This is a genomic window from Novosphingobium profundi (assembly GCF_020524485.1).
Classification (GTDB): domain Bacteria; phylum Pseudomonadota; class Alphaproteobacteria; order Sphingomonadales; family Sphingomonadaceae; genus Novosphingobium; species Novosphingobium profundi_A.
The window spans coordinates 460,331-685,746 of record NZ_JAIVLF010000001.1 but is presented as its reverse complement, the minus strand read 5'-3'; the positions used below and the strand labels follow the sequence as shown (position 1 = coordinate 685,746).

Here is a 225,416-nt window from a genome sequence, read left to right as displayed (position 1 = left end):
ATCGTGCCCGGTTCGAGGCCGTAGTCGACGGCGTCGAAGACGACGAGAATGTCGGCCTCGCGGATGTTCTGGACAAGGTAGACCCCCTGGGTGCCGCCGTCGATCAGGCGCACGTTGTCCGGGAAGGCCCAATGGCGGTGCATGTGCTCGACCGCACGCACACCGAAGCCTTCGTCGGCCCACAGGAGATTGCCGATGCCCAGCACCAGAACGGAAGGTGTGCTGTCAGGGAGGGATGCCATGTCTTGCCGTTTCTCCGTGGGGCTAGCCGCGTGCTCCGGCTTCACCCCGACCCGATTGGAAAGTGTCTTGCCAATGTGCACAGCAAAGGCCGTGCCAAGTGGGCGGCCTCCCTGCGAAGGCGCAGTCACTCGCGACGGCGTACGCCTTGCGCGCACGCCCTATGGATATAAACTTTCCATATTGGAAAGTTTCCTTAGAAAAGTATCCTTACACACAGAAAGGGAAGCGCCGGCTGCCTGGGAGAGAGATGGGCGGAAATTCGGCCGCCGGCGCTTCGAGGGGGAGGACGGGCGGACCTCAGTCCGAGGACCCGTCATCCTTGAACGTCCGCCAGCCCGAGAACATCGAGGAGATGATCGACTGGCGGCTCATGATGTCTTCCCGCACGGCGGCGTAAATATGGACGATGACGAAGATCACGATCACCCACATGCCCATGTGGTGCCAGGTATGGACGTCCTGGCTCTGGCCGAAGAGCGGGATCACCCAACTGGTGAAGAGGGTGTGGATCACGCCCGGCCCCTCGCCCTCGCCGTAGAGCGCAAAGCCGGTCAGGATCATGAAGACGATCCCCCACACGAACAGGATGTGCATGGAAATGCGCGCCAGCGGGTTGTGCCCGGTGTACTTCTTGGGCGACTTCTCCATCATCGCGTACCACTTGATCTCGTGCCAGATTTCCTTCCAGTACGAGGGGCGGGTCAGCGGCACGTGGAAGATTTCACGCGCGTGCGCGTTGCCCACGAAGGCCCAGTAGAAGCGGAAGACAAAACCCACGACGAGGATCTGCCCGGCAACGAAATGGGCAAAGCGGATCTTGCCGAACATGAAGTGGTCGTAGGCCTCGCCGCCGATCGCGGGCAGCGGCTTGCCGATGAGATAGCCGCTCAGGCACAGGACGAGGATCGCCAGCGCATTGATCCAGTGCCACAGGCGCACGGGCGCCTCGTAGACGTAGACCGTTTCCTCGGTGTGGGGCTTGGAGGTCGTGCTCGCCATGACGCGTCCTTTCTCCTGGCTATCGCCGCTCAGCCAAAGGCGAGGGCCAGCCCCGCACCGCCAATGCTAAGGCCCGCCGCCCAGCGCCCGAGAGGCGAGGCGAAGAGGTGGCAACCGACCTTCCAGCCGATGAGGTGCAGCGCGGCCGATGCGGCCAGGAACCCGGCGAAGTAGGCGGGCACAAGACCACTCGCCTCCCCGCCATGGGCATGGCCATGGGCCAGTGCAAAGAGACCGATCAGGGCAAGCCCTGCGCGGTTGCCGACGAAGGGCGCGGCGACCAGCAGCGCGGCCAGCACGACCAGCGAGCCCGCGACCACGCCCTCCAGCGCGCCGATGGCCCCGGTCGCAAGACCAAGGACGCCGCCGAGCGCAAGGCAGGCAAGGAACATGGCCGGGGCCTGCCAGGCCTGCGCGGCCTTGCGGGTCGCCGCCCAGAGACCCACCGCCAGCATGGCGAGCAGGTGATCGAGCCCCAGGAAGGGGTGCGCCAGGCCCGCCACCAGGCCATCGCCCAGGTGCCCGGGGTGCGCCAGCGCAGGGGTGGCGGCCAGACCGGCCACCAGGGCCACGGCCATTGCAGCGGTGCGCGCAGGCGAGGTGCGTTTGAACATCGTAATCTTCCTTTTCCTCAGCGCACTTTGACTTCGGCCAGTTCCTGCCCGTCGGGCCCCATCACGTGGGTCGAGCAGGCGAGGCAGGGATCGAAGCTGTGCAGCGTGCGCAGGATCTCCACCGGCTCTTCGGCGCGCTCCACCTTGGTGTCCAGCAGCGAAGCCTCGAAGGCACCGATATTGCCTTCATTGTCGCGCGGGGTGCCGTTCCAGGTGGTGGGGACCACGCACTGGTAGTTCTCGATCTTGCCGCCCTTGATGCGGATCCAGTGCGCCAGCGCGCCGCGCGGGGCCTCGGTAAAGCCCACGCCCTTGACCTCCTCGGGCCAGGTCTTGGGATCGAACTTGGCGGTATTGGCGGTCGCGGTGTCGCCGTTCTTCACATTGGTGATGAGCTTGTCGAGGAAGTAGGCCTGCTTTTCAGCCGCCCACTGCGCCTCCAGCGCGCGCGCCGCGGTGCGGCCCAGGGTGGAGAACATCGCCTCCATCGGCAGCCCCAGCGCGGAAAGGCAGCCATCGACCTGCTCCTGGATGTCCTTGCGGCCCTGCTGGTAACCGATGATGTAGCGCGCGAGCGGGCCCACTTCCATCGCGTGGCCGCGCCAGCGCGGCGCCTTGATCCACGAGTACTTGGCGCCCTCGTCCAGTTCCTCGATCCGCGTTGAGGTGCCCTTGGCCTTGGGGCCCAGTTCGTAGTGCGGCTCGGTGATGCCGTCCCAGGGGTGCAGACCCTTGCTCTCGTCCGGGTACTTGTACCACGAGTGCGGCACGAATTCCTGGATCTGCTCCGGGTCGGTAAGGTCAACCGGGTGGATGTCGGTCAGCTTGCCGTCGACGATGGCGCCGTGCGGCATCATCAGGTTTTCCGGGCTGTAGTCGTTCGCGCGGTCGGGAATGTCCCCGTAGGCCATGAGCGACTTGTTCGCGATGCCCCCGCCGTAGAGCCAGGTCTTGTAGAACTTGCCGATGGCGATGACGTCGGGAACGTAGACGTTCTTCACGAAGTCGATGCACTTGTCGGTGATCTTGCGCACGTAGTTGAGCGAGGTCATGTTGACCGGCGCGCCCGCGGCCATGTCGCCATCGATGTTGATCGCGCACGGGACGCCGCCCACCAGCCAGTTGGGGTGGATGTCCTTGCCGCCAAAGATCGTGCGCACGGTCATGATCTCCTTCTGGAAGTCGAGCGCTTCCAGATAGTGCGTCACGGCCATGAGATCCGCCTCGGGCGGCAGCAGGTAGGCAGGGTTGGTCCAGTAGCCGTTCTTGAAGGGCCCAAGCTGGCCGCTCTCCACGAACTTCTTGAGGCGTGTCTGGATGTCGCGGAAGTAGCCGGGCGAGGAGTTGGGGTGCGCGGGCGAGACCATCTGCTGGAGCTCGCTCGTCGCCTTGGGGTCGGCTTTCAGCGCATTGACCGGATTCACCCAGTCAAGCGCGTGGAGGTGGTAGAAGTGGACGAGGTGATCGTGCACCTGCAGCGAGAGCTGCATGATGTTGCGGATCGAGTTCGCGTTTTCCGGGATCTCGATGCCGAGCGCATTCTCCACCGCGCGCACCGAGGTCAGCGCGTGGGTGCCGGTGCACACGCCGCAGATGCGCTGGGTAAAGGCCCAGGCATCACGCGGATCGCGGCCCTTGAGGATCACTTCCAGCCCCCGCCACATGGTGCCGGTAGAGACCGCGTTGCGGATCACGTTGTTGCTGTCGAGATTGACCTCGCAGCGCATGTGCCCCTCGATGCGGGTGACGGGATCGACGACGACGCGCTTGCCGGTGTTGTCGAGAGTGTAGCCGTTAGGGGTTGCCAGCGTAGCCATGCTCAGGCGTCCTCATGGGTGGTCGTGGTGTCGGCAGAAGCCGAGGAACTGCCCGAGCGGGCGCGCTTGACCGCGCTCGCGGCGGCATGGGCGATCACGCCCGCGCCCACGGCAGCCGCAGCGGTACCGCCGATTTGGTCGGCGTCGGCCTCGATGCCGAAGCCCTGGATGTCGGAAAGCCGCTCGTAGAAGCTGCCCTTGTCCCAGAAGCCGTCTTCGGAACAGCCGATGCAGCCGTGCCCGGCCTGGATCGGGAAGGAGAGGCCGCCGTTCCAGCGCACGGTCGAACAGGCGTTGTAGGTGGTCGGGCCCTTGCACCCGACCTTGTAGAGGCAATAGCCCTTGCGCGCGCCCTCATCGTCGAACTCCTCGACGAACTGACCCGCATCGAAGTGCGGACGGCGGTAGCACTTGTCGTGAATGCGCTGGGAATAGAACATCTTGGGCCGCCCCTGGTTGTCGAGCTCGGGGAAGCGCTCGAAGGTCAGGATGTAGCTGATGACACCGGTCATCACCTCGGCGATGGGCGGGCAGCCGGGGACCTTGATGATCGGCTTGTCGGCAAGCCCCGGAACTTTGTGGACGGGCGTTGCCTGGGTCGGGTTGGGGCGCGCGGCCTGGACACAGCCCCACGAGGCACAGCTGCCCCACGAGATGATCGCCTTGCAGTGGTCGGCCGCGTGCTTGAGCTGTTCGAGGAAGGGACGCCCCCCGATGATGCAGCTCATGCCTTCCTGGTTGAGCGGGGGATTGCCCTCGACCGCGAGGATGAAGTTGCCGTCGTACTTCTCGATGGTCTCGGCGATGATCGCCTCGGCCTGTTCGCCCGCCGCGGCCATGATGGTGTCGTCATAGTCGAGGCTGATCATGGACAGGATCACGTCCTTGGCCAGCGGATGCGCCGAACGGATGAAGCTTTCGGAACAGCAGGTGCATTCAAGGCCATGCAGCCACAGCACGGGGATGCGCGGCTTGGTTTCCATGGCGTTGCGGATGTCCTGGGCATGCGCCGGGCTGAGCCCGAGCGCCGCGGCCGTCAGGCTGCAGAACTTGTTGAAGCTGCGGCGGGTGATGCCCTGCCGGCGCATCACGTCGTAGAATGTTTCGATTGCCATCCGGCTGACCTTTCCCGCGTCCGTGTCGAAATGTGCGGTTCCAATTCCGGAGAGTTCAGCAAAAGGCGTGCCAAACCCGGGAAACATACGGGAAAACGAGCATCTTGCCGGAGGGGCACCCCAGCCCACGGACACTCTCCTTGCACAGTGGAAAGTAACCTTCCCCACTCCAGTGAAAGCGTGCTCCCAGCGGGTATGCGAACCTTTGCAAGGCCCGCAACCCGAGCCCGCCCCTACGCAACTCTACCGGGGAGGGAGGATACCGAACGTCCACCACGTCCGGTTATGTCCAGGTCAGATCCCGGGAAGAGCGCGAGGAAGCATGAGCGGACTGGAAACCCTGCTGATCAAGGCCAAGGGGGCGGCCAAGCGCGGCGATGCCGATGCCGCGCGCGCGATCTACCACGATGTCCTCGAACGCCACCCCAACAACACCCGTGTGCGCGCTGCACTCAAGGCCCTGGATGAACCCAGCGGCACCTCCGCCCAGCGCCGCTTCGATACCCTCGTCGCGGCCTATCGCGACGGGAACATGGGCCTTGCCGTACGCGAGGGCGAGGCGCTGGCGCGCGCCTTCCCCCATTCCCACGGCGTGCAGAACCTCTACGGCGCCGCGCTTCTCGCGCTGGGCGACAACCCGCGCGCCGAAACCGCCTTTCGCGCCGCCATCGCCGCGGACCCCAGCGCCCATGCCAGCTGCAACAACCTCGCCATCGCGCTGCGCCGTCAGGGCCGCGACGCCGAGGCGGAAGAGCTCTACCGCGAGGTCATCGCCCGTGCGCCGACCTATGCCGATGCGCGCTACAACCTGGCCAACCTGCTGGAACAGACCGGCCGCGACGAGGAGGCGGGCTACTTCTTCGCCCAGGCCCTCGCCATCGATCCCAGCTACGTCGATGCCTACTACAACCTGGGCAATCTCAACGCGAAGATGGGCCGGCGCGCGGACGCCATCGCCTGCTACGAATGGGCCATCCACCTGCGCCCCGAACACGCCGATGCCATCAACAACATGGGCGGCGAACTTCTCGCGCTCGACCGGGTGGACGCAGCCCTCGAGTGTTTCGAGAAGGCCCTCACCATCTCGCCGGACAACGGCAAGGCTCTCGTCAACCGCGGCAAGGCGCTGGTCCTGATGAACCGCCTGCCCGAGGCCGTAGCTTCATTCCGCGGTGCGCTGGCCCTCGCCCCCTCGGACGCCTCGGCGCGGCTCCAGGCGCTTTTCGAGGAAGCCCACATGTGCGACTGGGTCGCACGCGGCGAATATGCCCTGACTCTGGGCGCAGACGTGGGGGCGGTGCAGCCCTTCGCCTCCTTGCCCTTCCGCGACGACCCCGCCCACCAGCACCAGCGTTCGTGCGCCTGTGCGACGCACGTTTATCCCGCAAGGCCCGCCAGCCTGCCCGCGCCCGCGCCCAGCCGGGACGGGCGCATCCGCATCGGCTACTTCTCGGCCGACTTTCACAACCACGCCACGCTCTACCTGATGAGCGGGCTCTTTCGCGAACACGACCGCAGCCGCTTCGAGGTTCACCTTTACAGCTATGGACCGGAGCGCGAGGAAGACCACCACCGCGCCGTACTGAAAGGCCAGGGCGATGCCTTCACCGAGATCGGCAGCCTGACCGACGAGGAGGTCATGCGCCGCGCCCGCGCGGACAACCTCGACATCGCGATCGATCTCAAGGGCTACACGCGTGGCACCCGCACGCGGATGTTCGGGCACCGTCTCGCCCCCGTCCAGGTGGCCCACATGGGCTATCCCGGCACGCTGGGCCATGCCTGCATGGACTATTTCGTGGCCGACGAGGTGGCCCTGCCCGAAGGCGCCGAGGCGCATTTCTCCGAAGCCATCGTGCGCCTCGCCGGGAGCTATCAGGCCAACGACAACCAGCGCGTGATCGTGCCCGACACAAGGGGCCGTGCGGGCCACGGCCTGCCCGAAGAGGGCTTCGTCTTCGCCAGCTTCAACCACACCTACAAGATCTCGCCCGCCGAATGGGACATCTGGATGCGCCTCCTCAGCCAGGTGGACGGCTCGGTGCTCTGGCTGCTGCGCTCGAACGAATGGGCCGAAGCGAACCTGCGGCACGAGGCCGAGGCGCGCGGCGTCGATCCGGCCCGCCTTGTCTTCGCACCTTCCCTCCCTCACGCCGAGCACCTCGGGCGGCTCGCACTGGCCGACCTCTTCCTCGACACTTTCGCGGTAAACGCGCACACGACCGCCAGCGATGCGCTCTGGGCAGGTCTCCCGGTCCTGACGTTGGCCGGTCGCCAGTTCGCCGCCCGGGTCGCCGCCAGCCTGGTGACCGCCGCCGGCCTCCCCGAACTGGCGACGACCAGTCACGGCGAATACGAAGCCTGCGCCCTGGCTCTGGCCCGCCATCCCGAACGCCTGGCCGCGCTGCGCCAGCGCCTCGCCGATGCGCGGATGAGCTGCGCCCTCTTCGACACCCCCGCCTACACCCGCCGCTTCGAACGCGCGCTGGAGACGATGCACCAGCGCCACCTCGATGGAGAGGCTCCGGCATCGTTCTTCGTGGAATAGCAAGAGACAGAAAGTGGATTTCCGAGGGCCATTGCCCTCGAGCTCCCCGAACCCGTCGCCCTAACCTCCCGCACGCAGCCGTGTGTGAGAAAGGTGAGGCCGCCCGTTTTGGGGTCAAGGGGCGATGGCCCCTTGAATTATCTTCCTATTTCCAGCTGTTCCTCGATCCCGATGGCCTCGAGAAACGCCTGGTCATGGCTGACCACCAGCAGCGTCCCGTCGTAGTCGCGAAGAGCGCCCTCCAGCAGTTCGATCGATTCGATGTCGAGGTGGTTGGTCGGCTCGTCCATGACCAGAAGCCAGGGTGCCCTCGCTCCGCCCAGTATACAGGCGAGCCCGGCGCGCAGGCGCTCCCCTCCGGACAACGTGCCGACCAGCTGGCGCGAGGCTTCGCCCCGGAAGCCGAAGCGGGCGAGCGCCGCGCGTGCGTTTTCCTCTTCCAGGCCCGGATTGAAACGACGGTAGTTGGCCAGAATATCCGCATCGCCCGCCAGTTGCCCCAGGTGCTGGTCAAACCAGGCCACGCGCCCCTCCACCCTTGCGACCGCACCTGTCTGCGGGGCCAGTTCACCCACCGCAAGGCGCAGCAGCGTCGTCTTGCCCGCCCCGTTGGAGCCGGTGACGGCGATGCGGCGCGGTCCCTTGATGTCGAGCGACCACGGGCCAAAGGGCCTTCCCGCCCGCATCAGGGTCACGGCCCGTAGCGCAAGGACCTGGGCGTTTGCGGGCAGACCGGAGGCCGGCACGTCCATGCGCACGGGAACGCGCACTTCCACCTGCCCGCGTGCCTGGGCGAGCCGATCTTCGGCCTCCCCCCTCTGGCGCGCGGCCTGACGGTTCAGGGCCCCGCCGCTTTTCTGCGCGCGCTCGGCCTGCCGCCCGAGCAGGACCTTGGCCTGCGAGCCGCCTGCGGCAAAAGCGCGGCCAGCCTTGTCGCGGGTCGCCTTGGCCTCCTTCTGCGCCTGCGCGGCCCGGCGCACCTGCCCCAGGTCCGCCTCGGCGCGCTCCAGTTCGGCCTCAGCCCGCAACCGCTCGGCATCGCGGATCGCGGCGAACTGCGACCAGCCGCCCGTCACCGTCCGCACGCCGGTGGGCGCAAGCTCGACGATCCGGTCCATCCCCTCCAGCAAAGCGCGGTCGTGGCTGGCGATGAGCACGCCGCCCGGCCAGTCGCTAAGGACCTGAGCTACAAGGGCCCGCCCGTCGGCATCAAGATTGTTGGTCGGCTCGTCGAGCAGGAGCAGATCGGGCGCCTCCAGCAGCACCCGGGCCAGACCCACCCGGGTCCGCTCTCCGCCGGAGAGGCTCGCCACGCCGCGGTCGAGCGCGAGCCCCGGCAGGCCCAACCGATCGAGGATTGCCGCGAGGCGCTCCTCCAGCGTCCAGTCGGCGGCCGCAAAGTCTTCTTCGCGCCCCTCACCTGCCAGGACGCGCCCAAGGCAGGCGAGCGGTTCGGCCACGCCAAGCACGTGGCCCAAGGTCCATTCGCCCGGCCAGTCCTGCGCCAGAAGGCCCGCAGTCCCGGAAAGCGCGATATGCCCCGCAGAGGGGCTGCGCCCTTCGGCAATCGCGCCCAGGAGGGTGGACTTACCGCACCCGTTGCGCCCGACGAGGCCAATGCGCTCGCGGCCGATGGAAAGCGAAAGTTCGGAAAAGAGAGCGCGGCCTTCCGGGGTTCGGAACGCCACGCCGTCCAGCGTGAGAAAAGACATGGGATGCACTCGCACGGTACAATGACAGACAGGGTGTAGTTCTGTGTGTCAGATGTTCACGGCGGTGCGGCTCCTTGTGCGTGCTGGTGGGACCTTTCTACCCTGTGTCCGGCATCCGGGCAAGTTCGCGGTCAGGCCGCCTGGGCCAATTCGCGTCGGCTGAGCAGGGCCAGAAGCGATATGCCATTGAAAAACCACATGCGCTGAAGGTCGAGGTGGCTGTATTTTCGCAGCGTGTTGGCGAAGGTATAGGGCGTGTACCAGACGTTGTGGTCGGGATGGACGCCTTCGAGGAAGGTCTCGGTTTCGGCCTGGTAATCGAAATGACGCGCGCGGCACTGGAATGCGTCGGGCACCGAGATCAGGTACATCTTGGCATCCACGCTCTCGAGCTGGGCCAGGAACAGCTCGACGTCGGGCACATGCTCCATCACCTCGGGGGCAAGGACCACGTCGTAGCTGGCATGGACCTGCGCAAAGTCTGTGAAGAGCTCGCCTGTCACGTGGGGGCGCAGCTGTTCGAGCGCCTCGCCATGCGGGTCGAGCCCGTCGAGGTGTGCGCAGTGCGCCTGCAAGCGGACGTGTAGCGAAGTCGCCGGATCGGTAATCGGCCAGTCCGCGCAGCCCACGTGGAGCACCCGCTGGCCCTGCAGGAGGCTGGCAAAGACATCCATGCGCGGCAGGCGCGCCAGCTCCGATCCCACCGGCACGCGCTGGAGGAAGTAAGGCGCGTGGATCTTTTCCAGCGGCGAGGTCGGCGCATCTTGCGGTACCCCGGGCGCGTCAGCTTGCGCCTGCGCGGCGGGGGCAGGCTCGGGCGCGGATGCAGGTGACGGCTCTACTGCGGGCGCCTGCGCTACCTCGGGGGCTGCCTCCGGCGCAGCCTCGCGCCCGATCGTGCTCACGTCCACCTTATGCAGCGTGTCGTACTGCCGCGCGGTCGTCCCCCAGAGCTGGTGCGCGTAGACCGGGTCGTTGCCCTGATACGTCACGCCGGTGAAATGGCGCGGAATGAAGTAGTGGCTGGGGTAGATCCGCAAGGGCGTGTAGCCAAAACTGCGATAGCACTCGGTCAGGCGCAGTGGGCCGACCGTCTTCCAGGCCATGTCCTCGACGACCGAGGATTGCGCGGCGATGGTATCGATGATGCCCTTCACGAACGGATTGCCCTGCTGACAGCCGAAGTAGCCCGCCGCGATCAGGCCGGGGCGGGCGATCTCGCTTTCCCAGCAGGCGAAGGCCGGGCAATCGAGCAGGTCCTCGTCGAGCGGCCGGGTGCAGACCGAATCGGCATCGAAGACGATCCCGCCATGTTCGTACAGGATCTCCCAGCGCAGCATGTCGGCCACCCCGTTCCATTCGCGCTCGCGCATCGCGTCCATGTGGCGCTTGTTGATCCACGCGCGCCCGTCGAGATCGGCGTTGCCCCAGAGGCGAAAGCCCCAGTCCGGATGCGCCTTGCGCCAGGTCTCGATGCAGTTGTCCGGACGGCGGCTTTCATCGCCCACCCAGATAAAATGGAATGTCTTGGGTATCATGCGCGCGCCTCCCCATGGCCTCGGCGCCGGGACTGCGGCGCGCCGCGAAGGCTAGGCAAGGACGGTCAAGGAGGTGGAAAGAGGCGCCTAGGTAAGAGCGCGAAAGAGGCCCCCCTTCCCGAACAGGCGCCGCATTCCAGCACGACGCCATCCGGTTGAAGGGGGCAGGTGTCAGCCGCCCGGGTGGGGGCGTTTCGTTGCGCCGTTTAGACAGGGTCATGCACAAATGGCAATCCTTACCCGCAGCGCGCTGGGGAAAGGCGCTTTGCACCCAGCGTTTCGGCGCGTCAGCCGGCGCCTGCAATCTTCTTCTGACGGCGGCGCTGCACCGAACTGCCAAGGCCGATCGCCTCGCGGTATTTCGCCACTGTGCGCCGCGCGAGTTCGAACCCCTTTTCCTTGAGCAGTTCGACCAGAGTGTCGTCGGACAGCACCGCCTTGGGGTCTTCGGCGTCGATCAGCTGGCGGATCGCGGCCTTGACCGCTTCGGCCGAGGCCCCGCCCTCCCCGCTCGCCGAGGCGACGCCCGAGGAGAAGAAGTATTTGAGCTCGAAGGTCCCGCGCGCGCAGTTGAGGAACTTGGCCGAAGTGACCCGGCTCACCGTCGATTCGTGCATGCCGATGGCCTCGGCTACGGCGCGCAAGGTGAGCGGGCGCAGCTGCGAGACGCCCTGGCGGAAGAAGCCGTCCTGCTGCTTCACCAGTTCGCTAGCGACCTTGAGGATCGTCTTCTGGCGCTGGTCGAGCGCCTTGATCAGCCAGTTCGCATCGCCCAGCTTCTCCGAGAGCCAGGCGCGCGAGGACTTGTCCTCGCAGCTCCCCTTGAGCGCGACGTAGTACCCCCGGTTGACCACCAGGCGCGGCAGGGTCGCCTCGTTGAGCCGGATATCCCAGCCCCCGTCGTCCCGCGCGCTGACCAGGATGTCGGGTGTCACAGCCCCGCCCGGGGCGCCGCCAAAACGCAGGCCCGGCTTGGGATCGTAGGAACGCAATTCGGCCAGCATGTCGGCCATGTCCTCATCGTCCACCCCGCACATGCGCTTGAGGCGGGTGAGGTCGCCGCGCGCGACAAGGTCGAGATTGGCGATGAGGCGCGCCATGCACGGATCGTGGCGGTCGGCCTCGATCGCCTGCAGCGCAATGCATTCGGACAGGCTGCGCGCGCCCACCCCGGTCGGATCGAGCGACTGCACCACGGCCAGCCCCTCTTCGACCTCGGCCAGGTCCGCCCCCAGATCGCGCGCCACGTCTTCCAACCGGACCGGCAGGTAGCCCGCCTCATCCAGAAGCCCGATGATATAGCGCGCGATGCCCGCCAGCACCGGATCCCCGGTGACGGCCCCGACCTGCGCATCGAGGTGGTCGAACAGGCTCTCTTCGGCGCCCGCGCGTTCGTCTATGCCCGGGCCGTCCTCGCCCGCACTGCCGACCAGCGCCGCGCCCCAGTCCGCCTCGCCCGAAGGCGCGACACCGGACACGGCGCCAACGGACAGGGACAGCCGCTCGCCATCGCCGGTGTCGACATCGCGGTCGATGGCGCCGGTGTCGATGTCGAGAGGATTGTCCTCGCCCCCGCGGCCTTCGCCGATCAGCCGGTCGGCCGGCGATTGCTCCAGCGAGGTGCGCCGCACGTCCGCTTCGGGAGAGGTGGCCCCGTCGTCACCCGCAGGCGCGGGATCGCGACCCACGTCGAGCAGCGGGTTGGCATCGAGCGCATCGCCGATGAAGGCTTCGATTTCGAGATTGGACAGCGCCAGCAGCTTGATCGCCTGCTGGAGCTGCGGCGTCATGACGAGCGACTGGGTCTGGCGTAAGTCCAGCCTTGGCCCCAGCGCCATGGATCAGGTTCCCGTTGGCAAGGGCCTCACAGCGTGAAACCCTCACCCAGGTAGAGCCGGCGCACGTTCTCATCGGCGACAAGCGCCTCGGGGCTACCGGCGAAGAGGACCTGCCCGCCATAGATGATGCAGGCTCGGTCCACGATGTCGAGCGTCTCGCGCACGTTGTGGTCGGTGATCAGAACACCGATGCCGCGCGTCTTGAGGTCGGCCACGAGGTGGCGAATGTCCGAGATCGAGAGCGGATCGATGCCTGCGAAAGGCTCGTCCAGGAGCATGATCGAGGGCTTGGCGGCAAGAGCGCGGGCAATCTCGGCACGGCGGCGTTCACCGCCCGAAAGCGCCATCGCCGGACTTCCCCGCAGGCGGGTGAGGCCGAATTCGTCGAGCAGGCGTTCCAGTTCGCTCGCGCGCACGTCGCGGTCGGGCTCGTTCAGTTCGAGCACCGCGCCAATGTTCTGTTCCACGGTGAGGCCGCGGAAGATCGAGGTTTCCTGCGGCAGGTAGCCCAGGCCAAGGATCGCGCGGCGGTACATGGGCAGGCGCGTTACATCGACGCCGTCCATAAGGATTCGCCCGGAGTCCGGCTTCACCAGCCCCATGATCGAATAGAAGCAGGTGGTCTTGCCCGCACCGTTCGGGCCCAGCAGGCCCAGAACCTCGCCCTTGGCGACCGAGAGGGAAATGTCGCTGAGAACCGTGCGCTTGTCATAGCTCTTGGCGATCGAGATCACTTCGAGGCCATCGCCCGCGGCCTCGGCGCGCATCGCCTGCGCGGGGGCGGCGTCCAGATCGGTAGGTGCAGTCATTACTAGCCGGATGTAAGCGGAGCGCGGGGGCTCGGCAAGGGCGGTTTTGAACCGTCGCCGTGCAAATGGCAGGATTCGTGCATGTTTGTGGAAGGCGATACGCGCAGCGCACCTTCCAACGCACGAATATGTCGAGGCGGCACGTTTCCGGCTTGGAAAAGTTCCCGCAATCTTGATTCGCCGCGCCAAGAGTGGTCTAATTGGCCTCTCACGAGGACATATGGGGCTTTCAGCCAATGGACAGCAACTCCCCCAAGGCCAGCGCCGCCTTTCCCGACCGCAAAGCCCACGAGGCTGCCCCTGCCAGCGGCCGTCCTGCCGCCACGCTCGACTGGCGCCGCCGCATGAGCGACCACATCGCCTATGCCCTCCTCGTCTACACCGCACTCCAGATCTTCGTAACCATCGGCGCACTCAAGGCCGGTGAAGGTTCGCTTCTCCCCTATTTCGCGCTGATCGTGCTGGTTCTTGCGATCATCCCGGCCTGCCGCCGTTTCGAAGCACGCTGGAACAGCCTGACCGACCGCGAGGCCCGCGATCCCGCGCTGGCGCCCGCCTGCCGCCGTGACTGCCTGCTTCTGTGGGGAATCGCGATCGGCCTGCCCTTTGCCCTCACCGGCCTGTTCAAGGTGCTCGGCCTGCTCTTCGCCTGAGTCCCATCTGCAAACCCCTTGCCCTCCCGCTTTCGGGTACAATCGCACGGCTTCATTTGCGCTTGGCGCAGGGGCGCACTAACTCCCGATGACAAAGGCGCGACCGCGCCCGAGCCATTGGAGTACGAACCGACATGCTTAGCCCGCAGCAGGCCCAGGACCGCGCGCAGGATCTGGTGGAGCGCGCCCGCCGCGCCGGAGCGGACGCCGCCGATGCGATCTACGCCGCGAACGCCTCCGAAGGGATCCAGATCCGCCTCGGCAATCTGGAGGACGTGGAGCGTTCCGAAAGCGAGCATATCTCGCTGCGGGTCTTTGCGGGCAAGCGCTCGGCCTCGATCGGCTCCTCCGACATGTCGCCCGCCGCGCTCGACGAACTGGCCGAACGCGCGATCAGCATGGCCCGCCTCGCGCCGGAAGATGCCTACGCCGGGCTTGCCCCCGAGGAACTGCTGAGCCAGGCCCCCTGGCCCGACCTCGACATGATCGACAGCGGCGAACTCAGCCCGCAGACCCTGCGCACGATGGCCGAGGAAGGCGAGGACGCCGCGCGCGCCGTTGCCGGGGTCACCAATTCGGACGGCGCCTCGGCCCACTCGGGCAGCGGCGTCTTCGCGCTCACCACCAGCCACGGCTTTGCCGGAAGCTACGCCTCGACCAATCATTCGCTCAGCGTCTCGGTGGTCGCAGGCGAAGGCAACGCCAAGCAGCGCGACAACGCCTGGCGCCAGTCGCACCACCGCGAAGACCTGCCCTCCGCCGCCGAGATCGGCACGCTCGCTGGCACCCGCGCCGTCGGCCGCCTCAACCCGGGCCGCGTCCGAAGCGGACCGCTTCCGGTCGTTTTCGACCCGCGCGTGGGCGGCACGCTCATCGGACACCTGCTGGGCGCGATGTCGGGCAGCGCGATCACCCGCCGCTCCAGCTTCCTCCTCGACCGGATCGAAGAGCGCATCTTCAAGGCGGGCATCGAGATCGGCGACAATCCGCACCTCAAGCGCGGCCTGCGCTCGCGCCCCTTCGATGGGGAGGGCCTCGCCACCCGTCCCACCACGCTGGTCGAGGACGGGCGCGTCACGGGCTGGCTGCTCGACACCGCCTCGGCCCGCCAGCTTGCCCTCGCCCCGACCGGCCATGCCGCGCGCGCAGGCGGCGGCTCACCGTCCGTTTCGGTCGGCAATGTCCACCTCTCGGCCGGCACGCTCTCCCCCGAGGAACTGATGGCCGACATCAAGGACGGCATCTACGTCACCGAACTGATCGGCCAGGGCGTGAACGGGGTGACAGGCGACTACAGCCGCGGGGCCTCGGGCTTCCGGATCATCGACGGACAGATTGCGGGCGCCGTCTCGGAGCTCACGGTCGCGGGCAATCTCATGGCCATGTACGCGCAGCTGACGCCAGCCAATGACCTCGAATGGTACCGCGCGATCAACGTGCCTACGATCCGCGTGGACGGCATGACGGTGGCGGGCGAATAGCCCGCCGCCGCAAGGCGCTGCAAACGCCGCACATACGAAAAACGCCGCAGCAGAAATGCCCGGCGTTGTGCGCTATACCGACGATGTCACTTGAAAAACTGGAGCGGGCGAAGGGATTCGAACCCTCGACCCCAACCTTGGCAAGGTTGTGCTCTACCCCTGAGCTACGCCCGCTCTGGCGTTTTTCCGAAACACTCTGGTGAAGCACCATCGTGTCTGGGATGGCGGGCCATTAGCAACGCTTTGGAAGCACCGCAAGACCCAAAAATGTGTTTCGGTCCAACCCCTTGCGAGACGAAGCCAAGACTTCCGCGCTCTTGCCATGCCTGCATGGAAGAGTGCCCTCGCACTACCGATGGAAACTGGAGCGGGCGAAGGGATTCGAACCCTCGACCCCAACCTTGGCAAGGTTGTGCTCTACCCCTGAGCTACGCCCGCTCTGGCGTCCGTTCGGAAGGTTGGAAGCGGATGTCCGCGCCGCCCTTCCGGGGTGGAGGCGGCCCATTAGCAGTGGGTTTCAGGCCCTGCAAGCGCAAAATGAAAGAAAAAATACAAATTGCGGATTCCCGCCGCTTTCCCGCATTCCCCCCTTCACAAACGCCCCCAGAATGTCGATCTAGGCCGCTCTTGAAATCGCGACCGACGGGAGCAGTGCAGTGGCCAGCATGGGTCTGAACATCGAAGAGCAGAAGGCAGCAGAGCGGTTCCGCAAGGAGGTTGCCGAACCCTCGATGACCCAGCTCGTGATTCTCGATTTCTGGGCAGAGTGGTGCGGCCCCTGCAAGGCGCTGACCCCGGTGCTCGAGAAAGTCGCGGCCGAGTACGCCGACAAGGGCGTGGTACTCGCCAAGATCAACGTCGATGAAGAGCAGTTCATCGCCTCGCAGTTCCAGGTCCGTTCGATCCCGACCGTCTACGCGATGTTCCAGGGCCAGCCGGTCGCCGACCTGACGCAGGCGCGCAGCGAATCGCAGCTGAAGGCGACGCTCGACAAGCTGCTCGAACAGCTTCCCGTCCAGCCCGGCGGTCAGCCGCCCAAGCCCGATATTGCGCCTCACCTTGCCATGGCCGAAGAGGCTCTGGCGGCGGGCGATGCCGAACAGGCTGCGGGCGTCTTCATGCAGATCCTCCAGGCCGTGCCCGACAGCGCCGAGGCGGCGTCCGGCCTCATCCGCGCGCTCGTGGCCGCAGACCGCCTGGAAGAGGCCGCGCAGATGCTCGAGACCCTTCCGGTCGAGCTTTCCAGCGACCCGCAGATCGAACGCGCCCGCAAGGCCCTGGAGCTGGCCAAGGACAAGCCCGAAGACGGCGAACTGGCCGCCCTGCGCAGTGCAGCGGAAGCCAACCCCTCCGACATGGAAGCCCAGTTCGCCTTCGCCAACGCCGCTTTTGCCGCTGGCGAGCGTGATATTGCCGCCGAAACGCTCCTGAAAATGGTTGCAATCGACCGCGAGTGGAACGACAGCGCTGCACGTACCAAACTGCTCGAGATCTTCGAGGCGGTCGGCCTGGAAGATCCGTGGGTTTCGGCAACGCGCCGCAAGCTCTCGACGATCCTGTTCGGCTGAGCCCCAAGAGAGGATACCCGCCCCGTGCCGCGCATCACCATCTTCCCTCTGTCCGGCGCGGTGCTCTATCCCAACCTGCAACTGCCGCTGCACATCTTCGAGCCGCGCTACCGCGCGATGGTGAGCGACGCGCTCGCCCGGGACCGCATGATCGGCATGATCCAGCCCCAGCGCCCGACCGAAGGCGCCCCACTATTCTCCGTGGGGTGCCTCGGGCGCATCGGCGAGGTCGAGGCGCTGCAGGACGGACGCTACAACATCATCCTGGAAGGCGAGCGCCTGTTCCGCATGACGCGCGAGCTAGATGTGTCGACACCCTTCCGCCAGATCGAAGCCGAACTGCTGCCCGAACCGATCGACGAAGTGCTTGCCCCCGTCGAGCGCGCCTCGTTCGAACGGGAGGCGCGCCGCTTTGCCGAACGGCAGGGCTATGCGGTGGATTGGGAGCAGGTCTCGCGGCTCGACGACCAGGCGCTGATCAACGGCGTCTCGCAGATCGCCCCCTTCGACCCGGCCTCCAAGCAGGGCCTCCTCGAGTCCCCCTCCCTCGCCGAGCGCTGCGAGATGCTGGTCCAGCTCATGCAGTTCTACGGCAAGCACGGCGACAGCGACGAGGACGGCGCGACTCTCCAGTAGATAGCTCGGCTTGGCGGCGCGCACCGCGCCTCAGCGCCTCCCCGAATCGTCCTGCGCCATCGGGGCATTGACGACGCTGTCCAGCATCGCCGCCTGCATACCCATGTCACGCGCCTCCGAAGCGCTCATGCCGCCAGCCCGCCTCTGTGCCCGATTGCTTGCCGCGGACAGAACGCTGGCCTGCTTGCGAAAGGCCCTCGCCTGCCCACGGCTCATGGTGCCCTCCCGGCGCATCGCGCGAATATCATGCCGCGTCTCGCGGACCTGCAGCGAGACCCGCACGTCGTAGCCTGTTCCCCTGGTCGCGGGATCGCGGTGATTTGGGTCGACCCGCTCCGCGGTCGTGGGGGCCTCGGCATCAGACTGCGGGGCCGCATCGGCAGACACTTGGTCGGCAGCTTGGGCCTGCGCTCCCGGCACAAGCGCCAGAACCGCAAAACAGGAAAGCCAGTTCAGACGGGGCATGGCATACCTCCCTACGCTCTCGTGGAGACGACAGGAAACAGCCCTTGACATGAATGCCAGGTGAATTGCTGGACAGATGCCTCTTAGCTCAGCAGCGCGGAGTTGATGCCATCAAGCACGTACTGCGTCGCAAGCGCGGCGAGGAGGACACCCAGGAGACGGGTGATGACCGCCTCCACGTTCTCACCCAGAATGCGCATCAGGGGGCCTGCCGCCGCCAGCGCCGCGAAGGTCAGCGCCAACACCAGCAGCATGGCGCCAAGCACCGCGAAGGTCTGCTCCGAGCCCTGCGCGCGCGACATGAGCAGCATGATCGTCGCAATCGAGCCCGGCCCCGCGATCATCGGCATCGCCATCGGGAAGACCGAGACGTCCTCGACCTCGGGCGTTTCCGCGTTCTGCGCCATGATCTTCTCGGCGCGCTCCTCGCGGCGCTGGGTGCGCTTCTCGAAGACCATCTCGATGGCGATCATGAAAAGCATGATGCCGCCTGCAATGCGGAAGGCGTCGAGCTCAATGTGAAGCGCGCCCAGAAGCTGCTTGCCGAAGAGCGCGAAGACAAGGAGGATCGCGACCGAAATGGCACAGGCCCGCGCGGCCATGCTGACCGCCTGCTGGCGACTGGCCCCTGCCGTGAGCCCCGCGTAGATCGGCGCGCAGCCCAGCGGGTCGATCACCACGAAGAAGGCGGTGAACGCGCTGATGAACAATTCGATCATGGCCGTGTATCCCCTGTCCGGGCCCCGGCCTCGAACGCAAGTTGCTTGAGCCCGCCGCCCGTCAGAAGCGAAACGGTGAGCACGGTCTTTCCGGAAGGCGCCGTCGCATAGCGCCAGCGCAGTGTGCCGTCGTCCGAACGCCCCTGCGTAGGGGGCCCGTCCGCCGTCACCTTGATCTCGTCCTCGGCCTTTTTGCGCGGCCCGCTCCAGGGCTGCGGCGCGGGACAGTCGGTCACCTTGCCGGTAAGGAAATCGGGAATCGCGACCGGCTCGGCGCTGGGCAGGCTGAGGTTGAGCACCCAGCGGTATTCCGACTTCTTCTCACGCTTCTTCCAGATCGTGGCGTAGGCCCCGAAGCTGCCGTCCGCGCGCGTCCAGCCGCCCTGCGTGAGGCCGAGCGTGCCATCACAGCTCATCCAGATTTCGGCCGGGTCCCACTTCAGGCCATCGGCAGGCTCCTCCTGCCCGCGCAGCCAATCCTCGGCAAGGACCGGAGCCGGCGCGAAGAGTACGGCCTCATCGGCGGCAAACTTGCGCATCGCATCATAACGCCCCTTCTCGCGCGCCCGGCGGTTGAGAGCGATTTCGGCGGCGACAAGCGCGCTGGGATTGGCCGTGCCCGCACCGGGGCGTCCGCCCGGCATGCGCCGGTCCCGCGCGCCCAGAGGAGGCGCGGCGAGCAGCGCTGCCGAAAGGACGGTCAGCGCCAGGAGGCGCCGCGCGGCGCTCAAATCGTGCTCTCGTCCAGTGCGATACCGGCGTTGCGGTGCGCAGCCACGATGGTGTTGCGCAGAAGGACCGCGATGGTCATGGGGCCAACGCCGCCCGGCACCGGCGTGATCGCGCCCGCGACCTCGCTCGCCGACGCAAAATCGACGTCGCCAACCAGCCTGGTCTTGCCTTCCTCGGCTCCGGCCACGCGGTTGATGCCCACATCGATCACGGTCGCGCCCGGCTTGATCCACTCGCCCTTGACCATCTCGGGACGGCCGACGGCCGCGACCACGATGTCGGCGCGGCGCACGACCTCGGGCAGGTCCTGGGTGCGGCTGTGCGCGACGGTGACCGTGCAGCTCTCCGCGATCAGGAGCTGGGCCATGGGCTTGCCCACAATGTTCGAGCGCCCCACCACGACCGCATCGAGGCCCGAAAGCGAACCGAGCTGGTCCTTGAGGAGCATCACGCAGCCCAGCGGCGTGCACGGCACGAAGCCGGGCAGACCGGTCGAGAGACGCCCGACATTGACGACGTGGAAGCCATCGACGTCCTTGTCCGGGTTGATCGCCGCGATGACCTTCTGCTCGTTCATGTGGCTGGGCAGCGGGAGCTGGACGAGAATGCCGTCCACGGCCGGATCGGCGTTGAGCTTCTCGACCACGGCAAGGAGATCCGCCTCGCTGGTGTCGGCGGGAAGCTTGTGCTCGAAGCTTTCCATGCCGCAGGCGAGCGTCTGCTTGCCCTTGTTGCGCACGTAGACCTGGCTTGCCGGGTCCTCACCCACCAGCACCACGGCGAGACCCGCCTTGCGGCCAGCCTTGGCCTCGAAATCGGCAGCTACCGTGCCGACACGTTCGCGCAGGCCCGCGGCGAAGGCCTTTCCGTCGATGATCTGAGCGGTCATGTTATGCGTAAGCCCTTGCCAGGTTTGCGAGAATGATCTGGAGGATAGTGAGCCCGATGATCAGCACCATGGGCGAGAAATCGATCGCGCCCGTGTTGGGCATGAACTTGCGGATCGGCCGCAGGAGAGGCTCGAGGATGGCGTTCAGCGCCTGGTAGATCGTCGCCACGAACTGGTTGTGCATGTTCACGACGTTGAAGGCGATGAGCAGTCCCAGCACGAACTGCACGATCACGACGAAGACGATGATGTTAACGAGGTAATCGATGATCTGGTAGAGCGTTAAGAAGAGCAAGCCCTGCTCCTTTCCTGCTGGAACTGGCCAGTGCCCGCAGGGACAAGAATGCCCGCACGGTCACGCGTTGCCGCGCTGATAGCCGAGGCAGACCGATTCCGGCAAGGGTGGCTCTGCAATGAACCATCCTGCATCGACAAAGGGATAGCGATGGGACGCGCCAAAGCGCGCGCAAGGACGCTTACTGGGTCAGCGTCGAGGTGCGCTCGATGCGCCAGTTGAGCTGTTCCTCACTGGCACCAGGCACATCGTTCACGCGGCGCAGCACGATCGTGCCCCGGCGCGAGGGACGCCCATCGGCGAAATCGACAACGATCGGCGCCTCGTAATAGAGCGAACCCGCAGCGCCCGCGATGTCGCCCTTGCCGACCGCGATCTTGGGGCCAGCCTTGCCGCCGAATTCGTCCCGCAGCTTTTCCGGGCTCATCTGCGCATCAAGGCTCCAGGCCTTGGCCGCGTCGATCCAGTCGCCCAGGCGAATGGCGCTGGTGTAATAGCGCAGCAGGCGCTCCGGATCGCGGCGCTCGGTCAGCGCCTCCATGTCGAGATCATTGGCGATCCCGCCGCTCACCGCGCCGGTCGCGGCATCGGTAGGGAGCATCTCGGGCACGAGAAGTTCCGAACCTACACCCGTCGCGCCGTCGCTCGGAATGGCTTCGGGTGCATTCGATTCGCATCCCGCAAGCAGCAGGGCGGCACTGCACACAGCGGCGGCGATGACGAACTGGGTACGCATGACGGTGGATTTTTGCCTTTTCTTGCCCGTTGTTATCTTCAGATGGCCGCAGGATCCGTGCGGATCAAGGTACCTGCACCTTCCTGCGTGAATATTTCCAGAAGCATGGCATGAGAGACACGCCCGTCAAGAACCACCGCCGCCTCGCAGCCCGCTTCCACCGCGTGTACGCAGGTTTCCAGCTTGGGGATCATACCCCCCGAAATCGTGCCGTCTTCCTGCAGGCGGGCAATGTCCGAGGGGCGAAGGTCGGTCAGCAGTTCGCCCTGCTTGTCGAGCACGCCGTGCACGTCGGTGAGGAGGAACAGGCGTGCCGCGCCCAGCGCCGCCGCAATCGATCCGGCCATGGTGTCGGCGTTGACGTTGTAGGTCTCTCCGTCCGCGCCGGTCGCGATGGGTGCGATCACCGGGATCATGCCCGAGGCCGAGATCGATTCGATGACCGTGGTGTCGATCGTTTCCGGCTCGCCTACGAAGCCCAGGTCCAGGACCTTCTCGATCAGGCTGTCCGGATCCTTCTTGGTGCGCTGGACCTTGCGCGCGGTGACCATCTTGCCGTCCTTGCCGGAAATGCCCATCGCCCGGCCTCCGGCCCGCGCAATCCAGCCCACGATCTCCTTGTTGATCGCGCCCGACAGGACCATTTCGGCGACCTGCGCGGTTTCGCGATCTGTCACGCGAAGGCCATCGACGAACTGGCTCTCCACGCCGACCTTCTTCAGCATAGCCCCGATCTGGGGGCCGCCCCCGTGGACGACGACCGGGTTGATGCCCACGGCCTTGAGCAGGACGATGTCCTCGGCGAAATCCTGCGCAAGCTCGGGATCGCCCATCGCATGCCCGCCATATTTGACCACGAAGGTACGGCCAGCGTAGCGCTGCAGGTAGGGCAGCGCATCGACGAGGGTTTCGGCTTTCGCAAGCATGGCGGGATCATGAGGATTCGGCATGGGCCCGCTTTAGCTTCCCTGACGCGGAATTGAAGGTATTTTGTGCCCTTTTTCGTGGAGCACACGCAACACTTGGTGTGCAGGCCGTCGTACTCAGGCCGTTTTCGGTCGGTCGAGCCACTGCCCGAAGCGCACGAAGAAGAGGATCAGCGGGGGCACCATGATGGTGGAGAGCACCAGCTTGGAGATGATCTGCCCTTCCATGATCGCCAGCAACGGCAGGTCCTGCCCGAAGAACGAAATCGAGATGAACAGCACGGTGTCCACCGCCTGCGAAAGCATGCTCGCCAGCCAGGCCCGGAACAGCAGCACCGCGCCGCGCTCATGCCCCAGCGAATTGCCCGCCAGCTTCGAGAAAAGGTAGACGTTGAGCGTCTGCGACACGCCGTAGGAGACGAGCCCTGCAAACTGCATGCGCGCGCCCTGCCCCAAGAGCCGCGCGAAGGCCTCCTGGTCCCCCCACATGGCGGCGGGCGGCACCACGTTGATGACCAGCGTGATCAGCACCATCGAGACGATGAGCGGTATGAAGCCATAGCGAATCAGCCGGTTGGCAATCGCGCGCCCGTGCAGTTCGGCCACCGCGCTCGACAGCACGACGAGGAACAGGAAGGCGAAGATCCCCGATTCGACCGCCAGTTCACCCACCACCGGCCATTGCCCGAGCGAGGCGAGCTTGGTGCCGAGCACGCCCGCCAGCACCACGAGCCCGCCGTACAGCAGCGAGAAGATGAACAGGGAGCGCGGAAGCGAGAGGGAAGCGGGATCATGGGACTGCATGGGGATGCTCTAACCGGCCTTGGACAATTGCACTAGCCGTATTGGACATCGCCCTCTAGGTTCCGGCGTTTACTCGATCTTCCCTCGTTTCGGAGCAACGCCGCTCAATGCAAGTCGCCTACAGCCTTCTCGGCATTGTTCTCATCATGGCCGTGGCATTTCTACTTTCCACCAACCGCAGGGCGATCCGTTTGCGCGTGGTGGGAGCTGCCTTCGCGCTTCAGGCCGGTTTCGCCGCGCTCGTACTCTACGTCCCCTTTGGCAACCGCATGCTGCGCGGCGCGGCGACCGGGGTGGAGAGCCTGCTGGGCTATGCCGCGGCGGGCACCAACTTCCTGTTCGGGCCACTGGCCGATCCCGAGATCGGCGGGGCCAGCTTTGCGATCTCGGCCCTTCCCGTCATCATCTTCTTTGCCTCGCTGATCTCGGTGCTCTACTATCTGGGCATCATGCCGCTGGCGATCCGCTGGATCGGCGGCGCGCTGGAGAAGATTACCGGGATCAGCAAGGTGGAAAGCCTGTGCGCGGCGTCGAACATCTTCGTCGGGCAGAGCGAGAGCCCGCTGGTGATCCGACCCTACCTTGCGAACCTCAATCCCTCGCAGCTGTTCTGCGTGATGAGCGTGGGGCTTGCCGGTGTCGCGGGCACGATCCTGGCCGCCTACGCCTCAATGGGCATCCGCATCGACTACCTCGTGGCCGCCGCGTTCATGTCCGCGCCGGGCGGCATCTTCATGGCCAAGATGATCATGCCCGACCCGCGACACGACGAGGCCGCGCAGCTCGACATCCACGAGGGCACGACGCCGCCTGCCGGAATGACCGCGGCTGCCCTCAACCGCGACGACGTGACCCACCAGCCCGGCGTCCACATCGACGAGGTCGAACCCGTCGAGCACGAGGAAGAGCGTCCGGCCAACATCATCATGGCTGCCTCGCAAGGCGCGCAGACCGGCGTGAAGCTCGCCGTGGCGGTGGGCGCCATGGTGCTCGCCTTCGTCGCCCTCATCGCACTGGCCAACGGCATCATCGGATGGGCCGCCGGGCTTTTCGGCTTCGAGGGCGTCACCTTCCAGGGCCTCATCGGCTATGTCTTTGCCCCGGTCTTCTACATGCTGGCGAGCCCCGACTGGGCCGAGGCGATGCAGGCCGGCAGCCTGTTCGGGACCAAGATCGTCCTCAACGAGTTCGTCGCCTTCATCGATCTGGGCACCAACGCGGCTCTCTCGCCGCGCACCGTGGCGGTCGTCACCTTCGCGCTGTGCGGCTTTGCCAATTTGTCCTCGATCGCGATCCAGATGGCGGTGACGGGGAGCCTGGCTCCCAACCAGCGTCCCCACATCGCCCGTCTTGGCGTCCGCGCGCTGGCCGCAGGCAGCCTCTCGAACCTGATGAGCGCGGCGCTCGCCGGGCTCTTCCTCGGGCTCGTCTGAGGCGCAGCCATTCTGCAAGTGTGCCACGCCGCTCGGCGAGCGCACTTGCAGCACGCGGGCCAATAGGTCACTTTACGAGAACTTCGGTAAGGAGAGAGCCCGTGAACGACAGCGAAAACAGGCCCGCAACCTCGAACTCGAGCTTCGAGCTCAACAACCCGACCGTAATCTGCCTTCTTTATTTTGCCTCGTTCCTGACCGGGGTGACCGCCATCATTGGCGTTGTCCTCGCCTTCGTCTGGCGCGGCGAGCCCAAGGCCGATTGGGAACTGTCGCACTACCAGTATCTCATCAACACGTTCTGGATCGGCCTTGTCGGCGGGATCCTGGGCTTCGTGCTGATGATCGTGCTGATCGGCTTCCTGATCCTGCCTGCGGTCTCGATCTGGGTGATCGTGCGCACGGTGATGAGCCTGCTCAAGGCGCAGAAGCGCGAACCGATGCCCGATCCCAACTCCTGGACGATCTGATCAGGCCCCGCGACGCCCGTACCTAGCCGCCGCGCCGTTCTCCCGATTCCAGCTTCGCGCGCGCCATGTCCTTGCGGGGGACACGGCTCGCGAAGTGGTCCTCATCACCACTGGTGTAGGCGTAGATCTCGGTGACGGGCACGCGGTAGCGATAGCGGTCATCGACAAGCACCACGGTGGCCCCGTCGCGCCCCTCGACCGTGCCAATGACGGCCCCGTCTCCTTCGACGATGGGCGTACCTGGCACGAGCTCGCTGGGCGAAATGTTGCGCACCATCTTGAGATAGGGGCTTTGCATGGCCTTCGCGATCTCGGCGTCGGTGCGCGCGATGACACCGCTTTGCGCGGCGACCGGAAGCGCAGCGGACACGCCCCCTGCAAACAGGATGGGCGCGGCCAGAAAGGCCATCCGGACAGAGCGGAAAACAGGCAGATGGCGCATGCGGTCACTCCTTCGATGGAAAGACTGTGTTACCATTCTAACACAAAAGGCCCGGCAGGTTTCCCGCCGGGCCGTGTTCATTTCGCATCGGCCGTGCCGAAAGGCGCCTTTGCAGCGCCCTGTCCCGCTACCGCTTACTCGGCGGCCTGGGTGTCCTCGAAGAGGCCGGGCTCGCTGCCGTCGTCGGCCTGCGCCTCGTCTTCCGGCTTCACCTTGCGGCGCGAATCGAAGTTCGCCCACACCGTGTTCCAGTCGCCACGGGTCGCACCCTTCGAGTATTCGGTCGCGCGGGTCTCGAAGAAGTTGGCGTGCTCCACACCGTTCAGCAGCGGGGTGAGCCAGGGCAGCGGGTGCTCGTCGATCATGTAGATCGGCTTGAGGCCCAGCTGGTCGAGGCGCCAGTCCGCGATGTAGCGGATGTACTTCTTGATGTCCTTGGCCGTCATACCCGGCACCGGGCCCATCTCGAAGGCGAGGTCGATGAAGTTGTCTTCGAGGCGCACCGTGGTCTGGCAGACATCGGCGATGTCGTCGCGCACGGCCTTGGTCAGGCAGCCACGCTCCTTGGTGAAAGCGTGGAACATCTTGATGATGCCCTCGCAGTGCAGCGATTCGTCACGGATCGACCAGGTGACGATCTGGCCCATGCCCTTCATCTTGTTGAAGCGCGGGAAGTTCATCAGCATGGCGAAGCTGGCGAAGAGCTGCACACCCTCGGTGAAGCCGCCGAACATGGCGAGCGTGCGCGCGATGTCCTCGTCGTTGTCGACGCCGAAGTTCTGCATGTAGTCATGCTTGTCCTTCAGCTCGGCGTACTCGAGGAAGGCGCCGTATTCGCTCTCGGGCATGCCGATGGTGTCGAGCAGGTGCGAATAGGCCGCGATGTGCACCGTCTCCATGTTGGAGAAGGCGGTGAGCATCATCTTGATCTCGGTCGGCTTGAAGACGCGCGCGTACTTCTCGTGGTAGCAATCCTGCACTTCCACGTCGGCCTGCGTGAAGAAGCGGAAGATCTGCGTGAGCAGGTTGCGCTCATGCTCGGAAAGCTTCTGCGCCCAGTCGCGGCAGTCCTCGCCCAGCGGCACTTCCTCGGGGAGCCAGTGCAGCTGCTGCTGGCGCTTCCAGTAGTCGTAGGCCCAGGGGTACTCGAAAGGCTTGTAGGTCTTGCGCGCGTCGAGAAGAGGCATGGGCGACTGACTCCGTTGGATGTCTAACGTGGTGCGTTGTTGGCGAAGGGCAAAAGAGGTGGTCCGTCTTCCGCAATCCGCATGATCTGGCCCGGCGCGAGGAGACTCGCTTCCGGGACCAATGCGGATAGACGAAATTGCCCCTCCTTGTGCAGCCCAACAGCCAAAATTTCTCGAACTTTACACAGCTTTGAATCGCTTGTGAATCATAGATTTGGGGGCACGTGCCCAACCAGAGACCCCACACCTAGTGGGCGAGGCGCCTTGCTCGCACGTGCAGCAAGCGCCTGTGCCCGCCCTCAAAACCCCGCCTCATCCGGGGCTTTCCGGGGAACTGCACAGGCTTCTGGCGCGTTCTTTCAGCAGGAACATTCCGGCCCTTACCGGGCCCAACAGGAGAGACGCCATGACCACCACCGCCAGCCGCCCCCGCGCTGCCGAAGGGACATTCTGGACGACGAGCCTGGGCACCATTCACAAGGACATGAAGGTGATCGACGCCGAGGGGACCTGCCTTGGCCGGGTGTCCGAAGTCAAAGGCGACGAAGTCATGCTCGCGGGCGACGGCGGGCACTCCTTCATCGCACTCAGCCAGATCGACGGCGTGGGCGAGGAAGGCGTGCTGCTTTCCGACCGCGGCGACATCACCTTCGGCATGCCCAGTTCGACCTGAGTTCCAGCCACGACCAGCCGATACGAAAAGGGCCCGGATCATGATGACCCGGGCCCTTCTTGCGTTGCGCGCTATTGCCGCTGTGGGTTCACTTCCAGAACCAGCGCGGGGCCAGCTTGCGCTTGCTCCGAAAGCGCCACATCTGAACGTAGAGCCAGATCCCCGAGATCGAGAAGAACACCAGCGCCAGGCCCGACAGCACCGAGATCACCGTCCCGATGGCACCGAAGGTCTCGCCGGAATGCAGGTGATGGAACAGGCCGACCATCGAGCGGATACCGCCGGACGCGCGCGGCGGCATGCAGCGCCAGCCCTCAGGGCATTCGAAACCTTCCGGCGGCGTGGCGAGGGCTTGGGTGGCCGGATCGGGGGCCCCTGCCGGCCACAGCACGGCAACCTGGCTGAGGACGCCGGTGACCGCGATCCACAGCATGAAGATTCCGAAGAAGAGCGAGAGCCAGCGGTGCCACTTGCGCATGCGAGAAGGGTGTCCCTTTGAACAATTACGAATCGCTGCAATGCAAAGCGCAGGACGCGCACGCGCTCAAGCCGCAAATTGTCACACGCGGTAACGGGACAGGTAAACACGACCAGAAAGAAGGACGTTTCAAGGGGTCATCACCCCTTGACCCCATACCGGGCGACCTCACCTCTCTTGGCCATAATGGCGCGCGAAATGTGAGGTCGACCGTTCTGGGAGCCCGAGGGCGATGGCCCTCGGACCTGTTCTTCTGCCTCTTACCAAGGCCCGCGCCGGTCGTCGTGACGGCGGTCATGGCGACGGTCGTGACGGCGCTTGCCGTGATGCCCCCGGTCGTGGCGCTTCTCGTAGCGGTCGTGCGGGCGGTGGTGGCCGGGGCGCGGATGGCCGTACTGGTTGCAGGCCGAAAGGCCGACCGATGCGGCGACGGCGAGCGAGACGGCCATGATGGCATTCCTGCGAAACACGTGCGTATTCTCCTGATTAGTCTTTTCAATCAAGAGAATACGCAAGGGGCCCGAGCCGTTCCCGTGCGATCCGCGCACGCCCAAAGCCGCCCCACGCACGCCCCGCAGCAAAGCGTGCCGCGCGCACGCGCCCGCCTCCATCAGCCGTGCCCATGATGCGATGGACGCCGGAACGCGCCCCGGGGGGAGGTGCGTTATCAGGGGTAACAACGCAGCAAAACAGAGCGAAAGGAGAGAGATATGCTCGAGAAGCTCCGTATCCGCGAACACATGGAAGTTGCCGATGCCAATGGCCAGCACGTAGGCACCGTCGATGGTATCGAGGATGATCGCATCAAGCTGACCCGAACCGACAGTTCGGATGGCCAGCACCACTTCCTCGACCTCGGCAATGTCGACAAGATTGACGACAACCGCGTCTACCTCAAGCAGGGCACCGCCATTCCGGTCGGCGCTGGCGTCAACTGACGCGCCCCCCGCCCCTCATGCGATGAGGGAATGGCACCATTAAAAAGGCCCCGGACTTCGTGGAAGTCCGGGGCCTTTTTATGTGAACTGGCCGAGCCTTACTGGCAAGCGAGACATTCGTCGTAGTCGGTCGTCTCGCCGATCTCGAACTTGGGCGCTTCCGCGGTGTTGTCCGCCTCGACGCCGCCCGAACCGGCAAAGCCGGCACGCTGCACCGACTTGGAGCGCAGGTAGTAGAGCGACTTGATGCCCTTTTCCCACGCCTGGTAGTGGAGCATCAGGAGGTCCCACTTGTCGACGTCGGCCGGGATGAACAGGTTCAGCGACTGGGCCTGGTCGATGTAGGGGGTACGGTCCCCTGCGAATTCGAGCAGCCAACGCTGGTCGATCTCGAAGCTAGTCTTGAACACCGCCTTTTCCTCCGGCGAGAGGAAGTCGAGGTGCTGGACCGAACCGCCGTGCTCGAGGATCGAGTTCCACACGTTGGTGGAGTCCTTCGACTTTTCGGCCAGCAGCTTCTTGAGGTACGGGTTCTCCACCACGAACGAGCCCGAGAGCGTCTTGTGGGTGTAGATGTTGGCCGGGATCGGCTCGATGCAGGCCGAGGTGCCGCCGCAGATGATCGAGATCGACGCGGTCGGCGCAATCGCCATCTTGCAGCTGAAACGCTCCATCACGCCCTGATCGGCCGCGTCGGGGCACGGGCCGCGCTCATGCGCCAGCATCATCGAGGCCTCGTTGGCCTTCTGATTGACGTACTGGAACATCTGGAGGTTGAGGGCCTTGGCCATCGCGCTCTCGAAGGCGATGTTCTTCTTCTGCAGGTAGGAGTGGAAGCCCATGACGCCCATGCCCACCGAACGCTCACGCGCGGCGGAGTACTTGGCGCGGTCCATCTCGTCGGGCGCGCGGTCGATGAAGTCCTGCAGGACGTTGTCGAGGAAGCGCAGCACGTCTTCGACGAAGCGCTTCTCGCCCTTCCACTCTTCCCAGGTCTCCAGGTTGAGCGAGGAGAGGCAGCACACCGCGGTGCGGTCTTCGCCCAGATGATCGCGGCCCGTGGGCAGCGTGATTTCCGAACACAGGTTCGAGGTCGAGACCTTGAGGCCGAGATCGCGGTGATGCTTGGGCATCATGCGGTTCACGGTGTCGGAGAAGACGAGGTAGGGCTCGCCGGTGCGCAGGCGCACTTCGACCAACTTCTGGAACAGCGAACGTGCGTCCACGGTCGAGCGCACCGCGCCGTCCTTGGGGCTGCGCAGGTGGAACTCGGCGCCATCGCGCACGGCTTCCATGAACTCGTCCGACAGGAGCACGCCGTGGTGGAGGTTGAGCGCCTTGCGGTTGAAGTCACCCGTGGTGGTACGGATCTCGAGGAATTCCTCGATCTCGGGGTGCGAGACATCGATGTAGCAGGCCGCCGAACCACGGCGCAGCGAGCCCTGCGAGATCGCGAGGGTCAGCGAATCCATCACGCGCACGAAGGGGATGATGCCGCTGGTCTTGCCGTTGAGGCCGACCGGCTCACCAATGCCGCGCACGTTGCCCCAGTAGGTACCGATGCCGCCGCCGCGCGAGGCCAGCCAGACGTTCTCGTTCCAGGTGTTGACGATGCCTTCGAGGCTGTCTTCCACCGAGTTGAGGTAGCACGAGATAGGGAGGCCGCGGCCGGTGCCGCCGTTCGAGAGAACGGGGGTGGCGGGCATGAACCAGAGCTTGGAGATGTAGTCGTAGAGACGCTGGGCGTGCTCGGCATCGTCGGCGTAGGCATCGGCCACGCGCGCGAAGAGGTCCTGGTACTTCTCGCCGGGGAGGAGGTAGCGATCCTCCAGCGTTTCCTTGCCGAACGCGGTCAGCTTGTCGTTACGGCTGTCGTCCGTGACGATGGTGAAGCGACGCGGGTTGATCGACTTGGAGTCGTATTCCTTCGTCGAAGATGCCTGAGCCGCGGCTGCTGCCGAGGCCGCGGCTGCAGCAACGAGGTCCGCGCTGGCCGTATCCGCCTTGTCCATTCCGATTGCCGGGCCTGCGCCCGTCTCCTTGTTCGAGTTTACCGACGGGCTGGCAACGGTTTCTTCCGTAGCGTCCGCGCTGTCGATGCGACTGTCACTTCCGTTCCTGAAATCCACTCGTTCGCCCCATTGGTTGCCGCGCCACCTGCCAAGGCAGGCAAGCGCGTAAGTGTACCGCGCAGGGTCAAGGCGCACCGCAGCGCGGCCGCCGGGGACATCCCAGACTACCACGTTCAGCACGAAAAGGAGACCTTTGCCCCTGCTCTCGACCCTGTGGTGCCTCGCGGAGTCGCCCAAACCTGCCCCGAAATCACTTCCGGGGGCGACGCGGGACATTCCCGCGCTGCATCAAGGTTTAGAGGTTCGACCGCCGAAGCGCCACAACCCATAGTGCCGTTTCTTGGCATCGGCGCAAGAGGGGGGAGACACGCAAGCCGCGAGGCCCGAAGCCGCGCTGGACAATTGCCCAGCCGCCGCGACGCGTGGGAAGTCCTGAACCCTCATCGAACGCAAGTGAAATCTGGAGCCCTCCGGGCCATTATTTTTCCACAAAATTTGCCGACGAAACGAATCGGGAATACGACGAGCCGAGTCCCGCATCTCGCACGTCAAGACACAAAAAGCACAAACTGTGCCCCACGCGCACCCCACCGCACACCATATGTTGATCTTCCTGCAGCCGCCATGCGCCTTTTCGCAGCGCCGCTCGTCGAGCGTCATCGGCGCTGCGCCGAGCGGCGCGTGCGCCCGGCGCGCCCTTGTGCAACCCCTGCGCCGATCAGGGATTTAGTCCCTGCGCGCAAGGGGTACCTGCGCGCCATCCGGTCCTCGCAAGGAAGCCTACATGTTCAATATCATCGGCGCCATCATCGGCGGTCTCATCATCGGCGCTCTGGCGCGCTGGATCTACCCGGGCGAGGTGCCCATGTCCTGGGTCGCCACGATCCTGCTGGGTATCGGCGGCTCGCTGGCCGCGGGCCTCATCACCTCGCGCGGCAGCCGCGACTTCAACCGCGCGGGCTGCCTCGCCTCGATCCTGGGCGCGATGGCGCTGATCTTCATCGGGCGCGCGCTGGGCATCGGGATGTAGGCCCGCCCGAACCGGGCGGCCCCGGGCCGCCCTACCTTGCCCGTCAGGGCACGAGCACGGTGTCGTGCGGCTCGCGTTCGGTCTCGGGATAATCGAGCGTGAAGTGCAGCCCGCGGCTTTCGCTGCGCTTGAGAGCCGAGCGCACGATCAACTCGGCCGACTGCAACAGGTTACGCAGCTCGATCAGGTCGGTCGAGACGCGGAAGTGGCGGTAATATTCCTCGATCTCGGTGTTGAGTAGCTGGATACGGTGCATGGCGCGCTCCAGCCGCTTGGTCGTGCGCACGATGCCGACGTAGTTCCACATGAAGCGGCGGATCTCGGTCCAGTTCTGCTTGATGACGACTTCCTCATCGGAATCGGTCACCCGGCTCGCATCCCACGCGCGCACCGGGGGCGGCGCGTCGAAGGCATCCCAGTGGTCGAGGATGTGGCTGGCCGCCGCATCGCCAAAGACGAAACATTCCAGCAGCGAGTTCGAGGCCAGACGGTTCGCCCCGTGCAGGCCGCTCTCGGTACACTCGCCCGCCGCGTAGAGGCCCGGCAGGTCGGTCTTGCCATCGAGATCGGTGAGCACGCCCCCGCAGGTGTAGTGCTGCGCGGGCACGACCGGGATCGGCTCCTTCGTCATGTCGATGCCAAGCGTGAGCAGCTTCTCGTGAATCGTCGGGAAGTGCTCGCGCACGAATTCGGCGGGCTGGTGGCTGATGTCGAGATGGACGTAATCGAGACCGTAGCGCTTGATCTGGTCGTCGATCGCGCGCGCGACGACGTCGCGCGGGGCCAGTTCGGCGCGCTCGTCATAGTCCGGCATGAAGCGATGGCCGGTCACCGGGTGCCGCAGCTGCCCGCCCTCGCCGCGTACGGCCTCGGTGATGAGGAAGTTCTTGACGTCGAGATTATAGAGGCAGGTGGGGTGGAACTGCATCATCTCCATGTTGGAGACTCGCGCGCCCGCACGCCAGGCCATGGCGATGCCGTCGCCCGTCGCCCCGCGCGGCGCGGTGCTGAAACGGTAGACACGCCCTGCCCCGCCAGTTGCCAGGATGGTCGCGCGCGCGGTGTGCGCCTCGACCCGGCCCGTCGCCTCATCGAGGGCATAGACGCCCCAGACCCGGCCCGAGCCCGAGTAGCGCAGTTCATGGCGCCCGGTGATGAAGTCGATGCAGGACTGCCCGGGCAGAAGCGTGATGTTGGGGTTCGCCTGCGCGGCACGCAGCAGCGCGTCCTGCACCGCCCAGCCCGTGGCATCGTTCACGTGGACGATACGGCGGTGCGAGTGCCCACCCTCACGGGTCAGGTGCAACTCCCCGTCCTCGGTGTTGAAGGGAACCCCCAGATCCAGCAGCCGCGCGATGGCGTGGGGCGCGCGCTCGATCACGAATTCGACCGTTTCGCGCCGGTTAAGGCCGGCCCCGGCCACCATCGTGTCGCGGATGTGCTCATCGAAGGTATCGCCCTGATCGAGCACTGCGGCAATGCCGCCCTGGGCCCAGGCCGTCGATCCGCCCGTCAGACTGCCCTTGGCCAGCACGAGGACCTTGAGCCTCTCGGCAAGGGCAAGAGCCGCGGTCAGACCCGCGGCGCCGGATCCGATGACAATGACGTCATACGAAGTTGTACTAGGGACGTTATCCTGCATCGCGCCTCATTGCCGAGTGCGCGCAACAATCGCAAGATATCTCACGAAAGCAGTAGACTATTGTTGCAATGCAGCAGCTAGGTAATTATACTTAGATCCGCGCAGTCAGAGGCCGCCCTCAACTGCGACTGAGGAGAGCACCAGCTTTCGGGTTAACGATAAAAAACACACTCAGGCAGGTCAAGCTGAATAACTAACGAAATAATTTCGCTTGAGACTTGGCGCCGCACATTCCGGCATGCCGCATCACGCGATTTCAGGACTCTGGCCAAGGGTGGTCCACTTCGCGTCACGACACAAGAACATGCCTCGTCCAACCCGATTACTGAGAGCACTCAGGCAATGACCAAGACCACGAAACCCAGAAAAGGCTTATCGACCATGCTCTTTCGCTTTTGCTGGTTGAATCGCCACCAACCCGACCGCCAACATGCCAACTGGGACGGGCACAGCTTCGTCTCCACCTGCACGCAATGCGGCGCCGCAATTCGCCGTCACAAGAAGAATGTCTGGCACAAGGAGTGGATGGAGCGGTCCGATGACGCCCTCCCCAGCCTTGAATAAGCCTGAGCCGCGCCGAACCGAAGACCCTCCCCCCTTTCCTTGCGTGTTACGCCGTCAGGCTGACGAACACGTCTTCCAGATCCGCCTCGCGGGTCGTGACGTCGACAACAGAAAGCCCCTGCGCCTGAAGGGCTGAGAGGACCTCTCCTGCATTCGCACGGTCCTTGTCGTACGTGATCTCAAGCCCCGTATCGCCGACCGTACGGCACTTGATGAAGCCGGGATGCTCGGGAAGCTGGGCCACGGGCTGGTCAAGCGTCAGCATCAGCACCTTTTCGCGCGCCATGCCGATCAGCTCGCTCGTCGGCTTGTTGGCGATGAGTTCACCGTGGTTGATGATCGCGATGCGGTCACACAGCTCCTCGGCCTCCTCCAGATAGTGCGTGGTAAGGACGATCGTGACACCCTCGCGGTTCATCTCGGTGACGAGTTCCCAGAGCTGGCGGCGCAGTTCCACGTCGACACCGGCCGTCGGCTCATCGAGGACGAGGACAGGGGGCTGGTGGACCAGCGCCTTGGCAATCAGCAAGCGCCGCTTCATGCCCCCCGACAGGCTGCGGGCATAGGCGTCGCGTTTGTCAGCCAGGTGCACCGCGCGCAGCAGTTCCTCGGAACGACGCAGGTGCTTGGCGATGCCGTAGAAACCGGCCTGGTTTTCCAGCACCTCGATCGGCGTGAAGAAGGGGTCGAACACGATTTCCTGTGGCACGATGCCGATCGCGCGCTTGGCGTTGCGCTGATCGTGGTCGATGTCGTGCCCCCATATATCAACCGAGCCCGAAGTCTTGCGCACGAGCCCGGCCATGATGTTGATCAGGGTCGACTTGCCCGCACCGTTGGGCCCGAGCAGGCCGAAGATCTCACCCTGCGGCACATCGAAGCTGACCCCCTTGAGGGCCAGCTTGGCCTCGGCCTTGCCGACAGGCGCATAGCGCTTGACGAGGTCGCGGATCGAAATGGCGGACGAGAGGGCAGGAGAGGCAGTCATGGCGCCCCATGTGGGCCAGCTTTGGCCCAAGGTAAAGAGCGCAAAGCGCAAAGCGCAAAGAGGACGACCAGCCAGGCGCGCCCCTGTCCAGATTGCCCCGCATGCAAGCGCGCTGCGTCCTGCGCACGCAGCTACGCGCGTTTGCCGCTGGAAATCGCGTGCGCCCGCTGGTAAAGGCATCGTCCATGAGCAACGTGCCTGAAACCGTCTTCACCGATTCCCACCGCGTCAAGTGCGATGGAGCCACCGACATCCGTGCCGGAGCCGCTCTTGGCCATCCGCGTGTCTGGCTCGAGATCGACGAGAAGGGCTATGTCGAATGCGGCTATTGCGACCGCCGCTTCGTCCTCAAGGGCGGCCCCGCCGACCAGCAGGCGGCCTGAGCCTTCTGCCCTTGTCCCTGAACGGCCTTTGCCGCTCCGGGCCAAACTCCTCCCACCTGTAGAGCGGCGCAAGCCAGGCCTTACGCGTGCCGGGACGCAGGCGTTTAGTCTGATGGCCTCGCATGTGTGGCGCCAAGGCAGGCTCTTTGGACGCAGCCTCGCGGGGCCCGCCCTGCTGGCTGTGCGGCCCGTGCGAACAGCCAGGCCGCACGCAATGGCTTTCGCCCACCGGACTTGACGCCTATATGATGGAAATGTCTTCCATCGTTGATCCCCGCTCGCTCCTCTACCGCCACCTCACGCCCGAGGACGCGCAAGCTCTGGCCGCTGAAACGCTGCGCGCGTGCGACGATGGCGAACTCTACATGCAGTTCATGGCGAGCGAGGCTTTCGGCTTCGACGACGGACGCCTCAAGACCGCCGACTATTCGCGCGACGCCGGGTTCGGCCTGCGCGGGGTCTCGGGCGAGATGACGGGGTTTGCCCACGCCAACGAGATTTCCGCCAAGGCCATCCGGCGCGCGGGCGAAACGCTGCAACTGCTCGATCCCGCGACCGGCCCCAAAGCCGGACCACCTGCGAAAAGCAACCGCCACCTTTATACAGATGCCTCCCCGCTCGACCTCGTCGGCTTTGGCGAGAAGGTGAAGCTGCTCGAAACCATCGATGCCGCCGCGCGCGCGCGCGACCCGCGCGTCGCGCAGGTCAGCGCCAGCCTCTCAGGCTCGTGGTCCGTGGTCGAGATCGTGCGCCCCGACGGCTTCATCGCCACCGACGTGCGTCCGCTAGTGCGCCTCTCGGTCTCGATCGTCGCGGAAAGCAACGGGCGACGCGAGACCGGCTCGTTCGGGATGGGCGGACGCTGGCTCTACGACGACCTCTTCCGCCCCGAGAACTGGAACCGCGCCATCGACGGCGCGCTTGCCCAGGCCCTCACCAACCTGGAAAGCATCGATGCGCCTGCGGGCGAGATGACCGTCATCATGGCTCCGGGCTGGCCGGGCGTGATCCTGCACGAAGCGGTCGGCCACGGCCTTGAGGGCGATTTCAACCGCAAGGGCACCTCGGCCTTTGCCGGGCGCATCGGCGAACGCGTGGCCGCGCCTGGCGTCACCATCGTCGATGACGGCTCGATCGCGGACCGGCGCGGCTCGCTCTCGGTCGACGACGAGGGCACCCCCACGCAGGAGACCGTCCTGATCGAGGACGGCATTCTCAAGGGCTACATGCACGATCGCCTCAACGCGCGCCTGATGGGCGTCGAGCCGACTGGCAACGGGCGCCGCGAAAACTATGCGCACGCCCCCATGCCGCGCATGACCAACACCTTCATGCGCGCGGGCGAGCAGGACCCCGCCGAACTGCTGAGCGGTGTGAAGAAAGGTATCTACACCAAGAACTTCGGCGGCGGCCAGGTCGACATCGTCTCGGGCAAGTTCGTGTTCTCGTGCACCGAGGCCTACATGGTCGAGAACGGGAAGCTGGGCGCGCCCATCAAGGGCGCGACGATCATCGGCGATGGTCCCTCGGTGCTGACCCGCGTGACCGGCATCGGCAACGATCTCGAACTCGACCGCGGCATCGGCGTATGCGGCAAAGGCGGCCAGAGCGTGCCGGCGGGCGTGGGCCAGCCCACGCTGGTGGTCGAGGGCCTGACGGTCGGCGGTACCGCCTGAGACAACCGGATAAAAAGTGCCGGGGCCGCGACGAACGGTCAGCCCCGGTTCAGGACCCGGTGCTAAGCTTGGCAAGCAACTGAGCATGCGTGATGGAGATCAACACCATGAAAGCCCGTTTCGCCGCACTCGCCGCCGGACTTGCCGCGGCCGCCAGCCTTGTGTCCGCGCCTGCCGCGATGGCCAAGGAGAAGCTTACCGGCGAGGAGGAACTCGCCAAAATGCTCGAAGGGCGCACGGCGGGCGAACCGGTCAAGTGCATCTCCTACTCGCGCCTCAGCAACGCCACGATCATCGAGAAGACCGCGATCGTCTACAAGGTCGGCAGCACGCTCTACGTCAACCGCCCGACCAACGCGGACCTGCTCGATGACAACGATATCCTGGTGACGCGCATCTTCGGCTCGCAGCTGTGCAATGTGGATACGATCCAGCTGCGTGATCGGATGACCCCCAACATGTGGAGCGGCTTTGTGGGCCTGCGCGAATTCGTGCCCTACAAGAAGACCAAGTAAGCCTCCCCACACCTGTTCGACGGTCCCTTGCCGAAACGGTCACGAGCCTCTCGTGGCCGTTTTGACTTCAAGTCTCCTTGCGCGATGCGCCTGAGCAACAGGCCCCGCAGGCCCTCTGTGGCGACGGCCCGCTGACTGCCAGGATCCGAACGCCTCCCCCCCAAACGACAAAGGGCGGCCCCGAAGGACCGCCCCATGCCTGGTAATGGTATGTGCGTGACTCTGACGTCGGATCCGAGATCAGACCAGGGTCAGTGCGAAGACCAGGGCGCTGGTGCCCAGAGCCGCCGCGGCACCGACAGTGCGGTGAAGAATGGCCATAATCGATACTCCTGCGAACACGTTTCGTGCTTTTCGTTTTATCGCTCGCTCGCGGCATTTCGTCGCGATCGGCAGGAGTGCGAAATAGGCGTCTGCCGAATTATCGCAAATCCAAAAGCAACAATATTGCTTGCATAATTTGCATCAATGCGGGTTCGAAAATTTCACAGACCATCCACGAATCCCATGGCAGAGAGAGCCAAAATCCGCCCCTGAACCGTGCTTTCTGGCAAATCGTGTTCGCCTGTCGGAAATCAAGCCCCCGCCATGCAGTCGCAAGGCACGCAACAAAATCTATCCGATTGCGGATTCCTGTACCGCTGGCGCCACGTCAGCCGCGGCGCAAGCGCGGCCAGGCCAGCGCGAAGATCGCGAGCGCTACCCCGGTCAGCCCCAGCCCGGCAAGGATGGGGGAACGCAGCCCCCAACCCGCCTCGACCGTGAGCGCGCCGCCGATGGCCCCCACCGCGTTCGCGATGTTGAAGGCGGCCATGTTGAGCGCCCCCATCATCGTGGGCGATTCCGGCGCCATGCGCATCATCTGCACGGTGATGGAGGGGACAGCCGCGTTGAGGAGGAACGAGGCCACGAAGAACATCGCCATCAGACCAACCGGCAGTCCAGCCACGAAATACATGACCAGCATCGCCGCCATTGCGCCCGCCAGCGAAAGGATCATCGCCCGGAAACGATAGCGGTCAGCCATCCCCCCGCCCCACAGCGCACCCAGCGCGATGCCAAAGCCGATCAGCATCTGGGCCAGCGGCGTCATGCCCGCCGACATACCCGCCACATCCGTTACGAGCGGTCCGATGAAAGTGTAGATGGCAAAGAGGCTGGAAACCGCGAACGAGCCGAACAGAACCATGATCCACACGTTGATGCGCCGCAACGAGGCCAGTTCCTGCCGGATCGGGCCTCCGGCCAGATCCTCGCGCTGGGGGACCGCCAGCGCCAGCACCAGTCCGGCAACCAGCGCCAGCAGGCCGATGGCGGTATAGGCCGCGCGCCAGTCGAGCTGCTGCCCGATCCAGGTGCCCACCGGCGCGCCGATGATGGTCGCCACAGAAATGCCCGAGAAGACAAGCGACACCGCGCGCCCTGCCCGCTCAGGCCCGACAATCCGCGTCGCCACCACCGAGGCCGCCCCGAAATAGACGCCCTGAGGTAGGCCGCTGAAGAAGCGCCCCACGACCAGCGAAACGAGATCACCCGCCATCGCGGTGATGAGATTGGCCAGGAAGGCGAGCCCGATCAGGGCAATCAGGAGACGCTTCTTGTTGAGCCGGGCCGCCGCAATGGTCAGCACCGGGGCCCCCAGCGTCACGCCGAGCGCGTAGGCCGTGATGCCGTTGGTTGCAACCGGAATCGAAAGATCCAAATCCTTCGCGAACAGAGGCATCAGCCCCATGCTGGCAAATTCGGACGTCGAGATCGCGAAGGCCCCCAGGCCCAGCGCCAGCAGAGCCAGCGCGCTTTGCCGCGCGTCCGGCGTGGTCGTATCGGTCATGATCGGCAGATTACCTCGTCGTGCGGAAAGGAGGCGGACGACGGCGCACAGGCCGCGTCCATGCAGTTCCCGCTATCTAGGGCAGAAGAACAGAGGCGGATAAGCCGTTCATTGCTTCGTGCCACGGTGAGGATCGCTCATTCACGACGCAGCGCGAGGATCGCTTTCGCCGCTGGCGATCCATCACCCCACGAGTTCCGGACAGGGGCAGTGAATTCTGCTCACCACCGCATCCAACGCACAGGATCTAGTTCCGCCCCCGGCGGCTTCCTACCTTGGCGGCAGTTTCCCCTACCCGGCCCGCTACGGCCCTTTCGTGCAAAGGGCCCCGCATTGAGGGCCATAGACGACAAGGATCAAGGAAAGACCATGATCACGAACGAAACCTATACCCTCGCCAACGAGATCACCGTCCCCAAGCTGGGTCTTGGCACCTGGATGATCGAGGACGACAAGGTCGCACAGGTCGTGCGCGATGCGGTCGAGATCGGCTATCGCCACTTCGACACCGCACAGGCCTACGGCAACGAGAAGGGCGTGGGCGAAGGCATCCGCACCTGCGGCGTCGATCGCAAGGAGCTGTTCGTCACCACCAAGCTGGAAGCGGACATCAAGGACTTCGAAGTTGCCAAGGCGGCCATTGAGGGCTCGCTCGAAGCGCTTGGCCTCGACTACATCGACATGCTGCTGATCCACGCGCCGCAGCCCTGGGGCGAATTCCGCAAGGGCGAGCATTTCTTCGAAGGCAACCTTGCCGCCTGGAGCGCGATGGAAGAGGCCTACAAGGCAGGCAAGCTGCGCGCCATCGGCGTCTCGAACTTCGAGAAGGTCGATCTTGAGAACCTGATCGAGAACGCCACCGTCAAGCCGATGGTCAACCAGGTCCTCGCCCACGTCAGCAACACGCCCTTCGAACTGATCGAATACACCCAGTCGCAGGACATCCTCGTCGAGGCCTACTCCCCCGTCGCCCACGGCAAGATCCTCGACAACGAAAAGATCGGCGAGCTGGCGGGAAAGTACAGCGTCTCGATCCCGCAGCTGTGCATCCGCTACGCGCTGCAGCTGGGCCTGCTGCCGCTCCCCAAGTCCGCGACCAAGGCGCACATCGAATCGAACGCCCAGGTCGATTTCGAGATCTCGGCCGAGGACATGGAGACGCTCAAGACCATGGAGCGCATCAAGGACTACGGCGATGCGAGCATGTTCCCGGTCTTCGCCGGCTGATCGGACGCGCGCCAATGGCGCATGAAAAAGGCCCCGCATCTCAGGTCGAGATGCGGGGCCTTTTCGTGTGTCCAAGGTCACTGCGCCTTGGGTGTGACGCGCATCGTCGCGGCGCGGGCGCGCTCGGAAATCATGGAGCCCAGGTAGCTGCTGGCGCCGTACTTGGCGCGGTAGGCCGCATCGATGCGGTCCTGCTCGGCGGGCTCGTCGACCGGCGCGAAAGCAACCGTGCGGTCCATGCCCGCAGCGGTGATGCGCCCTGCCTTCTCGCGCAGCGCGGCCTGGTACCAGCGTGAACGGATGCCGTTATAGGCACGCACGTAAAGCGCCCCGTCCGCCACCACCGACCAGATGAAGGTCAGCGTGCCGGGCGTTGCGCCGTCTTCGCGGTAGGGGGCGATGCGAAAGTCGTCCGAGGCGGCAAGGGCCTCGAGTTCGTCGGATGTCCAGTTCATCGGGCCTGTCTCCTCTCGGCAGCCCCGCCCGCCGCGCAGGCGGGACCGCAATGCGGTTGACGAAGGAAGGTCCCGATGCCGCCTGCGAACGATGGGAGGAGGTCGCAAAGCGGCATCGGGAGAACGCAGGCGAGGCCCTCAGGTACCGGGGACGGGCGCCGCCTGCGCGAAGTGGGAGCGCAAAAGGCTCAGTTGATCGAGAAGCCGCCGTCGACGGTCAGCGCAGTCCCAATCACGAAGCTGGCGCCGTCGCTGCACAGCCACAGCACGGCCTGCGCGATCTCCTCGGCTTCGCCCAGGCGGCCGATGACCTGCAGCTTCATGAATTCGTCCATCGCCTCGGGCTGATCGTTGAGCATCTTGGCGACCATCGGCGTGTTGATCGTACCCGGGCACACCGCGTTCACGCGGATGCCCTGCGCGGCATAGTCCATCGCCGCGCTCTTGGTGAGGCCCAGGACCGCGTGCTTGGTGCCGTAATAGATGCCCAGCGCCTTGCCGCCGACGAGACCGCCGACCGAGGAGCAGTTGACGATCGCGCCGTGGCCCTGCTTGCGCATCTGGGCCAGCTCGTGGCGCATGCACGACCATACGCCGCGCTGGTTGATGTCGGTCACGCGGTCGAATTCGGCGACCGTCTGGTCGGCCATCTCAGCCGGGGTCGGCTGCACACCGGCGTTGTTGTAGGCAAAGTCGAGCTGGCCCCAGGTCTCCACGGTCTTGGCCACGAGGGCTGCGACGGCATCGTCGTTGGCGACGTCGCATGTCACGGCGATAGCTTCGGCCCCGCCCTCGACGAGTTCCGCAGCGACCTTCTCGGCCAGCTCGGCGCTTACGTCCGAGACGACGACACGCGCGCCCGCAGCGGCGAAGGCCTTGGCGGTGGCGTAGCCCATGCCCATACCCGCGCCCGTCACGAGGGCGACCTTGCCGGCGAAGTCATAGTTCACGTTCATGGATCTGTGTCTTTCCAATTGCTGAGAGAGTTTCGGGACACGGCGGTGTCCGTGCACACAGGCTTTCCAAGACGTGGGCGGCACCTGCGGTTCCGCCCGGCCTTGCCCCGGCGCGCTGCACGGCGCGATGAGAAGAATTCACCTCACAACCAAAGGCGGCTTCAACGTCGCCGCACACCCACAAGGTCACCTGCGAATTTCCACCCGCCTACCCCCCGCGCGCGGGCGCGCAAAATGAAGGGATCTCACCATGGCGGTGAAAGAGCGGCGGACTTAACAAACAGGGGGGCCAAGCCCTATCTGCGCACCATGCGCCCCGATTCCCTCCGATCTTCCGCCGCGACCACCACGCCTCCCCGTCCCTCCGGCGCAGCGATCACGGCAACCCTCGCCGGACTCATGGCCTTTGCTTCGCTGTCCACCGACATCTACCTGCCCGCCCTGCCCGACATGAAGGGTGAGTTCGGACGCGGGGTGGAGCTGACCCTTTCCACTTTCCTCATCGGCTTCAGCCTGGGGCAGATCCTGTGGGGGCCGATCGGCGATCGGCTTGGACGGCGCGGACCGGTGCTGGCGGGCCTTGCCCTTTTCATGGTGGGATCGGCGGGCTGCGCGCTTGCGGACACGCTGCCCCAACTCCTAGGCTGGCGCGTGGTCCAGGCGCTCGGCGCCTGCGCGGGGCCCGTGCTTGCCCGCGCCATGGTGCGCGACCTGCATAGCCGCGACAAGGCTGCACAGATGCTCTCGATCCTGATGCTGATCATGGGCGTGGCGCCGCTGCTGGGCCCGCTGATCGGTGGGCAACTGCTGCGCTTTGGCTCGTGGCACCTTTCCTTCTGGCTGCTCGTGGCGGTGAGCGCGGCCATGTTCGTGGCCGTCCTGCGCCTGCCCGAAACGCTCCCGACCGAGCGCCGCAACCAGACGCCGATTGCCCGCTCCTTCGCAGTCTACTGGACGCTCCTCAAGGACCCCGTGGTGCTGGGCTACGGCATTGCAGGCGGGTTCTATTACGCGGGGATCTACACGTATGTCGGCGGATCGCCCTTTGCCTACATCGAATACTACAACGTCGATGCGCGGGCCTATGGCCTGCTGTTCTCGCTCGGCATCTTCGGGCAGATGGCGCTCGGTTTTGCCAACTCGCGCCTCGTGATGCGCGTGGGCAGCGAGCGTATGGCACGCATGGGCGCGCTCCTTATCGGCGCGGCGAGCCTGGCGACGCTGGCGACGACCTACACGGGCCTTGGCGGCCTGCCCGGCCTCGTCATCGCGCTTCTCCTGTTCATGTCGGGCAACGGCATCTTCATCGCCAACATCGTGGCCGGTGCCATGGACGCCCATCCCGAGCGCGCCGGCGCCACCTCGGCGCTGGTGGGCGCGATGCAGTTCGGCAGCGGCGTCTTTGCTACCGCGCTGCTGGGCTGGATGGCCGACGGCACGCCGCGCCCGATGGGCACGCTCATCGCGACGGTCGGCCTGGGCACGCTCGTCGCGACCTTTGCGGTGACCGCCTGGAAGCGCCGCCGCGAAGCGACGATGGCCTGAGCCCCCTCCCCCCTTGCTTCCCAACGAAAAAGGCCGCCGCTGCGAACCTGCAGCGGCGGCCTTTTCGTATCTATCGTCGGGGGTGAACCCAAGCGCTTCAGCGCGCAGGCCCGCCTCGTGCGATCATTCCCACTCGATCGTACCCGGGGGCTTCGAGGTGTAGTCGTAGACCACGCGGTTGATGCCCTTCACCTCGTTGATGATACGGGTGGCAACCCGGCTCAGGAACGCGGCGTCGAAGGGGTAGATGTCGGCGGTCATGCCATCGGTGGAGGTCACCGCGCGCAGCGCACAGACATTGTCGTAGGTGCGCCCGTCGCCCATCACGCCCACGGTCTTGACCGGGAGCAGCACGGCGAAGGCCTGCCAGATCGCGTCGTAGAGACCCGCGCTGCGGATTTCCTCGAGGTAGATCGCATCCGCCTTGCGCAGGATGTCGGCCTTCTCGCGGCTGACTTCGCCCGGAATGCGGATGGCAAGGCCCGGCCCCGGGAAGGGGTGACGGCCCACGAAGATTTCCGGCAGGCCCAGCTCACGGCCCAGCTCGCGCACTTCGTCCTTGAAGAGTTCGCGCAGCGGCTCGACCAGCTTCATGTCCATGCGCTCGGGCAGGCCGCCCACGTTGTGGTGGCTCTTGATCGTGACCGAAGGGCCGCCGGTGAAGGAGACCGATTCGATGACGTCGGGATAGAGCGTGCCCTGGGCCAGGAACTCGGCGCCGCCGATCTTCTTCGCCTCGTCCTCGAAGACGTCGATGAAGGTCTTGCCGATGAACTTGCGCTTCTTCTCGGGATCGGTGACGCCCTCGAGGCCCTTGAGGAACAGCGTCGAGGCGTCGACGTGGACCAGCGGGATCTGGTAGGCGCCGCGGAACAGCGAGACGACCTGCTCGGCCTCGCCCATGCGCATCAGGCCATGGTCGACGAAGACGCAGGTCAGCTGGTCGCCGATCGCCTCGTGGATGAGGACGGCGGCCACCGCCGAATCGACGCCGCCCGAAAGGCCGCAGATTACCCGGCCATCGCCGACCTGTTCGCGGATCTCGTCGATCTTGGCCTTGCGGAATTCCGCCATGGTCCAGTCGCCCGAGAGGCCGCAGACGTGGCGCACGAAGTTCTTGAGCAGCTTGCCGCCGTCGGGCGTGTGCACGACTTCGGGGTGGAACTGCATGGCATAGATGCGCTTCTCGTCGTTGGCGATAACCGCGAAGGGCGCGCCGGGCGAAGAGGCCACCGGGCGGAAGCCGTCGGCCAGCTGGGTCACCTTGTCGCCATGGCTCATCCAGACCTGGTGCTTCTCGCCGACCTTCCAGAGACCGTCGAAGAGCGCGCACTCGTCCTGGATTTCGATGAAGGCCCGGCCGAACTCGCCCGAATCGCCCAGCGTCACTTCGCCGCCAAGCTGGTGGGTGAGCGACTGCTGGCCATAGCAGATGCCCAGGATCGGGAGACCGCTTTCAAGGATCACATCGGGAATGCGCGGGCCGTCCTCGTCGAGGACCGAAGCGGGCGAGCCCGAGAGGATGATCCCCACCGGCTTCATGCGCTCGAAGGCTTCCGCCGCGTTGGTGAACGGGGCGATCTCGGAATAGACGCCCGCTTCGCGGACGCGGCGTGCGATCAGCTGGGTCACCTGGCTGCCGAAATCGACAATCAGGACCGATTCAGTGGTCTGGATGCTCATGGCTGGCCGATAGTCGGGCGCGCCCGCGCTGTCCAGACACTCCGAACGCGCGAAAGGAACTTTATGCAGGCCGCAAACCCCCGGTTGCCGCCGGAAGGAGAGCCCCTCGCCACCCGGGCCGCTCCCCATGATTGTATGCCGTGCATCTTAGACCAAAGAACGTCGTGGCGATGCGCCCCTCGCCTTGTTCGTTGCTGTCAAGTGGCGTAGTGTTGCTGGCGAGCCGGGAAAACCGGCCGCTTTTGGGAAATCTTGAGGAGGATGTCATGACACTTGTCGAAAAGTCGATCGGCTTTGCCGCTGCACTAGGCATTTGTGCGCTTGGGTTCGCACTCACGCTGGCCTGAGGACACGCCGCGGCCACCGCCGCGCCGCGAAAGCCTGACGCAACCACCAACGGGCGGCCTCGCAAGGGTCGCCCTTTTCCATGCCCGATCACCAAGGCCCGATCGCAGTAGCCTGCCCCCGAACCGGGCCCTGCCGCTGCCTTGTGGATAAGGACAGCCCCCGGCTTGCGGTTTTGCTTGGGTTTGACCGCCGCGATGCTATAGCCGGAAACATGGCTACCGATCCCGAAAACCAGAAGAACAGCAACGCCTACGGCGCAGATTCGATCAAGGTCCTCAAGGGGCTGGACGCAGTCCGCAAGCGTCCGGGCATGTACATCGGCGACACCGACGATGGCTCGGGTCTGCACCACATGGTCTTCGAGGTCTCGGACAACGCGATCGACGAAGCGCTCGCAGGCCACTGCGACCTCGTCCTGATCGAGCTCAACGCCGACGGTTCGGTTTCGGTGGAAGACAACGGCCGCGGAATCCCGGTCGACATGCACAAGGAAGAAGGCGTCTCGGCCGCCGAGGTCATCATGACCCAGCTTCACGCGGGCGGCAAGTTCGAGAACACCTCGGACGACAACGCCTACAAGGTCTCGGGCGGCCTCCATGGCGTGGGCGTTTCGGTGGTGAACGCGCTTTCGGAATGGCTCGAACTCACCATCTGGCGCGACGGCAAGGAGCACTGGATGCGCTTCGAGCACGGCGATGCCGTGGCCCCCCTCATCGTCAAGGGCGACGCGCCCCGCACGGACCAGAACCCGGACGACAACGGCTTCAAGAAGGGCACGCGCGTGACCTTCCAGGCGAGCCACGAGACGTTCAAGAACGTCACCGAGTTCGATTTCGACAAGCTGGAACGCCGTTACCGCGAACTCGCCTTCCTCAACTCGGGCGTGCGTATCCTGCTGCGCGACCTGCGCGGCGAAGACGTGGGCGAGCATGACCTCTACTACGAAGGCGGCATCGGCGCCTTCGTGCAGTACCTCGACCGCACCAAGAGCGCGCTGATGGAAGCGCCCATCGCGATCACCGCGGACAAGGACGGCATCGGCATCGAGGTCGCGCTGCAGTGGAACGATTCGTACTACGAGAACGTCCTCACCTTCACCAACAACATCCCCCAGCGCGACGGCGGCACCCACCTCGCCGCGTTCCGCGCCGCGCTGACGCGCACCTTGAACGGCTATGCCGAGCGCGCGGGGCTGCTGAAGAAGGAAAAGGTCACCCTTTCGGGCGATGACATGCGCGAAGGCCTGACTGCGATCGTCTCGGTCAAGTTGCCCGACCCCAAGTTCTCCAGCCAGACCAAGGACAAGCTGGTCTCCTCCGAAGTGCGCCAGCCGCTCGAAAGCCTGATGGGCGAAAAGATGAGCGAATGGCTGGAGGAAAACCCGGCAACGGGCAAGGCCATCATCCAGAAGGTCATCGATGCCGCCGCCGCGCGTGAAGCGGCCAAGCGCGCGCGCGAACTCACGCGCCGCAAGGGCGTGATGGACATTGCCAGCCTGCCCGGCAAGCTCGCCGACTGCCAGGAGCGCGATCCTTCGCTGTGCGAACTGTTCCTGGTCGAGGGCGACTCCGCAGGTGGTTCGGCCAAGCAGGGCCGCGACCGCAAGACGCAGGCCATCCTTCCCCTGAAGGGCAAGATCCTCAACGTCGAGCGCGCACGCTTCGACCGCATCATCTCCTCCAAGGAAGTGGGCACGCTGATCCAGGCCATGGGCACGGGCATCCGCGACGACTTCAACCTGGAAAAGCTGCGCTACCACAAGATCGTCATCATGACCGACGCCGACGTTGACGGCGCGCACATCCGCACCCTGCTCCTGACCTTCTTCCATCGCCAGATGCCCGAGATCATCCGCGCCGGGCACCTCTTCATCGCGCAGCCCCCGCTCTACAAGGTCGCCAAGGGCCGCAGCGAGGTCTACCTCAAGGACAACGCCGCGCTCGACCGCTACCTCGTCGAGGCGGGCCTCAATGGCCGCGTGCTGGAGACCGCCGGCGGTGCGCGCACGGGTCAGGACCTGGAAAGCCTGGTCGAACATGCGATCCGCATGCGCAATCTGATGGCCTTCGTGCCGCGCCGCTACAACGCCTCAATCATCGAGGCCCTGGCGCTCGCCGGCGCCTTCGCGCCCGATCTTTCGACCGAAGAACGCGCCGCGGCCTACAAGAAGACCGCCGAGTGGCTCGAGTTCGCGGACAGCGAAGCCAAGTGGAGCGTCACTCCCACTGAAGGCGGCGCGCTCGACATCAACCGCGTGTGGCGCGGCGTGACCGACAACCACAAGATCGAGGCCGCCTTCCTCACCAGCGCCGAGGCGCGCAAGCTGGCCAAGCTCGCCGCCGAACACGCCGATGTCTATTCCGCGGTCAGCCGTCTGGTGCGCGCCACCGCGGTCTCGACCGACGACGGTGAGACCGAGGGCGAAGAGGACGTGCAGCGTCCCACCGCCGATGCGGATGCCATCGCGCGCCCCAGCCAGCTCCTCGAAAAGGTGCTCGCGGCCGGGCGCAAGGGCCTGTCGATCCAGCGCTACAAGGGCCTTGGCGAAATGAACGCCGAGCAGCTCTGGGAAACCACGCTCGATCCCGAGAACCGCGCCCTGCTTCAGGTCAAGGTCGAGGATGCCGACGTGACCGACGAAATCTTTACGCGCCTGATGGGCGACGTGGTCGAACCGCGCCGCGACTTCATCCAGGAAAACGCGCTCAACGTCGCCAATCTTGATATCTGATCCGCCGCCGATCCGGCGGACGATCACCGGCATGGCGCAGACCCTCGCGGCGGTGCCATGCTGAAGTTCCTGACAGGCGGCGGCCGCATGGCCGAAGCAATTCGCACCCACGACTGGACAGACCATCCCCTCGGCCCGCCTGAGGGATGGTCCGCCACGCTCAAGACCACCGTGGCCACCGCGCTGGCCTCGCGCTTTCCCCAATGCGTCGTCTGGGGCGAACACCTCACCACCATTCCCAACGACGCGTTCCTGCCAATCCTGGGCAACAAGCCCCCGGCGCTTGGGCTCCCATTCAGCACGGTCTGGGCCGAAGCCTGGCCGACGATCTGCCCCATCGCCGACCGGGCCTTTGCAGGCGAGCCGACCTTCATCGAGGATTTCCCACTCGTGGTGGAGCGCCAGGGCGCCCCGGAGAATGCCTGGTTCACCTTCTGCTACGGTCCGGTGCGCGACGAGCGCGGCACCGTGGTCGGCATGCTCGACACCGTGATCGAGACGACCGGCGCCGTCCTTGCACGCCAGCAGGCCGAGGTTGTCGCGCAGGAACTTGTCCACCGGGTCAAGAACGCACTCTCGGTCGCGCAGGCCATCGCCGCCCAGACCCTGCGCGGCGACATCTCGCTCACCGAGGCCCGCAGGCGCCTCGAAAGCCGCCTTCAGGCCATGGCCCGTACCCACGATGTGCTCATCCGCACCGACTGGCGCGAGGCCGATGTGCAGACGATCCTGGAGCATATCCTGGCGCCCTATATCGACCGTCCGGGCCGGATCGCGCTTTCCGGCCCGCGCCATGTCGTGACCGGACGCCAGACGCTCTCGCTCGCGCTGGCCATCCACGAACTCGCGACGAACGCCGCCAAGTACGGTGCGTTGAGCCAGGACGAAGGGCACGTTTCGCTCAGCTGGACCGGAGGCCGGGATCAATCCTTCGTACTCAGCTGGCACGAACGGGGCGGCCCCGAAGTCACCCCACCTACCCGGCGCGGGTTTGGCACCCAGATCCTGGAGCGGATGCTTCCGGGCGATTTTGGCGGGAGAAGCGAACTCGAATACGCGCCGGACGGTTTGCGCTTCACGCTCATGGTCCCGCAAACACACCGAACTTGAAGCGCAGCGCCTATCGAAATACGCGTATCCGTGCCGCTTGCGCAATCCGACACGCGACCATAAGTTGCCGCGATGCGTAAACTTCTTGCCCCTTCCCTGCTCGGCGTCCTCCTTGCCGGAACCGCCCCTCTTTTCAGCGTCCCGGCCCTGGCGGCCGATGCGTACGAGGCCACTGCTCCTGCCCCGATCCTGACCTCGCCCGAAGCGCGCGATGTCTTGACCCATGCCGAGCCGGAAGCCGCGCGCGTGACCCACGTCTCGCTCGATCTCGACGTCGATTTCGCCAGCAAGACGCTCGCCGGAACGGCCACGCTCGACGTCCTGGCCGACGCCGACGCCAAGGAGATCGTGCTCGACGTCAAGGACATGACAATCGCGTCCGTCACGGACGGCAAGGGCACGCCGCTCAGCTACACGCTGGGTGAGCCCGACAACGACGAGCTTGGTTCGGCCCTCACCGTCCAACTGAACGGCGCAAAGCAGGTGCGCGTTACCTACCGCACCTCGCCCAAGGCCTCTGCGCTGCAATGGCTGCCGCCCGAGATGACCTTCGGCAAGACGGAGCCTTACCTCTACAGCCAGGGCCAGGCGATCCATAACCGCTCCTGGGTGCCCACCCAGGACAGCCCCGGCATCCGCCAGACCTGGGACGCCACCTTGCGCGTACCCGGTAACCTTGTCGCAGTGATGAGCGCCGAAAAGCTGTCGGGCGACACGGGCGAGGCTCTGCCCGACGGGCGCCGCGCCTTCCGTTTCCGCATGGACAAGCCGGTCCCGCCCTACCTCATCGCCTTTGCCGTGGGCGACCTCAAGTTCAAGTCGCTCGGCCCCCGTTCGGGCGTGTGGACCGAAGCGCCGATGCTGGAGAAGGCAGCTTACGAATTCGCCGATGTCGAGAAGATGATCGATGCGGCGAGCGCGCTTTACGGCCCCTATCGCTGGGGCCGCTACGACATGCTGCTGCTCCCGCCCGCCTTCCCCTACGGCGGCATGGAAAACCCCATGCTCACCTTCCTGACACCCACCATCGTCACCGGCGACCGCTCGAACACGGACGTCGTCGCGCACGAACTGGCGCACTCCTGGTCGGGCAACCTCGTCACCAACGCGACCTGGTCGGATTCGTGGCTCAACGAAGGCTTCACCACCTACTTCGAGAACCGCATCATGGAAGCGCTCTACGGCAAGGAGCGCGCCGCAATGTACGCCGATCTCGACTGGGATTCGATGATGCGCGACATCGCCGCCATGGGCGATGACATGAAGCCGGGCATGACGGCGGCGCCTTCGCGCCTCCACGGCAATCCCGGCGAGGGCGAGCTAGACTACACCAAGGGCTCCAACTTCCTGCGCATGCTGGAAAACCGCCTCGGCCGGAAAGCCTGGGACGCCTACCTCACCTCCTACTTTGACCGTCACGCCTTCCAGCCGCAGACGACCTCCGGTTTCTTGGCGGACCTGCGCGAACGAATGCTGAAGGACAAGCCCGACGCCGAACTGGCACTTCAGCTCGACCGCTGGGCCTATGGAGCGGGCGTTCCCGACAACGCGGTCCACGTGAAGAGCGAAACCCTCGCGCAAGTCGACGAGTTGCTGGAGGGCATTGAAGCAGGCGGCCCGGTCAGCGCCATCGACACACAGGGGTGGAGCACGCAGCAGTGGCTGCGCTTCCTGAATGGCTTGCCGCGCGAGCTCAGCCAGGAGCGCCTGCGCGAACTTGACGAAGGGCTCACGCTCTCCAATTCGGAGAACGCCTATGTCCAATCGGCCTGGTTCGAGCTGGCCATCGTCAACCGCTACGAGCCTGCCTTCCCGGCGATGGCCGAATTCGTCGGGCGGATTGGGCGCGGGTTGCTCGTCTACCCGATCTACCAGCGCCTGATGCAGCAGGAAGGCTGGGGCCCGGACAAGGCGCGCGCGATCTTCGCTACGGCGCGTCCCACCTACCACCCCGAGACCGCTGCGGGCATCGCGCGCATCCTCGGCGAGTAAGTCCGAACAGGAGAGGACACCGGCCATGCCCCATCGCATCGGACCTGCCCCGAGCCCGCAACAGTTCGAGGCGATGGCGCTGGCCGCCTTCACCCGCATCCCCGCCCCCTTCGCCGAGCATCTTGAGGGCATCACCGTTCACATCGAGGAGTTCGCCGATGCCGAAACGCTGCAGGCCGTCGGCCTCACCGAACCGTTCGACCTGACCGGCCTCTACCACGGCCATCCGCTGGGTGATGAGAGCATCTGGACCGGTGGGGAGTTGCGCCCGCGCATTACCCTCTACCGCCAGCCGCTGCTTGCCGAATGGTGCGAGACGGGGGTGAAGCTCGAAGACCTCGTCACCCATGTCGTCATCCACGAGGTCGGCCACCATTTCGGTCTGTCCGACGACGACATGCACGCGCTCGAAGCGGGCGCGCGTTGAATTTTCCGTCACTTTCCCGTCATCGTCCCGCTGGATAGAAGCCCCATGACCCGCCTTTCGACGCGCACGCGTGCGCTGAGCGCCGCCGCCCTTCTCGCCCCGCTGCTGGCCGCCTGCGCCACGCCGCAGGGGGCATCGCCCTCCTCCACGAAGGCCCAGCCCCCGGTCGAAGTCGGCATCCTCGCCTTCAACGATTTCCACGGCAACATCGCGGCGCCCAAGGCCACGGTCAGCTGGCCTGATGGTCAGGGCGGCACGGTCAAGGTTCCGGCGGGCGGCGCGGCACATCTGGCGAGCGCGCTCGATGCCCTGCGCCAGGAGTTCCGCTATTCCGCCACCGTCTCGGCGGGCGATCTCATCTCGGCCTCGCCGCTTGCCTCCTCGCTCTTCCTCGACGAGCCGAGCATCGGGGTGATGAACCGCATCGGGCTCGACTTCAATGCGGTGGGCAACCACGAATTCGACCGGGGCCGGGCTGAACTCCTGCGCGTCCAGAACGGGGGCTGCGAGAAGAACACCCAGCGCGAGCCCTGCCAGCTGGAACAGTTCGCGGGCGCCAACTTCCGCTACCTATCGGCCAGCACCTACACCGAGGACGGCACGACGCTGTTCCCCGCCACGGGCCTCAAAAGCTTTGGCGAAGGTGCCGCGAAAGTGACGCTGGGCTTTGTCGGCCTGACGCTCAAGGGTACGCCCTCGCTGGTCTCGCCCGGCGGCATTGCAGGGCTGACCTTCGGCGACGAGGCCGAGGCGATCAACCGTGCGGTCCCGGTGCTGCGACGTGAAGGCGCCGATGCCGTCATCGTCCTCATCCACCAGGGCGGCGCACAGGCCGACACCTCCGATCCCAACGCCTGCGACGGCTTCACAGGCGACATCCAGCCCATCCTCGACAAGCTCTCCTCCAAGGTCGATGTCGTGATTTCCGGGCACACCCACCAGGCCTACATCTGCGAGATGCCGCGCGAGGGCGCCGCCCCGCTGCTGCTTACCAGCGCCGGGTCCTACGGGCGCATGGTGACGCGCCTCACGCTCGATATCGACCCGACCTCGGACCATGTCGTCTCCGCCCAGGCGCGCAACCTTCCCGTCCAGTCGGAGGGCTACACGACCTCGCGCGGAGAGGTTGCCCAGACCGATCTCGTCCCTGTCTACCCGGCCCGCGCGGACATCGCGCAGTACGTCGGGCGCTATCTCGATGCCGCGAGCGCCTATTCCGAGCGCACGGTCGGCCATCTTTCGGGCGGTGCGCCGCGCGACTGGCCCGATGCGCAGGAAGACCGCAAGGGTGGCCCGGTCGACCAGCTCATCGCGGATTCGCAGCTGGCCGCCACGCGCGCGGCGGGTGCCCAGATCGCCTTCATGAACAGTGCTGGCGTGCGTGCGCCCATCGAGCCGGGCGCCGACGGCGCGGTGACCTTCGGCCAGATCTTTACCGTCCAGCCCTTCGGCAACACGCTGATGACGCGCACCTTCACCGGCGCACAGATCAAGGCGATCCTCGAAAGCGGCGTGGGCGCGACGCCGTCTGCCAGCGTTCTGGTGCCCTCCTCCACCCTTACCTACACCATCGACAGAACACGGCATGCCGGGGATCGGATCACCCAGCTTGCCTTCAACGGCCAGCCGCTCGACCTCGCCGCGCGCTACCGGGTGACGGTGAACTCGTTCCTCGATCAGGGCGGAGACGGCTATGTCGGCCTGTCCGAAGGCACCAATCCCACGGTCGGCGGGCTCGATCTCGATGCGCTCGAAGCCTGGCTTTCCGCCGTGCCGGTGCGCACGGTGCCCGAGACACCGCGCGTGCGGGTCATCGAGTAGCCCCGACCTCTCGGCTCAGCCAAAGAGCCAGTGCCCCAGCAGGCGGTGGAACGGGAAGGTAAAGAAGCCCGCGATCAGCAGCGCCCCGATGATGAGCCCGCGCACCGTGCGGCGGTGGCGGTAGACATCGTGGCGCCGGGCCGCGAGGACCAGCACCGGCACCAGCACCAGGGTCAAAAACGAAAGCGCGTGGATCGGGCTGAGCTGGCCCGGCTGCTGCAGGCGAATGAAGAAGCTGTCGATAGCCGTCGCCAGCATCGCCGCGCACCAGGTGTAGCCCAGCACGCGGTGCCCTTTCGTGCCGCGCGTGCGCCACAGGAGGACCGGCGTCAGGACCAGCGCGACGACGATGGTCGCAAGGTGCAGCCAGACGACGCCGGGAACCCGGCCCCATTCGTCCATGCCGCGAAGGACTGCCGCGGCAACGAAAGCGAGCATGACCAGCGCCAGCGCGCCCAGCAGCTTCTCGAGCTTGTCGGGCGCGGTAGACAGCAACTCGCCCCGCGCGCGCAGCGCCTCAGAAGCTCGCGCCATCGGGCCATTCCGGCGAGGCTAGCCCCATGACCTTGAACAATGCCCCCATCTGGCCCTCCTCGATCAGGCGATCCTTGGACGCATGTAAAGCCGCTTCGTGCTGCGGCGCAACCTTGGCGAGCGCGGCCGCGCGTGCCTCGATGCCCAGATCGCGCAGGAAGCGGCCCTGCGGCACCGTGCCCAGATGCTTGCAGCCATGCGAAAGCGCGACATTGGCCAGGGTCACGAAATCGACGTGGCAGGTAAGGTCGGCCTCACCCGGCATCGTGAAAGGATCGACCTTGGTGTGGGCCCGCAGCGCCTGGAGCGTCGAACCGGTGCGCGGCTGATCATAGCCATAGTCGATAAGGAGCGCCGCGCCGCCCTGTTGGGCCAGACGGCCGGCGAGCTCGTAAACCGCCGCTGCGGCGCCCGGACAGGTCTCGATGAGTGTGCCTTCGGGGCTGTCCTTGAGTTCCGCCGGGATCGCCGCGTCCATCGGCTTGGTCCCCGCCACCGGCAGGAAGCGTCCGTCCTGGAAATCAACGCAGCGCTCGCGCCAGCCATCGGCCATGCGCACCAACTGGCGCACAGGCAGCGCGTCGAGGAACTCGTTGCCCACGACCAGCAGCGGCCCGTCGTTCGGCAGGCTTGAAAGATCGTGGTGGAAACGCGCCTGCGGCACGCCGGCCAGCTGGATGTCCTTGAGCGTGGTCGAGGTCTCCACGAAGTGGACGCGCGGCTCCAGGCCATAGCGCTTCATCGCCCGCAGCGCGTCCTTGGCCAGCGTCCCGCGCCCGGGACCCAGCTCGACATAGTGGACGTCGGGATCGCGCCCCGCGCGGATCCAGATGTCGGCCAGCCACAGCCCGATCAGTTCGCCGAACATCTGGCTGATCTCGGGCGCGGTGATGAAGTCCCCGGCGCTGCCCAGCGGGTCCTTCCCCGCGTAATAGCGCGCGTTCGCCTCGCCCATGTAGTGCTGCAGCGTGATCGGTCCGTAGTTGGCGATCAGGCGCTGGAACATGCTGGCGAGGCTCTCGCCGTCCGGGTTCGTGCGCCCGGTCATTGGCTCGCCTTGGCGCTCGGCGCCGCCCCCAGGGCCGGACGTGCCAGCGCGCGCCCGACCAGACCAAGGCCCAGCAGGATGAGCGGGATCGTCAGCCACTGGCCCATCGAAAGGCCGGTCTGGTGGGCAAATTCGGCCAGCTGGGCGTCGGGTTCGCGGTAGAACTCGACGATGAAACGCGCACAGGCAATGCCGGTCACGAAGACCCCGACAAGAAGGCCCGGACGGAAGCGCGCGCGGCTCTTCCAGAACAGCGGCAGCATGATGAGGATCAGCATCAGGCCCTCAAGGCCCGCTTCATAAAGCTGGCTGGGATGGCGCGCGAGCTGGTCGGGCGCATCGGGGAAAACCATCGCCCAGGGCACCTCGGGTCCAGCCACCCGGCCCCAGAGCTCGCCGTTCACGAAGTTGGCAAGGCGTCCGAAGAACATGCCGAAAGGCACACAGACAGAGACATAGTCGGCCACGCGCACGAGGCTGAGCGCATTGCGCCAGGCGACGAAGGCCATGGCCAGCGTGACGCCGATGAGCCCGCCGTGAAAGCTCATGCCCCCATGCCAGAGCTTCACCATCTCGCCCGGATGCAGCCAGAGGCTCGGAATACCGGTATCCCCGCCGGTGTAGAACGTCGCGTAGCCCAGCCGTCCGCCCAGGATCACGCCCAGCGTGCAGTAGAAGAACAGGTCATCGACATGGCGCTGCGCCATCGGCGCACCGGGCTCGCGGATCATGCGGCTGATGTGCCAGTAGGCCAGCAGCAGACCGGCAAGATAGGCCAGCGAGTAGTAGCGCAGGGTGAAGAAGCCCAGGTCGATGCCATTCTTGAGGCCCAGATTGACCCAGTAGATCGGTTCGTGCGCCTGCGTGGCGACAGCGGCGGCCAGAGTTGTCAGAGACAAGTGCCTTGGACCCTTTTTCGATTCGTCAGGTAGCGCGGGGCCCTTTCTTCCGCGCAAAAGCGCAGGAGATCAGGCCATTTGGCTGCCTTCTGGCATAGCCGCCCCTTTGATGGTAGTCGCGATTTGAAACCAGACCTGCAAAAATCGCAGCACCACGGGAGAAGTTCGGCGCACATGATGCCTTGTGCCGACTTCCTCTTGTCGTTTGCGACGTTTAGAAGCTTCCCGTCATGAGTGTCATTCGTATCCCTTCCCCGCGTTCCGTGATCGACCGGCGCGAACTCGTCCAGACCATCGACAAGCTGGTGGCGGCCTATGGTCCGTCCAAGTCCCGGCAATTCGTGGTCGAGACCATGCGCACCGCGCTTGCCGAGGGGCGTGCGGAAATCGAAAGGCGCCTTACCGAGAAGCCGTCGGCCGGGCACGAGATTGCCGAGGCCCAGGCCTTCCTCACCGACCAGCTGCTGCGCGTCATGCACGACCACGTGGTCAAGCACGTCTACCCGGCGGTCAATCGCTCCAAGGGGGAGCGGCTTTGCTTCATGGCGGTGGGCGGCTACGGGCGCGGCGAAATGGCGCCGCACTCGGACGTCGATATCGCTTTCCTGACCCCGATGAAGCACACGCCCTGGTGCGAGCAGGTCATCGAGGCGATGCTCTACTTCATGTGGGACCTGGGGCTGAAGGTCGGCCATTCGAGCCGCTCGCTCGATGACATGGTGCGCATGTCGAAATCCGACCTCACCATCCGCACCGCGATGCTCGAAGGCCGCTACGTCTGGGGCGACCAGGACGTCTACGAGGAAGCGCAGGCCCGCTTCTGGCGCGATGTCGCGCAAGGGACCGAGCGCCAGTTCGTGGTCGAGAAGCTGGCCGAGCGCGACGAACGCCACAAGCGCATGGGCGACAGCCGCTACGTGGTCGAACCCAATATCAAGGAGGGCAAGGGAGGCCTGCGCGACCTTCACACGCTCTACTGGATCGGCAAGTACCTGCACCACGTGCGCGATCCGGGCGAACTGGTCGACGCCGGGCTCTTCACCCGCAAGGAATACCTCGCCTTCCGCCGCGCCGAGAACTTCTTCTGGGCGGTGCGCTGCCACCTGCACACCATCGCCAATCGCGCCGAGGACCGCCTGACTTTCGACCTCCAGCGCGAGGTCGCGGCGCGGATGAACTACACCGACCGCCCGGGCAAGAGCGCGGTCGAGCGCTTCATGCACATGTTCTTCCTTCAGGCGAAGACGGTGGGCAGCCTGACCGGCGTGTTCCTCGCCCAGCTTGATGAGCAGTTTGCCAAGAAGCAGCCGCGCGGCCTGCTCGCCGGATTCAAGGCCAAGGAGCGCATCGTCAAGGGCTACAAGGTCTTTGGCGGCCGCATCAAGGCCCCGTCCGACGACTGGTTCACCAAGGACCCGGTGCGCATGATCGAGATCTTCGTGATCGCCGACAAGGAGCGTCTCGAGGTCCATCCCGAAACGATGCGCCAGATCCAGCACGACGCCGCCCTCATCAAGGAGGAGGTGCGCGAGGACACGCGCGCCAACGCGCTGTTCCTGGAACTGCTGACCAGCCGCAACGATCCCGAGACGGTGCTGCGCTGGTTCAACGAGGCGGGCGTCTTCGGGCGCTTCATCACCGAATTCGGCCGCGTCAACGCGCAGATGCAGTTCGACATGTACCACCACTACACGGTCGACGAGCACACCATCCGCGCCATCGGCCTCTTGGCAAAGATCGAACGGGGCGAACTCAAGGACGACCACCCGCTCGCCCACGACATCGTCCACAAGGTGCGCTCGCGCCGGGCGCTCTACGCCTCGGTTCTGCTCCACGACATCGCCAAGGGGCGCGGCGGCGACCACTCGATCCTGGGCTCCGAGATCGCACTCAAGCTGTGTCCGCGCTTCGGCTTCGACGAGGAGGAGACCGAGCTCGTCTCCTGGCTGGTGCGCTGGCACCTGCTGCTCTCGGCCACCGCCTTCAAGCGCGACCTTTCCGATGCGAAGACGATCTTCGATTTCGTCGAGAAGATGGAATCGCTCGACCGTCTGCGCCAGCTGACGCTGCTCACCATCGTCGACATCCGCGCGGTGGGGCCGGGCACGTGGAACTCGTGGAAGCGCCAGCTCATCGCCGAGCTCTACAACGCCTCGGAAGAGCGCCTGCGCCTGGGCCATGCGCAGTTCGGCCGCGAACAGCGCGTCGAAGCCAAGAAGGAGGCCGTGCGCGCCCTCGCCCCGGAAAACGCCGAACTGGTGGAGAAGGTCGGCGGCAAGCTGATCGACGCCTACTGGATCGCCGAGCCCGAGGACGTCATCGCCAAGAACCTCGCGCAGCTGCTGGCGGCCGACGACGATCCGCTCTCGATCCACACCGAATACGACCCCGCGCGCACGGCCACGCTGGTGACCGTGATCGCCTCGGACCACCCGGGGCTGTTCTACCGCATCGCGGGCGGCATCCACCTGGCTGGCGGCAACATCATCGACGCGCGCATCCACACCACGCGCACGGGCCGCGCGGTCGACAACTTCCTCGTGCAGGACCCGCTCGGGCGCCCCTTCAGCGAGGAGGCCCAGCTCGACCGGCTGCGCGAATCGATCGAGAACGCGCTTGCCAACCGCATCAAGATCCTGCCTCAGCTTGTCGCCAAGCCCGAGGTGCGCCCGCGTGCCGACGCCTTCGACGTGCGCCCCCGGGTCATCTTCGACAACGGCGCGTCCAACCGCTTTACCGTGGTCGAGGCGACCGCACGCGACCGTCCCGCGCTCCTCAATCGGCTCGCCCACGCACTCTTCGAAGCCAAGCTCATGGTCTATTCGGCGCATATCGCGACCTATGGCGAGCGCGCGGTCGACACCTTCTACGTAACCGATCTCCTCGGCGAGAAGATCACCTCGGCCAACCGCCTCAAAGCGCTGGAACGGCGCCTTCTTGAAGCGGCAAGCGAGGCGGTGACCGAAGCCGAGGCGGAAGCGCAAGGCTCCTGACGCGAGGTCAGCTCTCCCCGCCGATCCCGGGCCTGTGCGTGGGGCCTGCCACCTCACGCGGCGTTGCAACCGGGCCGATCAAGGCCCATATGTTGCAACGCACCATGCCCTGATCGTGAGGGGAAGCCGCCATGAACTACCAGGATACGCCGATCCGCGCCCCGTGGGGCCCGGTTGCCAGCCGTTCCGGACGCGAGGCGGGGACCTACACCGCGCTCGTCCTGCAGGGCGGCGGCGCGCTCGGCGCCTACCAGGCCGGGGTCTACGAGGCGCTTGCCGCCGAGGACATGCGGCCCGACTGGATCTCGGGCATCTCTATTGGCGCAATCAACGCCGCGCTCATCGCGGGCAATCCCGTGGGCGAGCGCGTGAAGGCGCTGCGCACCTTCTGGGAGCGTGCCTCCTCGGAACTGCTCTACAAGCTCGATGAACCCATCGGCTTTGCCCGGCGCACGTTCAACGAAGCCTCCGCGCTCTTCGCCTCGACGCTCGGCATCCCGGGCTTCTTCAACCCGCGCTTTCCCGTGCCGCTGCCCGAATGGCCTGCCGAATTCGGCGAACTCTCCTACTACGACACCACCCCGCTGCGCACGAGCCTCCTCGAACTTGTCGATTTCGAGCGCATCAACCGGGGCGAAACCCGGCTCAGCGTCGGCGCGGTCAACGTGCTCAACGGCAACTTCGTCTACTTCGACAACCTGGAACGCCCGATTGGCCCTGAGCACATCATGGCAAGCGGCGCCCTTCCCCCGGGATTTCCGCCGGTCGAGATCGACGGCGAGTGGTACTGGGACGGCGGCCTCGTCTCGAACACGCCGCTTCAGTACGTGCTCGACAACCGCCCGCCTTGCGCGATGGAAGTCTTCCAGATCGACCTTTTCGCCGCGCGCGGCGATGTCCCGCGTACGATGGCCGACATCGCCCAGCGCGAGAAGGACATCCGCTTCTCCAGCCGCACCCGCCAGGGCACCGACATGTCGCGCAAGCTCCAGGCCCTGCGCGCCGCCACGCACCGTCTGGCCGACAAGCTGCCCGAAGAGCTGAAGGACGATCCCGACCTCGCCAAGCTGCTCTCCTGCCGCCCGGAAGGCCCGGTCGCGATCATGCACCTCATCAACCGCCCGCGCGGCTATGAAACCAATTCGAAGGACTACGAGTTTTCCCGGATGACGGTCGACGAGCACTGGCAGGCGGGCAAGGCCGACGCGATCTTCTCGCTCGAACATCCCGAATGGCTGGAGCGCGCCATTGAACCGGACGAAATCGCCACATTCGACCTTGCCTGCGCGCGCGAACGCGGCTGAATACGCGCACAGGGAACGCCCACCAGGCACCGCACAGACGGGCAGGCCCGGGCGCCGATGAGATAACTGGAGAGAGCACGCACATGAAACTGAAGGACAAGGTTTGCATCGTCACCGGCGCGGCCAGCGGCATCGGCCTCGCCATTGCCCGCAAGTACGCCGAGGAAGGCGGCAAGGTGGCCATCGCCGACCTCAACCAGGAGGCCGCGCAGAAGGCCGCCGATGAAATCACGCAGACCTCCGGAACCGAGGCCATGGCCGTCGCCATGGACGTCACCAGCGAGGAGCAGGTGGAGGCCGGGGTCCAGGCCGTGGTGGATGCCTGGGGCACGGTCGACGTGCTGGTCTCCAACGCCGGCATCCAGATCGTCAACCCGATCGAGCAGTTCAAGTTCGATGACTGGAAGAAGATGCTCGCGATCCACCTCGACGGCGCGTTCCTGACCTCCAAGGCGGTCATCCCGCACATGTACAAGCAGGGCTCGGGCTCGATCATCTTCATGGGCTCGGTCCACTCCAAGGAGGCGAGCAAGCTCAAGAGCGCCTATGTCACCGCCAAGCACGGCCTGATGGGCCTCAACCGCGTGATCGCCAAGGAAGCGGGCCCCAAGGGCGTGCGCACCAACGTGATCTGCCCGGGCTTCGTGCGCACCCCGCTGGTCGAGAAGCAGATCCCCGAACAGTCCAAGGAACTGGGCATCTCCGAGGAGGAGGTCGTCAACAAGGTCATGCTCGGCCAGACCGTCGACACCGAATTCACCACGGTCGAGGACATCGCCGAAGTCGCGCTGTTCTTCGCCGCCTTCCAGACCAACGCGCTGACCGGCCAGTCGCTGCTCGCCAGCCATGGCTGGGTGATGGAATAAGAAGAAGACAAGGTACTGCGGACGCGGCCGCGCGAAGCCTTACCGGCGAGGCGCTGGCTGCGTCCGCAGCCCCCTCAGGGCCGGCGCAGAGGCGCCGCGCCCTCATCCTGGATCACCACCGCGCCGCCCAACTTGCGCAGCACTATCCAGGTAACCGGCAAAGCCGCCACGAAGGCCAGCGCGATCACGGCGAGGAACACGTAGCCGTCGACCAGCCCCGCGCCCAGCACGGCGACAAGACCGATCCCCATGAGGACCGTCGTCGCCAGCGAATGTACCGCCATCATCATCACGAAGCCCATCGCGTATGTCCCTTGCGACCTGCTGACGGGCGGGAAATAAGACGGGCGTGCAATGCCGTCCTTGACACACGTCAAACGGCGCGCAGACGCTCCAGCGCGGCCTCGCGGCCGATCAGGGGTAGCATTGCGCCCATGTCGGGGCCGTGCTCCATGCCCGTCAGCGCAAGACGCAAAGGGAGGAACAGCGCCTTGCCCTTGCGGCCCGTCGCCTCCTTGAGCGCGCCGGTCAGCGCCTTCCAGATGCCCGGCTCCCACGCGAGACCTTCGAGCACCTCGCCTGCCGTCGCGAGATAGGCGCGGTCCTCCTCGCCCAGGTCCGGCGCGGCGACAGGGCCGGTGACGACCTGCCACCAATCCGCCGCCTCGTGGACGTGCGCCAGATTGGGGCGCACCGCCTCCCAGGCCGCCGCGTCCATCCCGTCCGGGAGACGCGCCGCCACGGCCTCGTAGGGCAGCGTGTGGACAATCGCGGCGTTGACGCGCGCCAGTTCGGTTTCGTCAAAGCGCGCCGGGGCCCGGCCGAAGCGCGAGAGATCAAAGCTCGCCGCCAGGTCCGCCAAACGCAGCGCCGGATCGACCGGATCCGAGGTCCCCAGGCGCCCCAGCAGAGCAATCAGCGCCTCGGGCTCGATCCCGTCCTCGCGCAGCTGCGCCATGCCGAGCGAGCCCAGCCGCTTGGAGAGCTTGCCCTCGGTGCCAACCAGCAGCGCCTCGTGGGCAAAGCGCGGGACCGTGCCGCCCAGCGCCGTGAACATCTGCACCTGCGCTGCCGTGTTCGACACGTGGTCCTCGCCGCGCAGAACGTCGGTCACGCCCATGGCGATGTCGTCGATCACCGAGGGCAGCATGTAGAGCCAGGAACCATCGGCGCGGCGGATCACAGGGTCCGACATCATCGCCGCATCGAAGGACTGGTGGCCGCGAATGCCGTCCTCCCAGGCAATCGGTTCATCACGGTCGAGTAGGAAACGCCAGTGCGGGGCGTCTCCCGCCGCTACTTTCTGCGCCTTCTCCTCCTCGGAGAGGGTAAGCGCGCCGCGGTCGTAGATCGGGGGCAGCCCGCGGCCGAGCAGGACTTTACGCTTGAGTTCAAGTTCCTGCGGGCTTTCCCAGCACGGGTAGACGCGCCCCTCGCCCTTCAGGCGTTCGAACTCGGCTTCATAGAGGGCAGAGCGCTGCGACTGGCGCTCCTCGCCCTCGGGCACGATGCCCAGCCAGGCAAGATCCGCCCGGATCGCCTCCACATAGTCCTCACGCGAGCGCGCCGCGTCGGTGTCGTCGATACGCAGCAGGAAGCGCCCGCCCGACCGCTTGGCCAGCAGCCAGTTGTGCAGGGCCGTACGGATGTTGCCGACGTGAAGGAGGCCCGTGGGCGAAGGGGCAAAGCGCGTGGTGGTCATAGCCCTGCGCGATTACGCGCAGGCGACCGCGAGGTCAAAGCCCTCGTTGCCCGCGCGTGCGCGGCGGCGTCCGCCTAATCGGCTAGCCCGCCCATGCCCTCACGGCCATGCGGCGCGGCCAGGTCCATGAGCGGCCCGGCCGGCACGATCCCGGTCGGATTGATGGTGCCGTGACTCTGGTAATAGTGTCCCTTGATGTGCCGGAAATCGACCGTCTCGGCGACGCCGGGCACCTGATAGATGTCACGCAGATACCCTGAGAGGTTCGGATAGTCGGCGAGCGAGTGCAGGTTGCACTTGAAGTGGCCGCGGTACACCGGGTCGAAACGCACGAGCGTGGTGAAAAGGCGGATGTCGGCCTCGGTCAGGGTGTTCCCGACAAGGTACCGGCTCGCCGAAAGACGTGTCTCAAGCCAGTCGAGCGTCCCGAACAGGGGATAGACCGCCTCCTCGTAGGCCTCCTGGGTGGTCGCGAAACCGGCCTTGTAGACGCCGTTGTTGACGGTGTCGTAGATCCGCGCATTGAAGGCATCGATCGCCTCGCGGTGCGCCTCGGGTAATAGTCGCCCGGGCGCGCGCCCAGATCGTCGAACGCTGTGTTGAACATGCGAATGATCTCGGCCGATTCGTTGCTGACGATCGTGCCCTTCGTACGATCCCAGAGCACCGGAACGGTCACCCGGCCCGAATAGTCCGGCTTCGCCGCCGTGTAGACCTGGTGCATGTACTGCGCGTGGTGGATCGGATCGGGCACCACGCCCGGCCCTTCGGCGAAGGTCCAGCCGTTCTCGGCCATGTGCCAATGGACGATGGAGACAGGGATAATGGCCTCCAGACCCTTGAGCGCGCGCATGATGAGCGTGCGGTGCGCCCAGGGGCAGGCCAGGCTGACATAGAGGTGATAGCGCCCTGCCTCGGCCGCGAAACCGCCCTCGCCCGAAGGCCCGGGGCTCCCGTCGGCCGTCAGCCAGTTGCGGAAGGCCGACTTCTCACGCTCGAATTTCCCCTTGTTGGCCTCGGTATCGTACCAGACATCGTGCCACTGGCCGTCCACCAGCATTCCCATAAATCATCTCCATTCGCCGGTTTCGCGAGGCCGCAGACCGGCTCGTCGTTCATCCCTCAGCTGCGAAACGCATGAGTGATCGGATAGCGCCGATCCCGCCCGAAATTTCTTGGGGACAGTTTCACGCCCGGAGGCGACTGGCGGCGCAGGGCTTCGCTCGCATGCAGGCGCTCCTCGATATGGCGCAGCGCCGCGCGCGGAAATCCGTCGGCGACCATCTGATCGATGCTCTTGTCGTGTTCGACAAGGCCGAACAGCATCGCATCGAGGCGCGCCGCGTCGTCCACGCCTGTGGGAAGCGGGGGCGTGTGGGCCAGAATCGAGGCGGGAAAAATCGTTCCTTCCGGGCCCAACCCGATGTGCGGGACCGCGCTGTTGCGCCATGTGACAAGCTTGGCGACCGTCGTCGCGTAGGCGTCCTTGAGCGGGCTGTAGCCGCCCGTCGCACTGGCGCAGGAGGGTACGCGGCCAAGGCTGAAATCGCTCTTCGTCGCCGAGGAGAGCAGCATCGCGCCCTGGCTCTCGGCAAACGCCCCAAGCACCAGCGCGCCCATGCGTGCGGCAAGCCGCTCGCCCGCCTCCCGCTCAGGCCCGGCAAAGCAGACATCCAGGGCCTCCAATGCCTCCGAAATGCGCGCATCGAGCGTGATCTCACGGCATCTGGCACCAAGTCTCTGCGCACAGATACGTGCGTCCTCCAACGCCTGCGCGCCACCTGTCAGCGGCGGCACCAGCGCCAGGGTCACGCACTCGCCCCCCAGCGCATCGACGGCCAGTGCGGCAACCAGCGCCGAATCGCGCGCGCCGTCGAGCCCCACCACCACGCCCTCGCACGAACTGCGTTCCACGAAGTTGCGCAGCGCCAGCACCATGGCGCAGTAGATCGTCTCAGGCTGGGGCGTCTCCTGCGCCAGATCGCCCCGGTCGCAGCGCCACCCGCGCGCGGTCCGGGTCCACGAGGTCTGCAGGACCTGCTCCTCCCAGTCCCGCGCACGCGCGGCAAGCTGGCCATCGCCGTTGACGACGAAGCTCCCGCCATCGAAGACGAGTTCGTCCTGCCCGCCCACGCGGTTGAGATAGGCAAGCGGAATACCGGTATCGCTGGCGCGGCGCCGGGCGATGCCTTCGATTCGCAGGGCTTCCTTGTTGAGCTCGTAGGGGCTGCCGTTGATGCAAATGAACATCTCGGCCCCGAAGTCGGCGAGGTGTCGGCACACTTCCGGGCGCCAGATATCCTCGCAGATCGGCACCCCGATCATGGTGCCGCGCAGGATCACCGGCTCGGGCAAGGGACCGGGCTGGAACAGACGCATTTCATCAAACGTGCCGTAGTTGGGAAGCTCGTGCTTGAAGCGCACCGCCGCGATCCGTCCCTGGTCGAGCAGCGCCACACCGTTGTGCAGCGCACCATCGCGCACGAAGGCCGATCCCACCAGCATGGCCGGACCGTCATCGCCGCTCGCCTCGGCCAGCCGTTCGAGCTGGGCCGCCGCCTTTTCGACCAGCGCGGGCTTGAGCACCAGGTCCTCGGGCGGGTAGCCGATAAGATGGAGTTCGGGAAAGACGACCAGATCCGCGCCGCGCGCTTCGCGCCGGGCCGCCAGAATCGAATCCGCATTGGCGCCGATGTCGCCGACCGACTGGTTGAGCTGACCAAGCGCGATCCGGAAAGTATCGAGCATGGGACCAGGTGATGCCGCATTGCAGCGCATCGCGCAAATGTCTTTAAAGTTCGGCGCGCATCGTTTGCAAAAACATGGGCCGAAAACGAAAAACCCTCCCCGAAAGGGGAGGGTCTTTGTCCACTTGGCTTAAGTGGGTCTTTCCGATGTCCCGGCCGAAACCGGGTGGAAAGCCGTGGAGGGCCGCCGGAACACGAGGCGCCGGCCAGCCCTCCTAACGGATTACATCGCCTCGGTCGGAACCTCGGTCGGAGCGTCCGTCGCCATCATGTCACCGGGCACGGTCTCAACCGACTCGGTGGCTTCCGGAGCCGGAGTCTCGCCACAAGCAGCGAGAGCCAGAGCGGCAGCCGACGCGAACGCGGCGAAAGCAATCTTCTTCATGCGAATCCCCTTGCATTGTTTGGCCCACGGGCCAACGCTTGCAGGCAAGCCTGCGGAGGCCTCTTTAAACGAGACGATGGTGCAACGCAAATAGGAAGTATGGGGGGTGGAAGCCGCCTCAAACCTTGGGGTTGCACGGATATAAAGATATCTTTATATCCACCCCCATGCAAATCGACCCACTTCTGAGGGCCCTTTCGGAGCCGACGCGCCTGCGCATCATGCGTTTGCTGGCGCACATGGAGCTTTCCGTGGGCGAACTTGCGCAAGTGCTGGGCCAGAGCCAGCCGCGCGTTTCGCGCCATGTGCGAATCCTGTGCGATGCAGGACTGTCCGAACGCCGCAAGGAAGGCAGCTGGGTGTTCCTGCGCACGGCCGTGAGCGAAACCTCCGAGCCCGAGATGGGGGCTGCCGCCGCGCGCCTGCTCACCATTGCCGAGCGCGACGACCCTGAATTCGCGCATCGCTGCCGCGATGACCGCCGCCAGCTCGCCTCCATCCGCGAGGCACGCGAGGCCAATGCGCAGGCCTACTTCGCGCGCCACGCGCCCGAATGGGATACGCTGCGCCAGCTCCACGGCGCCGACGAGCCGGTCGAGGCTGCCCTTATCGCCGCACTCGGCTGCACACCGGGAAATCTGACCGAAAAACTGGGCGCCCTGCTCGACATCGGCACCGGGACCGGCCGCATGGCCGAACTTCTGGCCGACAGCGCGAGCCACGTCACCGCGCTCGACCGCAACCCCGAGATGTTGCAGATCGCGCGGGCCCGGCTCCAGGCGCTGCCCGCCGACAAGGTCGATCTGGTGCGCGGCGATTTCGTCGAGCTGCCTTTCGATTCGGGCAGCTTCGACACCGTGCTGTTCCACCAGGTGCTCCACTTCGCGCCCTCGCCCGGCCCCGTCCTCGATGAAGCCGCGCGCGTCACGCGTGCAGGCGGTCGCATCGCCATCGTCGATCTGGCCGCGCACGAGCGCGAGGAGCTTCGCGAGCGGCATGCCCACGCCCGACTCGGTTTTTCCGATGCCCAGATGGCCTCGCTCATGGCCGACGCCGGTTTCGCGCCCGCCCCTCCCATAGCCCTTCCGGGCGATACCCTGACGGTGAAGATCTGGACCGCCGAGCGCCTGCCCTGCCCTGCTCCCACGCCTGCCCCGGCATCTGCCTGAGACGCCGGTTCACCTGCCCTTTGCCACGACTGTGCCCTTGAAGAGGCGCCATAGCCCCAAGCGGCCCAAGCGAAAGACTGCGAAGCGATGACTGTTACGACCCGACCCGCCGAAGCTGCCACGTCCGCCCCCTGCGGCGATACGCCGCTGTTCGGCGAAATGGCCGGAGACATTGCGGTCTCCTACGAATTCTTCCCGCCCAAGACCGAGAAGATGGAGGCCCAGCTGTGGGACGCCATCACCGAATTGGCCCCCCTGGCGCCCAAGTTCGTCTCGGTCACCTACGGCGCGGGCGGCTCGACGCGCGAGCGCACCCACGCGACGGTCGCGCGCATCCGGCGTGAGACCGATCTCGTGCCCGCCGCGCACCTTACTTGCGTTGCGGCCAGCAAGGGCGAGATCGATGAGATCGCCGATGAATACTGGGAGGCAGGCGTGCGCCACATCGTCGCCCTGCGCGGCGATCCCCAGCCCCAGGACAACGGCGTCTTCCGCGCCCACCCCGAAGGCTACGCCAGCGCCGCAGCGCTGGTGGAAGGACTGAGGAAGCGCCACGAGTTCGAGATCTCGGTCGCCGCCTATCCCGAAATGCACCCCGAGGCCTCGAGCGCGCAGAGCGATCTCGACAACCTCAAGCGCAAGATCGATGCCGGCTCCACCCGCGCGATCACGCAGTTCTTCTTCTCGGCTGACGCCTATTTCCGCTTCCTCGACAAGGCATTGGCAGCGGGCATCACCGCGCCGATCGTGCCCGGCATCATGCCCGTCACCAGTTTCGCCGCGATCCGGCGCATGTCCGCGAACACCGAGATCCCGGCCTCGCTTGAAGCGCTCTTTGCCGATCTCGACGCGCGTCCGGGGCCGCGCGCGCTGGTCGCCGCGGTCGCCGCGGCCGACTTGTGCAAGCGCCTCTACGACGGGGGCGTGCGCAACTTCCATTTCTACACGCTCAACAAGGCCGACCAGACCTACGCGATCTGCCAGCTGCTCGGCCTGCGCCCCAAGGAGACCGTCTGATGACGCCCCGTGAAGCCTTCGAGGACCAGGCCAGCCGCCGCATCCTCATTACCGACGGGGCCTTTGGCACCGAGATCCAGAACTGGAAGCTCTCCGAGGCCGACTACGCGGGCGATCTGGATCTGGGCCACGACCAGAAGGGCAACAACGACATCCTGGCCCTCACCAAGCCCGAGGTGCCCGAGGCGATCCACCGCGCCTACTTCGAGGCAGGCGCCGACATTGCCGAGACCAACACCTTCTCGGCCAACCGCATCAGCCAGGCCGATTACGGTGCCCAAGGGCTCGTGCGCGAGATCAACGTCGCCTCGGCGCAGCTTGCCCGCAAGGTCGCCGACGAATTCACCGCGAAGGACGGGCGCCCCCGCTTCGTTGCGGGCGCCATCGGCCCCACCAACAAGACCCTCTCGCTCAGCCCCGACGTCAACGACCCGGGCTACCGCGAGATCGACTGGGACACGCTTGTCGATGTCTACAAGGAGCAGGCCGCAGCGCTTGTCGAGGGCGGTGCCGACTTCATCCTGATCGAGACCGTGTTCGACACGCTCAACGCCAAGGCCGGGATCATGGCCGTGCGCCAACTCGAGGCCGAGCTGGGCCGCGAGGTTCCGATCATGCTCTCGATGACGCTGACCGACCTGTCGGGCCGCAACCTCTCGGGGCACACGGTCGAGGCCTTCTGGCATGCGGTGCGCCATGCCAGGCCGCTCACCATCGGGCTCAACTGCTCATTCGGTGCGACCCAGCTGCGCCCGCACGTCAAGGTCCTCTCCGAGATCGCCGACAGCCTCATCATGATCTACCCCAACGCCGGGCTTCCCAACGAACTGGGCGCCTACGACGAGATGCCCGCAACCACGGCGGGCTTCGTCAAGGAATGGGCCGATGCGGGCCAGGTCAACGTGCTGGGCGGCTGCTGCGGTTCGACACCGGCGCACATCGTCGAGATCGCCAAAGCGGTGGAGGGCCTGCCGCCCCGCCGCGTGCCCGAGCTTGCCCCCGTGACCCGCCTCGCCGGGCTCGAACCCTTCACCATGGCCGCCTGACGCAAAGACACCTTACATGACGAACATGCCTATCTGGCGCATCCGGGTTGCCACCCCCGAGGATGCCGAAACTCTCTCGCTCATTGGCTCGGCCACCTTTCTGGAGGCCTTCGCAGGCGTCGTCCACGGTCAGGGACTTCTGGCACACTGCCGCACCTCGCATTCGCCCGAGACCTACCGCCGCTATCTGGAAAGCGGCGCGCGGATCTGGCTCGCCGAAGTCGAACCGGGCCATGCCCCCGTGGGCTATGCCCTCACCTGCACGCCCGAGCTTGACCAGGCGAAGGACGGCGACGTGGAACTCAAGCGCATTTACGTGCTCGCCAAGTTTCAGGGCACCGTGATCGCGAGCGCACTCATGCGCAATGTCCTGGAGGCCGCGCAGGCCGACGGGCACAAGCGCCTGCTACTCGGCGTCAAGAACGACAACCAGCGTGCCTTGAGCTTCTACGCAAAGAACAACTTCGAGACGATCGGCTCGCGCAGCTTCGATGTCGGCGGCGTGATCTACGACGACTTCGTGCTGGCGCGCCCGCTCGCCGCACTCGCCACTACCTGACCGGATCCGGGGGGACACCATGACCGAGACTTCCGCCTCTGCCGCCACGCCCGCTTCGGCCTCGGGCTCGCGCTTCGTCAATATCGGCGAGCGCACCAACGTCACCGGCTCTGCCAGGTTCAAGAAGCTGATCATGGCCGGCGACTATGCGACCGCCGTCGAGGTCGCCCGCCAGCAGGTCGAGAACGGCGCGCAGGTCATCGACATCAACATGGACGAGGGCCTGCTCGACGCGCTCGAAGCCATGACCACCTTCCTCAACCTGATCGCGGCCGAGCCGGACATCGCGCGCGTGCCGATCATGATCGATTCGTCGAAATGGGACGTAATCGAGGCGGGCCTCAAGTGCGTTTCGGGCAAGCCCATCGTGAACTCGATCTCGATGAAGGAAGGCGAGGAGCTCTTCCTCAAGCAGGCGCGCACCTGCATGGCCTACGGCGCGGCCGTGGTGGTCATGGCCTTCGACGAGACCGGGCAGGCCGACACCAAGGCGCGCAAGGTGGAGATCTGCTCGCGCGCCTACAAGCTGCTGACCGGCATCGGTTTCCCGCCCGAAGACATCATCTTCGACCCCAACGTCTTTGCCGTGGCCACCGGCATCGAGGAGCACGACCGCTACGCGCTCGACTTCATCGAGGCCGTCGCCGAGATCAAGGCCGCCTGCCCCCACGTCCACTTCTCGGGCGGGCTCTCCAACCTCTCGTTCTCCTTCCGGGGCAACGAGACGGTGCGCCGCGCGATGCACTCGGTCTTCCTCTATTACGCGATCCCCGCCGGGCTCGACATGTCGATCGTGAACGCAGGCCAGCTTGACGTCTACGACCAGATCGACCCTGCCTTGCGCGAGGCCTGCGAGGACGTGATCCTGATGCGCACGCCCAAGGCAGGCGGCGATCAGACCGCGACCGAGCGCCTGATCGAACTGGCCGAAAGCTTCAAGGGCAAGGACAAGGCGCAGGAAAAGGCCACGCAGGAGTGGCGCACCTGGGAGCCGGTCAAGCGCATCGAACACGCGCTCGTGCGCGGCATCGACGCGCACATCGTCGACGATACCGAAGAAGCGCGCCAGGCGATCTTCGCCCGCGGCGGGCGCCCGATCGAGGTGATCGAGGGCCCGCTGATGGACGGCATGAATGTCGTGGGCGACCTGTTCGGCTCGGGCAAGATGTTCCTGCCTCAGGTGGTGAAGTCGGCGCGCGTGATGAAGAAGGCGGTGGCCCATCTCATCCCCTTCATCGAAGCGGAAAAGGACGCCAATTCCAAGGCCAAGGGCCGGATCATCATGGCCACCGTCAAGGGCGACGTCCATGACATCGGCAAGAACATCGTGGGCGTCGTCCTCCAGTGCAACGGCTACGAGGTCATTGACCTTGGCGTCATGGTGCCCTGGTCGACGATCCTGGAGACCGCACAGAAGGAAGACGTCGACATCATCGGCCTCTCCGGCCTCATCACCCCTTCATTGGACGAAATGGTGACGGTGGCTGAAGAGATGCAGCGCGCGGACATGAAGATCCCGCTCCTCATCGGCGGGGCGACAACCTCCAAGGTCCACACCGCGCTGCGCATCGACCCGGCCTATACAGGCGCCGTCATCCACGTGCTCGACGCCAGCCGCGCGGTCGGCGTCGCCTCTCAGCTTCTCTCCGACACCCAGGCCGAGGGCTACATCGAATCCGTCGCCATCGACTACGAGAAGGTGCGTGAGGCCCGTGCGGGCAAGGGCAAGCGCGACGTTCTGCCTATCGCGGACGCGCGCGCCAACGCCTTCAAGCCGGACTTCGCCGACAAGGCCCCGGCCCCAATGCAGCCTGGCCTCCACGTTTTCGAGGACTGGGACCTTGCAGATCTGCGCGAGACCTTCGACTGGACGCCCTTCTTCCGCGCCTGGGAGCTGGCGGGTACCTACCCGGCCATCCTTGACGATGAAGTGGTGGGCGAAAGCGCACGCAATCTCTTCGAGGACGCGCAGAAGATGCTCGACACCATCGTCGAGGAGAAGTGGCTGACCGCCAGGGGCGTCTGTTCATTCTGGGAGTGCCATCAAGACGGCGATGACATCCTCCTTGCCGACGGCACGCGGCTTCCCATGCTGCGCCAGCAGGTCGAGAAGTCGCGCGACCGCGCCAACTTCTGCCTCTCCGACTTCGTCGATCCGGCGGGCGACTGGCTGGGCGGCTTTGCCGTGGGCATCCATGGCATCGACGAACACATCGCCCGCTTCAAGGCTGCGCACGACGACTATTCCGATATCCTTCTGAAAGCGCTGGCCGACCGCTTCGCCGAAGCTTTTGCCGAGCGTCTCCACCAGCACGTGCGCACCACGCTCTGGGGCTATTCGCCCGACGAGCAGCTCACCAACGAGGCGCTCATCCGCGAGCAGTACCGCGGCATCCGCCCGGCCCCGGGCTACCCGGCCTGTCCCGACCATTCGCTGAAGCCGATACTGTTCGATCTCCTGCGCGCGCAGGACACCGCCGGGATCACGCTCACCGAAAGCCAGGCCATGCTGCCGACTTCGGCGGTCTCGGGCTTCTATTTCGCGCACCCCGAGAGCCAGTACTTCGGCGTCGCGCGCATCGGGCGCGACCAGTTGGAGGACTACGCGGCGCGGCGCGGCGTCGACATCGCCACGGCCGAACGCTGGCTGCGCCCCAACCTCGACTGATCGGGACACGAAAAGAGGCGCCGTCCACACCCAGGGGACAGGGTGGACGGCGCCGGGAAGACCTGTCGGCGTGGTCTTGTGCCGTTACGCGGGGCAAAGCCGTGTTCGGCGGCTGCCCCACCGGCACACTCAGTGGACCAGCGGCGGACCGGCAGGCTTCATCTGGACAGTCTGGGCGACCTGCGCCGCCTGCGCATCGCTTACAAGGCGCGATTCAACCGTGAGCAACGCAAACGCGGCGTCGGCCCCGAAATGGACGAGTTCGTTGATGATCGGATCGGTCGCGACGCCCTGTTCGTGCGCAAGCGCCTTGAGCGTGCGCGCCAGTTCGGCAAATTCGCACTCGTTCAACCAGGCCGTGTGGCATTCCTCGAAACGCACACGCGCATCGTGCAGCATCGCTCCCATGACTTGTACCTCTTCCCTTGGTGTTCTTGTGGTTCCTGTGGCGACCTCGATTCAATCGATTGCATCTCCGTCGATCGAGTGATGCCAAGTATCCGGCAAGCGCTCCAAGAAACGCTGAAAAAGGCCATGCGGGCTTACCCGCGTGTCATGTGCAAGAGAAAGTTACCACGCCCGGGCGCCGATCTTCGTGGGGTAGCTGCGGGCGGGAAACCGGTCTTGTCCGAAGGGATGAGACCGAAAGGGGAAAAAGCCCCTCAACGATGGCGTGCGTTCGGCAGACCATCTCCCGCTCCCACGCACCATGGTCCGCGTGGGAGGGGCAAGGTGGGGTCAGAACAGGCGGTCGAGCAGTCGGCCGAACAGGCCGCGGTCACCGTCCATCGGCTGGATCGGACCATAGGTGTGGAAGCGCTGATGCGCGTCGCGATGCGCCCGCGGCAGGATCGATTCGTGCGGGCGACTGGAATGGTAAACGTAAGACGACATGATGTGATCTCCATGAACCAGTTGTCGTGAAATAAACTCGCCGCAGCCGAAAAAGTGCCCGCCAATCGTCGCAAACGCACGTTCCATCTTCGCAAGCCCGCCTCTCCCCGCGAGTCGCCTCAGGAGGCGAAAAGCGGAGGAAAGCGCCTCCTCAACGGGTTCCGCGCGGCGTCCGGCTCTGCCATAAGCTGCCCCCGTGAACGACGACGACTGGCCCTTCGAGACGACCTTCTACGGCGATGACGACGACTGGCAGGGCGACCTTGCCCCGCCCGTCGACAACACGCCCTCCGCGCCCCCGTCTGGCGAGCGCGTGCGCGAAGCGCTGCAGGCGACCTTCGGCTTTTCCGGCTTTCGCGGGGTCCAGGACCAGGTGGTGGACCGCGTGCTCCAGGGCCAGTCCACGCTGGCCGTGATGCCCACCGGCGCGGGCAAGTCCCTTACCTACCAGCTTCCCGCCGTGCTTCTGGAAGGCACCTGCGTGGTCGTCTCCCCGCTCATCGCGCTGATGCACGACCAGCTGCGCTCGGCGCGCGCCAACGGCATCCGCGCAGCCACGCTCACCAGCGTCGATGCCGACTGGCGCGAGACGCTCGACGCCTTTCGCGCCGGCCAGCTCGACCTTCTCTATATCGCGCCCGAACGGGCCAGCCAGAGCGCCTTTCGCGATCTGCTCTCCAGCACCCGCATCTCGCTCTTTGCCATCGACGAGGCGCACTGCGTCTCGGAATGGGGGCATGATTTCCGGCCCGACTACCGCCTGCTCAAGCCGCTTCTCGACGCCTTCCCGCAGGTCCCCCGCCTCGCGCTGACCGCGACGGCCGACCGCCACACCCGCGCCGACATCCTGACCCAGCTCGGGATCGGCGAGGATGGGCTCATCGTCGCCGGGTTCGACCGCCCCAACATCCGCTACGCCATCCGCCCGCGCGACAGCGTGGCGCGCCAGTTGAAGGGTGTAATAGACGAGAACCCGGGCCCCGGCATCATCTATGCTCCCACCCGCGCGCGCGTGGAGCAGCTTGCCGAGACGCTCGCCAAGTCGACCGGCCGTCCGGTCCTGCCCTACCACGCCGGATTGCCCTCCGAAGTGCGCCAGAAGAACCAGGCCGCCTTCGTCGCGAGCGAGGACATGGTAATGGTCGCGACCGTCGCCTTCGGCATGGGCATCGACAAGCCCGACGTGCGCTTCGTCGCCCACGCCGGGATCCCCAAGTCGATCGAAGGCTACTACCAGGAAACCGGCCGCGCCGGGCGCGACGGCGATCCTTCGGTCGCGGTCATGTTCTGGGGCGCGGACGACTTTGCCCGCGCCCGCATGCGCCTCGCCGAAGTCGATGAGGCGCGTCAGCAGAGCGAACGCCAGCGCCTCGAATCGCTCGCCGGGCTGATCGAGACCGCCGACTGCCGCCGTGCTGTCCTCCTGCGCCACTTCGGTGAGGACCCGCCCGCCAAGTGCGGCAACTGCGACACCTGCCTTGAACCCGTCGACGTGATCGATGCGACGACGCTCGCCCAGAAGCTGCTATCGGCAGTCTACCGCACCGGCCAGACCTATGGCCTAGGACACCTCGAAAAGGTCCTGACAGGCGTTACCGACGACCGTGTGCTCCAGCGCGGGCACGACCAGCTTTCGGTCTTCGGCATCCTGCGCGAGGAGGAAAAGCCGATCCTCAAGGCCCTCGCCCGCGCGCTCCAGGCCCGCGGCAGCCTCGTCCCCACCGAGCACGGCGGGCTGGCACTGGGCGGCGATGCGCGCGAGATCCTCAAGAACGAGGCGGCCGTGATGATCGTGCGCCCGCCCAAGAAGGAACGCGGCCGCCGGGGCCGCGCGGCAGACCAGACGCCCAACCCGGTCGGCGATCCGCTGTTCGATGCTCTTCGCGAACTGCGCCGCGACCTCGCCAAGGACCAGGGCGTGCCGCCCTACGTCATCTTCCACGACGCCACCTTGCGCGAAATGGCCTCGATGCGCCCCTCCAGCCTCTCCGAACTGGGCTCGATCACGGGTGTGGGCAGCCGCAAGCTCGACGCCTACGGCGAGGAATTCCTCCACGTCCTCCAGCAGTTCTGAAACAGAACAGAGATACCGAGGCCCATCGCCCTCGGGCTCCCCGAATGGTCGACCTCACCTTGCGCACGCCAACCTGGCCGAGGAACGTGAGATAGACCGTTTGGTGGTCCAAGGGGCAATGGCCCCTTGAATCAGATCCTTCTCACTTACAGCGGGTTATCCAGCTTGATGACTTCCTCTTCGCTCTTGCGCTGGGAGGTCTTGAGCTGGCGGGGCTGCTGGAAGCTTTCGAGCACCGGCGTGTCGCGCTCGTAGATGTCGTCGAAGGTTTCGAGGTTGCCCTCGATGTCGCGCGCGATGGTGAAGTAGGTGAGGTAGACCGGGAAGGTGCGGGTCATCTCGACCTTGGTGTATTTGCCCGAACGCGAGATGTCGGCGGCCTCGCTGCCCGACATGCCAGCACCCAGGATCGCCATCGTCATGCCCAGTTCGACCGCGCGTTCGGTGCGGATGCAGCCATGGCTGTAGGCGCGCACCTTGTGGTTGAAGTACTGCTTGGAGGGCGTGTCATGCAGGTAGATCGCGTGCTCGTTGGGCATGTCGATCTTCATCATGCCCAGCGAGTTGTTCGGGCCCGGCTGCTGGACGACCCAGACGTTGCCATTGGCGTCCTTGGTGGCCTTGTAGCCCGCATTGCGCGCCCAGGTCGGGTTGTTGAGCACCTTCTGCCCCAGACCCTCACCCTTCACGATCGATTGCGGCACCGTCCAGGTCGGGTTGAACACCACCGCCGAGACCGTCTCGGCCAGCTGCGGCGTCGCGGTGCGTCCCGGCTTGCCGACGACTGTCTTGTAGGTGCGGATGATCTTGTTCTTGACCGTCAGGCGCAGCTGGAACTCGGGCACGTTGGTCAGGAGATAGACTTCGCCCAGATCGCGCTTGAGCCAGCGCCAGCGGTCCATGTTGGCCATGATGAGGAGGCGGCGGTCCGTCTGCGCCTCAGGCGTTGCGGCCAGTTCCTCCTTGAGCGCGGCGTAGTCCGGCACCGTCGGCGCCAGCGCGGCGACGAGGCCGGGAATATCGTGCGCGGCCAGCGTCTGGGCCATCACCTTGCCGGTGGGCATCTCGTCGCGGTCGGGATCCACGGCAAACCACTGCACGCGCGCAGGCATGGGCGTGCGCCCGTCGCGCAGGTCCTCGACCAGCCAGCCCAGGAGCTTGCTCGCCAGTTCGTCGAGCGCATCGCCCTCGCCTGCGGCGATCGCGGCATCGAGCGCGTCGGGCTGATAGTCGGCGGGAAACAGACCCTCGCTCCCGATCCCGCGGATCGTGGCGAGAAGGTCCTGCGCGTCCGAGATATTCCAGGGCAGCACGGGCGCGGAGAGGAAGAGTTCCTGCACCACCGGCTCGGACGTGGTGCGCATGGGCGCCCCCTCGCGCACCACGGTCGCGGTCGTCGGCGCGGGAGCCTTCTGCGGCGCACGCGTGGGCGCGGGGTTCGGCGTTGATGTCGGCGCAGTTGTCGGCAGGGGCGAGGCTTGCGCGGCGGACGAATGCGGACGGGGCAGGATGTCTTCGGGGCCGCTCTCGTCGCGACTCTGCGCCAGCACCGGTTGGGCCAGGAGGGAGAGCGCCGAAAGACTCGAAAGAAGGCCACAGGCCTTGCGCTGGATGCTGCTCATTTTGCTTCGAAATCCGCCCGAATAATACGTGTAGGCCGCATAGCGACCGTGCGCATCACGGCCACCGATCCGGCGATGTGAACGCCAGTATAGCACGTCCGTTCCGCATCGCGCCTGTCGCTACGATGAATTGCTTGCGAATAACCGGCGCTTAACCCACAGCACGCGGACCATGACGCAGCCTGCCCGAACCTCCGTCACCCCACCATCTGCCCTGCAGACAACGCTACCCGTCCTTGCCGTGGTCGCGGGTATCGGGACCTTCAGCGCGATGGATGCGGCCATGAAAGGGGCCTCGATCGCGCTGGGCGTCTACACCGCGCTGCTCCTGCGCAACGCGCTGGGCACGCTCTTCGCCCTGCCGGTTTGGCTGGCGACCCTGCGCAGCCCTAGTCCCGAGAGCGCCGCCACCTCGCGCCGCCCAACGCGCGGGCGCCTGCAGCTCCACGCCTTTCGCGCCGGGGTGACGACCTGCATGGCTGCGCTCTTCTTCTATGGACTCGTCCGCATTCCCATGGCCGAGGCGATCGCAATCTCGTTCATCTCGCCGATCATCGCGCTGTTTCTGGCGGCCCTGCTGCTGGGAGAAGTCATCCGCCCCCAGGCGATCCTCGCCTCCTTGCTCGGCATTGCAGGCGTGATCGTCATCGGCGGCGGGCGATTGGGCGCGCTCGACACCTCTCCCGAGACGCTGAAGGGGATCGCGGCCGTCCTGTGCTCGGCCCTGTTCTATGCCTTCAACCTCGTGCTGCAGCGCAAGCAGGCCCTCCTGGCAGGCCCCGGCGAGATCACGCTGTTCCAGAACCTGTTCTCGACGCTCCTCGTGGCCTTGCCCGCCCCCTGGCTCTTCCTCCTGCCCACAGGGCCCGTCTGGGGCCTGATCGCGGCAGGCGCCCTGCTCGCCACGCTCGCGCACCTGTTGCTTTCTTGGGGCTACGCGCGCGCCGAAACGCAAGTGCTGGTGCCGGTCGAGTACACCGGCTTTGCCTGGGCCGCCTTGCTGGGCTGGCTGTTCTTCGGCGAAAACGTGGCGCTTGCGACTATTGCCGGAACGTTTCTGATCCTCGTCGGGTGCTGGGTCGGTACGAGAAACAAAGTTTCACAACCCACCCCCTAGACCTATGCAGGAGGCCCTGCCTCTTGACCTTGCGCCTTTCAGCGCGCATCGGCGAGCCGACGAACCCGTCTGTCGCGTTGCAACACGCCCGAGGACCATGCGTTCAAGGGCGTGAACCCAAGCGTCAGACATCACAGGAAGGGAACAACGCCCACATGACCCAGGTCGGACAGGATACGCTCGGTACCCGGAGCACCATGACCGCCGGCGGCAAGACCGTCGCCTACTACTCCTTCAAGAAAGCCGCCGAAAAGATCGGCGACGTATCGCGCCTGCCCTTCTCGATGAAGGTGCTGCTCGAGAACATGCTGCGCTTCGAGGACGGCGGCTTCACGGTCTCGACCGACGACGTCCAGGCCGTGGCCGACTGGCAGAAGAACCCGGTCACCGGCTCGGAAATCCAGTACCGTCCGGCCCGCGTCCTTCTTCAGGACTTCACCGGCGTTCCCTGCGTCGTCGACCTTGCCGCGATGCGTGATGGTATTGCCGCGCTCGGTGGCGACACCAGCAAGATCAACCCCCAGGTTCCCGTCAACCTCGTGATCGACCACTCGGTCATGGTCGACGAGTTCGGCACGCCCAAGGCGTTCGAACAGAACATGGAGATCGAGTACCAGCGCAACATGGAGCGCTACGACTTCCTCAAGTGGGGGTCCAAGTCGCTCGACAACTTCTACGCCGTCCCCCCGGGCACCGGCATCTGCCACCAGGTCAACCTCGAGAACATCGCGCAGAGCGTGTGGACCGAGAATGACCAGAACGGCGAAATCGTCGCCTACCCCGACACCTGCGTCGGCACCGACAGCCACACCACCATGGTCAATGGCCTGGGCGTCCTTGGCTGGGGCGTGGGCGGCATCGAAGCCGAAGCAGCCATGCTCGGCCAGCCCGTCTCGATGCTCATCCCCGAAGTCGTCGGCTTCAAGTTCACGGGTGAACTGATGGAAGGCGTGACCGCGACCGACCTCGTGCTGACCTGCACCAACATGCTGCGCAAGCACGGCGTGGTCGGCAAGTTCGTCGAATACTACGGCGAAGGCCTTGCCACGCTCAGCCTCGCCGACCGTGCGACGCTGGCCAACATGGCCCCGGAATACGGCGCGACCTGCGGCTTCTTCGGCATCGACGAGAAGACCCTGGAATACCTGCGTCTCACCGGCCGCGAAGAAGGCCAGATCGAACTGGTCGAAGCCTACGCCAAGGAGCAGGGCTTCTGGATGGATCCCTCGAACCCCGAGCCGGTCTTCTCCTCGAGCCTCGAACTCGACCTCTCGACCGTCGTGCCCTCGCTCGCCGGTCCCAAGCGCCCGCAGGACAAGGTCGTCCTCACCGAAGTCGACGATGTCTTCAACAAGGACATGGCCGAGCTCTACAAGCGTGACCGCAAGTCGGTCGACGTCGATGGCGCGGACTACAAGCTGACCGACGGCGACGTCATGATCGCCGCGATCACCTCGTGCACCAACACCTCGAACCCCTCGGTTCTGGTCGCCGCCGGCCTCGTTGCCAAGAAGGCCGACGAGCTGGGCCTGAAGCCCAAGCCCTGGGTCAAGACCTCGCTGGCTCCCGGCTCGCAGGTCGTCACCGACTACCTCGAGAAGGCTGGCCTCCAGTCGCACCTCGACAACGTCGGCTTCAACCTTGTCGGCTACGGCTGCACCACCTGCATCGGCAACTCGGGCCCGCTCGCCGAGCCGCTGTCGAAGGCGATCAACGAGAACGACCTGGTCGCCTCGGCGGTCATCTCGGGTAACCGCAACTTTGAAGGCCGCGTCTCGCCCGACGTGCGCGCCAACTTCCTGGCCTCGCCGCCGCTGGTTGTCGCCTACGCTCTGAAGGGCACCGTGGTGGAAGACTTCACCACCACCCCGATCGGCACCGGCAAGGACGGCCAGGACGTGTTCCTCAAGGACATCTGGCCGACCAACGAGGAAGTGACCACCACGATGAACGCGTGCGTGGATCGCGAGATGTTCCAGGCCCGCTACGCCGACGTCTACAAGGGCGACGAGCACTGGCAGGCGATCAACGTCACCGGTTCGGAAACCTACGCATGGAAGCCGGCTTCGACCTACGTCGCCAACCCGCCGTACTTCGAGGGCATGGAAATGACCCCGGCGCCGGTTTCGGACATCATCGAAGCCAAGCCGCTCCTCATCCTGGGCGACTCGGTCACCACCGACCACATCTCGCCCGCCGGTTCGATCAAGGCGGACAGCCCGGCCGGTGAATGGCTCATGGAGCACCAGGTCTCGAAGGCCGACTTCAACTCCTACGGCTCGCGCCGTGGCCACCACGAAGTGATGATGCGCGGCACCTTCGCCAACATCCGCATCCGCAACGAGATGGTCCCGGGCACCGAAGGCGGTTACTCGTCGTACAAGGGCGAAACCATGGCCGTCTACGACGCCGCGGTGAAGCACGCGGCCGACGGCACGCAGCTCGTGGTCGTGGCCGGCAAGGAATACGGCACCGGTTCGTCGCGTGACTGGGCGGCCAAGGGCACCAACCTGCTGGGCGTGCGCACCGTCATCGTCGAGAGCTTCGAGCGCATCCACCGCTCGAACCTGGTCGGCATGGGCGTGCTCCCGCTCCAGTTCAAGGACGGCGACACCCGCGAGACGCTCGGCCTGACCGGCGACGACGCCTTCACCATCAAGGGCGTTGCCAACCTCAAGCCGCGCCAGGACGTCGAAGTCGAAGTGACCCGTGCGGACGGTTCGACCTTCACGTTCACCGCTCTGTGCCGCATCGACACGGCCAACGAGCTGGAATACTACATGAACGGCGGCATCCTTCAGTACGTCCTGCGCAAGCTCGCAGCCGACTGATCCGGCGCCAAGCCGAGGCCCTCACCGGCCTTTCGAAAACCCCGTCCGGCACGCGCCGGGCGGGGTTTTCCGCTTTTGGGCCGGGTGATGGAAGGAACTGGAGACGAAAGAAGTGATTCCGAGGGCCATCGCCCTCGGGCTCCCGGGACTGTCGAGCGCAGGGCACTCACACGATCTCGCCGCGACACACGAGAAGGCAAAACTTGGAGGTGTGGCCGTGTTTGCTCAGAACGCGACTAGTGCCCCCGCCGCTCTGACCGATGGCGGCGCGCAAAGGCTGAGGCAGACATTATGGGGAGCCCGAGGGCGATGGCCCTCGGATTACTCCTTTCCCTTGTCTTTTGGAATGCGTGGAAGCTGCTCAGGCGCGAACAGTGTCCTTGCCCCGGCGCGCCAGGCGGCTGCGCGCGAAGAGCGCGGCGGCGGCGGCACCAAACAGAATCAGCATCGGCGGTTCAGGTACGTCCGTGGGCGGCGGTCCCGGCGGCGCAGCCCCGCCAGTCGTCGATCCGCCGGTGGTCGTGGTGGTATCCCCGCCGGTGGAGGTCGAGGTGCTGGTCGAGCTGCTCGTCGAACTCGACGTGCTGGTGCTGGAACTCGTGCTGGTGCTTGTATCCCCGCCCGAGCTTGTCGACGTGCTCGTGGTGGTCGAGCCATCGTCGCCCCCCGAACTGGTCGAGGTGCTGGTGCTGGTGCTGGTCGTCGTCGACCCCTCGCCGCCCGAAGAGCTCGACGAGGATGAGGAGGACGACGAAGAGGAACTGGAGCTGGACGAGGACGAGCTGCTCGACGTAGAGCCACCGGTCGTGGTCGAAGTGATGACGACGTTGCCCCCGCTCGACCCGCCGCCTCCGAAGAACCCACCGAAGAAACCGCCGCCAAAGCCCCCGATAGGGCCACCGCCAATCACCACCGGCGTGCCGCCGCTGCCGCCTACAGGCATCGGCGCCGGGGCGGGTGGAATGTAGGGCGGGGGCACGGGGACCATCGCCAGCGGCGGGTCCTCGGGCGGCTTCACGATCTCGCGCACGCGGCGGGTGGTGCGCGGCTTTTCCTTGGGAATGAGGCGCTTTGCCGGACGCGCGACCTTCGCCTGTTTGAGCTTGCGGTACTCGGTCGTCTCGGACTGCGTCTCGGCAACGTGCACCGCGCCCCCGCCGATCACGGCGCAGCCCGCGGCGCAGGCGGACAGTTTGGCAATGGCGGTACGGATCGACATAAACGTTGCTCTCTGTGCAGGTCCTGCAGCCCTGACGGACTGGGCCGCTACGGCTCTCCCGGATGCTTTGCTCGAATGCGGTTGCTAGCACACTCAAGGCAGAGAGGCGTTAACAGGGCAACGGCGTTAACCGTGTTTTTGGCTAAATCCCGCCAATTACCACGCAATTGCGTGGCTATTTCTAACCATGTGTTTCGAAACGGGACTTGTTTCGGGGGCAAGGGTAAACGCCTGCCCCCGGGTGTTCTGCGTGATTTCAGTCGGCCTGCGGGCCTGCCGACGAATCGAAGAGCCCGCCTTGCGGCCCCGCCGGAGGCGTCAGGCCCAGATGCTGCCAGCCCCGGTCATTCAGGCAACGCCCGCGCGCGGTACGCGCGACAAGGCCAAGCTGGATGAGGTAGGGCTCGATCACTTCCTCGATCGTGTCGCGCGGCTCGGAGAGGCCCGCCGCCAGCGTTTCGACGCCCACCGGGCCGCCCTTGTAGATGTCTGCGATCATCATCAGATACCGCCGATCCTGCATGTCGAGACCGATCGAATCGACATCGAGCCGGGTCAGCGCATCGTCCGCGATCGCCTGGGTGATGACGTCCGAGCCCGCGACATGGGCAAAGTCGCGTACCCGGCGCATGAGCCGACCGGCCACGCGCGGGGTCCCGCGCGAACGGCGCGCGATCTCGGTCGCCCCGCCCTTGTCCATGCCAATGCCCAGGAGGTTCGCCCCGCGCGTCACCACGTGCTCGAGTTCGGGCACGGTGTAGAACTGCAGGCGCACCGGAATGCCGAAACGGTCGCGCAAGGGGGTCTGGAGCAGGCCCTGGCGGGTCGTCGCGCCGATCAGGGTGAAAGGCGGCAGGTCGATGCGCACCGAGCGCGCCGAGGGCCCTTCGCCGATAATGAGGTCGAGCGCGCGGTCCTCCATCGCGGGATAGAGGACTTCCTCCACCACCGGATTAAGGCGGTGGATCTCGTCGATGAAGAGGACATCGCCGTGTTCCAGGTTGGTGAGCAGCGCAGCCAGGTCCCCCGCCTTGGCGATCACCGGGCCCGAGGTGGCGCGAAAGCCCACGCCCAACTCGCGCGCGACGATCTGGGCCAGCGTCGTCTTGCCCAGCCCCGGCGGGCCGAAGAAGAGCGTGTGGTCCATCGCCTCGCGGCGCGACTTGGCGCTTTCGATGAAGACGTGGAGGTTGTCCTTGGCCGCCTCCTGCCCGACGAAATCGGACAGCGTCTTGGGGCGCAGCGCGGCATCGGCGTCTTCAGGCTGCGTCGCGGGCGAGAGGATGGGATTGTCGGTCATCAGAAGGGGTTCAGCGTGTAGCCGTCCTGTTGCAAGAGGGCGTGGGCGGTCATGGCCGAAAGCGCCAGCTCCACGCCGGGAATGAGATCGGCCCTGGCAAGGCCCATAGCCGCCGCGCTCTGTCCGCACAGAATCGCCCGGACGCCATGGTCGAGCAACGCGCGGACCAGCGGCGCATTGGCGCTCTTCGTCCCGCCATGGCGCGCAGCGTACGCCTCAGCCGCAAGCAAGTCCGCGCCTGCCGGACCATGCACGACGAGCGCAACGTGAATGCGTTCGCGCGGCACACCGGCGGCCACCTGCATGTTGATGAAGCGCGCGGCGCTGTCGATATGGCGGTTCACCTCACCCGGTGTCGCCGCCGCCGAAATGTCGAAGGCGACCTTGAATTCGGCATCGGCCGGGATCGGCATGTCCGAATCGACTGCGAACGTGCGCCCATAGTCGGTAAAGACAGGACCTGTGCGGACCTCAGGGGTGCCCCGCGCGCTGACAGGCAGTACGAGCGTAAGGACACCGGCCGCAAGCCCGCAAGTCGCAGCCGAAACCGCGCGATGCTTCATTCGAAATGGCATACGCCCCCCTCATAGTCCCAAGCCCCGCCGCCATCGAGACAACCATCAATGGCAAGATAGTCCGAAAACCAGAAGCCGACACCGGCCATCACGACCATCAGCGCAGCGAAACGGAAGGCGACCTGCCTCACCCCGCCGCCTTCTTCAGCGCGACGCGCACAAGGTCGTTGAGCCCAGCATCCTCGCCCAGTTCGCCCACAGCCTGGGCGACCGCGGTGCTGGCGATGGCGGGCTTGAAGCCCAGGTTCTGGAGGGCGGAGACGGCGTCCGCACTGGACGAGCCCGCCGGGCTCGCCGCGCCCGAGGCCGCAACGCCCGGGGATCCGGGGGCGACCGGCATGCCGCCTGCCTTCTCCTTCAATTCGTTGACGATGCGGGTCGCAAGCTTGGGGCCGACCCCGTTGGCCCGCGCGACCATGGCGCTGTCGCCGCCCGCACAGGCGCGCTGGAGTTCCTCGGTGGTGAGGACCGAGAGGATCGCGAGCGCGACCTTGGACCCCACCCCCTGCACCGCGGTGAGGAGGCGGAACCAGTTGCGCTCGGCCGCCGAGGTGAAGCCGATCAGGCGCTGGTCGGTTTCGGAGACCTGCATCTCGGTGTGCACCACGACCTTGTCGCCCCGGATGCCGAGGTGGTCGAGCGTGCGCGCCGAACAGTGGACGAGATAGCCCACGCCGTTCACATCGATCACGGCCCAGTCGGGGCCCGTGTCATCCAGCAATCCAGTCAGCTTCGCGATCATGGTTTGTTCCTATGGCAGGAACGCCTTCCCATGACCAGACCAAACCGGTGCAGCTTAGCGATGGCTTCCCAGCATGTTGGCGTGGGTAATCGCGACGGCGAGCGCGTCGGAGGCGTCCTCGCCCGCAAGCTGGACGCCGGGCAGCAGCACTTTCAGCATATGCTGGATCTGCTTCTTGTCCGCCCCGCCGGTGCCGACGAGGGCCTTCTTGACGATCTTGGTGGAGTATTCGGCCACCGGCAGCCCCGCGCGCGCGATAGCGAGCATGGCAACGCCGCGCGCCTGCCCCAGCTTCAGCGTCGATTGCGGGTTCACGTTGACGAAAACCTCCTCCACTGCGCCGGTATCGGGGCGATGGTGGAGGATCACGTCGAGCAGCGCGCTGTCGAGCTCGACCAGCCGCTCGGCCATCGAGGCCTTGGCGTTGGTGCGGATCTGCCCATTGGCCACGTGGCTGAGGCGGCTGCCGCTCTTGGCGACCACACCCCAGCCCGTGCAGGTAAGCCCCGGATCGAGCCCGATGATGATCATTTCAGACCACTTCCAATTCGGCTCAGGCCGGAGCGAGAGCGCCCCTGTTCGAGAACCGGCGCGCAGCGTACCTTAAGGTACGTGAGCACCGGAAGCGCAGAACAGGGCCGCTCGCAGCCCGGCATCAGCCGAATTAACCCAGCTTTTCCATGACTTCGTCGGAGATTTCGTAGTTCCCCCAGACGGTCTGGACGTCATCGTCGTCGTCCAGCGTGTCGACCAGCTTGAGCAGCGTGCTCGCAACGCCCTCGTCGGCATCGACCTTGATGTTGGGACGCCAGGCCAGCTTCACGCCTTCGGCTTCGCCCAAGACCTTCTCGAGCTCGCCTGCCACTTCGTGGAGCGCTTCGGGCGCGCACCAGATCGCGTGGCTGCCCGGATTCTCATCACCATCGCCCATGTCGCTCTCGACATCGTCGGCGCCGGCCTCGATCGCGGCTTCGAGGACCTTCTCCTCATCGCCGACGCTCGCCGGGTACTCGATCAGGCCGAGGCGCTCGAAGCCGTGCGAGACGGCGCCGCTCGCGCCCAGGTTGCCGCCGTTCTTGGCGAAAGCGGTGCGCACGTTGGTGGCGGTGCGGTTGCGGTTGTCGGTCAGCGCCTCGACGATGAGGGCAACGCCGCCCGGGCCGTAGCCCTCGTAGCGCACTTCCTCGTAGTTCTCGGCATCGCCCTTGGAGGCCTTGTCGATGGCGCGCTGGATGTTGTCCTTGGGCATCGACTGCGCCTTGGCGGCATTGACCGCGGCGCGCAGGCGCGGGTTCATGTCCGGATCGGGCATGCCCATCTTGGCGGCCACGGTGATTTCGCGGCTCAGCTTGCTGAACTGCGCCGAGCGCTTCTTATCCTGCGCACCCTTGCGGTGCATGATGTTCTTGAATTTGGAATGGCCTGCCATCGGGTCCGCTCTTGTCTTGTGCCCGCCGCATGTAACCGAGGCTCTTGCCAGGCCAAAAAGGCCAGCGGGCGGCGGTACGGGGCGAGTCCGTTGGAAATTCGGGTCGGGCGCCCTTACAACAAGCGCACGCCCTAGAGCAACACTTGCCACCATCCCACCTCGCGCCAGACGCCGAGTTTCCAGCCGACCTGGCGGTAAATGCCCACCAACGTGGAGCCCATCGCCTCATGCAGGGCGACACGGCCCGCGTTGGGGAGCGCGATCCCGGCAGGCCAATTCAGGAGGGTGATTCCGAGGGCCACCGCCCTCGGGCTCCCGGGACTGTCGACCTCACCCCTCTCCGCCAACCTAGCGGAGGGAGGTGAGGTTGCCCATTCCCGGGGTCAAGGGGCGATGGCCCCTTGAAAAAAGACCTCGTCGTCTGTGCTCAGACCAGTTCGGCAAGCGCGGCCGGATCGAAGCCCTTGAGGCCGTCCGCCTCGCCGCCGCGCACCTTGGCGACCCAGTCGGGGTTGGAAATGAGCGCACGGCCGATGGCGATAAGGTCGAACTCGTCGCGCTCCATACGCGCGATCAGCTGTTCAAGGCCCGTCGCCTTGGACGTCTCGCCCCCGAACGCGGCGAGGAACTCGCCCGAGAGGCCGACCGAGCCGACGCTGATCGTGGTCGCGCCGGTGAGCTTCTTGGCCCAGCCTGCGAAGTTCAGGCCCTGCTCGCCGTCGATCTCAGGAAACTCGGGCTCCCAGAAGCGGCGCTGCGAGCAGTGCAGGACATTCGCGCCCGCATCGACGAGCGGGGCCAGCCAGGACGTCATTTCAGCGGGCGTAGTGGCGAGCTTCGCCGTGTAGTCCTGCTGCTTCCACTGGCTGAGACGCAGGATGAGCGGGAAGTCCGGGCCGATCGCCGCGCGCACGGCCGCGACCACTTCGGCGGCCATGCGCGAACGCTCGGCAATCGTGGCACCGCCGTAGCGATCCTCACGCTGGTTGGTGCCGTCCCAGAAAAACTGGTCGATCAGGTAACCATGTGCGCCGTGAAGCTCGACCGTATCGAAACCCAGGCGCTTGGCATCGGCCGCGGCCCGCGCAAAGGCGGCAACGGTGTCGGCGATGTCCTCTTCGCTCATGGCCGTGCCGCGCGGGTCGCCGGGGCCGACGAGGCCCGAGGGGCTCTCGACCGGGGTTTCGGGTTCCCAGCCACTCATGCCGCGCGTGGAGCCGGTGTGCCAGATCTGCGGGCCCATCCGGCCACCTGCGGCGTGGACGGCATCGACCACGCCCTTCCAGCCCGCGAGCGCGTCCTCGCCATGGAAAAAAGGAATGCCCGGCTCGTTGCGCGAATTGGGCCGGTCGATCACCGTGCCTTCGGAGAGGATCAGGCCCACCCCGCCCTCGGCCCGGCGGGCGTAGTAGGCAGCCTGCTCGGGGCCGACTATGCCATTCTCGGCGAACGAGCGGGTCATGGGCGCCATGACTATGCGGTTGGCAAGGTCGAGGCCCCCGCGCTGGAAGGGCTGGAACAGGATGTCGGTGGCGGATGTGCTCATGGGAAGGGCTCCATCGGAACGGGGATCTGGGGGAGAGATTGATTGAATCCCCGCCTAGGTATATCTTCGATACCTGGGTTCAAGAACGCACCTTCAATTCGCCAGGTATCCTCAAGGATACCACCCCCCGACCACCCGCTTACCTGCGAGTTTCGCCATGCCCCTGTGCCAGCATTTCTCTGTCGACTGCCCCAGCCGCAAGCTGTTCGAACAGATCGCGGACAAATGGTCGATGATGGTCCTGACCGTCCTCGAACACGGGCCGGTGCGCTTCAACGCCATCAAGCGGCACCTGGAAGGCGTGACGCAGAAGTCCCTCACCCAGTGCCTGCGCAAGCTGGAGCGCAATGGCCTCGTCGAGCGCCAGGTAATTCCAGCCGCGCCGGTGGCCGTGGAGTACAGCCTGACCCCGCTGGGCCAATCGCTCCTGCCGCCCTTCAAGGCGCTCTACGTCTGGACGATCGACAACATGGCGCAGGTCGATGCCGCGCGTACAGACTTCGACCTGCGTCAGGAAGAGGCCAGGGTCAGCGCCTGAAGGCCAGGCGAAGCCCAGAAAACGCGCAGATCAGATCCGCACGGCGGTCCCCGAACAGCTGACCATCAGCATCGAGCCGGTCTTGCCGATCGTTTCGTAATCGATGTCGACACCGATGACGGCATTGCCGCCCAGCCGTGCAGCCTCGGCTTCCATTTCGGCGAGCGCCTCCTTGCGAGCACGTTGAAGCACATGCTCGTACTTGCCCGAGCGCCCGCCGACGATATCGGTGATCGAGGCGAAGAGATCGCGAAAGATGTTGGCGCCCACGATGACTTCCCCGGTCACGATCCCGAAGTACTGCTGAACAGGCTGACCCTCGATCAGCGGCGTGGTGGTGACAATCATCGGCAAGGCTCCCATCTATGTGCGTGATCCACGCCTTTCCCGAAATGCAGCGGGAACACAACGCTTTGGCAAGGATCTATCGGTCAGGAGATAGACCATGACACGCCCAACGGTTCCCCTGGCATCCGCCGCCCCGCCCGGCCTCGCCGCCATTCTGGCCGACCTTACCCGCTTCGTGCGCCGCCCGCGCGTGCTCTCCCCGGAAGGTTTGCGCCGACTGTCCAGCTGGAAGGTGCTGGGCGTCCTCTATTCCCTGCATGTCGCGGTGCTGCTGCTGGTCACCCTGCCGCTGACCGCGCTCATCCAGAGCCAGCTTGGCCTGACGCCGCCCGACGCCTTCGACCAGTTGCCAGCAGGGTGGCTTTTTCCCGTCACGGTGATTGCCGCGCCGATCATCGAGGAAGTGCTGTTTCGCGGGTGGCAGAGTGGGCGCCCGCGCGCGCTGTGGCTGCTGGGCTGCGGACTTCTGGGTGCCGTCGTCATCGCCGGGCAGGGCCATGGCCTTGGCCCCTTGTGGATCACAGGCGGCCTGCTGGGTCTGGCACTCATCGCGGGGGCGGGCTGGTTCGCGCTGCGCCGTCGTCCGGCGCCCGGTTGGTTCCGCAGCGGCTACCCCGTGATCTACTGGCTGGCCGCGCTTGTCTTTGCGGGCATCCACATCTTCAACTACGGCAACGCCTCGGCGCTGACCGCGCTTCTTGTGCTGCCCCAGCTGTGGGCCGGGATCATGCTGGGCTATACCCGCCAGAGACTGGGCGTAAGCGCTGGGATGCTCCAGCACGCGGGCGCCAACGCGGCGACCATGGCGCTGGCCTTTCTCGCGGGAATGTAAGGAAAGGCCGGGGCGAGCGCCCCGGCCTTTCCTTCGGTCAGTCGAGGCCGAGCGCGCTGCGGTAGGTCTCGAGCACCATGTCCATCTCGCGACGGTCGTCGGGCTTCATCTTACGCAGGCGCACGATCTGGCGCATGATCTTGACGTCGTAACCGACGGCCTTGGCCTCGTTGTAGACGTCGCGGATGTCGTCCGAGATGCCCTTCTTTTCCTCTTCGAGACGCTCGATGCGCTCGATCAGCAGGCGAAGGCGGTCGTCGGCGGTTTCGGCCATGGAATTTCAGCTCCGAAAGAAGTTTTGAGAATCGGGTGTCGCCAAGGCGAACGGGCGCAGGCTGATAGCCGCTGCGCCGCCTTTGCGCAAAAGGTGATCCTGTGGAAAGCCCACGAGGCCCGTCTCCGGTGCCTCGCAGCAACGTGAAAGCGGAACATAGTGGCTCCTTGGCGCTTTGCCATAGTCGCATGCAATTTCGCGGCTGATGAAGGACACCGACAATGGAAGGAAGCGCCCCCGCGCGCACCGAGGCACCCGCCTCCCCGCCTGCATGGACCCCTGCGCGCGTGGCCGTGGCGGTGGTCACCGTACTGGCGGTGCTGGGCATCGCACTCCTGCTGGTGCGCATGGTCAGCTTCCTCCTGCTGGTCTTCGCGGCAATCGTGCTCGGCGTCGTTTTCGATGCGATCACCCGGGTGATCTGCCGCCACACCCCGCTGGGCCGGGGCATCTGCCTGACCTTGGCCGTACTGCTGCTGCTCGGTGTCTTTGCCGGAGCCTTCTACCTCTTCGGCGCGCAACTGGCCGCCCAGTTCGACATGATCCGCGACAGCATTCCGGGCGCCATCGCCCGCGTCGAGGACCTGCTCGACAGCCTGGGCATGGGCGAGACCGTGCGCAGTGCCCTTGAACAGGGGCGCGAACAGATCTCCGGCGTGTTCTCGCAGGCGGGCGGCTACGTGCTCACCGTGGGCAGCACGCTCACAAACCTCGTCCTCGTGGTGGCGGGCGCGGTGTTTCTGGCCGCCAATCCCGACCTCTACCGGCGCGGGTTCCTGAAGCTCATTCCCAAGGCCGCGGAGCCCACGGCCGCAGAGGCGCTGGACGATGTCGGCATGGGCCTCAATGGCTGGATGAAGGGACAGGTCGTCTCTTCGATCGTCGTGGCCCTGCTCAGCTGGATCGGGCTCGAACTGCTTGGCGTGCCTTCGGCCGCGGGCCTTGGCGTCATGGCGGGCCTGCTCGACGTCATTCCCATGCTGGGCCCCGTCATCGCCGGGTTCCCCGCCGTGCTGCTTGCCTTCACGGTCTCGCCAATGACGGCGCTGTGGACGCTCCTGCTCTATCTGCTGGTACAGCAGCTGCAGGGCAACGTGCTCCAGCCGATGATCCAGAAGCAAGCCGTCAACATCCCGCCCGCAATCCTGCTCTTCGCGGTGCTGGCGGCGGGCATGCTGTTCGGGTTCCTCGGCGTTCTTCTCGCCTCCCCGCTCACGATCACCGCCTTCGTCCTCGTCCAGCGCATTTACGTGAAGACGCTGCTGGACAAGGACGTGGAAATCGGCCCCCAGGAGGCCTGAGCGCCGGGAAAGCCACGCGCCGGGCTCAGTGGCCCGGTGCGTTCTTCTTGAGGCTCTCTTCCATGCGCGCAAGCTGCTCGGGCGTGGCCTCGGACTGGTATGTGTCCTTCCACTCGGCAAACGGCATCCCATGGATCACCGCGCGCGCCTCGGCCTTGTCACCCTCGAACCCGGCATCGCGGATCCAGTCGGCAAGGCAGTTGCGGCAAAAACCCGCCAGCCCCATCAGGTCGATGTTCTGGGCATCGTGGCGCTGCTGCAGATGATGCACCAGTCGGCGGAACGCCGCTGCCGCAATTGCATCATCAAGCGTGTCTATCGTTGCTTTCTCGTCCATATTCCTGCCGTTCGATCTTGGTTTAGGAGCCACCCTTTGCCATATGGGCGGCGGGTTTCGAAAGAGGCAGAAAAAACTTGGCAAGCATCCCCTACCGCCGTTCTCCGCATCACCGTGGCATCAAGCGCCAGCGCAAGGTCAAGATTCTGGCCACGCTGGGCCCGGCCAGCCGCGACAAGGAGACTATCGCCAAGCTGATCCAGCGCGGGGCTGACGCCTTCCGCGTCAACATGAGCCATGGCGATCATGACACCCACCGCGAGACCATCGCCAACGTGCGCGCGGTCGAAAAGGACCTGATGCGTCCGATCGCGATCCTGTGCGACCTGCAGGGCCCCAAGCTGCGTGTGGGCACCTTCGAGGGCGGCAAGGCCTTCATCAAGCACGGCGCCCACTTCACGCTCGACCGTGATCCGGCGCCGGGCAACGATGACCGCGTGTGCCTGCCCCACCCCGAGCTTTTCGGCATCCTGACCAAGGGCCAGCGCCTGCTGATCGATGATGGCAAGCTGCAGCTGCGCGTAATCCGCGCCGAAACGGACGAGATCCTGTGCAGCGCCGAAGTCGGCGGGCCGATCTCGGACCGCAAGGGCGTGAACGTGCCCGATGCGCTTGTTCCGATCCCCGCGCTCACCGAAAAGGACCGCCGCGACCTCGACTTCGCGATGGACCAGGGCGCCGACTGGATTGGCCTCTCCTTCGTGCAGCGTCCCGAGGACGTGGCCGAGGCGCGCCGCCTGATGGGCCCCAAGGGCTCGCTCATGGCCAAGATCGAAAAGCCCGCCGCCGTAGAGAGCCTCGACGAGATCATCGAGATCTCCGATGGCATCATGGTCGCGCGCGGGGACCTGGGCGTCGAACTCCTCCCCGAGGAAGTGCCCCCGATCCAGAAGCACATCGTGGAAAAGACCCGCGCCTGGGGCAAGCCGGTCGTGGTCGCCACGCAAATGCTCGAATCGATGATCAAGAGCCCCTCGCCCACCCGCGCCGAGGTTTCCGACGTCGCCAATGCGGTCTACGACGGTGCGGACGCGGTCATGCTCTCGGCCGAGACGGCGGCGGGCGACTGGCCGGTCGAAGCGGTCACGATCATGGACCGCATCGCGGTGAAGGTCGAAAGCGACGTCACCTACCGCGAGCGTATCCACCTCGCCAAGGCACCTCTCGATCCGACCACGGCGGATGCGCTCGCCGGGTCATGCACCCAGATTGCCGACACGCTGCCGATCGAGGGCATCATCGTCTTCACCAGTTCGGGCATTTCGGCGCGCCGCGTGGCGCGCGAACGTCCCGCAGCCCCCATGCTGGTACTCACCCCCAGCCAGGAAACTGCCCGCCGCGGGGCACTCCTGTGGGGCGCGCACACGGTGATGACGCGCGACATCGGCAGCTTTGAAGAGATGATCGCCAAGGGCAAGCGCATGGCGCTGCGCCACGGCTTCGGCGCGGCCGGAACCAAGCTAGTGGTGCTGGCAGGTGTGCCTTTCGGCACCAAGGGCTCGACCAACCTGCTGCACATCGTGACGCTGACGGGCAACGAGCTCGACACGCCCAACTGATCGCCCATACATGCCGCAGCGCCGCGCTGGAGATACGCTCTCCGGCGCGGCGTTGTCGTTTGCGCGGAAACTCCCGAAATGACCCTCCACACCTGGTGGCTCTTTGCCCTGACCGTCTTTGCGATCAGCGCCACGCCCGGCCCCAACATGCTGCATATCCTGACGCGCAGTGTCGATTTCGGCCTGGCGCGCACCTTTGCAGCGATGGCGGGGTGCCTTTCGGGGCTGATGCTCCTCCTCACCGCGTCGGTCGCGGGGCTCTCGACCCTGCTGGTGGCCGTGCCTGGCCTCTTCACAGCGCTGCGCTATGCGGGCGCGGCCTACCTCGTGTACCTGGGGATCAAGGCCTGGCGTACCCGGGCGGGCCTCCTCGATGTGGCCGAAGATCACCTGCCTCCGGCACGCCTCGGCGCGGGCGCGCTCTACCGGGGCGGCCTTGCGATTTCGCTCAGCAACCCCAAGGCCATCCTCTTCGCCGCAGCACTTCTGCCCCAGTTCATCGACCCCGCTCAGCCCACCGGGCCGCAGTTCGCCGTGCTCCTCGCCACTTTCGCGGTGATCGAGAGCTTCTGGTACATGACCTATGCACTGGGCGGACGCTCAATGGGGCGCGTTCTGGAGCGCCCCAGCGTGAAGAACCTCTTCAACAAGCTGACCGGCGGGCTGTTCGTGGCCTTCGGGATCGCGCTCCTGACCGCACGCGGCTAAACCGGCGCGCAGAAGGAGCGCGCTCCGGCTCAGTCGCGCGCGCCGAACAGCGCCGAACCGACGCGCACGTGGGTCGCGCCCAGCATGATCGCGATCTCGAAGTCGCCGCTCATACCCATCGAGAGCTGCTCGAGGCCGTTATCCTGCGCGATCTTGGCGAGAAGCGCGAAGAAGGGCGCCGCCTCGATACCGAGCGGCGGCACGCACATCAGGCCAATCACCGGAATGTCTGCCTCGCGCGCGGCCTCCAGCAGCGCCGGGACGTCGGCAATGGCGCAGCCACCCTTCTGGTCCTCGTCGCCGATATTGACCTGCACGAAGCAGGGCACCTTGCGCCCGGCCTTCGCCATCGCCTTACCCAGCGCGCTCACCAGCGAGGGGCGGTCGAGCGAGTGGATGCAGTCGAACAGCGCGACCGCGTCCTCGGCCTTGTTCGACTGCAGCTGGCCGACGAGGTGCAGCACCAGATCGGGGTACTCCTCGCGCAGTGCGGGCCACTTCTCCTGCGCTTCCTGCACGCGGTTCTCACCGAACACGCGCTGGCCTTCCGCGATCAACGGACGGATCGCGTCCACCCCGTGGGTCTTGGAAATGGCGATGAGTTCGATGCCCGAGGTCTCGCGCTGGGCGATCCGGGCCGCGTGCGCGATGCTTTCGCGCACCTCGCGAAGGGGAGTGACTGGCTCATTCATGGCGCGCTGCTATAGCGTCCCCGTGCCGAACTGCCACCCATCGAATCCGCGCAAGCCACAAGCAAGGCCCCTTCCCCGCCACTGGCTCATCAGCGATGCGCGCAACGATCCGGGGCTGGAGCGCGCGCTGGCCCGCCTGCCGCGTGGATCAGGCTTCATCTACCGCCACTACCACCTGGACGGACCGGCTCGGCGAGCCCGCTTCACCCAGCTTGCCCGGACGGCGCGGGCCTACGGCCATACCGTGATCCTGGCCGGGACTGTCGCGCAGGCGCGCCGCTGGGGCGCGGACGGCGCCTATGGAAGCGCGCGTCTGCTGGCACCGGGGGCGCAGAGCCTTCGGCTCGTCACCGTCCACTCGCTCGCCGAAGTGCGTGCCGCCCACGCCGCGCGCGTCGATGCGATACTGCTCTCGCCCGTCTTCGTGACCCGCTCGCACCCGGGCGGGCAGGTGCTGGGCCCCTTGCGCTTTCGCGCCATCGCGGCGCGCGCGCATGTCCCTGTCATCGCCCTTGGAGGAATGAACGCCCACCGCGCCCAGGCTCGGGGCATCGCACGCTGGGCCGCAATCGACGGACTTTCCGGCGATTCGCGCCATCCGCCCACAGCCTGATTCCCCCTCTGTTCTTGACGAAAACCGCCCCGCCTGCGCATGATCGGGCGGTTTAGGGCCCATTTTTCAATACGCGGGAATTCGATCATGGCATCTCGGGCAATCGGCTCCGGACAGCGCGCGGGTAAGCCGGACTGGCGCGCCGTGCTTCGCCGCTCGGTGCGCCGTGCGGGCGAACTGGGCGGGGCGGTGGTGCTCTTTGCCGCCATGCTGTTCCTGATCACCGCGCTTGCAACCTACAGCCAGACCGATCCGTCTGCCTCGACCGCCGCGGGCGGTGAGGTGCAGAACTGGATGGGCCCGGTCGGCGCCTGGGTGGCCGACCAGTTCCTGTTCTACTTTGGCCCCGTCGCCTGGCTCTTCGTCCCGCTTCTTTATGTCTTTGCCCGCAAGCTCTGGCTGCTGGTGGAAGAAGAGGACGCCGAGGCCGAACCTTCCAACCAGCGCTGGTGGAAACCGGTTGCCATGCTGGTGGTCGCGATGATGCTGATCACGACGGTCCTCTCCTTGTGGTTCTCCGAGCCGGGCGGCACGCTGCCCGCCTCGATGGGCGGCATGTCCGGGCTTCTGGGCGCGTTCCTCGTCGATGCGCTCGCTGGCCTGGCCCCGCCCGCCGCCGTGGTCTGGATCAAGATCGGCGTTGCGCTTGTCTTCTTTGTTGTGGGGCTCACGCTCATCGGACGCGTCTTCGCGCTCGACTGGGCGCGCCTGCTCTCGCTTCCCGGCCGCATCGGCCGCCTGCCCCAGGCGCTGCCCTCCCCCTCGCGCTTTACCCGCGAAGGCAAGGAGCCGCGCGCGCCCAAGGCCCGGCGCAAGGGCCGCGCATCGAGCGAGGACGAGGAAGATGCCCTTCCCTTCGAACCCGACGCTCCGGCGAAGGCCGCGCGCGAGGACGCGCGCAGCGGCGCGGCCGTGGGCCTTTCCGACACCGCGCCGCGCCGTGCGCCCGCCATCGTCGACAGCCAGCGCGCGGCCAAGCCTGCACAGATCGGCGTAGGATCGAGCCAGACCGACCTGTTCGACGAATACAAGCTGCCCTCGCTCGACATCCTTACCGATCCGCCCGAAGGCTCGGACAAGGAGATCGACAAGCTCAGCCTCGAGCGCAACGCACGTCTCCTCGAAACCGTGCTTGACGACTTCAACGTCAAGGGCGAGATCACCGCGGTACGCACGGGCCCGGTCGTCACCATGTACGAGCTGGAACCCGCGCCCGGCATCAAGTCCAGCCGCGTGGTCGGCCTAGCCGATGACATCGCGCGCAACATGTCCGCGATCTCGGCGCGCGTTTCCTCCATCCCAGGCCGCACGGTCATGGGCATCGAGCTGCCGAACGCGGACCGCCAGATGGTCTCGTTCAAGGAGATGGTCGCCTCCGAAGCCTTCGCCCACCACAAGGGCATGCTGCCGATCATCCTGGGCAAGGACATCGCGGGCGAGCCTGTCGTGGCTGACCTTGCCACCATGCCCCACCTGCTGGTTGCAGGTACGACCGGCTCGGGTAAATCGGTCGGCCTCAACGCCATCCTGCTCTCGCTGCTCTACCGCCTGACGCCCGCGCAGTGCCGCCTGATCCTGGTCGACCCAAAGGTCCTCGAACTCAAGAGCTACGACGATATCCCCCACCTGCTCTCGCCGGTGGTGACCGACCCGCCCAAGGCGGTGCGCGCGCTCAAGTGGGCGGTCGAGGAAATGGAACGGCGCTACCGCATGATGAGCGAGGTCTCGGTGCGCAACCTGGCCGGTTTCAACGAAAAGGTGCGCAAGGCGGCCGCCAAGGGCGAGCCGCTCGGCCGCCGCGTCCAGACCGGCTTCGATGCCGAGACGGGCGAGGCGCTCTACGAGGAGAACCAGCTCGACTACGAGGTTCTCCCCCAGATCGTCCTCATCGTCGACGAGCTCGCCGACCTCATGGTGACCGTGGGCAAGGAAATCGAAGTGCTCATCCAGCGCCTCTCGCAAAAGAGCCGCGCGGCGGGCATCCACCTCATCATGGCAACCCAGCGCCCCTCGGTCGACGTCATCACCGGCGTCATCAAGGCCAACCTTCCGACCCGTATCTCCTTCGCCGTCACCAGCCGCATCGACAGCCGCACGATCCTGGGCGAACAGGGCGCCGAGCAGCTGCTGGGCAAGGGCGACATGCTCTACAAGCCCAGCACCGACCCCATCAAGCGCGTCCACGGCCCCTTCGTCTCGGACGAGGAAGTCGAGCACGTCGCCGATCACTGGCGCACCCAGGGCAAGCCCGAATACATCGAGGCCGTCACCGAAGAACCCGAGGAAGGCAGCTTCGGCTTCGACGACCTCGACGCCACCGCCTCCGACCAGCCCGAGGAGCGCAAGTACCGCCAGGTCTGCCAGCTCGTCTTCGAGAACCAGAAGGTCTCGGTCTCCTGGCTCCAGCGCCAGATGGGCGTGGGCTACAACACCGCGGCCAAGTGGGTGGAGCGCATGGAAAACGACGGCTACGTCGGCCCGGCCAACCACGTCGGCCGCCGCGACATCTACCGCGACGAGAACGGCAACCCGCTGTGAAGACTGTGTCTCTCGCGCTGGCGCTCGCCGCACTCGTCCTGCCCGCGAACCTGGCCGCAGCCCCGCTGCCCCCGGGCCAGTGGCAGCGCCTCTTCGCTCGCGATGTCGAGCGCACGCTGGGCCGCGCGGTGCTCGTCGACACGGCATCGATCCGGATCGCCGGAAACACGCGCACCTACATCGAGGCGAACGTGCTTCAGTCGCGGCGCGGGGCCTACCCCAAGGGCACCACGCTCTACTACAGGCGCGCCGTCAATTGCGCGGGCGGTCGCCACCGTATCGTGAGCTGGTCGATCGTCGCGCCCGATGGCCGCACGATCGGCAGCGGCACGAATTCTTCGCCGCAAAGCGGGGCGCTGCAATGGGACACCGCGCAGGGCAAGGTGCTGGGCTACGTCTGCCGGGGCATTCTCCCGCGCTGAACTCTTGGTAACGCCAAGGACAATCCCTAGGTTACGCGCCCCGGCTTCGGCCAAGCTGCAACCTGACCGGCTCTGGCCGACACGACGAGGAAAGATCGCATGGAAGAGCATGGCCAGGCGTTCCTGCTCCAGGAAGGATTCTTCCTCTTGGGAACCGCCCTCGTCTTCGTGCTGCTGTTCCGCCGCCTGGGGCTGGGCGCAACGCTGGGCTATCTGCTCGCAGGCGCAATCCTGGGCCCCTATGCGCTCGGTCTGATCGGGGATGCGCAGGGCAAGATCGACTTTGCCGAACTGGGCATCACCCTCCTCCTCTTCATCGTCGGCCTCGAACTGGCGCCGCGCCGCCTGTGGCGCATGCGCAGCGAGATCTTCGGACTGGGCTTCCTCCAGGTCGCGCTGTGTGGTCTTGCTATCTCGGCGATCATCTACAGCTTCACGCCCTTCACCCTCCAGGCTTCGCTCGCGCTGGGGCTGCCGCTCGGCCTGTCCTCGACCGCGCAGGTCCTGCCCATGCTGCAAAGCGCAGGCCGCCTCAACAGCCCCTTTGGCGAGCGCGCCTTCGCGATCCTGCTGTTCCAGGATCTCTCGATCATCCCGCTGATCACGATCATCGCGGCGATGAACCGCAACCCGGACCTCCCCGAAGGCCCTCCGGGCTGGCAGCTCGCGGTCATGACCGTCCTGGCCATCGTCGGCCTCGTTGCCGCCGGGCGCTTCGTGATCCGCCCCCTGTTCCGGCTCATCGGCAACCTGGGCGAGCGCGAGATGTTCGTCTTTGCCGCGCTCTTCACGGTCATCGCCTCGGCCGCACTGATGCAGGCGCTTGGCCTTTCGACCGCGCTCGGTGCCTTCATCGCGGGCGTCATGCTCGCCGATTCGCCTTACCGGCACGAACTCGAAGCCGACGTCGAGCCGTTCCGCTCGCTCCTTCTGGGCCTGTTCTTCATGGCCGTCGGCATGATGCTCGACCTTTCGGCCATTGCCGAGCGCCCGCTCTTCGTGGTCTCAATGGCCCTTGCCCTCATCGCTGCGAAGGCGGCCATCATCTTTGCTCTTGGCCTGGCCTTCAAGATGAAATGGCGCAGCGCGCTCGCACTGGGGTTCCTGCTCAGCCAGGGCGGTGAATTCGGCTTTGTCCTCTTCGCGCAGGCCAGCGAGGCCATGCTGATCGAAAGCCGGGCCGCCAGCCTGTTCGGCGCCATCGTCACCCTTTCGATGGTCGCCACCCCGTTCCTGATGATGGCCACCCGTCGCTTCCGCGAGGCCCCGCAAGGGCGCGCCGGGGAAGAGCGTGAGGGGCCACGCGCGGACGGGGCAAGCGCGATCATCGTGGGCTACGGGCGCTTTGGCCAGACCGTCGCGCAGATCCTGAATGCCGCCGACATTGCCGTCACCCTCATCGACACCGATATCCAGATGATCGACGTCGCCCAGCGCTTCGGCGCCAAGGTCTACTTCGGCGATGGGCGCCGGCTTGACCTCCTGCGCCAGGCGGGCTGTTCGGACGCCCAGATCATAGCCTTCTGCATCGACGGCGAGCAGCTCGACGATGCGTTCCTGCGCGCGGTCCAGACCGCGTTTCCGCAAGCCTCGATCTACGCGCGTGTCTACGACCGCCGTTCGCTCCTCAAGCTCAAGGACAGCCCCGCGCGCTTCATCGTGCGCGAGGTTCTGGGCTCGGCGGTCACGCTTTCGCGCGCGATTCTGGATGGTCTGGGCCTTTCGGTCGACGACATCGACCGCGCCGAGGGCACTTACCGCAAGATGGACAAGGAGCGCCTCTCGCTCCAGCACGAGGCGCGCGATCTGCGCGTGGCGCACGACCGCATCATCACCGAGCCGCTCCATCTCGGACGCGGTGGCGAGGCGCCTCAGGGCACCGAGTAGCCCGCAAAGCGCTTCACCCGGCGCAGCGAGAAGCTGGTCTTCATTGAGGACACCCCCGGCAGGCGCGAAAGGCAATCACGGTGGATCGTCTCGTAGTGGTCGAGATCGGCCGCCGCGACGCGCAGCTGGTAGTCCGCGCCCCCGCTCATCAGGTGGCATTCGAGAATGTCGTCGAAGTCGCGCACCGAACGCTCGAAGCGGTCCATCGCCTCGCTGCTCTGGCTGGTGAGCGCGATCTCGACGAAGACCTCGACCGGCAGGCCGATCCGGCGCGCATCCAGCCGCGCCACGTAGCCCGCAATCAGCCCCTGCTCCTCCAGCGCGCGAATGCGGCGGTGGCAGGCCGAGGCGGAAAGATGGACCTCTTCCGCCAGCTGGGCAATCGAACGCGAGGAATCGGCCTGAAGCGCCTTCAACAAGGCTCGGTCGGTACGATCCATGAAAAATTTTTCCAGATATTGAGATAGAGATGCAAAATTATTCGAACTTCAAGCCACCGCAAGGGCAAATGAGGTAAAACTTTGCGGTAGGCCGCCTGTAGGCTGATTCCATCAGGCGCCTGGACCTTCTCCAGGCACGGATCAGGGAGTTTGCGCATGCGCGTCGGTACCGTCACGGAAATCAAGAACCACGAATACCGGGTCGGCCTGACCCCCGAGAGCGCCAGCGAACTCGTCGCCAACGGCCACGAGGTCTGGGTCCAGAGCGGTGCGGGCCTGGGCATCGGCGCGACTGACGAGCAGTACAGCGCGCTTGGCGCCAAGGTCATCGCGACCGCCGAAGAGGTCTTCGCGGGCTGCGACATGATCGTGAAGGTCAAGGAACCGCTTGCCCCGGAACGCGCCATGCTGCGCGAAGGCCAGATCCTCTACACCTACCTCCACCTCGCGCCCGATCCCGCCCAGACCGAAGACCTTCTGAAGTCGGGCGTCACCGCCATTGCCTACGAGACCGTCACCGGCCCGAATGGGGCGCTGCCGCTCCTGAAGCCGATGAGCCAGGTTGCAGGCCGCATGTCGATCCAGGCGGGCGCCACCGCGCTCCAGAAGGCGCAGGGCGGACGCGGCGTACTGCTCGGCGGCGTTCCGGGCGTGATGCCGGGCAAGGTCGCCGTCATCGGCGGCGGTGTGGTCGGCTTCAACGCCGCGCAGATGGCCGCAGGGCTTGGCGCGGACGTGACGATCCTCGACCGCAATCCCGAGGTGCTCGAACGCCTCGGCAACTACTTCGAGGCGCGCGCCAAGACGCGCTTCTCGAGCCTTGCCAACCTCGCCGAGAGCGTGGCCGATGCCGACCTCGTCATTGGCGCGGTACTGATCCCGGGCGCGGCTGCTCCCAAGCTCGTAACCCGTGAGATGCTGGGCACGATGAAGAAGGGTGCGGTCCTCGTCGATGTCGCCATCGACCAGGGCGGCTGCTTCGAGACCAGCCACGCGACCACCCATGACGACCCGACCTACATGGTCGACGGCATCGTCCACTACTGCGTTGCCAACATGCCCGGCGCGGTCTCGCGCACCAGCACCTACGCGCTCAACAACGTGACCCTGCCCCACGCGCTTGCCATCGCGAACCTGGGCTGGAAGGGCGCGCTGGCCCGCGATCCGCATCTTGCCGAGGGCCTCAACGTCCATGCCGGCAAGGTCACCTACAAGGCCGTCGCCACCGAACTGGGCTACGATTACACGCCTGTCTCGGAGCTTCTCGCCTAGCGTTCAATTTCGACCATATTAACCTTATCTTGAAGAGGCCGGGTCCAAGGAACAGCACATGTTCTCGTGGGCCCGGCCTTTCCTGTTCTGTCTCCTGATCGCGCTGGCGGGACTGATTCCGGGATTCGCCAAGGCTGCCAATGACTTCCCTGTCGGGTCACGGTGCCATACACTGGCATCGTCCAAGACTTCGCCCGCGAATCTGGCCCGCACCCGCAAGGCCTGGACCTGCGGTCCCTCGGACTGGAAAGTCAGCGGAACCCAGGCGAGCTACGTACGCATCGACGTACGGGGACGCGATCTGCCACCAGATGCCGTCCTGACCACCCGCCTCACGCGCTATCGCAGCATGACGATCACCGCGATCGGCAACGACGGTCAATCCGTCACCCGCGCCATCCACTCGGATGACCTGCGCTTCTCCACCACGCGCTGGCGGATGTTCACCGCGCTGCCGCGCCTGGATGGTCCGGTGGATGCCTACGTTCTCAAGGTGACCGGGCCGCGCCACATCGGCCTTCTCTCCGACGCCGAAGTCGGCTCGCGCGCCGCGCCCATGGCGGTTGGCAACCGGCAACTGATCCTGGCCGCGCTCTGCGGGCTGATGCTGATGCCGCTAATCCTGAACTTCGTCTTCTTCCGGATCCTGCGCCAGCGCTTCATCCTCTGGCATGCCGCGGCCGTCCTGGCGATGCTCACCCAGACCCTTGTCAGCAGCGGTCTCATCAACCGCTTCGTGCGCCTTTCGGTCACGGAACTGTGCCTGCTCTCGACCTTGAGCTGGGCGTTCATGGTCATCGCCACGCTGCGCTTCTTCATCGACCTGATCGAGCCCGAAACGCTGACCGCGCGCCAGCGCTTTGCTGTCGAACTGCTCTGCCCCTGGTTCCTGTTCTGGAGCGCGTACTACTTCTTCGCCGACGGGGTGCTGCTGCCCTCGGTCGCGCCGCTCTACTACATGTCGTTCCTGCCGATCATCGCCACGTTGCTGGCCACGATCGTGCTCTCGGCGCTGCGCGGCAGCCGCCTCGTCTGGTTCCAGATCGTGGGCTGGACCCCGCTCATGCTGCTGGGCATCGCGCGCAACCTCTCGATCCTGGGGCTGACCGACGCGCCGCTGGGCATGATGGTCGAGCAGCACTTCGCGATTGCCTTCGAGGTCGCAGTCACCACGCTCGGTGTGGCCGAGCGGATCATGACCATCCGCCTGCAGCGCGACCATGCCCTGGCCGAAGCGCGCTTCCAGGCCAACCTTGCGCTGCACGATCCACTTACCGGGCTCTTCAACCGCCGCGCGATCGAGGAAAAGTTCGACACGCTCTTCCGCACCGGTTTCCACACCATGGCCGCGCTCGACATCGACCATTTCAAGGCGATCAACGATACCCACGGCCACGCCGCCGGGGACGAAGTTCTGAGAGCCGTGGGACGGGCGCTGGCAGGCGACAAGGACATCCTGACGGTGCGTCTGGGCGGCGAGGAGTTCCTGCTGCTCCTGCGCGGCGAGGACGCGCTGGAACGCGCCGAACGCCTGCGCCAGGCCATTCCCAGCCGGGTTGCCAAGGAGCACGCAGGGCTGCGCAAGCTGGTCACCGCCAGCATGGGGGTCTATCGCCCGGACACGGCATCCGGCCACGTTCCTTCGTTCACCGAAGCCTACACGGCCTGTGACGATTTGCTCTACGCGGCCAAGGCGGCCGGGCGCGACTGCGTGCGCAGCAACGTCTCCATCGAGCCCCTCCCGACCACGCGCCTGGAACTGGTCGGCTGATCGGCTAGCCAGCTATTCGGCTGCGCGGCTCCAGAAGGGCGCGGCGACATCCTCAGGGATGCGTACCAGCCGCCCCGAAGAGACCTCGATCACCGCCCATGTCGTCCGGGCGCGCACGAGAACCTTTCCCGCATCCTCGTCCCCCTCACGGCGAAACGCCACGCAGCGGTCGAAGGTCGCGCGCTTGGGCGGATCGGGGATCCAGGTCGTCGCCGTCACGCGCTCGCCCTTGCGGATGTTGCCGCGATAGTCGATCTCGTGCCGGGTCACGACCCAGACATAGGCAGCCTGGTGTTCGGGCGGAGCAACCGCCTCCCAGTGGGCGACGGAGACCTCCTCCATCCACTGCACCCAGACCGCATTGTTGACGTGGCCGAGCTGGTCGATGTGCTCCGAAGTGGCCTCGAAGCTGCGTGTGAACGGCTCGGCCATCGTGCTCAGCCCTCGATGCCCAGTTGCCACAGGATGAAGGCGAACTCCTCAGCGGTCTCCTTCAGGCTCTCAAAACGCCCCGACTTGCCACCGTGGCCAGCCCCCATGTTGGTCTTGAGGATCAGCTCGTTGTCATCGGTCTTGAGTTCGCGCAGGCGCGCCACCCACTTGGCCGGTTCCCAGTAGGTCACGCGCGGGTCGTTGAGCCCGGCCGTCACCATCAGCGGAGGATAGGCCTGCGCCGCGACACGGTCGTAGGGGCTGTAGCTTGCGATATGCTCGAACGCCGCCTTGTCGGTGATGGGATTGCCCCATTCGGGCCACTCGCCCGGAGTGAGCGGCAGCGTCTCATCCAGCATCGTTGCCAGCACGTCGACGAAGGGGACGTGCGCCACGACCGCGCCCCACAGATCGGGATCGGAATTGATGACCGCACCCATCAGTTCGCCGCCCGCCGAGCCGCCCGAGATGCTGATCCTGCCCGCCTGCGTGTAGCCGCGCTCGATCAGGCCCTTCGCGCAGTCGACAAAGTCGGTGAAGGTGTTGGTGCGGCGTTCCAGCTTGCCCGCCTTGTACCAGGCGCGGCCCATGTCATCGCCGCCACGGATGTGCGCGATGGCAAAGGCAAAGCCGCGATCGACAAGGCTGAGGCGCGAGGTCGAGAAGCCCGGATCGATCGAGATGCCGTAGGCGCCATAGCCGTAAAGATGGAGCGGCCCTGCCCCTTCCCGGTCCTTGCGGTAGACGATGGAGACGGGGATCAGCGTGCCGTCGCGCGCCGCGATCTCGAGGCGTTCGGTGGCGTAGAGATCCTCGTCGTAGCCCGAGGGGATCTCCTGGACCTTGAGCGTTTCGAGCGTCTTCGCCTTCACGTCGTAGTCCATCACCGAGGCAGGCTTCACCATCGACTCGTAGGACAGGCGCAGCGTCTCGACGTGCCATTCCGGGTTGTTGCCGAGCCCTGCCGAGTAGCTTGCCTCGGGGAAGTCGATGGCCTCGATCCGGTCGGGATCGTCGTAGTAGTGGACCGCGATACGGTCGAGCCCACGCTCGCGCCCCTCGATGACGAAGAAGTCGCGGAAGAGGTCGACACCGGTCAGATAGAAGTCGTCCGACCCTTCGATGAGCGTGTTCCAGGCCGCCGGCGCATCGATCGAGGCAGTCGCGAGGCGGAAATTCTCGTGCGTGTCGTTGGTGTGGATGAAGAGCACGTCGTTGCGCTCGTCGACGTCGTACTCCACGCCCTTCTCGCGCGCCTTGACGAGGATCTGCGGGCCCAGCGGGTCATCGGCGCGGACAAGCCGCGCCTCGCTCGTCTCATGGTCGCTGGTGCCAATGATCAGCCACTTCTCGTTGGCCGAGAGCGAGGAGCCGACGCGGAAGCCCTCGTCGTCCTCATGGTAGATCTCGACGTCGTCCGCGAGCGGCGTGCCCAGCCAGTGCAGGCGTGCGTTGTCGGTGCGCCACTGCTCGTTCGCCAGCGAGTAGACAAGGCCGGTGTCCTTGGCCACCCAGACCAGCGCCGAGAGCGTGCCCGGGATCTCGTCGGCGAGCAGTTCGCCGGTCGCTAGGTCCTTGATGCGCACGGTAAAGCGCTCCGAACCGTTGTCATCGACCGAGTAGGCAAGTAGCTTGCCGTTGGCGCTCACCGAAAGCGCGCCGAGACGGAAGTATTCCTTGCCCTCGGCCAGCGCCACCTCATCGAGGATCAGTTCGTCCGCGCCGCCCGAGACGGGCCTGCGCCACCACTTCTTGTACTCCGCGCCTTCCTCGAACTCGATCCAGTACAGGTAGTCGCCGTCCTTCTGCGGCACGGACTTGTCGGCTTCCTTGATGCGCGCGCGCATTTCCTTGAACAGCGCGTCGATGCGCTCCTGGTGCGGGGCCATGCGCGCCTCGAACCAGCGGTTCTCCGCCTCGAGGTGGGCGAGCACCTCGGTATCGGTCACCTCGGGATAGCCGGGATCGCGCAGCCAGGCGTAATCGTCCTGGACCGTAATGCCGTGGTGGGTGAAGGAGTGGGGCTTCTTGGCCGCGACGGGGGCCGAAACGGGTGCCTGGGTGGAATCTGCCATCCCCTGCATCTATGTGTGCCCCATGACTCCCGCAAGCCGGACTTGAAAACAATGCTGATGAACACCCATGAATCGCGCCTCGACGCGCTGCGCCAGGAACTGAAGCGCCGCGGCCTCGATGGCTTCGTCGTGCCCATCTGCGATGAGCACATGAGCGAGTACGTGGGCGCCTATGCCCAGCGCCTGCCCTGGCTGACCGGCTTTGCCGGATCGGCGGGCTCGGCCATCGTGCTGACCGATGCCACCCGCACGCCCGCGGCCGCCATGTTCACCGACGGGCGCTACACCATCCAAGTGCGCGAGCAGGTCGATGCGCGCTTCTACGCCTACGAAAGCGTGCCCCAGACCAGCCACGCGCAGTGGCTCGCCGAGCACATGCCCGAAGGCGCGGTGATCGGCTACGACGCCTGGCTGCACACCGCGCACTGGACCCGCAGCGTCGATGCGGCCATCGCCGCGAAAGGCGGCAAGCTCGTCGCCGTCGAGGGCAATCCCATCGACGCAGTATGGGAAGACCAGCCCGCGCCCTCACCGGCCCCGGCGCTTGTCCACGCCGAGGAATTTGCCGGACAGTCGAGCGAGGCCAAGCGCGCCGCGCTCGCCGAGGGGCTCACCAGGCGCGGGCTCGATGCGACGGTCGTCACCGCGCTCGATTCGATTGCCTGGCTCCTCAACATCCGCGGCTCGGATGTCGAGCATACCCCTGTGGCGCTCTCCTATGTCATCGCCCACGCCGATGGCACGGCCGACCTCTTCATCGCCGAGGACAAGGTGACGCCGCAGCTGCGCCAGCACCTGGGTAACGCGGTCTCGATCCTCCCGCGCGACGGCTTTGTCGCAGGGCTGGAATGCCTCGCAGGCAAGCGCGTCGCGCTCGATCCCGACAACGCGGTGGTCGCGATTGCCCAGGCCCTGAACCACGCGGGCGCCACGGTGATCGAGGCGCGCGACCCGGTGGTCCTTCCCAAGGCCATCAAGAACCCGGTAGAACAGCAGGGCCACCGCGACGCGCAGGAGCGTGACGGCGCGGCGGTCACCCGCTTCCTCCACTGGCTCTCGCTCGAAGGCCCCAACGGCGAGGTCACCGAACTGTCGGCCGCGGCCAAGCTCTTGGGCTTTCGGCAGGAATGCGGTGATCTGCGCGACACCTCGTTCAACACGATCTCGGGTGCAGGCCCCCACGCCGCGCTGCCCCACTATGCCGTAACGGAAGAGAGCAACCTGACGCTGGAGCCGAACTCGGTCTTCCTGTGCGATTCGGGCGGGCAGTACCCGGCGGGCACCACCGACATCACCCGCACCGTGTGGATCGGGCCGGGCGAACCGGACGGGGATGTCAAGGAGCGCTTCACCCGCGTCCTCAAGGGCCACATCGCGCTCGACCGCGTGCTCTTTCCCAAGGGCACTGCGGGCAGCCAGCTCGACATTCTGGCCCGCCATGCGCTGTGGCAGGCCGGGCTCGACTATGCGCATGGCACCGGGCACGGGGTCGGCAGCTTTCTGGGCGTCCACGAAGGCCCCCAGCGCATCGCCAAGTCGGGCGGCGGCCAGCCGGGCACCGAGCAGGCGCTGCTTCCAGGCATGATCCTCTCCAACGAGCCGGGCTACTACAAGGCGGGCGAATACGGCATCCGCATCGAGAACTTGGTGCTCGTCGTCCCGCGCGCGATCCCGGGCGCGGAAGGCGAGTTCTACGGCTTCGAAACGCTGACCTTCGCCCCGATCGAGAAACGCCTGGTCGATACGGCCTTGCTGACCGGAGAGGAAAAGGCCTGGTGGAATGCCTACCACGCCCGCGTCCATGAGCTGATCGGCCCGCAACTGGACGGCGCGGCGAAGACCTGGCTGGAGGAGCAGTGCGCGCCGCTGTGAGCGGCCTGTCCCTCCCTCCCGACAGGTAACGGCATTGGGAAAGGGATCTCGTGATGACCCGGCTTGTCCGTGAACTTGGCCGCACGCCCGTTCACCTGGGGCCGGGTGGCCATGCCGAGGTCCTGCCTGCCTATACAGGCGGCACGGACTGGTACGCAGCCTATGCAAGGCGCACCGAGGCCGATGGGGCGGACGGCCGGCTCGTCGCCCTCCACGGCCTCGATGCAGACTGGGACACCTGGGAAATGCACCCCAACGGCGATGAGGTCGTGGTCTGCCTCGCCGGCGAGCTGACGTTGATCCGGGAGAGCGCGGAGGGCTCCCATATCCGCGAGGACCTTTGCGCCGGGGGCTATGTCATCATCCCCGCCGGGGTCGGGCACACCGCCGATGTCGCCGGTCTCGCCACCGCCCTTTTCATCACTTCGGGGCATGGCACGCAGCACCGCCCCGTCCCTGACCCGCCGCTCTTCTTGCGCCTGTGTGAACGGGTCTGTCAGACCGAGACAATTGGCGACAAAAGACAGGCGGACTGGCAAACTTGCGCGACAAGGGGCCTCTAGAACGGTTATCAGAAAGTCGCGGCAGGGCGGTTGCCCCTCCCTTCCAGGCCCGCCGCGACTTTCGATCCATTCGCATTTGGGAAACCAAAGGAAAGAGAGACCGGACATGACCCCCACGTTCAAGACCACCCGCTTCAAGACCATCGCCCTTGGCCTGACCGCCGCGAGCCTCGCCCTTGGCGGCGCGGCCTACGCGCAGGGTGACGCCCCGCGCGGCCCCCGCCACGCGATGATGGACGCCGACAAGGACGGCATCGTTACCCGTGCCGAGGCTCAGGCCGCGGCCGAGGCGATGTTCACCCGCATGGACGTCAACAAGGACGGCAAGATCGATGCCGCCGACCGCGAGGCGCGCCAGACGGCACGCCGCACCGCCATGTTCGAGAAGCTCGACACCAACGGCGATGGCTCGATCTCGAAGGACGAATTCATGAGCGCCGAACGCGGGCATCGTGGCCCGCGTGGTGAGCGCGCCGACGGCGAAGGCCGTCATGGCAAGCACGGCAAGCACCACATGCGCCGCGGTCACCATGGCCCGCGCCACGGCGGCGGCATGATGATGCGCATGGCCGACACCAACAAGGACGGCGCCATCACCCGCGAGGAAGCGGTAGCCGCAGCCCTCAAGCACTTCGACATGGTCGATGCCGACAAGGATGGACAGATCACTCCCGAAGAGCGCAAGGCGGCACACGAAAAGATGCGCGCCCAGTTCAAGGCCCGTAAGGCCGAAGGCTCGGCCCAGTAACGAGCGGGCGCGGAACGAAGGATTGCTATGAACGACACCGCGCCTGTCCGCCTGCTTCTCGTCGACGACGAAGCGGCCCTGCGTGAACCCCTGGGTGAGTACCTCTCGCGCCAGGGGTTCACCGTCATCCAGGCCAGCAGCGCCGCCGAGGCGCGCACCTTCCTGCGCGACCACAAGGCGGATCTCGTCCTTCTCGACATCATGATGCCGGGCGAGGACGGGCTCTCGTTCTGCCGCCACCTTGTCGAGGCACAGGACCTGCCCGTGATCTTCCTCACCGCGCGCGGCGAGGCGACCGACCGCATCGTCGGGCTCGAGATCGGCGCCGACGACTATGTCGTCAAACCCTTCGAACCGCGCGAACTGGTCGCCCGCATCCGCTCGGTCCTGCGCCGTGCTGCGCGCGGCGTGCCCGCCGCTCCCGAGAACGAGGCTTTCCTCTTCGAGGGCTGGACGCTCGATCCCCTCAAGCGCCGTCTGACCGACGCGGACGGGGCGGTCGTCGCGATTTCCTCGGTCGAATTCCGCCTGCTCATGGCCTTCCTGGAGCATCCCCGCCAGGTTCTCGACCGCGACCGTCTGCTCGACATGGTACAGGGCCGCGAGGCCCACCTCTTCGACCGCGCCGTCGACAACCAGGTCAGCCGCCTGCGCCGCAAGATCGAGGTCGACAGCCGCAATCCGCAGCTGATCCAGACCGTCTGGGGCGGCGGGTACATGCTCGCCGCCGACGTCAAGCGGGTGGCGCTGGAAGACGAATGAAAGCCCTCCTTCCCCGCAGTCTGATGGGGCAGATGCTGCTCGCCGTGGCGGTCGCCCTGCTCTTCGTTCAGTCCTTGAGCGCCTTCCTCGTCTACAGCGCCCAGCGCGACAGCTACGAGACCGGCATGCTCAACGTGGCAGCCTTCCGCATCGTCATGGAAACGCGCGGACGCGAAGCGCTGCGCGGTGCCGACCGGCCGGAACGCGCGCCTTTCGGCGGCCCGCGCCCACGCGGGTTCCCGCTCGAAACCACCTCTTCTGCGCCCAACACGGCCAACGAAAAGCGCGACGGCCATGCCGAAAGCAAGCTCGCCCAGATCCTGGGTGAGCAATCGCTCAAGGTCGAGCGTATCGTGATCGTCCACCGTCGCCTTGGGGACGACAAGCGCGCCAGCGAACGCTTCCTGCGCCATGCCCGCCACCACGAGATGCCCCGCGAACAGATGGATGAGATCCTGGGCAACCACCTGATCGTCGTCGGCGTACAGCTCGAAGGGCAGGACCAATGGCTCGTCACCCGCGTACTCTCGCCGCGTGCGATGAACCTGCTGCTCTACCCCCTGATCTTCCAGACGCTGGGCATCTACGCCGTGCTGATGGCCGCCGTCACTTTTATCCTTCGCCGCATGACCCGCCCGCTCGCAGCCCTCACCCGCCGGGTCGAGGACTTTGCCGTGGCCCGCGACCTTGACGGACAGATCCCCGTGTCGGGCCCGGAGGACATGCAGCGCCTGATCCTCGCCCACAACGCGATGGAGACCCGTATCGTCGACCTGCTCGATGAAAAGGACGTGATGCTCGGCGCCATCGGCCACGACCTCAAGACCCCGCTCGCCGCCCTGCGCGTACGCATCGAGAGCGTCGAGGACGACATCGAACGCGCGCGCATGGCGACCACCATCGAGGACATCGTGCGCACCCTCGACGACATTCTCTCGCTCGCGCGCGTCGGACGCCCGAGCGACCCGCTCGAACGCACCGAACTCTCTGCCCTCGTCGTCTCGGTGGTCGAGGAGTACGAGGACATGGGCGAGCCGGTGGAGCTGGGCGAGACCTGCCGGATGGCGCTCGAACTGCGCCCCACCTGGCTGCGCCGCGCGCTGCGCAACCTCATCGGCAACGCCCTGCGCTATGGCCACACGGCCCGTGTCTCGCTCGGCAAGGACGGCGGGCAGGCGGTGATCGTGATCGAGGACGACGGCCCGGGCATCCCGGACGGGTCCATCGAAAGCATGATGAACCCCTTCACCCGCGGCGATCCCTCGCGCAATTCAGCCACCGGCGGCGCTGGACTGGGCCTCGCGCTGGCCCGCGCGATCGCCGACCAGCACGGCGGATCGCTGACCCTCGCCAACCGGCACAGTGCCGAGGGCCGCATTGAAGGCCTGTCCGCACGTCTGACAATTCCGCTAGGGTAAAAAAGAAAAAATAGTTTCAAGGGGTCATCACCCCTTGGCCCCCAGACCCGGCAACCTCACCTTTCTCCGCCACGGCGGCGCGCGAAAGGTGAGGTCGACAGTTTGGGGAGCCCGAGGGCGATGGCCCTCGGACCTGTCATCTTTTCGAGGCCTCCCCCGTCCCGGCTTCAGAAACCGACCATTCCCCGACCCTGCAGTCTTCCGGATCGAACGAAGCCACGGCGCGCATGGCCTGCGCGGGTTCGCCGGGCAAAGTGACCTGGAACCCGACCGTTGCCGTCCAAGGCCCCTTGTCGTCCGCCTCATCGACGCGGAACTGCCGAAAATCGAGGCCACGGCTACCGGGAGGCAGGACCGCGCTGATCTTCAAGAGCACGTCGCGCAGGAAGGCGGCGTTGCGGGTCCGGCAGATGTCGCCGGGCTCGGGCGCGGAGAGGTCCGCCTTGTTGATACTATAGGTGGTCGGCGTCGGCGCTGGCTCCGGCGCATCGGGACTGCACGCGCAAAGCGCGCTCGCCAGGAGCGCCGCCCCCGCCATGGTGCCTGCATGACTGATCTGCATCCGCATCGCCTTCTCCCAAAATTGCCTGAGCTAGCGCATCAACCCGCCAATGAGGTTGCGAGCGAAGCGACCGATGCCCGGAATGCCGATGGCCTTTTCCACCGCCGATCCAAAGGTGCCAGCCGCTGCGCTCGCCGCCGAGGCGCCGGGGTTGGCGCGGCTCGTCTTGCCCTGCAGCTTCTGGGCCAGGATTGCACCCGCACTGGCCGCCGCTGCGCTCATCGCCGCCTTCGCGGCCTTGCCGCCAAGGCCATCCCACAGGCTGGGACTGCGGCGCTCGCGGCGGCGCACTTCCTCCTCGCCCTTCTCGGCGACTTCCTCGGCCGTCACGGCCGCATCGGCGGCCTTGGCCGCAAGCACTTCCTCGGCGCTGTCGCGATCCACCGCCTCGTCATACTTGCCAGCAAAGGGGCTGACCGACTGGATGATCGCGCGCTCGCGGGCCTCAAGAGGCCCCAGCCGCGAGCGCGGCGGCGCGATGAGCGTGCGCTGCACGACGCCGGGCGCGCCATCCTCGTCGAGCGTGGAGACCAGTGCCTCGCCCACCTTGAGCTCGGTGATGGCCGCCTCGACATCGAGGTCCGGGTTGATCCGGAAAGTTTCCGCTGCGGCCCGGATCGCGCGCTTGTCGCGCACCGTGAAGGCGCGCAGCGCGTGCTGGACGCGGTTGCCCAGCTGCCCTGCGATGTCCTCTGGGATGTCCACCGGGTTCTGCGTCACGAAGAACACGCCCACGCCCTTGGAGCGGATCAGGCGCACCACCGTCTCGACCGTGTCGAGCAGCGCCTTGGGGGCATCATCGAACAGGAGATGTGCCTCGTCGAAGAAGAAGACGAGCCGCGGCTTCTCAGGATCGCCCACCTCGGGCAGCGCCTCGAACAGTTCGGACAGCAACCAGAGAAGGAACGTCGCGTAGAGCTTGGGGCTGCGCATCAGCTGATCGGCGGCAAGCACGTTGACGAAGCCGCGCCCCTTCTCGTCGCACTTGAGGAAATCCTCGATCTCCAGCGCCGGCTCGCCGAAGAACTGGCCTGCGCCCTGCGCTTCCAGCGAGAGGAGCTGGCGCTGGATCGCGCCGACACTGGCCTTCGTGACGTTGCCATAGCGCGCAGACAATTCCGAAGCGTTCTGCGCCGTATAGGCCAACATTGCCTGAAGATCTGCAAGATCGAGCAGCAGCAGACCTTCCTCGTCGGCAAAGCGGAAGACGATCTGGAGAACACCCTCCTGCGTATCGTTGAGGTCCATCAGCCGGGCGAGCAGCAGCGGTCCCATCTCCGAGATGGTGGTGCGGATCGGATGCCCCTGCTTGCCATAGATGTCCCAGAACACCGCCGGATTGTCGGCATAGGTATAGTCGGTGATGCCGATATCGCGCGCGCGGCCTTCCAGCTTGTCGGCGTTCTTGAAGAGCGGGCTTCCCGCCATCGAAATGCCCGAGAGGTCGCCCTTCACGTCGGCCAGGAACACCGGAACGCCGCTTGCGGAGAACTGCTCGGCCAGCGTCTGGAGGGTGACCGTCTTGCCCGTGCCGGTCGCGCCCGCGATGAGGCCGTGGCGGTTGGCCCGGTCCAGCCGCAGCTCCTGGCGCTGCCCGTCTCCGCCCAATCCCAGATAGAGTGCGCTCATCGTCCTTATCTTGCCTTCTTTTTTCCGCTCGCCAGGAATGGCTGGCTACGCAATAGGTGATAGAGGCGAGCCATGCGCGGGGTCGAGAGTGTTTTTGCCGTGGGCAAGTGACATCTGGCCCGCTGCGTCCGGCCATCCATGCCATTGCGGGTGTTTCCACCGGACGCATAATTGCTCTAAGGGGCCTGACGAAGACGATGACCGAGCCCTTCATTCTCCTCGACGATGCCCGCACCCATGGTGCCGTGGACGCCCGCCTCTACCGTAGCCCGGTGGAGATCGTGTCCGCGCGCGCGCCAGAGGAGGTGCTGCCCGCCCTTGCCCGGATGGAAGAGCTGTCGCGCGAAGGACTGCATCTGGCCGGATACATGACCTACGAGGCCGGGCTGGTGCTGGAAGCCAGGCTTGAGCGCTTCGCAGGCCAGGAGGTCGACGGGCCGCTCCTCTGGTTCGGCGCCTTCACCGCCTACGAAGCGATCGCACCCGATGCCATGGAGCTGTGGCTCTCGCGCCATGCCGGCAGCGAAGAGGCCTGGATCGGGCCAATGAAGCCGGTGCGTACGCTGGGCGAATACACCCGCGCCTTCGACCGCCTGCAGGAGGCGATCCACGCAGGGGACATCTATCAGGCGAACCTGACGATGCCGCTCGAAGGCCCCTGGCAGGGCGATCCGCTGGGCCTCTACGCCAAGCTGCGCCCGGCCTCCGAAGCGGGCTATGGCGGGGTGATCTTCGACGGGCGCGACTGGCACCTCAGCCTCTCGCCCGAACTCTTCTTCCAGATCGCGGACGGCACGGTCCACGCGCGTCCCATGAAGGGCACCCGCCCGCGCGGGCGCGACCTCACCGAAGACGCGGCCCTGCGCGCCGAGCTGTCCGCTTCGGTCAAGGATCGCGCCGAGAACCTGATGATTCTCGATCTCATGCGCAACGACCTCAGCCGCGTGGCCGAGCCGGGCAGCGTACGCGTGCCTGCCCCCTTCGCAATCGAGAGCTATCCGACCGTGCACCAGATGGTCTCCTCGGTCGAAGCCCGGCTCGCAGCGGGCAAGGGCCCGCTCGATCTCCTGCGCGCGCTGTTTCCCTGCGGCTCGATCACCGGCGCGCCCAAGATCCGCGCGATGGAACTGATCGAAGAGGTCGAACAGGGCCCGCGCGGGGTCTATTGCGGGTCTATCGGCCACATCGAACCCACTGGCGATGCGGCTTTCAATGTGGCAATCCGCACGCTGCGCCTGGCCCCGAAGAACGCCGGGTCCGGCGCGTTCGGCGGCCGCGCGAGGCTGGGGGTCGGCTCGGCCATCGTCGCGGATTCGCAAAGCCTGCCGGAGTGGCGGGAATGTCTTGTCAAAGGGGGTTTCGTGCGAGGTTCGGGAACGCAAGGATCGGGGAAGGCGCCATCGCCTGCGCGCTTCGACCTGATCGAGACCATGCGCTTCACGCCCGACGAGGGCATCCCCCTCCTCGAGATGCACCTCGAACGGATGAAGGCGAGCGCGGCGGCGCTGGGCTTCGTGTTCGACCGCCACGCGGTGCGCAACGCAATCCAGGCGCTGTGCTTCGATGCAACGCAGGCCGCCAAGCTGCGCCTGGTGACCGCCCGCAGCGGGGCCTATGCGCTTGAACTTGCGCCCCTGCCCGAAACGCCGAGCGAACCGCTGGTCGCCGCCGCCGTGCGCATCCCGGTCGACAGCTCGGACTGGCGCCTCGCCCACAAGACCAGCGACCGCGCCTTCTACGAGGCCAGCCTGGCGCTCGCGCGCGAGGCCGGGGCCGGCGAGGCCCTGCTCCTGCGCGACGATGGCCGCGTGACCGAGGGCAGCTTCACCAACATCTTCGTGGAGCGCGGCGACGTGCTCCTGACCCCGCCCGCAACGCTTGGCCTGCTGCCCGGTGTCCTGCGCCGCTCGCTGCTCGAAAGCGGCCAGGCGCAGGAAGCCGACCTCACGCTGGACGATCTGGTGGACGGCTTCTTCCTAGGCAACGCGGTGCGTGGCCTCTTTCCGGCAAGGCTGCTCGCGTGACCCACCTTTCGACCGCCCTCTCGCGCATCGCGCCCTCGCAGACGACCGCGATGACCGACCGCGCCATCGCATTGCGCGAGGAAGGCCGCGACATCATCTCGCTCTCGGTGGGCGAGCCCGATTTCGACACGCCGCCCCACGTCTTGGCCGCCGCCCACGCCGCGCTCGAGGCCGGACTCACCAAGTACACCCCGGTCGGCGGCACCTCGCAGCTGAAGCGCGCGGCAGCCCACCACTTCCAGCGCGATCTGGGCATCGCGGTTCCGACCTCGCAGATCACGGTGAGCGCGGGCGGCAAGCAGGCGATTTTCCATGCGCTCCTCGCCACTGTCAGCGAGGGCGAGGAAGTCATCGTGCCCTCGCCCTGGTGGGTCAGCTACCCCGAGATGATCCGCTTCGCCGGGGGCAAGGTCGTGCCGCTGATGACCTCGCCCAAGGACAACTTCCGCTTCTCGCCCGCCGATTTCGAGGCGCAGATCGGCCCGCGCACGCAGTGGCTGATGCTGAACTCGCCGGGCAATCCGACCGGCGCGTGCTACCCGGCCGAGATGCTGCTGGGCATCGCCGAGGTCCTGCGCCGCAACCCGCGCGTGATGGTCCTCTCCGACGACATCTACGCCCCACTCAACTATACAGGTGGCGGCCATGCGACGCTCGCCGCGCTGTGCCCGGATCTGGCGGACCGCGTGCTCACCATCTCGGGCGTCTCCAAGAGCCATGCGATGACCGGCTTTCGCATTGGCCTGGCCGCAGGTCCCGAATGGCTGATCCGCGCAATGGAGCGACTCCAGTCGCACTCCTCGGGCAACCCGTGCTCGATCAGCCAGGCCGCAGCCGTCGCCGCGCTGGAAGGCCCGCAGGAGTTTCTGGCTGAGTGGCGCGAGCGTTTCCGCACCCGGCGCGACCAGGTCGTTGCCGCGATCAACGCGATCCCCGGCCTCTCCACCCCAACGCCCGACGGCGCGTTCTACTGCATGATCGATGCCTCCCCGCTCATGGAGCGTTTCGGTGATGACACCGCGCTCGCCCTCCACATTCTCGAACATGGCGTCGCCATCGTTCCGGCCTCGGCCTTTGGCGGAAGGAACGGTTTCCGGATCAGCTTCGCCGCCGACGAGGCCCGGCTCGACGAGGCGCTGCGCCGCATTGCAAAGGCCCTCACCGCATGAACATTCCCATTCTCTACGAAGACGCCGAAGCGCTGGTCATCGACAAGCCCGCCGGGCTTCCCATCGACCGTCCGCGCGCGGGCGGTGCCTGTCTCGAGGACTACCTCGAAGACCTCAAGCTCGGCTTCCAGCGCGCCCCGCTTCCCGTCCACCGGCTTGACCAAGACACCTCGGGCTGCCTGCTGCTGGCGCGCAACCCCAAGGCGCTCAAGCGCTTTTCCGCCGCCTTCGAGGAGCGCCTCGTCGAGAAGCGCTACCTCGGCATCGTCGATGGCGTGCTGGAACAGGAGGAAGGCACAATCGCGCTTTCGCTTTCCAAGGTCAGCACCGCCAAGAGCGGCTGGCGCATGATCCCGGCGCGCAAGGGCAAGCCCTCCACCACCCACTGGCGCAAGCTCGCCGAGGTCGATGGACGCACCCTTGTCGAATTCCGCCCGGAAACCGGCCGTACCCACCAGATCCGCGTGCATGCGGCCTCGGGCCTGGGCGCGGCGCTGGTCGGCGATCCGGTCTATGGCAGCCGCAAGGGCGCGCCGCGCACCATGCTGCACGCCGCCGGCCTGCTCGTCCCCCGCCCCACCAAGGACCCGATCGGCGCGATGGCCCCGCTTCCTGCGGACTTTGCCGCCCTCGGTTTCGGAGACGCATGAGCGAGGCCGAAACCGTCATCAACCGCGCGCAGGCGCTCTGCTCGGAAAGCTTCATCGCGGCCTCGGGCCCGGGCGGGCAGAACGTCAACAAGGTGGCGACCGCGGTGCAGCTGAGGCTCAACGTCTACGCGCTGCGTCTCAGCCCGCCGGTCTTTGCGCGTTTCAAGGAACTGGCGGGCAGCCGCCTCACCGCCAGCGGCGAACTCGTCCTCACCGCGCGCCAGTTCCGCACCCAGGAGGCCAACCGCGCCGACGCGCGCGAACGGCTCGCCGATCTGATCGAACGCGCGCACGAGTTACCCCAGAAGCGGGCCAAGAGCCGCCTCAACCGCGTCGGCAAGACCCAGCGCCTCAAGGGCAAGAAAATCCGCAGCGCGGTAAAGGCCGGGCGTGGCAAGGTGCGCCCCGACTGAAGGGACCGGACCGACGCTAGCGCGGTGCAGCCTCGCTCGGCACCGGCGCGGCCATCCCGGATGGCACGAGAGCTTCGCTCGGCACCCGGCGTTCGTCGAGCATTTTCGCAGCGGCATCCAGCGCGCGCGCTTCGCCCACGGTAACGCCCCCCGGCCCCGGCTCGCTGTCGGCCTGTCCGCAACCGGCCAAAACAAGGGCAAGCGGCGCGGCAAGCGCGCCCTGTCGCAGAATCATCCGCCTAGCCCTCGATGATCCGCGTGTGCGGATGGTGCTTGTCGAGGTGCTTGAGGATGATCTTCAGGTTTCGGCTGTTCGAGCGGTAAAGGAAATCGAACAGGTCGCCGGCAAGCGGGATTGCGCCGAGCGCTGTGTCGACACCCACGTTGGCCATCATCCGCGCGATCTGCCACTTGGGCATACCCAGCTTGCGCGCTTCCCAGACGATGTAAAGGCCCAGTGCGGCCGCGATCATGTCGCCCGCGACCGGAACCAGCCCGACAATGGCATCGAGCCCGACCTTGCGGTTGATCCCCGGCACCGTCACCGCACGTTCGAGCACGTATTCCAACGCCTCGACCCGGCGGCGGATCGCCATCGGATCGTTGCCGAGCGGAAGCTCCATCTCCATGCGCCGGGGCGAGCCCTGTCCTGTAACCACCTGTCTGCCTTTCCTGCGGCAGCCACGTCGCTGCCGTCCCTCTTACTTGGGCAGCCAGGACAAGGGCATCAAGGGGTGCCAGCCCCAGCTGTTGGTCGAGAACCCGTTGACCGTGCCGCGCACCAGCGACCAGCGGATCGGGGTTCCAAAGGGAATAAAGACGTTCGCGGCCGTCAGTTCCGCCTCGGCCTCCGAGATGAGAGCCGCGCGCTCTTCAGCAGATGAGGCCAGTGCGGCCTCATCGACACGGGCGTCTGCTTCGGGCGAGCACAGGCCCTGGCGCGCGGCACAGGAAAGACGGTTGAGGAACCAGGTGGCACGCGGGTAGCGCGCAACATCATCGATGAGCACCAGATCGGCTTCCTTGGCCACCTCCGCGCGGGTCAGACGCACGCTGATCGCGGCCAGGTCCGCCGCGAGCCGGGCAAAGAGGATCTGTGTTCCATCGCCTTCGGGAAGCCAGAGGGACAACTCGGGGGCGTTGTCGAGCGGGGGAGTTTGGGAAGCGCCAGCATCGGCACCGCCCACGTTGGACGGCGCCTCTTCACCTTCAGCGTCTTCCAGCGCGGTGCGCGCCATCCAGGCCCGGACCCGCGAGGAGGCCACGGCGCGGCGATCTTCGGGCGACTGCTCGCTCCAGCGCTCGCCAATGGTGCCAAGGTCCCCTTCCAGGCTGGGCGAGACGACCCGGGTCGTGGGGCGCCAGCCGCCCACGCCGAAAGGATCGATCAGCGCGGACCGGTCGATGGCCATGGCTATGGCTTCGCGGTTGGCCGGATCAGCAAGGAAGCCTTCCTCGCGCATGACCTGAAGCCCGAACAGACCGACCACGGGATCAAGCTGGATCGTACCACGCAGGATCCCGACACTGCGCGTCAGCAGGAAGTCCTGGATCCGCCCGCCCAGGACCAGATCGACCTGCCCCGCGTTGAAGCGGGCGACGGCCTCGGTGCCCGGTAGGACATGCATGCCCACCATCCGGGTTCGCTCCTCCCAGGCCTCGACGGCGGGGAGGCCCAGCCTGGACGGCTCGATCGGAGCCAGCCGGACAACGGTCTCCTGCGGCGTCCCGTCCTCGGGCGGGTCGCCATCTTCGGCAGCTGCGTCCGCCTCGGGCGCCGCGCGCGGCGCGGGGACGCCGCCTTCGACTTGCGCCTCCAGGTCCGTGACAAGCGCCATCGGCCCCGCCCCCTCGTCCTTGTGGACCAGCCCCAGTTCGGGCAGCGCCAGAAGCTGGAGCAGGTAGGGCATCGGCCGCAGGAGCCGGATTTCGACCACGCGCCCGGCCATCACGCGGATCTCGTCGATCCCGGCAAGGTCACGCTCCAGCGGCGTTCCGCGCAAGTTGCGCAGCGCGGCGAGCAGGGCCGTGCGCGCCGAGGCGCCCGTCAGCTCCTCGCCGTCGAGCCATTCGCCATCGCGCAGGCGAAAAATGTAGCTTTGCCCGTCATCGGTGACGATCCAGCGGTCGGCAAGTGCCGGGACGACGCGCCCTTCCGCGTCAAAAGCCACCAGCCCTTCGACCGTTGCCGCGCGGACCAACCGCGCCGAGGTCGTGTCCTCCTCGGCCAGCGGTCCGTCTTCGGACGGCAGGTCGACAACGGCGATCTCGAGAGCGGACTTGTCCTGGTCCCCGCAGCCCGCAAGCAGCAAGGCGCAGGAGGGCAGGAGAGTGCGAACGAAAAGGCGCAGAGCGGGCATGCCCATCGAGTAGTCGATTTTGGACCTTGCGCAAATGCTTGTGCGCGCGATTCCTGCCGCTGCCGCACGGGGCAGGATCAGATCTTGCGCAGGGTCATCCCGCTGGGGCCAGCTTCCTTGTGGTTGCTGAGGTAGCGCGGCGCGACGTCTTCGCCGGATTTGACCGGCGCGCGGGCGCGCTTGGGATCGATTTCGCTATGGAAGGCCACGCCGAAACGGCTGTCCTGGACCCAGGCCACCGAACCCTCGACCCAGCCAAGATTGCGGATGTTCACCTGGACGACCGAACCGCGCACGACTCGCACCGGGCCCTCGCCCATCATGCCGCCCGCCGAGAGGTTGCGCACCTTGATGCGATGCTCACCCTCAAGCCCGTCGACATGCAGATCAGCCATGAGAAAAAGGCTGTCGCGCGGTATCTGGCGGTTTTCGCGTTCATCCATAGGTATCAAGTCCAGCCTCTGACACAGCCGTTGGCCCGGCACCCGGGTCGGCCTTGCCCGTGCGGCCCGACATGACAGGACAGAGGCGCGCGGGCAAGCAGATTGCTTTCCCTGCACTGGTAACCGAGAGTGGCAAACAAAGGCTTAAGGGACCGATAGCGGCGGCCCCCATAGCCCTCTCAAAGCCGATTTCGAGCCACGTTCAGGCCGGATCCGGCCGCGCTCAGTCGTCGCGGGAAATCTTTTCCCGGCGCTCGTGCGCTTCCTGCGCCTCAACGGTCATCGTCGCGATCGGACGCGCCTGGAGGCGGCCGATGCCGATGGGCTCGCCCGTCACCTCGCAGTAGCCATATTCGCCTTCCTCGATACGGCGCAGTGCCGCGTCGATCTTGGCGATCAGCTTGCGCTGACGGTCGCGGGTGCGCAGTTCGATGCCCCAATCGGTCTCACTCGAGGCGCGATCGTTGAGATCGGGTTCACGCAACGGTCCGTCCTGAAGCTGGGCCAGAGTACCGGCCGAAGCATCGAGGATCGATTTCTTCCAAGCCATCAGCAGGTTACGAAAGTACTCCTGCTGCGGTTCGGACATGTAGGATTCGTCGTCGCTCGGTACGTAAGCGCCGCCAATGACCCGCCGTGCCTTGGCGAGTACGTCAATTTCATTTTCTAGGGCCGTTGCCATCCAGAGAAACTCCGCAGGTATCCGCCCCGAATCGCTTCAGCCCTGCTGCTCCGGATTTTTTCCGGTAGCGCGTTCGCAATCCGCGGTCGTAGCGGCCTATAGTTCCGCACTATTGTCGGCACAAGCGGTTATCACACGATGCCCACACATTTCCTGAACGGATTTCGTCAGCTGAACATGAACAGCGCCACCGCGACTTTGCGCAAACACGGTTAACGCAAACTTCACCAGCACAATCCAGTCTTCAGGCTATCGAAGGGGCCCAAGAATCGGAGCCCGCCACAAAGGGATTTTTCGAGATGGGTACTGCCTGGATCAACGCAAACGATTTCAATGAATCTTCCCCGGTCGCGGCCGAGACCGGTGATCTTCTCATTGCCAATTGCCTCGCCGCGGCGTCGGTCGGCGATACCGAGGCCTATTTCGATCTCGGCGTCGCCTTCTCGACCGGCAGCCATGGCGCCCCCTGTGACCTGGTCGAGGCGCACAAGTGGTTCAACCTCGCCGCTGTCGGCGAACACGAGGATGCCGCACAGTGCCGCGCCGACGTCGCCGAAGAGATGACCGCACGCGAGATCGCCGAAGCCCAGCGCCGCGCCCGCCAGTGGCTGCGCGCCACCCCGCACGCCGCGCTGCGCAAGGCGGCCTGAAGCCGCCGCCCCTTCGGGTCTACTCGGGCGCCTTGCGAAACGGCGTTCGTTCGCCGAGAAAGAGTTGGTCGCGCGCGATACCCGCGCGTTCCTGCTCCAGATAATCGGCAATGGCCGCGCGCAGGCCCTCGTGCACGATATAATGTGCCGAGACCGTGCGCACGGGTTCATAGCCACGCGCCAGCTTGTGCCCCCCTTGCGCACCCGCTTCGACCCGGTCGAGCCCCAGCTCCAGCGCCGCGTCGATGGCCTGATAGTAGCACAGCTCGAAATGCAGGAAGGGCTTGTCGATCGAGGCGCCCCAGTAGCGGCCGTAGAGCGTGTCCTCGCCGATGAAGTTGAGCGCGCCCGCCACCGGTTCCTCGTCGATGAAAGCCAGGACCAGCAGTATATCCTCGCCCATCCGCTCACTCAGGAGGTCGAAGGCCTCGCGCGTCAGGTAGGGTCGGCCCCATTTGCGTGCGCCGGTGTCCTGGTAGAAGAACCAGAAGGCATCCCAATGATCGGGCGTGATCTCGCCCCCGCGCAGCCGGCGGATCGTGACGCCGTCCTGCGCCTTTGCGCGTTCCTTGCGCAGGTTCTTTCGCTTGGCCGAAGACAAGGCGCCCAGGAATTCATCGAAGGTCGTATAGCCCCGGTTCTCCCAATGGAACTGGATATCCTCGCGCAGGAGCCAGCCCGCGCGCTCGAACAGCGAGACCTGCTCAGGCGCGATGAACGTGGCGTGGGCGGAGGAAAAGCCGTTGTCGCGGCACAGCGTCTCCGCCGCGCGCAGGAGCCCCAGGCCCAGTTGCGGATCGCGGGTGAGAACGCGCGGCCCCGTCGCGGGCGTGAAGGGCACCGATATCTGCAACTTGGGATAATAGGCCCCGCCCGCGCGGTGCCAGGCATCGGCCCAGGCATGGTCGAAGACGTATTCGCCCTGGCTGTGTTCCTTGAGGTAGGCGGGCAGCGCGGCGGCCAGCCGCCCGTCATCGCCTTCCACGGTGATCGGGACCGGAATCCAGCCCGCATCCTCGCCCACCGACTGCGAATCCTCCATTGCGGAGAGGAAGGCGTGGCGCACGAAGGGGTTGCCCCCCGGCACCAGCGCGTCCCACTCTGCGGCCGGAAGCGATCCGACGCCGTCATGCACCCTTGCGGTAAATTCGCCTTCGCTCACGCCTGCCCTTCGACTCCTGCCTTAGTCCTGCACCGCGCCGACCTCGAAGATCGGCGCGTCGGCATACTGTCTGGCCCGGGAGGCCTCGTCCGCGCTGCGCACGGTCCAGGTCGCCACCGGAACGCCGCGCGCGCGCTGCGCGGCCACGAAGCGGCTCGGCAGATCGCGCACGTCACAAGCCAGAAAGTCGGGTTTCGCGCTCCACATTGCAAGTCGCCGCCTGGCGCGCGCGGCCAGCGTACGGTTCCCGTCTTCGCTCATCACGAGACCGCGCACGGTGTGCGGGGAGTGGCGATGGAACCAGCGCGCGACACGCGGATCGAAGCTCATGACCGCGTGCGCCCCGGTATAGCCCTCGAGCACACGGCGCACGGCCAGACAGCGCCCGGCGACCTGCCCCTCGCGCCGGGACTTGATTTCAATGAGGATCGGCACGCGGCCCGCCACTTGCGCCAGCACCTGCCGCAGGGTCGGGATTGCCTCGTCCGTTTCCAGAAGACGCAGCTCGGCCAGTTGTGCGGCACTGCGCCGGTTGACCGCCCCTTGCGCGCCGGTCAGCCGTTCGAGCGTGTCATCGTGGAAGACCACCGACTGCCCATCGCTCGACCTCTGCACGTCGAGCTCGATGCCATGGCCGCCCGCCATGGCCGCCGCGAAAGCCGCCATGGAATTTTCCGGCACCGTGCCGGAATGCAGGCCCCGGTGGGCAAAGTCATGCTGGAAGATCCAGCCGACCCTGTCCCCACGCGGAGCCGGGCTCAGCCAGCGATCAAGCCGGCCGGACAGCAACGATGGCGTCCACTTCCACCGCAGCGCCAAGCGGCAGCACGGGCACACCCACGGCGCTGCGCGCGTGCTTGCCCGCTTCGCCGAGCGCCGCGACCATCAGTTCCGAGGCGCCGTTGGCGACCTTGGGCTGGTCGGTGAAATCGCCGGTCGAGTTGACGAAGGCGCCGAGTTTCACAATCCGCTCGATCCGATCCAGCGAGCCGAGCGCGGCCTTGAGCTGGGCCAGGATCATCACCGCGCAGGCCTGCGCCGCGACAATGCCTTCCTCGAGCGACACGTCATCGCCCAGGCGCCCGGTGACGAGCTGGCCGCCCACGAAGGGAAGCTGGCCCGAGACGTGCGCCAGGCCGCCCGCTTCCACCACCGGCACGTAGGCCGCAACAGGCGCGGCCGGTTCGGGCAGGATCAGGCCGAGTTCGGAAAGGCGGGTTTCGATATCACTCATTATGGGACGTATCCTCTTCATCTTCGCCCTTGAGGCGAGCCAGTACCCAAGGCAACGCCTCACTCCAGCGATCGATCCGGGCATGGGCATGCCCGGCCTCGTGGGCGCAGGGAATGAAACGTGCGAGGCGCGGTTCAGCGCACAGGTGCAGGCGGTGAACGGCAGGGGCGGTGTCCCCTACCGAATCGTGGTGCTGCGCAAGGTCATCGACGAAGACCGCACGGCTCGGCCGGTATTCCTCGAGGATGGCTTTCAGCGCAGGGCCCTTGGGACCCTGATTGGTAAAGATCGGCAGGTCGAGCCCAAATTCGCGCAGCTGCACCGCGCGGGCATCCTTGCGGTGGTCCATCAGGTTGGTGAGGACCACGACGTCGGCGTGCTCACGGATCGCACCGATCGCCTCCATCGCTCCGTCGACCGGGGTCTGGCGGTGCATCTCGTCATCGAAGAAGGCGTTGAGAAGGCCCCACATCTCCGCCTCGTCAAGCTTCTCGCCCGAGCCGATGCGCGTCATGGAATTGGTGAAGCCGGGCTTCTCGAAATCGAACAGGACGCCCTTGTCCTGCTCCAGCCAGTCGCAGAAGTGGCCGATCATGTAGAGCAGAACTTCGTCGCAGTCGGTAATCAGCAGCGGGCGGGTCATGGCCGTTTCCTCGATTGTGCCCCGAGTCGTGACTTCGTCATCGCGCCATCCTTTCACGGGCCTCGGCGATCGCCTGCGGCTCGACCCCGAGCGCCTCGGCTGCCGCCAGAAGGTCGGGCTCGTAGGCGCACAGGAATTCGAGCACCCCGGCCAGCGTTGCCGGATCGTCCAGCGAGGCACGCAGGTCGTCAGGCGTGAGGCCGGTCAGCGCCAGGAAGCGCTGCGCGCGGTCGCCGTCCGCCAGCACCCAGCCCAGCGCGTTGAGGGAAAGGGCCTGCGGATCGGGCGCGTCGGCCTTTGCGGGGGATGGCGATCTGGGAAGAATTGTCAGTCTCGCTTGGCTGTCCTAGAGCGGTCGATGAACCTTAGATGGGGCTCGGGCACCGCATGGCAAAGCGCATCCTCGTTGTCGAGGACAACGATCTCAACCGGAAACTCTTTTGCGACGTCCTGGTCAGCCAGGGCTTTGCCGTGGAGCCGGTCGCCGATGGCCGCGATGCCTTGGAAAAGGCCCGCGATTTCGTGCCCAACCTGGTCATCATGGACATCCAGCTACCCAATGTCTCGGGGCTCGACCTTATCGAGGCGGCGAAGCAGGACCCAGTCCTGCGCGCCATTCCCGTGCTGGCGGTGACCGCCTATGCGGGCAAGGGCGACGAGGAGCGGATTCGCGAGGCTGGCGCGGAGGGCTACCTCGCCAAGCCGGTCTCGATCGGCCCCTTCATGCAGGCCGTGCGGGCGCTCATCTGAGTGCGGCCCATGGGCCACACCGCCCGCGCTCCTGCCCTTGCGAAGAGTGCGTTATGTCCCGCCGCGCTTGACATGTTACACCCGTGCCGCTTTTGCGCCGCATTTCCGGACCACAGAGCGCCCCGGACCTTACGGAGTTATCAATGACCATGGACCGCCAAGACGTTTCGGCCCGCATCATCGCCCTGATCGAACCCTTCAACAAGAAGGAGGTCGCGATCACCGACGCCACGCGCTTCACCGACGACCTGGAATTCGACAGCCTGACCGTCATGGACTTCGTGGCCGCCATCGAGGACGAATTCGACATCATCATCTCGATGAACCAGCAGGCCGAGATCGAAAACTTCGGCCAGCTCGTCGAAGCGGTGATGAAGCTGCAGGGCTGAAAGAAACCAGTATGACCGACATGATCAGCGAAAACCAAACGGCCGAGCACACCGACCTGTTCAGCAAGTTCGACCCGCTCATCAAGATGCGCACGGACCTGCTTTCCACGGGCGTGACCGATCCCTTCGGCCTCGTCATGGAGCGCGTGATCTCGCCCACGGTCGCGATGTGCAACGGGCGCGAGACCATCCTGCTCGGCACCTACAACTACATGGGCATGACTTTCGACCCCGACGTGATCGCGGCGGGCAAGCAGGCGCTCGACGATTTCGGCTCGGGCACGACCGGCAGCCGCGTGCTCAACGGCACCTACTCGCCGCACAAGGCGGTCGAGCAGGCGCTCTGCGACTTCTACGACATGAAGCACGCCATGGTCTTCTCGACCGGCTACCAGGCGAATCTGGGCATCATCTCGACGATCGCGGGTAAGGGCGACTACATCGTCCTCGACATCGACAGCCACGCCTCGATCTGGGACGGGTGCAAGATGGGCGACGCCGAAGTCGTGCCCTTCAAGCACAACGACATCGAGGCCATGGAAAAGCGCCTGCGCCGCATTCCTGAAGGCGCGGGCAAGCTGGTCGTGCTCGAAGGCGTCTACTCGATGCTGGGCGACATCGCTCCGCTCAAGGAGATGATCGCGGTCGCCAAGAAGTACGGCGCGATGGTCCTTGTCGATGAAGCGCACTCGATGGGCTTCATCGGCCCCAACGGGCGCGGCGTTGCCGAAGAGCAGGGCGTGCTCGACGATGTCGACTTCGTCATCGGCACCTTCTCCAAGTCGGTCGGCACGGTCGGTGGCTTCTGCGTCTCGAACCACCCCAAGTTCGAGGTCATGCGCCTCGTCTGCCGCCCCTACGTCTTCACCGCCAGCCTGCCGCCGAGCGTCGTCGCCACGGCCTGCACCTCGATCCGCAAGCTGATGGATGCGGGCGAAAAGCGCGCACACCTCTGGGAAAACTCCAAGACGCTGCACAAGGGCCTGACCGACGCGGGCTTCCAGCTGGGCACCACCGAGCCGCAGAGCGCGATCATCTCGGTCATCATGCCTGACCTGGAACGCGGCGCGGCGATGTGGGAAGCGCTCCTGCACGAAGGCCTCTACGTCAACCTCGCGCGTCCCCCGGCAACCCCGGCCAACATGACGCTGCTGCGCTGCTCGCTTTGCGCCGAACACTCGGCCGAGCAGGTCCAGCAGATCATCGGCATGTTCACCCGCGCTGGCGAGGCCGTGAACATCCTGGGCTGATTTTTTCAGGGTCAGTTACGCACGAAAAAGGGCGGCCGGGGTCTCGAACCCGGGCCGCCCTTTTTTCATGGTTACAGAAGGCGAGGTCGATCAGGCCTTGGCGTGCAGCGCCACCAGGTCGAGGAACTTCTCCAGAAAACCGCCGAGGAAATCGGCCGAGCCCTCACCCACGGTGCCCTCTTCGGTCAGGAGATCGTCCTTCCACTGCAGGAAAACCTCAGGCTGGGTCAGCGTGGGCATGCCAAGGCACGCGATCACGTTGCGCAAGTGCTGCTGGGCCATGGCGGTGCCGATCGCGCTGGGCGACACGCCGAAGACGGCGGCCGGCTTCCCCAGCCAGCTGTTCTCTCCATAGGGGCGCGAGCCGTGGTCGATCGCGTTCTTGAGCACACCGGGCATCGAGCGGTTGTATTCGGGCGTCGCGAAGATCACGCCATCAGACTGCGCGATCAGCGCCTTGAGCGCCTTGACCTCCGGGGCCTGCGCCTCGTCATCCTCTTCGGTGTAGAGCGGCAGGCCGGAGATGTCGGCGAAGGTGAATGTGTGGTCCCTCGCCGCGTCCAGCCGGGTCAGCGCCTCGGCGACCTTGCGGTTGGTGGACCCGGCGCGGATGCTCCCCACGACGACGGCAATCTTGAACGGCATCGGTCAATTCCTCCTGCTGCGCGCAAGGCCTCGCTCCGACGCGCGGCCCGTCTGCGAAATTCACAGGAGAAGCGCGGGAAGTCCCGCAAGGTTCCTTGGACCGGGCGCCCGGATCAGGCCGGAGCGGCGACCTCGCTGGGCGCACAGGTTTCCCGCGTTTCCTTCGCGCTGCCGCCCACCAGCGAGAGCACGGCAAAGCCGCCCACCAGGAGAATACCGAAGAGCGCCGTCACCTTGCCCAGGTGCTTGTCGATGATCGCCTTGATCGGAGCCCCGAATAGGCGGAAGAGCACGCCCACCGTCATGAAGATCACACCGCGCCCTACCAGCGCGGAAATCACGAAAGTCAGGAAGTTCATCTCCATGAACCCGGCCATGATCGTCAGCAGCTTGAACGGCAGCGGCGTCATCGCCCCCAGCAGCACGGCCAGTTCGCCGTGCGCCTGGAAGTAGCAGCGCACCTTGGGGAAGCTTTCGGCCAAGCCCAGCGCGGCCAGCATCGGCTCGCCGACCAGGTCATAAACGAAAAAGCCGATCAGGTAGCCGAAGACGCCCCCCAGCACCGAAGCCAGCGTGGTGATCGCGGCAAAGCGCACCGCCTTCTTCGGCTCGGCCAGGCACATGAGGCCCAGCAGCGGGTGCGGCGGGATCGGAAAGAAGCTCGATTCGACGAAGGAGACCCCCGCCAGCCAGCGTTCGGCGTGGCGGTGCGACGCCTTGGCCATGGTCCAATCGTAAAGGCGACGCAGCATCAGGAACCCCGGTTAATCACTCAGGTCCGTGTGCTTAATCGCCTCGCTGCAGCGCGGCAAGCGATAACCTATCTGGTTATTGAGCTTGACATCGCACGCCGATATTGGTACATAAGGAGAACAACGCCGGATGGGACCTGCGAATCGCTCCGCCCGGCCTTCCCCCTTCCATCGATGCCCACACGGAGAGCCCATGGCGGACACGACCTCGTCCGCAGGTGGCGCGCGCCCGGAACGGACGCGTGCCCCTGCCAAGAAGCCTGCGGCCCCGCGCAACTGGCGCAGGCGCTTCCTGGCCGAACTGGCGGCCACCTCGAACGTCAGCGCCTCGGCCAAGGCCGCAGGGGTTGCCTCCTCCACCGCCTACGAGGCGCGCCGCGATGATCCCGAATTCTACCGCCAGTGGCAGGAAGCGCTGTGCGAGGGCTACGACCACCTGGAAATGACCCTCCTCCAACGCCTGCGCGAAGGGGAGATCAAGCCGCCGACGGGCGCGAAGCGCGGCACCCGTGTCTTCGACAACGCCACCGCCTTTCGCCTGCTGACGGCCCACCGCGAATCCGCCGCCCGCCAGCGCGCCATCGTCGAGAACCGAAACAGCGAGGCCATTCTCGATTCCATCAACGCCAAGATCGAGAAGATGCGCACCCGCAGCTTCGATGCTGCGCCCTCCCCTGCCGGAAACGATGGGGCCCGCGATGCACAGTGAACACCTGGGCATCCTCCTGGCCATGGCGCCCGAGCACCGCCACCAGGTCCTGCGCGCGCTGACCGAAGCCGAGCGCGAGGAACTGGAAACCCACTGGAAGCTCTGGGCGCGGCCCGAACAGCTGGCCCCCGAGGGCAACTGGCGCACCTGGCTGATCATGGCCGGACGCGGCTTTGGCAAGACCCGTGCCGGGGCCGAATGGGTGCGCAGCGTTGCCGAGCGCGATCCGAACGCCCGCATCGCCCTTGTCGGGGCGAGCCTGCCCGAAGTGCGCGCGGTCATGGTCGAGGGTGAAAGCGGCCTCCTTGCCATCTGCCCGGCGCGCCGCCGCCCGGTCTTCGAACCCTCGCTGCGCCGCCTTGTCTGGCCCAACGGCGCACAGGCCCTTCTGTTCTCCGCCGCCGAGCCCGAATCGCTGCGCGGCCCCCAGCACAGCCACGCCTGGTGCGACGAAATCGCCAAGTGGGACAACGCCTCCGAGCGCGCGGTGCGCGCCTACGACAACCTCATCCTGGGCCTGCGCCTGGGCGAACGCCCCCAGCTTACCGCCACCACCACGCCGCGCGCGGTCCCCCTCGTCACCCGGCTGCTGGCCGAACCGGACGAAACGCTCGCCATCACCCGTGGCCGCACCGAAGACAACGCGGCCAACCTGCCGCCCGCTTTCCTCTCCCACGTGCGCCGCGCCTACGGGCAGAGCCAGCTGGGGCGCCAAGAGCTCGACGGCGAACTTCTCGCCGACATCGAGGGCGCACTTTGGAACCGCGCGCTCCTCGAAGCCTGCCGTGAGGCCGCGCCGACCGACCTTGTACGCGTTGTCGTCGGCATCGACCCTCCGGCTTCGGCGGGCGGCGATGCCTGCGGGATCGTGGTCGCCGGTCTCGATTCGACGGGCCGTGCCCATGTCCTGGCCGACGCCTCGGTGCGCCAAGCCAGCCCCGAACGCTGGGCCCGCGCGGCCGCCAGTGCCGCCTCGGCCTGGCAGGCCGAGCGTGTCATTGCCGAAGCCAACCAGGGCGGCGCGATGGTCGCCAGCGTCCTGCGCGCCGCCGACCTTGCCCTCCCCTTGCGGCTCGTCCACGCCAGCCGGGGCAAGGTCGCCCGCGCCGAACCCGTCACCGCACTCTACGAGGCGGGCCGGGTCCGCCACGCAGGCACCTTCCCCGATCTCGAGGACGAGATGTGCGGCCTTCTGGCCGGTGGCACCTACCAGGGTCCGGGCCGCTCGCCCGACCGCGCCGATGCGCTGGTCTGGGCGCTCACCGAACTGCTTCTGGGCAAGAGCGCGCAGCCGCGTGTGCGCCTCGCCTGATACGGCCAAAGCCCTCGCATCAGGGCTTTCGCCCTCCCCCCCTCCCATCCCTTTGCTTGTCCCGTTTGCGGGAGAAAGGCCGGTCATGTCCTTCCTCGATACGCTTGCCGCCGCCTTCAAAGGCGAAACCGCGCGCGTCCCGCTGGCGCGCGGCGCCGCCTCGCCCTGGTACTTCGCCGAGGCAGGCTCGGGCCGCGCGCCCTATGAATACACCGGCTCCGTCCAGCGCGCCTACCTCGAGAACCCGGTCGCCCAGCGCGCGGTGCGCCTCGTGGCCGAAGGCATCGCGGGCGCGCCGCTCAAGCCCGCCGATCCCGCGCTCGCCCAGCTCGTGAACGCGACCAGCGCGGGCCAGTCGCTCCTCGAAACACTTGCCGCGCAGCTGCTTCTTCATGGCAATGCCTATGTCCAGATCCTGAAGGACGCGCGCGGCCATCCGGTCGAGCTCTTCGCCCTGCGCCCCGAGCGCATCACCGTCCTTGCCGGTGGTGACGGCTGGCCGACCGCCTACACCTACGAGGTCGCGGGCAAGCGCATCACGATCCCCGCTCTGGATGAGGACGCCTCGCCCAACCTCGTCCACATCCGCCACTTCCATCCGGGCGATGACCATTACGGCGCGGGCTGCCTGTGCGCCGCCGACCAGGCCGTGGCCACTCACAACGCGGCCTCGGAATGGAACCGCCAGCTGCTCGAGAACGCGGCCCGCCCCTCGGGCGCGCTTGTCTACGACACGGGCGAGGGCACGCCGCTCAGCCCCGACCAGTTCGAACGCCTCAAGAGCGAGCTATCGAGCGCCTTCTCGGGTGCGGGCAACGCCGGGCGCCCGATGCTGCTCGAAGGCGGACTTACCTGGCAAGCCATGGCAATGAGCCCGGCGGACATGGACTTCGCCACGCTGAAAGCGGCCGCCGCGCGCGACGTCGCACTCGCCTTCGGGGTTCCTCCGATGCTGCTGGGCCTGCCCGGCGATGCAACTTATGCCAACTACCGCGAGGCCAACCGCGCGCTCTGGCGCCTGACCCTCCTGCCGCTGGCCGCCAAGCTGCTGTCCGGCCTGACCGAAGCGCTCAGCCCCTGGTTTCCCGAGGCCGATCTCGCCATCGACCTCGACCGGGTTCCCGCACTGGCCGAGGACCGCGAGCGGCTCTGGGCGCAGGTCTCCGACGCCGATTTCCTCGATGCGGACGAGAAGCGCGCCCTGCTGGGCCTCCCACCCCGTTCGGCCCCGCGTGCCACTTCGCCCACCCCCACGACCGGCCAGCCGGAGAACAAATCATGAACCAGAAGGACATGCTGGTCGGCCTGATCGCGCAGGCCGCGGCCGAAGGCTCGGACCTGGTGACACTGCGCGCGATCGTCGAGGAAGCGAGCGAAGTGGGCGCTCAGCGCATGCTGGTCCTCGTCGGCCTCGACGACGACACCGCGCCCGAGGACCTCTGCGAGCTGCGCGAACTGCTGCGCGCTTGGCGCGATGCGAAGACGAGCGCGCGCAACGCCGCGGTCGGCTGGGCGGTGCGCGGGTTCCTCGCCCTGCTCTTGCTGGGCCTTGCAGTCCGGCTCGGCGCGACGGAGATGCTGCGGTGATCGCGCCTGCCCCGCTTGCTCACGCGTCCGCGCCCTGGACCACCCTGCGCTTTGCAGGCTACGCCGCGCTTTTCGACACCCCCGATGCAGGCCGCGACACGATCCGGCGCGGCGCCTTTGCCCACACCCTGGCCGCGCGCGAGGACCCGTTGCCGCTCCTGTGGCAGCACCGTTCGGATCTGCGCATCGGCTGGATCGAGGCCATTTCCGAGGATGCCCGGGGCCTGCGCGTCATTGCCGCGCTCGACCGGCCCGAGGCCGCCCCCGGCCTTGCCCTGAAGCGCGGGAACGTGACCGGCCTCTCCTTCGGCTACCGCGCCCGCACCAGCCGCACCGGCCCTGCGGGACGCGAGCTGCTCGCCGTCGATCTCTTCGAGGTGAGCCTGGTCACCCACCCCATGCAGCACGGCGCGCGCGTCCACCTCGTCTCCTGAGGTCCACGACCTGCGCTCCGCTTCCTTCCCCGTTTCCCTGCCGCCCGTCGCGGGCGGCTCCACTCCCCGCGAAAGGTGATACCCCATGGAAAATTCCGTCCCGGCCGAATCGCTCGATTCGTCCTTTGACCTCGTCTCCCGCATGGATGCGACCGAACAGAGCGTCGAGGCCCTGCGCGGCGATGTCGACGAGGTAAAGGCGCGCCTGGAACGCGTCAGCCGTGCCGCGGCCCGCCCGGTCATCGCCGGCTCCGCCGAAGGCGCGCCGAGCCTGGAGCTGAAGGGCTTCGTCGATGGCTACCTGCGCGCCGGGCGCGAGACCGAGTGGAAGTCGATTTCGGGCGCGGTGCCCGCCGACGGCGGCTATGCCGTCCCGCGTGAGATCGATGCGCTCATCGCCGCACGCCTCAAGTCGGTCAGCCCGATCCGTTCGATCGCGCAGGTCGTCCAGACCGGCTCGGCGGGCTACCGCAAGCTGATCTCGACGGGCGGCACCGCCTCGGGCTGGGTCAGCGAGACCGCCGCGCGCCCCGAAACCGACACGCCCAGCTTCGCCGAGATCGCCCCGCCCACGGGCGAGCTCTACGCCAACCCGGCGGCCAGCCAGGCCATGCTCGACGATGCCGGTTTCGACCTGCCCACCTGGCTCGCCGACGAAATCGCGACCGAGTTCGCCCGCGCCGAAGGGGCCGCCTTCATCTCGGGCTCGGGCACCAACCAGCCGATGGGCTTCCTCACCGGCACGACCAGCACGGCGGGCGATGCCACGCGCCAGTTCGGCACGCTCCAGCATGTCGTCTCGGGCAATGCCAGCACGCTCGGCGGGAACCCGGAGCTCAAGCTCATCGACCTTGTCCACGCGCTCAAGGCCGGGCATCGCCAGGGCGCGAGCTGGGTGATGAATGCGCAGACCCTGGCCCTGGTGCGCAAGCTCAAGACCAGCGACGGCGCCTTTCTGTGGCAGCCTGGCCTGGTCGATGGCCAGCCCGACCGCCTGCTCGGCTACCCGGTGGTCGAGGCCTCGGACATGCCCGACGTTGCTGCGAACGCCACCCCGATCGCCTTCGGCAATTTCCGCGCGGGCTACCTCATCGCCGAGCGCAGCGCGACCGCGATCCTGCGCGATCCCTTCACCAACAAGCCCTTCGTCCACTTCTACGCGACCAAGCGCGTGGGCGGCCAGGTGCTTGATTCCGACGCGATCAAGCTGCTCAAGATCGCGGCCTGATCCACCTCGGCGCGAGATGTGCAGAGAAGGACGGCTTTTCCCTTCGTCCGGAAGCCCTCCTTGCTCGCCTGGCGGGTCTTCCCCTCCCCGCTCGCCCTCGCGCCCGGCCCGCGCCGCCTGCCTTCCCCTCGGACGGCGCGGGCCCTTCTTTTCCTTGCTCTCTCTTGCCCACGACAACGATCGGAGATGCCGATGAACCGGGTCATCCTTACGCCGGCCACGCTGCCGTCATCGGCGCTTGCCGAGCTCAAGCAGTGGCTCGGCATCACGACCGGGTACGAAGACAATGCGCTGGCCAGCCTGCTCGCCACAGCGCTCGAAACCTGCGAAGCCTTTACCGGCCTGCTCCCCCTCGAATGCACCTGCGAGGAAATCCTCCCCGCCGCGCGTGACTGGAACTCCCTTACCACCCGCCCCGTCCAGGCCATCACCGCGCTCCAGAACCTGGCTGCAGACGGCACCCGCACACCTGTCCCAGCCAGCGACTACGCACTTGATCTGGCGGCGGACGGGACGGGTCGCGTGCACCTGCTATCTCGTGCCGCAGGCCGCCTAGCCGTGCGCTTCACCGCCGGGCTTGCTCCCGACTGGGACACCCTGCCCGAGACCTTGCGCCAGGGCATCGTGCGCCTCGCCGCCCACCAGCACCGCGAGCGCGAAGGAAGCGGTGCCTCGCCCCTGCCCCCAGCCTCGGTCGCAGCGCTGTGGCGGCCCTGGCGCCGGATGCGCCTCGCATGAGCGAACGGCGCCTTGATGGCGACAGCGCAAAGAGCTTCGAGCCACTCGCCCGCAGCCTGACGCAAAAGGCCCGGCGCCTTGCCCAAGCAACCTTGGCCGCCCGCCGCCTCGCCGCCCGCGACGAAGATGCCCCCTGGCGCCGCGCGCAGCTTGTCTGGCCGCTTTTCCGGAAAGGATGACCGATGGAAGAAGTGCTCCTGCGCGCCGCGCTCCTCGCTTGGCTTCAGGGTGACCCGGCCCTGTCCGGCACCCTCAACGCCATCTGCGAGGAAGCCCCCTCGCGCACCAGCCTGCCCTGGCTGGCGATAGCCACCAGCGCCAGCACCGACTGGAGCAGCAAGACCCACCGTGGCCGCGAGATACGCGTGGCGCTCGAACTGCAGGGCCGGGGCGATGCCCCCGCCAGCCTGGCTGCGCTCGTCACGAGCATCGAGGCGCGCATCGAAAGCCTGCCCGCCACGCACGATGGCATCGATATCATCACGTCCCGCTTCCTGCGCGCGCGCTCCGAGCAGCGTCCCGGCAACCGCCGCGCGATCCTTCTCGAATACGCCTTCCGGCTCTTCGCCAGCTGACCCCTTCCTCACAGGAGACCCGACATGACCGCCCAGAAAGGCAGTGCGTTCCTGCTCAAGATTTCCGACGGCGCCAGCCCGCCGACCTACCAGACCGTCGCGGGCCTGCGCACCACGCAGATGTCGGTGACCGGCGAGACCGTCGTCACCACCCACAAGGGCAGCGGGGGCTGGCGTGAGCTGCTCTCGGGCGCGGGAACCCGCACCGTCTCGGTCAGCGCCGCGGGCATTTTCCTGGGCAGTGCGGCCGAAACGCGTATCCGCGTCAACGCCATGGAAGGCACGCTCGACGACTATGAACTGAGCTTCGAGGACGGCGAGAAGCTGCGTGGCCGTTTCCTCGTCCAGCGCCTCGACTATGCGGGCGATTTCAACGGGGAGCGCAACTACACGCTTCAGCTGGAAAGCTCGGGCGCGATCGCGGCCGCATGAGCGCGCCTGCCAACCCCTTGCGCGGCGAAGCCTCACTGGAGATCGCGGGGCGCGCGCATACCTTACGCCCCTCGTTCGCCGCGCTGGTCGCCGCCGAAGAGGAATTGGGGCCGCTCTATGCCCTGGTTGAACGGGCAGGTGAGGGCCAGCTGCGGCTGGGCGAAGTCGCCACGCTGTTCTGGCACTGCCTCCAGCCGCCCACGGCCGTCCCGCGCGAAGCCGTGGGCGAGGCCGTTGCCCAGCTGGGCCTGGCCCGCTGCGCCGTCCCCTTGCGCACCCTGCTTGGCCAGATTCTGAAGGGCACGGTGTGAGCGAGCCCCCGGTGCGGTTCGGGGCCGGCGCGACCCGCCTGTGCGCCCTTGCCGCCCACCTCCTGGGCTGGCGACCGCACGAGTTCTGGAACGCCACACCCGAGGAACTGGCGACAATCCTCCAACCCGCGAGCGAGGCCCCTTCGCAAGGGCTCGACCGCGCCACCCTCAACGCCATGATGGAGCGAGACAATGAGCGATGACATCGACGAACTCCTGATCGAGGTCCGCGCAAGCACCCAGGGCTTTGCCCGCGACATCGCGGTCATGCGCGGCGAGATCGACACCGGTCTTGGCGAGGGGTTTTCCCGTGCAGGCGATCGCTTCGAGCGCAGTCTGACCGGCGCGATCCGGCGCGGCAGTCTGGGCTTCGAGGACCTTAAGAATGCCGCCTTCTCCGCTTTCGATGCCATTGCCGCGCAAGGCATGACCACGCTGGTCGGCGCGGTCAGTGGCGGCAGCGGCGCGGGCGGCGGCCTGGCCGGTCTGGTCCCGGGATTGCTCGGGCTGCCTGGCCGGGCCACCGGCGGCAACGTGGCGCCTGGTCAGGGCTATCTCGTGGGCGAACGGGGACCCGAGGTCTTCGTGCCCACCTCGGCGGGCCGGATCGAGACGGGCGAAAGCCGCCAGCCATCGCGCGATGTGCGCGTGGCCATCTCGCTGGGCGGTGAGCGCGGCGCGAGCGCCCCGCGCGCCTTGCAGCGCTCCTCGCGCCAGATCGCAAGCTCTGTACGCCGCGCCCTCACCGTCTCCTGACCTTCCGTCCGCCCTCCCCATCACCGACGAGGAAACCGCCCATGGCCTTCTGGCTTGCCGACAGCCGCAAGGGACAGGACAGCGACTGGATCCAGCGCTTCGATCCGCGCTTCTGGACTGTCAACTATCCCCGGCCCATGGTCGCGACGATCGTCTCGACAGCCCCCGATGCCCTGCGCGTCGAAGCCAGCTTCCTGCGCGAGACCGACCTTGGCGGCCTGATCTGGGCAAGCGAGGACACGCTCGACCACCCGCTCCTCGCCTACCGCACCGACCGCGACTATTCCCACACGCACCTCAGCTTCCGCTGGCGTTCGGGCGGGGTACTGGCGCTCGACGCGGTCAATGGTCCGACGCTCACCATCGAGGGCCGCGATGCGCAAGGGGCCGTGCGCACCTGGTACGTGCGCCTCTGGAACTATGCGCAGGGCAGCCCGGAGGACGCGGTGATCACGCTGCCCTTCTCCCAGCTTGAAGGCGGCTTCTCGCTCCCGGCGGACGCCGATCCGGTGTGGCCGGGTGATATCGACCGGATGTTCATCTCCTTCGCGCCGCTGGGCTACGTGGCGGGCAGTGAAACCCCGCTCTCCGCCGAAGCGGAAGGCTGGATCGAGATGAGCGCGATCACCTGCGATGGCGAGCGCGCCATGCTTGAGATCGGCGACGTCTTTCTGCCCCCGCACGGCCTTGCCATCGCGACCGGCTATGATGACGACGGCGTCCAGACCCCGGCCCGGCTCGTGCGCACGATCCGCCAGCTCGGCTACCGCGGCACGGTCCTGCACTACGTGGGCATGAGCCATTTCTTCCGCCTGGCTCAGGCCTCGGGCGACTTCCGGGTCTCGACGTCCGGCGACCCGCTCAACACCCCCACGCGCACGTGGCATGCGGCCTTCTTCGCCGCGTGCGCCGCGCAAGGGTTTCGGCCCATTGCATCCCTGTCCTACGAACTCTTCGCCGAGCACTGCCCCGACGACTGGATGCAGCGCGACCATCTGGGCAATCCGGCGCTCACGGGCTGGGAGCCGCCGTCCTCCCTTCTCTCCCCGGCCCACGCCCAGGCGATGGCCTGGCTCCAGTCGGTCGGCGGTGCCTTCGCCCAGCTGATGACGGACGCGGGGTGCGAGGTGCGCTTCCAGGTTGGCGAGCCCTGGTGGTGGACGACTGCGGAGGGCCGAATCTGTCTCTACGATGCCGCCTCTGCTGCGGCTCTCGGCGGTGATCCCGTGGCTATCCCGGACATGCGCGCGCCCCTCACTCCCGCGCAGACCGATCTGCTCGATGCCGCCGGAGCCCTGCTCGCGCAGTCCACTGCGGCACTTGTGAGCGCGGTCCGCGCGGCCGTGGCGCCCGATCCTGTCGAAGCGCTGGCGCTCGTCTTCACGCCCACGATCCTCGCGCCTGCCATGCCCGAACTCTACCGCGCCAACCTGCCGCTTGGCTGGGCCGCCCCCGCCTTCGACCGCCTCCAGGTCGAGGACTACGACTGGCTCACCGAGGGGCGCGATGCCGCGCGCCGCCGCGCCTACGAGACGGTGAATACCCGCCTGGGCTATCCCCCGGCAGAGCAGGACTATCTCGCGGGCTTCGTCCTTGATCCCACCGATGCCGACCTGTGGCGGCGCATCGATGATGGCATCGATGAGGCCCTGTCCCGCAGTCCCCATGAGATCATTGTCTGGGCGCTGCCCCAGATCATGCGCGATGGCTACGTGCGCCTTCCCGCGCCCCCTTCCCCCCCGACCGGAGACGAGGCGATGCAGGCCTTCGACGATATTCTCTATCCTCTCGCGCTCGGCCGCGATGCCACCGTGGTCCCCGAATTCTCGACCAGCGTCTCGGTCACCGCTTCGGGCTTCGAGCGGCGCAACAGCCTCTGGGCCAATGCCCGCCTGCGCTTCGATGTGGGGCCGGGTGTGCGCTCGGAGGCCGAACTGGGCACGCTCATCGCCTTCTTCCGTGCTCGCCGGGGCCCTGCGCGTGGCTTTCGCCTGCGCGATCCGAGCGACTTCAGCTCGGCTGGCATGGTCGGCACTCCCACCGAGCTCGACCAGGAACTGGGAGAGGGAGATGGCCTGCGCGCCGACTTCGCCCTCCTCAAGTGCTATGGCGAAGCCGAAGCCCTGCAGGTGCGCCGGATCACCCGGCCCGATGCCGCGAGCGTGCTCGTCTCGCTCGATGGCGTGGTCCAGGAGGGCAACTGGACCCTCTCTCCCGGCGGTATCATCACCTTCGACGAAGCGCCCCCTGCGGGGAGCATGGTACGCGCCGGCTTCCTCTTCGATGTGCCCGTGCGCTTTGCCGAAGACCAGCTCGAGATTTCGGGCGCCTCGTTCGCCGCGGGCGAGGCCCCCAGCGTACCCATCGTCGAGATCCGGGAGGCCCCATGATGCGCACATGGTTTTCCGAGGAGCTTGAAACCGTCGCCCTGTTCTGGCGCATCCTGCGCCGCGACGGCGTGACGCTGGGGTTCACTACCCACGACGCGGACTTGTGGTTCGATGGGGTCCTGCACCGCGCCTCGCCCGGAATGCTGCCCTCCTCGATCCGCCGTTCGGCCGGGTTCGAGCCGGACAGCGCCGACGTGCGCGGCGCCATCACCCATGGCTCGATCACCCAGGAGGACCTCGAGCAGGGCCGCTTCGATGGCGCGGGGGTGCGTATCGGCCTCGTCGATTGGGAAACCTGCGAGCGCCACCTGCTCTACACCGGGAGCCTTGGCACCATCCTGGAAAGCGACGGCGGCTTCGAGGCCCAGCTTTCCTCGCGCAAGAGCGAACTCGCGCGCGACACCCTTCCCCGCACCAGCCCTTCGTGCCGCGCGGTCTTTGCAGGACCTGGCTGCAACCTCAATGCGCGCCGCTTCGAAACCGAAACACATATCCTCGAGGCCAACGAGGAGGAAAACAGCGTCACGCCTGCGAGCCTCGCCGATCCTGCCCTGTTCACAGGCGGCACGCTGCGCTGGCTCGACGGCGCGCGCACAGGCCAGGTCACCGCCATTCTCGGTGTGACCGCTGCGGGCGCGCTGGTGCTCGACCAGCCGATAGAACCAGCTCCCATCCCAGGCACACCCGTGCGCCTGCGTGAGGGCTGCGACCACACGCTGGAGACCTGCTCCACGCGCTTTGCCAACGCCATCAATTTCAGGGGCGAGCCGCACCTGCCCGGCAACGACCTGCTCCAGCGTTACCCGTCCGCCTTGTGACCCGCGCGCCCGATCTTGTCCCCACGCCTGACGCCCTGGTCGAAGCTGCACGCGCGCTCGTAGGCACGCCCTTCCGGCTATGCGGACGTGATCCGGCGAGCGGACTGGACTGCGCAGGACTTGTCGGCAGCGCCCTGGCGAGGCTGGGTCGCCCCCTTGCGCTACCGGCGCGCTATACGCTGCGCTCCTGCCAGCCCCCCGATGCGGGAAGCGTTCTCGCTGCCGCCGGACTGAACACGGCTCACGGCGAGCCCGCGCCCGGTGACATCTCGATGGTCCACACCGGCGCATGCCAATACCATTTCGTCGTTCACAGCGTGCCCGAGCGCAACATCGCGATCCACGCCCATGCGGGCCTGCGCCGCATCGTCGAGGGGCCGCTGCCCGCGTCGTGGCGGCAGCTTGGTGCCTGGCGCCTTCCCTCCTCCTGATCCACTCCTGCGGGACACCTTCCTCATGGCCACACTTGTCTTCAGCGCGGCGGGCACGGCCCTTGCCGGTCCCATAGGCGGAGCCATCGGTTCGCTGGTCGGTCGCCAGATCGACGGCGCCCTGTTTGCCTCGCCCCGTCAGGGGCCGCGCCTGCGCGAACTCGATGCGACGCGCTCGACCTATGGCGAGGTCCTGCCCCGTCACTACGGCGCGATGCGCGTCGCGGGCAGCCTGATCTGGGCCACCGAGCTCACCGAGCACAGCGAGACGGTGGGCACCGGCAAGGGTTCGCCTGCCCTTTCCACCTACACCTATAGTGCAAGCTTCGCCGTCGCGCTCGCCAGCCGTCCAATAGAGGGCATTGGGCGTATCTGGGCCGACGGCAAACTGCTGCGCGGCGCGCAAGGGGACCTCAAGGCTGGCGGCACCTTGCGCGTTCACACAGGGCGCGGCGACCAGCCCTTGGACCCCCTGCTTGCCAGCGCCGAGGGCGCCCAGAACTGCCCCGCCTATCGTGGCCTTGCCTACGTCGTCTTCGAGGACCTGCAGCTCGCCGACTTCTACAACCGCATTCCCGCCCTGACCTTCGAAGTCTTCGCGGGCAATACGGTCCACCTGCAGGACATCCTCGACGACGCGCTCGAGGCCTGCGAAACCAGCGCCCAGCTGCCCGAACTGACAGGCTTCAGCTGTTCAGGTCCGGTGGTGGAAAGCCTTCAGGCGCTCGACGCGGTCTTCCCCCTCGACACCGATGCCTCGGGCGAAAACCTGATCGTACGGCATGAAAGTCATACGGGCGCGTTGAAGACACTCGGCGCTGCCGCCGTTGCCGAGGACCCAGAAGGGTTCGGCGTGCGTAGCGGCTTTGCCCGGAGCCGCGGCGAACCCGCGCCAAGCCCTCTTTCGCTCCTGCGCTACTACGACCAGGACCGCGACTACCTACCCGGAGTGCAGCGCGTTGCGGGCCGCCCCGCCCCCGGCACGCCGGTCGGCATCGACCTCCCCGCGAGCCTCGATGCGGCCAATGCCGCCCGCCTCATCCACCATGCCCACCGCCGTGCGGAGCGCGCACGCGATACGATCGCCTGGCGTACGACCGAACTCGATCCCGCCATTGCACCGGGCGTCGAAGTGCGCCTACCGGGACATTCCGGCACCTGGCGCGTGCGGGCCTGGGAATGGTGCGAGGCAGGCGTCGAGCTGGAACTGGAACGCCGCCTGCCCACAGCAACGCTGGACACCACTCCTCTGTCGGGAACCCCGGGCCGCTATGCACCTCCCATGGACCTGCCCCCGGGCGAGACGCAATTGGTCGCGTTCGAACTTCCCCTCGGCGCCGCCAGCGCGCACAGCGACGCACCGCTCCCCCACGCGGCGGCTTCGTCCTCGAGCGCGGGCTGGCCGGGCGCCGCGCTCTATGCCGATCCCGGCAGCGGAGCACTGGAACCGCTCGGATCGACCGGACGGACCCGGGCCCTGATGGGGATCACCACCAATGCCCTGGCCCCCGCCAGTTCACTTCTGCTCGACCGGACGTCCTGGCTCGACGTCACCCTTACAGATCCCACGATGGTTCTGGCTGGGGCAAACACGGCCGAACTTGCCCGGGGCGTCAATCTCGCGCTCGTTGGCGAAGAACTTGTCCAGTTCGCCAAGGCGAACCCGATCAGCCCGGGCTCATGGCGGCTCTCCGGCTTCCTGCGCGGCCTTGCCGGCAGCGAGGCCGGTCTGGCGGGCCATGCCCCGGGCGAGCCATTCGTTCTCCTCGACACCGCCATCCGCCCCCTCGACGCAGCTCTTCTGGGCAGCGCAGCGGAACGCGAGGTCGTCGCACTGGGGCGCGGTGATGCCGCACCGGTACGCACCAAGGTCCACCTCGATGGCATCACCCGACGTCCGCTCGCCCCGGTCCATCCGCGCCGCACGCGTCTTCCCGATGGAACCCTGCGCTTTACCTGGACACGCCGCGCGCGCGGCGCATGGCGCTGGGCCGACACGCTCGACGTTCCGCTGGTCGAGGAGACCGAGATCTACCTGCTGACGCTGGGTGACCCCGAACAGCCACTGGCCTCCTGGCAGGTCCTGGAACCCCGGATCGAGATTTCACCGGCAACGATAGCCACACTCGGTGAAGCTGCCAGTCTGGCGCAAGTGCGCGTGCGCCAGGCAGGCACCCACGCACTCTCCCCGGCCCTCCTCCTGGGCTCGCTCGAACCGGCCTGATGCATTGCCCTGCCCACGACCGAAACCGTTCCAAGGAGCGCAAACATGACAGACTCGGTTACCTTTGATGCCGCCAGCCCTCGCTACACCCTCCCCCTCCTTTTTCAGGGGCAGGCGCAGAAGGAATTTTTCATCAACGAGGCCCTTTTTCGTCTCGATGCCATCTTGCACATCGCAATCGAGGGTGAAGCGGCCACGCCCCCTGCCTCTGCCGACGATGGGCAGGCCTGGTTGGTCGGCGCAGGCGCCACGGGCGAATGGGCGGGCCATGACGAGGCCCTGGCCTGCAGGCAGGGCGGACAGTGGCTCTTCGTGCTGCCCAAGGACGGCCTGCGGGTCTACGACATAGCCGCTGCACAAGAACGATTTTTCCAGGCCGGCTGGAAAAAAACGCAGAGTGTTCAGGAACCAAACGGAGGGGCCGTGGTTGACATCGAAGCAAGGGCCGCGGTCACGCAATTGGTCACGGCCTTGCAGGTCCTGGGTATGTTACCCGGGGCGTGATGGGCGACCAAGGACGAGGGCAAAGGGGCAATGCAAAATTACCGCTGCGGTGGCGATGCACGGCCTACGGCCCTCTCCAGCGCGACATTCTTGCAACAGTGGTCCGCAATGTGCGCTTGCGCGCAGATTGTTGAAGGGTTAGAGACTCTTCGCACTCGGTGGCTCCAAATCTCTATCAGTAGGGGAAACGTATGAGGAAACTCGTCATTGGACTGGCGCTGGCTTCGACAGCTATCGCCACTCCCGCGCTCGCGCGCGACGGCGCATGGTATGCCGAACTCGATTTCGGCGCCATGATCGTCGAAGATGCTGACGCAGACATCAATGGTGTCGACAACGTTGGCCAGTTCGACTTCGACACCGGCTTCGACGGCGGTGGTGTGATCGGCTACGACTTCGGGGCGTTCCGTCTCGAAACCGAAGCCAGCTACCGCGAAGCTGGCGTCGACAACTATGTCGATTACGCTGGTCCGGCTGCTTACCTTGGCGACGCGAATGCGCTGTCGTTCATGGTCAACGGCCTTCTTGACTTCGGTCCCGACGACGGCCTCCAGGGCTTTGTCGGCGGTGGTGCCGGTGTCGCACGCGTCAGCTACGACCTCGTCGATGACAGCGACACGGGCTTCGCATGGCAGGTTCTCGCGGGCGTTCGCGCACCGCTTTCGAACCACGTCGATGTCGGCCTGAAGTATCGCTTCTTCAATGCAGACGGCATTGACCTGGTGACCACGGCTGGTGACAGCCTCGAGACCCGCTGGCGTTCGCACTCGCTGATGGGCACCATCAGCTACAACTTCGGTGAGGAAGCGGCTCCGCCGCCGCCGCCGCCGCCGCCGCCGCCGCCGCCGCCTCCCCCGCCGCCGCCGCCGCCGCCGCCGCCGCAGGTTGTCTGCAACAAGGGCCCGTACATCGTGTTCTTCGATTGGGACAGCTCGGACATCACGCCCGAGGCCGCTACGGTCCTCGACAGCGCGATCACGGCATACGGCAACTGCGACAACGTTCCGATCATGCTCGCTGGCTACACCGACTCGTCGGGTGCCAAGACCTACAACATGGGTCTTTCCGAGCGTCGTAATGACTCGGTTCAGGCGTACCTGACCTCGCACGGCATCCCGGGTACGGCGATCTCGAGCGAAGGCTTCGGCGAAGAGAACCAGCGCGTTCCGACCGCCGACGGCGTCCGCGAACTGCAGAACCGCCGCGTCGAGATCACTTACGGTCCGGGTTCGGGCATGTAAGCTGACCGGCAACGGTACAAAGATCAGGGGGCTGGAGAAATCCGGCCCCCTTTTCTTATGGGTAAGGCCTATTTGCTCCCATCTTCAAGGGACCTGCTGAGAGCCCCCAGGCATAAAAAGGCCGCCGATCATCCCTAGTGGTGACCAGCGGCTCTTTGAGAAATAGAGAAGTGGGCGGCGCCCCCTTGTCAGGCCAGCAGGGCAAACGCAGGTGGAAGTCGACAGGGCTAAAGCCCTCGCCTCCTTCTCTTAATGGACAATTCCCGAGTTGCCATCCGCGCTTACAGCCTCATGAGCAAGCGCCAGACCAACGCCCCGATCAGGCCGCGTAGTCGGTCCCGTCTGTCAGGCCAGCCTGCTCAAAGCCGCCCTTGCGCAAGCGGCAGCTGTCACACGCCCCACACGCACGCCCATCAGGCTGCGGATCATAGCACGACCAGCTCATCGCCGGATCCAGCCCGAGCCGAATGCATTCGCGCGCAATATCTGCCTTGCCCAGAAACTGGAGCGGTGCGCGGATGCTAAACGGCTCACCTTCCGCCCCAGCCTTTGTCGCCAGGTCCGCGATATTCTCGAATGCGGAAATGAACTCTGGCCGGCAATCCGGATAGCCTGAATAGTCGAGCGCATTCACACCGATGAAGATGTCACTGGCCCCGATCGCCTCGGCCCAGGCCAGTGTCAGCGACAGAAACACCAGATTGCGCGCAGGCACATAAGTCACCGGGATGTCCTCGCCCACGCCTTCCTTGGGCACGGCGATGTCGTCGGTGAGCGCAGAGCCTCCGAAACGGCGCAAGTCGAGCGGCAGCACCACATGGCGCGCAGCACCGAGATGACGCGCAATGGCGCTCGCCGCATCGATCTCGCACTGATGCCGCTGGTTGTAGTCGATCGTGAGCGCGTTGATGCGGTAGCCCTGCTCGCGCGCGAGCGCTGCCGAAACCATCGAATCGAGCCCACCCGAAAGGAGCACAACCGCGTCCTTGACCGAATCCTGTCCTGTAGTCGTCATGACTATTGCGCTAGGCCCGAACGTCCCAGCGCGCAAGAACATCGCCCGGCACGGTCAGCTCAGCGCGGACACGTCCCCATACGCCGACCTTCGGCGGCAAAGGCGAAGGGCAAGCCGTTTCGAGTCCCCTGGCTGTCGATCTGGATAAGGCCGTCCGTCTCGCGCCGGATCGTGGTCCGCCCATAGCCATTGCCGGGACACGTATACTGGACCGTTACCTCACTGGGCCGGTCGACCACGACGACCTGCTTACATTCCAGATCACGGTGGCGCAGTTGCACTAGATCGCGACCGGAGCCGATGCACATCCGCTCCTCGCCACCGCCAGAGCCGCGCATGCGCAGCATCCAGTTGCCAGGATCGAGGCGGTCCAGCATCGCCAGCGTCTCACCCTCACCAAGCGCCGGCCCGGCCATCAGGCCAAGGCCGCAGAGCCCTGCGAAAAGGAACGTCCTGGCAAACTTCTTCATCATCCTCGCTCTCTTACCGTTGACGACCCGGCAATTCCCTAAACCGGGATATTCAAGACTTTGGAACAGAACGCACAGTCGACCGGAATGGTGCCATCTTCTTCGCGCATGTCGGCCAGCTGATCTTCCGGAAAACGCGAAAGGATCGTCTTGTAGTGCTCGACCGTGCAGCGGCAGCCGCGCTGGAGCAGGACCAGCGGCTCGACGCGGACTTCATCCTCCTCATGAAAGAGGCGCCAGAGAAGCTCTTCCAGTGTCAGGACAGGATCGAGCAGCTCATCACGCTGCACACTGCCGGCCATGACCGAAACGTGTTCCCAGTCAGGGTGATCTTCCTGGGCATGCAGACGTGCCTGCCCTTCCTCCCCATCGGGCAGGAACTGCATGAGCAGCCCGCCAGCCATGCAGCGCTCTCCGTTCGAGCGCACCGAGATGCGCAGCAGAGTGGGCACCTGCTCGGACTGGGCGAAGTAGGCTTCGCACGCATCCGCCAGCGAAGCTCCTTCCAGCGGCACCACGCCCTGGTAGCGCTTCTTGGTGGCCGCCAGATCGAAGGTGATCGCAAGGTACCCGGTACCGAACAGCGCCGGGAGATCGAGCTGAAGCTCCTCGTCCTGCATATCGGCGAACTTCTCGGCATCGAAATGCACATAGCCGCGCACTTCGCCGTCGCGGTAGTCGCAGACCATCATGTCGACCAGGCCGCCCTCGGCCTGCGCCTGGATCGTGAGCTGCGCGCCCTCTTCCTTGAGCAGCGAACCCATGAGCGAGGTCATCACCAGCGCTTCGGCCAGAAGGTGCTTGACCACGGGGGGATAGGCATGTGCCGAAAGCACGGTTTCGAGCACCGGCCCGAGGCGAACGACTCGTCCACGCGCGTGCCGATTGGGCAGCGAAAAGGCAAGGACCCGGTCGAAACCGGTGTCCTCACGCGGCAAGGTCGGATCTTCGCTCACAGCTTGCCAAGGCTCCACAGCAGAACCGACTTCTGGCCGTAGAGACGGTTTTCCGCCTCGTCCCAGACCGCAGATGCCGGACCGTCAATAACCGCGTCCGTGACTTCCTCGTTACGGTGCGCGGGAAGACAATGCAAAAACATCGCCCCCTCGGCCGCGTGCGCCATGAGGCTTTCGTTGACCTGATAGGGCTCGAGTGCCTTGATGTGCGCTTCGCCGCCTTCCTGGCCCATCGAGACCCAGGTGTCGGTCACGACGACCTGCGCGCCGCGCGCCGCTTCGAGCGGATCGTGCGTTATGACGATCTCGCCGCCTGCGGCACGGGCCCGTTCGACGAAGGCTGCATCGGGCTCGTAGCCCTCAGGCACAGCCAGGCGCAGCGTGAACTTCATCAGCCCGGCCGCCTCGATCATCGAATGTGAGACGTTGTTGCCATCGCCCAGCCAAGCCATCTGCAGGCCAGGAAGCGCAAAGCCATGCTCGACGATGGTGAGAAGGTCGGCGACGATCTGGCAGGGGTGCGAAAGGTCGGTCAGGCCGTTGATCACGGGAACATCGGCATAGTGCGCCAGCTCCTCGATCTTCGCATGATCGTCGGTACGGATCATGATGGCATCGACCATGCGGCTGAGGACCCGCGCGGTGTCCGCGATGGTCTCGCCGCGCCCGATCTGGGTGCTACCCGCCTCCATGATGATCGTGCTGCCGCCCAGCTGGCGCATGGCCATATCGAAGGACACGCGCGTACGCGTGGAATTCTTCTCGAAGATCATGGCCAGCGTGTGGCCGGCGAGCGGTGCATCGCTGTCCGCCTTGCCCTTGGGCCAACCGGCACGTGCCGCCTTGCGCTCGATCGCATCGTTGATCATCGCGGCGATGGTATCGCCGCCTGCATCGCTCAGGCTCAGGAAGTCGCCCGACATCAGGCCGCATCCTCGGGCGTGTAGCTGGCCGCTGCGGCCGAAAGCTTCTCGAGGAACTCGTCAATGTGGCTGTCGTCGATCACCAGCGGCGGAATAACGCGCATCACCTGGTCACCTGCCGAAACGGCGAGGACCTGGTGGTTGTCGCGCATGTGGGCGACGAACGGCCGCGGCTCGACCTTCATCTTGAGGCCGAGGAACAGGCCCTTGCCGCGCACGCCTTCGAAAAGCTCGGGGTAATTGCCGATGAACTGCTCGAGGCGCGCCTTGAGGCGTTCCCCCTTCGCGCGCACGTCCGCAAGGAAGCTTTCCTCGCCCACGACGTCGAGCACGGCGCCGATGGCCGCCATCGCGAACGGGTTGCCGCCATAGGTCGAGCCGTGCGTGCCGAAGGTCATGCCCCGCGCCGCCTTCTCGGTGGCGAGGCATGCGCCGACAGGGAAGCCGCCGCCAATGCCCTTGGCCGTGGCCAGAATGTCCGGCTCGATGCCATATTGCTCGTAGGCGTAGAAGGTGCCGGCCCGGCCGACACCACTCTGGACCTCGTCGAGGATCAGCATGAGGTCATGCTTGTCGCACAGTTCACGCAGGCCCTTGAGAAAGGCCTCGTCCGCAACGCGGATGCCGCCCTCGCCCTGGATCGGCTCGACCAGGAAGCCTGCGGTGTTGGGCCCGATCGCCGCCGCCGCCGCTTCGAGGTCGTTGAAGTCGACGTACTTGAAGCCGGGCAGCAGGGGCAGGAAGCCCTTGTGCATCTTCTCCTGGCTCGAGGCGCTGATCGTCGCCATCGTGCGCCCATGGAAGGCGTTGTTGAAGGTGATCAGCTCGAACTTCTCGTCGTTGCCCGCCGACTGGTGGTAGACGCGCGCAGTCTTGATCGCGCATTCGACCGCCTCGGCACCCGAATTCGTGAAGAACACGGTGTCGGCAAAGGTCAGGTCGACCAGGCGCTGCGCGATGGCCTCACCCTGCGGACTGCCATAGAGATTGGAGACGTGCATCAGCGTTTCGGCCTGCTTCTGGATGGCCGAGATCAGACCTTCGTGCGAATGGCCCAGCGCGTTGACCGCAATCCCGCTCGCGAAATCGAGGAATCGGCGACCATCCTCGCTGATGAGATGGCAATGTTCGCCGCGAACGGGCCGAACACCGCACCGGGGATACACAGGCATCAACGGAGTGATCGACATTTCGAAAAATTCCTCGAGTGAAGTTTGAAGAAAGGGGGAAAAATCAAACGCAAACGACAAATGGCGGCCCTTGCCGGACCGCCATTTGCGCGCTTCTAGGCTTTTGCAGCCCCCCGGTCAAATAACCAGGGACCTGCCGGCCGGGATCAACCCTGGAGCGGCGTCAGGTTGACCGCCGAGTACTTGCCTCGTCGATCGACCTCGATGTCGAATTCCAGACGGTCGCCCTCATTGAGGCCGGTCATGCCGGAACGTTCCACCGCGCTGATGTGCACGAAGGCATCCTGCTGACCATCGTCGCGAGTAATGAAGCCGAAGCCCTTCATCGAGTTGAAGAACTTGACCGTGCCCGTGGCCTTTTCGCCCGTCAGCTGACGCTGGGGCGCGGCATCGCGCTTCTGGACCGGGATCACATCGCCCACGACCGAAAGATCGCTGGCCGAGACCTTGCCGCCACGATCGACGAGCTGGAACTCAAGCTGCTGGCCTTCGGCGAGACCTTCAAGGCCCGCACGCTCCACCGCGCTGATGTGCACGAAGACATCGTCCCCGCCTTCATCGCGCTGGATGAAACCGAAACCCTTCGAGGCGTTGAAGAACTTGACGACGCCGCGGCCCTGGCCGACGACCTGTGCGGGCATGCCGCCACCACGGCCACCACCGCCGCCGCCACCACGCGGGCCGCCGCCGAAGCCGCCGCCACCGCCGCCGCGCGAGCCGCCACGGTCGTCGAAACCGCCGCCGCCACCGCCGCCGAAGCGGTCACCACCGCCTCCAAAGCGGTCGCCCCCGCCGAAACGGTCACCACCGCCGAAACGGTCCTGTCCGGCAAAGAAGGGATCAAATTCGTCCTCTCCGAACCGATCCCGCTTGTCGCGTCCCCTTCCGCGACGACCTCTATCAAAACCCATGTTTACGAACGTACCTTCGATGCGCCCTAGTAAGCAGTCACCCGTACACGTGGACGAACCGTGCCGAGAGTCAGCCAGAGTTACCTGCGATTTCCGCAATCGCTCTGCTGCGATTAGGATTCATACACGAGTCTTGGCCCGATAGCGAACGGAATTACACGCCAATTCGGTCCGGCACCGACAGTCTGCGCCGTTTGAGCGCGAAATTGGGGGTTGCCAGCAGCCCTGACTCACGTTTGATGGGCGAATCATTTCCGCGTCTTACGAGGCGCAAAACGCCGGCCGGAGGCTCGAATCCATGTTCGCCAAAATTACCGATTCCATGTACGCCAGCCCGCAGATCGACACGTCCGCGATTGCCGAGGCAAAGGCCCTGGGCATCACGCTGATCGTCAACAACCGCCCCGAAGGCGAAAGCGACGACCAGACGCCCGGCAGCGAGATCGAAGCGGCAGCCAAGGAAGCGGGCATCGCCTACACCGCCATCCCGATCACCCACGGCGGTTTCAGCGAAGGCCAGGTCGACGCGATGATCGCCGCGCTCGAAAGCAGCGAGGGGCCGGTCCTGGGCTACTGCCGCTCGGGCACCCGCTCGACCCTCCTGTGGTCGCTCGCGCGCGCCAAGTCGGGTGACAATCCTGGCGTCATTGCCGCACAGGCCGCTGCGGCAGGCTACGACATCTCGCCGATCCGCCAGATCGTCGACGTGCTGGCGGCCAGCGCGAAGTAATCCCAAAAGTACAAGAAGATAGATTCAAGGGGCCATCGCCCCTTGGCCCCAAAATCGGCGACCTCACCTTCCCGCACTAAGGTAGCGCGGGGAAGGTGAGCTAGACAGTTCCGGGAGCCCGAGGGCGATGGCCCTCGGACGCCATCCTTCAGGTTGTCCGCCTTCTTTAAGCCTGACGGCGGTTCAGAGAGCGAGATCGCCCTGCTCGCCAGTGCGCACGCGCAGCACTTCCGCGAGGTCGAACACGAAAACCTTGCCATCGCCGATCTCGCCCGTGCTCGCCGCTTCGCGCAGGATACCGATCACCGTGTCAGCAAACGCATCCGAGACCGCGATCTCCAGCTTGATCTTGGGCAGCATGTTCGAGGTGTACTCCGCGCCTCGGTAGACTTCCGTCTGGCCCTTCTGGCGCCCGACGCCGCTCACTTCGGACACCGTCAGGCCCGAAACACCCGCCTTATCGAGCGCGGCCTTCACTTCGGTGAACTTCATCGGCTTGATCACAGCGGTCACGAATTTCATGGCAGTTCCCCATCCTGCTTGGCCCTAGCTCGATCAAGCTAGCTTAGGGCCTGCACGAGAGGCGTCAATCCACCCAGAACTCCCGGAAAACCACACGAAAAAAGGGCCGGCGCATACGCGTCCGGCCCGAAAAGGTTGTGTTCGCAGGAGGAACATCGTGAGGCTGCGGCGACGGCCAGCGCCGCCGCAGCCAATTCGATAAGATCAGTTGTAGGCGCGCTCGCCGTGCTCGCCGATGTCGAGACCTTCGTGCTCGACCTCTTCGCTGACGCGCAGGCCGGTGATCAGCTTGGCGACGAAGATGGCAATGACGGTGCCCACACCCGCCCAGACGAGCGAGATGAGAACGGCTTCGATCTGGATGATGACCTGGGCCATCATCGCGGTCGAACCATCACCGGGCCCACCAAGGCTCGGCTGGTAGACGAAGCCGGTGCCGATGGCGCCGATGATGCCGCCCACACCGTGGATGCCGAAGGCGTCGAGCGAGTCGTCGTAGCCAAGGGCCGGCTTCACCTTCGAGACCATGAAGAAGCAGATGATCGAGGCAATCGCGCCCAGCACGATGGCGCCGAACGGGCCCGAGTTACCGGCCGCCGGGGTCACCGCGACGAGACCCGCGATGATACCCGAGCAGAAGCCCAGGGCCGAACCCTTGTGCCCGGCCAGACGCTCGGCGAGCATCCAGAACAGGCCCGCCGATGCGGTCGCAACGAAGGTATTGATCATGGCAAGGCCTGCGGTGCCGTCAGCTTCGAGCTCGGAACCGGCGTTGAAGCCGAACCAGCCCACCCACAGGAGGCCGGTGCCGACCATGGTCAGCGTCAGCGAGTGGGGAGGCATGGGTTCGCTGGGATAGCCCTTGCGCTTGCCCAGGATGATGCACGCGACAAGCGCCGAGACGCCTGCGTTGATGTGAACCACGGTGCCGCCCGCGAAATCGAGCGCGCCCATGTCGAAGAGGAGACCACCACCGGCCCAGACCATGTGCGCAATCGGGAAGTAGACGATGGTCAGCCACACGGCCACGAAGACCATGGCCGCCGAGAACTTCATGCGCTCAACGGTCGCACCGAAGACCAGCGCAGCGGTAATCGCGGCAAAGGTCATCTGGAAGCTGATGAAGACGTATTCACTGATGACCTCATCCGAGAACGTGGCCGCAGTGCTGTCGGGCGTGGTCGCCGACAGGAACAGGTTGCCCCAGCTGAAGAAGGCGTTGCCTTCCGGACCGAACGCGGTCGAGTAGCCGTAGATCACCCAGATGAGCATCGCGAGCGCGGCTGCGGCGCCGACCTGGGTCATGGTCGAGAGCATGTTCTTGGAACGGGTAAGGCCGCCGTAGAACAGGGCCAGGCCCGGCAGGATCATGAGCAGGACGAGGACCGTCGAGGTCATCATCCACGCATTGTTGCCGGGATTGGGCACAGGCGCTGCAGCAGCAGCTTCCTGCGCGAAGGCGGGCATGGCGGCGAACAGCGACGCGGTGAGAGCGCCTGCGCCGCCGAGAATCGTGCGGTTCATGTTGGTTAGCCTCCTCAAAGCGCCGTATCGCCGGCCTCGCCGGTGCGGATGCGCACGGCGGACGCGAGGTCGAGAACGAAGATCTTGCCGTCACCGATGGCCTCGGTGCTGGCGACCTGCTGGATGGTTTCGACGATCTTGGGCGCCAGTTCGTCCGGCGCGGCCACTTCGATCTTCACCTTCGGCAGCATGTTGGTGGAGTATTCCGCCCCACGGTAGATTTCGGTCTGCCCCTTCTGGCGCCCGAACCCCTTCACTTCGGAAACGGTCATGCCCGCGACCCCGATCGCGCCAAGCGCTTCTCGAACTTCGTCGAGTTTGAAGGGCTTGATGATGGCTATGATGAACTTCATGCCTGTCCCCTGTTTGCTACCGGCCCCACGCCGGCTGAAAACAGGTCAGCAAGTTCTATGCCAAATCACCTATTCGGAGATTTACGCCGCTTAACGCCCCGGCAACGCTATTTTCAGCTGGCGCGAAGCCCGATTCCTGTGCAGCTGCCTATTTTTTAGGCAGATCAAGCGCGGCAAATACAGGCAGGTGATCAGATCCTATCGCGGAAAGCGCACTGCGATGGACATTTGTTCCACGAACTTCCCACCCTTCGGATATAATGATGCGGTCCAGCTGGGCCATCGGCCTGCGCGAGGGAAAACTCCGCCCCGGCGCCAGCACCCGCCAATCCTGTCCGAACTCGCGGAAACAGCCCTTCTGCGACCACTCATTGAAATCCCCGAGCAATACAGTGGGACATTCCTTGCGGCACTGCGCAATGTGATGGAGTACGCGGCGCACCTGCTGCCGACGACGGAGCCCTGAAAGATCAAGGTGCATGCCGACCACGCGAACCCGGCGCCCTTCCACCGCAAGATCGGCGCGCACCGCCCCGCGCGGCTCCAGCACGGGCAAGTCGACTGGCGCGGCCTCAAGCAGCTCGATCCCCTTGCGCACCAGCAATGCGTTCCCGTGCCAACCCAGGCTGTCGGGCTTCATTGAAAGCGGAACCGGCGTGTAGTCGGTCGCGGCGTGAATGGCATCGAGCGGAAGCGCGGCCATGCGACGCCCGAACCGGCGGTCCACCTCCTGCAGCGCGACGATATCCGCATCGACTTCCAGCAGGATGCGCAGGATCCGCTCGTGGTCGCGCCGCCGGTCGAGACCGACGGCCTTGTGGATGTTGTAGCTGGCAAACGTGAGCGGCACGAGGGCTCCCTTCCCGGCATCGGACAGGCCTTGCCAAGCTAGGAACAGAGCGCTCGCTTGCAAGACCTTTCCCTAAGCAAGCCCCGGGAAGGCCACGAGTTCCGCCCTCAGCGCTCCTTGGTCGCGCTGAAGGTCAGTTCCGGGTTGCGCTCCTGCTGGTAATTCACGTCCCAGGCCGAGCGCGCCATGAACACGAGGTCGCCGTCGCGGTCCCGCGCAAGGTTCATCTTATTGAAGCTCTCGAAATCGTCGAGTGCCTTGTCGGTGCCCTTGATCCAGCGCGCGGTATCGAAGGGCGAGGCTTCCAGCATGGCCTCGACCTTGTACTCCGCCTCAAGCCGCGAGATCAGCACTTCGAGCTGGAGCTGGCCGACCACGCCGACGATCCACTGCGCGCCGATCTCGGGATAGAAGACCTGGATCACGCCCTCCTCGGAGAGGTCGTCGAGCGCCTTTCGCAGCTGCTTGGTCTTGGTCGGGTCCTTGAGCGCCACGCGGCGCAGGATTTCCGGCGCAAAATTGGGCAGGCCGATGTAGCGGATCTTGTTCTTCTCGCTCAGCGTGTCACCCACGCGCAAGGTGCCGTGGTTGGGAATGCCGATGATGTCACCGGGCTCTGCGGTATCGGCAATCTCGCGGTCTTGCGCGAAGAACATGATCGGCGAGTGCACGGCGATCGCCTTGCCCAGCCCCGACGGCGTCAACTTCATGCCGCGTTTGAAGGTGCCCGAGGCGAGGCGCATGAACGCGATGCGGTCACGGTGCATCGGGTCCATGTTGGCCTGCACCTTGAAGATGAAGCCGGTGACTTCCGGCATCTCGGGATCGATCGGCCCTTCTTCGGTCGGCTGCGGACGCGGCGGCGGGGCATATTGCGAGATCGCCTCGATAAGCTCGGTCACGCCGAAGTTCTTGAGCGCGGAGCCGAAGTAGACCGGGGTCAGATCGCCCGCACGGTAGGCCTCGAGGTCGAAATCGGGATAGCCGACCTGGGCCAGCTCCATTTCCTCGGCGACCTCCTCGGGCAGCTCGACGTTCTCGTCGACCTTGCCGAGGAATTCCTTGCTCGGGCCCTCGGGGCGGCTGACCTTGCCGCTCTCGAGGTCGTAGATACCCTGGAACAGGCCGCCCATGCCCACCGGCCAAGACATCGGACACACATCGAGCGCGAGCATGTCGGCCACTTCATCGAGCAGGTCGAAGCAGGCCCGGCCCTCGCGGTCGACCTTGTTGATGAAAGTGATGATCGGCACCGAGCGCAGGCGGCAGACCTCGAACAGCTTTCGGGTCTGCGGCTCGATACCCTTGGCCGCGTCGATCACCATGATGGCCGAATCGACGGCGGTCAGCGTGCGATAGGTGTCTTCCGAGAAGTCCTCGTGGCCCGGGGTGTCGAGCAGGTTGAAGGTCACCGTCTCGCCATTCGCGTCGGTGCGTTCGAACGTCATCACCGAGCTCGTCACCGAGATGCCGCGCTGCTGCTCGATCTTCATCCAGTCCGAACGCGCCCGGCGCGCCGCGCCGCGTGCCTTGACCTGTCCGGCAAGGTGGATCGCGCCGCCTTGCAGCAGCAGCTTTTCGGTCAGCGTGGTCTTACCGGCGTCGGGGTGCGAGATGATCGCGAAGGTGCGGCGTGAATTGCTCATGCGCGGGCCTTTACGCGCCCTGCCCCGGTATCGCAACGCCGGGACAGCCAAGAAAGCGGGCGAGAGGCCCCCGCCCGCTCAAAAACCGGGGCGGATCAGCCCTCTTCGCGCGCGACCTTGAAGCCTGCGAAGGACTGGCTGACCGGCATCAGCTCCAGAGTGTTGATGTTGAGGTGGGCAGGCAGGCTCGCCACCCACAGGATCGTCTCGGCAATGTCCGCGCCCGTCATCGGGTTCGCGCCCTGGTAGAGATCGTCCGAGGCCTGCTGGTTGCCGCCGGTGCGCACAACCGTGAACTCGGTCTCGACCATGCCCGGCTCGATCGAGGTGACGCGAACGCCGGTGCCTGCAAGGTCCGAGCGCAGGCCCAGCGAAAACTGGCGCACGAAGGCCTTGGTCCCGCCGTAGACGTTGCCCCCGGTGTACGGGTAGGTCGCCGCAACCGAAGCCAAGTTCACGATCAGCCCCTTGCGCTCGATCAGCATGGGCAGGAGCTTGTGGGTGAGCGAGACCAGCGCGGTGACGTTGGTGTCGATCATGGTCTTCCACTGCGCGAGATCGCTCTCCTGCGCCGGGCTGGTGCCCAGCGCGAGCCCGGCGTTGTTCACGAGGCAGTCGATCCCGGCGAAATCGGCGGGCAGCAGCGCCAGCGCCTCGTCGCGCGCGGCTTCGTCGCAGACATCGAAGGCGCAGGCATGGACGTTGTCCGCGCCCAGTTCCTTGACCAGATCGGCCAGACGGTCAGCGCGGCGGCCGGTCGCCACCACGCGCCAGCCCGCCTTCACCAGCGCGCGCGCGGTGTCCGCGCCGATCCCCGAGGTTGCTCCGGTAACGAGGGCGGTTTTCATGGGGATCTCCTTGGGACGTTTGGGGCAGTAAAATTCGTCAGGCGGCGCACCGATCCGGTGCGCCGTGTTCCCCAAGTACCTCATTGCGCGCGCAAAAGCACTCCCGCGCGCGCCGCGTCAGCCCGCGTCGAGAACCGCGATGTGCAGTTCGAAAAAGCGGGTCTGCCCCGCGGGCACCGAAACCACGCCCGGCTTCTCGCGAAAATCGCCTTCGAAGCCCACCGGGTCGGCAATCCCCTGCCAGGGTTCGATGCACAGGAAGTCCGCGCCAGGCTTCTGCCAGATGCCGAGCATGGGAAGCGCCGGGCTCTTGATCGCGATGCGCGGGCCGTTGGTCGGGCCAAACTTGACCACGCGGCTGTTGAGCTTGTCCCAGATCAGCGCGTCAGCCTCGAACAGTTCGGGGCGCGGCACAAAGGAATTGCCTTTAATCGGCGAGTGCTTGCGGTCCGCCAGCAGCAGGCCGGTGTCGGGATCGAGACGGCGGATGCGATGCGGCTCGTCCTCGGAGAAGACGATCTTGTGGTCCTCCTTGGCACCCGCGCCCGGCAGCGGCCAGGCGAAAGCAGGGTGGAAACCGATGCTGAAAGGCATCGGCACCTCGCCGCAGTTCTGCACGCCCGCGCCAATCACCAGCTTCTTCTCGATGAGCCGGAAATTGACGTTGAGCTTGAACTCGAACGGGTAGACCGCGCGGGTCGCATCGCTTGCGCCAAGGCTGAACATCACGCGTTCCTCCTCAGCGATCAGCACCTCAAACTCGCTGTGCCGTGCGAAGCCGTGGCGCGGCAGTTCGTATTCGGTGCCGTTCAGGCGATAGCGCCCATTGTTGAGCCCTCCGACAATCGGGAACAGGATCGGCGCGTGGCCGCCCCAGAATTCCGGATTGCCATCGGTCATGAACTCACGCCCCTCGCCATCGACGAGGGACCACAGTTCGGCTCCCAGCGGGTTAATCCGGGCCGTCAGGTCCCCGGAGCGGATGGTGACCAGTTCACTGTCCGACACGCGCGCGTCTCCTGTCCGTTCGTTGCCTTGCTGCGCGTCAGCCGCGCAGCGTGGCTCCGAGCTTGGCGGCGGCCTGCGTCACCTTCTCGCTGATCGCCTTGAGGTCGGCCTCCTTATAGCTCTTTTCAAGCGGCTGGAGCGTGACTTCAAGCGCGAGCGACTTCTGGCCTTCGGGCACGCCCTGGCCGCGGAAATCGTCGAACAGGCGAGCCGCGACGATGTTCGCCTTGTCCGCGCCCTGTACCACGCGCACGAGGTCGGCGGCGGGAAGCTCGGCGGGGACGAGGAAGGCGAAGTCGCGCGTCACCGACTGGAGCGCAGGCGGAGTATAAGACGTGCGGGTAAAGCTCGCCGCGCCCTTCTTGCCCGGGATCGCATCGAGGAAGATTTCGACGAGAGCCACGCTACCCGCGATGTCGAACTGCTTGGCGATGGCCGGGTGCAGCATGCCAAAGCGCGCGAGCACGTTCTTGGGGCCAAGGCGCAGCGTCGCCGACTGGCCGGGGTGGAACTGGGGTCCAGCCTCACCCATGACCTGCAGCTTCTCAACCGGAGCGCCCGCTTCAGCGAGCAGCGCCATGGCTTCGGCCTTGGCATCGTAGGCGTCGAAGGCGACGGCCTTGCCGGAGGCCCAGCCACGCGGGGTCTTGTCGCCCGCAAGGATCACACCGAGCGTCAAACGCTCATCGCTCGCCCCGCCCTTGCCGCGCAGATAGCGACGGCCCAGTTCGAACAGGCGCAGCGAGGAGGACCCCCGGTCCAGGTTGCGCTTGGCCGCAGAGATAAGGCCCGGCAAGAGCGAGGGGCGCATCGCCTTCAGGTCCTCGCTGATCGGATTGGCCAGCACCCACAGCTTTGCCTCGCCTGCAAAGGCCTCGGCCTCGGCTTCGGGAAGGAAGGACCAGGTCACCGCCTCGTTGAGACCGCGCGCAGCCGCAGCGCGGCGCACGCGGCGCTCCAGCTTCTGCGCCGGTGTGGCAGTGGGCAGGGCCACGCCATCGGCGCGCGGCAGCGCCACGCTCTCGATGTTGTCGAGGCCGAAGATGCGCACGACTTCCTCGACGATGTCGGGGGCGCCATCGACGTCCGGACGCCAGCCTGGGACGGTCACCGCCCAGGCCTTGTCGTGGCCCGCCTGTTCGGCGACGACCGAGAAACCGAGGCTTTCCAGGATCGCCTGCTGCTGCTCGGGCCCGATGACGACACCGCCAAGGTCTCCGGTGAGCGCCGGATCGAAGTGGACGATTCTGGGCGTTGCGGGCGCAGCGCCCACGCGCACGACCTCGGACGCCTCGCCGCCGCACAGCGACTGGATCAGCGCTGTAAGGAGGTTCAGGCCGGTGTCGAGGAAGGCCGGGTCGATGCCACGCTCGAAGCGCGCACGCGCGTCCGAGGTGAGGTTGAGCGCGCGGCCGGTCAGCGCGATGCGCTGCGGGTCGAAGTAGGCGATCTCGAGGAGAACGTCGGTGGTCGCCTCCTCGCAGCCCGAATGCTCGCCGCCCATGATCCCGGCAATGTCGTGAACGCCCGCCTCGTCGGCGATCACGGTCATGCTGGCGTCGAGGGTGTATTCCTTCTCGTTCAGCGCGGTGACCTTCTCACCGTCCTTGGCGCGGCGCGCGGTGACCGCGCCGCTCAGCTTGGCGAGGTCATAGGCGTGCGCGGGACGGCCATAGGCCAGCATCACGAAGTTGGTGGCATCGACGAGCGCGGAGATCGGACGCTGGCCCGCGGCCTTCAAGCAATCCTGCAGCCACTGCGGCGAAGGGCCGTTCGTCACGCCCTTGATGACGCGGCCATGGAAAGCCGGGCAACCCTCGGCGTCCTCGATGCGTATCTCGACCGGGCACGGGAAGGTGCCGGCCACATCGTCGGCCTCAATCGGCTTGAGCGTACCGAGACCGGCGGCGGCGAGGTCGCGCGCGATGCCGTAGACGCCCATGCAGTCGGGACGGTTGGGGGTGATCGAGACGTCGATGACCGGATCGGCGCCGTGGTAATCGGCAAAGGCCATGCCCACCGGAGCATCCTCGGGAAGCTCGATGATGCCTTCATGCGCATCGCCCAGTTCCAGCTCGCGCACCGAGCACATCATGCCGTTCGATTCGACGCCGCGAATGGCCGACTTCTTCAGGACCATGCCATTGGCCGGAACGCTGGCGCCGGGAAGACCGAGCACGCCCAGCATTCCTGCGCGCGCGTTGGGCGCGCCGCACACGACCTGCAGCGGATCGCCCTCGCCGGTGTCGACCGAGAGGACCTGCAGCTTGTCCGCATCAGGGTGCTTGGCCGCGGTCAGCACCTTGGCGACGCAGAAACCGGCGAGCTTCTCGGCCGGGTCCTCGATGCCCTCGACCTCGATGCCGATGCGGTTGAGGGTGGCGGCGACATCCTCGATGCCGGCGTCGGTCTCAAGGTACTGCTTGAGCCAGGAAAGCGAGAATTTCATCGTATCTAGTCCTCTTTTTCCGCTCAGGCCGGGGTGCCGACGCCACCCGAGAGGGTCGGCACGTCCATGGCGGAAAAACCGTAATGCGAAAGCCAGCGCACATCGCCGTCGAAGAAGGCGCGCAGGTCATCCATGCCGTATTTCAGCATGGCGAGGCGGTCGACGCCGGTGCCAAAGGCAAAGCCCTGCCATTCGTCGGGGTCGAGCCCGGCCGCTTCGATGACGCGGCGGTTGACCATGCCCGAGCCGAGCACTTCCATCCAGGCATGGCCCGGCGCATCGCCCGAACCGCCAACCACGCGGCGCCCGTTCTCCTGGCTGTAGCCCACGTCCACTTCCACCGAAGGCTCGGTGAAGGGGAAGTAGCTGGGGCGCAGGCGCAGGACGATGTCGTCGCGCTCGAAGTAGGCCTTGAGGAAGGTCTCCAGCGTCCACTTGAGATGGCCAAGGTGAATGCCCTTGTCGATGACGAGGCCTTCGACCTGGTGGAACATCGGCGTGTGCGTTGCGTCGCTGTCCGAGCGGTAGACGCGGCCCGGCGCAATGATGCGGATCGGCGCGCCCTTTTCGATCATCGAGCGGATCTGCACGGGCGAGGTGTGCGTGCGCAGCAGCATCTCGCGGCCCTTCTCGTCCCGGTCGGGAAAGTAGAAGGTGTCGTGCATCGCGCGCGCGGGGTGCGTCTCGGGCATGTTGAGCGCAGTGAAGTTGTGCCAGTCGTCTTCGATCTCGGGGCCGGTCGCGACGGCGAAGCCCAGGTCCGCGAAGACTTCGGCCAGCTCGTCCATGACCTGCGAGATCGGGTGGACGGACCCACGCGGCGTTTCGGGCGCGGGGAGCGAGAGGTCGATCGTCTCGGCAGCGAGGCGCGCTTCGAGCGCGGCGCTCTCGAGCGCGTCCTTGCGTGCGGCGATGGCGCCCGTCACACTCTCGCGCAGGGCGTGGATCTTGGGGCCCTCTTCCTTGCGCTCGTCCGGGGTCATCTTACCCAGAGTCTTGAGCAGGCCCGAGATCGAGCCCTGCTTGCCCAGGAACTCGACGCGCAGGGCTTCCAGCGTATCGAGATCCCCGGCCCCTTCGATGCGCGAAAGGGCGTCCTGGCCTGTTGCTGCGTAGTCCACGTCGAGTTCTGCCTGTTCTTTGGTCAATGTCCTGAGCGGGGTCCTTTAGGAGCCTCTCCGGCGAAGCGCAACGATGGAGCGCCCGCCGATCAGGCGACCAGCGAACGCGTGCCGCCGCGCGGGCCGACTTGCTCGACCATGTAGCGCGCCCGCTCTTTCAGTACGGCATCGACGAAAGGCTTGGAACGATGGCTGTATTCGGAGGGCGTCATGCCCATGAACTCGCGAAAGTCGCGCACGAACTGAGCCTGATCGCAGTAGCCCGGATCGAGCGCCTCGATCCACTTTAGCGAAGGGTCGGCTGCAAAATGCGCAAGACTGCGCAGGAAGCGCTGGCGGCGCAGCAGGAGCTTGGGTGGAAAACCGAAGGCGCGCTGGCACAATCGCTCCAACGTGCGGCGCGTGACACCCGCCCGTTCGGCAAGGTCCTCCACGCTGCTGACCTCAGGATCCCGGATCGCCTCGTAGGCCGCCGCTATGGTGCTTGCGGCCGGGTCGTCGATCGGCTCCAGCCCCATAAAGAATTCGGTAATCTGGCACAATTCACCCTTCGCATCGAGCGCACCCGATGCGAGCGTGTCGGCCAGGGGGCGGAAACGTTCGAAGGCCGGATCGGCCATGCCGTCGACAAGGCGGTTGGCATAATCGCGCGCAGGCTTGCCCACGAGCAGCGCCCAGCCCAGCGGATGGATCAGCACGCCCCACTGCCGCACGCTGCCGGTCCGCACATAGGCTTCCTGCGAACGCGCGCCGGACACCACGAAACGCGAACCGGGCAGAGCCTCCCCCGAACGAGTGCTGCCTCCCACAACCCCTTGCGCATTGAAACGCATGGTCGCCCAGTCCGGGAACATGAAGTCCTCGACCATGCCGCCATCGGACACGTCGATCTCGATCAGGAAGACGCTCGCAAAGTAGCGATGCAGTTCCGGAGCCACATCCAAGTAATTAGCCGTAACTTTACAGCGAGCCGTCATGCACGACCCATAGCCGAGAAAGTTCTGGCGGTTAAGTAAAAGTTACAAGGGTTAAAAGGAGGGTAAGTATACCCCCAAAGGAAAGGGCGCGGACATTGCTGCCCGCGCCCTTGCGCTTCGTCCACGGGAGGCCCCGAAGAGCCGCCCCGTATCCGATCCGATGCTTACGCCGGAAGCGCGGCCTTGGCCTGCGCGATCACGGTCGAGAACACCGCACCCTCGTTCATGGCGAGGTCGGCCATGGTCTTGCGGTCGAGCTCGATGCCGGCGAGCTTGGCGCCGTGCATGAACTGCGAGTAGGTCAGACCTTCGTTGCGGACAGCTGCGTTGATGCGCTGGATCCACAGGGCGCGGAAATTGCGCTTCTTGACCTTGCGGTCACGGTACGCGTACTGGCCAGCCTTTTCGACGGCCTGACGGGCAACGCGGATCGTGTTCTTGCGACGGCCGCGGTAACCCTTGGCCTGATCCAGAATACGCTTGTGCTTGGCACGGGTGGTAACACCACGCTTGATACGGCTCATTGGTCAGTACTCCTCAGTTGAGCCCGTAGGGCGCCCACTTCTTGATCGTCTTGGCATCGGCGTCGGAAATGACCTCGGTGCCGCGATTCTGGCGGATGTACTTGCCGTTGTGGCTGATCAGGCGGTGGCGCTTGCCGGCAACGCCGTGCTTCACCTTGCCGGTGGCGGTGAGCTTGAAGCGCTTCTTGACGCCGCTCTTCGTCTTCAACTTGGGCATTTTCGTCTCCTTTACAGGGACACGTTCGGTCGACCCTGGCAGCCCTTGTCGCCAGGCCGACCCGCGAATCTCTTTGTGAAAGACTCAACCGTGTCGATTGAAGGGCGGCCCATTACCGGCCAGCGGCACAGAAGGCAAGCCCCTCAGTGGCCGACCAGAACCATCGCCGCCCAATTCCCGGGCTGCGCCGCGCCATCAGGCCCGCGCCCTGCAATGAGTTCAAGCTGCGCGCGCTGGAGTGCGCGCGCCGCATCGCGCCCCCTGGCATGCTCCTCGACAGCCCGGACCACCAGCTGCGCGGCGACGTCATCGCGCACGGGCCAGTGCGAGACAAGCAGCGAGTGCGCCCCTGCGTGCAGGAAGGCGGCCGCGAGCCCTGCAAAGATCGGCGCGCCCGGGGCCCCGCCGCTCGCCGTATCGCAGGCCGAGAGGATGACCCAGTCGGCATCGAGACGCAGCCGCATGACCTCCGAGGCCACCAACAGGCCGTCCGCGGCCGCCCCCTCTCCCCGGCCCGGCGCGAGGACAAGCGCAGGCTCTTCAAGCCCGACCCGCGTCCCACCCGCCAATCCGTGAACGGCAAAGGCCAGGATATCGAAGTCCTCCAGCGGCAGGGCCGCGAGAGCCTCTTCCCGGGCTTCCTCGCCGACCAGCAGCGTGGCACGGTCCTGTCCGAACACGCTGGCCAGCGCCTCCAGTTCGCGCTCCGCGCCAGGCAACGGCGCCAGGTCCGAGAGGTCCACGCCTGCCGAGCCGACGGGGCCACTCACGGGCGCCCCCACGCCCAGAAAACGCCGCCTTCCTGCCTCGGACCGCCAAGCCCTCTTATCCGTCAGGAGCGAAGGTGCGATGCGAACACTGTGCCCGCGCACCAGCCAGTCAACCTGCGCCGGATCGACTCTGGCTCCATTCAACCCGGCATCATCGCGTACGAGCAGCGCCGGAGGCAGCCCCGCCAGATCACCGCCCGCGAAATAGACGAGGTCGCGATGATCCACGAGGACCTCGGCCAGATCTTCCGGAAAAAGCGCCTGGTAGAGGCCATGTGCGGCCTCGTAGGCAAAGACAGGCGGCTCCCCCGCGATGGCCCGCGGCGAGGCCGGATCGAGCGATGCGCGCAAGGTGCGCAGCTGCCCGCGGACCGCGCTGCGAGGCTGGGCCGACTGGCCCCAGGCAAGCCTCTCGCGCGTGACCAGGATCGTCACGACGTGGTCTTCCAGCAGCAGCGGCGCGACAAGCGCCTCGCCCGGGGCAAGACCCGCCCGGTAATCGGCAAGGGCGACCGGCTCGGGACGTCCAAGCGTGCGCAAGCTCGGCACCTCGCGTTCAAGCCGCTTTCCCAATGCGGCGATCTCGGTGTCGTTTGCGGCAATCTCGGCGGCAAGGCGCGCGGCACGCGGCCCTTCCCCGGCCGAAAGCGCAAAGCTGTTCTCCCGCTCGAGCGCGCGGCGTCGATGCAGGCGATCCTGAAAGCTGCGCAACAACTCGGCCGTCTGCGCGTCCACCGCCGCGGCGCGCGCAGCCACTTCGCGCGTCACCACCACAATGTCGGACATGTTGGCAAGCTGAAGGTAGCGGAACGCGGCCTCCTCGCGCCCCGTGCGCAAGGCCAGGTCCGCCGCGACGGCAAAGCCTGGCGCAAAGGTCGGCGCGAAACGAACCAGATCGCCGCGGCTGGCAGTCGCGTCGAGAAGCCGGGTCTCGAGCCGCTGCGCGACACCCTGCGCAAGAGCCCAGGCCTCCTCCTCCCGTCCCAGCGCGGCCAGGATGCGCGCCTCGCCGATCTCGAGGGGCATGCGGCGTACATCGTCCGCCTCGAAACGGCGCCGCAGGACGGCCATGGCCGGTGCGGCCTCGGCCAGGGCCGCGTGCGCATCGCCCTGCGCCAGACGGGTCAGCGCGCGCTCCATGTGGGTGCGGGCGCGTTCGGGATCATCCTCGGGTAAGGCCGTGTCGACGATAGCCACGGCGGCATCGCGGCGCGCGCGGGCCACCGCGAGGTCTCCGCGCTCCTGCGCGGCATCGGCGGCATTGCGCAAAGGGAAGGACGGGCTCGCCGGGTCCCGCCCGATACTGGCCTTTTCGTGGAACCGCGCCGCCTGCAGCCACAGCGCCTCGGCCTCTTCCAAGCGCCCCAGACGCCGCAGCACGCCTGCGTAATTCGAAAGCGAGATCGCCCGGTAGTGCCAGCTTTCGGCCTGGTAGGTCCCTTCCAGTTCGACAACCCGCGCGAGCGCCTTCTGCGCCTCGGCATAGCGCCCCGTGGTCAGGAGGATTGCGCCGAGGTTGCCCAGCGCCAGGGTCTGTAGCGGACTGTCCTCGGGCAAGTGCGCGGCGGCATGGTTGGCCGCCCGCTTCGCCTCTGAAAGCGCGCCTTCAAGCTGGCCGACCATGAACAGGGTGCCCGCATGCGAGGCCATCTGGTTCACCACCGCCGGATCGGCCGGATCCTGGCAGCGCGCGGCAAGGTCGGCCGCAATCCCGTATTCGTGCTCCGCCTCGCTGTAGCGCCCCTGCGCATAGGCGACAGTACCAAGGCCATTGTGTGCAAAGCTCGCTGCGGCCGATTGCCCCCCCGACGTCGCCTCGGCCAGCGCAAGTGCTCGGCGGGCGCTGGCCTCCGCCCGCGCGATCTGTTTCGTGTCGGTCAGGATCGTTGCCATCACGGTCTGCGCCTCGGCTTCGAGCGCAGTGCCCGTCAGGCCCGCCTGCGCGATCCGCGCGAGCGTCCGCTCCCCCACCTCGAGCGCGGCCTCCGCCTGGTCGGAATAGTCCAGCGACCAAGCCAGGCGGGTCTGGCCGCGCACCTGCCAGCGCGCCCCCACCCCGCCTGTTCGCTCCGCCCTTGCGAGGAGCGCGCGCCATTCGTCCGCCTGCCTTGCGCTATCGGCGTACCTGTCGCGCGCCAGGGCGCGTGCGAACGCTTCTTCCAGGGGCGTTTGCGGCGCAGGCTCGGCAGCCGGGGCGCTACAGGCCGCCCATGCCGGCAACGCCACGAAGGCGGCCCAGGCCGCAGCTGCGATTCGTCCCCCGATCCTCATCCTGCGCGCCGGTATGGAGGCTTACCCTGTGAATACAAGTGCGCAGTGGCATCACGCCTGCCGAAACGGCGAGGCTCCCGTTTCCTCCAGCCAGCGCGCGAAATCCCCGCCAGGCAGTGCCCGGCTCCCGCGCGGCAGCGCACGTGCATAGAGATAGGCTTGCGCAGCCCGGCACCGACCATCGTCCAACCGCGCGCCGATCGCCGCGCGCCGGTACTCGCTGCCCCCAAGCGCCCGCGAACAACAGCCCTCGTAGGCGTCGAGTTCTCCTAGGGTCGCGAGTGAGAAGGAGGGCCGGGCCGCATAGAGCATCCCTGCAACGCGCCCCGGACCGGGCAGAAGCGCGGGATACCACCCGTCAGGATCGGGGATCGCGACAAGGCGCCCGCCCACCTGCGCGGGCCCCAGCGCCCGAAGGTGGGCATGGATCCGGCGCGTGAGCGCGGTCTCCATACCCGCCAGCAATGTACCGTAGAAAAAGAAGCGGCGCGGCGCGTTCACCCCTGCGTACCCTTGCGTGCCGCTGGGCAGCGTCCGCTCAATGGTTGCAGACCATCGCCTCGACCACGTCCTCCATGCGCGCCGGATCGCCGAGCGCCAGCACGTGCCCTTCCGAGGCCGCGTGCAGGGGGTCCCCGTTCCAGTCGCACATCATGCCGCCTGCCCCCTCGACGATGGGCACCAGCGCAGCCCAGTCGTAGAGCTTGAGGCCCGCCTCGCAGACAAGGTCGATATGGCCCGAGGCGAGCAGGCCGTAGTTGTAGCAATCCCCGCCCATGACCATGCGCTTGTGGTCGGTCTTGGCCGCGAGCGCCATGAAGTGCTCGCCCTGGTGGTTGTCGAAGTAGTGCGGGCCCGTCGTTGCCAGCACCGCATCCGACAGTTCGCGGCAGCGGCGCGTTTCGATGGGCTTTCCGTTGAAGGTGGTGGCGCGTCCGCTCGCGCCCACCCAGCGCTCGCCCAGGATCGGCTGGTCGATCACACCCAGCACCGGCCAGCCATCGACGAGCAGCGCAATCAGCGTGCCGAAGATCGGACGGCCCACCACGAAGGAAACCGTGCCATCGATGGGATCGAGCACCCATTCGCGCCGCGAAGTGCCCTTCTCGGTCCCGAATTCCTCACCGGTGATGCCGTCCTCGGGAGCTTCGGCCCGCAGGATTTCACGCATGGCTTCTTCGGCCGCGCGGTCCGCCACGGTCACGGGCGAGGCATCGCCCTTCTTCTCGGTGTCGAGATTGGCGGCACGGAAATAGGGGCGAATAGCCTCGCCGGCCGCATCGGCAAGGCGCAGGGCGAGGGCGAGGTCCTGTTCGATCGTCATGGCGCCCTGTTCTCCCAGCATTCCTGCAAGGTCAAGACCATGGTGCAACCGCCCCTGCGCGATTGGCGCTTGTCGCTTCGCAAATCACCCACTAGGCCCAAAGCAAGGGAGCGGATTACAAGGGTTGGAATTGATGCAGAAAAAGGCTCCCGCCTTCAATCCCCTCATCGTTCCCGAGTTCGGGACCACACCTGCCGGACAACCCCTGTCCTACAATCGCGCGCCCTCGCGCGATCTCGCCCCCTGGATCGGCCGGATCTACATCAGCAAGGTCGATCTTCCCGAGGGCTACACGCTCCAATGCAGCCAGTTCAACGACATCGCGTGCCTGCGCTTGCAGCTTGCCGGGCACTGGGGCGCGAAGACCGCGAATGGCTGGGAAGAGTCGGCGCGCTCCGCCTGCCTGTTTGGCCCGCAGACCCGTCCGATGCCGGTCCGCGTCACCGGGAGCTTCACCAGCATTGGCGTTGCCATCCGCCCCGGCGCTTCCACCGCACTGAAAGGCGTCCCGCTGCCGGGTATCATCGACCGGCTGGTGCGCACCGGCGACCTTGGCCTTCCCGAAGATGAACTTCTTGCCCGCTTCGCGCCCGAGGGGACGCCCGAGGACTGGGCGCGAGCCCTGGAAGACCTGTTTCGCGAACGGGTGGAGGAAACCGGCGGCAACCTGCCCGACCCCATCTCGGTCCAGTTCGAACAGCTGGCCTACCGCACGCCATCCATGACCGTGGCGCAGGCCGCGCGCGACTGCGGGGTGGATCGGCGGCGACTGGAACGGGTGATCCTGCGCGACTACGGGCTACCGCCCAAGCAGGTCCTACGACGCGCACGCGCGCTCGACATGGCGAGCCACCTGCGCGGGGTGGGCGATCGCTCCGAAGCCGAAGCGATCATGCTGCGCTATTACGATGAAAGTCACCTGATCCACGAGTTTGCGGATCTCTTCGGGGTCTCGCCGGGCCAGTTCGCCGCGACGGCGCAGCCGCTGCTGACGCTCTCGCTCGAGGCCCGCCAGGCACGCCGCCTCGAAGACCTCAAGCGGATCGCGCCGGGCGATGCACGCCCCTGGCAGAAGGCCCCCGCCTGAGGGCCTTCTGACCAGATCGATCAGTCGAACAGGCTCGAGACCGAGCTCTCGTCCGCGATGCGGCGGATCGCCTCGCCCAGCAGCGGGGCGATGGTGAGGATACGGATACGGTCTGAAGCCTGCGCGGCTTCGGTCGCCTGGATCGAGTCGGTGATGACCAGTTCCTTGAGCGCCGAGTTGTTCACGCGTGAGACGGCGGCGCCCGAAAGCACGCCGTGGGTGATGTAGGCCGTGACGCTCGCCGCGCCCTGGTCCATCAGCGCCTGCGCCGCGTTGCACAGGGTGCCGCCCGAATCGATGATGTCGTCGATGAGAATGCAGGCGCGGCCCTGGACATCGCCGATGATGTTCATGACTTCCGACTGGCCCGGACGGTCACGGCGCTTGTCGACGATGGCGAGCGGCGCGTTGTCGAGACGCTTGGCGAGCGCACGGGCACGCACCACGCCGCCCACGTCCGGCGAGACCACCATCAGCGACTGGTCGCCGTAGCGGGCCTGGATGTCGGCTGCCATCACGGGGGCTGCGAACAGGTTGTCGGTGGGGATGTCGAAGAAGCCCTGGATCTGGCCAGCGTGCAGATCGACCGAGAGGACGCGGTCGGCGCCGGCTTCGGTCATCAGGTTGGCGACCAGCTTGGCCGAGATCGGCGTGCGCGGGCCGGGCTTACGGTCCTGGCGGGCGTAGCCGAAGTAGGGAACCACCGCGGTGATGCGGCGCGCCGAGGCACGGCGCAGCGCGTCGATGCAGATCAGCAGTTCCATCAGGTTGTCGTTGGCCGGGTAGCTGGTCGGCTGGACGACGAAGACGTCTTCGCCGCGCACGTTCTCGTGGATCTCGACGAAGATTTCCTCGTCCGCGAAACGACGCACGCTGGCATCGGTCAGCGGCAGCTCCAGATAGGCGGCAACCGCACGCGCCAGCGGAAGGTTGCTGTTACCCGACATGATCTTCATTGCGAATCCCCGAAAAATGCCACTCGTGAGGCCAGAACGCGCCCGCCCTTAGTGACCCGTCACCCAAATGCAATAGAGACACCCCGCTTTTTTGCGCGTCGCAAACCGCTGCGCGCGGCGTTCCCCTTTCCGCAAAAAGGCCGGATCCACCTGCGTGGAACCGGCCTTTTTCGTTAGCTGTCAGAACGCTGCGCTCAGATCGCGTGTTCGCCCTTGATCCAGCGCACCGTGCCCGAGCTGGCGCGCATGACCACGCTCTCGGTGGTCAGCTTGCCGTTCTTGAAGTGCTTGACGCCATCGAGCAGCGAGCCATCGGTCACACCCGTCGCCGCGAAGATGCAATCGCCCTTGGCGAGGTCTTCCAGCTTGTAGATGCGGTTGAGGTCCTCGATGCCCCACTTGCGGGCGCGCGAACGTTCGTCATCGTTGCGGAACAGGAGGCGTCCGTTGAACTGGCCGCCCACGCAGCGCAGGGCCGCCGCTGCCAGCACACCCTCGGGCGCGCCGCCCGAACCCATGTAGATGTCGATGTTGGTGTTCTCGTCGGTGGTCGCGATGACCCCGGCCACGTCGCCATCGCCGATCAGCACCACGCCGCAACCAAGACCGCGCAGCTCTTCGATGAGGTCGGCATGGCGCGGACGGTCGAGCACGCACACGATGATGTCGCCCGGCTCCACGCCCTTGGCCGCAGCAACCGCCTTGACGTTCTCGGTCGCGCTCTTCTCGAGGCTGATCACGTCCTTGGGATAGCCCGGACCCACCGCGATCTTGTCCATGTAGACGTCAGGCGCGTTGAGCAGGCCACCTTCTTCGGCCGCCGCCAGAACAGCAAGCGCGTTGGGACCGGCCTTGGCGGTGATGGTGGTGCCTTCGAGCGGATCGAGCGCAATGTCGATCCTGGGCCCCTTGCCCGGAGCGCCGCCGACCTTTTCACCGATGAAGAGCATCGGCGCCTCATCGCGCTCGCCCTCACCGATAACGACCGTGCCGTCCATGTAGAGTTCGTCGAAAGCCTTGCGCATGGCTTCGACGGCCGCCGCATCGGCCGCCTTTTCATCGCCGCGCCCAACGAGCTTCGACGCGGATATTGCCGCGGCTTCGGTCACACGCACCATTTCAAGGACGAGGACGCGATCGAGGACTTTACTGGCAGGGGTATGTTCAGACATGTTCACTCCGGATTAATCCGTGGAGGAAAGGTTTGCCTGCCTTAAACAGAGGAACCTGAGTTGTCGAGAAGACGAACTGTGCTTTTGGCGCTTGCCGCGCTCGTCCCGACCTCGGCGCTCGGCCAGGAAGGGGATAATCCCGCCGATTCCGAGGTTTCCGACGCGGACCGCGCAATTGCGGAAAAGATGCTGGGCAATGGCGGACGGGTCACCCGCGACCGCTCCCGCCGGGCGTGCCTGCGCACGATCCGCCAGGGCGAGATCATCGTGTGCGCCCCCGACGAGGAGGAGTTCCGCATCCCCTCCACCGCCGAGGACGATCCCACCGGCGCTGCCGGAACTGACGATGGTCGCCTGCGTGCGCCCGACGTCGCAGGCGGCGGTATCTTCAAGGGCAAGGCGACGGCGAGCGGCATGTGCGTGGTTGGCCCCTGCCCGCCCGAGCAGCCGCTCATCATCGACCTTTCCGCCATCCCCGAAGCGCCCGAGGGCTCGGACGCGGACAAGATCGCCAAAGGGCGCCTGCGGGTAAACTAGGGCCGGCGTCCCGCCCCAACTGGCACGACACGCAAAAGGGGGCGCGCCATGGACATGGCACGCCCCCCCTTTTTCGAAGCCCCGCATGGGGCCGGGCCGCGAAGACCCGGCGCCGATCAGCTGCCCAGGATCTGCATCACCAGCGGCGGCGCGATCAGGCTGGCCGACCCATCGAGGATGCGCACCGCTTCCACGACGCCCGATTCGGGGCCCGGGTGGGTGACGATGGCGAGGATGACCTCGCCGTCCTGGTCGGGATCGCCCTTCTGGATCATGCTCTCGATCGAGACGCCCGCATCGCGCATGGCCGCGGTAATCTCGGCCAGAACGCCCGGACGGTCGGGCACGGTGAAGCGGATGTAGAAGCTCGAGACGCGGTGGCCCGAGGCTGCCGGCTCCATCACTTCCAGTTCGGCCACGGGCATCGCGAAGGCCGGGCCCTTCTCACCGCGCGCAATATCGATGATGTCGGCCACGACCGCGCTCGCGGTCGGCCCATCGCCTGCGCCCGCCCCCTGGAACAGGAGGCGGCCGACGAAGTTGCCCTCGGCGACGATCGCGTTGGTCGGCCCATCGACATTGGCCAGCGGGTGGCCGGTCGGGACGAGGAAGGGCCGCACGCGCTGGAACAGGCGCGGGGAACCTTCTGCGGTGTCGACCTCGCTCATGCCGATCAGGCGGATGACATAACCCAGGTCCTGGGCCTGCGCGATGTCGGCCGCCTTGACCTGGCTGATGCCCACGCACTCGACCGCATCGAAATCGAGACGCGCACCAAACGCGATGGACGCAAGCAGCGAGAGCTTGTGCGCGGCATCGATGCCCTCGACGTCGAAGGTCGGATCGGCCTCGGCGTAGCCCAGGCGCTGCGCATCGGCGAGCACGTCCCCGAAGTCGGCGCCTGTGTCCTCCATGGTGGAGAGGATGTAATTGCAGGTGCCGTTGAGGATGCCGTAGACGCGCTCGACCGCATTGGCCGCCGCGCCGTCGATCAACCCATTGACGACCGGAATACCGCCCGCAACCGCCGCCTCGAACTTGAGCGCGGCGCCCGCCTTCTCGGCGGTTTCGGCAAGTTCCAGGCCATGATGGGCGAGCATTGCCTTGTTCGCGGTAACGAGGCTCTTGCCATGGGCCAGCGCGGTGCGCGCAATGGCGAGCGCCGGACCATCCGAGCCGCCGACCATTTCCACCACGACATCGACATCATCGCGCGTCGCCAGCTCGGCCGGATCGTCCACCCAGGCGTAGGCAGAGAGGTCCACGCCGCGATCCTTGGTGCGGTCACGCGCGCTGACGGCGGTAATCTGCACCGGGCGCCGGGCGCGGCGGGCAATCAGCTGCGCATTCGTCTCGATCAGACGGACAACGCCCGTCCCCACGGTTCCAAGGCCTGCAAGTGCGATCTTCAGCGGTTCAGTCATCGGGTCCCCTTTCGGCCCCGGGCCCTAGGACAGCTGCACGCGATTTTCCAGCACCTTGCGCACGTGCCCTGCCCTTTGCCCGCAGACCGACCTTCGCTCGCGGCCAAGGAGCCCAGCATCATGAGCGGTTGCGCGTGCACGGCCCGAGCTGGCGGCGCACCGCACGGTAATCATCCTGCGCCTGCCGCTTGGCGTCATACCCCTGCGAGATATTGGCCCCCTGCGGCGGATACTCCGGCAGCGCGCAGGCCAGGCGATACCATTCCAGCGTCTCGGGTGCGGGCGGATGGGTCACATCGGCCACCAGTTCGGAGAACGAGGCGCCCCAGGCAACCGGCTTGCCCGGTTCATGGCGCACCGTGATCGAGGCGGCCGAACCGTCCTTGGTATTCAAGAAGATCTGGGTCTCCCCCTGCCCGGCCAGCGTCCCCGGCACATAAAGAAGTTCGCGCACGCCGGTGATCTCCCCTGGCGCATCGGGTGCAACCGTCTCACGCAGCAGGCCACGCAGCTTCGCGTCGAGCGCCGGCGTGAACAGGAGCTGGGAATCCGGCTCGATCAGCTGGACCTCGCCCGAACGCCCGGGCACCGCGCGTGCAAAGAGAATGACCATCTGGTCCTTCAGGTCCTCACCCTTGCCGCGGGAATCGAGGGGCATGTCGACAAGATAGCGCAACGATTCGCCAATCGGCGAATTGCCGATGAGCAAGGCGCGGGTGTCCGCCTCGACATAGAATCGTCCGATTCCCGGAGCCAGACCCGGCGCCCTTTCGGCCCCGAGACGGGTCATCCGGGTCACCTGTGCCTCGATCACCATGGGGGCCGAATCGGCCAGATCGGCGAGGTCCGCAAAGGTCACGTCCGCGCCCGGAGACTGCGGGTTAGCCGCAAGTGCGGGCCCAGCCTGAAAAACGAAACTCAAAGCGGCCAGACCCATCGTAAAAGGGCGTCGCACAGCAGGCATGAAATCAGACTCCGTAACAAAATCGCAATCTTATGAGACGTGAAAAGCCTTGCGGCAATCCATCTCACGATGCACCATGCGGGTAATGCAGCTTAATTGGAGGTTAACCCCACGCTCTGCGATTGGGCGTTGCGCAGGGGCACCTTCAACGCTAAGAAAACTGCAAAACGGGGCGATAAAACAAACATGCTCCGCGGTAAGCCTTGCTGTTGCGTGACAATCGCGAGGTGGACTGTCAGCCGTCAGGGTGGGTAATTTCGAATTTCGTCATGGGCTTCGCGTGCAGCGAGGGCCATCGGCGCCCTTGGACATGTGCTTTTTCGTGCATGACCGGGGCTTGGTAATGGAGTGATGCGTCTGAATGGCTTACGCTGACCAGCAAATGAGTGGTAGTAAACTTACCACTATTGTCATCGTCGCCTTGATCCATGTGTTCATCGGCTATGCGCTGATCTCGGGCCTTGCCTATGAGGCAACTAAGAAGGTCATCAGCAAAGTGACCACCGTGGATATCAAGGAAGAACCCCCGAAGGAGGAAGAGCCCCCGCCGCCGCCTCCCGAACCGCAGCCGGATACGCCGCCGCCGCCCATCGTGGCGCCGCCGCCGCCGATCAACATCGCGCCGGCTCCGCCGCCGGTTCAGACCGTGATCACCGCGCCGCCTGCACCGCCCGCCGTGATCACCACGGCTGCGCCGCCGGCACCGCCGGCACCGCCTGCTCCCCCGGCTCCTTCGAAGGCACGTGGTGCCTCGACGAAGAACGCGGGTCGCTGGGCCTCGCAGATCCAGCGCAACTACCCGAGCCGCGCCGCGCGTGAGGGTCGTGAAGGTCGCGTGGGTGTTCGCGTGACGGTGACGACCGAAGGTCGCGCCGGCAGCTGCCAGGTCACCAGTTCGAGCGGTAGCCCGGATCTGGACGAGGCAGCTTGCGAGGGCATGGAGCGTTACGCACGCTTCGAGCCGGCTCTCAATGCCGCCGGCAACCCGATCTCGAGCAGCTACTCGACCACGATCGTCTACCAGCTCAACTAAGCCCATTGATACAGGGCCCCGCCCTCTGCGTGAGACGGCCCTATAATCCTGCATTCTTCTTGAGAGGTAATTCGCATGCTTATCGTTGATATCCTTGCCGCCGCCGGCGAAGCCGCGCCGCAGAACAAGTTCGGCTTTGCCGAAGCCCTCGAACAGGGCGGTTTCATCGCCTACGCCACCGTCGTGATCCTCGGCATCATGTCGTTCGGTTCGTTCTACATCCTGTTCACCAAGTGGTTCGAGCAGTCGAAGATCTTCCGCCAGTACAAGGCCGTTGGCGGCTCGTTCTGGAAGGCCCCGACCATCAAGGACGGCGCCACCAAGCTCGAGAAGAACAGCGCATGGCGCCAGCTCGTCGACGACGGCATCGTTGCTGAAGAGCAGCACGCCAAGATGACCGACGAACTCGAAGCCCACGACTGGCTGCACGCTTCGCTCGCCCGCTCGGAAGCGTCGATCAACGCCCGCCTCGCCGGTGGTCTTCCGTTCCTCGCCACCGTCGGTGCAACCGCTCCGTTCATCGGTCTGTTCGGTACCGTTGTCGGCATCTACCGCGCCCTGATCGCCATCGGTCTCGCCGGTTCGGCCTCGATCGACAAGGTCGCCGGCCCGGTCGGTGAAGCTCTCATCATGACCGCACTCGGCCTGCTCGTCGCCGTTCCGGCCGTGCTTGCCTACAACTACCTCCAGGCTCGCAACAAGCGCATCGCCGAGCTGCTGACCGGCTTCTCGAGCGACGTCCTTGCCTACATCACCTCGAAGGGTGCCGTTAAGCCGATCACCTCGACCGCTTCGGCTGCCAAGAAGCCGGCGGCTGCTCCGGCCAAGCCGGCTCCGGCCAAGTCGTAATCAGTCCGGGCTTCCGGGACCGGCCTCGCCGGTCCCGCAACCTCCGGGGACCCAAAGGCGGCGGCAGTACTATGCATGCGCTGATCGTCGCCTTCCCCAAGGCAACGCAAGGATTAGGATAAGACTATGGCGATATCTTCGGGCGGAGGCGGTGCTGAGACACCGATGTCCGACATCAACACGACGCCGCTCGTCGACGTCATGCTGGTGCTTCTGATCATCTTCCTGATCGCGGTTCCGGTCGCGATCCAGACGATCGAAAAGCTGCGTATCCCGGTGATCGAGGCCGTCGAATCGAAGGACAAGGTCGAAAACCTTCTCCTGACCGTGTCGACGACCGATGACGGCGGCCGCAGTGCAGGTGAACCGGGCTACGAAGGCGCATCGCGCAACGGTGAGTGCCGCGTTTACTTCAACAACATCACCCCGGTCTCGGCCGAGGAACTTCGTGACCGCGCCTTCAAGCGCCTTGACGGCATCGTCAAGCGTGCGGGCGGCCCCGAGGCCCTCATGTCGAACCCGGACCTGGTGCCCCAGGTGCACATCCGCGGCGACGTGGAAGCCCCGTGGCGCTGCGTGGCCGGCACGATCTACAACGTGCAGATTTCGGGCTACCCGACGGTTGGCTTCATCACCAACCCGATCGACCCGAACTAAGCCCCCGGCAAGAACAGGAGAACACCCTCATGGCTATGTCAGGCGGCAAGGAAGACGGCGCGCCGATGATGGAGATGAACACGACGCCGCTCATCGACGTCATGCTCTGCCTCCTCATCATGTTCATCATGTCCATCCCGGTCGCGACCCACGCGATCAACATCGACCTGCCGGTCAATTCGCAGACGCCGAATGATCCGCCGCCGGTCGATCCGATCCGCAACAAGGTCGTTCTTACCGTGAACGACGAGATCCTGTGGAACGGCACCCCGGTGGACGGCCCCGGCCTCTTGAACCTGCTTCAGCAGTCGCTTCAGTACGAAGTCGAGCCGGAACTTCAGTTCCAGCCCGAGCCGAACGCCAGCTACGAGCTGTCGGCCAACGTGCTGCAGATCATCAAGGGATCGAACGTCTCGAAGTTCGGTTTCGTCGGCAACGAACAGTTCGCCGAATTCAGCAAGTAAGCTGACACGATACCGAGCTCTTGCGAGCACAGATCAAGGGGCGGAGCGATCCGCCCCTTTTTCATGTCTGCACCCGATACAGCGCGCTCACAGTATCTCGGGATCGTCTGCGGCTGGCTCCACCTGCATGGCAAGCCCCGCCAGCGTCTCCGCCTCGAACAGGAGATCGTCCTCGGCGGCTCCCGTGGGCAGGTTCTCGCGTCCGATCATGGACAGCGCCGGCACCGCCAGCGGGCTGATTCGCTCCAGATGGACATGGTCGATTTCCCGCGCCGCACGTTCCAGCAGGTCCCCCACCCGCGCCACGTCCGTCAGACGCGCGCGCGCATCGGCCCAGGCCGCCTCGATCAACACGTGATCGGGCTCGTACTTCGAGAGCACGTCGTAGATGAGGTCGGTGGAGAACGTGACCTGCCGTCCCGACTTGCGCTTTCCCGGCTGCTGGCGCTCGACCAGGCCGGAGATGACCGCCACCTCCCGAAAGGCCCGACGCAGAAGGTAGCTCTGCTGCACCCAGTCGACGAATTCATGAGTCAGGATGTCGGGTGAAAGCAGCGCGGCGGGCTCTGCCACCGCCTTCAGGCTCCACACAATCAGCGTATAGTCGGTCGCCACGAAACCCAGCGGCCCAAGCCCCCTGTCCTCCATGCGCCGGGTAATCAGCATCCCCAACGACTGGTTCGCGTTCCAGCCCTCGAAAGTATAGAACGCGGTGTAGGCCAGATCACGGTGCGGAAAGCTCTCGACCAGGAGCCGCCCGGGCGCAGGCAGGTGCGAACGCCAGTCCTGCACCTCCAACCATTCGCGCACATCATCGGGAAAGCGAGCCCACCCTGCACGATCGGCCAACATCGCCTGGACACGTCCGGCCAAATGCGTCGAGATCGGCATGCGCTGGCCCATGTAACTGGGGATCGTCGCCGAGCGTTTCGCCGCGCGCACAATGAGATCGAGGTCCTTGAGCGATTCGACCTCAAGATCGAGCCCGGCAAAGCGGAAGGTATCGCCCGGCTCCAGGCTCGCCCCGAAACCTTCCTCGACTTTGCCCAGAGAGCGCCCGTTGCGAAAGCGCACCTCAAGCATCTCGGAATCGACGATAATGCCCGCATTCAGGCGATGGCGCGCGGCATGCTCGGGGTGGGTGAGGCGCCAGAGCCCATCGCGGTCCTGCACAATGCGCCGGAAGCGGTCGTAGGCCCGCAGCGCGTAGCCCCCGGTCGCCACAAATTCGAGCACGCGCTGCAGGACGGCCGCGTCCACCCAGGCATAGGCCGCGCTGGAGCGCACTTCGTCGAGCACTTCGGCCTCGGTGAACGGCCCCGCGCAGGCCCGGCCCATGACATGCTGGGCCAGCACATCGAGCCCGCCCGGCCGGAAACCCTCGCCATCACGCTGCCCCGCGCGCACCGCCTCCTGGGCCGCAAAGGCCTCGAGAAATTCGAAGCGGTTTCCCGGCACCAGCAGCGCCTTGCTGGGACTGTCAAGCCGGTGGTTCGCGCGCCCAATCCGCTGCAGAAGCCGCGAGGAACCCTTAGGTGCACCCATCTGCACGACAAGGTCGATATCGCCCCAGTCGATGCCGAGATCGAGACTGGCGGTGCAGACCAGCGCGCGCAGTTCGCCCCGCGCCATGGCCCCTTCCACCTTGCGCCGCGCCTCCTTGGACAGCGAGCCATGGTGGATGCCGATGGGCAGCGTGTCCTCGTTCGCGCTCCACAGCTCCTGGAAGATATACTCGGCAAGGAAGCGGGTATTGGTGAAGATCAGCGTCGTGCGATGCGCGGCGATCCGCTCCATGAGCTGCGGGATCGCCCAGGTGGCCGCATGCCCGCTCCAGGGGATGCGCGCGTCCTCGGGCACCAGGATCTCGACGAGTGGAGCCGCCCCCGCTTCGCCTTCGACAAGCGCGACCGAATCGAGGTCACCCCAGGGCGCGAGCCAGCCCCGATAGGCGTCGGGTTCGGCCAGCGTCGCGGAAAGCGCCGCACGCTGCAGCCCCGGCGCCAGCGCCTGGAGCCGTGCCAGCGAAAGCGCCAGCAGATCGCCGCGCTTGCCCGCCGCGAAGGCATGGACCTCGTCGATCACAACCCGGCGCAGGCTGGCAAACATCTCCGCCGCTTCGGGATAGCTCAGCAGCAACGAGAGCGATTCGGGCGTCGTCAGCAGCACATGCGGGGGCCGGGCGCGCTGGCGGGCCTTGCGATCCGACGGCGTATCCCCGCTGCGTGTCTCGACGCGGATCGGCAGCTCCATGTCCTCGATCGGGGCGATCAGGTTGCGCTGAACGTCATGCGCAAGCGCCTTGAGTGGCGAGATGTACAGCGTGTGCAGCCCTTCGGGCGGCGCATTCCCGTTCAGCCGTGACGGCGTGAAGTCGCAAAGCGTGGGCAGAAAACCTGCGAGCGTCTTGCCCGCACCCGTATCGGCGACGAGCAGGGCGTGGTGTCCGGCATCGGCGGCCTCGAGCATCTGGGCCTGGTGGCGCCGCACGCGCCAATCGCGGCCTTCGAACCACGCCGCGATCTCCGGGGGTATTGCCTGCTCGGCCATCCTCTTTCCTACTCCGCCGCCTGACATCTCGTGCAATCCCTGCGTCGCGGGCCGGTTCCCCGCACCGTCTTCAGGCTTCGCGCGGCCGGACGATACCCGACAGCGCCAGTTGCGCATCGATCTGCGCGACAAGGCGTGCCAATCCCTCTTCGGAGGTGCTTTCCGCGCGTGCGGTCAGCATATCCTGCGTGTTGGACGCGCGCAGCAGCCACCAGCCATCGGGTCCATCCAGACGCAGACCATCAAGCGTCACCGGGTCGTGTCCCTCCTGCGCCAGACGTTGGCCCACTTCGGCCACCACGGCCGTGCGGCGCGCAGGCGGCACGGCAAAGCGCAGCTCGGGCGTCGCGAACGTGCGTGGCAGGCTGTCAAGCAGATCGGCGACCGAGCGCCCGCCCTGCGCCACCAGCGCCATCATCCGTACGGCCGCGTAGATGCCATCGTCGAACCCGAAGTAACGGTCGGCAAAGAACAGGTGGCCGCTCATCTCACCCCCCAGAATGGCCCCCGTCTCCTTCATTGTGGACTTGATGTGCGAATGGCCGGATGGCGCCATGACCGGCCCACCGCCAGCAGCCTCGATCTGTGCGAAGGTGCTCGCGGACATCTTCACATCCCCCACGACCGAAGGCCGTATATCGCCGCTTTTTCCAGGATTCTGCGCCAAAATGTCGCGCGCCAGAAGCGCCAGCAACTGGTCCCCCCAGACAATGCGACCCTGTCCGTCGACCACGCCGATCCGGTCCGCATCGCCATCAAAAGCAACTCCGAAATCGAGGCTCTTCGCCGCGACGAGCGCCTGAAGGTCTGTCAGGTTTTCCGGGAGAGTGGGATCGGGATGGTGATTGGGAAACCGTCCATCGACACAGGAGTGCAGGACATGGTGGGTTCCGGGCAACTGCCGACACAGACGTTCAACGATGGGGCCAGCAGCGCCGTTGCCTACATCCCACGCGACCCGCAGGCGAGAGAGCGCATCCGGGTCCGCCTGGCCGAGCCCGCCAAGCAGCGCGGCGATGTAGTCCGGCGCGATATCACGCTCTTCCACGACGCCCACCCCGTCGATCCAATCCGCGCACGCAGCCATGCCGCCCAGCTGTGCAAGGTCCGCTCCGAAGAAGGGGCGTCCGCCAAGTACTATCTTGAAGCCATTGTGATCGGCGGGATTGTGGCTGCCAGTTACCTCAATGCCGCCTTCCACATCTTCCAGTGAGGCTTCCGCAAAGTAGAGCATCGGACTGGGGGCAAGCCCGATCCGGATGACGGCGATGCCGCTCTCGCAAAGGCCCTCGACAAGAGCCTGCTCGAGTTGCGGTGAACTGAGACGGCCATCCCGGCCGACGACCACCTTCGGGGTCTCGACAAGAGATCCACGTCGCATGACAGAGCCGACACTGCGCCCGAGAGCGTAGGCATCGGCCTCGAACAAGGTCGCGCCATATATACCGCGCACGTCGTAAGCGCGCAGGAGCGAGGTGTCGAAGACATGCCCCCCGCGCGGGTGGAGCGGCCCAGGGGTAGGCGCCATGGTCAGCGCTCCGTGTCCTCCGCCCCCGTGTCGCCGAGCGCGGCCAGCAACGTGTCGCGCGCGGCATTGGCGGCGTGAACCTCTTCGCTCGAGCCACCGCGATCAGGGTGGACCAGGACAACGTGACGGCGATGCGCCTCCAGGATCTGCTTGCGGCTGGCCCCGTCCTTCAGGCCCAGCAGTTCCTGAGCCTGCCGCTGCGCGAACGTGCGCCGCTTGGGCGGGCTGTCGGGCCAATGGCTGATCCCCAGCGTCTGCCAGGGCCAGCGCCCGAGAATCATGCGCCAGGCAATCGCGGCCAGGACGATGATCCAGAGGAACTTCATCGGCCGGGAGCCATCGCTGCGGGCGCCTCGGTGCGGCCCGGACGGGGTAGGTTCAGGCCCTTGACCAGACCGCGCAGCTCCTGACGGGCAACCAGATGGCTGGTGCCCAGTTCACCCAGGTGGCCCTTGTCGAGCAGTGTCAGGCCCGAGGGGAACAGCTCACGGAAGATCACACGCTCGGACAGGCCGCCCGAGATGCGGAAGCCCACGCGGCGCGCCAGTTCCTGCAAGGCGCCGTCCATGCGGCGCATGTTGCGCGCCTCGACATGCTGCATGCGGTTGCGCACGACCACCCAGTCAAGCTCGCGCGCACCCTGCTCGATCGACTTGACCCCGCGCTTCTTGCGCGCCTCCCAGATCACCTCGGCGTAGAACGAGAGCTTCTTCACCTTGAAGGTCTCGGTCTCGACCTGGCCGATGAGGTCGAAGTCGATGAAGCTGTCGTTGAGGGGGGTGACCAGGGTGTCCGCGGTCGAGGCCACATGACGCGCGAAGGCGTCGTCGCGGCCCGGCGTGTCGAAGATCAGGAAGTCGTAGCCTTCCGCGATCTGCTCGGCGAGGTCGTCAAGCTCGTTGAAGTCCTCGCCATCATAGACCGAGAAACGCGCGCCCGGCAGCGCGATACCGCGCCTCTGCTCGGTCTCGACCCGGTTTTCGAGGTAGCGGTACAAGGTGCGCTGGCGCGGATCGAGATCGATCGCGGCGACCTTGGCCCCCTGGTAGGCAAGCGCGATGGCCACATGAACGGCGGTGGTGGACTTGCCCGTCCCACCCTTTTCGTTTGCGAAGACGATACGATGCGCTGTCACGGATCCTGATTTCGCTCTTTCTGCTGGCGCCGGGCGGCCAAGACCGCCTTTGCACCTTCCCCTGTTTTCAACCCATTGCCGCCCCATGACCTGTACCGCTATGGGCGTGGTCACGAGGCCGCCTCGGGTTGGCGGTATCCTATCGGAGCAGTCCTTGCCAATGCAAACCGTGCACGCCCTTGATCCACTGCGCAGTGCCACCGCCCAATTGCGCGCGAAGGGCACGCTGGCGCTGGTCCCGACCATGGGCGCGCTCCATGAAGGGCATCTGACACTGGTGCGCGAAGCCCGGCGCCGCGCCGATGCGGTGGCTGTCTCGATCTTCGTCAACCCGCTGCAATTCGGCGCAAACGAGGATCTGGATGCCTATCCGCGCGTCCTCGAACGCGATGCACAGCTGCTGGAAAAGGAAGGCGTGGACCTCCTCTGGGCGCCGCAGGTCTCGGCCATGTACCCAGACGGCTTTGCCACCTCGATCAGCGTTACGGGTGTGAGCGAAGGGCTGTGCGGCGCGGCACGGCCGGGCCATTTTGACGGCGTGGCCACTGTCGTTGCCAAGCTCTTCAACCAGGTCAGGCCAGACATGGCCTTCTTCGGCGAGAAGGACTGGCAGCAATTGGCCGTCATCCGCCGCATGGCCCGCGACCTGGACTTCACCCGCCCCCACGTCACCGCGATCCACGGCGTTCCCATCGTGCGCGAGGCGGACGGGCTCGCAATGTCCTCGCGCAACGCCTACCTCTCCGCCGACGAGCGCGCCCGAGCCGCCACCCTTCCCACAGCCATGAAGGCCGCCATTGCACGGATCGAGGGGGGAGAAGTTCCGGGAAGCGCGCTCGCCACGCTCAGGGACGACCTCGCTGCGGGCGGTTTCGGCCCCATCGACTACGCCCTGCTGTGCGATGCGGTCAGCCTTGCCCCGCTCGAGGCCCCCATTGCCGCCCCCATGCGCCTGCTCGTGGCCGCACGGCTGGGCACCACGCGCCTCATCGACAACATGGCGGTGGCCGCCTGACCCCTTGCGCGCAATCGCGGCAAGGCGAATTCTCACAGCCTTCGTCATTTGCGCGCGACCGCGACCGGGCTAGGGTATCCTTTTGAAATTCGGGACTCCCGGCAAGCGGGAAACGGGAACATGGCCGGACTGAACATTCTCTACGTCGAGGACGACGCCCGCGCCGCCCGGCAGGTCCGCGATCTGGCCGCGAAAGGCGGCGATGTCGTGCAATGGGCCGACACCGGCACCGACGGGCTCAAGCGTGCGGGCGCCGAGCCTTTCGACGTCATCATCCTTGACCGCATGCTGCCCGATCTCGACGGCCTCACCATCCTGGCGCGCTTGCGCGAGAGCGGCATCGACACGCCTGTTCTGATGCTCTCTGCCCTCGGACGCACCAGCGACCGGGCCGAAGGGCTCGACGGCGGCGCGGACGACTACCTTGCCAAGCCCTTCGAAAGCGAGGAACTGCTGGCCCGCCTACGCGCGCTCCACCGTCGCGCTTCGGGCCGCGCGCACAGCGCCGTGATCCTCTACGGCGCGTTCGAGTGCCACGTGAAGGCCCGCACGGCCTTCCGGGCCAACCGCCACCTCTCGCTCAGCCCGCGCGAATTCGAACTGTTCCGCTACTTCATGGAGAACGCGGGCGAAGTCCTCACCCGCGAAATGCTGCTGCGCGACGTGTGGAAGATGAACTTCGATCCCCAGACCAACGTCGTCGACGTCAACATCGGGCGCCTGCGCCGCAAGCTGGAGGAAGGCTTCGACAGCCCCGCGCTCGAAACCATCTGGGGCGCAGGCTACCGCCTGCTCGAAGGCCGGTGATCAAGCTCCTTGGCTTGCGCCACTCGATCTATTCGCGGATCGTGGTGCTGGCCTGTCTCAGCGCGCTCAGCATCACTTTCGTGCTCTGGATCTTGACCGACACGACCATTTCACGCGCTAACCAGATCGCGCTCGAGCGCGCGGTCGACGTCGACATGGCTGGGCTCGTCGATATCTACACCAGCAATGGCCTCCCTGAACTGCAGGACCGCATCGCCGACCGCATCGCGCTGGAGCCACGCAAGGGCACCTTGACGCACTACATGCTGGTTGGCGGACAGGGCCAGCGGCTGGCCGGAGACCTCACGCGCTGGCCGGACCTTCACGCCAGCCTCTCCCAGACCGGCAAGATCGCGGTCGATCGCAACCGCCACGCCTATGGCCGGGTCACCCAACTGGGCCCGAACCTGCGCCTCCTGGTCGCGCACGAGGCGCGCGATCTCAATACCTTGCGGCGGCAGGTCGGCTTCGTCTTCTTTGCCGGGGGGCTCATCATCGTGGCCGCCGTCGCGCTGACCGGCCTGATTGCCGTGCGGCGCCTCGCCACGCGTATCGAGCGCCTCAACACCGCCTTTCGCACGCCCGACGACACCGCTCTCGAAGCGCTGTCGCGCCATCTAGAGAACGAGGACGAGATTGGCGAACTCACCCGCCACTCGGCCAACGCGCTCGCCCGCCTGCGCCGCCTTGCCAGCGCCAACCGCGAGACGACCGACCACGTCGCCCACGAGATCCGCACACCGCTGATGCATCTCGACAACCGACTGGTAAAGACGCTGGCCGCGACCCCGGACCCGGAAACCGCCCGACGCATTGCCAGCGCGCGCAGCGAGATCCGGCGGATCATCCGGATGCTCGAATCGCTGCTCGACATTGCCGCCAGCCAGGCCCGGCGCGGCGACCGCCATGGGCTGGTTCCCGTCGACCTGTCCGAGATCGCCCAGCGCCTTGGCGAACTCTACGCCGACAGCGCCGAGGAAACGGGCCACGCGCTCATCCTCGACATCGAGCCGGACGTCGTGATCCCCGGCGAGGAAATGGCCCTTACCCGCCTCATCACCAACCTGCTCGACAACGCCTTCAAGTTCGTTCCGAAAGGGGGTACGATCACCCTTGCGCTCGAGGCTGGCCCCCGGCTCACCGTGCGCGATGACGGTCCGGGCATCCCCGAAGGACAACGCGAGCAGGTCTTCGAGAAGTTTTCCCGCGCCGGACAGCACCCGGAAGGCAACGGCGCAGGGCTTGGCCTCACGCTGTGCCGGGCGATTGCCCAGCGCCACCATCTCGAGATTACCCTCGTTGACACCCCACAGGGCGCCTGCTTCACCGTGACACCGGAGACCATGACATGAGCTTGTCCAGGCGCACGCCTTCGCTGTTCGAAGCCCTTGGCAGACAGACCCGCGCGGCCATTCTGGGCGGTCTTGCGCTGAGCCTCGCGCCCATTGCCCTGGCACAAGGCGCCGCAGCCCAGGCGGCCCCGGACAGTGTCAGCGGCGTCGTCGCCCTGGCCCTGTCCGAGGCCGCGCAGGCCTACGCCGACAACGATCCCGACAGGCTCGAGCGCGCGCTGGCCGTGATCGAGCGCGCAGGCGCCCTTCCGATTGCCGAGTGGTCGGGCGAGGACCCGGTGCCCTTGTGGCGAACCGTTGCCCCCGCCACATCCCCGGCCGCCCCGATCTACCGCGGCAGCCCGCTCGGCCCGGGCTACCGCAGCGGGCAGGTCACCGGCGGCAAGGCCGACCAGTTCGAACAGGTTTTCCTCTCAGGGGAGAAGGCGCGCATTGCCCTCTCCTCCCCCGGAAAGGCGCCCCTGTCCCTGCGGGTCCTCGATCGCAATGCCCGGGCCGTGTGCGAGGGCAGCAACGGCGCCTGCCAGTGGGTGCCCCTTTTCACGCAGCGCTACGTCATCGAAATACGCAATCAGGGCAAGGACCTCGCCCGCTACTTCCTCGTCGTGGAATAACAGGCCGGGGGGCGGGCCCTGGAGCCATTTTGGGCTTGCACTGTCCCCCTGCGCTCGGCACCCAGCAGGGCATGGCGAACCCGGCTTCCCCTCCGCCCCGCGATCCTTCGCGCGAAGACAGCATCCTCGCCGCGGCCGCCGCGCTCTTCGCCGAGCGAGGCTATGCGGCCACCAGCATTCGCGACATCGGGGAGAAAGTGGGCCTCCTGGGCGGTTCGCTCTACCACTACATCAAGAGCAAGGACGCGCTCTTCATCCGCGTCCACGACGATGCGCTGCGCGGCGCGGAAGAGGCGATCCGCAGCGCCATCGCACCGGTGACCGATCCCGCCCGGAGACTGGAAACCGCCTGCCGCGTGCTGATCGCGATCCAACTCGATCCGGCGTCGCTGACACTGCCACTGATGAACGATTTTCGCGCTGTGCCCGTCACCGTGCGCGCCAAGCTGATCGAGCGGCGCGATGCCTTCGAGACGCTCTTCACCGAGCTCGTGGAGGCTACGCCGCTGCCCGCGCACATCGACCGTGCGCTCTACCGGATCCTGCTGCTGACCACGATCAACTCGGCCGGGAACTGGTACCGCCCCGGGCGCCTCAGCCTGGACGAGGTAACGCGGCAGATCCTGGCGATCTATCAGGTGCCAGAAGCCTGAAGAATAGTTCCGAGGGCCATCGCCCCTTGACCCCAAAATCGGCAATCTCACGTTTCTCAGCCAGGTGGCACGCGAAAGGTAAGGTCGACAATTCGGGGAGCCCGAGGGCAATGGCCCTCGGAATCCTCCTTCTATCTTCCTATGATTTTTTCGAGACCTGCCGCGTCACTTCAGGGTCGCAAGATAGGCCAGAAGCGCCTTGCGTTGCTCGGCATTGCGCAGGCCCGCATAGGCCATGCGCGTGCCGGGAACTTCCTTGCGCGGGTTAGTAAGGAAGGCGTCCAGGCTCTTCGGATTCCAGCTCCGTCCGTCCTTGGCGAGTGCGGGCGAGAAGCGGAAGCCCTCGGCCGAACCCGCCTTGCGCCCCACCACGCCAAAGAGGCTGGGGCCCATCTTCTTCTCGCCCGGCTTCGTGCCGTGGCAGACTGCGCAGGAGCCGGTGAAGACCTTGCGGCCTGCGGTGGCATCCTGCGCCTCGGCGGGCAGGGACAGGCTTGCAAGGAGCCCTGCGGCGATCATGAAAGACATGCGCATCTCGATCAGTCCATCAGGTCCCAGCGGCGGTAGACGATGTTGGTATCGCCATAGCTGTAGTTGAGTGTCTCGCCGTCCTCGGAGAGCTGGTAGATGCAGGTGTACGAACCACCATTGCGTGCAACCACGAGTTCAAGCCGCCCCGGGCCAATGAGCTTCCACGACACGACGTTGTAGGGGTAGGAATTGGCATCGACGTGGTACTCGATCGCGGGCGTGCCGTCGGGCGTTGCGGCCCAGTGGCCGAAGGTCAGCTTGCCGTCCGCGCCCTTGGTCGCGAAGGAGACGAGGATCTTGCCGTCCTCGGAATAGGCAAAGCTGCGGATCGCGGCGAGCGGCGCGGCCTTGGGATAGGTCGAAGCCTCAAGATCCACCTTCCAGTAGCCGATCAGGCCCTGTGTCCCGGAAATACGCGGGTCGAGTTCGGGCGCGGCAGCCTGCGCCTCACCTGCGGCAAGGCCGGTGACAAGCACGCCGGTGGTGGCAAGGCCAAGGGCTGCGGCCGAGAAAGTCCGGGCAATCCAGTTCATCGAATATCTCCTGGTCAGGGCGCAAGGGCGCTGTCGGTGCGTCCCGGGGGCCAGGCACCGCGCACGCCGTGCGCATGAAGGTTGGGGGAAGGAAGGTCGGCAGAGGGGCAAGGCTACAGGCCCTGCCCCGCCCCGCAGGTCAGATCACTTCGTAGAAGCCGAACTGGCGCTGTTCGAGTTCGCGCACCGCGCGGAACGCCTCATCCATCGCCGTGCCTGCGGTCGAGACACCGCCCGCATCGGAATTGGCGATGGTGATACGCCCATAGGGCTGCTTGGCGAGCGTGGTAGGCGAGACCTTGGCCTCGCGGTCGGCCTCGAACAGGGTGTTGCGCCCGGTGGCAAAGCCATGGCCCCAGCGGTTGACCGTGATCGCAAGGATATCGCGCGCCGGATCAAAGCTGGTGCCCGCAAAGACGGCCGCCGCCTGGCTGCGCACGGCCTTCTCGAAGTACTCGAAAGGCGTGGCCAGAAGACCGGCTCGCGCCATGCGGAACTGGTCGTCGGCGTAAGTGCCGGGCTCGGGCGCCGCGCCCCCGCACAGTTCGCTCAGCATCGTCGTGTTCGAACACACACCCGAGTTCGAGCCGGTTCCAAAGCCCACCACCATCGGCTGGTCGGGCGAGGTCGGCGGGGTCATCTCGCCCAGATAGCGCTGCGCGGCGAGCCCCATCGAGCCGTAGAAGGTGTTGGGGAAGGAAACCCGCCCGACCTTGCTCTCGACGAAAGGCTGCCAGTTGCGGAAGAGCACGTTGGTAACCTGGTTCACCGCGCGCACGGCCTGGTGCATTGCGCCCTTCTGCTCCTCGGGCAGTTCGGGAATGAGGTAGGGCACGACGTTGTTCATGCAGGCCATGACCACGTTCTTGCCGCGCACCGCCATCATCTTGCCGTCGTTGATGTAATTGACCGTGCACTCGGACGTGTCGGGGTCGAACAGGCGCCCGTCCGGCCCTTCGTGCTTCACGCCGGTAACGATGCTCTTGAGGCGGATGCGCACTTTCTGGCCGGGTCGGTCGAGCGTGGAATAGTCGACCCGCTTGGTCTCGACCTCGGCGAAGTTGCCCGGCGGCAGCGCGTCGGGAATGAGATCGCGCACGATGAGGCGCGCGATGTCGCTGTTGCCGGCGGGCAGATGGTAATCGTCGTGGTGGATCGTCTCGCCCTCGGGCGAGTTTGCCGGACGCTCCAGCCCCAGCCCCTCGAAGCCGGGACGGTGGCGGAAGAAGGCAAACCAGGCCGAGCCCATGTCCGAGCCCAGGCACCAGATGCCTTGCATCAGGGGCACCACGTCGGGGTGCACCTTGGCGACGTTGAGCATGTAGTCGCGGTAGCTCATCGCGCGCAGCGTCTCGACCTTCTGCGCCGCGCTCATTCCGGCAAGGTAGTCGGTCTTGCCATTCACGAAGCGGTCGAGGCTTTCCTTGACGGCGGGCGGAAATGGCGTCTGGTCAAGCCAGGCACGGTCGAAGCGCAGCGTCGAGCCGCCCTTCACCATCTGGTCGCGGCCGTAGACCTCCTTGCGGAAGAACGTGCCGGATTCGAGGCCCAGCGACTTGTAGAGGTTGCCGTCCGAGCGGTCGGTCGGATTGCCCGGACCGATGCCCAGGTGATTGACGAGCGCGATCGAATCCTTTGTCCAGAACGAGGGCCCCACGATGTAGGACGAACCGCCGTTGGCGATCAGCTGCTTGCCGCTCGCCTGGAATTCGTTGCGCTTTGCGTGGCCGCCGAAGTCATCCATGTTGTCGATGATGAGGATCTTCGCGTCGTTGCCGAAACGCTCGCGGAAGTACCAGGCCGCGGCGAGGCCGCTGATGCCCCCGCCCACCACGACAAGGTCGTACATCTCGCCGGTGGGATCGCCCGCCGGAAAGACCTTGCCGTCGCGCATCTCGTGCGCGGCCTCGTAGGCGCCGGGGTGATGGCCTCGCATGCCGGTGCGGAAGGGCGGATAGTTCGCCGCGGTCACTGCGCCATCGACATTGACGCCCGAAAGCGCGGCGCCCTTGGGGCCCATCCCTGCCTTGGCGAAGGCCGAAGGCGCGGCCATGGCAATCGCGCTGCCGGCGGTCGCGGCGGCGACGCCCTGGATGAAATCGCGCCGGTCGATCGACCGGCCCATACCCAGATCCCTGTCTTCACCCCTCATAGTCGTTCCCCTGGTCTGGGCCAGCGCACGGCTGGCCTTCGTGTCCATGCAGAGCATCCCGGGCAGCACGATCTGTCGTGCCTGGGTGCGGGCGGGACGGCGCCCATGTCGGCGGCCCCGAACGCACGCCGGGGCGCGGATCTTGCGCTCCCGGTATCCTGTGCTCCTGCAGCGAGGCTATCAGCGGCCCTGTTCGATACGTGCCGAATTCCGGGCGAGGCGAAACAGATTCTGCTGAATACACCCTCACCGCCGAACACCTGCACCGCCGCATCACGCCCGCGCGGGAGTCCATTCAGCTCCGCAGTGAAACCCCGGAAACGCCCTCCTGAAAAGGGTTACATGGGGAATTTTGAGCCATTTTATCCGACAGACGAATGCGCGATGTCAAAATATCGTCGGAATTTTCATGATGCGATGGACTCGAAGCTCCTCGTGGAGAGAGCGTGCCGCAGTGCACAATAAGGCACCGCAGCAGCACATTTCGCAAAATCGGCGTCCGAATTGGCAGGTTCTGCCGAAGCCGCAAAAGAAAACGGCAACACAATCCCGTCGCCCCATACGACGATCCTAGGCGACACAAAGGTCCGGACAAATAACGCCGGAACCCAGAGATCCGGCCAGCACGAACAGACAGGAACGGGTCCAGAATCGGAGAGGGAGGAATGACACAACAAGGGGGATTACGTGATGACTAGGATCACCAAGTACCGGGGGCTTGTTGCCACCTCCACGCTGGCCGTGGCGCTCGCCTCGTCGCCGGCACTTGCACAGGACAGCGTCGTTTCCGCCGACGAAAGTGCAGCCAACGCCATCATCGTCAGCGGCCTGCGCGGCCAGCCGCGCTCGGTCACCGATTCCGCCGTGCCGGTCGACGTCTTCAGCGAAGAGACCATCGAGCGCGCCTCGCAGACCGACACGCTCGACATCCTGCAGACGCTCATCCCGTCCTACACCGTCAACCGCGCGGCCAACACCACGTCCGACACCTTCATCCGCGCACCCAGCCTGCGTGGCCTGCCCGCCGACAAGACGCTGCTGCTCCTCAACGGCCGTCGCCGCCACAAGTCGGCCAGCGTGGGCGTGAGCCGTTACGGCAGCCATGCCGCGGACTCCGCGGTGATCCCGGCCATTGCGCTCAAATCCATCGAGGTCCTGCGCGACGGCGCCGCCGCACAGTACGGCTCGGACGCCATCGCGGGCGTCATCAACTACGAGCTCAAGGACGACAACCACGGCGGTTCGCTGGTGGCCCAGGTTGGCCAGTACTACGAAGGTGACGGCGAAAGCGTCCAGATCGCCGGTAACATCGGCCTGCCGCTGACCGACAACGGCTTCATCAACATCTCGGGCCAGTACACCGACAACGACTACACCAACCGCGCGCGCACCTTCGATTCCACCTCGTGGAACCCCTTCGACGCCTACGAGAACGATCCCGCCTACCGCGACGCGGTGGACGCCGCCGGTATCGACATCTCCGAGCCGATGGAAGTGCGCGGCCAGCCCAAGGAACGCGCGGGCCGCATCGTCGTCAACTCTGGCATCGACCTCAGCGACGACACCGAGCTCTACGCCTTCGGCAACTTCTCGCGCTCGAAGGGCACCGCCATGGCGACCTTCCGCGTGCCCGGCGGCGGCCACGTGGTCATGGACAACCCGGTCCGCCTCGAGGACGGCTCGACCTGGCGTTTCGCGGACCGCTTCCCGCTTGGCTACCAGCCCAACTTCTCGGGCAAGGTGACCGACTGGAGCATCGCGGGCGGCTGGCGCACCGAGCGGGACCTGGGCGGTGACCAGACCTTCTCCGCCGATGTTGCCGCGCGTTACGGCTGGGACAAGATCGAATACTCGATCGCGGACACCGTGAACCCCTCGATGGGCCCGGATTCGCCGACCGACTTCGACGCCAGCACCTACACCTCGGACGAGTTCGCGCTCAACGCCGACTTCGTCTACACCGTGGGCGTGGGGCTAGCAGGCCCCCTCGTCTTCAACTTCGGCGGTGAGTTCCGCCGCGAAGGCTTCAAGATCGGCGCGGGCAGCCCCGGCTCCTACACCGGTGGCCCCTGGGGCATGGCCGACCCGTTCAACTTCTGCTCGAACGAGGCCGACTTCGCCGACCGCTCGCTCAACGCGGGCGCGCCGATGGGCATGGGCATTTCCTGCACCGATCCGTCCGACCCGGTCTACACCATCATGCAGCCCGGCTCGAACGGCATCACCGGCCTTTCGCCCGATGTCGCCAGCGACTTCACGACCGAGAGCAAGTCGGCCTACGCCGAACTCAGCGCGGACGTGACCGACGAATGGTTCGTCGACTTCGCGGGCCGCTACGAAGACTACCAGAGCTTCGGCGACAAGTTCGTCTGGAAGATCGCCACGCGCTACAACGTCACCGATTGGGCCGCCGTGCGCGGGTCGCTCGGCACGGGCTTCCGCGCGCCGACGGCCGGCCAGCTCAACATGACCCAGTCCGCGATCAACACCGTGGGCGGCGTGCCGATGAACATCGGCCTCTACCCCGCCTCGCACCCGGTCGCGCAGTACCTGGGCGGTGAGGAACTGGGCCCTGAAACCTCGAAGAACTACTCGCTGGGCCTGACCCTCAATCCCTTCGACGGCTTCACGCTGACGATCGATGCCTACCGCATCAAGATCGAAGACCAGCTCTACGCCACCTCGCGTATCACCGTGACGGACGACATCCGCGCCGCCATGCTCGAAGCCGGGATCGAAGGCGCAGGCGCCATTGACCAGATCCAGTTCTTCCAGAACGCGATCGACACCACGGTCGAGGGTCTCGACATTGTCGCCTCCTACCGCGGCTACTTCCTGGGCGACCAGCCGACCACGATCACCGCGGCGTTCAACACGAACTCGTACAACATCGACAACGTCAACATCGCGCAGGTCTCGTTCAACGACGTGACCGTCTACAACTTCGAGAACAACAACCCCGACTGGCGCGCCAACGCCACGGTGTTCCATGACTTCGGCCCCGTCCAGGCCATGGTGCGCGCCAACGTCTTCGGGCCCTGGTCGCGCCAGACCACCCGCGCGGGCAACGCCATCCAGGACTACGGCACCGAGGTTCTCTTCGATGCCGAGCTGACCGCTCCCCTGGGCGATGGCTACAGCCTGACGCTTGGCGCCCGCAATCTCTTCGACGGCTACCCGCCGGTGAACCGCATCGACGACACCAACGGGCGCACCTACGTCGACGGGCCCATGAGCTGGCAGGGCGGTTTCTATTACGCGCGTCTGAACTTCGACTTCTGATCGCACGTATAGGGGCCGAAAGGCCCCACCCCATCGACTCCGAGGCCGCCTCCTGCCCTTCGCCGGGGCGGCCTCGGGAACGATCTTCATTTCGAAAACACCCTACCTTGACCGGGCCCGAAGCCACGCGCTCCGGGCCCGCTTTTTTGGGGCGCGACGCCCCCCAATTCCCATGCCTCCCTGAACAAGGAGCGATCCGCATGAGCGATACCCCTTCCCCCGCACTGACGCGCCGCGGCCTTCTCGCCACGGGTGCCGGTCTGGGCGCAGCCGCGGCCCTTTCCGCCACCTCGTCCGCCAGGGCGCAGGTGTCCGCCCGCCCCGGCGCGCCCGCGATCAACCGCAACCTGCCCGACGTTGCCGTGGTAGGCGCCGGAGCTTTCGGCGGCTGGGCCGCGCTGTCGCTGCGCGAGGCCGGAGCCAAGGTGACACTGGTCGACGCCTATGGCCCGGGCAATCCGCGCGCGTCCTCGGGCGATGAAAGCCGCCTCCTGCGCCTCTCCTACGGCCCGCGCGAGATCTACACCCGCTGGGCGCGCCGCGCGCAGACACTCTGGGAGCAGCGCCAGGAGGAATTCGGCACGCGCCTGTTCTATCCCAACGGCAGCCTGCGCACGATGTCCGCCGATGCGCTGGCCGAGCAGCGCGCGCTCTTCGACCGCCTCTCGGTGCCCTACGAGGTGCTGTCCCCGGACGAGGTCCACGCGCGCTGGCCGCAGGTCGACTTCTCCGAATACGAGACCGTGTTCTACGAACCCACCGGCGGCGTCGTGAAAGCGCGCGAGGCGATGGTCGCTGCGTCCGAAGCCTTCATGCACAAGGGCGGTACGATGAGGATCGGCCATGCCAAGGCCGCCCCGGCAGGAGGCTCCGCACCGCTTACCGTCGATGGCGAGCCACTGGCCTGCGGCGCCGCTCTGTTTGCCTGCGGCCCCTGGCTGCCCCGCGTGTTCCCCGAGCTGCTGGGCGACCGCATCGTCACCCCGCGCCGCGAGATCTTCTACGTCGGCTCGCCCATCGACGATCACCGCTACCGCTGGGAGCACCTTCCCAACATCGCCGACAGCCACACCTACACTGCCGCCGATGTCGACTACGGCACCAAGATCGCGGCAAACCTGCGCGACGTGCCGATGGACCCGGACGACGGCGACCGCATGGCCTCGGGCTTCCTGCGCGCGCAAGTGGAAGACTACGTCGCCCGGCGCTTCCCCGGCCTCGTCGGCCAGCCCATCGTCGCCACCCGCGTGTGCCAGGTGGAACTGAGCGACAACGGCCACTTCATCATCGACCGTCATCCCGACCTGCCGGGCGTGTGGGTCGCGGGCGGCGGCTCGGGCCACGCCTTCAAGATGGGACCCACCATCGGCGAATACCTCGCGGCACGTGTGCTCGACCAACCCGGCGACAGCGCCACCGATGCGCTGTTCTCGCTCGCCAGCCATAAGGCGCGTACGCACGAGTAGGGTTCAGGAAAAGGGATGTTCCGAGGGCCATCGCCCTCGGGCTCCCCTAACTGTCTGCGGCAGTTCGCGCGGCCACGTCGCGCAAGAATGGCAAGGTCAGGAACCATGGAACTGGGGGCAAAGCCCCCTTTTATTCCGAGTTGCCTCACCCCACAGCGCCGAACGCGAGGCAAGGCGCAACACTCTCCGATTCCGGGAGCCCGAGGGCAATGGCCCTCGGAAACATCTTCCTTTCTTCCCGCTTAGAACAACGCCGACCCGTCCTCCACGCGCGAGCGGGGAGAAACCACGATCACGCCGGTATGGCCGCTCTCCATTGTCTCGCCCGGTGCGCCCAGGATCAGGATTTCGGAGGTGAACCCGGCGATGTTGCGCGCGCCGAAGTTGACGATGCAGCAGACCTGGCTGCCGAGCAGTTCCTCAGGCGAATAGTTCGTGACCTGCGCGCTCGACCAGCGAAGCCCGAGGGGGCCCAGGTCGACCTCGATCTTGTACGAGGGATTGCGCGCGCGGGGGAAGGGAAGGACCTGCGTGATGGTCCCCACCCGGATGTCGAGCGCATCGAAATTGGCGTATTCGGCGGCAGGTTTTGCTTCGGGCGTCATAGGGGCTCCAGATGGCTGTTTCCTGCGCAGTCTAGCGCCCGAGCCAAGGCGGCGGCGTCCCTTGTATGCCAGGCCCGTGCGATATTCTGCCGCGCCTTTCGCGCAATTCGGTGGCATGTGCCGCCCGGCATTCGCATCCAAGTACCACCCGCTCGCGGGCCCCGACTAGAACGAGGGGACCACGCCAACTCCAATTGCAGGGCCTGAGATGACCGACACCCTCGATACGCGCACCGCCCCTCTGGGCGAGAGCCTCGCCAACCCCGCGCTCTTTCGCCAGCAGGCCTTTGTCGCGGGCGCGTGGGTCGATGCCGATGGCAGCGCCGCGCTCGACGTGACCGACCCGGCAAGCGGCGCGCGCGTCGGCACGGTTCCGGCCTGCGGTGCGGCCGAGACCCGCCGCGCGATCGCCGCTGCCGAAGAGGCACAGGCACAGTGGCGCCGCCAGACGCCCCAGCAGCGCAGCGCCGTCATCGAGGAGTGGCACCGCCTCATCATGGCCAACCAGGCCGACCTTGCCCGCATCATGACCGCCGAACAGGGCAAGCCCCTTCCCGAAGCGGCGGGCGAGATCGCCTACGCGGCGAGCTTCGTGAAGTGGTTCGCGGCCGAGGGCCTGCGCATCCACGGTCACGAGGTCGGCTCGCCCTTTGCCGACCGCCGCATTCTCGTGCGCAAGGAACCCATCGGCGTCACCGCCGCGATCACGCCCTGGAACTTTCCCGCCGCGATGATCACCCGCAAGGCGGCCCCTGCGCTAGTCGCGGGCTGCGCGATGATCGTGAAGCCCTCCGAGCTCACCCCCTTTACCGCCCTGGCCCTTGCTGCGCTCGCCGAAGAGGCAGGGCTGCCCAAGGGTGTCCTCAGCGTCGTCACCGGCCTTCCCGCCGAGATCGGCGCGGAGCTGACCTCCAGCCCCGTCGTGCGCATGCTGACCTTTACAGGCTCCACGCGTGTAGGCGCACTGCTGATGGAGCAGTGCGGCGGCACGGTGAAGAAGATGGGCCTGGAACTGGGCGGCAACGCACCCTTCCTTGTCTTCGACGACGCCGATGTCGATCTAGCCGTCGAGGGCGCGATGGCGAGCAAGTTCCGCAATGCGGGGCAAACCTGCGTGTGCACCAACCGCTTCTACGTGCAGGCGGGCATCCACAACCGCTTCGTGGAAAAGCTGGGCGCGGCCGTGCGCGCGCTCAAGGTGGGCGCGGGCACCGAGGAGGGCGTCAACATCGGCCCCCTCATCAACCAGGCCGCCTGCGACAAGGTGGAGGCCCACGTCAGTGATGCGCTGGCCAAGGGGGCTGAGATCGCCGCGCAGTGCGCCGCGCCGGACGGCTACGCCGCCCCCATCGTGCTCGCGGGCGTGACCGAAGACATGCGCGTGTGCCACGAAGAGACTTTCGGGCCGCTCGCCCCCGTCATCCGATTCACCGACGAGGCCGAGGCGATCCGCGCGGCGAACGACACGCCCTATGGCCTTGCGGCCTATTTCTACACCCGCGACATGGACCGCGCCTGGCGTGTCAGCGAAGCGCTCGAATTCGGCATGGTCGGTCTCAACACCGGTGCCATGGCGATGGAAGTCGCGCCCTTCGGGGGCATGAAGCAATCGGGTCTTGGCCGCGAGGGCGCGAGCGAGGGCCTGGAGGAATTCCTGGAAGCCAAGACCTTCCATTGGGCCGGGATCAAGGGAGCCTGAGACGAATGAGTGAACGTACCTATCGCATTGCCGTGATCCCCGGAGACGGGATCGGCAAGGAAGTCATGCCCGAGGGCGTGCGCGCACTGGAAGCTGCGGCCAAGACGTTTGGCTTCAAGCTCGAGCTGGAATGGCACGACTTCGCCTGCTGCGAATACTACGCCCAGCACGGGAAGATGATGCCCGATGACTGGAAGGCGCAGATCGGCGATGTCGATGCGATCTACTTCGGCGCGGTCGGCTGGCCAGACACCGTGCCCGACCACATCTCCTTGTGGGGCTCGCTCATCCAGTTCCGCCGCGAATACGACCAGTTCGTGAACCTGCGCCCGGTGCGCCTGATGCCCGGCGTCCCCTGCCCGCTCGCGGGCCGCGAGCCCGGTGACATCGACATGATGATCGTGCGCGAGAACACCGAGGGGGAATACTCGGCCATCGGCGGAATCTCCTTCCCCGACACCGAGCGCGAAATCGTGGTGCAGGACACGATCATGACCCGTTTCGGCACCGAGCGGATCCTGAAGTACGCCTTCGACCTTGCCATGACGCGCCCTGAAAAGCACGTCACCTCGGCGACCAAGTCGAACGGCATCGCCATTACCATGCCCTGGTGGGATTCACGCGTGGAGGAGATGGCGGAGAAGTACCCCGAGATCCGCACCGACAAGTACCACATCGACATCCTCGCCGCGCAGTTCGTGATGAACCCGGACCGCTTCGACGTGGTCGTCGCCTCCAACCTCTTCGGCGATATCCTCTCGGACCTTGGCCCCGCCTGCACCGGCACCATCGGCATCGCGCCGTGCGGTAACATCAACCCGGACCGCTCCAAGCCTTCGCTGTTCGAGCCGGTGCACGGCTCGGCCCCCGACATCGCGGGCCAGGGCATCGCTAACCCGGTCGGCCAGGTGTGGTGCGGCGCGATGATGCTCGAACACCTGGGCGAGACCGAGGCCGCCGCCGCCATCGTCGCGGCCATCGAAAGTGCGCTGTCAAAGCCTGAGACCCGCACGAAGGACCTAGGCGGCCAGACCGACACCGTGGGCTGCGGCACCGCCATCGCCGACGCCATTGCCTGACGAAATGAGCCCCTCCTGCGCATGGCAGGAGGGGCCTGACACGAAAAAGCCCGGCCAGGATAGCTTCCTGCCGGGCTTTTTCGTGTCGGACGGTGTGGCTGTGTTCAGCGGGCCAGGGACGGAGCGTGCAGCTTGACCGGGGCCTGTCCGCGCGCAACCGCGGTCTTGATCACGATATAGGAAAAGTACTTGGAAACGCCGATGCCGCTTTCCAGCAGTTCCTCCATCATTTCCTGGTACTCAGCTATGCCGCGCACCACGAATTTCAGGAGATAGTCGAAACCGCCGCTGACAAGGTGGCATTCGACCAGCTCCTCGTACTGCGCGATGCGCGTCTCGAACTTCTGAAAGTCCGCACGGCGATGGTCGCCCAGCGTCACCGAGGTGAAGACGATCTGGCTCGTGCCGATCTTGGCGAGGTTGATGATCGCGCTGTAGCCCGAAATCAGTCCCGCCGATTCCAGCCGTTTGACGCGGGTAAGACAGGGGCTGGCGGACAGGCCTACCTTGTCCGCCAGTTCCGCATTGGTGATGCGGCCGCTTCGTTGCAGTTCGGCCAGGATGTTGATGTCGATCCGGTCGAGTTTCGGTGCATTGATCATGGTGCGGCCCCTGTCTTTTTGCGTTCTTTAATCCCCGTTGCGTAGCTCTTCCTGGTGCGCCTTCACAAGATCGGCCATCGAATTGAACCGGAAGTCGTAAGTCGGCTCGTGCGAGGGGGTCATGGTCGCGCCGAAACCCGCCTGCGCGTGGCGACGGTAGATCCAGCAATTGGCCATGCCGAACTTGCGCGCGGGGACGTGATCGTGGAACAGGCTTTCCGCCGTATGCAGGATGTCGCCCGGCTCCAGTCCCAGGTCGCCGATGTGGCCGTTCATGTACTCGAAATTGCGATCCGAGGGCTTGTAGGCGCCCACGTCCTCGGCCGAATAGATCGCGTCGAACTCGACCTGCAGCTTCTCGTTCGAGTACTGGAAGGTCTTGTTGTCGACATTCGAGAGGATGATCAGCTTGTAGTACTTCTTGAGGTACTGGAGCGCCCCCGGGCTGTCGACAAAAGCCGGCCAGTTGCGCACCGAGCGCCCGTATTCCTCGCACTCGGCCTGCGAGAAGGGAACGCCCCACTGCTCGGCGAGGCGCTTGTAGACGATGGGCAGGAGGTCCCGGTAGGGCTTGCCCGGCGTCTGGGCCTGCTGGCGCGATTCGTGGCGCGCGTGGGCCTGCAGGATCTCGTCGCGGCTCATGTCCGTGCCGACCCGCGCGGTCAGTTCGCGCAGGCCCTCGATCATGCCCGATTCCCAGTCGATGAGCGTGCCGTAGCAGTCAAACGACAAGGCCTTGTAATCACCCAACCGCATCGCGGATCTCCTTGATAGTAAGCAGTTCGTCGAGGCTCTTGCGGAAGCGCTCCAGCATGAGGTCGACTTCGTCGGTGGTGATGCACAGCGGCGGCGCGAAGCCAACGATGCCATCCCCGAAGGCCCGGAACACCACGCCGTTGCGATAGCCGATATCGGCAAGGTGCTGGGGCAGTTTCATCTCTGCGGTGGGCCGCGTCTTGGCCGCCTTGTCGGTGACAAGCTCGACACCGGCCAGCAGCCCCTGCGAGCGCACGTCCCCGACCAGCGGATGATCGCGCAGCGCCTCCAGGCCCTTGGCGAGGTGTGCGCCCGAAGCGACGCCGTTGGCGAGCAGGCCGCCCTCTTCGTAGAGGCGCAGGACCTCCAGGCCGATCGCCGCGCTCACCGGATGGCCCGAATAGGTCATGCCGTGGCCGATCGAGACCCCCGGCGGGGTCGCATCGGCAATCGTGCGGTAGATGCGGTCCGACATGAACAGCGCGCCCATCGGCGCATAGCCCGAGGTCAGCCCCTTGGCGGTGGTCATGAAGTCCGGCGTCAGCCCCTCGTGCTCGCATGCGAAGAGCGGGCCGGTGCGTCCGAAGCCGGTAATGACCTCATCGATGCAGAACAGGATGTCGAGCTCGCGGCAGGCTGCCTGCATCGCGGAGAGCCAGCCCTTGGGCGGGACGATCACGCCGCCCGAGCCCACGACAGGCTCGCAGAAGAAGGCCGCGACGTTCTCCGCGCCCAGTTCTTCCACCTTCGCCTTCAGTTCGGCGACAGACGATGCGATCAGCGCGGCATCGTCACCCTCGAAGCGGTAGGGATAGGGGCACGAGATATGGTGCTGGACGGGCGTGGGCACATCGAACCCGGCGTGGAAGGCCGGCAGGCCGGTCAGGCCCGATCCGGTGCTGCTGGAGCCATGGTAGCCGCGTTCCAGCGCGATCATGTGCTTCTTCTGCGGGCGGCCGGTGATGTTGTAGTAGTAGCGGATGAAGCGCACGACGCTGTCGACCGCGTCCGACCCGCCGAGCGAGAAGAACACGTGGTCGAGGTCCCCCGGTGCGCGCTGGGCGAGCTTGGTCGCCAGCTCGATCGCGGGTTCGGAACCGAAGTGGAAATAGCCGGTGGCATAGGGCAGGCGCGACATCTGCTCGGTCGCGGCCGCGACGATGCTGTCCTGGCCATAGCCCACGTTGACGCACCACAGCCCGGCGAACCCGTCGAGCAACTCGTGCCCGTCGATGTCGGTGAGGTAGGTGCCCTTGCCCGAACGCAGGATCGTGGCCCCGCGCGCCTCGTGGTCGCGCCACGAGGCCACCGGGTGGATCCAGTGCGCCTTGTCGTTTTCCAGCAGTGAATTGGCGATCATGTTGTGTCCCTTGCGGCTCGGCCTTCCGTTGTAGTGGGACGGGGATGTCTTTGCTCCCGATTGCGTCGGGGGCTGGAGCGTCTTCTGTCGTTTTTGGCCGGGTGTGCGGGCGAATCTGCTTCACACATACACAAGTGCGACGATGCCGAGAATCCCGCAGAAACCCTCGCCTTTCAGGCCCCAAGCATGCGCGTTTTACGCAGGGAGGTGGACACCACCCGCGGTTTCGAAGCGCCCTCCCTCGCCAGAATCGGAACTATCTGCCGCGCGTCACAGGCCCGCTCAGACCAGATCCTCCTCGCGCAAGGGGAGCTTGCGGATACGCGTGCCCGTCGCCGCGTGCACCGCGTTGACGAGCGCGCCCACCACCGGCGGCAGCGCCGGTTCGCCAAGTCCGGTCGGGCCATTGTCGCTGGGCACGAAGGCCACCTCGATCTCGGGCACCGCGTCGATGCGCATGAAGGGGTGGGTATCGAAATTCGCCTGCTCGACCGCACCGTCGACCTGGGTGATCTCCTGGCCTGCGAGCGCCTGGCCCAGACCCTCGATCACGGCGCCGCGCACCTGCTGCTCGGCATTCAGGGGATTGACGATCTGGCTACCGACATCGCCCGCCGCCCAGACGCGCGGCACACGCACCTGACCATCGCGCACCTGCGCCTCGACCACCACCGCGAAATAGCCTGCGTGGCTGAAGTAGAAGCCGAAGCCCTTGCCGCGCCCGCTTGCGAGGCCGCCGCGACCAGCCCAGTCGGCCAGGACGAGAACCTTCTCGATCACCGAACGCGCGCGGCCAGTCTGGAAATCGGCCTCGCGCGGGCCACTGCCGGGGATCGTACGGGCATCCTCGCCGAGCAATTCCAGCAGCAGCGCCGGGAGATCGCGTCCACCCGCCTGGGCCACCTCGTCAAGGAAGGAGAGCAGCACGAAACCCAGGCTGTTCGAGCGCGGCGCGCGCAGCCAGCCGGTGGGCAGGTTGGTCGCGATCAGGCTCTGCTCGATCCGCGCGTTGGCAAGGAGGTTTGCCGGGACGATCCCGGCGGCAACCTCGGCCCCGCGCGACGGCGCCCCGTCCGCTCCGAAGGTGACGTAGTGGTCGCGAAAGGCGGTGAGGCGCCCTGCCGCGTCAATCCCCGCGTCCAGTTCGTGCCACGCACCTGCTCGGAAGAAGTCGCGGCGAAACTCGTCCTGGCGGCTGTAGAGGAGCTTGACCGGAACGCCCGGCACCTTGGCCGCGATGGCCGCAGCCTGGACCATGTAATCGCCCATGAGGCGCCGCCCGAAGCCTCCGCCGATGCGGGTGAAGTGGATGCGGATCGCCTCCTTCTCCAGCCCCAGGGCTGCGGCGACAAGCGCGCGTCCGCTTTCCGGGTTCTGCGTGGGCGACCAGATCTCGATGGCATCGCCGGTAAACAGCGCGGTCGTGTTCTGCGGCTCCAGCGTACCGTGCGCCAGGATCGGCACGGCATAGCGCGCCGTGATCCGCTGGCTGGCACCGTCCAGCGCGGAGGCAACATCACCCTTGTCCAGCACGGTCTTCTCAGGTCCGCGGTCCAGCGCCTCGGCCGCGCACTTGGCATACCCTTGCGTGGAGTAGCCCTCCACCGCGCGGGTGTCCCATTCGACCTGGAGTGCAAGGCGCGCCTGGTCGGCGCTCCACCAACTCTTCGAGAGGATCGCAACGCCATCGAGCAGCGATTCGGCCTGCCCGTCCCCCTCGATCACGAAGACGTGTTCAATGCCGGGCATCGCACGGATCTCATCAAGGTTGGCGGAAACGAAACGGCCGCCCACTGCCGGACAGGTTTCGAGCACGGCGTGGAGCATGCCCGGCCGGTCCACGTCGATCCCGAACAGCGGCTTGCCCTGCGTGATCGCGGGCGTATCGACGCCCATGACCCGCGTGCCCACGATCCGGAAGGCGGACGGGTCCTTCAAGGTCAGCGACGCGGGATCAGGCGCAGTCTGGCGCGCGGCACCTGCAGCGAAGGTCGCATAGGGCGCCGCGCGTCCGCTCGCTTCATGGAGCACCCGACCTTGCCCACTCGACAGTGCGGAGACCGGCACGCCCCATTCCTGCGCCGCGGCGGCCAGCACCATCGCGCGCGCGGCCGCGCCTGCCTGGCGCATGGGCAGCCACTCACGCCCCGTGGTGCGGCTGCCTCCTGCCGACTGCGCGCCGTAGATCGTGGCATCGGCGTCGGTCTGCTCCACTGTCACGCTGTCCCAGGCCACGTCGAGCTCCTCGGCGATGAGCATGGGGAGCATGGTCTTGGCGCCCTGCCCGATCTCGGCGTTCTTGCCCCCGATCACCACGCGGTTGTCGGGCAGAATGCGCACGAAGGCGGTGATCGGCGCGGCATCCAGACCTTGCGCAGAGGCGCGCCCCAGCGGCAGCGCGAACTCGAACGCGACGCCGCCACCGGCAAGCAGGCTGGCGGCGATAAAACTCCGGCGGCTGAGAGATGTTCGAGCCATGCTCATGCCTCCTTCGCCTTGTGTGCGGCATCCTTGATGGCGGCGCGTATCCGGGTGTAACTCGCACAGCGGCACAGGTTGCCCGCCATGGCCGCGTCGATGTCCGCATCGGCGGGTTCGGGCACTTCGTGCAGGAAGGCGGTCGCGTTCATGATCTGCCCGGCCTGACAATAGCCGCACTGGGGCACGTCGAGCGCGCACCAGGCCGCGACCACATGGCGCCCCACAGGGTCAGCCCCGGCGGCCTCGATGGTGGTCACGCTCTGGCCTTCGATGAGCCCAACCGGCGTAATGCACGCGCGCGTGGCCACCCCGTCGACGTGGACCGTGCAGGCCCCGCACAGGCCTGCCCCGCAGCCGAACTTGGTACCGGGAAGGCCGATATCCTCACGCAGCGTCCACAAGAGCGGCTTGGCCGGATCGACATCGAGCGTCGTCTCGTCGCCATTGAGGGTAAAGCGGATTGCCATCGTGTCCTCCAGAGGGCCTCAAGGCCCTTGCGTCCCGTACTGCCCGTTTACAGCACAGGCCCTAGCGCGAACCAACCGGGATTTTGTGCCGGATTGCCCGGATCGACCCGCCACTCCTGCCATCTGCGCGCACCTGCGCGGGAGAGCCCACCTTCGCGCCTGATTTTCCCGGTCTTTCTTTCCAGGGCTGCCTTTGCGCCCGCCCCGGCATCGCTAGGATGAGACAAAACCAAAGGACCACACACGCCATGACCGATCTCGTCTTCCTGACCGGCGCAGGAATTTCCGCCGAGAGCGGCCTTGCCACCTTCCGCGGCGAAGGCGGCCTGTGGGAGGAAGACGAGGATCTGCGCGCGCTCTGCTCGGCCGAAGGGCTCGCCGCCCAGCCTAGCAACGTCCACGCCTTCTACGACGCGCGCCGGGCGCAGCTGCGCGAAGTGGCCCCCAATCCGGCTCATGTCGCCCTCGCCCAGTTGCAGGAGCGCTGGATCCGTGAAGCACGCGGGACCTTTACGCTCGCCACCATGAACAGCGATGACCTTCACGAACGCGCAGGCAGCCGCGAGGTGCTGCACCTGCACGGCACGCTTTTTGCCGCGCTTTGCGCCGAATGCGGAAACCGCGTGGGCTGGGAGGGCGAGCTCCCCGTGCGCGAGGACTGCCCGGCCTGCGACGCGCCCGCGCTGCGCCCCGATGTCGTCCTCTTCGGCGAAACCCCGCGCCACCGCCACGCGCTCGAAGCTCTGGCCACAAAGGCCGACATATTCATCGCCATCGGTACATCCGCCAGCGTCCACCCCGCCGCCCGCCTGATCGGCCTTGCCCGCGCGAACGGCGCCGTCACAATCGAGGTCAACCCGGCTCCAACCGGCACGGCGGACATCCTCCATGTCCTTTGCGGCCCGGCCAGCGAAGAGGTGCCACGGCTCGTGCGCGACCTCCTTGCCGGAGCCCACGCCGTGCCGTTCTGAGCCGCGCAAAGGCAAGAGGTCCCCATCGTCTTCAAGCTGTCACGCGAAGGCCATAGGCGGCATCCCCAAGGGGATACGGGGCTGTCACGATGCACTTCGACGAAACGGCGTACCGCAAACTGCGCACCGACATCTATGGCTTTGCCTATAGGCGGCTGGGCGATCACACCGCGAGCGAGGACGTGGTCCAGGACAGCTTCGTGCGCCTGGCCCACTACGCCCCCGATACCGTGCGCAACGTGGGCGCCATGCTGCGCCGGATCGCACGCAACCTCATCGTCGATCACGCGCGCGTAGGCCTTCGCCGCGCCGAGGACGTTCCCGCCAGCGAAATCGAAATTCCCAGCGAGCAACCCTCCCAGGAGCACGCCATGCTGCAACGCGAACGGATGGACACGGTGTCCCGGATCATTGCCACCATGCCGCGCCAGCGGCGCGAGGTCTTCATCCTGCGCCGCCTCCACGGGCTTTCCGCCAAGGACGTCGCCGCCCAGCTCGACATCAGCCCGAGCGCGGTCGATGCCCACGTCGCGCGCGCGGTACTTTCCCTCCACCGCGCCATGGCCAGCCAGGACGAGCCGGCATGACACCGCCCGACGACACCCTACCGGACGACGAGGACGAGGCCGCCGCGCTCTGGGTCGCGCGCCACCTCAGCCACGCGGTCGATAGCACCGCCTTCGAGACATGGCTTTCCGGCGTGCCAGACCGGCGTGCCCGCTTCGAAGCGCTCTGGGCCACCTGCATGGACGAGGCGGTCACCGATGGCCTGCGCCTCCATGCCGAAACCGCTCCTCGGCCCGCAGGCAACGACAACGCCGGAGCGGCTCCGCGTCCATCCCGGCGCCGCGCACTTGGGCTGGCCGCAGGCGGAGCCCTGCTCGTGGGCGCACTCGCCCTTGGGCTGCCGCAGTTGCGCTTTCAGCTCACACCCGAGAACAGCTGGAGCACCGGGCCTGGCGAAGTGCGCGCGATCACGCTGGCCGACGGATCGCAGGTCCATCTCAATGGCAACAGCCGCCTCTTCGCCCGCATCGGGGCCAACCGGCGCGAGGTCCGCCTCGAGACGGGCGAGGCGCTGTTCGACGTAACGCACGATCCGGCCCGCCCCTTTACCGTGAGCGCGCAAGACAGCACCGTTACCGTGCTGGGCACGCGCTTCGACGTTGCCCTCAACGGCGAGGCGGTAGACCTGCAGGTCGAACGCGGTCTGGTGCGTTTTGCCGCCAGTGCACCGGGCGTTGCCCCTGTGAGAGTTCCCGCCGGTCACGCCACGCGCCTCGCCGATGGCGCGATCGCTCCGCTCGCGCGCATCCAGGACGAGGACGTCGAAAGCTGGCGGAGCGGCTGGCTGCGGGTGCGCGACATGCCGCTGGGCGAACTCCTCCCCCAGTTGGAGCGCTGGACCGACCGGCAGGTTCTGGTCGAGGACCCGGCTCTCCTGCGCACGCGCGTCGCGGGCCGCCTGCACCTTGCCGAGCCGGTCACGGTGCTGGAGAACCTGGGCCTGCTCCACGGTTTCTCGGTGAAGGACACCGGTCATGCCCTGGTGCTCGACCGCATCTAACACGGCCCCATTCGGCGGCGGGAAAACCGGCCGGTGATGCGCCTTGCGGCTGCAGCCAGCCTTGCCGCGATGGTGGCGCTTGCGGCCTCCCCCGCGGATGCCCGAACGCGCGACTTCGCCATTCCGGCAGGCACGCTGGGCGACGCGCTCAACGCCTGGTCCGCGCAGAGCGGCGTCCAGGTCCTGAGCGCGCCTGAAACGCTGGAGGGCCGACGAAGCCATGGCGCGCACGGACGGATAGCGGAGATGGACGCGCTCGAACGCATCCTCGCGGGCACGGGCCTGATCGCCCAGCGCCGGGCCGGAGCCGCCCTCATCCGCCCCCGCGCAAAGACCGCCGCCCGCACCGGCCCTGCATCGCGTATCCCGTCCAGCCCCGCACCTGCCTACGCACCGCCCCCGCTGACCGGAGATCCCATCCACGTCATTGGCCTGCGCATGTCCGAGCGCCGCGCGCGGGCGACCAAGCACGAGGCCCGCGTCATTGCCGATGCCATCTCCAGCGACGAGGTGCGCCGCCTTCCCGACACCAGCGTGGTCAATGCCATGCGCCGGATCCCCGGGATCTCGGTGATCCCCATTGCCGACAACGAACACCCGCGCGACGTGCCCATTGCCCCGGTCGTGCGCGGGCTCACCCAGACCTACAACAACGTCACCGTGAACGGCCTTGCCATTGCCTCGACCGGCATTCCCGAAGCCGGCACGAACAGCGCCAGCCGGGGTGTGCGGCTCGACATCCTGCCTACCACCCTGGTGAGCGAGCTCGTCGTGCTCAAGACCTTCACGCCCGAGCGCGATCCCAACGCCATCGGCGGCGCCATCGACATCCGCACGCGCAGCGCCTTTGCAGGTGGCGGCGCACCCTTCGCCTCATTCGGAGCCGGGCTCACCGGGCCCAGCCGCCAGGGCGAAGTCCAGCCCCAGTCCACCCCCGGCCTCCACGCCAGCGGCACCTTAGCCACGACCTTCGGGCCGGAGCGCCGGTTCGGTCTCGTCCTCTCGGCCAATGTCCGCCGCCTCCAGAACAACAGCGACATGCACGGCACCAGCGACAGCGGCTTCCTTGCGTTCTACGCCCCAGACGGCACGCGCGTGGACGAAGAGGACCCGCGCGCGCAGGGACGTCCGGTGCCGGTTCAGGACAAGTACTGGATCAACAGCTCGGACCGCCGCCGCCATGGCCTCTCGGCCCGTTTCGAAGCCGATCTGCCCGATCTGGCAATCTCCACGTTCCTGGGCAGCTTCACCTTCCGCGACGGCTTCATCCGCAACGAAGTCGTGATCGAACCACGCGGCGCGATCACGCGGGAGAGCGACACCTCGGGCCACTTCACGCACGGCGCGGTGCAGGTGGGCTACCGCGACGGCGTGACCCGCACCACCACCCGGCTTGCGCTTTTCGACGCCACCTGGTCACCCTCGGACCAGGACAGCCTTTCCCTTCGTGCCGCGCGCACACAGGCCACCATGGGCGAGGCCTACACCATGGTGAAATTCACCTCGGGCCGCGACGCACAGGGCGAAGTCACCGGATCGGCCGCCTTCCCGGTCACCTACGACACGAGCGCCCTCCACCACAGCTACACCGTGCCGCGCGCAAGCTACACGAACCTGGCGCTCTACCCCGCCGCCTACTGGCGCGAGCGGGCACGCAGCGCGGTCTCCGACCTTGATACCGCGCGGCTCGACTGGCGCCGCAACATGGCGCCCGGCGAGAGCGGACTTGGCCTTGCTGCGGGGACAGGCGTGCAACGCGCGCGCTATCGCTACCGCTATGCCAACACCGCGTGGAACACCGGCAACCGGAACCTGACCTTGGCGCAGGCAGGAGAGGTGCGCACCAATCCCCTCCCCTTCAACCGGGCGGGACTGCCACTAATCGAAATCGATCCCGACAGGGCCTGGGCCCTGTTCGAGGCCAACCAGGAGGACATCGCCCTCACCTCGGACATCGGCGATGCGCTGCGCGACCGTTTTGACCATGACGAGACGAGCCTTTCGGCCTACGCCATGGCGCGCCTGGCGCGCGGCCCCTGGGAACTGGTGGGAGGGCTCCACCTCGACCGGACCTCACTCTCGACGCAAGGCTACATCGAGGCTGGAGACGACTGGACCGCGACAACGGCCTCTTCGCGCTACACCCGGCTGCTCCCGGCCTTTCTGGCCAATTTCGATCCCGCGCCGTCCCTGCGCCTGCGTGCCGGATACAGCCGTACGCTGGGGCGTCCCAGCTACGAGAGCTACGCCCCGCGCGCCGCAATCGACTTCGGCAGTTCGAGCCTTGCCGGAAACCCGCAAAGCCCGGACGTCACTGTCCGGCTCGGCAACCCCGAGCTCGCACCGCGCACCTCGGACAATTTCGATCTGAGCGCGGAGTGGACGCTGCCCGCCCGGCTCGACGGTCTCGTCTCGGCCGCCCTCTTCCACAAGCGCATCCGCGACGAGATCTTCGATGCGATGACGCAGGGCTATACCTGGGAGGGCGTGCATTACGCCTCAGCCCAGGTAATCCGCCCCGTGAACGCCAGCGCGGCGCACATATCAGGAGTGGAGCTGAGCGCCAGCGTGGGCTCGCTCGGCGCGCTGTCACGCCACCTTGCCCCCTTCGGATTCACCGCCAACTGGACCCGGCTCGACGGAGCGATGTCGGTCCTGCAAACGACCGGCTCGCAGCGCGTGGTCGAGCGGCTGGTCGGCCAACCCTCGCAGATCGCCAATGTCAGCCTGTTCTATGCCCAGGACGGCCTGGAACTGCGGGCCGCGCTCAATGCGACGGGGCGCGCGCTTCGCGCCGTGGCGCCCGACGCGCCCTCACAGGACGTCTACTGGGCGCCGCGCCGCCAGGTCGATCTCCAGGCCCGCTACCACTTTGCGCCGCGCTGGAGCGTGGTACTCGACGTCTCCAACCTCACCCAGGCCCGGCTGACCAGCCTGACCGGCCCCGGGCATGGCTGGCTCAAGGACAGCTACGCGGTGCCGCGCAGCGTGCGCCTCAGCCTGCACTGGGGGCTGGGAGGGTAGGCTGCGACCTCAGTCACCGGAAATCCGGCACTGGCGCAGTGCCTTGCGAAGCGCGGCGGGATAGTCGGTCTGGATCACCGACACGCCCATGGCGCGAAGATCCGCGAGCCTGCGGCACGTCTCCGCTTCGTCGCCCTGTGCCAGCACGGTATCCGTATCCCCCAGCGCGTTGGCCCAGATGCGGGCGGGAAGCGCCGCAATTGCCGCGCTCGCCGCGCGGGTGAGCGACCTGGGGTCGCCGTGCACGATGGCAACCGGAGCCAGCCCCCGGTTGATCTCCTCCAGCCTCGGGCCGTCTGCACGCAGGCGCGTCATCACCGGCAAGCCCGGCACAAGGCGGCGTCCGGCCCGCAGGGTTTCGCTCTCGGAATCGAACAGGATCACCTGCTCGGCCATGCCCAGCCCCTCGACCACGGCCAGCACCGGAGCGACCTTGTCGGTCTTCATGTCAAGATCGACCAGCGCCTTGCCGCAGGACGTCACCAGCAGCTCCTGCAAGGTGGGCGGGCTCTCGGCGCTGCCTTTCAGGCGCAGCGCCCTAAGCTGGGCATATGTGATGTCCGCGTTGGAACCGGCGCCGTTCGTGGTGCGATCCAGCGTGCGGTCGTGCATCACGTAGGGCACGCCATCTGTGGTCACGCGCACGTCGATCTCGATGATGTCGGCCTTCTCGGCAATGGCCTCGGCGATGGCCGCGCGGGAGTTCTCGGGCGCGGCCAGATGCCCGCCCCGGTGCGCGGCGATGAGAATGCGTCCGTTCGGGTCCGCGCGCTCGGCCTGAAGGCGCGTGATATGGTGGTTTGTCCCGCAGAAGGGCTCCGCCGCCCACGCAGCCGGCGCGGCCAGCGCCAGTACGGCCACCAGACTTGCGCGAAGGAGTGTTTTCATGATCGAAGTTCCCCTGCCCCGACCGGGGCAGCCTAGAGGGATGAGAGGCCAAAGGCGAGGACTCCAGGGGAACGCATGTCCCGCTGGAGCCCTGCTGTCACGATCCTGAGGCCAGGCCCGTGCGCGATCAGAAGCGCGCGTTGACGCCCAGCCAAAGAGTGCGGCCCTTCTGCGCGCGCTCGGCAAGCAGCTGGCCATCGGGCATCTTGCGGAAGTACTCGATGTCGGTCTTGGTCAGGTTCTGCCCCTCGGCGATCACGGTCACCCCCTCCAGGACCTTGAGGCGGATCTGGGCGGAGAGTTCGCTGCGGTGCCTCGAGTGGATATCGAAGAGCTGCGAGTCCTCGTTGATCGACTTCAGGTAGTCGCCCACGTAGCTGTAGGCGAGCGAGGCGCCGAACACGCTGTCCTCATAGGAAAGCGAGGCGTTGGCGAGGAACTCGGGCTGGCCTTCCAGGCCATCGACGTGGCGGGTCGTCTCATCGGCCTGGATCACCGTCTGCTTGCCCTTGATGTAGGTCGCATTGGCGTTGAGTACGAAGTTGCCCAGGAAGCCCGGCGCGATGTCGCGGAAGTCCTGGCGGGCCGAGACCTCGACGCCCTTGAGCGAAGCACTCTCCGCATTCATCGGGGTGGTGATGCGCGCGGTATAGAGGTCGCCCTGGTACTCGAAGCCATCGACCGAGATGTTCTGGGTGAAGATGAGGTTCTTGATGTCCTTGTAGAAGGCCGCGACCGACAGCATCGAGCCCCGGGTCGGGTACCATTCGAGCGAGAGATCGAAGTTGTTCGAGGTGCGCGGCTTGAGGTCCGCGTTGCCGCGCGTCACCGAGATAATGTTGTCGCCCTCGACCTCGTCGGGAAGGCCGATCGATTCCGAGATCGCATAGTAGTTGAAGTTGGGGCGCCCGATCGTCTTGGAGTAGCCTGCACGCAGCACCACGTCGCTCTCGAAACGGTAGCTCGCGATGACCGAGGGCAGGAGGTACTGGTAGGTCGCCCGGCGATGCCCCTCGCTGTAACTGTCGGCATCCTGCACGCCGCCCACCAGGTTGGCATCGCGCACCCACAGGTCGATGTCGTTCTCGGTCGCATCGAAACGCAGACCGGCCAGGACATTGAAGTTCTCGGTACGGTAGCGCGCCTGCGCGTAGGCGGCGTAGACCTTTTCATTCAGTTCGTAGTCGGAGGAGATGTTGGTGTCGCTGTCGTCCTGGACGTCGGTATACCCCGCCGCTTCCCAGGCCGCGCGCACCGCCTCGTCGTTGATAAGGAGGAAGTCGATGCGCGGGTCGGTGGTGGTCAGGCGGTCGGGACGGTCATAGCCGACCAGCGTGATACGATCGCCGTTTCCATCGTAAAGGTTGCCCGCAAAGCGATCCTGGTCGTAGCTCTGGTCGGTGTTCTGAAAGCTCGCGCCAAGGTTGAAGCCCAGGCCATAGTCGTCCGCGGCAAAGTTCTGGCCCACATCAAGCCCCACGAAGGTCAGGTCCTGCGCGGCACGCTGGGTGATGTGCTGAATATAGCTTTCGTTGTAGGTCGCCGGATCGTTGACGTAATCCGGGTTGAGGAGGGTCAGCTGCGGGTTGGCGCTCGACAGGTCGTAGGCGAAGGCGCCCTCTTCGTTGTAGTCGCCTTGAAACTTGGAGCGGTCGCGAATCGTGTTGAGGCGCGCGCGCGAATGGGTGGCCTTGAGGCTGGCGTCGAAACCGCCGCCCAGTTCCTGCTCGACAAGGCCTGAGACCACGAAAGTCTCTCGCTTCTGGGGCTGGTGCGAATAGCCCAGCGCGGTGCGGCCCATGGCCCAGGTGCCCGAGGTCGCATCTTGCGCGACCAGACCGGCGCTGTCGCGCGACTGCGCGAGGTACTCGTTCCGGACCTCGTCCTCCTTCTGGTAGAAGTAGCCGGTATAGAGCGAGGCGTAGGTGGCCGTGCCCGGATCGTATTCGAGCTTCATCACGCCCGAGGCGCGCTCGACGCTGTCGGTATAGGCGAAGATCTGGTTGCGCGCCGCGGCCGACCAGCCGTTGGTGGTCGACAGGTCGTTGTAGTCGCTGATTTCCTCGCCGTTGTCGTCATAGAGCAGGTAGCTGGAATCGACCGCGCCCGGCTTGTAGTCGTAGTTGCTCGAATTGTAGCGCGCGTAGGAGCCCGAGAGGACGACGCCGAAATCGCGGTTGGCGCCGAACACGCTCGAATAGGTGAGGTCGCCGCGGAAGTTCTGGCCCTGGTCCTTGTGCGCGAACTGGCCTGCGGTGCTGTTGTCGCCGACCGAAGCGCGCGCAACGACAGTGGTCTTGCCGGTATCGAAGGCGCTCGCCGTGATGAGGTCAAGCTGGCCGCTCAGCGCATGGGGATCGAGGTTCGCGGTGATCGTCTTGGCCGCATCGATCCGGCTGACGAACGAGGGCGGCAGCAGTTCGATGCGCGCGCCGCGGCTGCTTGAAGAGGTCGTCGCGAGCGGCATGCCGTCGATGGTGACGATGTTGTAGCTGGACCCGATACCGCGGATCATGACGCTCTCGGCAAGGTCGGGCGAACGATCATTCGAGGTGGCAAAGTCGGGCACGAGGGCCACACCGACGATGCGCTGGGCGACCTGCGCAATGGTGAGGTCGGGCAGGAGACCGGCCTGATCCTGCGCGATGGAGTCGCGGATGCCGACCGCATCGCGCTTGGCCTCGATGGCCGCGACGTTGGACGAGCGGTAGCCGGTCACGAGGATCGCCTCTTCGGCGGTATCCTCGTTGGCGCGGTGACGGCGCGCGGTCTCGGGCTCCTCACCGGCCTGCGCCGTGGTGCTGGCATTGGCCGACTGGGCATGGAGCGGGGCTGTGGCCAGCATGGCGGCAAGCGCGGGAAGAGCGGCGGTCAGGCCAAGAACATGGATGCGTTTCATGGATACAACTGTCCTGTGAAGCAAAAAGCAGGTTCGAAAAGTCAGCGGTAAAAGGGAGTGGGCACGCCTTAGCTTGGCGTGCAGGCGAAGCTGCGCAGGCCGCTTCGCGAAAGGTAATCCTTGAGGATGCCGGGATGGTCGGTCTGGATCGCGTCGACACCGTAGGCGACAAGGCGCCCCCACACGGCGTCCGGGTCCTCCAGTGCGGCGCGGTCGTCGTAAACCCGCCCCGCCAGGCTGTTGACCCAGTAGCGCGCACAGCGAGCGCGCAGCGCGTCGGTCAGGCGCGGCAGGAACCCCTGCGTCTTGACGTCGATCTCATAGCTGACGGGCGCGAGCGCGTCGTAGGACGCGACCGTCGCGACAGGGGCATCCGCCATGCCCGGCTCGCGCAGGATCGGCTGGAAGTGGACGTCCCGGACGAAAGGCGCGCGCTGCGCGATCTCGGAGGCCGAAGCTTCGGCCTTGAACAGGACGTGGCCGCGCAGGCCTGCCTCATCCACGATACGCAGGAGAACGGCCGGGTCGACCGCCTTGGCATCGAGGTTGACGAGGACCTCGCCGCCGGTCGCCGCAAGCGCTTCGGCCAGCGTGGGAATGCGCCGCTCGGTCACGGCGCCCGTCCTGCCCATGCCTTCGCGCAAGTGCAGCGCGCGCAGGTCCTCCAGCGTCAGATCGGCAACCCGGCCCGTACCGTCCGTGGTGCGCGCAACATCGGCGTCGTGCATCAGCACCGGCACCCCGTCGCGGCTGGTGCGCACGTCGATCTCGACCATGTCGATCCCCATCGCGCGGCACTGCGCAATCGCATCGAGGCTGTTTTCCGAGGTCGCCTTCCAGCAGCCCCGATGCGCAACGACCATCACCTGCCCATCGGGCCCGGCCAACCGCCGGACAAGCTCGGCGCTCCGCGCGGAGGGCGTGGCCGCCAGGATCGGCTGCGCCAGTTGCGGAAGTATGGCAAGACTACAGGCTGCAAGAACGCCGAGCGCTCCTGCACGCACTTTCGTGGCAGAAATCACGTCTGACCCCCCGGTCACTCGCGCGGCGTGCGCCGCGTTCGAAAGGGAGACGTGGCGGCTCCCAAAATCTGACAGGCCGGGGCCATTTTTTTTGGAGGCACAGGAGATCCCTTGCTGGCGACAGGACTGCGGACGCCGGGTTCCCGGTCATTGCCTATCGGGCAGCCCCCCGGCATGGTCCCGCGCAATTCCAGACAAAAAGGGGCCCCCAACCCATGAAGACCATGCGCTTTCTCACCTGCAGTCTGCTTGCCCTTGGCGCCGCGACCGCCGCAACCAGCGGGCACGCGGAGGACGGTTTCTACCAGTATCCCAGCGCGCGCGGTGACGTCCTGGTCTTTGCCAGCGAGGGCGACTTGTGGCGCACCGGGCGCGAGGGCGGCAGCGCGATCCGCCTTACCAACCATCCCGCCGAAGAGACCGACGCCCACATCTCGCCCGACGGGACCATGGTCGCCTTCACCGCCAGCTACGACAGCGACCAGGATGTCTATGTCATGCCCGTCGCCGGAGGGACGCCGCGCCGCCTGACCTTTGAGGGCGGCCTGCTGCGCACGGTCGGCTGGACGCCCGACGGCCGCGTCATCTATTCCTCGCGGCTGACCGGAGGCGGCCAGGGTGAAATCCTCTACACCGTCGCCCCCACCGGCGGCGAAGCGACGCCCATCCCGCTGTGGCGCGCCAACGATGCAACCTATGGCACAGACGGCACCACGCTGTTCTTCAGCCGCCGGGGCCTGACCGCCCGCGCGCGCGATCACGCCGTGCTCTACCGCGGCGGCGGCATGGCGCAACTGTGGCGCTGGGACGGCGGCGCAGCGGACGAGGCCGTCCAGCTCCTGCCCAATTTCGGCGCGCCGATCCGCTTTCCCATGGCCGCTGACGGCAAGGTCTACTTCATCTCCGACAAGAGCGGCGGCGATGCAATCTGGTCGGTGAACGAGGATGGTACAGGCGCGGCCCAGCTCTCGCAAGAGATGCCCTTCCCCGTTCTCCAGGCAGGCCTCGATGGCGACGCGATCTACCTTCAGAACGGCGCCGACATCCACGTCTTCTCGCGCACCGACGCCAACCTCCACACCCTTGCCATCGATATCGTCACCGACCGCGCGCAGACCCGCCTTCGCGCGATTGCAGATCCGATGTCGCAGCTGGAAGGCGCGCATATCTCTCCTTCGGGCGAGAGCGTTGCGGTGACCGCGCGCGGCCGGGTCGCCCTCGCCGCACCCGGAGCCTTGCGCCGGGTCGAGTTCGCCGTACCTCTCACCGCCCGCGCCCGCCAGGCCGTCGCCGGCCCTGAGGGCAAGCGCGTGTTCATGATCCTGGACCAGGGCGAGCAGGGCGATATCTACGCCATGTCCGCCGATGGATCGGGCAAGCCGGTTGCCATCACCCATGGCTATGACGCGCACATCTGGTCCTTCGCCGTGGCGCCGGACGGCAAGACTCTGGTGTTGTGGGACAAGCAGGCCCGCCTGCAGAAGGTCGACATCGCCAGCGGCAAGGTCACCCTGCTCGCCCGCAACGAGACGGGTGATGACCAACCCTTCCACGATCTCGCCTTCGCGCCCGGCTCCACCCATATCGCCTACGCCGAAGTCGCACGCGCGAACAATGCCAACACCGCCGACATCTTCGTTCAGGACCTTGCCACGGGCGCCCGCGTCCAGGCGACCTCCAGCAAGTACAACGACTATGCTCCCGCCTTCGCGCACGATGGTGCCTGGCTCTATTTCCTCTCGGACCGCAACTTCGCGCCGACGCCGGGCAGCCCCTGGGGCGACCGAAACATGGGCGTTGCCTTCCCCGACCGGGGCGAGATCCACGCGCTCCAGCTCGATCCGTCCGCGCCCTTCCGCTTTAGCGAGGACAACGAACTGACCCGCAGCGCTGAAGAGGTAAAGCCCTCCTCCTCAAAGCGCTCCGACGAGGCTGCAAAGGAAAAGGACGAAGACGACACGGCCACCAAGCCCGCCCGCATCGTGATGGACGGCCTCGCCGCGCGCCTCTACAAACTGCCCACCGCGCCCGGCATGTCCGGCCTGCTGCTGGCCTCCAAGGATTTCCTCTATACCCGCAAGGGTGAGGATCTGGTCTCGATCGCCATCGACAAGCGCGATCCCAAGCTGGAAACCTTCGCCGAAGGGGCGCTCGGCGCCGAGCTCTCAAGCGATGGCAAGACGCTCCTTGTCGCGCGCGGATCGCGCGAGAAGCCCGAACTTGCCCTCGTTCCCGCCAAGGCCGAGCTGCCCGACGATATCGCGCCTGAGACCGTGCGGCTCGACGACTGGCGCCTCGCCATCGACCCGGTCTCCGAATGGCGCCAGATGTTCGTCGATGCCTGGCGCATGCACCGCGATTTCGCCTACGATCCGGCCCTGCGCGGGGTCGATTGGAACGACGTGCGCGCCCGTATCGAGCCGTTCCTTGATCGCATCGGCCACCGCGCGGAGCTCAATACCCTCCTTGGCCTCATGGCCTCGCAGCTCGGCATTCTCCATAGTCAGGTCCGTCCAGGCGACCTGCCGAGCGATCCGGAAAACAGCGCCATGGCCTTCCTCGGCGCCAGCTACGTGCCGGTTTCCGGCGGCCTTCGCATCGAGGAGATCTGGCGCACCGAGGCCGACCTTGTCGCGCTGCGCCCGCCGCTGCGGCGCCCGGGTGTCGACGTGCGTGCAGAAGACGTGATCCGCCGCGTCGATGGACGTCCCATCGCCTCGCTCGCCGAGTTGCGCCGCGAACTCGCGGGCAAGGCCGGACAGGAAGTCCGCCTCGACCTCACCCGCGCAGGCACCGCGATGAGCGCCATTGTCGAGCCGATGACGCAGGACGGCGAAGTCATGGCAAGCTACCGCGATTTCGTGGAGGGACGCCGCCTTGCCACACAGGGGCTGTCGGACGGCAAGGTCGGCTACCTGCACCTGCGCGCCATGGGCCCGGACGATATCGCCAGCTTCGCGCGCGACTACTTCGCCCAGCTGGACAAGGATGGCCTCATCATCGACGTGCGCGGCAACAGCGGCGGCAATATCGACAGCCTCATCATCGGCATGCTGATGCGCCGTCCCTGGGCCTTCTGGGCCAGGCCCGACGGCTCGGGCGTGCCCACCACCAACATGCAGAACGCCTACCGCGGCCACGTCGCGGTGCTGATCGACGAGCGCACCTACTCCGATGGCGAGACCTTTGCCGCCGCGATCAAGTCGCTGGGCATCGCGCCGCTGGTGGGTACGCGCACGGCGGGCGCAGGCATCTGGCTCTCCGACCGCAACCGCCTCTCCGACAAGGGCGCGGTGCGCATCGCCGAGAACGCCCAGTACGCCGCCGACGGCAGCTGGATCGTCGAGGGACACGGCATCGCGCCCGACATCGAGGTGGAGAACAGCCCGCACGCCGCGTTCGAGGGGCGCGACGCGCAGCTTGAAAGCGCCGTTGCCCTCCTCCAGCGGCAAATCGAACACGAGCCGGTGCGCCCGCTCATCCCGCAGCCCCTGCCTCCGCTCGGCACCCCGGCAGGTGACGTCACCCCGCCTTCCTCGCGCTAGGCGCCAAGGCACCGCAGCGGGGATCGCCCCGGTGCGGTGCCACAGGCGCGTGCAAAAGCGGCCTGAAACGGCATGGACGAACATCAATTTGAGAAGAAAGAGCGTGGAGCGGGTAAGGGGAATCGAACCCCTCTAGCTAGCTTGGAAGGCTAGAGCATTACCACTATGCTATACCCGCAACGCCGGCCTGACAGCGCGCCGGGCGCTGCCAAGGCGAGCCGCTTGCCACGACAGCGCGCGTCTAGTCAACATATCTTTTCACATGCCCGGCGCTTGCCCCCAGTGCCGCTACGGGTCTCGGCTCAGCGCGCGCCGGTTCCCGCCCCTTCCCGCGACTGGTAGACTGCTAGCGTCCCAGACGAGGAGGAGCGAATCGCCATGGCCACGACGCATCCCGACCGCACATCCCCACCCCTGCCAGCGCCAGCGGCCTCGGCGGCCAACGCAGCCTCGGCCCGGCTGCGCAAGCCGCTCGACCTGCTGCTGGGGGCGGGGCTTGGCAAACTGCTGCGCAGCGTCGGGATCGGACAGCCCAGCGCGCCGGGCGAAAACCTTCTCGACCTTGCCGATGCCCTTCTCTCGGTGCGCGGACGTGCCTCGGGCCCCTCCCTCGCCGCCGCCTTCTTCCGCCTTTACGAAAGCCGCTCGCAAGACCAGCGCCGCCGCTTTCTGGAAACCATTCACGAGCGCCATCCCCTCGATGCCCATGCCATCGACAAGGCCATCGCGCAGTGGCAGGCCAAGCGCGACGAGGCTTCGGGCCTTGCCCTTCATGCGGCCAGCAAGTCGCCCTGCCGCCGCCTCATCAACCTTCTCAACACCGCGCCCGAGGGCACGCAGAAGCTGCTTTGGCTGCGCGAGGACCTGCTGTCGGTCACCCGGGACGAGCGTTCGGCGGGCCTCCTTGCCTTCGACCGCGAACTCGAAGGCGCCTTTACCGCCTGGTTCAACGCAGGCTTCCTCGAATTGCGCCGCATCGGCTGGGATTCGCCTGCGGTCCTGCTCGAACGCATCATCCGCTACGAGGCGGTCCATGCCATTCGCGGCTGGGACGACCTGCAACGCCGGGTCGAGCCTGTCGACCGGCGCTGCTACGCCTTCTTCCACCCCCAGATGCCGCTCGACCCGTTGATCTTTGTGGAGGTCGCCCTGACCCGCGAAGTCCCGGGCGCCATCCACGAGGTCATTGCCGAGGAACGCGAGAGCGTGCCCGTCGCCGAGGCGAAGTGCGCGATCTTCTATTCGATCAGCAATTGCCAGAAGGGCCTCAAGGGCATTCCCTTCGGCAACCACCTGATCAAGCGCGTGGTCGGGCAGCTACGCGAGGAACTTCCCCACATCGAGACCTTCGCAACGCTCTCGCCCGTGCCCGGACTTGCCCGGTGGTTGGACGGGGAAGCTCCCGGCAAGGTACCTGCCCTTTCGGACGACACATTGCGCGCCGAGGCCGCGCGCTTTCTTGTCACCGCCAAGGGACGGGGCAACCAGCCGCGCGATCCGGTCGCGCGTTTCCACCTGGGCAACGGCGCCCGCCTCGAGGCGATCCATGCCAATGCCGACATCTCCCCCAACGGGGTGAAGCAATCGCGCGGCATCATGGTCAACTATCTCTATGACCTCGACTACATCGAGGCCAACTGCTTTGCTCTCGCCGAGATGGGCACCGTCGCGACCTCGAGAAAGGTCCGCGCGCTGCTTGACGAGGGCAGCGACGAAGAGAGTGGAGGCAAGCGCAGGAAGTCGGCCGAAGCGGCCTGACGGGCTCTCCGCAGCCTTAGTGCCCAGGATAGTCGAGCAGCGCCTCGACCGCGACCCCGGCACTGCGCAGACGCTCGGCGCCCCCCAGATCGGGAAGGTCGACGAGGAACAGCGCCTCGGCGACAATGCCGCCTGCCCGGCGCAGAAGCTCGCAGGCGGCAAGGGCCGTCCCGCCCGTCGCCAGAAGATCGTCGATAAGGACGATGCGGCTGCCGTCCGCCACGGCGCCCGGATCGACCTCCAGCGTGTCGGTGCCGTATTCCAGCGCGTAGTCGATGGCGAGCACGGGTACGGGCAGCTTGCCGGGTTTGCGCACGGGAATGAAGGGCATGGCCAGCTTCGCCGCGATGGCCGCGCCGAAGATGAAGCCGCGCGCCTCGATCCCGGCAATGGCCTGCCCCTCGCAGGCCCGCACCTTGTCCGCCATCATGCCAACCGCGGCGGCAAATCCCTCGCCATCACCCATCAGCGTGGTGACGTCGCGAAACAGGATGCCGGGCTTGGGAAAGTCCGGGATCGTGCGGACGAGCGGCTTCAGGTCTTCAGGCGTCACGTGGGGCTACTCCGGGAACTCGTTGAGGAACACAGCGGTGCCCCCATAGCGAAAGAACCCCTCCACCGCGAGGATGGAGGGGTTCCTTGTAACTACCAGGACGGCAAAGTTCAGTGCTTCTTGTTCGCCCAGATGTTGCGGTAGGACATGTAGCCCAGGATCGTGGCGAAGAGCAGGAAGCCCAGGATCGGCCAACCGGTCTGCTTGCGCTTGTCCATGGTCGGCTCGGCGGTCCAGATCAGGAAGGCCGAGACGTCCTTCGCCATCTGGTCGACCGTGGCCGGGGTGCCGTCCGAATAGGTGACCATGTCCTCCATCAGCGGTGCGGGCATCGCCAGGTTGAGGTTGGGGAAGTACGGGTTGTAGTACAGCCCATCCGGGGTCTTGGCGTCCGGGAAGTGCTCCAGCAGTTCAGCCGGCTGGTCCTGATACCCGGTCAGCAGCGAGTAGACGTAGGGTCCCCCGTCGTGACGCGCCTTGGTGATCAGCGAGAGATCGGGCGGCGAGCCCTGGCCGGCGTACATGACGGGCGGGAAGTAGTCGGTGGGCGTGCCCTCGACGGTTTCCACCATGCCGGTCATCTCGTCGTACTTGGGAATCTGGAACTGGGCCGCGATGGCCTTCACTTCCGGCTCGTTGTAGCCGATCTTTTCAAGGTCACGGAAAGCCACGTGCTTCAGGGCGTGGCAGGCCGCGCAGACTTGCTGGTAGACCTGAAAGCCGCGCTGCAGCTGCTGCTTGTCGAACGTGCCGAAGGGTCCGTCGCTGGCAAAGCTCACGTGCTTGGGATGCTCGTGGAATTCGTGCTCGGCGGTCGGCTGGGCCGGTTCGGTGGCCCAGGTATAGAACCCGAGCCCGAGGGACCAGGCCAGGGCTACCGTGAAGAACAGCCCGACGAGGATCGAGAGAATGCGTGCCATGTCTTTCGTCTCTTTCTGTCTTGCTGTTGATCAGGCCGAAGGCTCAAGCTTCGCGTCTTCGTCCTTCCCGAGGACAGCCTCGGTGATGGAGAAGGGCAGCGGCTTGGGCTTCTCGATAGCCGAGACGATCGGCAGGATGATCAGGAAGTGCGCGAAGTAGTACAGCGCGGCAATCTGGCTGATCATGACGTAGGGCTCTTCGGCCGCGGCGCCGCCGCAGTAGAACAGCACCGCCATGGTCGGGATCAGACCGAACCAGAAGAACTTCTTGTACAGCGGACGGTAGGACGACGAACGGATCGGCGACTTGTCCAGCCAGGGCAGGAAGAACCACACCAGGATGGCTCCGAACATCGCCAGCACGCCCATGAGCTTGGCCGGGATGAAGAAGAAGTCCTGGGTGAAGGCGCGCAGGATCGCGTAGAACGGCCAGAAGTACCATTCGGGCACGATGTGCGCGGGCGTCGACATCGGGTTGGCCGGAATGTAGTTGTCCGGGTGGCCCAGGTAGTTCGGCGCGAAGAACACCATGGCGCAGTAGAGGATCGCGAAGACGCCGATCGCCCAGCCGTCCTTGGCGACGTAGTAGGGGTAGAACGGAACGGTGTCGCTCTCGCTCTTCACTTCCACGCCGGTCGGGTTCGACGAGCCCGGGATGTGCAGCGCCCAGATGTGCAGGATGACCACGCCCACGATCACGAAGGGCAGCAGATAGTGCAGCGAGAAGAAGCGGTTGAGCGCCGCGTTATCCGGCGCAAAGCCGCCGAGCAGCCACTGCTGGAGCGGTTCGCCGACAAGCGGGATCGCGCTGAACAGGCCGGTGATCACCTTGGCGCCCCAGAAGCTCATCTGGCCCCAGGGAAGCACGTAGCCCATGAAGGCGGTCGCCATCATGAGAAGGAAGATCACGACGCCCAGCAGCCACACCATCTCGCGCGGCGCCTTGTAGGAGCCGAAGTAGAACCCGCGGAAGATGTGGACGTAGATGACGACGAAGAAGGCCGAGGCGCCGTTGGCGTGCGCATAGCGCATCAGCCAGCCCCAGTTCACGTCGCGCACGGTGTGCTCGATGGTGTCGAAGGCAACCTCGGTGTTCGCCGCGTAGTGCATCGCCATGACGATGCCCGTGACGATCTGCAGTACGAGGCACAGCCCCGCGAGGAAACCGAAGTTCCAGAAATAGTTGAGATTACGCGGAACCTCGTAGCCGCCACCGACGGCGTTGTAGACGAGGCGCGGCACCGGCAGGCGCTCGTCCATCCACTTCATGAAGGGATGGCTGGGAGTGTATTGCTTGGCCCAGGGAAAGCTCATGTTCTTGATCCTCTCTCTTGGGCTTAACCGATGGTCACGACAGTGTCGGACGTGAATTCGTAGTCCGGAACCTGCAGGTTCAGGGGCGCGGGGCCCTTACGGATACGGGCGGCGGTGTCGTAGTGCGAACCGTGGCAGGGGCAGAAATACCCGCCGAACTCACCGCGCGGCTCACCCTCGCCGGCGCCCAGCGGCACGCAGCCCAGGTGCGTACACACGCCCATGGTGATCAGCCAGTTGGTCTTGCCTTCCTTGGTCCGCTCTTCCAGCGTCTGCGGATCGCGCAGGCTGCCCGCGTCAACCGCGTTAGCCGCGTCGATCTCGCGCTGGGTGAGATTACGGATGAAGACCGGCTGCTTGCGGAAGATCGCCTTGATCGCCTGCCCGGTCTGCACAGAAGAGATATCGACCTCGGTGGTGGAAGCCGCGAGGACATCGGCCGAGGCCGACATCTGGCTTACCAGCGGAATGACTACCCCTATTCCGGCGACTCCTGCCGCGCTTACCGCCGCGACATTGATGAAATCGCGCCTCCGCACGCCATCTTCTTCTGCCATGTTTGCCCTTGCCTTGCTTTAGACAACCCCCCGCCAAAACCGACGCGCGCCGGAACCGACAAGGGGCCAGGTTGCTTACCTACGGTTCGCTTGGATCCCCCCAACGTACGGTACCGGAACAAGATATATCTCGTCCTCACTACCGACTTGGCACGGCTGATATACACGAAAACCAGCCCTGCCAACCGTGTTTTTGGTCAAGCAAGCCGCAAGAAAGCGCCCCGGGCGGGGTTGTAGTGGCTCTGTTCGGGGGCTGTCTTGACCTAGGTCAAGCCGATTACGGATATCTGGCGTCCGTAATTTGCCGCATCCTGATGGGTCGCCCGGCGGTACGAGAAATACCGCTCGGGCGCCGCATATGTGTCGAGCCCGAGGGCCTCGATTCGGCCCACGCCCGAGGCGGCAAGGCGCGCGGCGACATAGGCTTCGAGGTCGAACTGGTGGTGGCCCTCGCGCCCGGCGGCAAAGAAGCCCTCGTTCACAGCGTCCTCTTCCACGAAACGGCGGAAAAAGGCGTCATCAACCTCGTAGCTGCGCCGCGCGATGCACGGCCCCACGGCCGCGACGATGCGGCTGCGGTCCGCCCCCAGCGCCTCCATCGCCGCAACGGTGCTGTCGGTAACACCGGCAAAGGCGCCCTTCCAGCCCGCGTGCGCGGCGCCCAAGACACCCGCCTCGCGATCGGCCAGGAGCACCGGCGCGCAATCAGCGGTGAGGATACCCAGGAGCACGCCGGGACGGTCGGTCACCATCGCGTCGGCGCGGGGGCGCTCGGCATCGGTCCAGATGGGATCGGAAACTGGCACACAGTCGGGCGAATGGACCTGATAAACCGTAGTCAGCTGCGCTCCGGGCAGTACGGCGTCCACCACAAGCGCTCGATTCGCATCGATCTTGTCGCGGTCATCCCCCGAACCGTAGCCCACGTTGAGCCCGGCCACTTCGCCTTCGCTGACGCCGCCGCGGCGGCCAAGGAAACCGTGCGCGATCCCCTCGAGCGCCTGGGCGCGGGCGACATCGACGCCCGCCGTCTCCGGGTCAGCCAAGGCTCTTGCTCACCTGCTCGCGCACGTCGCGCGACAGATCGGGTTCCTGCGCGATACGCTCCAGCTCGGCGCGCATGAGCTTGGCGCGTACAGGCTCCACCCGGCGCCAGCGACCAAGCGAGGGCACGAAGCGCGCAGCGGTCTGCGGGTTGATCGGGTCGAGGCGGCGGATGATGTCGCCGATCATGCGATAGCCCTCGCCGCTCGGGTCGTGGAAGGCGACGGGGTTCATGGCCGCGGCCATGAAGACCGAACGCACGCGATTGGGGTTCGACATGCGGAACTCCGGGTGCTTGGCGAGCGCGCGGACGTGATCCAGCACGCGCGGGTGGAGCGAGCCCGCCTGAAGCGAGAACCACTTGTCGATGACAAGCGCGTTGCCCTCGTAGCGTGCCAGGAAGTCGGCCAGCGCTTCCTCGCGTTCGGGGCAGTCGAGGCTGGCCAGCACCATGAGCGCGCCCTGCCGGTCGGTCATGCACGAGGCCGCACGGTACTGCGCGATGCCGCGCGATGCGCCTTCGGCACTGTCGCCCGCCGCGATGTAGACAAGCGCCTGCGTCTTCACCTTGCGCGCACCGCGGGCCTCGGCTTCGCGACTGTAGGGCACCGCCGAGACGCGGTCGTGCAGGGCCTTGAGGTCGTCTGCGAAAGTCGCACCGAGCCACGCCTTGAGCCCTTCGCGCTCGGAGTGGATCGCGCCCGGGTCGGAAACGAGAAGCTGCTCGGCGAGATAGCTCTCGGCCGGGAGCAGCATCAGTTCGCCGCGCATCAGGTCGTCGAGCTCGGCGTCGGTCACGATGGCGCGGAAGGCTTCGCCAATGGCCTTACGCCCGGCGCTGCGCTGGCCTTCGTCGAGGCCGCCGCCAACCGCCGCCACAAGGTGCTGGACAACGAGGCTCTGCATCGCCTCGTAGCGGGCGAAGGGATCATCATCGCAAGCCGCGAGGAAGACGAGATCGGCATCGGGGCGCGCCATCTCGATGGCGACCGGGGCCGAGAAGCCGCGGTTGATCGAAAGCACCGGATCGGCGGGCGCGTCGGCGAAGACGAAGCGGTCCTCGGCCTTGTCGAGCACGACCAGGCTCTCGCCCGAATGGGTGCCCGTAGCGCGGTCGAACAGGGCAACGCGCAGCGGGATCGGCATGGCCTGCTTCTCGGGCTGGCCGGGTGTGGTCGGCACGGTCTGATGCAGGGTGAGGACCGCCTTGCCGTCCTCCTGCGCCAGGCTTGCCGCAACCTGCGGCGTGCCAGCCTGCGAATACCACAGGCGGAACTGCGCCAGGTCGAGCCCCGCGCCGTCCTCGATCGCCTTGACGAAATCCTCGCAGGTGGCCGCGGTGCCGTCGTGCCGGTCAAAGTAGAGATCGGTGCCCTTCCGGAAGCGCTCTTCTCCGGCCATGGTCCGCATCATGCGGATCACCTCGGCGCCCTTGTTGTAGACGGTCGCTGTGTAGAAATTGCTGATTTCCTGATAGGAATCGGGACGGATCGGGTGGGCGAGCGGGCCGGAATCCTCGGGGAACTGGGCAATGCGCAGGATCCGCACGTCCTCGATGCGCTTGACGGGTTCGGAACCCATGTCGGCGCTGAAGAGCTGGTCGCGCAGCACCGTGAAGCCTTCCTTCAGCGAAAGCTGGAACCAGTCGCGGCAGGTCACGCGGTTGCCCGACCAGTTGTGGAAGTATTCGTGCCCGATCACGCCCTCGATGGCGTCGTAGTCGGCGTCGGTCGCGGTATCGGGGTCGGCCAGCACGTAGCGCGTGTTGAAGACGTTGAGGCCCTTGTTCTCCATCGCGCCCATATTGAAATCGGACACCGCGACGATGTTGAACAGGTCAAGGTCGTACTCGCGCCCAAAGGTCTCCTCGTCCCACTTCATCGAGGCGATCAGCGAATCGAGCGCGTGCTGCGTGCGGCCTTCATCGCCCGGGCGCACCCAGACGTTGAGATCGACCTTGCGGCCAGACTTCGTGGTGAAGGTGCCGTGATTGGCAATGAGTTCGCCCGCAACCAGCGCGAAGAGGTAGCTGGGCTTGGGCCAGGGATCATGCCACTCGGCCCAGTGCGTGCCGTTCTCGCCGTCACCCTCGGCGGTGCAGTTGCCGTTGGCGAGCAGGATCGGGAAGGTCGCCTTGTCGCCCGACATGCGCACCGAATAGGTCGAGAGGACATCGGGCCGGTCGGGGAAGAAGGTGATGCGGCGAAAGCCCTCGGCCTCGCACTGCGTGCACAGCATCCCGTTGGATGCGTAGAGGCCCATGAGCTGGCTGTTGCCCGAGGGCACGAGCGCGGTCTCGATGGTGACCTCGTGCGCATCGCCGGACAGTTCGACTAGGAGATCGGGCCCGTCCATGCGCCAGTCGTTCGCGGCCTCCCCATCGACACGGACAGAGACCGGCGAGAT

211 protein-coding genes, 3 tRNA genes and 1 pseudogene (2 of these 215 running past the window's edge) are annotated in these 225,416 nt (G+C 66.2%); 97 read left to right on the top strand and 118 right to left on the bottom strand.

Going from position 1 to position 225,416, the window contains the following annotated elements:
* The 5 genes from LC060_RS02995 to LC060_RS02975 all read right to left on the bottom strand — a co-directional run.
* Positions 1-242, bottom strand: the start of a protein-coding gene (locus tag LC060_RS02995; protein WP_226632563.1) for a HyaD/HybD family hydrogenase maturation endopeptidase. It extends 487 nt beyond the left edge of the window; only the first 242 of its 729 coding nucleotides appear in the window; it begins with the start codon at positions 240-242; its stop codon lies off the left edge, out of view.
* Between the two features lie 298 nt (positions 243-540).
* Positions 541-1,242, bottom strand: a complete 702-nt coding sequence (cybH, locus tag LC060_RS02990) for a Ni/Fe-hydrogenase, b-type cytochrome subunit (RefSeq protein ID WP_226632561.1) — start codon at positions 1,240-1,242, stop codon at positions 541-543.
* A 29-nt stretch (positions 1,243-1,271) separates the two neighbouring features.
* The gene (locus tag LC060_RS02985) at positions 1,272-1,856 is read right to left on the bottom strand and encodes a HupE/UreJ family protein (protein ID WP_226632560.1); all 585 of its coding nucleotides are present in this window, start codon (positions 1,854-1,856) and stop codon (positions 1,272-1,274) included.
* Positions 1,857-1,873: 17 nt separating this feature from the next.
* Positions 1,874-3,673 (bottom strand): nickel-dependent hydrogenase large subunit, encoded by a 1,800-nt coding sequence (locus LC060_RS02980; protein ID WP_226632558.1) that lies wholly within the window; start codon positions 3,671-3,673, stop codon positions 1,874-1,876.
* Positions 3,674-3,675: 2 nt separating this feature from the next.
* Positions 3,676-4,788, bottom strand: coding sequence for a hydrogenase small subunit (locus LC060_RS02975; RefSeq protein ID WP_264191667.1), 1,113 nt, complete (start codon positions 4,786-4,788; stop codon positions 3,676-3,678).
* A 322-nt stretch (positions 4,789-5,110) separates the two neighbouring features.
* Between LC060_RS02975 and LC060_RS02970 the strand changes: the two genes are divergently transcribed.
* Positions 5,111-7,336: a tetratricopeptide repeat protein gene (locus tag LC060_RS02970; RefSeq protein WP_226632556.1), complete on the top strand. Its 2,226-nt coding sequence runs from the start codon at positions 5,111-5,113 to the stop codon at positions 7,334-7,336.
* Positions 7,337-7,473: 137 nt separating this feature from the next.
* On the opposite strand, the gene LC060_RS02965 is transcribed toward LC060_RS02970, so the two are convergent.
* The 4 genes from LC060_RS02965 to lptB form a co-directional block, all read right to left on the bottom strand.
* Positions 7,474-9,048, bottom strand: coding sequence for an ABC-F family ATP-binding cassette domain-containing protein (locus LC060_RS02965; RefSeq protein ID WP_226632554.1), 1,575 nt, complete (start codon positions 9,046-9,048; stop codon positions 7,474-7,476).
* A 131-nt stretch (positions 9,049-9,179) separates the two neighbouring features.
* The gene (locus LC060_RS02960; RefSeq protein ID WP_226632553.1) at positions 9,180-10,586 is read right to left on the bottom strand and encodes a glycosyltransferase; all 1,407 of its coding nucleotides are present in this window, start codon (positions 10,584-10,586) and stop codon (positions 9,180-9,182) included.
* A 287-nt stretch (positions 10,587-10,873) separates the two neighbouring features.
* A complete protein-coding gene (gene rpoN / locus LC060_RS02955; RefSeq protein ID WP_226632551.1) occupies positions 10,874-12,424 on the bottom strand; it encodes an RNA polymerase factor sigma-54 in 1,551 nt (516 codons plus the stop codon).
* Positions 12,425-12,450: 26 nt separating this feature from the next.
* Entirely contained in the window at positions 12,451-13,233 is a 783-nt protein-coding gene (gene lptB, locus LC060_RS02950; RefSeq protein ID WP_039388878.1) for an LPS export ABC transporter ATP-binding protein, read from the bottom strand.
* Between the two features lie 236 nt (positions 13,234-13,469).
* On the opposite strand from lptB, the gene LC060_RS02945 reads away from it, so the two are divergent.
* A complete protein-coding gene (locus LC060_RS02945) occupies positions 13,470-13,886 on the top strand; it encodes a hypothetical protein (protein WP_226632549.1) in 417 nt (138 codons plus the stop codon).
* Between the two features lie 134 nt (positions 13,887-14,020).
* Complete coding sequence (locus LC060_RS02940) at positions 14,021-15,367, top strand: TldD/PmbA family protein (protein WP_226632547.1); 1,347 nt, start codon at positions 14,021-14,023, stop codon at positions 15,365-15,367.
* A 99-nt stretch (positions 15,368-15,466) separates the two neighbouring features.
* Here the strand turns inward: LC060_RS02940 and LC060_RS02935 are convergent.
* Together LC060_RS02935 and LC060_RS02930 are read right to left on the bottom strand one after the other, a co-directional pair.
* Positions 15,467-15,541: transfer RNA gene (locus LC060_RS02935), tRNA-Gly, on the bottom strand.
* Between the two features lie 189 nt (positions 15,542-15,730).
* A tRNA-Gly gene (locus LC060_RS02930) sits at positions 15,731-15,805 on the bottom strand.
* A 227-nt stretch (positions 15,806-16,032) separates the two neighbouring features.
* On the opposite strand from LC060_RS02930, the gene LC060_RS02925 reads away from it, so the two are divergent.
* Together LC060_RS02925 and LC060_RS02920 are read left to right on the top strand one after the other, a co-directional pair.
* A complete protein-coding gene (locus tag LC060_RS02925) occupies positions 16,033-16,935 on the top strand; it encodes a tetratricopeptide repeat protein (RefSeq protein ID WP_226633600.1) in 903 nt (300 codons plus the stop codon).
* A 24-nt stretch (positions 16,936-16,959) separates the two neighbouring features.
* A complete protein-coding gene (locus tag LC060_RS02920) occupies positions 16,960-17,571 on the top strand; it encodes an LON peptidase substrate-binding domain-containing protein (protein WP_226632545.1) in 612 nt (203 codons plus the stop codon).
* Positions 17,572-17,601: 30 nt separating this feature from the next.
* On the opposite strand, the gene LC060_RS02915 is transcribed toward LC060_RS02920, so the two are convergent.
* The 8 genes from LC060_RS02915 to LC060_RS02880 all read right to left on the bottom strand — a co-directional run bounded on the left by LC060_RS02915 (position 17,602) and on the right by LC060_RS02880 (position 23,137).
* Positions 17,602-18,036 carry a hypothetical protein gene (locus tag LC060_RS02915; RefSeq protein ID WP_226632543.1) on the bottom strand — a complete coding sequence of 145 codons (435 nt, stop codon included), beginning with the start codon at positions 18,034-18,036 and terminating at the stop codon, positions 17,602-17,604.
* A gap of 83 nt (positions 18,037-18,119) precedes the next feature.
* Positions 18,120-18,755, bottom strand: coding sequence for a MarC family protein (locus LC060_RS02910; protein ID WP_226632542.1), 636 nt, complete (start codon positions 18,753-18,755; stop codon positions 18,120-18,122).
* Positions 18,752-19,486 carry a hypothetical protein gene (locus LC060_RS02905; protein ID WP_226632540.1) on the bottom strand — a complete coding sequence of 245 codons (735 nt, stop codon included), beginning with the start codon at positions 19,484-19,486 and terminating at the stop codon, positions 18,752-18,754. Before LC060_RS02905 ends, LC060_RS02910 begins: the two co-directional genes overlap by 4 nt.
* Positions 19,483-20,376, bottom strand: a complete 894-nt coding sequence (gene folD, locus LC060_RS02900) for a bifunctional methylenetetrahydrofolate dehydrogenase/methenyltetrahydrofolate cyclohydrolase FolD (RefSeq protein WP_226632538.1) — start codon at positions 20,374-20,376, stop codon at positions 19,483-19,485. The genes LC060_RS02905 and folD overlap by 4 nt, the downstream gene beginning before the upstream one ends.
* A 1-nt stretch (position 20,377) precedes the next feature.
* Positions 20,378-20,671 carry a YggT family protein gene (locus LC060_RS02895; RefSeq protein WP_039388887.1) on the bottom strand — a complete coding sequence of 98 codons (294 nt, stop codon included), beginning with the start codon at positions 20,669-20,671 and terminating at the stop codon, positions 20,378-20,380.
* A gap of 181 nt (positions 20,672-20,852) precedes the next feature.
* The gene (locus LC060_RS02890; RefSeq protein WP_213500780.1) at positions 20,853-21,407 is read right to left on the bottom strand and encodes a hypothetical protein; all 555 of its coding nucleotides are present in this window, start codon (positions 21,405-21,407) and stop codon (positions 20,853-20,855) included.
* A 38-nt stretch (positions 21,408-21,445) separates the two neighbouring features.
* On the bottom strand, positions 21,446-22,357 hold the full coding sequence (gene argB, locus LC060_RS02885) for an acetylglutamate kinase (protein WP_226632536.1): 912 nt from the start codon (positions 22,355-22,357) through the stop codon (positions 21,446-21,448).
* A 93-nt stretch (positions 22,358-22,450) separates the two neighbouring features.
* Positions 22,451-23,137, bottom strand: coding sequence for a queuosine precursor transporter (locus tag LC060_RS02880; protein WP_226632534.1), 687 nt, complete (start codon positions 23,135-23,137; stop codon positions 22,451-22,453).
* 107 nt (positions 23,138-23,244) lie between these two features.
* Between LC060_RS02880 and LC060_RS02875 the strand changes: the two genes are divergently transcribed.
* Both LC060_RS02875 and LC060_RS02870 read left to right on the top strand, forming a co-directional pair.
* Positions 23,245-24,570: a NupC/NupG family nucleoside CNT transporter gene (locus LC060_RS02875; RefSeq protein WP_226632532.1), complete on the top strand. Its 1,326-nt coding sequence runs from the start codon at positions 23,245-23,247 to the stop codon at positions 24,568-24,570.
* A 101-nt stretch (positions 24,571-24,671) separates the two neighbouring features.
* Positions 24,672-25,040, top strand: coding sequence for a DUF4870 family protein (locus LC060_RS02870; protein WP_226632530.1), 369 nt, complete (start codon positions 24,672-24,674; stop codon positions 25,038-25,040).
* 22 nt (positions 25,041-25,062) lie between these two features.
* Here the strand turns inward: LC060_RS02870 and LC060_RS02865 are convergent, their stop codons facing one another.
* A complete protein-coding gene (locus LC060_RS02865; protein ID WP_226632528.1) occupies positions 25,063-25,482 on the bottom strand; it encodes a hypothetical protein in 420 nt (139 codons plus the stop codon).
* A 134-nt stretch (positions 25,483-25,616) separates the two neighbouring features.
* Positions 25,617-26,669, bottom strand: a complete 1,053-nt coding sequence (locus LC060_RS02860) for a ribonucleotide-diphosphate reductase subunit beta (protein ID WP_148628273.1) — start codon at positions 26,667-26,669, stop codon at positions 25,617-25,619.
* Between the two features lie 406 nt (positions 26,670-27,075).
* On the opposite strand from LC060_RS02860, the gene LC060_RS02855 reads away from it, so the two are divergent.
* The gene (locus LC060_RS02855) at positions 27,076-27,342 is read left to right on the top strand and encodes a DUF2171 domain-containing protein (protein ID WP_039388902.1); all 267 of its coding nucleotides are present in this window, start codon (positions 27,076-27,078) and stop codon (positions 27,340-27,342) included.
* Between the two features lie 88 nt (positions 27,343-27,430).
* Here LC060_RS02855 and LC060_RS02850 read toward each other — a convergent pair whose 3' ends face one another.
* Complete coding sequence (locus tag LC060_RS02850) at positions 27,431-27,820, bottom strand: PepSY domain-containing protein (protein ID WP_226632526.1); 390 nt, start codon at positions 27,818-27,820, stop codon at positions 27,431-27,433.
* Positions 27,821-28,080: 260 nt separating this feature from the next.
* Positions 28,081-28,269 (bottom strand): hypothetical protein, encoded by a 189-nt coding sequence (locus LC060_RS02845; protein ID WP_039388907.1) that lies wholly within the window; start codon positions 28,267-28,269, stop codon positions 28,081-28,083.
* A gap of 261 nt (positions 28,270-28,530) precedes the next feature.
* Here LC060_RS02845 and LC060_RS02840 point away from each other — a divergent pair, with 261 nt between their 5' ends.
* A complete protein-coding gene (locus LC060_RS02840; RefSeq protein WP_226632524.1) occupies positions 28,531-28,758 on the top strand; it encodes a DUF2171 domain-containing protein in 228 nt (75 codons plus the stop codon).
* A 98-nt stretch (positions 28,759-28,856) separates the two neighbouring features.
* On the opposite strand, the gene LC060_RS02835 is transcribed toward LC060_RS02840, so the two are convergent.
* The gene (locus LC060_RS02835; RefSeq protein WP_226633599.1) at positions 28,857-30,770 is read right to left on the bottom strand and encodes a ribonucleoside-diphosphate reductase subunit alpha; all 1,914 of its coding nucleotides are present in this window, start codon (positions 30,768-30,770) and stop codon (positions 28,857-28,859) included.
* Positions 30,771-31,614: 844 nt separating this feature from the next.
* Here LC060_RS02835 and LC060_RS02830 point away from each other — a divergent pair.
* A complete protein-coding gene (locus LC060_RS02830) occupies positions 31,615-31,860 on the top strand; it encodes a GlsB/YeaQ/YmgE family stress response membrane protein (protein WP_039388947.1) in 246 nt (81 codons plus the stop codon).
* A gap of 43 nt (positions 31,861-31,903) precedes the next feature.
* Here the strand turns inward: LC060_RS02830 and nadB are convergent, their stop codons facing one another.
* On the bottom strand, positions 31,904-33,502 hold the full coding sequence (gene nadB / locus LC060_RS02825; protein WP_226632522.1) for an L-aspartate oxidase: 1,599 nt from the start codon (positions 33,500-33,502) through the stop codon (positions 31,904-31,906).
* 342 nt (positions 33,503-33,844) lie between these two features.
* On the opposite strand from nadB, the gene LC060_RS02820 reads away from it, so the two are divergent.
* Positions 33,845-34,066 (top strand): hypothetical protein, encoded by a 222-nt coding sequence (locus LC060_RS02820; RefSeq protein WP_226632521.1) that lies wholly within the window; start codon positions 33,845-33,847, stop codon positions 34,064-34,066.
* Positions 34,067-34,112: 46 nt separating this feature from the next.
* On the opposite strand, the gene LC060_RS02815 is transcribed toward LC060_RS02820, so the two are convergent.
* Entirely contained in the window at positions 34,113-35,054 is a 942-nt protein-coding gene (locus LC060_RS02815; RefSeq protein ID WP_226632519.1) for an ABC transporter ATP-binding protein, read from the bottom strand.
* 185 nt (positions 35,055-35,239) lie between these two features.
* Between LC060_RS02815 and LC060_RS02810 the strand changes: the two genes are divergently transcribed.
* The 3 genes from LC060_RS02810 (at position 35,240) to LC060_RS02800 (ending at position 37,628) form a co-directional block, all read left to right on the top strand.
* Positions 35,240-35,437, top strand: coding sequence for a zinc-finger domain-containing protein (locus tag LC060_RS02810; RefSeq protein WP_039388953.1), 198 nt, complete (start codon positions 35,240-35,242; stop codon positions 35,435-35,437).
* A 254-nt stretch (positions 35,438-35,691) separates the two neighbouring features.
* Positions 35,692-37,113 (top strand): metalloprotease TldD, encoded by a 1,422-nt coding sequence (gene tldD / locus LC060_RS02805; RefSeq protein ID WP_226632516.1) that lies wholly within the window; start codon positions 35,692-35,694, stop codon positions 37,111-37,113.
* Between the two features lie 107 nt (positions 37,114-37,220).
* A complete protein-coding gene (locus LC060_RS02800) occupies positions 37,221-37,628 on the top strand; it encodes a hypothetical protein (RefSeq protein ID WP_226632515.1) in 408 nt (135 codons plus the stop codon).
* Positions 37,629-38,280: 652 nt separating this feature from the next.
* Here the strand turns inward: LC060_RS02800 and LC060_RS02795 are convergent.
* Positions 38,281-39,459, bottom strand: a complete 1,179-nt coding sequence (locus LC060_RS02795; RefSeq protein ID WP_226632513.1) for an MFS transporter — start codon at positions 39,457-39,459, stop codon at positions 38,281-38,283.
* Between the two features lie 369 nt (positions 39,460-39,828).
* Between LC060_RS02795 and LC060_RS02790 the strand changes: the two genes are divergently transcribed.
* Positions 39,829-40,686: an aldo/keto reductase gene (locus LC060_RS02790; protein ID WP_226632511.1), complete on the top strand. Its 858-nt coding sequence runs from the start codon at positions 39,829-39,831 to the stop codon at positions 40,684-40,686.
* Between the two features lie 77 nt (positions 40,687-40,763).
* Here LC060_RS02790 and LC060_RS02785 read toward each other — a convergent pair whose 3' ends face one another.
* Together LC060_RS02785 and LC060_RS02780 are read right to left on the bottom strand one after the other, a co-directional pair.
* Positions 40,764-41,141 carry a DUF2255 family protein gene (locus LC060_RS02785; protein WP_226632509.1) on the bottom strand — a complete coding sequence of 126 codons (378 nt, stop codon included), beginning with the start codon at positions 41,139-41,141 and terminating at the stop codon, positions 40,764-40,766.
* 188 nt (positions 41,142-41,329) lie between these two features.
* Positions 41,330-42,097: a glucose 1-dehydrogenase gene (locus LC060_RS02780; protein WP_226632507.1), complete on the bottom strand. Its 768-nt coding sequence runs from the start codon at positions 42,095-42,097 to the stop codon at positions 41,330-41,332.
* 234 nt (positions 42,098-42,331) lie between these two features.
* Between LC060_RS02780 and LC060_RS02775 the strand changes: the two genes are divergently transcribed.
* Positions 42,332-43,642, top strand: a complete 1,311-nt coding sequence (locus LC060_RS02775) for a multidrug effflux MFS transporter (protein WP_319005399.1) — start codon at positions 42,332-42,334, stop codon at positions 43,640-43,642.
* A gap of 123 nt (positions 43,643-43,765) precedes the next feature.
* On the opposite strand, the gene guaA is transcribed toward LC060_RS02775, so the two are convergent.
* A complete protein-coding gene (gene guaA / locus LC060_RS02770) occupies positions 43,766-45,325 on the bottom strand; it encodes a glutamine-hydrolyzing GMP synthase (protein ID WP_226632505.1) in 1,560 nt (519 codons plus the stop codon).
* Between the two features lie 559 nt (positions 45,326-45,884).
* On the opposite strand from guaA, the gene gyrB reads away from it, so the two are divergent.
* From gyrB to LC060_RS02745, 5 genes are all read left to right on the top strand, one after another.
* On the top strand, positions 45,885-48,404 hold the full coding sequence (gene gyrB / locus LC060_RS02765) for a DNA topoisomerase (ATP-hydrolyzing) subunit B (RefSeq protein WP_226632503.1): 2,520 nt from the start codon (positions 45,885-45,887) through the stop codon (positions 48,402-48,404).
* Between the two features lie 87 nt (positions 48,405-48,491).
* Entirely contained in the window at positions 48,492-49,514 is a 1,023-nt protein-coding gene (locus LC060_RS02760) for a sensor histidine kinase (protein ID WP_226632501.1), read from the top strand.
* Positions 49,515-49,586: 72 nt separating this feature from the next.
* The gene (locus LC060_RS02755) at positions 49,587-51,506 is read left to right on the top strand and encodes a M1 family metallopeptidase (protein WP_226632500.1); all 1,920 of its coding nucleotides are present in this window, start codon (positions 49,587-49,589) and stop codon (positions 51,504-51,506) included.
* Positions 51,507-51,531: 25 nt separating this feature from the next.
* Complete coding sequence (locus LC060_RS02750) at positions 51,532-51,933, top strand: metallopeptidase family protein (RefSeq protein WP_226632498.1); 402 nt, start codon at positions 51,532-51,534, stop codon at positions 51,931-51,933.
* A gap of 45 nt (positions 51,934-51,978) precedes the next feature.
* Positions 51,979-53,754, top strand: a complete 1,776-nt coding sequence (locus LC060_RS02745; protein WP_226632497.1) for a bifunctional metallophosphatase/5'-nucleotidase — start codon at positions 51,979-51,981, stop codon at positions 53,752-53,754.
* Between the two features lie 15 nt (positions 53,755-53,769).
* On the opposite strand, the gene LC060_RS02740 is transcribed toward LC060_RS02745, so the two are convergent.
* Genes LC060_RS02740 through lgt form a run of 3 tightly spaced genes read right to left on the bottom strand, consistent with a single transcriptional unit; the run spans position 53,770 to position 56,235 of the window.
* On the bottom strand, positions 53,770-54,288 hold the full coding sequence (locus tag LC060_RS02740) for a DUF2306 domain-containing protein (protein WP_226632495.1): 519 nt from the start codon (positions 54,286-54,288) through the stop codon (positions 53,770-53,772).
* Entirely contained in the window at positions 54,272-55,336 is a 1,065-nt protein-coding gene (locus tag LC060_RS02735; protein WP_226632493.1) for a class I SAM-dependent methyltransferase, read from the bottom strand. Before LC060_RS02735 ends, LC060_RS02740 begins: the two co-directional genes overlap by 17 nt.
* Entirely contained in the window at positions 55,333-56,235 is a 903-nt protein-coding gene (gene lgt / locus LC060_RS02730) for a prolipoprotein diacylglyceryl transferase (protein ID WP_226632491.1), read from the bottom strand. The genes LC060_RS02735 and lgt overlap by 4 nt, the downstream gene beginning before the upstream one ends.
* A gap of 230 nt (positions 56,236-56,465) precedes the next feature.
* Between lgt and LC060_RS02725 the strand changes: the two genes are divergently transcribed.
* The 3 genes from LC060_RS02725 (at position 56,466) to LC060_RS02715 (ending at position 61,398) form a co-directional block, all read left to right on the top strand.
* On the top strand, positions 56,466-59,228 hold the full coding sequence (locus LC060_RS02725; protein ID WP_226632489.1) for a [protein-PII] uridylyltransferase: 2,763 nt from the start codon (positions 56,466-56,468) through the stop codon (positions 59,226-59,228).
* Between the two features lie 131 nt (positions 59,229-59,359).
* A complete protein-coding gene (locus tag LC060_RS02720) occupies positions 59,360-60,532 on the top strand; it encodes a patatin-like phospholipase family protein (RefSeq protein ID WP_226632487.1) in 1,173 nt (390 codons plus the stop codon).
* 83 nt (positions 60,533-60,615) lie between these two features.
* Complete coding sequence (locus tag LC060_RS02715) at positions 60,616-61,398, top strand: 3-hydroxybutyrate dehydrogenase (RefSeq protein WP_226632485.1); 783 nt, start codon at positions 60,616-60,618, stop codon at positions 61,396-61,398.
* Between the two features lie 74 nt (positions 61,399-61,472).
* Here the strand turns inward: LC060_RS02715 and LC060_RS02710 are convergent, their stop codons facing one another.
* The 5 genes and pseudogenes from LC060_RS02710 to LC060_RS02690 all read right to left on the bottom strand — a co-directional run bounded on the left by LC060_RS02710 (position 61,473) and on the right by LC060_RS02690 (position 66,232).
* Positions 61,473-61,688 (bottom strand): hypothetical protein, encoded by a 216-nt coding sequence (locus tag LC060_RS02710; RefSeq protein WP_226632484.1) that lies wholly within the window; start codon positions 61,686-61,688, stop codon positions 61,473-61,475.
* Between the two features lie 83 nt (positions 61,689-61,771).
* Positions 61,772-63,100: a glutamate--tRNA ligase gene (gltX, locus tag LC060_RS02705; protein ID WP_226632482.1), complete on the bottom strand. Its 1,329-nt coding sequence runs from the start codon at positions 63,098-63,100 to the stop codon at positions 61,772-61,774.
* A 74-nt stretch (positions 63,101-63,174) separates the two neighbouring features.
* Positions 63,175-64,166, bottom strand: a pseudogene (locus LC060_RS02700) (glutathione S-transferase family protein).
* 56 nt (positions 64,167-64,222) lie between these two features.
* Positions 64,223-65,848 carry an NAD+ synthase gene (locus tag LC060_RS02695; RefSeq protein WP_226632480.1) on the bottom strand — a complete coding sequence of 542 codons (1,626 nt, stop codon included), beginning with the start codon at positions 65,846-65,848 and terminating at the stop codon, positions 64,223-64,225.
* A gap of 222 nt (positions 65,849-66,070) precedes the next feature.
* Positions 66,071-66,232: a hypothetical protein gene (locus LC060_RS02690; protein ID WP_162853555.1), complete on the bottom strand. Its 162-nt coding sequence runs from the start codon at positions 66,230-66,232 to the stop codon at positions 66,071-66,073.
* A 167-nt stretch (positions 66,233-66,399) separates the two neighbouring features.
* On the opposite strand from LC060_RS02690, the gene LC060_RS02685 reads away from it, so the two are divergent.
* The 5 genes from LC060_RS02685 (at position 66,400) to metH (ending at position 72,691) form a co-directional block, all read left to right on the top strand.
* Positions 66,400-67,401, top strand: a complete 1,002-nt coding sequence (locus LC060_RS02685) for an ArsR/SmtB family transcription factor (protein ID WP_226632478.1) — start codon at positions 66,400-66,402, stop codon at positions 67,399-67,401.
* An 87-nt stretch (positions 67,402-67,488) separates the two neighbouring features.
* Positions 67,489-68,418 (top strand): methylenetetrahydrofolate reductase [NAD(P)H], encoded by a 930-nt coding sequence (metF, locus tag LC060_RS02680; protein WP_226632476.1) that lies wholly within the window; start codon positions 67,489-67,491, stop codon positions 68,416-68,418.
* A complete protein-coding gene (locus LC060_RS02675) occupies positions 68,418-69,464 on the top strand; it encodes a homocysteine S-methyltransferase family protein (RefSeq protein ID WP_226632474.1) in 1,047 nt (348 codons plus the stop codon). Before metF ends, LC060_RS02675 begins: the two co-directional genes overlap by 1 nt.
* A gap of 16 nt (positions 69,465-69,480) precedes the next feature.
* Entirely contained in the window at positions 69,481-70,023 is a 543-nt protein-coding gene (locus tag LC060_RS02670; protein ID WP_226632472.1) for a GNAT family N-acetyltransferase, read from the top strand.
* A 19-nt stretch (positions 70,024-70,042) separates the two neighbouring features.
* Positions 70,043-72,691, top strand: coding sequence for a methionine synthase (metH, locus tag LC060_RS02665; RefSeq protein ID WP_226632470.1), 2,649 nt, complete (start codon positions 70,043-70,045; stop codon positions 72,689-72,691).
* A gap of 129 nt (positions 72,692-72,820) precedes the next feature.
* Here metH and LC060_RS02660 read toward each other — a convergent pair whose 3' ends face one another.
* Together LC060_RS02660 and LC060_RS02655 are read right to left on the bottom strand one after the other, a co-directional pair.
* The gene (locus LC060_RS02660) at positions 72,821-73,099 is read right to left on the bottom strand and encodes a hypothetical protein (RefSeq protein ID WP_226632468.1); all 279 of its coding nucleotides are present in this window, start codon (positions 73,097-73,099) and stop codon (positions 72,821-72,823) included.
* A gap of 330 nt (positions 73,100-73,429) precedes the next feature.
* The gene (locus LC060_RS02655) at positions 73,430-73,585 is read right to left on the bottom strand and encodes a hypothetical protein (RefSeq protein WP_226632466.1); all 156 of its coding nucleotides are present in this window, start codon (positions 73,583-73,585) and stop codon (positions 73,430-73,432) included.
* A 196-nt stretch (positions 73,586-73,781) separates the two neighbouring features.
* Here LC060_RS02655 and recQ point away from each other — a divergent pair, with 196 nt between their 5' ends.
* Positions 73,782-75,659, top strand: a complete 1,878-nt coding sequence (gene recQ, locus LC060_RS02650; protein ID WP_226632464.1) for a DNA helicase RecQ — start codon at positions 73,782-73,784, stop codon at positions 75,657-75,659.
* Positions 75,660-75,805: 146 nt separating this feature from the next.
* On the opposite strand, the gene LC060_RS02645 is transcribed toward recQ, so the two are convergent.
* Positions 75,806-77,281 (bottom strand): L,D-transpeptidase family protein, encoded by a 1,476-nt coding sequence (locus LC060_RS02645; protein ID WP_226632463.1) that lies wholly within the window; start codon positions 77,279-77,281, stop codon positions 75,806-75,808.
* A gap of 172 nt (positions 77,282-77,453) precedes the next feature.
* Between LC060_RS02645 and LC060_RS02640 the strand changes: the two genes are divergently transcribed.
* Positions 77,454-78,398 (top strand): DMT family transporter, encoded by a 945-nt coding sequence (locus tag LC060_RS02640; RefSeq protein ID WP_226632462.1) that lies wholly within the window; start codon positions 77,454-77,456, stop codon positions 78,396-78,398.
* Positions 78,399-78,553: 155 nt separating this feature from the next.
* Positions 78,554-81,229, top strand: coding sequence for an aconitate hydratase AcnA (gene acnA / locus LC060_RS02635; RefSeq protein ID WP_226632461.1), 2,676 nt, complete (start codon positions 78,554-78,556; stop codon positions 81,227-81,229).
* A gap of 361 nt (positions 81,230-81,590) precedes the next feature.
* On the opposite strand, the gene LC060_RS02630 is transcribed toward acnA, so the two are convergent.
* The 8 genes from LC060_RS02630 to LC060_RS02595 all read right to left on the bottom strand — a co-directional run bounded on the left by LC060_RS02630 (position 81,591) and on the right by LC060_RS02595 (position 88,040).
* On the bottom strand, positions 81,591-82,448 hold the full coding sequence (locus LC060_RS02630; protein ID WP_226632460.1) for a PEP-CTERM sorting domain-containing protein: 858 nt from the start codon (positions 82,446-82,448) through the stop codon (positions 81,591-81,593).
* A gap of 256 nt (positions 82,449-82,704) precedes the next feature.
* A complete protein-coding gene (gene ruvB, locus LC060_RS02625; RefSeq protein WP_039389000.1) occupies positions 82,705-83,748 on the bottom strand; it encodes a Holliday junction branch migration DNA helicase RuvB in 1,044 nt (347 codons plus the stop codon).
* Complete coding sequence (locus tag LC060_RS02620; protein ID WP_226632459.1) at positions 83,748-84,311, bottom strand: DsrE family protein; 564 nt, start codon at positions 84,309-84,311, stop codon at positions 83,748-83,750. The genes ruvB and LC060_RS02620 overlap by 1 nt, the downstream gene beginning before the upstream one ends.
* The gene (locus LC060_RS02615) at positions 84,308-84,454 is read right to left on the bottom strand and encodes a hypothetical protein (protein ID WP_226632458.1); all 147 of its coding nucleotides are present in this window, start codon (positions 84,452-84,454) and stop codon (positions 84,308-84,310) included. The genes LC060_RS02620 and LC060_RS02615 overlap by 4 nt, the downstream gene beginning before the upstream one ends.
* A complete protein-coding gene (gene ruvA, locus LC060_RS02610; protein ID WP_226632457.1) occupies positions 84,451-85,065 on the bottom strand; it encodes a Holliday junction branch migration protein RuvA in 615 nt (204 codons plus the stop codon). The genes LC060_RS02615 and ruvA overlap by 4 nt, the downstream gene beginning before the upstream one ends.
* 54 nt (positions 85,066-85,119) lie before the next feature.
* Positions 85,120-85,596, bottom strand: coding sequence for a crossover junction endodeoxyribonuclease RuvC (gene ruvC / locus LC060_RS02605; RefSeq protein ID WP_226632455.1), 477 nt, complete (start codon positions 85,594-85,596; stop codon positions 85,120-85,122).
* A gap of 133 nt (positions 85,597-85,729) precedes the next feature.
* On the bottom strand, positions 85,730-86,494 hold the full coding sequence (locus LC060_RS02600; protein WP_148628600.1) for a YebC/PmpR family DNA-binding transcriptional regulator: 765 nt from the start codon (positions 86,492-86,494) through the stop codon (positions 85,730-85,732).
* Positions 86,495-86,921: 427 nt separating this feature from the next.
* Positions 86,922-88,040, bottom strand: a complete 1,119-nt coding sequence (locus LC060_RS02595) for an NADH:flavin oxidoreductase (RefSeq protein WP_226632448.1) — start codon at positions 88,038-88,040, stop codon at positions 86,922-86,924.
* 157 nt (positions 88,041-88,197) lie between these two features.
* On the opposite strand from LC060_RS02595, the gene LC060_RS02590 reads away from it, so the two are divergent.
* Positions 88,198-88,578 (top strand): winged helix-turn-helix transcriptional regulator, encoded by a 381-nt coding sequence (locus LC060_RS02590; protein ID WP_226632446.1) that lies wholly within the window; start codon positions 88,198-88,200, stop codon positions 88,576-88,578.
* A gap of 30 nt (positions 88,579-88,608) precedes the next feature.
* On the opposite strand, the gene LC060_RS02585 is transcribed toward LC060_RS02590, so the two are convergent.
* On the bottom strand, positions 88,609-88,926 hold the full coding sequence (locus LC060_RS02585) for a heavy metal-binding domain-containing protein (protein WP_226632445.1): 318 nt from the start codon (positions 88,924-88,926) through the stop codon (positions 88,609-88,611).
* A 97-nt stretch (positions 88,927-89,023) separates the two neighbouring features.
* Here LC060_RS02585 and LC060_RS02580 point away from each other — a divergent pair, with 97 nt between their 5' ends.
* Positions 89,024-89,758, top strand: a complete 735-nt coding sequence (locus tag LC060_RS02580; RefSeq protein ID WP_226632443.1) for a type II CAAX prenyl endopeptidase Rce1 family protein — start codon at positions 89,024-89,026, stop codon at positions 89,756-89,758.
* Between the two features lie 37 nt (positions 89,759-89,795).
* Here the strand turns inward: LC060_RS02580 and LC060_RS02575 are convergent, their stop codons facing one another.
* Positions 89,796-90,032, bottom strand: a complete 237-nt coding sequence (locus tag LC060_RS02575; protein ID WP_039389019.1) for a DUF2312 domain-containing protein — start codon at positions 90,030-90,032, stop codon at positions 89,796-89,798.
* Between the two features lie 221 nt (positions 90,033-90,253).
* Here LC060_RS02575 and LC060_RS02570 point away from each other — a divergent pair, with 221 nt between their 5' ends.
* Positions 90,254-91,333: an AI-2E family transporter gene (locus LC060_RS02570; RefSeq protein WP_226632436.1), complete on the top strand. Its 1,080-nt coding sequence runs from the start codon at positions 90,254-90,256 to the stop codon at positions 91,331-91,333.
* Between the two features lie 25 nt (positions 91,334-91,358).
* On the opposite strand, the gene LC060_RS02565 is transcribed toward LC060_RS02570, so the two are convergent.
* On the bottom strand, positions 91,359-91,670 hold the full coding sequence (locus tag LC060_RS02565; RefSeq protein ID WP_226632434.1) for a DUF1244 domain-containing protein: 312 nt from the start codon (positions 91,668-91,670) through the stop codon (positions 91,359-91,361).
* A gap of 77 nt (positions 91,671-91,747) precedes the next feature.
* Here LC060_RS02565 and pyk point away from each other — a divergent pair, with 77 nt between their 5' ends.
* Together pyk and LC060_RS02555 are read left to right on the top strand one after the other, a co-directional pair.
* On the top strand, positions 91,748-93,229 hold the full coding sequence (gene pyk / locus LC060_RS02560) for a pyruvate kinase (RefSeq protein ID WP_226632433.1): 1,482 nt from the start codon (positions 91,748-91,750) through the stop codon (positions 93,227-93,229).
* 78 nt (positions 93,230-93,307) lie between these two features.
* Positions 93,308-93,937 carry a LysE family translocator gene (locus LC060_RS02555; RefSeq protein ID WP_226632431.1) on the top strand — a complete coding sequence of 210 codons (630 nt, stop codon included), beginning with the start codon at positions 93,308-93,310 and terminating at the stop codon, positions 93,935-93,937.
* Between the two features lie 29 nt (positions 93,938-93,966).
* Here LC060_RS02555 and LC060_RS02550 read toward each other — a convergent pair whose 3' ends face one another.
* The gene (locus LC060_RS02550) at positions 93,967-94,629 is read right to left on the bottom strand and encodes a YggS family pyridoxal phosphate-dependent enzyme (protein ID WP_226632429.1); all 663 of its coding nucleotides are present in this window, start codon (positions 94,627-94,629) and stop codon (positions 93,967-93,969) included.
* Between LC060_RS02550 and LC060_RS02545 the strand changes: the two genes are divergently transcribed.
* The 4 genes from LC060_RS02545 (at position 94,628) to LC060_RS02530 (ending at position 100,089) form a co-directional block, all read left to right on the top strand.
* A complete protein-coding gene (locus tag LC060_RS02545) occupies positions 94,628-95,242 on the top strand; it encodes a thiamine phosphate synthase (RefSeq protein ID WP_226632427.1) in 615 nt (204 codons plus the stop codon). The two genes, LC060_RS02550 and LC060_RS02545, sit on opposite strands and share 2 nt — an antisense overlap.
* Before the next feature lie 87 nt (positions 95,243-95,329).
* The gene (locus LC060_RS02540; protein WP_226632425.1) at positions 95,330-97,780 is read left to right on the top strand and encodes a DNA translocase FtsK; all 2,451 of its coding nucleotides are present in this window, start codon (positions 95,330-95,332) and stop codon (positions 97,778-97,780) included.
* Positions 97,777-98,202, top strand: coding sequence for a hypothetical protein (locus LC060_RS02535; RefSeq protein ID WP_226632423.1), 426 nt, complete (start codon positions 97,777-97,779; stop codon positions 98,200-98,202). Before LC060_RS02540 ends, LC060_RS02535 begins: the two co-directional genes overlap by 4 nt.
* A 99-nt stretch (positions 98,203-98,301) precedes the next feature.
* On the top strand, positions 98,302-100,089 hold the full coding sequence (locus LC060_RS02530) for a cation:proton antiporter (RefSeq protein ID WP_226632421.1): 1,788 nt from the start codon (positions 98,302-98,304) through the stop codon (positions 100,087-100,089).
* Here the strand turns inward: LC060_RS02530 and LC060_RS02525 are convergent.
* A complete protein-coding gene (locus tag LC060_RS02525) occupies positions 100,074-100,529 on the bottom strand; it encodes an Lrp/AsnC family transcriptional regulator (RefSeq protein WP_039389035.1) in 456 nt (151 codons plus the stop codon). The genes LC060_RS02530 and LC060_RS02525 overlap by 16 nt on opposite strands.
* Before the next feature lie 156 nt (positions 100,530-100,685).
* On the opposite strand from LC060_RS02525, the gene ald reads away from it, so the two are divergent.
* Positions 100,686-101,801, top strand: coding sequence for an alanine dehydrogenase (gene ald / locus LC060_RS02520; protein WP_226632419.1), 1,116 nt, complete (start codon positions 100,686-100,688; stop codon positions 101,799-101,801).
* A gap of 58 nt (positions 101,802-101,859) precedes the next feature.
* Positions 101,860-103,572 carry a diguanylate cyclase gene (locus LC060_RS02515; protein ID WP_319005398.1) on the top strand — a complete coding sequence of 571 codons (1,713 nt, stop codon included), beginning with the start codon at positions 101,860-101,862 and terminating at the stop codon, positions 103,570-103,572.
* 12 nt (positions 103,573-103,584) lie between these two features.
* On the opposite strand, the gene LC060_RS02510 is transcribed toward LC060_RS02515, so the two are convergent.
* A complete protein-coding gene (locus LC060_RS02510; protein WP_226632417.1) occupies positions 103,585-104,004 on the bottom strand; it encodes an acyl-CoA thioesterase in 420 nt (139 codons plus the stop codon).
* 5 nt (positions 104,005-104,009) lie between these two features.
* Entirely contained in the window at positions 104,010-106,079 is a 2,070-nt protein-coding gene (locus LC060_RS02505; RefSeq protein WP_226632415.1) for a S9 family peptidase, read from the bottom strand.
* A gap of 51 nt (positions 106,080-106,130) precedes the next feature.
* Between LC060_RS02505 and LC060_RS02500 the strand changes: the two genes are divergently transcribed.
* The 5 genes from LC060_RS02500 (at position 106,131) to LC060_RS02480 (ending at position 111,442) form a co-directional block, all read left to right on the top strand.
* Positions 106,131-107,951 (top strand): aminopeptidase P family protein, encoded by a 1,821-nt coding sequence (locus tag LC060_RS02500; RefSeq protein WP_226632414.1) that lies wholly within the window; start codon positions 106,131-106,133, stop codon positions 107,949-107,951.
* 53 nt (positions 107,952-108,004) lie between these two features.
* The gene (locus LC060_RS02495; protein ID WP_226632412.1) at positions 108,005-108,514 is read left to right on the top strand and encodes a cupin; all 510 of its coding nucleotides are present in this window, start codon (positions 108,005-108,007) and stop codon (positions 108,512-108,514) included.
* Between the two features lie 106 nt (positions 108,515-108,620).
* A complete protein-coding gene (locus LC060_RS02490) occupies positions 108,621-109,262 on the top strand; it encodes an EF-hand domain-containing protein (RefSeq protein ID WP_226632410.1) in 642 nt (213 codons plus the stop codon).
* Positions 109,263-109,289: 27 nt separating this feature from the next.
* Entirely contained in the window at positions 109,290-110,024 is a 735-nt protein-coding gene (locus LC060_RS02485; protein WP_226632408.1) for a response regulator, read from the top strand.
* Positions 110,021-111,442: an ATP-binding protein gene (locus LC060_RS02480; protein WP_226632406.1), complete on the top strand. Its 1,422-nt coding sequence runs from the start codon at positions 110,021-110,023 to the stop codon at positions 111,440-111,442. Before LC060_RS02485 ends, LC060_RS02480 begins: the two co-directional genes overlap by 4 nt.
* Before the next feature lie 136 nt (positions 111,443-111,578).
* On the opposite strand, the gene LC060_RS02475 is transcribed toward LC060_RS02480, so the two are convergent.
* Positions 111,579-112,004, bottom strand: a complete 426-nt coding sequence (locus tag LC060_RS02475; RefSeq protein ID WP_226632404.1) for a hypothetical protein — start codon at positions 112,002-112,004, stop codon at positions 111,579-111,581.
* Positions 112,005-112,034: 30 nt separating this feature from the next.
* Positions 112,035-113,633, bottom strand: a complete 1,599-nt coding sequence (locus tag LC060_RS02470) for a helicase HerA-like domain-containing protein (RefSeq protein ID WP_226632402.1) — start codon at positions 113,631-113,633, stop codon at positions 112,035-112,037.
* 197 nt (positions 113,634-113,830) lie between these two features.
* Here LC060_RS02470 and pabB point away from each other — a divergent pair, with 197 nt between their 5' ends.
* Genes pabB through arfB form a run of 4 tightly spaced genes read left to right on the top strand, consistent with a single transcriptional unit; the run spans position 113,831 to position 117,889 of the window.
* Positions 113,831-115,657 carry an aminodeoxychorismate synthase component I gene (gene pabB, locus LC060_RS02465; protein WP_226632400.1) on the top strand — a complete coding sequence of 609 codons (1,827 nt, stop codon included), beginning with the start codon at positions 113,831-113,833 and terminating at the stop codon, positions 115,655-115,657.
* 50 nt (positions 115,658-115,707) lie between these two features.
* A complete protein-coding gene (locus LC060_RS02460) occupies positions 115,708-116,826 on the top strand; it encodes a pyridoxal phosphate-dependent aminotransferase (protein WP_226633589.1) in 1,119 nt (372 codons plus the stop codon).
* Positions 116,823-117,476, top strand: coding sequence for an RluA family pseudouridine synthase (locus LC060_RS02455; protein ID WP_226632398.1), 654 nt, complete (start codon positions 116,823-116,825; stop codon positions 117,474-117,476). The genes LC060_RS02460 and LC060_RS02455 overlap by 4 nt, the downstream gene beginning before the upstream one ends.
* Positions 117,473-117,889 carry an alternative ribosome rescue aminoacyl-tRNA hydrolase ArfB gene (arfB, locus tag LC060_RS02450; protein WP_039389057.1) on the top strand — a complete coding sequence of 139 codons (417 nt, stop codon included), beginning with the start codon at positions 117,473-117,475 and terminating at the stop codon, positions 117,887-117,889. The genes LC060_RS02455 and arfB overlap by 4 nt, the downstream gene beginning before the upstream one ends.
* Before the next feature lie 16 nt (positions 117,890-117,905).
* Here arfB and LC060_RS02445 read toward each other — a convergent pair whose 3' ends face one another.
* The 5 genes from LC060_RS02445 to dksA form a co-directional block, all read right to left on the bottom strand.
* A complete protein-coding gene (locus LC060_RS02445; protein ID WP_226632397.1) occupies positions 117,906-118,124 on the bottom strand; it encodes a hypothetical protein in 219 nt (72 codons plus the stop codon).
* A gap of 4 nt (positions 118,125-118,128) precedes the next feature.
* Positions 118,129-118,518, bottom strand: coding sequence for a DUF4112 domain-containing protein (locus LC060_RS02440; protein WP_039389060.1), 390 nt, complete (start codon positions 118,516-118,518; stop codon positions 118,129-118,131).
* A 72-nt stretch (positions 118,519-118,590) separates the two neighbouring features.
* Positions 118,591-120,255, bottom strand: coding sequence for an ABC transporter substrate-binding protein (locus LC060_RS02435; RefSeq protein ID WP_226632393.1), 1,665 nt, complete (start codon positions 120,253-120,255; stop codon positions 118,591-118,593).
* A gap of 71 nt (positions 120,256-120,326) precedes the next feature.
* The gene (locus LC060_RS02430; RefSeq protein WP_226632390.1) at positions 120,327-120,692 is read right to left on the bottom strand and encodes a PilZ domain-containing protein; all 366 of its coding nucleotides are present in this window, start codon (positions 120,690-120,692) and stop codon (positions 120,327-120,329) included.
* Between the two features lie 223 nt (positions 120,693-120,915).
* Entirely contained in the window at positions 120,916-121,374 is a 459-nt protein-coding gene (dksA, locus tag LC060_RS02425; protein ID WP_039389064.1) for an RNA polymerase-binding protein DksA, read from the bottom strand.
* 299 nt (positions 121,375-121,673) lie between these two features.
* Here dksA and LC060_RS02420 point away from each other — a divergent pair, with 299 nt between their 5' ends.
* On the top strand, positions 121,674-122,024 hold the full coding sequence (locus tag LC060_RS02420; RefSeq protein WP_226632383.1) for a hypothetical protein: 351 nt from the start codon (positions 121,674-121,676) through the stop codon (positions 122,022-122,024).
* A 19-nt stretch (positions 122,025-122,043) separates the two neighbouring features.
* Here LC060_RS02420 and LC060_RS02415 read toward each other — a convergent pair whose 3' ends face one another.
* Genes LC060_RS02415 through LC060_RS02395 form a run of 5 tightly spaced genes read right to left on the bottom strand, consistent with a single transcriptional unit; the run spans position 122,044 to position 125,388 of the window.
* Entirely contained in the window at positions 122,044-123,186 is a 1,143-nt protein-coding gene (locus LC060_RS02415; protein WP_226632382.1) for a GNAT family N-acetyltransferase, read from the bottom strand.
* Positions 123,187-123,207: 21 nt separating this feature from the next.
* Positions 123,208-123,975: a glycerophosphodiester phosphodiesterase family protein gene (locus LC060_RS02410; protein WP_226632379.1), complete on the bottom strand. Its 768-nt coding sequence runs from the start codon at positions 123,973-123,975 to the stop codon at positions 123,208-123,210.
* Entirely contained in the window at positions 123,956-124,420 is a 465-nt protein-coding gene (locus LC060_RS02405) for a RidA family protein (protein ID WP_226632377.1), read from the bottom strand. The genes LC060_RS02410 and LC060_RS02405 overlap by 20 nt, the downstream gene beginning before the upstream one ends.
* Positions 124,413-125,063 (bottom strand): HAD family hydrolase, encoded by a 651-nt coding sequence (locus LC060_RS02400; RefSeq protein ID WP_226632375.1) that lies wholly within the window; start codon positions 125,061-125,063, stop codon positions 124,413-124,415. The genes LC060_RS02405 and LC060_RS02400 overlap by 8 nt, the downstream gene beginning before the upstream one ends.
* 37 nt (positions 125,064-125,100) lie before the next feature.
* Positions 125,101-125,388: a DUF3572 domain-containing protein gene (locus tag LC060_RS02395; protein WP_226633587.1), complete on the bottom strand. Its 288-nt coding sequence runs from the start codon at positions 125,386-125,388 to the stop codon at positions 125,101-125,103.
* 62 nt (positions 125,389-125,450) lie between these two features.
* On the opposite strand from LC060_RS02395, the gene LC060_RS02390 reads away from it, so the two are divergent.
* The 3 genes from LC060_RS02390 to spt all read left to right on the top strand — a co-directional run bounded on the left by LC060_RS02390 (position 125,451) and on the right by spt (position 127,452).
* Positions 125,451-125,813 carry a response regulator gene (locus LC060_RS02390; protein WP_226632374.1) on the top strand — a complete coding sequence of 121 codons (363 nt, stop codon included), beginning with the start codon at positions 125,451-125,453 and terminating at the stop codon, positions 125,811-125,813.
* 149 nt (positions 125,814-125,962) lie between these two features.
* Positions 125,963-126,202, top strand: a complete 240-nt coding sequence (locus tag LC060_RS02385) for an acyl carrier protein (protein WP_226633586.1) — start codon at positions 125,963-125,965, stop codon at positions 126,200-126,202.
* A gap of 11 nt (positions 126,203-126,213) precedes the next feature.
* A complete protein-coding gene (gene spt, locus LC060_RS02380) occupies positions 126,214-127,452 on the top strand; it encodes a serine palmitoyltransferase (protein ID WP_226632372.1) in 1,239 nt (412 codons plus the stop codon).
* A gap of 90 nt (positions 127,453-127,542) precedes the next feature.
* On the opposite strand, the gene LC060_RS02375 is transcribed toward spt, so the two are convergent.
* Both LC060_RS02375 and LC060_RS02370 read right to left on the bottom strand, forming a co-directional pair.
* Positions 127,543-128,097, bottom strand: a complete 555-nt coding sequence (locus LC060_RS02375; RefSeq protein WP_226632370.1) for an NADPH-dependent FMN reductase — start codon at positions 128,095-128,097, stop codon at positions 127,543-127,545.
* Between the two features lie 113 nt (positions 128,098-128,210).
* Entirely contained in the window at positions 128,211-128,849 is a 639-nt protein-coding gene (locus tag LC060_RS02370) for a YqaA family protein (protein ID WP_226632368.1), read from the bottom strand.
* 193 nt (positions 128,850-129,042) lie between these two features.
* Here LC060_RS02370 and LC060_RS02365 point away from each other — a divergent pair, with 193 nt between their 5' ends.
* The 19 genes from LC060_RS02365 to LC060_RS02275 all read left to right on the top strand — a co-directional run bounded on the left by LC060_RS02365 (position 129,043) and on the right by LC060_RS02275 (position 144,539).
* Positions 129,043-129,558, top strand: a complete 516-nt coding sequence (locus LC060_RS02365) for a hypothetical protein (protein WP_226632366.1) — start codon at positions 129,043-129,045, stop codon at positions 129,556-129,558.
* A complete protein-coding gene (locus LC060_RS02360) occupies positions 129,548-130,870 on the top strand; it encodes a DNA-packaging protein (protein WP_226632364.1) in 1,323 nt (440 codons plus the stop codon). The genes LC060_RS02365 and LC060_RS02360 overlap by 11 nt, the downstream gene beginning before the upstream one ends.
* Before the next feature lie 85 nt (positions 130,871-130,955).
* Positions 130,956-132,152: a phage portal protein gene (locus LC060_RS02355; protein ID WP_226632362.1), complete on the top strand. Its 1,197-nt coding sequence runs from the start codon at positions 130,956-130,958 to the stop codon at positions 132,150-132,152.
* Positions 132,149-132,457: a DUF6127 family protein gene (locus tag LC060_RS02350; protein WP_226632356.1), complete on the top strand. Its 309-nt coding sequence runs from the start codon at positions 132,149-132,151 to the stop codon at positions 132,455-132,457. The genes LC060_RS02355 and LC060_RS02350 overlap by 4 nt, the downstream gene beginning before the upstream one ends.
* Positions 132,454-132,891, top strand: a complete 438-nt coding sequence (locus tag LC060_RS02345; protein WP_226632354.1) for an HK97 family phage prohead protease — start codon at positions 132,454-132,456, stop codon at positions 132,889-132,891. The genes LC060_RS02350 and LC060_RS02345 overlap by 4 nt, the downstream gene beginning before the upstream one ends.
* Positions 132,892-132,976: 85 nt before the next feature.
* Positions 132,977-134,119 (top strand): phage major capsid protein, encoded by a 1,143-nt coding sequence (locus LC060_RS02340; RefSeq protein ID WP_226632352.1) that lies wholly within the window; start codon positions 132,977-132,979, stop codon positions 134,117-134,119.
* A 192-nt stretch (positions 134,120-134,311) separates the two neighbouring features.
* On the top strand, positions 134,312-134,857 hold the full coding sequence (locus tag LC060_RS02335) for a head-tail connector protein (protein ID WP_226632351.1): 546 nt from the start codon (positions 134,312-134,314) through the stop codon (positions 134,855-134,857).
* On the top strand, positions 134,854-135,036 hold the full coding sequence (locus tag LC060_RS02330; protein WP_226632349.1) for a hypothetical protein: 183 nt from the start codon (positions 134,854-134,856) through the stop codon (positions 135,034-135,036). The genes LC060_RS02335 and LC060_RS02330 overlap by 4 nt, the downstream gene beginning before the upstream one ends.
* 3 nt (positions 135,037-135,039) lie before the next feature.
* Positions 135,040-135,432: a DUF3168 domain-containing protein gene (locus tag LC060_RS02325; protein ID WP_226632346.1), complete on the top strand. Its 393-nt coding sequence runs from the start codon at positions 135,040-135,042 to the stop codon at positions 135,430-135,432.
* A 24-nt stretch (positions 135,433-135,456) separates the two neighbouring features.
* On the top strand, positions 135,457-135,864 hold the full coding sequence (locus tag LC060_RS02320; protein ID WP_226632344.1) for a phage major tail protein, TP901-1 family: 408 nt from the start codon (positions 135,457-135,459) through the stop codon (positions 135,862-135,864).
* On the top strand, positions 135,861-136,175 hold the full coding sequence (locus LC060_RS02315; RefSeq protein ID WP_226632343.1) for a gene transfer agent family protein: 315 nt from the start codon (positions 135,861-135,863) through the stop codon (positions 136,173-136,175). The genes LC060_RS02320 and LC060_RS02315 overlap by 4 nt, the downstream gene beginning before the upstream one ends.
* On the top strand, positions 136,172-136,378 hold the full coding sequence (locus tag LC060_RS02310; RefSeq protein ID WP_226632340.1) for a phage tail assembly chaperone: 207 nt from the start codon (positions 136,172-136,174) through the stop codon (positions 136,376-136,378). Before LC060_RS02315 ends, LC060_RS02310 begins: the two co-directional genes overlap by 4 nt.
* Positions 136,368-136,931: a tail tape measure protein gene (locus LC060_RS02305; RefSeq protein WP_226632339.1), complete on the top strand. Its 564-nt coding sequence runs from the start codon at positions 136,368-136,370 to the stop codon at positions 136,929-136,931. The genes LC060_RS02310 and LC060_RS02305 overlap by 11 nt, the downstream gene beginning before the upstream one ends.
* A gap of 41 nt (positions 136,932-136,972) precedes the next feature.
* Complete coding sequence (locus tag LC060_RS02300) at positions 136,973-139,321, top strand: DUF2460 domain-containing protein (RefSeq protein WP_226632337.1); 2,349 nt, start codon at positions 136,973-136,975, stop codon at positions 139,319-139,321.
* A complete protein-coding gene (locus LC060_RS02295; protein WP_226632335.1) occupies positions 139,318-140,139 on the top strand; it encodes a DUF2163 domain-containing protein in 822 nt (273 codons plus the stop codon). Before LC060_RS02300 ends, LC060_RS02295 begins: the two co-directional genes overlap by 4 nt.
* Complete coding sequence (locus LC060_RS02290; RefSeq protein ID WP_226632334.1) at positions 140,136-140,570, top strand: hypothetical protein; 435 nt, start codon at positions 140,136-140,138, stop codon at positions 140,568-140,570. Before LC060_RS02295 ends, LC060_RS02290 begins: the two co-directional genes overlap by 4 nt.
* A 25-nt stretch (positions 140,571-140,595) precedes the next feature.
* Positions 140,596-142,794 carry a phage tail protein gene (locus tag LC060_RS02285; protein ID WP_226632332.1) on the top strand — a complete coding sequence of 733 codons (2,199 nt, stop codon included), beginning with the start codon at positions 140,596-140,598 and terminating at the stop codon, positions 142,792-142,794.
* Between the two features lie 45 nt (positions 142,795-142,839).
* Complete coding sequence (locus LC060_RS02280; RefSeq protein WP_226632330.1) at positions 142,840-143,298, top strand: DUF2793 domain-containing protein; 459 nt, start codon at positions 142,840-142,842, stop codon at positions 143,296-143,298.
* A 191-nt stretch (positions 143,299-143,489) separates the two neighbouring features.
* Positions 143,490-144,539, top strand: coding sequence for an OmpA family protein (locus LC060_RS02275; RefSeq protein ID WP_226632329.1), 1,050 nt, complete (start codon positions 143,490-143,492; stop codon positions 144,537-144,539).
* A gap of 319 nt (positions 144,540-144,858) precedes the next feature.
* Here the strand turns inward: LC060_RS02275 and queC are convergent, their stop codons facing one another.
* The 6 genes from queC to LC060_RS21005 form a co-directional block, all read right to left on the bottom strand.
* Complete coding sequence (gene queC / locus LC060_RS02270; protein ID WP_226632327.1) at positions 144,859-145,554, bottom strand: 7-cyano-7-deazaguanine synthase QueC; 696 nt, start codon at positions 145,552-145,554, stop codon at positions 144,859-144,861.
* Between the two features lie 59 nt (positions 145,555-145,613).
* Positions 145,614-146,027 (bottom strand): hypothetical protein, encoded by a 414-nt coding sequence (locus LC060_RS02265; RefSeq protein WP_226632325.1) that lies wholly within the window; start codon positions 146,025-146,027, stop codon positions 145,614-145,616.
* 35 nt (positions 146,028-146,062) lie between these two features.
* A complete protein-coding gene (locus LC060_RS02260) occupies positions 146,063-146,980 on the bottom strand; it encodes an Hsp33 family molecular chaperone HslO (RefSeq protein WP_084591944.1) in 918 nt (305 codons plus the stop codon).
* Positions 146,977-147,903, bottom strand: a complete 927-nt coding sequence (gene argF, locus LC060_RS02255; RefSeq protein WP_226632323.1) for an ornithine carbamoyltransferase — start codon at positions 147,901-147,903, stop codon at positions 146,977-146,979. Before argF ends, LC060_RS02260 begins: the two co-directional genes overlap by 4 nt.
* The gene (locus tag LC060_RS02250) at positions 147,903-149,093 is read right to left on the bottom strand and encodes an aspartate aminotransferase family protein (protein ID WP_226632321.1); all 1,191 of its coding nucleotides are present in this window, start codon (positions 149,091-149,093) and stop codon (positions 147,903-147,905) included. Before LC060_RS02250 ends, argF begins: the two co-directional genes overlap by 1 nt.
* 146 nt (positions 149,094-149,239) lie before the next feature.
* A complete protein-coding gene (locus LC060_RS21005) occupies positions 149,240-150,004 on the bottom strand; it encodes a cold-shock protein (RefSeq protein ID WP_319005397.1) in 765 nt (254 codons plus the stop codon).
* 298 nt (positions 150,005-150,302) lie between these two features.
* On the opposite strand from LC060_RS21005, the gene LC060_RS02230 reads away from it, so the two are divergent.
* The gene (locus LC060_RS02230; protein ID WP_226632319.1) at positions 150,303-150,734 is read left to right on the top strand and encodes a TIGR01244 family sulfur transferase; all 432 of its coding nucleotides are present in this window, start codon (positions 150,303-150,305) and stop codon (positions 150,732-150,734) included.
* Positions 150,735-150,917: 183 nt separating this feature from the next.
* On the opposite strand, the gene LC060_RS02225 is transcribed toward LC060_RS02230, so the two are convergent.
* From LC060_RS02225 to hisN, 15 genes are all read right to left on the bottom strand, one after another.
* Complete coding sequence (locus LC060_RS02225; protein WP_226632318.1) at positions 150,918-151,256, bottom strand: P-II family nitrogen regulator; 339 nt, start codon at positions 151,254-151,256, stop codon at positions 150,918-150,920.
* Between the two features lie 204 nt (positions 151,257-151,460).
* Positions 151,461-152,780 carry an ammonium transporter gene (locus LC060_RS02220; RefSeq protein WP_226632317.1) on the bottom strand — a complete coding sequence of 440 codons (1,320 nt, stop codon included), beginning with the start codon at positions 152,778-152,780 and terminating at the stop codon, positions 151,461-151,463.
* Positions 152,781-152,794: 14 nt separating this feature from the next.
* Positions 152,795-153,133 carry a P-II family nitrogen regulator gene (locus LC060_RS02215; RefSeq protein WP_039389106.1) on the bottom strand — a complete coding sequence of 113 codons (339 nt, stop codon included), beginning with the start codon at positions 153,131-153,133 and terminating at the stop codon, positions 152,795-152,797.
* 148 nt (positions 153,134-153,281) lie between these two features.
* Positions 153,282-153,983: an endonuclease/exonuclease/phosphatase family protein gene (locus tag LC060_RS02210; protein ID WP_226632316.1), complete on the bottom strand. Its 702-nt coding sequence runs from the start codon at positions 153,981-153,983 to the stop codon at positions 153,282-153,284.
* A gap of 107 nt (positions 153,984-154,090) precedes the next feature.
* The gene (locus LC060_RS02205) at positions 154,091-155,629 is read right to left on the bottom strand and encodes a peptide chain release factor 3 (RefSeq protein ID WP_226632315.1); all 1,539 of its coding nucleotides are present in this window, start codon (positions 155,627-155,629) and stop codon (positions 154,091-154,093) included.
* 95 nt (positions 155,630-155,724) lie between these two features.
* The gene (locus LC060_RS02200; RefSeq protein WP_226632314.1) at positions 155,725-156,477 is read right to left on the bottom strand and encodes an SDR family NAD(P)-dependent oxidoreductase; all 753 of its coding nucleotides are present in this window, start codon (positions 156,475-156,477) and stop codon (positions 155,725-155,727) included.
* 117 nt (positions 156,478-156,594) lie between these two features.
* A complete protein-coding gene (locus LC060_RS02195) occupies positions 156,595-157,485 on the bottom strand; it encodes an aldose 1-epimerase family protein (RefSeq protein ID WP_226632313.1) in 891 nt (296 codons plus the stop codon).
* A gap of 37 nt (positions 157,486-157,522) precedes the next feature.
* Complete coding sequence (gene pheT, locus LC060_RS02190) at positions 157,523-159,934, bottom strand: phenylalanine--tRNA ligase subunit beta (protein ID WP_226632311.1); 2,412 nt, start codon at positions 159,932-159,934, stop codon at positions 157,523-157,525.
* Positions 159,935-159,957: 23 nt separating this feature from the next.
* On the bottom strand, positions 159,958-161,055 hold the full coding sequence (pheS, locus tag LC060_RS02185; protein WP_226633582.1) for a phenylalanine--tRNA ligase subunit alpha: 1,098 nt from the start codon (positions 161,053-161,055) through the stop codon (positions 159,958-159,960).
* A gap of 89 nt (positions 161,056-161,144) precedes the next feature.
* On the bottom strand, positions 161,145-161,993 hold the full coding sequence (locus LC060_RS02180) for a helix-turn-helix domain-containing protein (RefSeq protein ID WP_226633581.1): 849 nt from the start codon (positions 161,991-161,993) through the stop codon (positions 161,145-161,147).
* Positions 161,994-162,196: 203 nt separating this feature from the next.
* On the bottom strand, positions 162,197-162,556 hold the full coding sequence (gene rplT / locus LC060_RS02175; RefSeq protein ID WP_039389117.1) for a 50S ribosomal protein L20: 360 nt from the start codon (positions 162,554-162,556) through the stop codon (positions 162,197-162,199).
* A 13-nt stretch (positions 162,557-162,569) separates the two neighbouring features.
* Entirely contained in the window at positions 162,570-162,773 is a 204-nt protein-coding gene (rpmI, locus tag LC060_RS02170; RefSeq protein ID WP_007012839.1) for a 50S ribosomal protein L35, read from the bottom strand.
* A 143-nt stretch (positions 162,774-162,916) separates the two neighbouring features.
* On the bottom strand, positions 162,917-165,580 hold the full coding sequence (locus tag LC060_RS02165; RefSeq protein ID WP_226632309.1) for a CHAT domain-containing protein: 2,664 nt from the start codon (positions 165,578-165,580) through the stop codon (positions 162,917-162,919).
* A gap of 285 nt (positions 165,581-165,865) precedes the next feature.
* Complete coding sequence (locus tag LC060_RS02160) at positions 165,866-166,315, bottom strand: gamma-glutamylcyclotransferase family protein (RefSeq protein ID WP_226632308.1); 450 nt, start codon at positions 166,313-166,315, stop codon at positions 165,866-165,868.
* A gap of 37 nt (positions 166,316-166,352) precedes the next feature.
* Positions 166,353-167,138: a histidinol-phosphatase gene (gene hisN / locus LC060_RS02155; protein ID WP_039389124.1), complete on the bottom strand. Its 786-nt coding sequence runs from the start codon at positions 167,136-167,138 to the stop codon at positions 166,353-166,355.
* A gap of 133 nt (positions 167,139-167,271) precedes the next feature.
* On the opposite strand from hisN, the gene LC060_RS02150 reads away from it, so the two are divergent.
* Positions 167,272-168,225, top strand: coding sequence for an AraC family transcriptional regulator (locus tag LC060_RS02150; RefSeq protein ID WP_319005396.1), 954 nt, complete (start codon positions 167,272-167,274; stop codon positions 168,223-168,225).
* 20 nt (positions 168,226-168,245) lie between these two features.
* Here LC060_RS02150 and LC060_RS02145 read toward each other — a convergent pair whose 3' ends face one another.
* Positions 168,246-169,181 (bottom strand): ribose-phosphate pyrophosphokinase, encoded by a 936-nt coding sequence (locus tag LC060_RS02145; protein ID WP_039389128.1) that lies wholly within the window; start codon positions 169,179-169,181, stop codon positions 168,246-168,248.
* A gap of 194 nt (positions 169,182-169,375) precedes the next feature.
* Positions 169,376-170,353: a class II fructose-bisphosphatase gene (gene glpX, locus LC060_RS02140; protein WP_226632304.1), complete on the bottom strand. Its 978-nt coding sequence runs from the start codon at positions 170,351-170,353 to the stop codon at positions 169,376-169,378.
* Between the two features lie 78 nt (positions 170,354-170,431).
* Between glpX and LC060_RS02135 the strand changes: the two genes are divergently transcribed.
* Positions 170,432-170,890 (top strand): hypothetical protein, encoded by a 459-nt coding sequence (locus LC060_RS02135; RefSeq protein ID WP_226632303.1) that lies wholly within the window; start codon positions 170,432-170,434, stop codon positions 170,888-170,890.
* Between the two features lie 116 nt (positions 170,891-171,006).
* Here the strand turns inward: LC060_RS02135 and LC060_RS02130 are convergent, their stop codons facing one another.
* Positions 171,007-172,314 (bottom strand): homoserine dehydrogenase, encoded by a 1,308-nt coding sequence (locus LC060_RS02130; RefSeq protein ID WP_226632301.1) that lies wholly within the window; start codon positions 172,312-172,314, stop codon positions 171,007-171,009.
* Positions 172,315-172,432: 118 nt separating this feature from the next.
* Positions 172,433-173,236 (bottom strand): hypothetical protein, encoded by an 804-nt coding sequence (locus tag LC060_RS02125; protein ID WP_226632300.1) that lies wholly within the window; start codon positions 173,234-173,236, stop codon positions 172,433-172,435.
* 403 nt (positions 173,237-173,639) lie between these two features.
* Between LC060_RS02125 and LC060_RS02120 the strand changes: the two genes are divergently transcribed.
* From LC060_RS02120 to LC060_RS02105, 4 genes are all read left to right on the top strand, one after another.
* Positions 173,640-174,311: an energy transducer TonB gene (locus tag LC060_RS02120; RefSeq protein WP_226632298.1), complete on the top strand. Its 672-nt coding sequence runs from the start codon at positions 173,640-173,642 to the stop codon at positions 174,309-174,311.
* 75 nt (positions 174,312-174,386) lie between these two features.
* The gene (locus tag LC060_RS02115) at positions 174,387-175,160 is read left to right on the top strand and encodes a MotA/TolQ/ExbB proton channel family protein (RefSeq protein WP_039389137.1); all 774 of its coding nucleotides are present in this window, start codon (positions 174,387-174,389) and stop codon (positions 175,158-175,160) included.
* A gap of 126 nt (positions 175,161-175,286) precedes the next feature.
* On the top strand, positions 175,287-175,817 hold the full coding sequence (locus tag LC060_RS02110; RefSeq protein WP_213500612.1) for an ExbD/TolR family protein: 531 nt from the start codon (positions 175,287-175,289) through the stop codon (positions 175,815-175,817).
* 29 nt (positions 175,818-175,846) lie between these two features.
* Complete coding sequence (locus LC060_RS02105; RefSeq protein WP_226632297.1) at positions 175,847-176,281, top strand: ExbD/TolR family protein; 435 nt, start codon at positions 175,847-175,849, stop codon at positions 176,279-176,281.
* Between the two features lie 87 nt (positions 176,282-176,368).
* Here LC060_RS02105 and LC060_RS02100 read toward each other — a convergent pair whose 3' ends face one another.
* The 4 genes from LC060_RS02100 to LC060_RS02085 all read right to left on the bottom strand — a co-directional run bounded on the left by LC060_RS02100 (position 176,369) and on the right by LC060_RS02085 (position 181,494).
* Positions 176,369-178,831, bottom strand: coding sequence for a ligase-associated DNA damage response DEXH box helicase (locus LC060_RS02100; RefSeq protein ID WP_226632295.1), 2,463 nt, complete (start codon positions 178,829-178,831; stop codon positions 176,369-176,371).
* 70 nt (positions 178,832-178,901) lie between these two features.
* A complete protein-coding gene (gene pgmG / locus LC060_RS02095) occupies positions 178,902-180,359 on the bottom strand; it encodes a phosphoglucomutase/phosphomannomutase PgmG (protein WP_226632294.1) in 1,458 nt (485 codons plus the stop codon).
* 2 nt (positions 180,360-180,361) lie between these two features.
* Positions 180,362-180,685 carry a J domain-containing protein gene (locus LC060_RS02090; protein WP_226632292.1) on the bottom strand — a complete coding sequence of 108 codons (324 nt, stop codon included), beginning with the start codon at positions 180,683-180,685 and terminating at the stop codon, positions 180,362-180,364.
* A complete protein-coding gene (locus LC060_RS02085) occupies positions 180,682-181,494 on the bottom strand; it encodes a division plane positioning ATPase MipZ (protein ID WP_226632285.1) in 813 nt (270 codons plus the stop codon). The genes LC060_RS02090 and LC060_RS02085 overlap by 4 nt, the downstream gene beginning before the upstream one ends.
* 160 nt (positions 181,495-181,654) lie before the next feature.
* Between LC060_RS02085 and panC the strand changes: the two genes are divergently transcribed.
* The 5 genes from panC (at position 181,655) to LC060_RS02060 (ending at position 185,935) form a co-directional block, all read left to right on the top strand.
* Complete coding sequence (panC, locus tag LC060_RS02080) at positions 181,655-182,509, top strand: pantoate--beta-alanine ligase (protein WP_226632283.1); 855 nt, start codon at positions 181,655-181,657, stop codon at positions 182,507-182,509.
* Positions 182,510-182,629: 120 nt separating this feature from the next.
* Positions 182,630-183,316: a response regulator transcription factor gene (locus LC060_RS02075; protein ID WP_226632280.1), complete on the top strand. Its 687-nt coding sequence runs from the start codon at positions 182,630-182,632 to the stop codon at positions 183,314-183,316.
* Positions 183,313-184,668, top strand: coding sequence for a sensor histidine kinase (locus tag LC060_RS02070; protein WP_226632279.1), 1,356 nt, complete (start codon positions 183,313-183,315; stop codon positions 184,666-184,668). The genes LC060_RS02075 and LC060_RS02070 overlap by 4 nt, the downstream gene beginning before the upstream one ends.
* The gene (locus tag LC060_RS02065; protein ID WP_226632277.1) at positions 184,665-185,282 is read left to right on the top strand and encodes a hypothetical protein; all 618 of its coding nucleotides are present in this window, start codon (positions 184,665-184,667) and stop codon (positions 185,280-185,282) included. The genes LC060_RS02070 and LC060_RS02065 overlap by 4 nt, the downstream gene beginning before the upstream one ends.
* A 35-nt stretch (positions 185,283-185,317) precedes the next feature.
* The gene (locus tag LC060_RS02060; RefSeq protein WP_226632275.1) at positions 185,318-185,935 is read left to right on the top strand and encodes a TetR/AcrR family transcriptional regulator; all 618 of its coding nucleotides are present in this window, start codon (positions 185,318-185,320) and stop codon (positions 185,933-185,935) included.
* A gap of 165 nt (positions 185,936-186,100) precedes the next feature.
* On the opposite strand, the gene LC060_RS02055 is transcribed toward LC060_RS02060, so the two are convergent.
* The 3 genes from LC060_RS02055 to LC060_RS02045 all read right to left on the bottom strand — a co-directional run bounded on the left by LC060_RS02055 (position 186,101) and on the right by LC060_RS02045 (position 189,124).
* Positions 186,101-186,463 (bottom strand): c-type cytochrome, encoded by a 363-nt coding sequence (locus LC060_RS02055; protein WP_226632273.1) that lies wholly within the window; start codon positions 186,461-186,463, stop codon positions 186,101-186,103.
* An 11-nt stretch (positions 186,464-186,474) separates the two neighbouring features.
* A complete protein-coding gene (locus LC060_RS02050; protein WP_226632271.1) occupies positions 186,475-186,999 on the bottom strand; it encodes a hypothetical protein in 525 nt (174 codons plus the stop codon).
* 139 nt (positions 187,000-187,138) lie between these two features.
* Positions 187,139-189,124, bottom strand: a complete 1,986-nt coding sequence (locus LC060_RS02045; RefSeq protein ID WP_226632269.1) for an NAD(P)-binding protein — start codon at positions 189,122-189,124, stop codon at positions 187,139-187,141.
* A gap of 717 nt (positions 189,125-189,841) precedes the next feature.
* Here LC060_RS02045 and LC060_RS02040 point away from each other — a divergent pair.
* Positions 189,842-192,433, top strand: a complete 2,592-nt coding sequence (locus tag LC060_RS02040) for a TonB-dependent receptor plug domain-containing protein (protein ID WP_226632268.1) — start codon at positions 189,842-189,844, stop codon at positions 192,431-192,433.
* A 200-nt stretch (positions 192,434-192,633) separates the two neighbouring features.
* Complete coding sequence (locus LC060_RS02035; protein WP_226632266.1) at positions 192,634-193,899, top strand: NAD(P)/FAD-dependent oxidoreductase; 1,266 nt, start codon at positions 192,634-192,636, stop codon at positions 193,897-193,899.
* Positions 193,900-194,141: 242 nt separating this feature from the next.
* Here LC060_RS02035 and LC060_RS02030 read toward each other — a convergent pair whose 3' ends face one another.
* Positions 194,142-194,504 (bottom strand): tRNA-binding protein, encoded by a 363-nt coding sequence (locus tag LC060_RS02030; protein ID WP_226632263.1) that lies wholly within the window; start codon positions 194,502-194,504, stop codon positions 194,142-194,144.
* Between the two features lie 208 nt (positions 194,505-194,712).
* On the opposite strand from LC060_RS02030, the gene LC060_RS02025 reads away from it, so the two are divergent.
* Together LC060_RS02025 and LC060_RS02020 are read left to right on the top strand one after the other, a co-directional pair.
* Positions 194,713-196,203, top strand: a complete 1,491-nt coding sequence (locus LC060_RS02025; RefSeq protein ID WP_226632257.1) for an NAD-dependent succinate-semialdehyde dehydrogenase — start codon at positions 194,713-194,715, stop codon at positions 196,201-196,203.
* Positions 196,204-196,208: 5 nt separating this feature from the next.
* On the top strand, positions 196,209-197,282 hold the full coding sequence (locus LC060_RS02020) for a tartrate dehydrogenase (protein ID WP_226632255.1): 1,074 nt from the start codon (positions 196,209-196,211) through the stop codon (positions 197,280-197,282).
* A 104-nt stretch (positions 197,283-197,386) separates the two neighbouring features.
* Here the strand turns inward: LC060_RS02020 and LC060_RS02015 are convergent, their stop codons facing one another.
* The 5 genes from LC060_RS02015 to LC060_RS01995 all read right to left on the bottom strand — a co-directional run bounded on the left by LC060_RS02015 (position 197,387) and on the right by LC060_RS01995 (position 202,948).
* Positions 197,387-197,884, bottom strand: coding sequence for an Lrp/AsnC family transcriptional regulator (locus LC060_RS02015; RefSeq protein ID WP_226632247.1), 498 nt, complete (start codon positions 197,882-197,884; stop codon positions 197,387-197,389).
* A gap of 27 nt (positions 197,885-197,911) precedes the next feature.
* Entirely contained in the window at positions 197,912-198,640 is a 729-nt protein-coding gene (locus LC060_RS02010; protein WP_226632245.1) for a haloacid dehalogenase type II, read from the bottom strand.
* Positions 198,627-200,000, bottom strand: coding sequence for an aminotransferase class III-fold pyridoxal phosphate-dependent enzyme (locus tag LC060_RS02005; RefSeq protein WP_226632243.1), 1,374 nt, complete (start codon positions 199,998-200,000; stop codon positions 198,627-198,629). The genes LC060_RS02010 and LC060_RS02005 overlap by 14 nt, the downstream gene beginning before the upstream one ends.
* A gap of 282 nt (positions 200,001-200,282) precedes the next feature.
* Positions 200,283-202,478 (bottom strand): xanthine dehydrogenase family protein molybdopterin-binding subunit, encoded by a 2,196-nt coding sequence (locus tag LC060_RS02000; RefSeq protein WP_226632242.1) that lies wholly within the window; start codon positions 202,476-202,478, stop codon positions 200,283-200,285.
* Positions 202,479-202,480: 2 nt separating this feature from the next.
* Positions 202,481-202,948 carry a (2Fe-2S)-binding protein gene (locus LC060_RS01995; protein WP_226632240.1) on the bottom strand — a complete coding sequence of 156 codons (468 nt, stop codon included), beginning with the start codon at positions 202,946-202,948 and terminating at the stop codon, positions 202,481-202,483.
* Positions 202,949-203,196: 248 nt separating this feature from the next.
* On the opposite strand from LC060_RS01995, the gene LC060_RS01990 reads away from it, so the two are divergent.
* The 4 genes from LC060_RS01990 to LC060_RS01975 all read left to right on the top strand — a co-directional run bounded on the left by LC060_RS01990 (position 203,197) and on the right by LC060_RS01975 (position 208,510).
* Entirely contained in the window at positions 203,197-203,919 is a 723-nt protein-coding gene (locus LC060_RS01990) for a Sir2 family NAD-dependent protein deacetylase (RefSeq protein WP_226632238.1), read from the top strand.
* Positions 203,920-204,008: 89 nt separating this feature from the next.
* On the top strand, positions 204,009-204,506 hold the full coding sequence (locus tag LC060_RS01985) for an RNA polymerase sigma factor (RefSeq protein WP_226632236.1): 498 nt from the start codon (positions 204,009-204,011) through the stop codon (positions 204,504-204,506).
* Positions 204,503-205,486 (top strand): FecR family protein, encoded by a 984-nt coding sequence (locus tag LC060_RS01980; protein WP_226632233.1) that lies wholly within the window; start codon positions 204,503-204,505, stop codon positions 205,484-205,486. The genes LC060_RS01985 and LC060_RS01980 overlap by 4 nt, the downstream gene beginning before the upstream one ends.
* Positions 205,487-205,522: 36 nt before the next feature.
* Entirely contained in the window at positions 205,523-208,510 is a 2,988-nt protein-coding gene (locus tag LC060_RS01975) for a TonB-dependent receptor (RefSeq protein ID WP_226633580.1), read from the top strand.
* 9 nt (positions 208,511-208,519) lie between these two features.
* On the opposite strand, the gene LC060_RS01970 is transcribed toward LC060_RS01975, so the two are convergent.
* The 3 genes from LC060_RS01970 to LC060_RS01960 form a co-directional block, all read right to left on the bottom strand.
* Positions 208,520-209,398: a glycerophosphodiester phosphodiesterase family protein gene (locus LC060_RS01970; protein WP_226632232.1), complete on the bottom strand. Its 879-nt coding sequence runs from the start codon at positions 209,396-209,398 to the stop codon at positions 208,520-208,522.
* A gap of 127 nt (positions 209,399-209,525) precedes the next feature.
* Positions 209,526-212,297, bottom strand: a complete 2,772-nt coding sequence (locus LC060_RS01965) for a TonB-dependent receptor (RefSeq protein WP_226632231.1) — start codon at positions 212,295-212,297, stop codon at positions 209,526-209,528.
* 68 nt (positions 212,298-212,365) lie between these two features.
* Positions 212,366-213,319, bottom strand: a complete 954-nt coding sequence (locus LC060_RS01960) for a glycerophosphodiester phosphodiesterase family protein (RefSeq protein ID WP_226632230.1) — start codon at positions 213,317-213,319, stop codon at positions 212,366-212,368.
* 215 nt (positions 213,320-213,534) lie between these two features.
* Between LC060_RS01960 and LC060_RS01955 the strand changes: the two genes are divergently transcribed.
* Positions 213,535-216,864 (top strand): S41 family peptidase, encoded by a 3,330-nt coding sequence (locus LC060_RS01955; RefSeq protein WP_226632229.1) that lies wholly within the window; start codon positions 213,535-213,537, stop codon positions 216,862-216,864.
* Between the two features lie 104 nt (positions 216,865-216,968).
* Here the strand turns inward: LC060_RS01955 and LC060_RS01950 are convergent.
* A tRNA-Gly gene (locus tag LC060_RS01950) sits at positions 216,969-217,042 on the bottom strand.
* 200 nt (positions 217,043-217,242) lie between these two features.
* Here LC060_RS01950 and LC060_RS01945 point away from each other — a divergent pair.
* Positions 217,243-218,622, top strand: a complete 1,380-nt coding sequence (locus LC060_RS01945) for a malonyl-CoA decarboxylase domain-containing protein (protein WP_226632228.1) — start codon at positions 217,243-217,245, stop codon at positions 218,620-218,622.
* A gap of 16 nt (positions 218,623-218,638) precedes the next feature.
* On the opposite strand, the gene LC060_RS01940 is transcribed toward LC060_RS01945, so the two are convergent.
* From LC060_RS01940 to pepN, 6 genes are all read right to left on the bottom strand, one after another.
* Positions 218,639-219,175 (bottom strand): adenine phosphoribosyltransferase, encoded by a 537-nt coding sequence (locus tag LC060_RS01940; RefSeq protein WP_226632227.1) that lies wholly within the window; start codon positions 219,173-219,175, stop codon positions 218,639-218,641.
* A gap of 110 nt (positions 219,176-219,285) precedes the next feature.
* On the bottom strand, positions 219,286-220,095 hold the full coding sequence (locus LC060_RS01935; RefSeq protein ID WP_226632226.1) for a cytochrome c1: 810 nt from the start codon (positions 220,093-220,095) through the stop codon (positions 219,286-219,288).
* Positions 220,096-220,125: 30 nt separating this feature from the next.
* Positions 220,126-221,409, bottom strand: coding sequence for a cytochrome b (locus tag LC060_RS01930; RefSeq protein WP_226632225.1), 1,284 nt, complete (start codon positions 221,407-221,409; stop codon positions 220,126-220,128).
* Positions 221,410-221,432: 23 nt separating this feature from the next.
* On the bottom strand, positions 221,433-221,966 hold the full coding sequence (gene petA / locus LC060_RS01925) for a ubiquinol-cytochrome c reductase iron-sulfur subunit (RefSeq protein ID WP_226632224.1): 534 nt from the start codon (positions 221,964-221,966) through the stop codon (positions 221,433-221,435).
* Between the two features lie 263 nt (positions 221,967-222,229).
* Positions 222,230-223,012, bottom strand: a complete 783-nt coding sequence (gene pgeF / locus LC060_RS01920; protein WP_226632223.1) for a peptidoglycan editing factor PgeF — start codon at positions 223,010-223,012, stop codon at positions 222,230-222,232.
* On the bottom strand, positions 223,005-225,416 hold the 3' portion of the coding sequence (gene pepN / locus LC060_RS01915; RefSeq protein WP_226632221.1) for an aminopeptidase N. Its footprint extends 243 nt past the window's final position; 2,412 of the gene's 2,655 nt are visible here — the last part of the coding sequence; the start codon falls outside the window, past its right edge — the gene reads right to left on this strand; the stop codon is at positions 223,005-223,007. Before pepN ends, pgeF begins: the two co-directional genes overlap by 8 nt.

What these genes read in the sequence shown, in the direction of transcription:
- cybH (WP_226632561.1), bottom strand. Translation starts at nt 1,242, where the DNA reads ATGGCGAGCACGACCTCCAAGCCCCACACCGAGGAAACGGTCTACGTC.
- LC060_RS02985 (WP_226632560.1), bottom strand. Translation starts at nt 1,856, where the DNA reads ATGTTCAAACGCACCTCGCCTGCGCGCACCGCTGCAATGGCCGTGGCC.
- LC060_RS02980 (WP_226632558.1), bottom strand. Translation starts at nt 3,673, where the DNA reads ATGGCTACGCTGGCAACCCCTAACGGCTACACTCTCGACAACACCGGC.
- LC060_RS02975 (WP_264191667.1), bottom strand. Translation starts at nt 4,788, where the DNA reads ATGGCAATCGAAACATTCTACGACGTGATGCGCCGGCAGGGCATCACC.
- LC060_RS02970 (WP_226632556.1), top strand. Translation starts at nt 5,111, where the DNA reads ATGAGCGGACTGGAAACCCTGCTGATCAAGGCCAAGGGGGCGGCCAAG.
- LC060_RS02965 (WP_226632554.1), bottom strand. Translation starts at nt 9,048, where the DNA reads ATGTCTTTTCTCACGCTGGACGGCGTGGCGTTCCGAACCCCGGAAGGC.
- LC060_RS02960 (WP_226632553.1), bottom strand. Translation starts at nt 10,586, where the DNA reads ATGATACCCAAGACATTCCATTTTATCTGGGTGGGCGATGAAAGCCGC.
- rpoN (WP_226632551.1), bottom strand. Translation starts at nt 12,424, where the DNA reads ATGGCGCTGGGGCCAAGGCTGGACTTACGCCAGACCCAGTCGCTCGTC.
- lptB (WP_039388878.1), bottom strand. Translation starts at nt 13,233, where the DNA reads ATGACTGCACCTACCGATCTGGACGCCGCCCCCGCGCAGGCGATGCGC.
- LC060_RS02945 (WP_226632549.1), top strand. Translation starts at nt 13,470, where the DNA reads ATGGACAGCAACTCCCCCAAGGCCAGCGCCGCCTTTCCCGACCGCAAA.
- LC060_RS02940 (WP_226632547.1), top strand. Translation starts at nt 14,021, where the DNA reads ATGCTTAGCCCGCAGCAGGCCCAGGACCGCGCGCAGGATCTGGTGGAG.
- LC060_RS02925 (WP_226633600.1), top strand. Translation starts at nt 16,033, where the DNA reads ATGGGTCTGAACATCGAAGAGCAGAAGGCAGCAGAGCGGTTCCGCAAG.
- LC060_RS02915 (WP_226632543.1), bottom strand. Translation starts at nt 18,036, where the DNA reads ATGCCCCGTCTGAACTGGCTTTCCTGTTTTGCGGTTCTGGCGCTTGTG.
- LC060_RS02910 (WP_226632542.1), bottom strand. Translation starts at nt 18,755, where the DNA reads ATGATCGAATTGTTCATCAGCGCGTTCACCGCCTTCTTCGTGGTGATC.
- folD (WP_226632538.1), bottom strand. Translation starts at nt 20,376, where the DNA reads ATGACCGCTCAGATCATCGACGGAAAGGCCTTCGCCGCGGGCCTGCGC.
- LC060_RS02890 (WP_213500780.1), bottom strand. Translation starts at nt 21,407, where the DNA reads ATGCGTACCCAGTTCGTCATCGCCGCCGCTGTGTGCAGTGCCGCCCTG.
- argB (WP_226632536.1), bottom strand. Translation starts at nt 22,357, where the DNA reads ATGCCGAATCCTCATGATCCCGCCATGCTTGCGAAAGCCGAAACCCTC.
- LC060_RS02880 (WP_226632534.1), bottom strand. Translation starts at nt 23,137, where the DNA reads ATGCAGTCCCATGATCCCGCTTCCCTCTCGCTTCCGCGCTCCCTGTTC.
- LC060_RS02875 (WP_226632532.1), top strand. Translation starts at nt 23,245, where the DNA reads ATGCAAGTCGCCTACAGCCTTCTCGGCATTGTTCTCATCATGGCCGTG.
- LC060_RS02865 (WP_226632528.1), bottom strand. Translation starts at nt 25,482, where the DNA reads ATGCGCCATCTGCCTGTTTTCCGCTCTGTCCGGATGGCCTTTCTGGCC.
- LC060_RS02860 (WP_148628273.1), bottom strand. Translation starts at nt 26,669, where the DNA reads ATGCCTCTTCTCGACGCGCGCAAGACCTACAAGCCTTTCGAGTACCCC.
- LC060_RS02855 (WP_039388902.1), top strand. Translation starts at nt 27,076, where the DNA reads ATGACCACCACCGCCAGCCGCCCCCGCGCTGCCGAAGGGACATTCTGG.
- LC060_RS02850 (WP_226632526.1), bottom strand. Translation starts at nt 27,820, where the DNA reads ATGCGCAAGTGGCACCGCTGGCTCTCGCTCTTCTTCGGAATCTTCATG.
- LC060_RS02845 (WP_039388907.1), bottom strand. Translation starts at nt 28,269, where the DNA reads ATGGCCGTCTCGCTCGCCGTCGCCGCATCGGTCGGCCTTTCGGCCTGC.
- LC060_RS02840 (WP_226632524.1), top strand. Translation starts at nt 28,531, where the DNA reads ATGCTCGAGAAGCTCCGTATCCGCGAACACATGGAAGTTGCCGATGCC.
- LC060_RS02835 (WP_226633599.1), bottom strand. Translation starts at nt 30,770, where the DNA reads ATGGACAAGGCGGATACGGCCAGCGCGGACCTCGTTGCTGCAGCCGCG.
- LC060_RS02830 (WP_039388947.1), top strand. Translation starts at nt 31,615, where the DNA reads ATGTTCAATATCATCGGCGCCATCATCGGCGGTCTCATCATCGGCGCT.
- nadB (WP_226632522.1), bottom strand. Translation starts at nt 33,502, where the DNA reads ATGCAGGATAACGTCCCTAGTACAACTTCGTATGACGTCATTGTCATC.
- LC060_RS02820 (WP_226632521.1), top strand. Translation starts at nt 33,845, where the DNA reads ATGACCAAGACCACGAAACCCAGAAAAGGCTTATCGACCATGCTCTTT.
- LC060_RS02815 (WP_226632519.1), bottom strand. Translation starts at nt 35,054, where the DNA reads ATGACTGCCTCTCCTGCCCTCTCGTCCGCCATTTCGATCCGCGACCTC.
- LC060_RS02810 (WP_039388953.1), top strand. Translation starts at nt 35,240, where the DNA reads ATGAGCAACGTGCCTGAAACCGTCTTCACCGATTCCCACCGCGTCAAG.
- tldD (WP_226632516.1), top strand. Translation starts at nt 35,692, where the DNA reads ATGTCTTCCATCGTTGATCCCCGCTCGCTCCTCTACCGCCACCTCACG.
- LC060_RS02800 (WP_226632515.1), top strand. Translation starts at nt 37,221, where the DNA reads ATGAAAGCCCGTTTCGCCGCACTCGCCGCCGGACTTGCCGCGGCCGCC.
- LC060_RS02795 (WP_226632513.1), bottom strand. Translation starts at nt 39,459, where the DNA reads ATGACCGATACGACCACGCCGGACGCGCGGCAAAGCGCGCTGGCTCTG.
- LC060_RS02790 (WP_226632511.1), top strand. Translation starts at nt 39,829, where the DNA reads ATGATCACGAACGAAACCTATACCCTCGCCAACGAGATCACCGTCCCC.
- LC060_RS02785 (WP_226632509.1), bottom strand. Translation starts at nt 41,141, where the DNA reads ATGAACTGGACATCCGACGAACTCGAGGCCCTTGCCGCCTCGGACGAC.
- LC060_RS02780 (WP_226632507.1), bottom strand. Translation starts at nt 42,097, where the DNA reads ATGAACGTGAACTATGACTTCGCCGGCAAGGTCGCCCTCGTGACGGGC.
- LC060_RS02775 (WP_319005399.1), top strand. Translation starts at nt 42,332, where the DNA reads ATGAAGGGATCTCACCATGGCGGTGAAAGAGCGGCGGACTTAACAAAC.
- guaA (WP_226632505.1), bottom strand. Translation starts at nt 45,325, where the DNA reads ATGAGCATCCAGACCACTGAATCGGTCCTGATTGTCGATTTCGGCAGC.
- gyrB (WP_226632503.1), top strand. Translation starts at nt 45,885, where the DNA reads ATGGCTACCGATCCCGAAAACCAGAAGAACAGCAACGCCTACGGCGCA.
- LC060_RS02760 (WP_226632501.1), top strand. Translation starts at nt 48,492, where the DNA reads ATGGCCGAAGCAATTCGCACCCACGACTGGACAGACCATCCCCTCGGC.
- LC060_RS02755 (WP_226632500.1), top strand. Translation starts at nt 49,587, where the DNA reads ATGCGTAAACTTCTTGCCCCTTCCCTGCTCGGCGTCCTCCTTGCCGGA.
- LC060_RS02750 (WP_226632498.1), top strand. Translation starts at nt 51,532, where the DNA reads ATGCCCCATCGCATCGGACCTGCCCCGAGCCCGCAACAGTTCGAGGCG.
- LC060_RS02745 (WP_226632497.1), top strand. Translation starts at nt 51,979, where the DNA reads ATGACCCGCCTTTCGACGCGCACGCGTGCGCTGAGCGCCGCCGCCCTT.
- LC060_RS02740 (WP_226632495.1), bottom strand. Translation starts at nt 54,288, where the DNA reads ATGGCGCGAGCTTCTGAGGCGCTGCGCGCGCGGGGCGAGTTGCTGTCT.
- LC060_RS02735 (WP_226632493.1), bottom strand. Translation starts at nt 55,336, where the DNA reads ATGACCGGGCGCACGAACCCGGACGGCGAGAGCCTCGCCAGCATGTTC.
- LC060_RS02725 (WP_226632489.1), top strand. Translation starts at nt 56,466, where the DNA reads ATGAGTGTCATTCGTATCCCTTCCCCGCGTTCCGTGATCGACCGGCGC.
- LC060_RS02720 (WP_226632487.1), top strand. Translation starts at nt 59,360, where the DNA reads ATGAACTACCAGGATACGCCGATCCGCGCCCCGTGGGGCCCGGTTGCC.
- LC060_RS02715 (WP_226632485.1), top strand. Translation starts at nt 60,616, where the DNA reads ATGAAACTGAAGGACAAGGTTTGCATCGTCACCGGCGCGGCCAGCGGC.
- LC060_RS02710 (WP_226632484.1), bottom strand. Translation starts at nt 61,688, where the DNA reads ATGATGATGGCGGTACATTCGCTGGCGACGACGGTCCTCATGGGGATC.
- gltX (WP_226632482.1), bottom strand. Translation starts at nt 63,100, where the DNA reads ATGACCACCACGCGCTTTGCCCCTTCGCCCACGGGCCTCCTTCACGTC.
- LC060_RS02695 (WP_226632480.1), bottom strand. Translation starts at nt 65,848, where the DNA reads ATGCTCGATACTTTCCGGATCGCGCTTGGTCAGCTCAACCAGTCGGTC.
- LC060_RS02690 (WP_162853555.1), bottom strand. Translation starts at nt 66,232, where the DNA reads ATGAAGAAGATTGCTTTCGCCGCGTTCGCGTCGGCTGCCGCTCTGGCT.
- LC060_RS02685 (WP_226632478.1), top strand. Translation starts at nt 66,400, where the DNA reads ATGCAAATCGACCCACTTCTGAGGGCCCTTTCGGAGCCGACGCGCCTG.
- metF (WP_226632476.1), top strand. Translation starts at nt 67,489, where the DNA reads ATGACTGTTACGACCCGACCCGCCGAAGCTGCCACGTCCGCCCCCTGC.
- LC060_RS02675 (WP_226632474.1), top strand. Translation starts at nt 68,418, where the DNA reads ATGACGCCCCGTGAAGCCTTCGAGGACCAGGCCAGCCGCCGCATCCTC.
- LC060_RS02670 (WP_226632472.1), top strand. Translation starts at nt 69,481, where the DNA reads ATGACGAACATGCCTATCTGGCGCATCCGGGTTGCCACCCCCGAGGAT.
- metH (WP_226632470.1), top strand. Translation starts at nt 70,043, where the DNA reads ATGACCGAGACTTCCGCCTCTGCCGCCACGCCCGCTTCGGCCTCGGGC.
- LC060_RS02660 (WP_226632468.1), bottom strand. Translation starts at nt 73,099, where the DNA reads ATGGGAGCGATGCTGCACGATGCGCGTGTGCGTTTCGAGGAATGCCAC.
- LC060_RS02655 (WP_226632466.1), bottom strand. Translation starts at nt 73,585, where the DNA reads ATGTCGTCTTACGTTTACCATTCCAGTCGCCCGCACGAATCGATCCTG.
- LC060_RS02645 (WP_226632463.1), bottom strand. Translation starts at nt 77,281, where the DNA reads ATGAGCAGCATCCAGCGCAAGGCCTGTGGCCTTCTTTCGAGTCTTTCG.
- LC060_RS02640 (WP_226632462.1), top strand. Translation starts at nt 77,454, where the DNA reads ATGACGCAGCCTGCCCGAACCTCCGTCACCCCACCATCTGCCCTGCAG.
- acnA (WP_226632461.1), top strand. Translation starts at nt 78,554, where the DNA reads ATGACCCAGGTCGGACAGGATACGCTCGGTACCCGGAGCACCATGACC.
- LC060_RS02630 (WP_226632460.1), bottom strand. Translation starts at nt 82,448, where the DNA reads ATGTCGATCCGTACCGCCATTGCCAAACTGTCCGCCTGCGCCGCGGGC.
- ruvB (WP_039389000.1), bottom strand. Translation starts at nt 83,748, where the DNA reads ATGACCGACAATCCCATCCTCTCGCCCGCGACGCAGCCTGAAGACGCC.
- LC060_RS02620 (WP_226632459.1), bottom strand. Translation starts at nt 84,311, where the DNA reads ATGAAGCATCGCGCGGTTTCGGCTGCGACTTGCGGGCTTGCGGCCGGT.
- ruvA (WP_226632457.1), bottom strand. Translation starts at nt 85,065, where the DNA reads ATGATCGCGAAGCTGACTGGATTGCTGGATGACACGGGCCCCGACTGG.
- ruvC (WP_226632455.1), bottom strand. Translation starts at nt 85,596, where the DNA reads ATGATCATCATCGGGCTCGATCCGGGGCTTACCTGCACGGGCTGGGGT.
- LC060_RS02600 (WP_148628600.1), bottom strand. Translation starts at nt 86,494, where the DNA reads ATGGCAGGCCATTCCAAATTCAAGAACATCATGCACCGCAAGGGTGCG.
- LC060_RS02595 (WP_226632448.1), bottom strand. Translation starts at nt 88,040, where the DNA reads ATGAGCACATCCGCCACCGACATCCTGTTCCAGCCCTTCCAGCGCGGG.
- LC060_RS02590 (WP_226632446.1), top strand. Translation starts at nt 88,198, where the DNA reads ATGCCCCTGTGCCAGCATTTCTCTGTCGACTGCCCCAGCCGCAAGCTG.
- LC060_RS02585 (WP_226632445.1), bottom strand. Translation starts at nt 88,926, where the DNA reads ATGATTGTCACCACCACGCCGCTGATCGAGGGTCAGCCTGTTCAGCAG.
- LC060_RS02580 (WP_226632443.1), top strand. Translation starts at nt 89,024, where the DNA reads ATGACACGCCCAACGGTTCCCCTGGCATCCGCCGCCCCGCCCGGCCTC.
- LC060_RS02575 (WP_039389019.1), bottom strand. Translation starts at nt 90,032, where the DNA reads ATGGCCGAAACCGCCGACGACCGCCTTCGCCTGCTGATCGAGCGCATC.
- LC060_RS02570 (WP_226632436.1), top strand. Translation starts at nt 90,254, where the DNA reads ATGGAAGGAAGCGCCCCCGCGCGCACCGAGGCACCCGCCTCCCCGCCT.
- LC060_RS02565 (WP_226632434.1), bottom strand. Translation starts at nt 91,670, where the DNA reads ATGGACGAGAAAGCAACGATAGACACGCTTGATGATGCAATTGCGGCA.
- LC060_RS02555 (WP_226632431.1), top strand. Translation starts at nt 93,308, where the DNA reads ATGACCCTCCACACCTGGTGGCTCTTTGCCCTGACCGTCTTTGCGATC.
- LC060_RS02545 (WP_226632427.1), top strand. Translation starts at nt 94,628, where the DNA reads ATGGCGCGCTGCTATAGCGTCCCCGTGCCGAACTGCCACCCATCGAAT.
- LC060_RS02550 (WP_226632429.1), bottom strand. Translation starts at nt 94,629, where the DNA reads ATGAATGAGCCAGTCACTCCCCTTCGCGAGGTGCGCGAAAGCATCGCG.
- LC060_RS02540 (WP_226632425.1), top strand. Translation starts at nt 95,330, where the DNA reads ATGGCATCTCGGGCAATCGGCTCCGGACAGCGCGCGGGTAAGCCGGAC.
- LC060_RS02530 (WP_226632421.1), top strand. Translation starts at nt 98,302, where the DNA reads ATGGAAGAGCATGGCCAGGCGTTCCTGCTCCAGGAAGGATTCTTCCTC.
- LC060_RS02525 (WP_039389035.1), bottom strand. Translation starts at nt 100,529, where the DNA reads ATGGATCGTACCGACCGAGCCTTGTTGAAGGCGCTTCAGGCCGATTCC.
- ald (WP_226632419.1), top strand. Translation starts at nt 100,686, where the DNA reads ATGCGCGTCGGTACCGTCACGGAAATCAAGAACCACGAATACCGGGTC.
- LC060_RS02515 (WP_319005398.1), top strand. Translation starts at nt 101,860, where the DNA reads ATGTTCTCGTGGGCCCGGCCTTTCCTGTTCTGTCTCCTGATCGCGCTG.
- LC060_RS02510 (WP_226632417.1), bottom strand. Translation starts at nt 104,004, where the DNA reads ATGGCCGAGCCGTTCACACGCAGCTTCGAGGCCACTTCGGAGCACATC.
- LC060_RS02505 (WP_226632415.1), bottom strand. Translation starts at nt 106,079, where the DNA reads ATGGCAGATTCCACCCAGGCACCCGTTTCGGCCCCCGTCGCGGCCAAG.
- LC060_RS02500 (WP_226632414.1), top strand. Translation starts at nt 106,131, where the DNA reads ATGCTGATGAACACCCATGAATCGCGCCTCGACGCGCTGCGCCAGGAA.
- LC060_RS02495 (WP_226632412.1), top strand. Translation starts at nt 108,005, where the DNA reads ATGACCCGGCTTGTCCGTGAACTTGGCCGCACGCCCGTTCACCTGGGG.
- LC060_RS02490 (WP_226632410.1), top strand. Translation starts at nt 108,621, where the DNA reads ATGACCCCCACGTTCAAGACCACCCGCTTCAAGACCATCGCCCTTGGC.
- LC060_RS02485 (WP_226632408.1), top strand. Translation starts at nt 109,290, where the DNA reads ATGAACGACACCGCGCCTGTCCGCCTGCTTCTCGTCGACGACGAAGCG.
- LC060_RS02480 (WP_226632406.1), top strand. Translation starts at nt 110,021, where the DNA reads ATGAAAGCCCTCCTTCCCCGCAGTCTGATGGGGCAGATGCTGCTCGCC.
- LC060_RS02475 (WP_226632404.1), bottom strand. Translation starts at nt 112,004, where the DNA reads ATGCAGATCAGTCATGCAGGCACCATGGCGGGGGCGGCGCTCCTGGCG.
- LC060_RS02470 (WP_226632402.1), bottom strand. Translation starts at nt 113,633, where the DNA reads ATGAGCGCACTCTATCTGGGATTGGGCGGAGACGGGCAGCGCCAGGAG.
- pabB (WP_226632400.1), top strand. Translation starts at nt 113,831, where the DNA reads ATGACCGAGCCCTTCATTCTCCTCGACGATGCCCGCACCCATGGTGCC.
- LC060_RS02460 (WP_226633589.1), top strand. Translation starts at nt 115,708, where the DNA reads ATGACCGACCGCGCCATCGCATTGCGCGAGGAAGGCCGCGACATCATC.
- LC060_RS02455 (WP_226632398.1), top strand. Translation starts at nt 116,823, where the DNA reads ATGAACATTCCCATTCTCTACGAAGACGCCGAAGCGCTGGTCATCGAC.
- arfB (WP_039389057.1), top strand. Translation starts at nt 117,473, where the DNA reads ATGAGCGAGGCCGAAACCGTCATCAACCGCGCGCAGGCGCTCTGCTCG.
- LC060_RS02445 (WP_226632397.1), bottom strand. Translation starts at nt 118,124, where the DNA reads ATGATTCTGCGACAGGGCGCGCTTGCCGCGCCGCTTGCCCTTGTTTTG.
- LC060_RS02440 (WP_039389060.1), bottom strand. Translation starts at nt 118,518, where the DNA reads ATGGAGATGGAGCTTCCGCTCGGCAACGATCCGATGGCGATCCGCCGC.
- LC060_RS02435 (WP_226632393.1), bottom strand. Translation starts at nt 120,255, where the DNA reads ATGGGCATGCCCGCTCTGCGCCTTTTCGTTCGCACTCTCCTGCCCTCC.
- LC060_RS02430 (WP_226632390.1), bottom strand. Translation starts at nt 120,692, where the DNA reads ATGGATGAACGCGAAAACCGCCAGATACCGCGCGACAGCCTTTTTCTC.
- dksA (WP_039389064.1), bottom strand. Translation starts at nt 121,374, where the DNA reads ATGGCAACGGCCCTAGAAAATGAAATTGACGTACTCGCCAAGGCACGG.
- LC060_RS02420 (WP_226632383.1), top strand. Translation starts at nt 121,674, where the DNA reads ATGGGTACTGCCTGGATCAACGCAAACGATTTCAATGAATCTTCCCCG.
- LC060_RS02405 (WP_226632377.1), bottom strand. Translation starts at nt 124,420, where the DNA reads ATGAGTGATATCGAAACCCGCCTTTCCGAACTCGGCCTGATCCTGCCC.
- LC060_RS02400 (WP_226632375.1), bottom strand. Translation starts at nt 125,063, where the DNA reads ATGACCCGCCCGCTGCTGATTACCGACTGCGACGAAGTTCTGCTCTAC.
- LC060_RS02390 (WP_226632374.1), top strand. Translation starts at nt 125,451, where the DNA reads ATGGCAAAGCGCATCCTCGTTGTCGAGGACAACGATCTCAACCGGAAA.
- LC060_RS02385 (WP_226633586.1), top strand. Translation starts at nt 125,963, where the DNA reads ATGGACCGCCAAGACGTTTCGGCCCGCATCATCGCCCTGATCGAACCC.
- spt (WP_226632372.1), top strand. Translation starts at nt 126,214, where the DNA reads ATGACCGACATGATCAGCGAAAACCAAACGGCCGAGCACACCGACCTG.
- LC060_RS02375 (WP_226632370.1), bottom strand. Translation starts at nt 128,097, where the DNA reads ATGCCGTTCAAGATTGCCGTCGTCGTGGGGAGCATCCGCGCCGGGTCC.
- LC060_RS02370 (WP_226632368.1), bottom strand. Translation starts at nt 128,849, where the DNA reads ATGCTGCGTCGCCTTTACGATTGGACCATGGCCAAGGCGTCGCACCGC.
- LC060_RS02365 (WP_226632366.1), top strand. Translation starts at nt 129,043, where the DNA reads ATGGCGGACACGACCTCGTCCGCAGGTGGCGCGCGCCCGGAACGGACG.
- LC060_RS02360 (WP_226632364.1), top strand. Translation starts at nt 129,548, where the DNA reads ATGCACAGTGAACACCTGGGCATCCTCCTGGCCATGGCGCCCGAGCAC.
- LC060_RS02355 (WP_226632362.1), top strand. Translation starts at nt 130,956, where the DNA reads ATGTCCTTCCTCGATACGCTTGCCGCCGCCTTCAAAGGCGAAACCGCG.
- LC060_RS02350 (WP_226632356.1), top strand. Translation starts at nt 132,149, where the DNA reads ATGAACCAGAAGGACATGCTGGTCGGCCTGATCGCGCAGGCCGCGGCC.
- LC060_RS02340 (WP_226632352.1), top strand. Translation starts at nt 132,977, where the DNA reads ATGGAAAATTCCGTCCCGGCCGAATCGCTCGATTCGTCCTTTGACCTC.
- LC060_RS02335 (WP_226632351.1), top strand. Translation starts at nt 134,312, where the DNA reads ATGAACCGGGTCATCCTTACGCCGGCCACGCTGCCGTCATCGGCGCTT.
- LC060_RS02330 (WP_226632349.1), top strand. Translation starts at nt 134,854, where the DNA reads ATGAGCGAACGGCGCCTTGATGGCGACAGCGCAAAGAGCTTCGAGCCA.
- LC060_RS02325 (WP_226632346.1), top strand. Translation starts at nt 135,040, where the DNA reads ATGGAAGAAGTGCTCCTGCGCGCCGCGCTCCTCGCTTGGCTTCAGGGT.
- LC060_RS02320 (WP_226632344.1), top strand. Translation starts at nt 135,457, where the DNA reads ATGACCGCCCAGAAAGGCAGTGCGTTCCTGCTCAAGATTTCCGACGGC.
- LC060_RS02315 (WP_226632343.1), top strand. Translation starts at nt 135,861, where the DNA reads ATGAGCGCGCCTGCCAACCCCTTGCGCGGCGAAGCCTCACTGGAGATC.
- LC060_RS02305 (WP_226632339.1), top strand. Translation starts at nt 136,368, where the DNA reads ATGAGCGATGACATCGACGAACTCCTGATCGAGGTCCGCGCAAGCACC.
- LC060_RS02300 (WP_226632337.1), top strand. Translation starts at nt 136,973, where the DNA reads ATGGCCTTCTGGCTTGCCGACAGCCGCAAGGGACAGGACAGCGACTGG.
- LC060_RS02295 (WP_226632335.1), top strand. Translation starts at nt 139,318, where the DNA reads ATGATGCGCACATGGTTTTCCGAGGAGCTTGAAACCGTCGCCCTGTTC.
- LC060_RS02285 (WP_226632332.1), top strand. Translation starts at nt 140,596, where the DNA reads ATGGCCACACTTGTCTTCAGCGCGGCGGGCACGGCCCTTGCCGGTCCC.
- LC060_RS02280 (WP_226632330.1), top strand. Translation starts at nt 142,840, where the DNA reads ATGACAGACTCGGTTACCTTTGATGCCGCCAGCCCTCGCTACACCCTC.
- LC060_RS02275 (WP_226632329.1), top strand. Translation starts at nt 143,490, where the DNA reads ATGAGGAAACTCGTCATTGGACTGGCGCTGGCTTCGACAGCTATCGCC.
- queC (WP_226632327.1), bottom strand. Translation starts at nt 145,554, where the DNA reads ATGACGACTACAGGACAGGATTCGGTCAAGGACGCGGTTGTGCTCCTT.
- LC060_RS02265 (WP_226632325.1), bottom strand. Translation starts at nt 146,027, where the DNA reads ATGATGAAGAAGTTTGCCAGGACGTTCCTTTTCGCAGGGCTCTGCGGC.
- argF (WP_226632323.1), bottom strand. Translation starts at nt 147,903, where the DNA reads ATGTCGGGCGACTTCCTGAGCCTGAGCGATGCAGGCGGCGATACCATC.
- LC060_RS02250 (WP_226632321.1), bottom strand. Translation starts at nt 149,093, where the DNA reads ATGTCGATCACTCCGTTGATGCCTGTGTATCCCCGGTGCGGTGTTCGG.
- LC060_RS21005 (WP_319005397.1), bottom strand. Translation starts at nt 150,004, where the DNA reads ATGGGTTTTGATAGAGGTCGTCGCGGAAGGGGACGCGACAAGCGGGAT.
- LC060_RS02230 (WP_226632319.1), top strand. Translation starts at nt 150,303, where the DNA reads ATGTTCGCCAAAATTACCGATTCCATGTACGCCAGCCCGCAGATCGAC.
- LC060_RS02225 (WP_226632318.1), bottom strand. Translation starts at nt 151,256, where the DNA reads ATGAAATTCGTGACCGCTGTGATCAAGCCGATGAAGTTCACCGAAGTG.
- LC060_RS02220 (WP_226632317.1), bottom strand. Translation starts at nt 152,780, where the DNA reads ATGAACCGCACGATTCTCGGCGGCGCAGGCGCTCTCACCGCGTCGCTG.
- LC060_RS02215 (WP_039389106.1), bottom strand. Translation starts at nt 153,133, where the DNA reads ATGAAGTTCATCATAGCCATCATCAAGCCCTTCAAACTCGACGAAGTT.
- LC060_RS02205 (WP_226632315.1), bottom strand. Translation starts at nt 155,629, where the DNA reads ATGAGCAATTCACGCCGCACCTTCGCGATCATCTCGCACCCCGACGCC.
- LC060_RS02200 (WP_226632314.1), bottom strand. Translation starts at nt 156,477, where the DNA reads ATGAAAACCGCCCTCGTTACCGGAGCAACCTCGGGGATCGGCGCGGAC.
- pheT (WP_226632311.1), bottom strand. Translation starts at nt 159,934, where the DNA reads ATGAAATTCTCGCTTTCCTGGCTCAAGCAGTACCTTGAGACCGACGCC.
- rplT (WP_039389117.1), bottom strand. Translation starts at nt 162,556, where the DNA reads ATGAGCCGTATCAAGCGTGGTGTTACCACCCGTGCCAAGCACAAGCGT.
- rpmI (WP_007012839.1), bottom strand. Translation starts at nt 162,773, where the DNA reads ATGCCCAAGTTGAAGACGAAGAGCGGCGTCAAGAAGCGCTTCAAGCTC.
- hisN (WP_039389124.1), bottom strand. Translation starts at nt 167,138, where the DNA reads ATGACGATCGAACAGGACCTCGCCCTCGCCCTGCGCCTTGCCGATGCG.
- LC060_RS02150 (WP_319005396.1), top strand. Translation starts at nt 167,272, where the DNA reads ATGCAGAAAAAGGCTCCCGCCTTCAATCCCCTCATCGTTCCCGAGTTC.
- LC060_RS02145 (WP_039389128.1), bottom strand. Translation starts at nt 169,181, where the DNA reads ATGAAGATCATGTCGGGTAACAGCAACCTTCCGCTGGCGCGTGCGGTT.
- glpX (WP_226632304.1), bottom strand. Translation starts at nt 170,353, where the DNA reads ATGTCTGAACATACCCCTGCCAGTAAAGTCCTCGATCGCGTCCTCGTC.
- LC060_RS02130 (WP_226632301.1), bottom strand. Translation starts at nt 172,314, where the DNA reads ATGACTGAACCGCTGAAGATCGCACTTGCAGGCCTTGGAACCGTGGGG.
- LC060_RS02120 (WP_226632298.1), top strand. Translation starts at nt 173,640, where the DNA reads ATGGCTTACGCTGACCAGCAAATGAGTGGTAGTAAACTTACCACTATT.
- LC060_RS02115 (WP_039389137.1), top strand. Translation starts at nt 174,387, where the DNA reads ATGCTTATCGTTGATATCCTTGCCGCCGCCGGCGAAGCCGCGCCGCAG.
- LC060_RS02110 (WP_213500612.1), top strand. Translation starts at nt 175,287, where the DNA reads ATGGCGATATCTTCGGGCGGAGGCGGTGCTGAGACACCGATGTCCGAC.
- LC060_RS02105 (WP_226632297.1), top strand. Translation starts at nt 175,847, where the DNA reads ATGGCTATGTCAGGCGGCAAGGAAGACGGCGCGCCGATGATGGAGATG.
- LC060_RS02100 (WP_226632295.1), bottom strand. Translation starts at nt 178,831, where the DNA reads ATGGCCGAGCAGGCAATACCCCCGGAGATCGCGGCGTGGTTCGAAGGC.
- pgmG (WP_226632294.1), bottom strand. Translation starts at nt 180,359, where the DNA reads ATGGCGCCTACCCCTGGGCCGCTCCACCCGCGCGGGGGGCATGTCTTC.
- LC060_RS02090 (WP_226632292.1), bottom strand. Translation starts at nt 180,685, where the DNA reads ATGAAGTTCCTCTGGATCATCGTCCTGGCCGCGATTGCCTGGCGCATG.
- panC (WP_226632283.1), top strand. Translation starts at nt 181,655, where the DNA reads ATGCAAACCGTGCACGCCCTTGATCCACTGCGCAGTGCCACCGCCCAA.
- LC060_RS02075 (WP_226632280.1), top strand. Translation starts at nt 182,630, where the DNA reads ATGGCCGGACTGAACATTCTCTACGTCGAGGACGACGCCCGCGCCGCC.
- LC060_RS02065 (WP_226632277.1), top strand. Translation starts at nt 184,665, where the DNA reads ATGAGCTTGTCCAGGCGCACGCCTTCGCTGTTCGAAGCCCTTGGCAGA.
- LC060_RS02055 (WP_226632273.1), bottom strand. Translation starts at nt 186,463, where the DNA reads ATGTCTTTCATGATCGCCGCAGGGCTCCTTGCAAGCCTGTCCCTGCCC.
- LC060_RS02050 (WP_226632271.1), bottom strand. Translation starts at nt 186,999, where the DNA reads ATGAACTGGATTGCCCGGACTTTCTCGGCCGCAGCCCTTGGCCTTGCC.
- LC060_RS02045 (WP_226632269.1), bottom strand. Translation starts at nt 189,124, where the DNA reads ATGGGCCGGTCGATCGACCGGCGCGATTTCATCCAGGGCGTCGCCGCC.
- LC060_RS02040 (WP_226632268.1), top strand. Translation starts at nt 189,842, where the DNA reads ATGACTAGGATCACCAAGTACCGGGGGCTTGTTGCCACCTCCACGCTG.
- LC060_RS02035 (WP_226632266.1), top strand. Translation starts at nt 192,634, where the DNA reads ATGAGCGATACCCCTTCCCCCGCACTGACGCGCCGCGGCCTTCTCGCC.
- LC060_RS02030 (WP_226632263.1), bottom strand. Translation starts at nt 194,504, where the DNA reads ATGACGCCCGAAGCAAAACCTGCCGCCGAATACGCCAATTTCGATGCG.
- LC060_RS02025 (WP_226632257.1), top strand. Translation starts at nt 194,713, where the DNA reads ATGACCGACACCCTCGATACGCGCACCGCCCCTCTGGGCGAGAGCCTC.
- LC060_RS02020 (WP_226632255.1), top strand. Translation starts at nt 196,209, where the DNA reads ATGAGTGAACGTACCTATCGCATTGCCGTGATCCCCGGAGACGGGATC.
- LC060_RS02015 (WP_226632247.1), bottom strand. Translation starts at nt 197,884, where the DNA reads ATGATCAATGCACCGAAACTCGACCGGATCGACATCAACATCCTGGCC.
- LC060_RS02010 (WP_226632245.1), bottom strand. Translation starts at nt 198,640, where the DNA reads ATGCGGTTGGGTGATTACAAGGCCTTGTCGTTTGACTGCTACGGCACG.
- LC060_RS02005 (WP_226632243.1), bottom strand. Translation starts at nt 200,000, where the DNA reads ATGATCGCCAATTCACTGCTGGAAAACGACAAGGCGCACTGGATCCAC.
- LC060_RS02000 (WP_226632242.1), bottom strand. Translation starts at nt 202,478, where the DNA reads ATGGCTCGAACATCTCTCAGCCGCCGGAGTTTTATCGCCGCCAGCCTG.
- LC060_RS01995 (WP_226632240.1), bottom strand. Translation starts at nt 202,948, where the DNA reads ATGGCAATCCGCTTTACCCTCAATGGCGACGAGACGACGCTCGATGTC.
- LC060_RS01990 (WP_226632238.1), top strand. Translation starts at nt 203,197, where the DNA reads ATGACCGATCTCGTCTTCCTGACCGGCGCAGGAATTTCCGCCGAGAGC.
- LC060_RS01985 (WP_226632236.1), top strand. Translation starts at nt 204,009, where the DNA reads ATGCACTTCGACGAAACGGCGTACCGCAAACTGCGCACCGACATCTAT.
- LC060_RS01980 (WP_226632233.1), top strand. Translation starts at nt 204,503, where the DNA reads ATGACACCGCCCGACGACACCCTACCGGACGACGAGGACGAGGCCGCC.
- LC060_RS01975 (WP_226633580.1), top strand. Translation starts at nt 205,523, where the DNA reads ATGCGCCTTGCGGCTGCAGCCAGCCTTGCCGCGATGGTGGCGCTTGCG.
- LC060_RS01970 (WP_226632232.1), bottom strand. Translation starts at nt 209,398, where the DNA reads ATGAAAACACTCCTTCGCGCAAGTCTGGTGGCCGTACTGGCGCTGGCC.
- LC060_RS01965 (WP_226632231.1), bottom strand. Translation starts at nt 212,297, where the DNA reads ATGAAACGCATCCATGTTCTTGGCCTGACCGCCGCTCTTCCCGCGCTT.
- LC060_RS01955 (WP_226632229.1), top strand. Translation starts at nt 213,535, where the DNA reads ATGAAGACCATGCGCTTTCTCACCTGCAGTCTGCTTGCCCTTGGCGCC.
- LC060_RS01945 (WP_226632228.1), top strand. Translation starts at nt 217,243, where the DNA reads ATGGCCACGACGCATCCCGACCGCACATCCCCACCCCTGCCAGCGCCA.
- LC060_RS01935 (WP_226632226.1), bottom strand. Translation starts at nt 220,095, where the DNA reads ATGGCACGCATTCTCTCGATCCTCGTCGGGCTGTTCTTCACGGTAGCC.
- LC060_RS01930 (WP_226632225.1), bottom strand. Translation starts at nt 221,409, where the DNA reads ATGAGCTTTCCCTGGGCCAAGCAATACACTCCCAGCCATCCCTTCATG.
- petA (WP_226632224.1), bottom strand. Translation starts at nt 221,966, where the DNA reads ATGGCAGAAGAAGATGGCGTGCGGAGGCGCGATTTCATCAATGTCGCG.